This is a genomic window from Alteromonas macleodii (genome assembly GCF_903772925.1).
In the GTDB taxonomy this organism is placed as follows: Bacteria; Pseudomonadota; Gammaproteobacteria; order Enterobacterales; family Alteromonadaceae; genus Alteromonas; species Alteromonas macleodii_A.
In genome coordinates this window covers 4,231,902-4,462,587 of the sequence record NZ_LR812090.1, presented here as the reverse complement: position 1 = coordinate 4,462,587, position 230,686 = coordinate 4,231,902, and the positions used below count along the sequence as shown (strand labels likewise).

Below are 230,686 nucleotides of genomic sequence, written 5' to 3'. Positions count from 1 at the left end.
CGGAAAAGCAGCCTTTTGGTGCTGGCAAATTGGTTTCCTTTTGGCGTTCATGCCCCTTTATGTGCTTGGCTTCTTGGGTATGACACGCCGCTTAAATCACACAAACAATCCTGACTGGAATATCTGGTTATACATTGCTGCATTTGGTGCGTTTGTTATAGCAATTGGCATTTTCTTCCAGCTACTTCAGCTATTTGTAAGCTTTAAAAACAGAGAAAAGCTCAACGACACAACAGGCGATCCGTGGAATGGTCACACGCTAGAGTGGTCAACAGCATCACCACCTCAGTTCTATAACTTTGCCAACATACCGCACGTGAAAGACATCGATGCATGGACGGATATGAAAGAACGGGGCGAGTCGTATCAACGCCCAGAGAAATACACACCTATACATATGCCCAAAAACACCTCAGCCGGTGTGTTTATGAGTATGAGTTTTACCGTTATGGGTTTCGCCCTTATTTGGCATATCTGGTGGCTAGCTATTGCTGGTCTAGTCGCAGGAATAGGGGTGTTTATAAAACGTTGTTATACCTCGGATGTTGATTACTACGTGCAGGTAGATGAGGTTGAACGAGTTGAAGCTACGCACCTAAGTGCTAATACAGTGGGAGGTCGCTCATGAGTACTATTGCATCATCAAATACAGTGCCAATGCCACATGAGCATGTACACGAAGAACACCATGAGAACAACACGGTGTTTGGTTTCTGGTTGTATTTAATGACCGACTGTTTGTTGTTTGCATCTTTTTTTGCTACCTACGCGGTGCTGTTCATGAACACGGCAAGCGGTGTGTCTGGCAAAGATATTTTTGAACTCAACTTTGTGGCTGTGGAGACCGCCGCGTTGCTTCTAAGCAGTATCACCTTTGGCTTCGCCATGATTTGCGCTCACCGACAAAACAAGTCAGGTGCACTTACTTGGCTGGCAGTGACATGGGCACTGGGAGCGTGTTTTATCGGTATGGAAGTATACGAGTTCCATCACCTTATTGTGCATGGTAACGGGCCGCAGCAAAGTGCGTTTTTAACGGCGTTTTTCTCGTTAGTAGGGCTGCACGGACTGCACGTTACCGCAGGTCTTATTTGGATGACCATCATGTTTATTGAAGTAACCCGCCGAGGTTTAGGTGAGCAAACGGTTACTCGATTAAGCTGCTTAAGTCTGTTTTGGCACTTCCTCGATATCGTGTGGATATGTGTATTTACCGTAGTGTACTTAATGGGGGCAATGTAATGGCGTTACACGATGCAAAATTAGCTTCAAATACGGACGGTCATGCTTCATCGACCCACAATAGTGATGACGCACATGGCGATGTGAAGTCTTATGTTATTGGTTTCATTTTATCTGTGATACTTACCGCTATTCCGTTTACTTTGGTGATGAATGGTGATTTTTCTAAAGTCACCACCATTTGGAGCGTGGTTACCCTGGGCTTAGTTCAAATTTGGGTGCATCTTAAATATTTCCTGCACCTTAACTTTGTAACCGAGGAAGGCAGAGCCAATACGTTCTCCTTTCTATTCAGTGCGCTCATTATTTTCATGGTGGTGGGGTTATCCGTTTGGATCATCTACGAATCGAACGCCATGATGATGTATTAGCAAATCTCTGTGTATACGTGGTCTAGCCTGACGATCATGTCAGGCTTTTCAATGTGTTTACTTCATCGCGGTCAGTACGTTAGGCCCTCATGTTTCGCCCTTCTATTGGTGCAACCTATTGGGGAGCAACATTGGGACTTCTCAGTACACCTTGATACGCGCCTAAATGAGCGCATTCTTATTTTGGATTTTACCCATGACCTCTACTTATAAACGTTACCTGTCAGTCACTAAGCCCGGCATCATAATGGGCAATGCTATTTCAGTAACGGGTGGTTTCTTGCTAGCGTCCCGTGGCGAAATAGATTATTGGTTGCTGCTTGCCACGCTTATCGGTTTGTCGCTGGTGGTGGCGTCGGGGTGCGTAATTAACAACTGCATTGACCGAGACATAGACGGAAAAATGCAGCGCACCGCAAATCGGGTTACGGTGACAGGCGAGTTGCCATTACTTACTGCAATGTTGCACGGTGCAGTGCTAGGCATCGCCGGGTTTGGTTTGTTAGCACTTTACACCAACTTTACCGCCGTATTTTTTGCCGCCTTTGGCTACGTTATTTATGTGGGTGTGTACAGCCTGTATATGAAGCGGAACTCGGTATATGGCACGTTTGTAGGCAGTCTTTCCGGTGCTGTTCCACCTGTAGTTGGTTATTGCGCGGCGAGCGGTCAGTTTGATACGGCCGCAGCTATTTTGCTGGGAATGTTCAGTATTTGGCAAATGCCCCATTCTTACGCCATCGCTATCTTTAGGTATAACGACTACAAGGCGGCGGATATTCCCGTATTGCCTGTATCCCAAGGTATTGCGAAAGCAAAACGCCATATTGTTCTTCATATTGCATTATTTGCTTTGGTCGTAATGCTGCTTCCGCTTAGCGGTTATACGGGCATTGGCTTTTTAACGGTTGCTTTCGCAACTAGCCTTTGGTGGTTATTAATGGCACTGCGTGGGTACAGACCCGACATCAACGTAGAGGGCTGGGCAAAACGAGTATTTGGTTTTTCCATTGTAAATATAACGCTGTTATCTGTTGCTATGTCAGTGGACTACCACACGTCAGTGAACAGTTTATTTGCTATTACACTGTAAAATTGCGAATAGCACTTTAGTGCTGAGGTATAATTGGCACTAATTATTTCGTAAGGCAGAGAATTTTCATGGCAACGGCATCCGCACTTCACATTTTGGTAAAAACAGAGAAAGAAGCGCTTTCTATTTTAGAGCAGCTTAAAAAGGGCAAGGACTTTGCTACCTTGGCGAAGCGTTATTCTAAATGTCCGTCGGGTAAGCGGGGCGGCGACCTTGGTGAATTTCGTAGAGGCCAAATGGTAAAAGCCTTCGACGATGTGGTGTTTAAAAAAGAGGTGCTTAAAGTACACGGGCCAGTGAAAACACGCTTCGGCTTCCACCTTATTAAAACGCTCTATCGTAGTAATTAAAACCGTATTGTATAAAACGAAAGCCACTAACGCCGAACCAAGCCCGGCGCTTTCAACAAACTTTCACAGTAGGGTTTGGCTAATTACCTTATTAATTCCCCGGTTCCCATTTTTCACCGCATACTGAATTTTGGGTAAATATCGCGTAGGGGCTGTTGGTGTCGTGAAGTGAATTGCGCAGTGCGGCACCGTGATCTACCGTAATAAATGGCGTATCAGGTGCCTTGCCTTGTTCATCAAGCATAAAATAGTCGCTTGTGTAGCTAGTTAGCTTCATACGGTTTTCATAACCCATATCGCTTAAGCGTACTCGGGTGATAGCTTTAAATTTAGCGTTGGGATTTGAAAGCCCCACAATTTTCTTAAAAAAGTAGCCTTTATCAGATTGGAGCTGCGAAAAGCCGTTTAAGACATTAATTAAGGTTTTCAAATCTACGGCTTCGCGCTGCAGCATGAAGTCGTGCTGGATGGCGTTGCCATCTTTTCTAAGGCTGTCTTTCGAGGGCGTTTTGCCGGCGGTATAAGCCTGCTCTGATTCCAATGATGACAGGTACTCTTGTCCTGCTTCTGCATAGTTAACCAGTGCGCTTGTGTTCATGTTTACGTAGTAGTCGCTTATCCCAGCTGGTACAACTTCAAACAGCATGACATCAGGGGTAACTGCGCCGCGTTCCTCAGGCGTTTGAGGGCCCTTCGCTTCGCATTTATCAGAAATGAAATAGTAATATTGGCCAGCCTCAATGGCGAAAGCTGCATTAGACAACACCGCGCAGGTGGCCAAGAACATTAGCCTGGAAGTGGACTGTTTAAATGCTGTTATAGCACTGCCTATTTGCATATCAAAACGCCTTATTGTTTGATGCATTTATATTTGAGGCATCATTGTAAGAGCTTAAATAACAAAGGGCGAGAAAACGAGTTAAAAATGACGTTGGCTATTTTTTTGCGTTGTCTGTGCTTTCTAACTTTTCAATCTCTTTCCAAAGTGTCTCAGACTCAGCCGTTAGCAGCGAATACGTTTTGATATCGCCATTTCGTTGTGCATGCATGGCTTTTTCTAATAAAGCATCGTATTACTTGCGCATTTTTTTCGTTGGGTTGTTTTTGAAAAGTCCAAACATGTCGAATGTCTCTTTGCTGTGGTCAGCGCTATAACGCTGCGAGGTTATGTTTCGATCACTAACCTTGATTAACAAACTTTCATAAACCCGATTCGAGTTTTCACTTTTTTACCGCGCCATTGTTCGCTTAGAAGATTTTACAAAGTGCTCTTACAGCATTCTTAAAGCAACGTTCAAAGTTTACTTTTGTGCAAAAAATGAACGCATTTTCATTTATTCATATGGTGAATGAGTATCCATTGGTCGCATTTGTTGACTGTATGCCATTTCTTTATTCGTATTAGTTATTAGTCGTAAGGAAAATGTAGTAGTTAAGAATAAGTGATTAGCGTACTTTTGCTCTCTATTCGCCTAAAAATAAAGCGGTGCTGTACTAACCGGCTATCAAAAGAAAAGGGCGGGTAATTAAAAATTGAATGTAATTTAGCCAGAGAATGCCAAGCATAAGCGAATTAAATGGTTATGTTGCATTTGGACAGTGTCATTCTCAAGTTGCCGAAAAGTGAGGAGGTGTGTGTGAAAATCATAATATTAAATGAAGCAAAAACGCCAGATCCCCTAAATAATGTGGAGAAGCGCTGTGCTGCTACGCCAAGCAGTGCACAGCGTCTGGTGAAGAAAGGCGCGACTTTATTGCTCGAAACCGGTGCAGGAAAGGGAGCGGGTTATTCAGATAAAGAATATCAGGACGCAGGCGTAACAATCATTAATGATGTAGATGAAGCATTATCAACAGCAGATATGCTGGTGGCGGTGAATAAACCCACCGATGCGCAGCTAGCGTTGATGAAAAAAGGGGCCATTGTGGTAGGCCATCTTGACCCTTTCTTTCAGCAACCGCTTATTGAATCTATTGCCTCAAAAGGGCTAACCGCAATTTCTGTAGAGATGATCCCCCGCTCTTCTCGCGCACAAAAAATGGACGCATTGAGCTCTCAAGCCAGTCTTGCCGGTTACGTAATGGTGATGCAGGCCGCTAATCAGTTGCCATCAATACTCCCAATGATGATGACTCCTTCAGGCACTATAAAACCAGCAAAGGTATTTATTATTGGCGCAGGTGTAGCGGGCCTTCAAGCTATAGCAACGGCTAAACGTTTAGGCGCAAACGTGCTTGCTTACGACACCCGTGCGGTAGTGGCAGAGCAAGTAGAATCTCTAGGCGGTAAGTTCCTTAAAATCGACATTGGGGAGACAGGCCAAACGAAGGACGGTTACGCAAAAGAACTGACCGACGAACAAAAAGCAAAGCAACAAGAAGCGCAGCGCGACGCGATTGCCGACTCTGACATTGTTATAACTACCGCCCAACTATTTGGTCGCAAACCACCTGTTCTTATTTCAAAAGACACCCTGGCACTGATGAAACCAGGCAGTGTTGTGGTTGATATGGCGGCCACATCAGGCGGTAACGTTGAAGGTTCGGTGGCGGGCGAAACCGTAGAAATTAGTGGTGTAAAAGTAATCGGTAACGGCAACTGGAGTCAGTTTGTGGCTAAAGCCGCCACCGACATGTACGCCAATAACATCTACAACCTTGTTGATGAGTTCTTTGAGGATGAAACCAAAACCTTTGGGTTGAATCTGGAAGACGACATTCTAGCTGGCTGTGTAATTACCCACGACGGCAAGATAACCAACGACATGCTTAATAACGCATACAAAGGAGCCTAATCATGGAAATCATTTACCTACTTTTCATTGTGCTGCTGGCTGCTTTTTTGGGTTTTGAGTTAATTCGAAAAGTCCCTGCTACATTACATACACCATTAATGTCAGGCTCTAACGCAATATCGGGTATTACGTTAGTGGGAGCATTAGTCGCATCGGGTAGTGACAATAATCTGTTAACCACCATTCTTGGTACCGCTGCGGTGGCGCTAGCCAGCATAAACGTAGTGGGCGGTTATCTTGTTACCGATCGCATGCTTGGCATGTTCAAGAAAAAAGATAAATAAGGAGTACGCAAGTGAGTGATATCGTAACTGTAATAAACCTTGCGTACGTAGTTGCTGCGGCACTATTTATTCTGGGACTTAAATTACTTAGCCATCCAGATACAGCTAAGAAAGGTAACTTCATTTCTGCCATTGGTATGCTGGTTGCTGTAGTTGTTACCTTGCTTGATCAGCAAATAATTAGCTACCACTACATTCTGTTAGGGTTTGTACTTGGCGGCGCTTTTGGTGCGTGGAAAGCTAAAACCGTTGAAATGACGGCAATGCCCGAAATGGTATCGCTGTTCAACGGCTTTGGTGGTGCAGCATCATTGCTTTTAGGTTGGGCAACGTTAGCCGGAATGAGCCTAATAACAATTAAAACCGAAAGTGCATTTACTTTTATTACCCTGTTTTTCACTATTTTAGTTGGGGGAATTACGTTCTCAGGCTCAGTGGTAGCCTGGGGTAAACTGTCGGGCAAAATGAGCTCTAAAGCCGTGATTTTTACAGGGCTTCGTGAGCTAAGTATCTTACATCTAATTGGCATGGTGGTGATAGGTTATTTCTTTACTACCGACCCAAGCAACCCACTTTGGATTTACTGTGCTATTGCGTTGTCACTAAGCTTCGGCTTGTGGGCTACCATTTCAATTGGTGGTGCAGATATGCCGGTGGTAATCGCGTTATTAAACAGCTACTCAGGCGTTGCCGCGTCAGCGGCTGGTCTTGCTACAGGTAACACAATATTGATTGTTACCGGTTTACTAGTAGGCGCTTCAGGCTTAATTCTTACCAATATTATGTGTAAGGCCATGAACCGTTCATTGATGAATGTGTTGTTGTCTGGCTTTGCCAAGCCGGTAGAAGCCGGCGAAAAAATAGAAGGTGAGATTAAAGTATTAGCCGCGCAAGATGCATTTTATGTATTAGAGGCCGCGCAAGCCGTACTGGTGGTGCCGGGTTACGGAATGGCGGTTGCGCAAGCGCAGCATGCGGTACGTGAACTGCAATCATTACTGGAAGAAAATGGTTGTACGGTTGATTATGCTATTCACGCGGTAGCAGGGCGTATGCCGGGTCACATGAACGTGTTATTGGCAGAAGCCGATGTGCCTTATGATCAACTATACGAGATGGATGACGTTAACCCGCGTATGGAAAACTACGATGTGGTTATCGTTATCGGCGCGAACGACGTGGTCAACCCAGCGGCCAAAGAAATGAAGGGCAGCCCTATTTACGGTATGCCAGTTATCGAAGCACATCGTGCGAAAACTGTGTTTGTACTTAAGCGTTCTGCGAATGCCGGTTTTGCCGGTGTAGACAACCCGCTGTTTTTCAAAGATAACACGCGCATGGTGCTAGGTGATGCTAAGGACACCATCAACAGTATTATCCGTGAGTTCGGCGACGACTAATACGATGTCTATTCTCTTATAGGCAACCACTAAAAGGCCTGCGTATACGCAGGCCTTTTGTTTAAAGGTATAAAACCTGATTACAATGTACTACAACTTTAGTTGTGATTAACGGGATTCGGTTTTAGTATGTGAAGGCTATAGAAGTTGAATTCACTATTCATATAGTCATAGAGATGTACGAATAAATGTCTACGACCCCTTTTCATATTGAGCCGTTTAGAAATTGTATCTTGGTCACGCTTCGTGGCAAGTGGGATATGTCTACCAACATTCAGTATCTCGCTAAACTTTCTGACTGCTTGAAAACCCGTAAAGGTAGACCCTTCCACCTATTTGTAGACATGCGCGGTTGGCAAGTTCCCAATTCCGATACCTTCAATCAAATAAAAGCACCTATAAAGTTAGATCGGCGAAGTCAACTTAGCGAGACCTGGTTGGAAGATGACGAGACTGATGTTGAACATATCGCGCAGAAGTTTTTTAAATCGCCGCAAATTAATCTGGGATTTGAGCTTGAGCGTACTCAGAACATCTCGGAGTTTATAGCGCATTGTGAAGAAAAAGCAGACAAAATAGTTATAGACTATGTTCGAACATGGATAGGCACATAAAAGTTAGCGTTCGATAAACAAAATTAGTCGCGACAATAGATATTTTACATCGCAACAATACTCGCGTTCAGCCTTGTGTTGTCTATAATACGCGGCTTATTTTCGCACTTACTTTGCTAGGTATAAACCTAGCCCACTTACACATAGGTGAATAAATTGTCAGATTGGAGCATCGAAGAAGCGGAGCGCGTCTATGGCGTGTCCCAATGGGGTGGTGGCTATTTTCAAATTGGTGAAAATGGCAATGTCCATATTACCCCTGTTCCTGAAGATCCTAGCATTCGAATCGACTTTAATTCGGTAATAGAAGATATCCGCAAAGAGGGCGTACAGTTTCCTGTTGTTGTGCGTTTCCACGACATTTTGCGCTCGCAAGTTGCTGGTTTGAACAAAGCTTTCAGAAGCTCAATCGAAGAAGCCGAATATAAAGGCCAGTACCAAGGTGTGTATCCGGTAAAAGTTAACCAAATGCGTGAAGTGGTTGAAGAAATTGTTGATGCAGGTAAGCCTTACAATTACGGCTTAGAGGCAGGTTCGAAAGCTGAACTACTTACCGTATTGGCAATGAATACCAATGAAGATTCGTTGACGATCCTTAACGGCTATAAAGACGATGAAGTAATGCGTCTTGCACTGTTAGGTAGAAAGCTTGGTCGCCGAGTTGTTGTGGTAGTGGAAAAGTATACCGAACTGCTTTTACTCGTGAAAATTTCAAAAGAGCTTAACATCGACCCAATTATCGGTGTGCGCTCTAAAATGACGGTGAAAGGCCGTGGTAAGTGGGAAAGCTCTGGTGGTGAACGTGCGAAATTCGGTTTAACCATTACTGAGATCATTAACGCAGCCCGCTACCTTGAAGAGCAAGGCATGGCGCACTGCTTAAAGCTGCTGCATTTCCATATTGGTAGCCAATTAACAGACATTCGTGCGGTTAAAGAAGCGGTAACCGAAGGCGCGCGTATTTACGCAGACCTCCATAAAATGGGCTTTGCGCTGGACTATGTTGATGTTGGTGGCGGTCTTGGTATCGACTACGATGGCAGTAACTCAACGAACGAGTCTTCGCGTAATTACAGCATGCAAGAATATGTTGCCGACGTTGTCTATGGCATGAAGGAAATGTGCGACCTTGAAGGTGTACCGCATCCTCACTTGGTAAGTGAAAGCGGCCGTGCGATCACCGCTCACCACAGCTGCGTTATCACGGAAATTGTGGGCGAGATTAAGTCCAATGCATCGCACATGGACACTTCGGCAAAAGAAGGCGAGCACTTCTTTTTGAAAAACATGCGTGAACTTGCCGATACGTTTGATGAACAAACCAATATGCACGAGATTTACAATGATGCTTCTCAGTATAAAGAGCAAGCGCTCGATGCATTTAAGCTGCGCGTACTTACGTTAGAAGAGTTAGGCAAAATAGAAACCCTTTACTGGGATATCATGGGTCGCTTACAAAAGTGGTATCGCAACGAAGAATACGTACCTGAAGAGCTACAAGAGCTAGATTACAGCTTGTCGTCTCAGTATCTGTGTAACTTTTCGGTGTTCCAGTCGGCTGCTGATACGTGGGCTATCGACCAGCTTCTGCCAGTAGTACCACTTATTCGAATGAACGAAGAGCCGTCGGTAAACTGCTCACTGGTGGATATTACGTGTGACAGTGACGGTAAAATTGACCAGTTCACTATTGGTCGCGAGATCACTGATGTGCTGCCAATGCACCCACTTAAGAAAGACGAGCCTTACTACATTGGTTTGTTCTTAACGGGCGCGTATCAAGACGTAATGGGCGACATGCATAACCTGTTCGGTCGCTTAAATGAAGTGCATATTTACAGCTACGATGACGATCCTGAAGATTTTTACATTGAAGAAGTGGTGAAAGGTTCGTCGGTAGAAGATGTGCTTAACGTTATGCAATATAACCCACGTGCAATGGCATCGGATGTAAAGCGTATGATAGACAAGCACGTGTGGGACGGTAACTTAAACCCTCGTGAGGGTGTTCGCTGGACTGATTTCTACGAGAAGTGCTTAGCGGGTTACACTTACCTTAAGCAATAAGATGCGATAGTGAATAATCTAGAGCCTGCTATTTCTTAATATATAAATATCACTTGAGTTTCGCAGGTTTATATAGCCGATGCCGCTACTACTTAGCTGCGTCGGCTTTTTTCAAATAGCGCTTCCAAAGTTCCGCTGTTGTAGAGTTAATCATATTTGATTCTGCGTTCATCAGCATCACATAGCCGACTTTTCTCTCCGGCATAAACGCCACGTCGGCGCGATAGCCTTTTACCCAGCCGCCATGATAGTTAAGCTGCACGCCATTTAAGTCATAAATACGCCAACCCAAACCATAATGCGCATCGTCTATCATCCCGCGCCAGCCCCTGCGATAGGTTTCACGCTTGGTTCTGACGCGTTTTGTTGTGACATAATCTACCATTTCATCAGAAATCACTGTTGGGAATTCGCCAAGCAGGGCCTGCAAATAAATGGTCATATCTGAAATACTGGCATTTACACCTGCAGCGGGAGAAAAGCGGTAGTAGTTGCTTTCAACTTTGCCTTCACGCCATTTATTTCTAGCAATAGCGATATGAGGTTGTGCCCATGACTGTGATGCAAGCAACCCACCTTTACCGACGCTGGCGGTCTTCATGCCTAATGGCGAGAAAAGGTTTGCCTGAAGCTGGCGTGAGTACGAGGTATTATTGTTGCTAAAGTAGTACTCTAACGCCCCGAAAAGTGCATTTTGATAGGTGTAACATTCGCCAGGTGCACACAAGGGCTCAAGCTCACCAAGGGATTTTAATACGCGCTCTAACGAATAGTCGGCTTCAATCAGGTTGTCGTAGGCGTTTGGCATAAAGCCACTGGATTGCCCTACAATATGTTGCAGCTGCAGCGCGCCCATTCCTTTTCCTGTAAAAGGAATGTCGGGCAATAAAGTAGAGATAGGGGTCTCCCAGCTAAGCTGATTTTTCTCTACAAGCTTGGCAGATAGAAGGGCAGTGAAGGTTTTTGAAACAGAGGCTAGCCTGAATACTGTATCTTCGGTAACGCTCTTCCCGCCTTTTTTACGGGTTTTTCCGTAAACGTAAACCCGCGGCGCTTTTCCCTGTTCGTAAAACACAAATGCATAACCAGGGACATTGTATTTTAACGCTTCTTTTTTAACGTGTTTTGCGTAGTCATCTAACCAATCTGCAGAAGCACTTTGCGTTATGACCATGAGTGTTGCAAATAGCCATAGTGGAGCCAGGCTCAGTAGTGAGAAGCGCGAAGAGTTCAGCATATAGTCAGCTCATTGTGCCTGTGACTTCAATGTTACTTCACAGGGCGTTCATTATTATTATCTCGTTATTATGCGTTTAGCCGCATCAATGATCAAATGTCGCTTATTATACTCACTGATACTACCCCTGGTTTTATAGAGTACCGATTTTGTCGCACTTAAAAATAAAGACACGATACACTATGCTCTGGTAACGATTTAAGGGCGAGCGCTGCATACTTATGTTAGATAACGATGTTGTGCAAGATGAAAAGGCTTCAGAAAGCGAAGGGTTAGGTAAGTCTGTGTTCTCCAAAGCGAGACTTAGCAGAGATCCACGTTTTGACGGTCGATTTTTCGTTGCAGTAAAAACCACGGGCATTTTTTGCAGACCGATTTGCCCAGCGCGCTTGCCTAAAGAAGAGAATGTTACTTATTTCGAACATGCGACTCAGGCTATGGCGCAAGGCTATCGTCCTTGTTTTCGGTGTCGACCCGACAGCGCGCCTCGTTCTGCGGCTTGGAAAGGCGTGGGCGCATCAGTAAGTCGAGCGCTATCGCTATTATCTGCCATTCCTATAGAGAGTGTGGCAGATATTGCCTGCCGGTTAGGAATAAGTGAACGCTACCTAAATAAGCTGGTCGTTAATGCGGTAGGCATATCGCCTAAACAGTTTCAAAATATGCAGCGCGCTTTGTTTGCAAAACAGCTTATTCAACAAACTTCATTGTCTATGACGGATGTATCTTTAACCGCAGGTTATCAGTCGCTTAGGCAATTGCAGCGTGCTGTAGAACAATATTGCGGAACCTCGCCGACACAGCTAAGAAAAAAACAAGGCGCTGAACAAAAGTCCATATCCCTGTTTCTTGCTTATCGCCCTCCTTATAACTGGCCCTATGTACGTGATTTTTTAGCTGCGCGCGCCATTGAGGGAATGGAGCTAGTTACAAAAAACAGTTATCAGCGTTACTTTTCAAGTCATTCCAGTGCTGGTGTCTTCAAAGCAGAACATGATCAGGCGCGCAACGGCTTCAATGTTCACATTGATATGCCGGATTTACGCGCTCTTCATACCGTAATAGAAAACATCAAGCTAGTTCTAGACCTTCACGCCGACCCATTATTAATAGAGCAAAGCCTAATGCAGGCAGGGCTGTCACAAAAGCAGCTAACATCAGGTCTACGCCTTCCTAGCGCGTGGAGTGTATTTGAAAGCGGTTGCCGCGCTATTGTCGGGCAGCAAGTCAGTGTAAAAGCGGCAATTGGACAAGTAACGCTACTTGTACATCAGCTAGGCGAAAGGGTATCAAATGTCGTTTCTTCGCAAGGCTTTGATACCGAGACGGGTGAGTGCTATAGCTTTCCTATACCAGAAACTGTCGCGGACAATAACTTAGAGTTTTTGCGTATGCCACAGGCGCGAAAAAACGCGCTACGCAGCTTTGCACAATTATTTGTTAGCGATAGCGTGCCAGCCCATGAAGATATACTTGCAATCAAGGGCGTGGGGCCCTGGACATTAGATTATTTAAAGATGCGTGGCGAGAGAAACCCAGATATTTATCTTGGGGGAGATTTAATTGTTCGTAAAGTGGCGCAGCTGTATCCGATTGAGCCTGATAAGGCCGCGCCATGGCGCAGCTATTTAACCCTTCAGCTTTGGCAACTTAGCAACCAGCAAAAAGAGTCTTAACCATGATATACACAGGTTTCGTAAATAGTGTACAAGGCCCAGTCAAAGTAGAAGCGACTGATGAGGGAGTAACGGCCATTGCGTTTTTAAGCTCAGATGAAGCTGAGCAATACAACGCTCTTGGTGATGAAGCTTACGCCCATACGCATTCATGCACTAACGCAATTACCGATGAAGGGTGTCGTCAGCTTAAGGCGTACTTCGATGGGCAGCTTCAGAAATTCGATTTACCGCTTACTCCTAAAGGCACCGTGTTTCAGAACCAAGTATGGCAGGCTTTACAGCAAGTAAAGTACGGTGAAACGGCCAGTTATTTAGATATTGCGAAGGCAATAGGCAACCCAAAAGCCGTTAGGGCCGTGGGTATGGCAAATGGTCGTAACCCTATTGCTATTGTCGTACCTTGCCATCGTATAATTGGCAGTAATAAAACCCTAACGGGATACGCAGGTGGTTTACCGCGTAAGCAGTATTTACTTAATTTAGAGGGAGCCCAGGGGGTACTGTGGTCATGAGAAAATGGTGATTAAAAAATGGCAATAAGAGACATTATTTCACTGTTGGTATTAGCAGGGATATGGGGCGGTTCGTTTATTTTTATGCGTGTTGCGGCACCAGAGTTTGGCATTTATGTACTGGTGGCAATTCGTACCTTGCTAGCAACGGCAGTGCTATTTCCTCTGCTGTTATTGCGCGGCTCGGTTAAAGATATTAAGCATCACTGGCTTGCCATAGCGTTAGTAGGGTTGGCAAACACCGCCGTCCCTTTTGTACTTTTTAATTACAGCAGTCTGCACTTAGAGGCAGGTGTTAACGCTATTTTGAATGCTACTGCACCCATGTTTGGGGCTATCGTTGCTTGGCTCTGGCTGGGCGATAGACTAACAAAGTCAGCGGTTATTGGGCTTTTTGTTGGTTTTGTCGGCGTTACCGTTATTAGTCAGCAAAAGCTTGGCGAGGGGGATATCAGCTTCCTACCCATTTTAACTGCACTTTTAGCTACTACAGGCTACGGAATTGCAGCGTGCATGATGAAAAAATGGCTACAAGGGGTTAAGCCTTTAGTTGTGGCCACAGGCAGTCAAGCTATGGCTAGCATTATGTTAGCACCTTTTGCACTTGCAACTCTGCCAGACACAATGCCAAGCGTTAATGCGTGGGTAAACGCCGTGGCGCTAGCCGTCGGTGGTACCGGTATCGCGTATATCTTGTATTTCAAACTTATCGCCGATATTGGCCCGGCAAAGGCAATAACCGTCGCCTACTTAGTGCCGCTATTTGGCATTATTTGGGGCGTACTTTTCTTGCAGGAGCATTTGTCAGCTCAAACCATAGTGGGGGGCTTAATGATTTTGTTTGGTGTTGCGCTAACCACAGGCGTTCTCAAACGAAAACGCCTTAAAGTTAAACCTGCTTAAATCGAAGTTTTCCTGGGCTAGTCTATCAGCTGCATTCTTACTAAGTTGCTGCCGTCGCGCTTAGCTTGATAAAGCGCGTCTTCAGCATGCGCGGTTACTTCGTGCATAGCGCGAGTTGACGCAGTATATGAAATACCAATAGAAGCGGTAATTACTACCTCGGGTAAATCTTGCAGAGGAGGAAGCGTAGCGATGCCATGGCGAAGGTTTTGCGCCATGTCAAATGCCACATGGGGGCCAGTGTGAGGCAGTAGAATAATAAACTCAGTGCTACTCCATCTACCGACTACATCCTGTTCGCGCATGTTCTCAGCTAAGTAAGATACCACTTTATCTAGAATGTCATCACCCGCGTTACGTCCATGGGCATCAACAATTTCTGAAAGTTCATCAACACTGACTAACATAATGCTTAGCGATTTGTGCTCGGCCAGTAGCGTTTTATAAATAAGCTGTAAATTATCCTTTTCAGGCAGACGGTTGCTGTGGCGTACCACTAAGTCTGGCTGCATATCTTTTCTGAAATAATACAGAAGGTTGTAAATCAGCAAGAACAGTGAGAATACAACAACAAGCAGTGTTACCACGCTAAAGATAAACGCCTGAGAAATTTCTGCTTGGCGGTCTTCTAGCGGACTTAAAAGAAATACGGTCCACCCGAATTGATTCAGCTTAACTTCGGCAATAAGAAAGTCTTTTTGGTCGATAGTGACTAACTTATTATTCAAGGCTTGCTCGCTTTGAATAGTCATGGGGAGACTGGCATACCAAGGGAGCTCTGATAAGTTAGTAAAATCAGAATAAGAGGCAATAAGGCTTGGGTCTGAAGACAACATAATGTCACCCTCGCCATCTACAAATAAGAAGTCATAGCCGTATTCTTGTTTGTAGGTATCAAATACTTCAATAAAGCTGCGTAAGCTTTTTCCTACACCAAAAAAGCCTAAAAAGCGGCCATCTTCATCGTGAATTTTTATATCGATATAAAAATGCGTGTCCTCCCATTTGCCAATATCGGCAACGGCATCGACGGGGTAATCACGATATTTAAAGTACCAGCTCACTTCACCTTCAATAAGGTTAATAATGCTGCCATCAGAATTGTATTGCTTTCTGTCTGCTTCGCTGGCTATGAAAAAAGACAATCCGAATTCATTTTCAAGACGATCCAATGTTTTGAAAACGGCTTCTTGATCTACAGTCTCTCCATCCATTAAGTCTACTAGTTCGGTAGAGTGGCCGAGTGCTTCAGAAATATGCAGTGGCTTAAGAAGTTGCTCGACGATAAGCGAAATAGCAGGCGACAATGACTGTTGCTGCGCTCGACTTTGTTCGGCAACGATTTTTGAAATACTGAAATGAACCAGTGTTACTATGGCGATAACCACTACCGCAAATAACACTAGAATACTTCTATGTAGTGTACGAAATGTGTTCACAGACTGCGCATGCTCCCTTGCCTGGCTGAACCTTACATAGTTGACAAGTATACCTGTTGCAATAATGAACTACTAGGCGATTTATCTTAACTTAGACTAAATAACGAAGAGCGAAAACGCAATGCAAAGTCGTCCAGTCAGAACTCGAAATGAAGATATCGCTGACATATTATTGTCCCTTAGTTACACTATGCTCCGTTTTTTCATTCTCTTTGCGAAATAAAGGAATTATATGGCTTTCTCAGTGGTTGTCTTAGCAGCGGGTAAAGGTACCCGTATGAAGTCGTCGTTGCCAAAGGTATTACATAAAGTGGGTGGCGTACCTATGGTGCAGCGAATTATCAACACCGTAAAATCACTGGGTGCGGATAATATTCATTTGGTCTACGGTCATGGCGGTGACCAGCTAAAGGAAACGATAGCTGAAGATAATTTAAATTGGTGCTTACAGGCCGAACAGTTAGGAACAGGCCACGCTGTTCAACAAGCAGCTCCTCATATTAAAGACGATGAAGATGTACTTGTTCTTGTTGGCGACGCACCACTTATTCGCGAAGAAACATTGAGCGCATTAAAAGCAGCGAAGGAAAGCTGTGACTTAGCCTTGTTGACCGTGAATTTAGACGACCCAACAGGTATGGGCCGCATTATTCGCGAAAATGACAATATTACTGCGATAGTTGAGCACAAAGACGCTACAGAAGCACAGCGTGAAATTAAAGAAATCAATACCGGCATGATGATGATGTCTGGCAAAGATCTCAAACGTTGGCTGGGCGAGTTAAGCAACGACAATGCACAGGGCGAATATTACCTTACTGATGTTATTGCAATGGCTGCCGATGAAGGCAAGCGCATTCAGTCTGCTCAGCCGCAGTCGGCTGTAGAAGTGGAAGGCGTAAATAACCGTTTGCAGCTAGCTAACTTAGAGCGAGCGCTTCAACACCGACAAGCCGACGAGCTAATGACGAACGGGGTTACCTTGTTGGATCCTGCTCGTTTCGATTTACGCGGCCAGCTAGAAACTGGTAATGACGTGATTATCGACGTTAATGTGATTATTGAAGGTAAGGTTACGATAGGCAGTAACGTTACTATTGGCGCTAACTGTATCCTGCGAAACTGTACCATTGCCGATAACGCCGTGATTGAAGCAAATTCTATTGTTGAAGAAGCCAGTGTTGGTGAAGCTTGTACAGTTGGCCCTTACGCAAGATTGCGCCCTGGTGCAGTAATGCAGAAAAATGCCAAAGTGGGTAATTTTGTAGAAATGAAGAAAGCCACGTTGGGTGAAGGTGCCAAAGCGAACCATCTAACCTATTTAGGCGATGCAGAAGTTGGTGCCAAAGCGAACATTGGCGCAGGTACAATTACCTGTAACTATGATGGCGTGAATAAGTCAAAAACCGTGATAGGCGAAAACGCTTTTATCGGCTCCAACTCATCACTTGTTGCGCCAGTGAACATTGGTAATGGCGCCACTGTGGGGGCAGGCTCAGTAATTACGTCAACAGTAGACGATAACGCACTAGCCGTTGCCCGTGGAAAACAGCGCAACATTCAAAATTGGCCGCGACCGACTAAAAAATAAAAGCAAATCTTGGTAAAAGGCTGCTAACAGCACTTAAGCACTAGGGCTGGCAAATACAAACCGTTATTTGCTAGCCCAGTACCTTAGTCGTTTTACCAAAAAACGTTACCTGTGAAATGCACGACTGTTGTAAGCCTTTGGTGTAGGAGATTAAAGCAAACATCTAGCGCAAGGTTTCAGCACTAGTATTTAGCGCGTCGTCGCAAGCTTAACTATTTTAGTTAACCTTCCCACTTCAAGTTTTTCAAATAACGGACCATCCGATATTTTCACTAACTATATTTGCTGATAGTGTGTGTTCACTTACCCTAAAATAACTAATTTCATGGAGCTGCTATGATATCTACATTACTCGTAGGCTTTGGATTTTCAGCCACTACGTTCCATTTACCGTTTCTAAATTACCTTCCGCAGTTCTCGGTAGATGTGGTTATTTCATCAAAACCCGATGTGGTTAAGGCGCTCTTACCTGAAGCCGAAGTGTACAGCTCGTTAGAAGAAGCGTTAAAAATTCACGATGTAGACTTGGTGGTTATTACAACGCCGAACCATCTTCATGGTCCGCAAGCTAAATTGGCACTAGAGCACAGTTGCCATGTGTTGGTAGAAAAGCCATTTACACTGGATAGCGAAGAAGCAGAAGCGCTGGTAGCACTTGCAAACGGCCAGAACAAACAGCTTTGTGTATATCAAAACCGGCGCTTTGATGGCGATTTCCTTACAATTAAAAAGCTTATCGACGACGGTGTAATAGGTGAGATTAAACGCTTGGAAAGCCGTTTTGATCGTTTTCGCCCAGTACCTCGTGATAGATGGCGTGAAAACGAAGGCCCCGGCAGCGGTATCTTCTGGGATTTAGGGCCGCATTTAATAGACCAAGCATTGCAGCTTTTTGGCAACCCGAAAGCCGTGTCTGCAAATATAATGACGTTACGTGAAAACGGGCAATCAAATGACACCTTTGATATCACGCTTCACTATTGCGATAAGGTTATAAAATTGGGTAGCTCGGCTTTTCAAGCGAGCGCAACCATGCGCTACGACCTACAAGGCACAAAAGGTAGCTTTCGAAAGTTTTATCTGGACCCACAAGAAAACCAATTACGAGCGGGATTGTCTTTTGACGATGCAAGCTGGGCAATAACCAGTGATAAAGAACATGGCGTGCTATCGGTGGCAAGCGAGAGTGGCGAGTTGCTGGAAGAAACTATCGAAACACGTAAGGGTGAATACCTAACGTTTTTCAATCGTCTTGCTCACGCCATTGAAGACGGTAAGTTCTCGCCAGCTGATGCAAGCACAGTCGTACCTGTTATCAAGGTCATTGAATTAGCTATACAAGCAAGTGAGCAGAAGCAAACGCTGTCGTTTAATTAAACAAACTATCTTGATCAAAGTTTCAATTTAACTTACGATGCTTTCAATTTGTAATCCATAGCTTTCGTTTTGAAAGTTATGGGCTGTGAGAAGCGTATTATTTACGAAATACTCATGAAGCTAACGCGCCGGCGTGTTTGTACAGCAAGCTCCAAACGCGCTGGCAAGCGCTAAAGTAATTCGTAAAGCCATTGAGGTTATATTGAAAAGTAGTCAATCAGTTGAACGGCGCCGCCAACAGATAGTGGCGTGGGTGAAAGAACACGGTCAGTCACAAGTTGAAGATTTGGCCGTGCGTTTTGCTACCTCTGAAGTCACCATAAGAAAAGATCTTGCTGCCCTTTCTCAGCAAGGTTTGCTTATTCGCCAGTTTGGTGGCGCAGTGCCTGTGCCATCAATAGCCTTAGATACTCACTCTTCTCAATCCATCACTAATGAAGCTTACTCAAGCCAGACGCCTAGCCCAATAATTAAAGCAATTGGTCAGTGTGCGGCAGGTTTAGTTAAACCGGGCAATAAGATAGTTATAGATTGCGGCTCAACTACTGCGTCAGTCTTGCCTTACCTATCGGATATTGATGACTTAGTGGTAATGACCAATACGCTATCCACTGCCAATTATCTTACCCAAAGTGCTAAAGAGCCTACGGTATTGATGGTGGGAGGGACATGGGATGCCCAGTCTCAGTCGTTCCAAGGTGCAATGGCTGAACAGTTAGTTAGCGCCTATAGTTTTGACATTGCGTTTATTGGTGCAGCGGGCATTGATGTAAACAGAGGCACTACCACCTTTAACGAACTTATTGGTGTGACCCGGGCCATGGCCGAGGCTGCAACAAAGGTGGCGGTATTAGCCAGCTCAAAAAAATTAACGCATAAAATGCCTAACCTAGAGCTGAGCTGGAAAAACATTTCTGTTTTGATTACTGATGAAGGCATTAGTGATGAAGACAAACTTAATATTGAAAATCAGGGCGTGACCGTGCTTATTGCAGCGCCGAGTGGAGAATAATTATGTGTGGAATTGTTGGCGCTGTTGCTGAACGTAACGTGGTAGAAATTCTTCTAGAAGGATTAAAAAGACTAGAATATCGCGGCTATGATTCAGCTGGTGTAGCGCTGTTGCAAAACGACGGTACGCTTACCCGTATTCGTCGTACAGGTAAAGTACAAGAGCTGGCTGACGCGGTAGCAGCAGGCGAAGCCTTAGGTACTACAGGAATTGCACATACCCGATGGGCAACCCATGGTGGCGTAACTGAAGCGAATGCTCACCCGCACTTTTCAACCGAGCGCGTAGCCGTTGTTCACAACGGTATTATTGAAAACTACGTAAATCTAAAAGCTCAGCTAAAAGAAAAGGGCTACACCTTTACCAGCGACACTGACACTGAAACCATTGCTCATACTGTGCACGAAGAACTAAAGTCGGGTAAAGCTCTGCTTGAAGCAGTGCAAAGTGCGGTTAAAACTTTTCACGGCGCTTATGGCACCGTCATCATGGATAAAGAAGACCCAAGCCGCGTAGTGGTTGCACGCTCAGGCAGCCCGCTAGTTATAGGTTTAGGACTTGGCGAGAACTTTATTGCATCAGATCAAATGGCACTTCTGCCAGTGACACGCCGCTTTATCTTTTTAGAAGAAGGCGATGTAGCAGAGATCACGCGTCGCGACGTTAAGATCTTTGATAAAGGCGGTAACGCCGTCGAGCGTGAAGTGATTGAGTCAAACGTAGAGCACGATGCGGGTGACAAAGCGGGTTATCGCCACTATATGCTTAAAGAAATACACGAACAGCCAACGGTTGTGCGCAACGCGCTTAAAGATCGTATTGATGAGAACGGTCTTACCGCAGACGTATTTGGTGAAGGTGCTGATGAAATATATAAAAAGGTTAAACACGTTCAAATTATTGCCTGTGGTACTAGTTACCACGCTGGAATGACGGCGCGCTACTGGCTAGAGCAGTACGCCAATGTGTCGTGTAACGTAGAAATTGCATCAGAGTTTCGTTATCGCAAGTCAGTGGTTCACCCAAACAGCCTGCTTATTACGATTTCTCAATCAGGCGAGACAGCCGATACGCTAGCCGCACTTCGCTTAGCCAAAGAGCTTGGCTATATGTCTAGTTTGACCATTTGTAACGTTCAGGGCTCGTCGTTGGTACGCGAATCTGACCTAGCATTTATGACCCGCGCTGGCGCGGAAATTGGGGTAGCGTCTACCAAAGCCTTCACTACCCAGCTTGCTGCTTTCCTTATGCTAACCCTTGCATTAGGCAAAGAGAATGGTATGACCGAGGCCGACAGCAAGGCCATAGTATCTGCGCTTCACAGCTTGCCTGCCAAGCTTGAAGAGACCTTAGCTATTACTGGCGGCATCGAAGATTTAGCTGAAGAATTTGCAGATAAGAACCACAGTTTGTTCCTAGGTCGTGGCGATCAATATCCTATCGCCATGGAGGGAGCGCTTAAGCTTAAAGAGATTTCTTACATTCACGCCGAAGCCTATGCGTCTGGTGAATTGAAACACGGTCCGCTTGCGCTAATCGATGATGAAATGCCGGTAATTGTGGTGGCACCAAATAATGAACTTCTCGAAAAACTAAAATCGAACGTTGAAGAAGTGCGTGCCCGTGGCGGTATCATGTATGTATTTGCTGATAAAGATGCCGCGTTTGCAGGGGATGAAACCATGCGTGTTATTGATGTACCGCACTGCGACGAGCCAATTGCACCTATCATTTATACCTTGCCGCTACAGCTATTGAGCTACTATGTAGCGTTAATCAAAGGTACGGACGTTGACCAGCCGCGTAACTTGGCAAAGTCGGTTACAGTGGAATAGCTCAACGCTGTTAAAGCAACTTTTGTGGGATAGTAATAAAGTCTCATACTCAGTATTAAAGTGCCATACTGAGTAATATAGTTTCATACCTCATTGGTCGCTTTGTACCAACACCACCGCGAAAGCGGTGGTGTCCTTTGAGCGATTTGTTGGCCATCACCTCAGCTAAAGCGGTGGTCTGCTTGAGACAAGGAGCGTTCGTTCATTTTACAGCTTTGTATAGATAGGTTTCATTTACCTGTGAGAAAACTTTAGGATAATTAATAAAAACCTCGTTGCTAAGCGGACTTTCAACGCCCTGTATCAGCCGCCCGCTTGTAGCGTAGCCGAAGACGAAGCGGAGAGCGGGTCGACTGCATACAGTTGTTAGCTCTCAACAGACCGGACACTCACCACTTTATACGAATTGGCTTGATACTGGGCGGCTTGGGAAGAAGACGACCTAACTCCCGCGCTACATCTCGAACTGCTTTTTCAACGGTTTTTCTCGCATCTGTGAGGGCTTTGTCTGCTTCACGCTTAACGTCGGTAAGTGCTTTATCAGTAGCGTTCTTAGCATTTGTAAGCGCTTTGTCACTTTCTCGCTTGGCGTCAGTGAATGCCTTATCTGTGGCGATTCGAATATTTTCCATTGCCTTTTCGCCTTCAGCACCTAGGTTTTCAGCAAGATCTCCGATTGCATTAATTGGATCTTTCAATGCTTTGCCGAGATCACTGTCTGGGTCAATGCCCATACTGCGCATAGCAGCACTTCTCATTTCTTCAAAAACTGATCCTTCTCCTCCAAGGGGTCTGGTAGAATCCCATTCAATATCACCAATTTTAATTTTAATGCCATTTTCCATAGCAGATTCGAGTAAATAGAACGCGACCTCAGCCCACGGTATCTCTCCACCCTCTTTTTCTGGCGTGTCCGCTTCATCGAATTTCTTAAGCTCGTCATCCATCTTCGCGGAAAATTCTTTGACGGTTTTCTCCTTTTCGGCGATGTAAGCATCCCTAATTTCTAAATAGTTAACGAACTCATTGTCGTCTAAGTCAAAGTAATTTGATGGGTCTTGGCCGGCCTTTTGTAAAATTCCTATTTTAAGCTCTATACTCGCAATAAGCGGGGTAAAAACTTCTTCGATTTTTTTAATTCCGTTTTCCATTGCTGTAACAACTTTTTCTCTTGGACTCATGAGATTATCCTCGGTGTGTTAAAAATAGAAATGAGGGCTAACATGTTTATAGCGAGCAAATCTCGCGTTTTTCTGTCATCAGAACCGGGGGATGATAGCGAATGACCTAGAGGATTCTTCAGATACTGAGGGGCTTGGAAGCTACTGCATCCGGCAAGGCCTAATACAACACAAGATACGAGAAATGATCTGTCCATGACAAATTCCCTATAATCTATGGTTTGTGAGTATATGACAGATTAAAGGTAGCCTCGATTTCCCGAGATGCAAGAAATAATAAAAAATGCGTGGGTAAGATGCCTAACTGCCTCAAAAATGACCGAGAATCACGAGACCCCAAAATGCAAACTGAAGGCCGAACAGATTCTCCATGCTTTAGTCCGGAGGTGGATAATCTGAACCGCATTAGCGCATAGATACGGAAGGCCATACATCAGGAACCCGGCGACGACCACCAACATCAATCTAGCACGCATTACTCAGGACAGTGTAGAGAATGGAGAGACTTGTTGAGAAAAACTATTACTGTATCAGCGCAAGAAGCAAACTAGTTTATTCTCTTCATCAAGACGTTGATAAGTGTTGACAGTAATCTGAACGCATGACAATCTTGAGCCTGCTTGATAATTGAACAGAATGTGGAAAAAGGATTTTTATGAAAAGGTTGTTCGTAACATTTGCGTTGATTTTATCTTTTAATGCTTTTGGGCAAAATGCGGAAGTTCTGGAATGTGAGCGATGTTCTGATGCACAAATGAGAAATCTCGCCGAAATCTATATCCTCCAAGCTCCTACTTTTAAAGACATTCTTATAATTGACCCAATGACTGGTAATTTTAGAGAGTTTGAAGTTGTATCATCAAGCGGTTCAGGAGGAGGCTTTCCAAGTGGAGGTTCATCTGTAAAGATGAAGCCCACCAGGCATAATCAAAATCAGATAGAACGTGATATAAAGGATATTTCGAACGCCTACTCTAAGATTGCCTACACCATTCAAAGCGTCGGAGAATATGATGTCACGATGGAAGGTCATGATATCTATAAAAGTGCTGCTGATGGCCTTAATCCGCAATATAAAGCTGGTGTTGCAGCGTCAATAGAGGAAATTTTAGAAACATTAGATGAATATCAGCAGCAAAGTTTGCTGGTAGACAGTAAGCTTAAAAAAATACCCTTTTTAGAGCTATTTAAAAAAGAAGTGATCGACATGCTTACTAATAAATATAACACTAGCATTATTAGTATTCCCTTCGATGATGAATCCTTATTGGAAGTTAAGCTGGAATTAATTGCCAAAGATGGAAAGCCTTATATCAAGGTCACATGTACAAACCGAGCATATTTTGCGGACGGCACAAGAATGCCATTGAATGACTTAGAAGCCAAACAATTTAAAAGCTTAATTGAAAACGGAAGTTTAGGTTCAGCAGTGAATGCAATTTCTTTTTTGAAGTATTTAGATAGTGTACCAAACATATCTACTTCATCAAGCTCTCTTCCACCTGCTTCGGGAGGAGTAGGCGGCGGCTGTTTAGCAGTATGTACGACAGTTGAGTGGCCTGACGGCAGGGTTTCTGATGCTGGTTGCCACACCCCACCCGATTGCGGAAAATAATGCAGGGTAATCTCTTCTTTTAGCTTCAAGATGCATCAGTGTGATTACCGAAGGATACATTTGGTACAGGTACCGAGCGATTTTGACGTAATCACACTATCAATCCAGCAGAGCACCGCTCTCACGCTACATGCCTACCTCAGCCAATTTGCTTATCAAACCAGCAAGAGATTTCACGAACTAGTCGGTTAAAAACCACCGGCTCAATAATGAAGCCCCAGCTGCACCCAGACAGTAGAGAATGACCATACTGCGGGAAAGTAATAAAGTATCATACTAAGTCATATAGTTTAATACCAATACTGCACGAAATAGCCGGCAGCTATGCCAGTTTAACGTTAAATGGTATCTTGCGTTAAACAGACTTCGTCTTCACTATATTTCTCAGGAATTTATTTATGGATGAAACAACGTACCTCTTAGATATAGATAAACTTAAGCTCGGAGACATAATTCTCTCTTCAACCAAGTCATTTTCCAGTTATGGCATTCGATTTATGACTTTAGGTAAGTACTCTCACGCAGCAATTTATGTCGGCGGTACGACAATAGAGGCCACTCTAGAAGGTGTGTTCTCTAAAAACCCGCAAAGATTGCCATTTGAAAAAGAGAGTCAGGTGGCTATCTTTAGGCATAAAAGCCAATTATCAGAACAGCAGATACAAAAATTGTGTATTTTTGCTCGTTCAAAATGTGGGAGTTTATATGCTTTGCCAGAAGCTATTACGATTCGAGCTAGATCGCTTCTGAAAATAGAAGAAACAAGAAAACAATTTTGTTCTCGACTTGTCGCTAAAGCTTATGAATATGCAGGAGTTGATTTGGGTAACCTAAGAAACCCAGCATATTGCACACCTAAACAGCTAGGCCTTTGTAATGCCTTTCATCAAGTAACTGATGTTATAAAAGTTGCTTCTCCAGAAGAAGCTGAGTTTGCTAATACAATAGACCCGAATATTCAGCATCAAATGCAGACTTTTCAGTGGCTAGGACAGGTCCGAGATTTGGTGAAAACTAATAAAAATATCAAAGATATTGAAATAGATACATTAAATGATGTAAATGAGTTTCTACTTAAATACCCAGAATTCGACGAACAGGTCTCTGAATATGTGAAAAGTTCTGGTTATTTGGAATACTACAAGTATGATTCTAAAGTTAACCCATATAGATATAACTATATACTTTTTGATTCAGTAATGAAAGAACAGAGCGATCCTCATGCCTTCATTATTAGTCAGTATGAGAAAGAGCCAGAAATGTTAAGAAGATTTAGCCAATGTTTGGATGGGTTTATAGCCTATGCGAGTCAGCGGAGGCTGAAATTTTATAATCTACATATTGAACTCTACATCAACCTTTTAAATGATATAGCAAGAAGAATTTTTGTAATTAGCCATGGACTTGAGTGTTTGGGAGAGTTAAAGACTGCGGATCATTTGAGAAAAACGAACTTTTTCTGTCAAAGAATTATTGAGTTAGGAAGAAAAGAGCTAGAGGATTCGTAAGATATATTACAATAAGTAATAAAGTTGCATACTTATGTGGTAAGGCCTATTCTCGCTTAATCTAGAAATATCGGCGGTGTATACATGGCCTCAAAAGGCGGCGGGTTCTCCGAGACGCAATTTGCAAAGTGGATTAAGGAAGGCAGAGGTCGAGGGCTGAATTCAGGTTACAAACCTTGGTTAACAGTAAGAGATTTGCCTTCTTTAGGAAGGGTACACCGTGTGTTTGGTCACAAGTCCAAACGTACCCATCATTTGCTATCAGATCTTGAGCTTTCCGTATTCCTGATGCTGGAATGGCACAGCGAAATCACCCAAATACGGGAGCAATTCCCACTGGAGCGTGATAGCACTCGACAGTTAGCTAGGGCCGCAGGCATTAAGCACCCTAGTGTCGCTGGCACTAATCAGTATATGTCATCAGACTTTTTGGTTGATTCAGTCAATGAAAGCGAGCCCAGATTTGTATTGCAGGCAAAATACGCTTCAGCTCTGCAAGACTCCAGAACGGTTGAGAAACTGGAGATCGAGCGTCGATATTGGCAGGATAAAGGGTTGCCGTGGTATCTAATAACTGAGAAAGATATATCCGCGGTGGTGACAAAGAATATCAATTGGCTTTATCCAGCCCAACGAAAAGAAGAAGATGCGGAACTGCAGCTTCAGCAAATTGAGTTCTATGCGCATCATTTTGTAAAGAGCCCAAACAAAACAATTATAGCAATCTGCAAAGAACTTGATGCTGTGTACGATTTGCCATTGGGAGAATCACTCTATGAGGTCAGGCAGCTGTTAGCAAAGCGCTACTTCACTTTTGACATTTTCATACCCACAACCAAACTAAAAGCTAAGGATTTACGGGCCGGAGATGTTGCTCTTATCCGGGAGATGTATCTTGTTTCGAATCAATGAAGTGTTGAAATTCGGTGAGTAGCGTTATCGGGTGCTGCAACCACTGGGGGAGTTTTTGGTTTGGATCGATATTGACGATGGGTCAGCCTTTCCTGAGATAACGTCAGTGAGAGACTTGTCAGAAGCAATCGAACAGGAAAGCCTCGACCGGATTGAAGATCCCTTTAAGGAATTGGCTTTCGAGTCACCTAAAGAGGGCACCATAGCCAAAGCCAAGCGAGACAGTAATTATCATCTGATTGAGCCATTATTACACCTGCCTGATTATTATGAGCCCAAAAGCCGTGGCGCAGCCATCAAACGCATTCTTGCCGAGAAAGGCTCGACCAAACAAACCCTCTATAGGCTTGCTAGACGTTATTGGCAGCGTGGGCAGACACCAAACGCTCTTCTACCCGACTACAAGAACTCTGGTGGTAAAGGAAAAAGGCGAATCGCCAAAGACAAAAAGCTGGGCCGTCCACGCAAATACACACCCGGTGTGGGCGCGAAGGTAGATGAGTTTGTGGAACGGCTGTTCCGTATTGCAATCGACCGTTACCTGTTAAAAGACAAGGGGTATTCCTTTCCTTATGCTCACCGTCGCTTCAACACAATGTACCTGAACTATTTCCCAGATACTGCTGAAGAGGAACTGCCCAGCAACTGGCAAATGATGCATTTCTATAAGCGTGAGTACCTTCAAGCAGAAAAACTCAAAAAGCAGATTTCAACCAATGAATACAACAAAGATATCCGGCCCCTGCATAGCACGGCGAATACTCAGGTACTTGGGCCGGGTAGCCGATACGAGATAGATGCGACCATTGCCGACGTGTATGTTGTTTCCGACAGTGAGCGGGGCAATATCGTCGGTCGTCCGGTAGTATACATGGTGATCGATGTATTCAGCCGGATGGTAGCCGGTTTCTATATTGGCTTCGAAAGTGCCTCTTATGTCGCCGCAATGCAAGCCTTGTATATGGCCGTGACAGACAAAACAGGTTACTGCAAGGAACTCGGGTTCGACATAGAGTCTGAACACTGGCCCAGTGTTGGACTACCGGATGCAATTCTTGCAGATCGTGGCGAATTGCTGGGGCACCAAATAGAAAATCTAGAAAGTAATTTTGCTGTTCGAATAGAAAACACCCCTCCCTATAGAGGCGACGTTGAGGGCATTGTAGAGCGCAACTTTAAGACGGTTCAGGCTTCATTTGGATCCTTTGTACCAGGTTATGTCACCGGAAACCGGGTTAAAAAGCGCGGTGGTAAGGATTATCGGCTAGATGCTAAACTCTCAGTTAAAGAATTTGAGCAAATTATCCTGTCTTCGGTGCTCTATCACAACCAGTACGCCGTACTTGAGAAGTACGACAGAGACCCTGACATGCCAACGGGCCTGCCGACAACTCCAGTCCATTTGTGGAATTGGGGGCTGCAGTACAGAACTGGCCGCCTTACATCACGTCGAGCCTGACGCATTGCGGGTTGCCCTGTTACCCAGAAAAACGGCGAGTATTTCCGAATTGGGGGTCTGTTTGTTTGGCCTCTACTACACTTCACCTGAATTTTTGCAACTGGGCTGGACACACCGGGGTAGAAAAGTGAAGCGACCAGCGACGCTGGAAGCCGCCTATGACCCATTGGTTGCTGACCAAATTTACCTGTTCCCCGAGAAAGGCAGCAACAAATATTGGATCTGTAACCTGGCTGACCGTTCCCGGGAGTTTCGGGGAGCGTCATTCTGGGACGTCTGGCAGATCAGAGGGGAACAAAAGAAAACAACCGGTAAAGCAAAAGTACAATCCGGAGCCAAAAAACGGCAACACGAAGAATTTGTAATCGACAAAATCAGTCATGCAACCAAGGTGGCCCCGGATACTTTCGGCATTCCCAATGCGCAGCGGGTCAGAGCGATCAATGAAAACAAGCGTCAGGAAAAAGCCAGAGAAAGAGCAGAAAAGGCACGCCGTCCGGATGCTGACAGTAATCGCAGCCTAGGCAAAGTGATTCACCTGTCCGACCCCGAGCCAGATCTGGACTATCCGGATTATGTGGATGAGCTGTTTGGAGACGACGACTGATGCCTTTGCCTGAAAACTATGTTGAGGCGGTATATGCCGATCCTGGGCTTGAACGCTATCGTGGCAATCCATTGATCGAGGCCTTACCGCCAATAATGGATCTCCAGGCTCTCAAGGTAAAACTCACCGGTAAAGTTGAGTTTAATCCACAGGATTGTTTCGGCAAGGGACATCTTCGTGCTCACCAGGTCAGTGCATTACTTGATGATTTCTTTCAGCCTCTTTCCATCCACAAACAAATGGAAGAGAAAATTTCCGTCATGATCCGGGGCGGTTATGTGGGCCGCAATATCGCTGACGGTTCGCTGAACAAGAAAATGCAGGAAGGCTACCAACGGATCATGTCGGGTGTCACAAGTGATTTCAGGTTTTCACAAACCAACTCCACAGCCAAGAGCCTGTCTCTGATTGGTTGTTCCGGCAGTGGTAAAAGTTCGACCATTAACCGCATATTGGCAACTTATCCTCAGGTTATCTATCATCAGGATTACAACGCCATTCAACTGCCCAACCTGAGGATCGAATGCCCCTCCGACGGCTCACTTAAAAGCTTGTGCCTGAACTTCTTTCGTGAGATAGATCGTACTCTGCATACTGGCTATGAGGAAAAGTACGCCCGTAAGCGTCACAGCACCGAAGTGCTGCTTTCTTTAATGGGGCAGGTGGCAACACAAAGGGCTGTGGGCGTACTGGTTATCGACGAGATTCAGCGGCTGACACTGAAGCGCTCCATCAGTAAAGAAGCCATGCTGGAATTTTTTGTCGCTCTGGTAAACGTTATCGGTGTACCCGTGGTAATGGTGGGAACTCCAAAAGCTAGGCCCATATTCGAAATGGAATTACAGGCCGGTCGGCGCAGTGCCGGTTTTGGCTCATTGTTCTGGGAGCCGATGAAACCGGGGCCGGTCAGAATGAACCCGAAAACGGGTAAGCCCAGAAAAACAGAGTGGCAGGCCTTTACCGACAAGCTCTGGCAGTATCAGTGGCTGACAAACCGGGATGAAGTGTTGAGTGACGAAATCCGCGACTGTTGGTTTGACTTGTCACAGGGTGTGCTTGATATCGTGGTAAAGCTGTTTGTACTTGCACAGATGCGGGCTATATCCACAGGGCTTGAACGAATTACCGTTAAACTGCTGAGTACCGTGTACCAGCAGGAACTGAAGCCGGTACATCCCATGCTCGATGCTCTGCGCAGAGGCGCCCCCGAACTTATTGTTAAGTATTCGGATTTACAGTTGCCTGATATCGACAAACGCCTGCTTGAATTAAAGCAGGTGATTGATGAGCGGCAGACCGAAAAGCAGCGCAGACCGGCCTTTGGCAGTAATGAAAAAGCATTGCGTCTGTATACCATGCTGCAAGGGATGGGGTGCGAATCCGGATTACTGGAGCCGCTGATCGAAAATGCCTTCCAACAGTACCCTGATCTTTCGCTACCCGAACTAAGCCGGGTCATACTGGACTGGTATTACAGTCCGCCAAAAGCCAGCAAACCGAAGACAGAAAAGGTCAAACCAACCAGCTGGCATACGCTGCCTTCAGACGATCTGCGGTTCAAGTTTTCTCAGGCAGAAAAAGGCCGTTTTTATCACGAACTGCAATATGGCAAGGAACTGTTTGATTTGCCTAATTGGCTGAAAGAAGTGGGCTGATATGCTGGGCTTTCCCCTGCCTTACCGCGATGAACTGCTTTACAGCACCATCGCAAGGCATGGGGTTCATAGCGGTATCATCTCACCCAAAGAGCTGCTGCAGGATGTTTATGGTGATACCAGAGTTATCGCAACATCTGATCTACCTGGGCATTTGAATCGCATCGCAGCACTTTACCCGGAAAAAGCCGGTATAACGCCTTGTGATCTGCTCTATCACAATACACTCTTTCCCTTGTATGCGTTCTTCATGGGCGAAGCTCGGCGCATAGCACTCATCCGGGAGCTTACTGCAAACGGCAAGAGCTCCGTCCATTTAACGTCAGGCGCAGCAGCTTCGCGTGTTAAGCAACCTGAATACCTCCGATATTGCCCTGGGTGCATCAAAAAGCAACTGCACAAATTTGGAGAGTCTTACTGGCGGCGGGATTGGCAGGTGGTTGGCGCAGACAGTTGCCCGATCCATGGAAATCTTATTGACTCAGACATTCGTCGCCACGATGTTCACCGCCACCAGTATACTCCCCTCAATGCAGAGACCAGCATACAGGCAGAGCAAAGGCCGGGTTGCTGGCAAAGCGATTTAATAGCGCAAAGCATACGTGAGCTTCTGAATCTTAAGCAGATTGCAGTGCCTGAACTTGTGCAATGGGGTTATTGGTATAAAAAACCCGCAGCAGACCATCAGCTTAATCGCGGGAGCCAAGTACACCATGAACAGGTAGAGCAAAAAGTCATCGCGTTTTGGTGAGCTGACTGGCTGACCGGGCAAAAACTCATGCCAGACAGCGGCGAGTCAAACTGGCTTCGGAATATGTTTCGCAAACACCGCAAAGCATTCAGTTATCTCGAGCACCTAATCGTCCTGCATGCCTTGCTGAAGCCCGGATGGAAGCTGGCCGATGTGGTTAGTTTTGTTGCACGACTCCATCTGAAAACCAAGACCTCAACTAATGTGGTGCAGGAAATGGGTCAAACACGCTTGGAGGACTACCGTAGCCGATGGCTCGACGCCCTAGAAAAACAAGGAACCAAACTGGCCCGCCTTAACGGATACGGAGACTTGTACGCCTCGTTGTATCGTTATGACAGAAACTGGCTGATAGAAATCAATCAGGGCCACAGAATACCTCTACCGAGACACCAGCCTAAAGTGAGCTGGCGAAAGCGAGACGTGGATACAGTCAAAGCCCTGATAGCACTGCGCAACGAAGGTGAATGCAGTCTGGATGCTCCCCGATTCTCGAAGAACTGGTATCTGAACCAACTGAAGCACCGAGCTGCTATAGAGAAGCACCTGGAATTACTGCCTTTGTGCAGTTTGTTTTTCGATCGATACTGTGAAAGTATATTTGAATATCAGGTTAGAAGAATTAGCCGGGTTGTGGTCAAAGCCGTTCTTGCCGGTGATGTGCTAAAACGTTGGCAGGTATTGAAGTTGTCTGGGTTGAGTGAGGAACGGTTAACCGAAGAGGCTAAAAACTTTCTTAAGGAGTTACTCGGGATTTGAATAGTAGTACCCGATTAAAAGGATTCAAAGACGATACCTGGATAAACGGTATCGGAGACTTTTTCTGTAGAAAAGGTGGAAATCAGTGGGGAGTGAACCTCAGCATCTACCCAAGTAAAGAAAGCAGTAAGGACGCAATAACTTTATCGAACGCCCCTATTCTGATTCGAAAGAGAATCATCAATCCTACCAAAAATTACTACCCAAGAGGGGTAGAAAAATCCCACACAATATCCTCAACAAGTGATTGGTTAGTCGATGTAATCAGTAACTGCCCTGCTCGAGAAAGAAAGTTGCCGAAAGAAGCGCAGCAGTTGTGTTTTTTTTTCAATTATCGGATGGGATAACCGCATACCTGCCTCAATTCGAACTAGCCCGAGCGCTTTTTTTTCATTACGGCTATCTCGCCCGATCATCGGTAGTGCACGACCTGCTAAACAACGAATATATTGTCGAATCAGACAAAGATAACCAGAAAGCAATTGTCACAGTTTTGGATACTTTTTCAGGAAACTGGGAACAGTTTAACGATTTCAGTTTCAGGCGCATGCTCGCATGCTCGCATGGTTGTTACTAGATATGGAAGCACGCCATTCTTACAACAGTATCGCACAATATCAGTTGAACCATGGTTACATACAAGGGCAGTATCGACGGTGGAATTTTCGGTTTGATCCTCCTGATTTACCAGGTGTCACGTTAGATATGCGCGGGAACCTAGACGTTGATAGCCGAACTATGCTCATTTATGAGGTCTCAAGTGTGAAGAATATCGCTACTAATATCCCAGAGAGCGTGGACTTTTTAAGCGCAAGATTTTTCACACAGGTACATGGCGAATATGGCGGTACAGGGCGTGATGCTGAGAGACCCTTAAGTCATAGTATTTATGACCTCGAAGAGGGCAGTCGGGAAAATAAGCCAGTAATGCTCAGTGCAAATGCAACTTTATTTGAATTCATAAAGGCAGTCGAAACATCTAAAATCAGTGGAAGACAAAAATCGGCTGATCGAGGTAGACGGGACAATAGCGAGCCGGATAAAGCCTCTCGTGATGTCAGCGTCGAAGAACAAGGCCCAGAGGGGAGCTTACCCAGCGCCGAATGAAATAATCTCGACGATCAAACTGATGATGCACACCTTTATCTGAACAAGTTCGCCAGCTACTTTGAGATGCTAAAGTTGCTCGAAGAGAACCATGACTGTAAGGTCACCCTTTACCCGCTCCGGAAATTGCCAGCGGTTGGTAAGTGCAGGATGCATATCCTGAAAACTGATAGTAACCCGAGATGCATTTCGGTAGCTATGTTACAGCGAAAGGCAATGGGTTCTACTTGCTGGAAGTGGATACATCTGACGCGAAAAAAGCGCTATCGACCAGAGTGATCCTCGCCAACACTATCGGAGACATTGAGCCTCACCTTTATGAGATCGAGAAACAGCTGCTGAAGGCTTCCTTATCCTGGCCAATGGAGCATTTGGACATGTTAGTTGGCGCCGATAACCACTTCTGGATACCGCATCAGAAGTCTGGTAGGGCTGGTAGTCTATGTGGCGATGATATTGATAAATGGAGCACACGTTTTTATAAAGCAATAGTTTAAATGGTTTTTCACACCAAAACGTCGCTAATTATCAGGAGGTCAATTTTACTTTGCTAAGGGTAGATGCATCAGATGTTGATAAACCGTTGTCCACTAAACACCTAACTAGACCTTTGATGGAATCTCAAATCAGTGGATAGATTAAGGGTGAGTAAAGGGATTTCGATATATAACTAAATGACGAATTTAAAATTCGCATTAAGGGAGTTTAATGGCTGGCACTGATTTGGTTAGAGCGAGTCGCGATGGGGACCAATTTCATTATCTGTGGGCGGCACGGCAATGTTTAAAGCTACTACCTAGCGCAGAAGACTTAGTTGCCATTACCATTGAGGGAGCTTCGGAAAAAGAAGCTGGGAGCGACAGGGTATCCGAAGGCGAGGAGATTATTGATGTCGGTTTTTACTACGGTTCAGAAGACTTTAGTAAAGCTCAACGTATTAGGTATGTTCAATTAAAGCATTCAACGGCATCATCAGATCAACCGTGGACGGCTAGTGGCCTCAAGAAAACTATACAAGGCTTCGCTGCACGCTACATAAAGTTGCTTGAGTGTTTCTCTGCTGCAAGTGTTTCTGAACGGTTTCAGTTTGAGTTTACGACTAACCGACCAATAGATAGAAAAGTCCAGGAGGCATTAGCAGACCTCAGAAACAATACAGCAACTTGCAGGCATCAAGCACAGCAAAACACACTGCTCCAATACTCGGGGCTCCAAAAGCCCCAAGCTTCTCAGTTTTTTAAGCTGTTTGCCGTTATGGGCAGCGAAAGTGGGTTATGGGAACAGCAGAATCTATTAACACAAGACCTGAGTGCTTACCTTGTTGATGCAGACTACGATACTCCTGTTCAGCTAAAAGATCTTATCACTCGAAAGGCTACTACTGAGTTTGAGTCAAATCCCTCTATCAGACGGCAGGACGTTTTGCGGGCTTTAAAAGCAAGCGAAGAACTGTTGCTGCCGGCTCCATGTCTGATAGCGAACTCAGCGGATACCATCCTTAGAGAGCAAGAGAATCAAATTAGACAGGCGCTTCTCAATACTGATGTGCCCCTGATTATTCACGCTGATGGTGGAGTCGGAAAGTCTATTATTGCGTCACGGATAGCCACTTCTATGCCTCCCGGTTCAGAGGCTGTACTCTATGACTGTTTTGGAAATGGCCTTTACCGAAATTCATTGCACTTTCGTCATAGACACGAAGATGCACTCGTGCAGATCTCGAATGAGCTTGCTGCGAAGGGTCTTTGCCACCCGTTGATTCCCACTACTCGTGCTGATTCCAAGCAGTATATGCGTGCCTTTCAACATCGAATTACTCAAGCAATTGGTTTGATGCGGGCGAAAAATCAAAATGCATTTCTTTGTCTTATTGTGGATGCTGCAGATAATGCTGAAATGGCTCAACCAGAGCAAGCAGGACCTACGAGCTTTGTTAAGGACCTTATCAGATCAACTTACCCTGAGGGTGTTAAATTAGCTTTTACTTGCCGTTCGCATCGCCGGGCTAAGCTTCATGCGCCTATTAATGCTCAAGAGATAGAGCTTAAGCCGTTTAGTGTGAGCGAAAGTGCTCACCTTCTTCGAAAATACTATCCTCACGCAAACAATGATGATATCGAAGAGTTTAACTTTTTAAGCAGTTCAAATCCACGAGTTCAAGCCTTGGCTCTTGAGTGGAAATTACCTATTAAGGAGATGCTCAGGCGACTTGGCCCAGAACCTACAACAGTTGATGGAGCGATTAGTGATTTACTAGAAAGCTCAATTGGCAAATTGAAAGATGAAGCTGGAGCCGAAGAGGCATCTCACATTGATATTATGTGTAAAGGGCTAGCTATTTTGCGGCCGCTCGTTCCAATTCCGGTTCTCGCTGAGTTATCTCAAACTTCGGAGAGCGCGATAAGAAGCTTTGTGTTGGACTTTGGTCGCCCACTTCTGCTCAAAGGAAATAGTCTCCACTTTCTTGACGAGCCCACAGAAACTTGGTTTAGAGAGCGCTTTGAGCCTAATGAAGCCGATTTAATTGATTTCATTGATCGCTTACAACCACTCGCCAAAAAGAGCTCATATGTTGCATCAGCGCTCCCCCAACTACTATTGCAGGCTGGGAAGCTGGATAGACTAATATCGATAACTCTAAGTGGAGAGGAGCTTCCGGAAGAAAGCCTTTTAGAAAAAAGAGAAGTCGAGCTTCAGAGGCTTACTTTTTCTATTAAGGCGTCTTTGCAACAAAAGAAATATTTGGCGGCAGCCAAGTTGGCACTGAAAGCTGGGGGGGAAAGTGCGGGAGAAGAGCGCCAGTACTCCCTGATACAAGAAAATACAGACTTAGCTGCGCGGCTTTTAGGACCAGATCGTATCGAGGAAATAGTATCAAAACGGATTTTTAACTCTGGCTGGATGGGCTCACATCATACTTATGATGCAGGGTTGCTATCCGGAAGAGAAGAGTTGTTTCCTGACGCCTCAAGCCGTTTACGCATGGCGATGGACTGGTTAGATAGCTGGGCAAGTTCTACCCACGGTGAGGACAATTCTGAAAATGTTAGTGATGATGATAGGGTGGAGCTCTCTGCTGCAATATTGCGCTTGCGCGGAGCTGAGGCTTCGGCTCAATTCTTAAGGAGATGGAGGCCCCGGAATCTAGCCTATAAGGCTGGCCTGGGCCTAGGAAAGAGACTCATAGATCTAGGTGAATGTGATCAACTGGACGCACTTATTGAAGCTAGCGGTAATGATGTCTGGCTACTCCTAGGGCTGTTTACGGAAGCAAATGCCGTTAGCTATAAGGTGCCCAAAGCTCCGCTTAAGAGGTGCTTACGTCTTCTTGGATATCGACGCATTAAATTATCCGAATCACCAGAGTGGAACCGGCAATGGGAGATCCTAAGCTCCATTTGCTCAACGGTCGAACTCGCATTGCGGATACTCCCAAAAGAGCCAGAACGCTGGGCTGCTGTGATTCAACGATATCTACCATCAAAGCCTCCATCAACTTTCACAAATCAGTATGAAAATGAATCAATAGCCTTACTTAAGGCTTACGCTCTGACCTCTTGTTTAAGAGGGAAACCTTTAAAACTGGTTGATATTGCTCCAAAGGATATTAGAAAACAACTTGAGACAAATAATCACTATGGATTTACTCAAGAGATTCGAAACTTTAAACGAAATATAGGAGGACTGCTGCCATGGATAAACCTCTCCTATGCAATTGCTTGTGGCCCCCCCTTGAAGACTTAAGTAAAGCGTTAGAGGAAGCACTCGAGAATAGCAAATCAGCTCACTCAGAAATTTACAGTCATGACACATCACAGATACAAACTGTTGCAACTGAGTGGTTGAAAATCCTACTAATTAATAAAGGTGGAGACAATCTTTTCAGAAGAATTAAAGACTGGATCAACGAGAGGGAAACAGAAATATGGCCAAAAACTTATACCAGTTTGTGCCGATTAGCCGCTCGCACAAGAGAACGGGAGTCACTATCAATAGATTTTGCTAATGATGCACATAAACATTTAGACAGTTTTCGTGAACACGCCGAATCGCGAGCTGAATCCTATATTGAGCTAGCCCGTGCGATATACCCTGTTAGTCCTGATGAATCTAGTATTTATTTTGACCGTGCAATTGAAATTGCGAGTAGGATAGGGGAAGAAAATATCGACCGATGGGCTGCACTTCTTCATTTAGCCAAAGCCGCAGGAGAACCCGGTAACCCTCGTCCCAAAACAGCCTATCGTTTATCTCGCATTGCGGAGCTTACTTATGAGTATGTAGCTCGCGATAAGCATTTTGATTGGGATAGTACAGTCGAATCTTTGACAAACCTATGTCCTTCATCTGCTTTGGCCGTTTTGAGTCGTTGGCGAGATAGGCGGTTTGGTTATTCAGGCCGGCTTTTTCCTTTGGTAATTTATCAACTTTGCAATCAGGGCCTCCTTCCTGCTCATACACCTATTTCCTTGTGTGGGATAGATGCTCAATGGAAGAGACTGCAGGACTTAAAGCGTATGATTGCCGAAAGTGACCATGTAAATGTTCAAGTGGCATCTCAAATTGCGTATCGATACTTGCAGTTTAGCCCGCCAGTAGGGAGTGAGATCAAGGAACTTAAAGAGTTAAGTAACAACTCCGGGCTAGATTTTACAGGACTTGAAAGATTCGTTGCTAGAGATAGTGAGAGTGTATCTAAAGACGTCGCAAGCACCAGGGAAGCAGCCCATACTACCTTGAAAAAGGAGCAACCCCTTGACTGGGATGAGATCTTTCAAGACGTGGATTTTGGCTGTTCGATTAAGATTCGATCTGCTTATGATTTAGGACACAGTTACGGATCAGCTTACTATTGCAGTTCGTTTTTTCGGGAAGCATTTAAGCGTGTAGCTGTGGGAAAGGAGTCGCAGTTCGTTCGGGCAATCTGTACTTGGCCGGACTTCGATATTTTCATGGTTCGAGTTTTATTAGACGAATTGCTTTCAAAGCCGTTAAAACAACAGTCCTTAAAAAAAGCGCTTGAGTACGCGGTTATTAAGGTTTGTCGTAAAGAGCCTGAAATGATCTCAAGGCGGGGCTGGAGAGCTTTGCTTCCATTTGAGAGACTAAGTGATGAAGGCTTAGTTTCTGATGACGATGTTGTTCTAGCAACAATAGAAGGGTTTGAGTCTCAGACAAAAAAACTCGGGGCTAGTGGCTTTTTTAAGCTGATAGATCCCCTTGCTGCAACGCTTAGCCCCAGTGAAGCTGATGAGGCACTGAATTTTGGTTTTGACTTGCTTGAAGAGCTACTTAAGCCGGAAGACGGCGATGGTCCGTGGCTAGATGATCTTAAGCCTCCAATTTCTCTTATATCATCGCTTGCCGGATACATATGGTCAGGTTTGGGGTCGCCTGTTGCATCAGAGCGATGGGAGCATGCACATGCAGTTAGAGCTGCTGTCGAACTGGGTTGGGCAGAAATTCTGGATGCATTAGCGAGTTGGGCTGACACAGAAGAAGCATTTCCTTTTGTTGACCAAAACTTGGAGTTCTACCTATGGCACGCAAGACAATGGCTTCTTATTGGGCTAGTTAGGGGAGGGATAGAAAACTCGACGGCACTTCGGTCGGTAGTTTCGTTTTTACATAGAATGGTGAATCTAAATCACGTGCTCATTCGTGATCTCGCGGCTCAAGGGTTACAAGCTTTAGCTACTTCTGGAGAACTTGATTATACCGAAGTATCTGACTTTACGAGCGTTAATCAGCCCATTTTGTCTGAGGTACCTTATTCAGGTTGGCCTGAGCTCGATATAGAAGAAGAAATTGATTGTGAAGACGCTCTTACTGAGGACGAAAAGTATTATTTTGGGATAGATATAGGTCCCTATTGGCTTGCTCCCCTAGGCCGAGCATTTTGAGTTACTCAAAATGCTGTTGAGAGGAGAGCTAGATCAGTATTACGTAACCATTTGAGGTGGAAAGGAAAGTGTGGATATAAAGAAGATGCCCGATATCAAAATCATATATTTGGTGATCGAGAGACATCTCATTCGCACGGAAGCCTGCCTAAAACGGATGACTTGACAGCTTATCAATGTTTTCATGCAATGATGATTGTAGCAGCAGATTTATTAGCTGAACGAACGGTTCTACGCAACACAGATGATACGACCAACGAATTTCAGAATTGGTTCGAGCAATATCAGCTGACACGTACAGATGGAAAGTGGTTATTCGATAGACGCGATCCCCTGATAGATAGAAACTGGACGGTCTCAACAAAAGGCAAGGAACAGGCCTGGAAGTGGGCTATCACTTCCAAGTATTTAGACCAAAAGCTAGTCACAATCGATGCTTGGACCAACTTGTGGGGCCATTGGACTAACTACGATAATGGTTATAGTGAAACTACTACTATATGCAGCGCTCTTGTTTCTCGTACTGGTGCCATATCACTTGTTACTGCATTACAGACTGCATCAGTACTTGATCCCTATGCTCTACCTAGTGCCAACCGACAAGACATTTTCTCTATAGATAAACTTAGCGTAAGAGGTTGGATATTGGATGATAATGTTTGTGCTAAGCTAGATGAGCTCGACACTTGGGCTACTAAGTTGACGTATCCTGGACCTATGCTTCGGAGAAAATCACTTCTCAATTAGGCTTGATTCCATCGACTGATGGACGTTTTTGGTGCACAGGCAAAAATGGTGTAATTCGGAGTGAAACTTGGATAGAACCACAAGGGTACGGACGAGAGGAAGAGAATGTCCCGGGAACAAGGTTGTGTGGTAACTCGGATTTTATTACCGAGTTTCTCGATAATCATCCGGATGATTGTTTGGTAATAAGTGTGGCAGTTCGCAGATCGGTTCCTAAATATATGGAAAAAGAAGAGGACTATTTGTCATACGTTGAGCCATATGTTCGTTTTTACTTGATGGAGAAAGATGGTGTCGCTAGATCGATCTGAAGCAGTCGTTGAACTAGGTAAGCGTCTAGTTACCCAACTAAAGGTAGATAGCCATGACATCTTGTCTTCGTGGATGGCTCATCATATTGCTAAGTTAATCGACAATGTGGAAAAGAGTTCTGGCGAGTCTGAGGCGATTGAAGAGTGCTCGCAGGCAATTTTGAGTTTGTGGGAGCATCGCGCAGCGCTACCTGAACATTCTCGTCCTTTAGGCCAGCTTGAGCCCATAATGAGAACATTATCTGCTCTCGGTGTTAACCAAGAAGAGTATCATTTTTATCGACCGGCTCTTAGAGAAGCTGCAATAGCTGACGTCGATGATGCTACTAAAGAATGGCTTGATTTAGCCATCGGACTGGACTATTCAGCTCGGTTACTTATTAGATATGCGTTGAGGTCAGCGGCTGAAAAGACGGCATCTGAATCCGAATCGTGGGTTAAATTAGCTCGAGAAGCCGGTGCAAATGAAGGAGCAGACTGTCGTGTAGTAAGATTCATTTTAGATAGCGACGAGGAAGAAAATGAAGAGAAAGACATTCAAGCTGCACTAGAAGAAAAGCTGACTAAGTTAGAGGGATTTGTAGCTCTAGCAAATGAGCTAGTTGGTAATTTAAAGGCAGAATTAGAAGCTATAAAAGCCTAACCCATTCCTCAGCAAGACGATAATCTTGTTTGGTAAACATACAATTTAGCGGCTTGAATAGTATGTCACTGATTGAAATAGAGCAGTATTTGGCTTCCGCAAGTCTACGTTTACAATAAATTGGTATGAATCTTTATTACTAGCCTGGTCGTAAAGGAATCAACTTTTGATAGATTTAGTATGATACTTTATTTTATTAGACTCGGTCTTACCCGCCAAAAATCAATGGCTGCACAGCAATCAAGTATGCAACTTTATTCCTCTCCCACAACTTTAATGTGCTTAAAAACAAAGCCTGCGATTAACAAACTCGCAGGCTTTTTTATTTCTCAGAGGTTTTCGCTGAAAGAAAGTAGCGACGAATTAAGCCTATTCACTTATTTACTCACGTCACTTCATCGACAAACCCTCCCCAGCCGTCTTAAACCATCAAAACAACCGTTGTAAAACGGACGGCACGTTCATACTTATAAATTATCACTCAGTTTCAACATTGCGAGGCACCATGGCTATTCCTTATTCACTGCTCGATTTAGCGCCTATATCTGAAGGGTACAGCGTTAAAGACGCGCTAAACAACTCCAAGCTAATGGCTATGGAAGCGGAGCGCAGTGGCTATGAAAGAGTGTGGTTAGCGGAGCACCACGGTATGCATGGTGTAGCCAGCTCTGCCACCTCTGTAGTGTTAACGCACATTGCTAATGCTACCTCTACCATCAAAATTGGTGCAGGTGGCATAATGCTGCCTAATCATGCGCCTTTGGTTATTGCTGAGCAATTTGGCACGCTAGCTGAGTTATTTCCCAATCGCATAGAGCTTGGGCTGGGCAGAGCGCCAGGAACTGATATGGCAACGGCAAGAGCGCTTCGTCGAAACTTACAAAGCGATGTAGATAGCTACCCAGAAGACATTCAGGAACTTCAGCATTACCTGGGCACACCTAAAGAGGGGCAGCCAATTGTTGCAGTACCTGGTGCCAATACACAGGTGCCCTTGTGGTTACTTGGTTCTAGCTTGTACAGTGCCCAGGTGGCGGCAAAAATGGGGCTGCCTTATTCATTTGCTTCCCACTTCGCACCCGATGCGCTATTTGATGCCCTTCATGTGTATCGCAACATGTTTAAACCTTCGTCCCAATTATCAGCACCCAAGGCCATGGCAGGTGTAATGGTGGTTATTGCTGAAACCGATGAAGAGGCAGAATTGTTATTCACGTCGGTGAAGCAGCAGTTTATGAACATGCGACGTGGTCTTAACAAGCCTTTTGCTAAACCTATGCCTAACTTTGACGAATATTGCACGGCGACAGATGAGGCCATGTTATCTAGTGTGTTGAGATATGCCTTGGTTGGCTCGAAAGAAACCGTGCGAAGCAAGCTCGCTGAATTTATCGAGGCAACAGATATTGATGAGATTATTGTGTCTATGCCAATTTACGATATAGAAGCGCGCTTATTTAGCGTTAAAGCGTTCGCAGACATCGCATCCTAGCACCTAAAAAGTTATGACCAGTTTTACGTATCTGGTCATAACTTCTTCTATGCAATGCGCAAGAATAACTTTATGATATACAATGGTATGTGTATTTTCATTTTGGTGTTGCAGGTTTACAGTCATGCTTAAGGTCTGGTTTTTCTTTGCTCTTGCGTTTCTCGCATCGAGCCTAAGCTCTGCACATGCGAAAGAAGCACTGGACCTTGTCATTATTGAAACGCTCCCCGTACCTATTGTTGCTGAATCGCGAGGCGAATTTGAGAAAGAGCTCATTCGAATTATGCCCGAGCACGATATCAACATAACTACATATAACGCTGAAGGCTCTGAGATTCGCGCTAAAGAAATACTTGACGAACTAGCGCAAGAGTCCAAACCTGATCTCATTGTGTCTGTCGCTACCTTAGCTACTCGTGCACTAAATGCTGCTGAAGAATTTTTTGAAACGCCAAAACTCTTTATGGTGGTTTCCGCTCCCGTTGAGGAAGGCATTGTTCCTGCCATCGGCGCTGTGAGTAAACGTAATATGACGGGCGAGTCACACGTACTCGATGCTAAGGTAAAGCTTGATATGTTGGACGGCGTGCTTAGAGCATCAAATCCCGAAACGCCATTTACGATAGGTTTAGTGCATTCTACCTATCCCTCATCAAGTAACCTGGTCAACCAATTACTAGCGTTAGACAGTGAGTATGAGAATATAAACTTAGTCGCAGTCAGTACGCCTTATTTAGAAGGCGATGACGGACTTGTTGAAATGACGGATAGTATTGTGGCTAGCTTGGATCAAAAGAGCGCAGAACTGGACGGTTATTGGTTGTCATCAGGTCCCTTAGCAGAAGCCAAAGGGTTAGTTAAAAAGGTTAACGAGAAAACGGGATTACTCCCTTTATTCGCTGAAAGTATTTCATCAGTTAAAAAAGGCGCGCTTATTGGTGTGGTATCTGAACCGGCTAGTATTGGAAAATCAGCGGCAAGAAAAGCAAAACTGATACTTCAGAGAAAATCGGCGAGAGACATTCCCGTTGGCAAAATGGACACGTACACTGTTGCAGTAAATGTAACTACGGCAATTAAATTACAATTGCCCATTCCATCAAGTTACTTAAAACTCTCGAAAGAGCATGTGTATCAATAAGGCCTAATTAGAAGTTAGTATGCGGATCAAATCAAAACTGCTAGTTATCTACATTCCAATTTTGTTAATTGGCATGGCACTTACTGGGTATTGGGCTTATTTAACAGCGTACGACTCGGTGCGCGAAAGGGAATATCAGCTTCTTACTCAAACTCTCACATTAAACGTGTTAGAGATCATTGATGAGAGACGAGAACTGCTCATTGAATCAGGCCTAGAAAATGTTCCCGTTTTTCGCGAGGCTTATCAAAAAGAAGTTTTTGAAGAGCTAAAGTCGCTACAGCAAGCAACAGATCGGCACTTTGCCATTAGCGATAAAAGTACAGGTACCGTCATATTTAGTACTACTGAAGGTGACGTTGTACTGAATGCAGAAAACGCTAACAGGGCGACAATAGCTAACAGGCGCGTAGCCTATGGCGAGTCGAATGTTAATGATATGGATGTGTTGTTTGCTTGTTCTGAATTCACACCTTGGAACTGGAAGGTTACGGTTCTACAACCCGCCGAACCCTTGCAATCCTCGCTGTTCACTATAGCGTGGCTAACCTTTTTGGTAACGCTGTTTGCTGTAGTTATCGTCAGCTTACTAATGGGTAAGGTAACCCAGGTGTTCGTTGTCTCTCCCATTGAGAAAATCAAATCAGCGGCAAGTCGCATCGCCGTTGACCATAAGAGGGTCAACATAGACTTAGCGCAAAATGATGAGCTAGGAAGTTTAGCGCGCGATGTTGAAGCCATGTCTGGTGAAATTGAGGAATATGTCGCGCAAGCCCAGCAGGCAAATCGCGCGAAAACAGATTTTCTTGCGGTAATGAGTCATGAAATTCGTACGCCACTAAACGGAATTCAAGGCTTAGCAACACTACTTTTAAATACTCAACTTTCAGATAAACAGCATCAGTATGCCAGCGATTTGAAATCATCAGCATCTATTCTTGCTACCGTTATAAATGACGTATTAGATCTCTCTAAAATTGAGTCGGGTATGTCGGAAATTGACGTGACAGAGTTCGATCTCGATTCAATGCTGAACGACCTTATAACGTTGTTAGGCACAAACGCTAGTGCTAACAGTACCCGGTTAGTTTATAAGAGTAAGAACTTAGAGTCTGTGGCGGTAACTAGCGATATTACTAAACTACGCCAAATTATTATTAATTTGGTAAGCAACGCTATTAAGTTTACCCACAAAGGAACGGTGAGTATCTCGGCTAAACTTAAACAGCCTTCAACAGAAACTAAGGGTGATAACCGTTTAGTTATTGCGGTTAAAGATACAGGCATTGGTATTGAGCCAGACAGGCTAGAGCATATATTTGATAAATTTACGCAGTCGGATTCTTCTATAACGCGGAAATATGGCGGTACTGGGCTTGGTCTCGCTATTGCCAAGCAGCTAGCTCAGATACTCGGGGGCGATATAAAAGTCGTCAGCAAAGTGGGCGAAGGCTCATGCTTTACCGTTACTGCGAATGTTCAATCTCGACTTATGTCAGATTCATCAATTGAATCTTCCTCTGCTCGCAAAGCAAATGGCGCCAGCCTACCATCAGGCCTTAAAGTGCTATTAGCTGAAGATAATGCAATTAACGCAGTGGTAGCACAGGCACTATTAGAGCAGCTTAAGTGTGACGTTGAACACGTGGATAACGGATTAAAAGCCGCTGCACGTGTTGAAGAAGGCGGTATTGATGTGGTTTTCATGGATGTTCACATGCCTGTTATGGATGGAATTGAAGCGACGAAACGCATCAGAAAGCTGAACGGTGAGCTCAGCAAAACGCCTGTTATCGGTCTCACCGCAGAAGCATTTAAAGAGCGCCATATCACATTTAAGCAGGCGGGAATGGACAACATAGTCACAAAGCCTGTCACCGTTGAAGCCCTGCAAGAAAGTTTGTTAAAACTGGCGCTTAGCCAAGAAGTCACTGATAATAGTTAAGCAACGCTGTGTCAATGTGTTGCGTTTGTACAGCCAGTAGTGGCTGCCACCACTTGGCTGTATTGAAATACTTATACAGGACTTTATTTATCAAGGTGACGCGTGCAAATCCACAGACCCAGTGAACAACGCAGGCTAAGAATAGCTCTTATTATTGGCGCTGTTCTGGTACTTGTATTCATGGCAGCTGATCTAGTGCTATTGCCTAGCAGTATGTACGAACTGTATACCTTCGACCGTCTACTTCTTCAATTCCCTATTATACTCATCGTTGTTGTACTGTCTTTTTGGCGCGAATTTATGCGGTATCGAGCGTACATATTTGCTGGCCTGCTTATTGCGCTTTCCTACAGCAACTATTGGTTAATATGGGTTTGCTGGGAAGAGCACAACTTTATTTTTCCTTACGAAGGCACCATCCTCTATGCATTCTTTTGTGTATTCGCGTTGGGTATTCCATTTAAGTTAGCAGCCTCAGCTAATGTCATTAATATCTTGGGTTTTTTAGGGTTAATGTGGCTAGCGCCGGTTTATGGAGACAGGGTTCCCATTTCAGCAGCTTTTGTATCAGGGTCACTATTTATATGCGTGTATGCTCGTTATAGGCTCGATCGTAGTGTACGCATGCTCAAAGAAACTAACGACCGCTTATTAAAGCTTAGCAAGTTCGACCCGTTATCTGACTTACTCAATCGACGGGCTCTGCGAGATCAAAGTGAAAAGCTGTTGGCCTTAAGTAAGCGCCATGACGTGTCGATGGCTGTATTAATGCTCGACCTAGATGACTTCAAAAAATACAACGATAGTTTTGGGCATCAGCAGGGTGATGAAGCAATAAAAGAACAAGCGCGTATTATGAAGCAAGTATTTAAACGGGAAACTGATATTTTGGGCCGCTACGGTGGTGAAGAATTCATTGTTGTTTTAAGCGATATCAGTAAAGAACAGGTTGAAAAGCATGCACAAACACTATTGGATAAATGGAAGCTTGCTCAATTAAAACATGCCGAGGGAGCAAAGCACCCTTTCATGAGCTGCTCAATTGGTGTTGCTTACGCCAGTAAAGTTAGTGAAATATCCATTGATTGGCTTATTGATGAAGCCGATAAAGTGCTTTATGAAGCTAAAGAAAAAGGTAAAGCACAGTATGTGGTAACAGAAGCACAGTGCTAGCGTTAACACTGTGCTCTTAATTAAAACTGTACTCTTCGTTTAAGAAATTACAGCTTAAGTATCATTTTTCCGGTGTTTTTACCTTCAAACAGCATATTTAAGCCTTTTTCGGCGTTATCTAAACCTTCAATGGTATGCGCACGGTACTTTATCTTTCCTTGCTGCACATAAGGTGTGAGTTTTTCTAAAAGCTTTGGAATTTCATCCCAATGGTCTGGCATCGCAAACCCACGAATATTAATGCGCTTCTTAATTAACGGGATCCAATTAGGACCTGGTGACGGCTCTTCTGATTGATAATCGGCAATCATTCCACACACAACAATACGACCATGGGCATTCATTCTGTTGAATATATGGTGCTGGATAGGTCCACCCGTATTTTCATAAAATACATCAATTTTATCTGGCGTGAGCTCTGCCAGTTTTTCTTCTAAGTCGTCAGTTTTATAATTAATTGCACCGTCAAAACCTAGCTCGTTAACAATCCAGTCGGCCTTATCGTCACTGCCCACAACGCCGATTACACGAAGCCCGTCTGCTTTTGCTAACTGACCCACAATAGAACCTACAGAGCCTGCTGCACCTGTGACAATAAGTGTTTCGCCTTCCTTGGGCTCGCCAAAGTTATAAAGGCCTGTGGTGGCAGTTAAACCTGGTAGCGCAAATACACAAAGTGCCATTTCTTCAGTAACACCTTGCTGAAGCTTGTTAAAGCCTGAGCCATCGCTTAGCACATACTCACTCCAGCCAGTCATGCCCATAACCTTGTCGCCAACTGAAAAGTCTGGATTGTTAGACTCAACCACTTCGCCTACACCGCTAGAGCGCATAACATCGCCAAGCTCTACAGGAGGAATATAGCTTTCTCTGTCTTCACTCATCCAGCCTAGCATGGCAGGGTCTAAAGACATGTGGGTTTGCTTTACTAGAATTTGACCGTCTTTTGGCGTTGGTATTTCAAACTCTTTTGTTTCGAATAGATGAGGGCCAATTTTTCCATCCTCGGGACGCTTGACCAGCGTGATAGCTTTATATGTTGACATTGTATCCTCCTGTAACATGTGAAAGGTTTCTGGTGGTGTGCCTAATGATTTACCTTATGATTTGCCTAGTATTGAAACGCAATATGCATAGCTGAGATCACCCACCGATTGTAAAGATAGGGTGGGGCTTATTGTTATAAACACAACCAGCATGGGTTCGTGCCTATAAAATTGAGCGAAAAATGCAGTCGGTGACAATAGTTGCTGGTGAAAGTGTTAAATAATCGCGTTAACAATATCGTGATCTTTAGTTAACTTAACGTTATCAATGTTGTTTATAAATGCGTCGAAGTTGTAGCTAAAATTGTAAATAATGCGATAAAAGTGCGTAAATAACGTTTACTTGCATTGAACAAAACTACTCATATCCGTAGAATGCCTGCTGCAATTTTCCCCTATTACAACGAGTATCTTATGAAGCAACAGTTTTCTTTACGTGCCTCAGTTTGCTTAGCGCTTGCTACCTTAGCCTCTTCTTCTGCGCTAGCAGCTGGTTTCCAAGTTAATGAACACAGTGCAAACGGCCTAGGCCGTGCCATGGCAGGCCAAGCAGCCAAGCCAGAAAATGCCTCTATTTTAGCAACTAACCCTGCAGCAATTGGTGTATTTAAAGAAGCTGAATTCAGTGCGTCAGTAAGCTTTATCGATCCAAATGTAGATATTAATGGCACCGCAACTTACGCGTTGGGTGAGACTTCTCTTCCTACTGATGCAGCCTCTCTCTCTACTTCAGCAACAGAAGATGATATTGCCGATACTGCGTTCGTACCTGGATTTTTCTATACCACACCAATTAATGAAAAATTTTCCGCAGGTGTTGGTGTGTTTACTACTTATGGTCTTCGCTCTGATTACTCAGACGACTTTGAAGCTTTGCCATTTGCAGATGAAGCAGAAGTCAAAAGTGTAACTTTCAACCCTGCAATATCATACAAAGTAAACGAACAGCTTATGGTTGGTTTCGGACTGAACGCAACCTACGCCGAAGCTGAAATTGGTTCAGGGGTTTCTGAGTCTCTGTCATTTGCCTTCAGTGCACTGGGTTCTACTGTACCGGCAGGCGCTTCTCTTTTTAATCTAGAAGGAGACGATTGGGGTTACGGTTGGAACGCAGGAATATTCTGGCAGCCTACTGAAATGACTAATATCGCTCTTTCACATCGTGCAGAGACAAAACTTGAGCTAAGTGGTGAAGTATCTTCAGATTTGAGAGCAGCACTCAACCAAGATGGAAGCCTTGATTTGAATTTAGCTGCAATTACGGAGCTAGCCATCGATCAGAAGTTAAACGATCAGTGGTCTGTTCAAAGTAGTGTAACTTTCACTGATTGGAGCACTTTCCAAAAGCTTGAAGCTAATCTTGAAAGCGGTGATGATTTCCTTATCAAAGAAGAAAACTTCGACGATTCGTGGCGCGCATCTATCGGTGTTACCTACATCTTAAACGACGAGATTACTCTTCGCGCGGGCTATGCTTATGACGACGGCGTGGTATCGGTTGAAAACCGCTCACTAAGTATTCCAGATACCGACCGTCACTGGTTTTCTGGTGGTATGACTTACACCATGAGTGAAGACACCTCAATTGACCTTGCGTACGTATTTATTGATGGTCGTGAAGCGGACATTGATAAAAAGAGAACAATTGTTGAAGATGCAGTACCAGGCGCTGATTTTACTACCACATTTGTTGGTACTCAGTCAGCTACAGCACACATCCTAAGTGTTCAAATGAACACTCGCTTCTAAAACAAAGAAGTTAAGAGCAATAAAAAAAGGCAGCGTTTTTACGCTGCCTTTCTCGTCTAAGACATCATATTTCCCCGACTCATTTGCCACTAGTTGTTCATTAAATCTGAGCGAATAAATCTTGTAAGCAAGTTATCGCGGCGCTGATTTTGGCAGGCATAAGATCACGCTTCGGCGTAACCGCATAAACGGTATAGTCAGGCAATTCCCATTCTGTGAAAAGCTGCTTCATCTCACCTGATTTGAGTAAGTGTCTTACCTCTGGTTCAGGCAGTACGGCGTAGCCCAGATTATCTTGGGTAAGCTTAATCAACGTCTGCATTGAATTTACATCAATTCGCTGAGAATCTAATTCAAACTCGCCCTTGCTTTCATGCTTCATCACATAGTCTTCAATATGTCTGTGCACTATGTAGGCATGACCGTTTAACTCTTCTGGTGACGACAAGTTTTCACTAGCTAGTGGATGCACAGTGGAAACACATAGAATTCGCTCCCAAGTAGCAAGCTTTAAACTACTAAAATTAGTGTCAGAAACGGGAGCAAAGCAAAGAACAAGATCGGCGCTTGAAGCAATAATATCTTTAGGTTCGTCGGTAACAGTCAATGATATTGTGATTTTTGGAAATTCTTCGCACAGCTTCTTTAATGGTTCACTTAGTAAGCCGCCACCAAAACCTTCAGGTGCGATAATGTTGATTTTACCAGTAGGGTCGTCTTGAAGGCTTTCAATTTTCTGCTGAGCCAGTTCCGCAGTTTGCAGCATTTGCTTGCTGGTGTCGTAGTATATACGTCCGGCTTCAGTGAGACTTAAGCTTCGAGTGTTTCGGTTAAAAAGGCTAAGCCCAATATCATGTTCGAGCTTTCGTAACTGTTGGCTAATTGCAGAAACAGTCATGTGTAGCTCGCGGGCTGCAACACTCATGCTACCGCTATCTGTCACCGCAATAAAAACCTGAAGAGAGCGAAGTAATTTAGTATTCATGGCGCAGTTAAGTCCTTCTATTGGCCGAAATCTTGTAGGCCTATATTTGTAGCAAATTAACGACGTTAATGGGCGAATTTTACCTCAGTTAGACGTTAATGAGCGTTTTTAGCTGCGCTCTTTACTCAATACTTACATAAACAGTGCTTTCAAAATAAATTAAAGCCTTACGTAAGAATGAATCAAGGCGGCTAGAAAAATTAAAAGCTCTCTAGTCGCCGATTTGGGGGGCTAGTTAACGTCAACTCTGCGCTAACTAGTTTAGGGGGTAGATAATGAAATTACCGGATAGTTCTGACTAAGTTTATAGTGTTAGTTGCAAGTTTAACTTCAACCAGAAATACAATAAGCGCACTGATTAGAAACATCATTGCTAAAATGAATAGCACTATAATTGGCGTTTTCAAATCGACCACCCAGAGTGACCCGGAAAACAGCGCCATAATAACTGTACAAACCATAAGCCCTGAAGCGACACAAAGCCCAATTGCCCAGTTTATAACTTTAACCCTGCGCCACAGTACTTTTATTTCTTTTTTAGAGCGGTCGACAATATGTGGGTCTGACAAGGTATGAATTTGTCTTTCTGCAACTCTAACCCTATCTGATATTCGCCCCAACCGAGACGACATAACGTTTAGGAACCCCGCAATACCGGTAAGTAAAAATACAGGGGCCACAGCAAATTCGATAAGCTGTGAAAGACTCGGAATAAGTGTGTCCAATGATTCCTCCAGCGAACATGGTTTTGTTTTAGTGCAATGGTGTTTAACTAATTGCTTAACTTTTTCACAACGCGCTGCCTACGTATGTGCAGTATTTATGGCCGTGTGTAGTCATTAAGTAAGGTAACTACTCATTGCATTTACAAGGTTTTTAGCCAAGTTTATAGCAAAGGCAGCAAGGATTACGCCAAGGGTTTAATCACATAAATGGCTTAGTTGTCTGAACATTGCAATAGTTTATCGGTTTTTAACCCATTCTTTCTCTAATTAACGATACACTAGCCCTAATTGCTAAAACACATTTGTCATCATAAGGATAGATAATGCGCTTTGCCCCAAGCTTTCCACTTTCATTACTGACTACGGTACTATTGTCGTCTGCCGCTATCGCTCAAGAACCCAATGAAATAGAAAGGATAGAAACTACGTCTTCTCGTATACAGGGCAGTGTGAACGCTTCTGGCTACGCGGTATCGTCCATCTCAGAAGAAACCCTTTCACTGCTTTCATTTCAGCATATTCAAGAGTCGCTTAACTATATAGCGGGGGCAGGCGTACAGCGTGGTAACGGACAAGAGTATCTACCAGCCCTTCGTTCACCTGTATTAACCGGTGCAGGAGCATGCGGAGGCATTTTAGCAGCAGAAGACGGTATCCCGCTTCGAGCAGCAGGCTTTTGCAATATTAATGAGTTGTTTGAAGCCCATGGCGAGCTTGCTGAGCGTATAGACGTAATAAAAGGCCCGGCGTCAGCGCTTTATGGGTCTAATGCTATTCACGGTGTTATTAACGTAATCACGCCAGATACTACGCAAGGCGACGGCTTGCTAAGCGCTGATTATGGCTCCTACGGCTTTCATCGCATTAAGCTTAAAGAAGGAAAAGACTTCGGTAGTAGCGGTGTGGGTATTGCGGCTAGTGTAACTCGCGACACTGGCTACAGGGATGAAGAAGGCGTTGACCAAGAAAAAGTTTCGCTTCGCCACCGAATTGAGTGGGATAACTCGGTTATTACAAGCGGCCTTACCTATACCCATTTAGATCAGGAAACAGCTGGATACATAGTTGGGTTTGAAAGTTACAAAGACACGCAATTAGCGAAAAGCAACCCTAACCCAGAGGCGTTTCGAAAGGCAGAAAGTTTCAGGTTATGGAGTAAACTAGATACCACTTTTAATGGCGGTCACGCCCTTTCAATTACACCTTATGTGCGCAACCAAGATATGCGTTTTCGCATGCATTTTCTGCCTGGAAAGCCTCTTGAAACAAATGCCCAGCAAGGGTTTGGTGTACTGTCCCAATTCAACTACGTTATCAATGACAGCCTAAGCGCAGATGTGGGGGTAGACGTTGAATATACTGAAGGTGAGCTCACACAATCTCAAGACAGCGTTACCGAAGGGTCTGCGTTCTTGGTGGAAACCATACCCGTAGGTAAACACTATGATTATGATGTAGATGCTAGCTTACTCGCGCCGTTCTTTACTTTTAACTGGCAAGCAGAACGTTGGGCTATTTCTGCTGGCGGGCGTTTTGAATCCATGAAATACGACTACACCAATAATATGAACGTAGGTCGTGTACGTGAAGATGGCACCGAGTGTGGGTTTGGCGGCTGTAGATATTCAAGACCTGCAGACAGTGAAAACAATTTTGATAATTTCAGCCCAAAACTCTCGGTCCGCTATCAATTAAATGAGCAAACTCAGTTGTTTGGGGGTGTTGCAAGAGGGTATCGCGCTCCTCAGGCTACCGAACTGTATCGTTTACAGCGCGGGCAACTTGTAACGGATCTCGATTCTGTAACCGCTGACAATATTGAGGTGGGCATAACTGGCGTGGTGTCTGACGGTAGCTATACGCTAAGCCTTTACAGCCTGCAAAAAGACAATGTTATCTACCGCGACAGCGACTTTTTCAATGTGAGTAACGGCAAAACCTGGCATAGAGGAGTAGAGCTAGCTTTTGACCAAAAGCTAAGCGAGGCGCTGCGCTTAGACTTTGCTGGTACGTACGCAAGGCACACTTATGAACACAGTCAACTTTCAGGTGAGCAAGACATCAAAGGCAATGATATCGACACTGCGCCCAAGCTTCAGTTTAACGCTCGCTTAAGCTTTGATGTGTCGAAATCGATACAAACTCAATTAGAGTGGCAGCATGTTGGACGCTATTTTAGCGACGCTGAAAACCTAAACGAGTACGAAGGGCATGATTTAGTGCATGCTCGCGTGAGTTACAGTGTGAGTGACGATATTACGCTATATGCCCGGGTGAATAACCTATTTGATACGGACTACGCTGAGCGCGCTGATTTTACCAGTTTCACTGGGCCGCGTTATTTTCCTGGGCGCCCTCGGAACTACATGATTACGGCGTCCTTTGCCTTATAAATTTAAATAGATATATGTAATAGATAACTATTAGTCCCAAAAATACAGACTATTGCCGTGATCCGCTTGTACCCCACGAGCTTCAGGCGTAGTCTGTAGCCATCAGCATGGGTTTCAGTCATGCCATGTATAGCGCTTTTAACGGTAAGGCGGTATAGGTGGAATGATTGTTAATAGGTATACCCATGCAAAAAATAGTAATTGTTGGTGGCGGTGCTGGTGGTCTTGAATTAGCCAGTCGCTTAAGCCGCACCCTCGGGAGAAAGAAACAAGCCGAAATTACCCTTGTCGACCGCAGTCGAACCCATATCTGGAAGCCGCTCTTACATGAAGTGGCAGCCGGTGTAATTGATAAACATTCAGACGGTGTGGACTACGCAATTCACGCTGCGGCTCATCACTATCGTTTCCAATTAGGTGAAATGTGCTCGCTTAATGCGCAAGCGCAAACCATAACCTTGTCCCCTTTAATTGACGAAGAAGGTACACAGGTTTTACCTGAGCGGGAAATACAATACGACCAACTCGTATTAGCCATAGGCAGTGTGAGTAACGACTTTGGTACTCCAGGGGTTGCAGAGCATTGCTACTTCTTAGATTCACTTAGGCAGGCTGAACGCTTTCATAGAGCGCTTCTTAATCAGCTTATCCGAATCAATCAACAAGAAGACAAAGACGCCAAAATTAAAGTGGCTATTGTTGGTGCGGGGGCAACGGGCACTGAGCTGGCAGCTCAGCTTCACCATGTAGCGAATTTGTCGAAGGCTTATGGCATGCCAGAGATGTCTGCTTCTCGCCTAAAAATTTCTATAGTGGAAGCGGGCGATCGAATTTTACCGGCACTGCCGGAGCGTATTGCGAACTCTGCAAGAAAAGCGCTGCATAAGCTGGGTGTAGATATAAAAGAACAGACCATGGTCGCTGAAGCCGATGCTAAAGGGTTAATCACCAAAGACGGTGGACGGATAGACGCTGATTTAATGGTGTGGGCTGCAGGCGTTAAAGCGCCAGACTTCATAACAAAGCTTGAGCTTTTTGAAACAAATAGAGCGAACCAGATCCTTGTTGATAAGCAGCTTCGCAGTACAACGCAGCAAAACATCTGGGTGTTGGGTGATTGCTGTGGCTTCCAGCAAGAAAATGGTAAGTGGGTGCCGCCTCGGGCGCAGTCGGCTCACCAAATGGCAGATATTGTTGCACATAATATAACGTCGCTATTTACCCAAAAAGACACGAAAGACTTTACCTATAAAGATTATGGGTCGCTGGTTCATTTAAGTAAGTACAGCACGGTCGGAAGCTTAATGGGCTCGTTATCTAACAGTAGTATGTTTATTGAAGGGCGCTTAGCTAAGCTGGTATACGTCTCTTTGTATAATATGCACCAATTTGCGGTACACGGGAAAATCAAAGGCGCCCTAAAGCTCCTTGTCAAAAAATTAAGTCAGGCCATCAGTCCTAAGCTAAAGCTTCACTAATCGCCGACATACAAGAAAGCCCCGAAGTTGGGGCTTTTTTAATACTCATTTTACTTCAATCGCTTTTCCAAAAAACCGTTCGAGCGTCTAGTCTGTAAAAAAGCATCGTTTAATGGTCGATAAAATACGCTAAACCCCTCTACTAAATGCGTTAAATACTCTTATAGTTTAAATAGGAAGTTTGAGAAATAGCTTCTAGCTTTACCTTGTTTTATTGGTTGAGGACGTACCCTTTGCGCGTGTCATACGTATTGCTGGCTTTTATGTTGCCAGCGCTATTTTCATCACTGATTACCGTCTCTGTTTCGGGAGAGGAAAGAAGTGTTCGAAATATGGCGAGCCAAGGGAATAGCGCCAGTGAGCTTTCAACCCTTATTAGCAACTGTGAAAGCGGTACTTATGAAATATCTGATGATGATATTGATGATGGCCTTCCAGTATTTAATATTATCAACAGCGTTGAGAAATATCGCTTTTCGGCCAAGTCAACAGTTGATACAAACGCCTCTAACAAGCTGCGCGCTAACATCATTCGAGGACCGCCTTCTTTCACTTAATCACTTAAAAAACTTATTTTTTTACTTTTGATTAGGAGAAAGGTATGCACGCCTTACATCTATATAAAACCGAATCTATCGATACACTGGCATGGCCGGTCGTTGAAAACACCATTACCGTTAATTCATCTGCCATGGCTGTTTTCACAGACTTTAAGCAGCACCTACCACATGTTCTAGATGCCCGAACACCCGCGACAAAAGTAGAGTCGATTATGCGTCAATCTCATGTTCGTATGATGCTGGTGGTGAACAGTGAAAATCGTTTCATTGGGATTATTACCAGTCATGATGTAGGTGAACAGCAAATCATACAACGTTTAAGCGAGCTTAAAGTTAAACGCGAAGAATTAACGGTTCACGATTTTACGCGCCCTAAAACGTCGCTCATGTCTTTTGACTATACAGAGCTAACGCATTCATCGGTGGGGGATGTGATAGAGACGCTTAAAGATTATGGGCAACATCACTGCTTGGTGATGGACAGAGACAGTCACGAAGTTCGGGGTGTTATCAGTGTGAGTGATATTGCTAGAGAGCTGCGCTTGCCGCTAGATATTCAAGGGCGCCCTACATTTGCAGAACTAATCACTATTCTTGCTGCGTAAATTTTAATTATCCATTGTTAGCCCACTCTTTTACTACGTGTTGTATAAACAGCACGTAGTAAACCTTGCCTCAATTATCGGTCGCAACTTTTTTGTCTTTCGCGAAATTGGTACACATTTCGCAAAATATCGCATAGTTAGCAAAACATCTTGTTGAGATTGTTTGATGAAACGAGGCGAAATTATGAATAGATCACCATTCCCTACCAGTGTAGTAACCAAAGCATTCACTTGGGCTTATCAAGAACTTGGTTTAAATATCAAGCAAGCCTCTGAAATAATGGGTATTTCTCCTTCGTCACTGGCACAAACCACATTGCTTGGTTTTGAAAGCGGTACCGCAGAGTATCGCAAGCAACTTGCATTTATTCGTATGTATCATTTACTCATTTCATTGTCAGAAGGGGACAGTGAACAAATGAAAACTTGGTTTAGTAGCTACAATATTACGCTTGAATCGAGTCCTCTTGAAATGTGTAAGGAATATGATGGTATTGAGCGAGTAGCTGACCAGTTGCGTAAATTGAAACAGTCTGAAACTGGTAGAGGAAGCGCACTGACTGTTGTTGAGTTCTCTCACAATGCTAACACTTCAAAAATGGGCGCTATGCTTCATTAGTCTACCTGTCGCGATTTACTGTCAATCTCGATAATAAAGTCTGCACAGGTTTGCGCCTGAGTGATAGGTATCATGTGCCCTGCGTCAGGAATTACTTTCTGTACAGCCGAGTCTATTGCCGAAGTGACAGCTTCAATATGCTCATTTGGGTTTAAAATTGTGTCTTTTTCTCCATATAAGACGCCTACAGGACATTGAATTTTACCGTAGGATGACTGCTGTCTATGCAAACTGCCTTGTGCTGAAACAGTATCTCGGCTTCCTTCATAAAAACTGCGAGAATGAAGCGCAAGCAACCCGCCTCCTTCAACAGCGAATGAGATAGACACAGGTTCTGGATGAAAAATCTGCGCAACTTGTTTTCTACCGAGCTTTGACCTTAATGGGCTGGCAATGGTTTTAGCTACACTATTGCGCACAAATTCGTTGGGTATGTAAAGTATTGAAAGTGGGCCGGCACCGCCTTTAAGTGGCGTGGTCAATGGGCAAAGCAATGATACAGATTCAATGACGTTAGGTGCATCAATCGCCATTCTTAATGCAATACCGCCGCCCATTGAGTGACCCGCAATACTCGCTTTTTCAATGCCTTCTTTTTTCATCCATTCTAATAACATTTTACTTTGCTGCTCAAAGCTGGCTGATGTGTTTTTATATCGGCTAGAAAAACCGCTACCGGGGCGGTCAACAGAATAAACCGTGTAGCGCTGCGCGAGGGTTTTGGCTAATTCATTAAAATTGTTACTATTGCCCAGTAAACCGTGGATGAGTACAAGTGATGGCCCATTTCCTTGTTTCTGCCAGTGAATAATTCCTCCCTCGACAGGAGTAAGTTTTCCCGAGGGCCTAAACGATGACTCTATGCTGCTATCCATTTTTGCAGTAAACCAAATAAGACCTACAAAGATACAAATAACGATAAGTAAAGTAGTCAGCATGTTGTGTTTCCAAGGTAGGGGAGAAATTAACCTATCGGGTTACCTTTTAACGGTCAAGTAAGCGATGAGTTATAGTCGCAAGTCATTAGCGTCATGAAGACGCAGGAAAAATAATACGCCATGCCACTAAAAATATAGGAACTGATATGGAATTACCGATAACTCGCTCTATTTCGATAGATGAGGGCGAGGCCGATCTTCAGGCTATTCGCGCTCAAGGTAGCGGCGGGCAAAACGTTAATAAGGTAAGTAGCGCAATACATCTGCGATTTGATATCAATAAGTCGACGTTACCCGATAAGCTTAAAGCCAAATTACTGAATGCAAAAGATAGTCGCGTTACTAACGAAGGCGTTTTTGTACTTAAAGCACAAAATTTTCGCACTCAAGAACAAAATAGAGAAGATGCATTAGCGCGTCTTGTCGCGTGGATAAAGGCGGCAACCGTAGAACAAAAGCCGCGTATAAAAACTAAGGTAAGCCGAGCAGCTAAAGCCCGTCGTTTAGATGTAAAAAAACAACAGGGCGCGAAAAAATCTATGCGTAAGAAAGTGGAATTTTAAGCAAAACTAATCTAAAGTATAAAGCCTGTTAGATGTCATTTCGCAAGACAACGGAAAATTCTTACAATAACAAATGAATGTGTCTTGTGCTTGTGCTAATTATTGGAACTTAGGGAAGCATACAAAGTGACGCGTTCGAACGTAATTCCTATGGTGCTATTTGCAGCCATAGTAGTTTCGCTTGGGATTAATACACCGCAAGCCGCAAACGAGATTATTGCTCGTTTGTTTAATAAATCTATTTCTAATACCGAACTACAGCCTTCACAGGCGGATATTGATCGTTTTCAGTCTATTCTCACCGACAAGTCAGAAAAAGAAGTACGCGATATTTTGGCGCAACGAGCGCTTGGTAATAAAATTACCGAATCTGTACTGTCGGATTTCGCAAATAGAAACGCCATAGAGCCTAACGACAGCGAAATTCAGTCTGCTTATTCCGTTATTAAGCTATGGACCGTTGACTTAGATAGTGATGGCACTTATCAAGATGAAGAACTAGAGCGATACCGTCTTGCAATGGCTGAAGGTATGGCAAAAAGCTGGAAAGTATCTAAAGCGCTGTATGAAGCCTATGGCGGTGATGTGGTGTTTCAACAGGATAATCCTTTAACACCTGTAGGTGCCTACCAAAAACTGTTTGAGCAGTATCGAGAACAAGGTGAGTTTGTCATTTACGACCCTGTCTTCAAAGCCGCGTTTTGGAGTTCGGTAAAAATGAAATATGCTAAAACCTACGACCCCGAAAATATAGATTACTCTCTTCCCTGGTGGGAAAAGAGCATGACTGCTTCAGAAAAATAGCTTTGAGAAAGCCCTGTTTTTACAGGGCTTTTTTTGTTCTTCGCAAAAAAGTATCTCCCACAAAGGAATAAAACCTTTCGACTAATCGTTATCTCAGTGTCCTTTATGAAAAACGGAGATAATCGGATGAAAAAGTTAAATACTGCAATTGCATTGGCTTTAGGTATGGCGTCAACGTCAGTGTTGGCTCAAGAAGCAACCTTTTCGGCAAATACTTCAGCTAATGCTTCAACGTCAACATCGGTTTCTGTAACAAACGGTGCAAACACGCAATCTGCTGCGCAATCAAGTATGCAGACATCGGCACAAGGCGAAACAGTTACACAAAGCCAAATGTCTAACGAAAGTTCAGCTAACGCTAGTGGGCAGCTATCGATAAGCCAAGCAGGTAATGACTTATCAAGCGGACAAGAATTGAATCAAGCCCCTGAAGCCGGTAACGAAGCCAATACTGAAGACGGCACCGAAGGCAGCTCAGATCAAGCCGCGGCAGGTGAACTAGCACAAACGACTACTTCAAACACTAGCTTCTTAGTGAATAGCGCTCAAGAGTTGTCTACAAGCGTCGCATCTTCACTGGTTTCTAACTCGCAAGCTTCTCTTGAAGGCGTTGTTTTAGCGACATCAGACACGGCGAATACAATGACAGCATCGGTGGCAGGAACGCTTACGGGCAACGTATCTGGTTCAACATCAGTTCTTCCGTCAGCGTTAGGCACTGTTGAACCGAATTCAGAACCAGAAGGAGAAGTAGAAAACACTGCAGCAAGCATGGCCTCTGGAACCGTTCAAAACTCAGTAGAGGGTACCGTGAACAGCACGGTAACGGGTTCGGTAACCAATACTGTAACTGGCACTGTCGCTACCGCTGTCGACGGGGCGATTGCTGCAACGGTAGCAAGCAATGTAGGCAGCACGGTCAAGAGCACGGTAGGAAATACGGTAGAGAGTACGGTAGAGGGCACGGTAGGAAATACGGTAGAGAGCACGGTAGCGAACACTGTAGAGAGCGCAGTAGAGGCATCGGTAGCAAACACTGTAGAGAACACAGTAAACGACAACGTCGCTTCAAATATCTCGGGTGCGTTGGGCCTTTAACCTATGGACCTAAAACGTTAGGGGGAGGGAGAGCACTCCCTCCTGACCTCCTCGCACGACCCATTCATAGCTGAAAACAGCGAGTTTCACTTTCTCTGTAGTAGGTAGCAATAATGAAAACCACACCATTTCAACGTTCACTCAAGAAAACTTTATTTACCCTGGATAGTCGCAAATGCATAGCTCTTGCTGCGGCTACCGCATTAATAGCCAGCAATACAGCCTATGCAAGCAACGACGGTCAGTCAAAAGTAACTAACGATGCAAGAAGTACAGGTGAAGAGAAGCAAGCTATCTCGTTTTCAGGCTCTGGTTATTTGGGCTATCGACATGACAGTAATGTAAGTGTCAGTGAGCTCGACACAAATTCAAATGTGGACGACAGTGCTGTACAGTCAAAAGCACTGCTAAAAGTTTCAGTGAAGCCCACGAACAAGTGGGAAAATGAGCTCTCAATAAGTCAGGCAGATACCCGTTACCAAACCCTCAGCGAGTTCGACCTTGGGCTTACCACTTTATCTGCAAGCACTAAGTATACGTTAGACTTTGCAAAACTAGGTGCGCATTACTATCACGCCAGCGCTACGCTTGAAGGGCGCGATTTTCTTACCTATCAACAATATGGTTTGTCTGCGGGGAAACTGTTAGGGCAGAGAACTTATTTACGCATTAGTAGCGACCTTATCGACAAGAAGTTTGAGAATAGGCCTGAGGGCGCGCCAATTCGAGATAGTGAAGCTGTTGCCGTACGCAGCGACCTGTTTTACTTTTTTGAAGGTGAAGACTTTTTTCAAATTGCGCTTAAATACCAAAATGAAGATGCGCAGGACAACGCGTTCGATTACGCAGGTAAGGGAATTGACCTTGCCTACACTTATCCATTTGCGGTGTTTAGTAAGCCGCTTAAACTCACGGTTGCTTACCAGCTAGATATGCGTGATTACGCTTCAGTCCAAGATTCAGGTATAGGTAGGGAAGACGACAGACACCTTGTCGAAATGAGCGCAGACTACGCCGTATACGAACATGTAGATATAAGGTTGTCTACTCAATACGGAGATTACGCATCGAGTGTAGATGGAGCGAACTATCAAGAAACTATTGCTGAATTAGGCATTAACGTTCATTTTTAGTGAGCGTTAATGTGAATATGAATACGGCTATATTTTTAAGGCAGTACGCCAAAGCCGAATACCTTGTCCCGCCCGGGGTTGCCAGCATCTAAAGCTATTTTCTTCATTTTTAACAAGGCGGCGTGTCTTTGTTGCTCTGTGCGGAAAAAACATGCGTACAGCGAAGTGGCACGAGGGGAAGCCATTGAGGTTCCTGTTTGCCTAACCGTTTTTCCACTAGGGTGTGCAGCATCAACCGATACGCCATATGCAGCGAAATCTACATAGTCACCTTGGTTGGCCCACCTGTATATTTCATGTAATTTATCCACTGCGGTTATGCCAAGTGTTTCTGGGTAGGCTGCGGGGTATAAGGGTAAAGATGCTGGCCCTTCATTACCTACAGCTGCAATAATTTGAATGCCGTTTCTATCTAGCTGTTTTATAACACGCGCTAAAATAGGGTTGTCGGGCCCTGCAATGCTCATATTTATGGCATCAACCTGCTGTGATGCTAAATAGTTAAGGCCTTCAATTAATGACATCAGTGTTGCTCCTTGGCTAACACTATTGCGTGAGTAAAATACACTAGCATTAAATACTTGGCTTGATTCAGGCAGTGACGCCGCTAATAGGCTCGCTACTGCTGTGCCGTGATCTGAGGAAAAGGCTACTGTATTTTCTTGGGACATTGGCTGCCCTATAACTTTTCCATCACCTTCCCTGCTCATATTACTATCTTTACTGGGCTCGCTCTTCTGACTTTGACCAACAATAAAAGAGGCTTGTGTTAGGCTAATATGCGACAGCATTGGGTGTGTAGGCACAACATGGGTATCAACCATTCCAATGCGCAAGGGTATCAAACAAGATTCAAATTTTTGCGATGATGCTTCTAACTTATGTGCAGACTCTGGTTTGCTTTTGTTCGTAGCCGCTTCGCTTTGCGATAAGTAAATATGATTTCGTCCTATTTGAGACTGCAGATTTCTGGGTAAACTGTTGCGAATATACGACACTTCATCCTTGTCCCCTGTTACCTTTACTTTATAAAGCCACTGAGAGAGTGCAGGTAAAAACTTTACCTCTAGTATTTCCATATTCGTGCCATTGAAATATGCTTTATCGGCTTCCTCACCTATAAAAAGCCACTCCTTTTCAACGGCAAGAAAACCATTTTCTAACCTAACTTCTTTGATAATTTTCTGCCCCGACGCAGATAATATAGTCGTGGCCGTAGGAGCTATAAATTGGGGGGCGGGGACCTTGCCAACAACACCTGAACCCAATGTAGATAGGTCTCTGGCGCCATCGACAGACGTTTGCACCTTTCGTCTTGCTTCCTCTCGAATGCTCTTCAATTCCGAGGGCGCTCTATCAATTATCGGGCGCACCGGTGAAACCACTTGATTCAATGTTCCTGTAAGTTGGGCTTGAGAGATAGAAGCTGCAAACAAACCTACTATCCCCACAAAGAGTGTGTACTTCATTTTGCTACCTTATTGAACATATGGGAGTAGTTCAGTGCCTTGAGAAGGAATGGCATAAATTGTGCCATGGTCATAAATAGAGTCTAAGACACTGCTGCCATTTTATGTAGTGACGAATAGAAAGAAGAAAAATTCCGCTGAGTGTTGAAGAAGGGCTGATAACCTAAATTTACAAAAGCTCGAAATAAATCGTTATTCAACGGAATAAAAATACTCGTGGCTCGTTAATAAAGTATTGATAACGGAAATCTTCACGAAGGTACATGAAAATGAAAGATGAGTTGACCGAACTCGTCCCGTCATTGCGAAAGTTTGCATATTCATTGACGGGTAACATACATGATGCTGATGATTTACTTCAGAACACGCTAGAACGGCTACTAAGTAAACCCATTCCTGAGCAAGTTACACTAATGGCATGGGCATTTAGAGTGTGTCGAAACTGCTGGATAGATGAATACAGGGCGAAGAAAGTGAGAACTAACGCTAGCGATACCCTTTCATATGAAGCGCAATCAGCAAATGACCATGTAGATATGGATGAAACGGTAACCCACTCTATGACATTGAAGCAGATTTCAAGCGCCATGGATGAACTGCCTTGTGAGCAAAGAGAAACCCTCTCTTTGGTGGCAGTACAGGGAATGAGTTATGCCGACGCATCTGAAGTTTTACAAGTGCCGGCAGGGACCATTATGAGCCGTCTTGCCAGAGCCAGAACGAAAATATCAAACTTACTAAACGGGCAAAATGAGGTGCTATCGTGATCTTATCTGACGAAAAACTCTCTGCTTTCTTAGATGGAGAGTTAGATGCTGGGGAAATGGATACGGTTCGCGAGGCGATAGCACATGACGTAATGGTTTCTGACCGTCTTGCTGCACTTGCAGAAGTAGACAGAGTAGTGAAAGTGGCTGCGGAAAAGGCGACTGCAGTTGCGCTCCCTAAAGAAATCGTCGCGCTTTTGAGTGATGACAGTCGCTTAAGTGAGAAAAGCGTAATACAGGGTCGTAGTGAACGTTTGAATGGGGAAAGCTCAGCAAACCAGGCCTCAGCAAATCAGAGTTCAGCGGTAAATGTGAGGCCGTTTCCTCGAAAAGTGAATGCCGCTGATGGCGCACGCGGTGAACAAACAAAGTGGAAAGGGCCATTTGCCATAGCTGCAAGTGTGGCGGTTTTTGCTGGTTTGGTATTCTTTAACCAACAAGGTGCTGATACTTCACAACCTTCACACTGGGCTAATGTATCGTCTGCGCTCGACAGTAATTTAAGTGGAGAGACTACCTCATTTGAATCCGGCGTAACGGTGACGCCTAAACTGTCTTTTTTAAACACTGACTTTAACTTTTGCCGTCAGGCGGAAGTGACGTCTCAAGATGAACTAAATGTAATGATTGCTTGTAAAGACAAGCAAGGCGGCTGGCAACTTGCGGCCAGCAAATTGGATGAGTTAGGCGCTAATACAGGTCAATATCAGACTGCTACGGGTGCCAAACTGTTAGAAGATAAGTTAGATATGATGATGGCGTCTGCGCCATTAAACCGAGAGCAAGAGAAAAACGCAATTGAAGCAACTTGGCTAGCTAAGAAAGCCGAAGGAGTAGATGATGAAAACTAAAATTATGTTAGTACTTGCGGTATTGATTATAACTGGCTGTGCAAGTCAACCTGATTATAGACAAGCAGATAAAGGCGGTTTTGGTTACAACGAAAGTAAGTTAAGTGATACCCAATACCGCGTACACTTTAAGGCGAAAGGAACCGATAAGGGTAAAGCCATGGACTATGCCATGTTGCGCGCAGCTGAGCTAACCCTACTGGAAGGTTATGACTGGTTTGTGGTTACCGACCGCGAAACCTTAGTAGACAAAGAAACGGTTCAAACCACTCCAACAGCGGGCTTTAGCCAGCGTTACGCCCGCGTCACTGACTGCGGTGTATTAACTTGCCGCACGTCTTATCACCCCACTAGCCAATTCGAAACCGGGGTTTTCGTGGGAGGCTCTCAAAAAAGTGAAATCGAGAGTATTTTGAGTATAGAGCTAGGTAAGGGGACTCGCCCTACTTCGGCAACCAGTTTTGACGCGAGAGAAGTACGTGAAAACCTACAGCCGAAGGTAGAAGAGTAAGTTATTTTAATTACTGATTTGAAAGCAAATAAAAGGGCCACAACACTGTGTTGTGGCCCTTTCATAATTTACTCTAACAAACGCTAATCTCTACTTAAAAACCGCTTTTGTTGAAGTGCCCTAAGGTAAATATGACTTATTAATTGAAGTATGCGTCTACTTCTTTTTCAGCCTCGTCACGGCTTTTGCCGTATTCCTGCTGAATCTTACCTACTAATTCTTCACGGCGACCGTCGATTACGTCTAGGTCATCATCGGTAAGCTTACCCCATTTCTGTTGTACCTTACCCTTCATTTCTTTCCAATTACCTTCAATACGATCATTGTTCATAACGTGCTCTCCTTATCCAAACAATTGGTTGAGAAAACTGACGAAAAAACTTGCCAGTTATATAAATATCAGCAAAGGACATTCCACAATATAGGTTGCTGATAATTATCAATATTATCTTAATGTGAAAGCGCCGAAGCAGCGTTTTTTATGCAGAATTTACAAACAATTGCAAACACTACAGAACAATGAGTAAGGCATTAGACTAAGGATTTAGCAAAGGCTTCACTATCCTGCCTCTTTTCTATTTTGTGCTGATCTTCGCTACGACCTTTTTTCCAATAGCTACTTATATACAAACTGTCGTGAGCGACAGTTTTTTCATCCCTAAGCCATGTGCGGATAGCTCGCATATCTGAAAATTCACACGCAACCCAAACTGAAGGGTTGCCTTCTAACCAATCTAGCTGTGTAAGGCTATGGGGCAAAGATTGTTCATAAACCCATTCCACCTTCACCCCTTCAGGCTTTTCAAGCTCAACTGCGTCTTGTTCATCTTGAATTTTAATTACTGCATAACCTTTAGTATGAGAGGGAAGAGTCGCAAGGTGATTTCTAATACTGGGTAGAGCAGTCATATCGCCTGCTAGCAGTACCCAGTCATAATGTTCGTTTAAGCCTTTGCTAGAGCCTGGACCTGCTAATGTAATAACGTCACCAGGTTTAGTACTTGTAGCCCACGCTGAAGCAGGCCCTGTTTTACCATTATCTGCGTGAATAACCATATCTAAAACCATTTCGGGTTTATCCGCATCAAAGTGAGCAACCGTATAAGTGCGCATTGCCACTTGGTCCATATCTGTAGGTTTGTTGAGCGGGTTTCCGTTTTTATCGAACATAAGCTTTACATAAGCACCCGCCGCTACGGCAGGGAAAGTGCGGAGATCTTCACCACCTAAAAAGACGCGCTGCATAGTAGGGGTTATACGAACAGATTGTGTCACAACAGCTTGGCGGGGTTGGGGTTTAGCCATTAGTTTCTCCTTAAAAATTTAAGGTGATTTTATTTGATAATAGTTCTCATTACCATTTCTTTAGTTGGAATGATAACGTTTGTTAAATTCTGTTTTTTAGATTAAAGGCAAGATATTTACAACACTGACTTCAATTGATAGATAAGCACAGCGAAGTAGGGCTTTAAAAAGGTACTAATTTGGAAAATAGGAGGCAAAAGAAAAGGGGCTAAAAAGCCCCTTAAAAAAACCACAACATAACTTGGAAAACACATTTACACACCACAAAGACGCACACTCAACGACTTCATGTATTAAGTAAGATAGCCCAATCCTGAAAAGGTTCCGCATTTTTAATAATAAATGGTAAAAAAATAAATACCTTTGAAAAACAATTATGAAACTACAGGTGCGCGCCTGTGATGCTAGTCTTTAAATCTTATTCGTGGCGGCTAGCTCTTTGCAACGCTACATAGACTACACAAGTGGTAACGGCAATTAGCACTGACGCTACAGCGAAAGGTAAGGCAATATTAACTTGGTATACCACTGCTGCAAGTGTCGGCCCTATAACATAGCCCATGGCGGTAGTGGCTGTAATTAACCCGGTAATGGTCGCTTGTTGGGAAGGCGCGCAGTAGGTTGTTGCCGCTGCAGCTAATGATGGGTAGGCCATACCCATACCTAGCCCCATCAAAGCCATGGCAAAATAAAGCACAAACAATGAGTGTTGAAGGAACAGTAACAGGTAGGCCAATCCCAATAGAGGAAGTGCCAGCGTGATCATTGTCTCTTTACTTATACGCCCTTTCTGTACCCAACCAAACTGTGCGGTGAGAGAGGCTGCGGCGCTGACCATCATTGCAAAACCCACCTGTCGAGCCGCTTCAACGGGCGTGTAATGATAAAAATCGATAAAAAAGAAGCCCAGCGATTGCTGCATCATTGCCATAGCGCAAAACACGCAAATACATGCAGCCACAAACACATACGGCACTTTGGTGGGGGCTTGATTGTCTTCGCTTATATGCACAGCCGTCTGTTGCTTAGATAAAGGCGGTAAAACTGGCAGCTTAAAATACACCAGTGCCAGTGCTAACAAGGTTAATAGAACAATACTGTAAAGCGGAGCTAATAAGCCGAAACCCACCAATAACCCTGCATAAGCTGGACCGACAATTTGCCCGACATTGCTTGCAGAGGTCACTTTACTAATAGCACTTACCCTAGCCTGCGGTGAACTTATAGCGACAGCGTAACCTACAGCAGAGGGTGGCGTTGCTGACATAACGGTAGATTGCAAACTGCGACTTATCAGTAGCGCTAGGAATAAGTTGGTACCACTGATAATGCCAGAAAACCCTGCCATCCACGCGCTAGCGAAGGCAAAGGTACCTAAGCTATAGCCAGTAAGTCCCACCATAAGTATTCGTCTGAACCCAGCGCGCTTTGCTACTTTGCTCCATACACTAGTTCCGAAAGCGAAAATAAGCGCGGAGCTCGACATGATTGTTGCTATATGAAACTCTGAAAGGCTGGCTTGGCGACCCATAGAAGGAAGCGTAGTTAGCATGACGCTTTGACCAACAGATGTCGCGAGCAATGCACAGAAGAGAACTTTAAAAACAACAGTAGATGCGGATGGCGATAGCACGCAAGTAGCTCTTTATTTAAGCGGCGGAAGTCTTGTTTATATTATCACAGTAGAGAATAAAAAAATGCCCGCCAAAGGCGGGCCAAAATCAGAGGTATGTAAAGGCCGGGATGGGCCTTTGAGGGGAGAGGAATGTCGTCGGGTGACAACTCACTAATAATATCGACGACATTACCAGTGTCCTCACTATGGTCTCGCTGAAGCAACACACATGTACTTCAACGAATCCAAATAGGGTCAACAGTCCTTTGCTGCACGAGACATCACTGTCAGTGCTTGCGATGTAGGTACTCAGTGCTTGTTCGCAATCCTTATGAAACAAGAGCCTTGCATCCTGCGAGTTTATCTAGGTTATCTTTTACCTAACCTCATCATCGACCAGCAATTTAACGAATGCTCTACAGATATCCTTCAATCTCAAACACTGACTCATCCTTTTATCCCTAGTGACCATTCCATATACTTCCTATGTCGTCACCTTCAGTCTTTGCTATTTACGTAATCTGGCCTCTCCGTCGCTAAAGCCATCCTGGCTACAAATTACGTTCTGCGTTTATCCGTTAGTCTAATGTATGCGTGAACTGTGCCAAATATTAAAAGATGTTCAGAGTTTATTTATGTTATTGAATTTTAGAAGGTTTTATGTTTTTTAAAGTTTTTGGGTTGTTATGTGAGCAGTCGAAAGAAATAGGACTATGTAGATTTTTCTCAGTAGCGTGTAGCGTTTTACAAACACGTCTAATGACGCTTAATTAACATTTTGCAAAGATAAACGTTTCTCGCATATTGCCCGTCTGTGATATGTTATAACGTGTTCATCAAATAATATCTTTAGGTTGTATTAGTGAAACTTTCTGTCACGCTTTCTGGCGTTAAATTCGGTTTAATTGCAGCGTTATTGGTTTTAACAAGTACGCTTAATCTAGCTTCGGCCGCCGTTTATGAAGAAATTGACTGGGTCGCCCTTATGCCTGAGGATGATTTGAGTGCGCTTTTAAACAGACCAGAATTTTTAAATGATATTGCTGACGGGTCTGCTGCCGACTCAATTGATGACTTTGCCTCGAAGCAGTTAGAAGATGAACAAGCACAACGATATCAACAAGCGTTAGTGTCAACACGGGTAATAGATGAATTTGATGGTAAAGCCATCCGCATCCCCGGATTTATTGTACCTTTAGAGCAAAATGAAGAACAAAAGGCCACTGCCTTTTTCGTCGTACCGTATTTTGGTGCTTGCTTACATATGCCGCCACCGCCGCCCAATCAAATTTTGTACGTTGAATACAAAGAAGGTGTCGCAGTAGAAAACTTGTACGACCCTTATTGGTTCGAAGGTACGGTCAAAATCGACAACCATGAAAGTGCACTGGGTACATCAGCCTATTCATTAGTGCTAGACAGCTTTACGCTGTACGAGGAGTAACTAACATGAAAAAGACGGTCGTTGCAGCCACTCTTTTATCAAGCTCAATAGTCTTTCATAGCAGCGCATGCGAACTGCACGCGGGTATGGGTAATATGCAGTTTGGTTTTCAGCATCCTATGATGCAGCAGCACCTAGCGGCAGCGAAAGAGCCACTTATCTCCCTTAATATCGATAGGAAGCATGAAGTGGCAAAGCTCGAAGCGTCTGCTGTACCTCTGCGATTTACCATTCCTTCGAACTATAAAGAAGTGAGTGTAGATGTAATGGCAAGCGACGGCGTAACGCTACTTTCGCCGCAGCGATTCGCCCTGGTCTCGGCTAAAGGTGAACAAGCTATTAGCTTTCAGGCAAAAGAAGAAGGCACCCACGAACTCGTACTAAAAGTGTATGCGCTTAAAAAGAATGTGCCAGTCACTTATACGCGCAAAGTAAAAATTTTAGCGAGTTAGGCGCTGAATGCACAAATGAAGCGCCCCTCTTTTGCTTTACTGGCTTTCTTTATTGCATTCGCCGCATTAGGTGCGTTCGTCGGTTTAGGGCTTAATGGCAAACTTAATGGCCTTATCGGATTTTTCAGCAGTAACGTTGTTATTTATCAAGACGGCACGCGGCTGCAAGAAACTCAACAGTATCAAGTTTTAACTTGGGATGCCTTGTTACCTGAAGCTGAAAAAACGTTACTGGGTAAAGCCCAGTCTAATCAGAATTCTCAACAAAATTTACCCCTTCATGAACAAGTATTTCAGTCTATTCAGCGTACGTTCGACGATGAGTATCAACAAGCGCTGATCTCAGTGAATACGGTTGATACATTTAACGGAGAGTATGTTGAGCTTAGCGGGTTCATTGTACCTGTTGAAGCTAATGCAGAGCGTGAAATAACGGCATTTTTCATTGTTCCATATTTTGGCGCATGTATTCACTATCCGCCGCCTCCGCCCAATCAAATTGTATTTGTTTCGCTAAATAATACCCATGAACAAGGCGGTATTAGCGGAATAGACATTCAGCAGGCTTATACATTCTCGGGTGAGTTTTCTACGGGGCTTTATGAAGACCCTCAAGGAACATCGGCTTACCTACTGGACGTAATAGAAATAAAGCCCTATTCAGGATTGGGAAATGGCGTTAACGATGGAAAAGCGGAATCTAAGAATGGCGCTTTCCATATAGAAAGCGACATTCGTTAATTTTATTTTTTCAATGTATTACCAAGAACCGTACATTGGGTTTGGCAGAATAAAAATCTCTGTACCAACTCGAGGCATTAGCGTCTCGACATTAGCAGACTCTTGGGTTACGCCGCCCACATCTTCAATATTGTCGCCAATTTGCATGATAATAGTGTGAGGCGCCGCCCACGTAGATGTGGCGTCTTTAGACGCATTTGAACATGCGATTTTACCTTGGGTAAGCTGCATTCTTCGCAAGTCTTTGTCATTAACCATACCTTCTAGTGCGACTGCTTCTTTATCTTCAGCAGTGCGGCCAACTACGCAGGTATTGCTGGTGGTCAGCGGTAAACCTTGTACCAAAAGGTTATTCCACGTGTGCTTATCAAGCGTTTTATCGCGATTAGTAATAAGCGCCACTTTTCCATTTCGCTCAACAACCTCGTTGATAAATTCAGCGACGCCGGGAACCAGTGTGGCCTCTTCACGCTTTACCCAGTCAGCCCAGCTTTTTGATGAATAACCTAAGCCGACACTCTCGCGCTCTTTTTGGTAAGTACTATTATCTAGCACGGTTTCATCAACATCCATGACTACAACGTCGCCTTCAGCAAAACGCGTTGGCAGTGCGGCAATAGCTTGGTTGTAAACAAAGCTTGAGAGGACAGGGTACTCTTTGCTACTGGTTTGATATATCACGGCGTTAGAAAGCGTATGCGCTTTTTCACCGGCCAGCGAAGTAGATGGTGTTGACGAGCATGCCGCGATAACTGATATCGCAGCGCTAATGCACGCTAGTTTGCTGATATCAGCGAATTTGTTTACAGATAACAAAGTTATTTTCCTTTTATCGTTTTTTCTGCTTGCGAATTTCAACGTACACAACCATGTATGATTTTATCGGTGAACTGGGCCTGATATTTCAGCGATAGCGTCGTGTGCATGCAGACTTTCTTGATGTTCTACTTTTACACGAAAATAGGTTGCTTGGTAATACGTACTGAACGCGGCATGTAGACGTCTTACCGAATCTTCAACGAACATTAGGTTTTCGGCATTGCGTTTCGCAAACGCTTGCTCATCTTTTCGCTTAACCGCGGTTTGAAGCGGTGTGCCCAGCGCGTTCTCTGCTAAATCGATAATACCAATAAAATCAGGAATATCTTTGTTAGCTAAGTCCAAAGTTATGTCGGCAAACGAGCGCTGCGCATGAGCCGTGGCAATGCTGGCTTCTTTAGAAGCAAGCCAAGCGCCCATTTCTTCTATAGTTGGTTGCTGCTCTTCAGGTTGCATTCCGGCAAATTGCTTGCTCTCAAATTGCTTGCTCTCAAATTGTTTTACAAAGGCTTCTGCCAATGCCTTGCGAGAAAGTGATGCTGAGCACGGGCACGTACTGGAATAAGGCACTCTTAGCTTGAGTTGCGCTTTGTAATGCTCTGATGAACGCATTACACACAGTGAAGTAGGGTAGGACTGATACCCTGACGTTTTACTAATAAGCGCTGGACGCGACACGGTTAGATCAAAATGCAAATTCAACTGCGCACTTTTACTCAGCCCATCTTGCGATTCGATAAGCGCGTTCATTAACGTGGTTAGTGCCGACTTGTGAAGGTCCTTATTGCTTAAGTACTGCTGTAGCAGGTTGTACAAACGAGACATGTGAATGCCTTTGGCGTTGGGATGATCTAAACTTACTGTTACATCCACCTTTGCCTGACTACTTAAGCGTTCTCCGCGTTTACCTAACACATGCAGGGGTATTGCAATGCCCTGCATCCCAACATTATCAATAACAGGAACTTGAGCAGTAGATTGCTCAGTAGTGACATCGGGTAGCACCGTGTCGCGATAATTGAAACTAGACAAAATTACCTCTGAATAAAACCTTAAAAACTGTTACATCGCAATACTTGTAGGTGTCGCTCAAAGAACACGCGTATATGAGGAAGTGATGAAACTAATAGGTGTGTGATTGTGCTCTCTCCCGCTCTTCGCAGGTAGAGCCCTGAGTAGCTTCTCTAAGGCGGTAATTGGCAATATGCGCACTGACAATAACAAATGAAGCGATTACAGTAATAATAACTTCACCATATTCGCCAAGCACCTCGTGCCCTAAACCTACCCATTCGACCAGCAGTGGGCTGCTTAATAATGTAAGACCAGTAGCGCCAGCTAACACCACCCATTTATTTTTATGATGTAAATAGCCTACTGAAAGCGCAAAGGCGCCAACAGGCAGTACAAAAAACAGCAATATTTGGTGGAATGTTTCATCATTAAGAATAGATACGCTTGCCAATGCCGGTATGGAAATCAATAGAATAGGCGTTAATAAACAATGGATGACGCAAAGCGATGAAAGGATCATAGCGATTCTGTCTGAAATGAGCTGCACTTTTGGCACTGCGCTGCTTCCTTGAGTTATTGAATTCATAGTACATTCCGAATATTGCTATGGCGCATGCTTCATTAATGAAACTTGCGCCTCAGAGTATAAAAATAATTAGTTGTTAATGGATAACATTGGCTGACGAGGGGTTATTTCCATAGCGCCTTGCCCTTTGTTTGTTACCCAAATAGTGTTGACATGCTGCAAGCTTGGCCAATGGGAAAACCCTGTCATTTCAATATTCTGCAAAGGTTTTTGGCAGCTAAGCAAGTACGCTACGCGAAAATCAGAATGGGTGTTGTGATGGGCGTCGCTTTCGTGTTCACTGTCATGCTCATCATGCTCATCATGCTCATCATGCTCATCATGCTCATCATGCTCATCATGCTCATCATGCTTGTCATGTTCATCATGCCCCTCGGCTATTTCCCAAGGGCTTTCAAGGGTGGTATCGAGCAATTCACACGTGTTGCTGAAGGTAAAAATGTCGTTGAAGCGCAGAAACAATTCCCGCATGTTCTGATAGCGTTTCTTTTCGTCAGCTGTGGTCGGTGTGTACTCAAACCCCAATACATCGGCAACAGGTAACTGCAGCACAAACTGCCATTCACTTCCCGCTTGTAGGATTTGTAGCTTCCCTTCGCCGTGAGTATGCGGCGCAGCATGAATAGTGCTTATACCCATTCCAGCCAAGTTCAATCCAACAAGAGCACCTACTTTAAGCAAAGCTGAAGAGGCGCGTAGCCCTTTTTGCGATCCTTTCCACTTAACCGAAATAGTTTTCATTTTTACCTCTTGCGTAAACGTTACAATATAACATACCATAAAAATAAAGTTGATACATTATCACATTACACAAAATCAGAGGTTAGAATAATGAAACTGTCTCGATTGGCGCTAGGCTTATCGCTTTTAGCGCCTGCGTCACTTTTTGCGTCTCCGTTAGTGCTGGCACAAACGCTTTCTGGCACGGTAACCAATGCAGCGGGCAAGCCTCTCGCCAATGCCACTGTTGAAATTGAGGCGCTAAAGAGGGTTACCAGCACCAACGAGCAGGGTGAGTTCAGTTTCTCTGACGTAAAGGACGGTGAGTATACGCTGCATATCTTTGCATCTGGTTTTGCTCATTTACATGAAGAGGCAACAGCGCAATCTAACTCTACAGGTGGCACAAACTTTGTACTAGCGCGAAGTGCTATTGAAGTGATTGATGTGCATGCCACACCTATGCACTTATCTGTCATGGAATCGGCTACGCCAGTAAGCGTGTTATCAGGTGAAACCTTACGACGTCAACAAGCGGCAACACTTGGCGATACGTTAGAGAAATTGCCAGGCGTACAATCTAACTTTCATGGCAACGTGGCAAGCACGCCAATAATTCGAGGCCTCAGCGGTCCACGGGTACTTATAACGCAAAACGGTTTGGATGTGAGCGATGTATCCCGCGTTGGCCCAGACCATGCGGTAGCGAGTGAAGCCTCAACCGCTAACCAAATTGAAGTGCTGCGAGGACCTGCCACCCTGTTCTTTGGAAGTGGCGCAATAGGCGGTGTGGTTAACGTAGTTGACCAACGCGTGCCTACCTCCACTGAAACACGCGGGGAATTTTTACTAGAAACCCAAACCGTTAACGATCAGAAGCTTGCATCGTTTAACGTGACCACTGGCGTTGACAACATAGCCTTCTATGCTGACGGTTTTTATCGCGACTCAAATGACTATGAAACCCCAATGGCGCCTGATATTGACGAACCGGATGGCGAGCATGTAGTTGAGAACAGTAATGAAGAATCCCACGGGTTAACGTTAGGTACCAGTTACTTATTTGACCAAGGTTATGTTGGTGTGGCGGTAGAAAGGTTCGAACGAGAGTACGGCGTGCCTGGGCATAGCCATGGTGATGACTCATCAGTATTTGCTGATCTTGAGCAGACTAAGTACCAACTTCTTGGCGAATACAACTTTACTAATGACTTTTTGCAAAGTGTTCACTTTAGAGCGGGCTATACCGATTACGAACACGCTGAAGTAGAAAGTGGTTTAGTCGGTACTACGTTCAGCAATGAAACAGAAGAACTTCGCGTTGAGCTATTGCACAAACCCATGGCCGGCTGGCGTGGCGGTGTAAGTCTTCACTACAAAGGCGCGGACGTTTCGGCGCAAGGTGAAGAAGCCTTCACACCTCCTTCAGAAATGGAGATGTTTGCTATAGCTTTGATGGAAGAACGCCACTTTGGTGACTTCTTAGTTCAGTTAGGGGCCCGTGCAGAAAGAGTAACACTGGACGCTTCGAGTGTGTTGCTGCCCGAGCTAGATGCTCACGACCATGATGAAGAGCACGAAGAAGACGAGCATGATCATGAGGAACACGACCATGACGAAGGTGAGTTAGTTCGCCAGTTCGCGGTAGACCAAGAGTTTACCCCTATATCACTGTCGGCAGGAGTGGTTTACACCATTAATGAGAGCTATAACGTAGGCGTTTCACTTTCCCGTTCAGAGCGGGCGCCTTCAGCGTCTGAGCTCCTTTCGTTTGGCCCGCATATTGGCACCCGTACCTATGAGATAGGCGCCTTGTTTGATTTGTCAGAAGAAGGCGAGTTTGTGCTTTCTCAAACGCCTATCGATCTTGAAACTGCCAACAATATCGACCTAACGTTCAGAAAAACACAGGGCGATGTTGGCTTTGTGTTTAATGCTTTTTATAACCAGGTAGATAACTACTACTTCCAAGAAGAAACCGGCTTATTCGCTGAAAGTGGCCATGACCATGATCATGGAGAAGAGGAGCACAGCGAAGACGAACACAGCGATGAATTACCTGTTTACCTGTTTGGTTCTGCTGATGCCATTCTTCATGGTTTTGAGCTACAAGTTGCGTGGCAAACCACTGATAATTTAAAGCTCGATTTCTTTGCCGACTACGTTAAAGCCCGACTTAAAGATGGTGGCGCACTGCCGCGAACCTCGCCTATGCGCGTGGGAACACATGTTGCCTACTCGCTCGACAACATTCGAGCCGACTTAGACATTACCCATTTTGCCAAACAAGACGACATCTCAACCTTCGAGACTGAAACAGACGGTTACACCCTTGTTGATGCATCAATTACCTATGACATTCCAATGGGGGATATTGATTTATCGGTTTACCTGAGCGGTGAAAACCTCACAGACGAAGAAGCGCGCGTTCACACTTCATTTTTGAAAGACATTGCACCGCGTCCAGGCAGAAACTTTGCCTTCGGTGTACGTGGTTATTTTTAAAATCAGCTTAAAAAAAGAATTATTGATAGGGATACACACATGAAAACTAGACTTACGCTAAGCGCTATAGCCAGTGCGCTTTTGCTTGCAGGCTGTGGTGATGCAGAAACCAATATTGTAGAGCTGGATCCTATTGAGGTGCCAGAGGATGATCACGATCACGATCACGACGATCACGACTCAGATTATGAAATTGAAAGTGAAGGCAGATTGGTTGTTGCCGATGCTGCATCAAATACGCTCACTGTCTTTGATCTAGATGATAATTCAGTACTTGATACGTTTTCTGCAACCTTTGATGGAAGCAGTGTAAGCGCCTCCGCAGACTATCGCTTTGCAGTAATCAACAGCCGAGCAAACGGATTAACTGAGTTTCTTGATGGTGGATTATGGCGAGAAGATCACGTAGAGCACCTGCACGACTATGAAGAAGCCCCAAGTCTGTCTGGTTTCACACTTGAAGGTAGTCAACCGACTCATGTAGTAACACACGACGGTCAGCTTGCTGTTTTTTACGACGGAAATGCCGATACCAGCATGCCGGCAGCGGTAAAAGTGGTAACTGACACCCAAATTGCCAGTGAAATTACCGAAGTTCCTACTTTGGAGTTTACCGTAAATATGCATGGTGTCGCCGAACCTCGTGGTGACATGCTGATTAGTACCGTACGTCGTGATGATGCAGAGTCTCTTTCGGCCAACCCAATCTTGCCAGACAGCGTTGCAGTATTTCACTGGCATGATGGTGAGTACGAAGAAGAGCAACGTTTTGATGGCGAGTGTGCTGACTTACATGGCGCTGCTCAAAACGAAGTAGCTGTGGCATTTGGCTGTAGCGACGGCGTATTAATATTAAACGAAAATGATGAGGTATTTACCAGCGCGTTTATCGACAACATTGATGGTCTTGGCGACCTGCGCATTGGCACAATGTATGGACATGAACACGCAGAAGCGTTTATTGGTATTGCTTCACAACATGGTGGCGGTAGCGCCATTCTGGCTAACGTGTCGCCTGTAACTAGCACCATGAGAGTAATTGACTGGCAGCCAGAGACTGACGCTCATGCAGTGTCATACGGTTTCTCAATGGGCGGTGAATTCTTTGTTATTTTAGATGACAAAGGTTTTGTAACGCTGCTAGAAGCGCATGAAGAAGATGGTGACACTCACTGGGAGTTTGCACACAAAATTGATGTGGCCAGTGCCAGCGCGGCTAACCTAACAGATGACCAGTCGTTTAGCATGGCGGCATCACAGCATGAAGAAGCCTTGTTTGTTGTTGACCCTGTTGCGCAAGCTATCCTTGCTGTAGATTTGGAAAGCGAGACCACGGAAACTTTACTTGAGCTAGACTTCGAGCCTGCAGGTGCAGTTTGGCTAGGTATTGCGGAAGAACACGATCACGACGATCACGACCACTAATACACAGTGGCATTTCACTAACGAAAGAGCAGGCTATAAGCCTGCTCTTTTTGGTTTTAATGTATTTTTTGCTTAAAGCCATTAGTTTGTTTCTAGAGCTGCTTACAACAACAGCATTATTTAGGCAGCGGAATAAACTCGCGGTCATCACCCGGAATAGTTGGGAATAACCCGTTTGCCGAACGAGCCTCAGCGTCTTCTATTTTCTCTTGAGAGTACGCCAAAAAGTTCCAACGTAAAATGGGTTGTTTCTCCATTTTCTCTCCACCTAAAAGGAAGTAGCGACTATTCTCCATGGTTTCAATTTCACTTTCATCGTCCAATAGCACAAATTCGCCTGCGCTGAATACTGCATCGCCTAGTTTTACTTTTCCGGAAATAACGTAACAGGCCGTTTGAGAATTGCCACATGGACGCTCAATAACCGCTCCTGCTTCTGTTATCACATCTAAATAAAACATGGGTGAGTACGTCTTAACCGGTGACGTATAGCCGTACGCTTCCCCTGCAATTAGTCGCATCAGTACTTTTTCACGATGTATATAAGGCAGTTTAGCTTTGTTAACGTGTATAAAGCTGGGCTCCATATCTGCCTTTTCTTCGGGTAATGCAACCCAGCACTGTAGACCGTTGAGCACATGATCACTGCCTCGGGTTTCAATGGTCTCTCGCTCAGAGTGAACAATGCCTTTACCCGCTGTCATCCAGTTTACGTCGCCAGGCTGTATTTCCTGAATAGTGCCTAAGCTATCCCTATGCAGCATACTACCTTCCATTAAATAACTAATGGTGGCCAGTCCTATATGCGGGTGGGGCCTAACGTTAATGCCGCTGCCTGCTGGGAAATGTGCAGGTCCCATATGGTCAACAAAAACAAATGGGCCAATGCTCCTTGCGTCAACGTGGGGAATAATACGACTTACTGAGAAGCCACCTAAATCTTTTTTGTGAGATGAAATTCGTTTTGCCATGATCTTTCTCAATTAACGTTGTTGGGAGAAGTTAACCGGTGACCACGCGGGCTCGGCTGTTTCTATTGGTGTTGCGAATTCTGGGTACTGCTGTCTATCGGCAAAAACGACGTTGCCGTCTACGACAGTTAACTGTGCTTGTGTGTTTAGCAATGCCTTTTCACTTACTGTTAAGATATCCTGGTTAAGAATAGCAAAGTCAGCGTAAAAGCTAGGTCGCAATCTACCCTTAACGTTTTCTTCTCCAGATAGTGCAGCACTGCCTTGAGTAAATAGCTTAAGGGCTGTCAGTCTGTCTAAATGCTCTGTACCTAAATCAAAACCACCCACGGTTTTTCCGCTCACTGCCCAGTAATAGGTTGCCCATGGATTAAAACTTGAAACGCGGGTACCGTCTGTGCCTAAGCCCACTGTGATACCAGCACTAAGCATTTGCTTTATAGGGGGCGTGCGCTTGGCTTGCTCGGCGCCATATCGCTCAACGAAATCCTCACCAGCAAAGGCCATACGACCTTGTACCGCAATCGCGCCACCTAACGCTTTAATGCGCGAGAGATTTTCATCAGACACCGTCTCGGCGTGGTCAATAATCCAGCGCACACTATCAACGGGCTGTGTTGAGTGAATATGTTCAAGTACGTTTAAAATACGTGTTATAGATTGATCATAAGTGGCATGGAGTCTAAAAGGCCACTGCTGTAAAAGGTGCAGACGAATAACCTCTTCCAGCGCATCTTCGGCTTCACCTGGAAGTTCAGGGCGTGGCGCACGAAAGTTTTCATAGTCTGACGCTTTATAAGTAAGCAGCTCGCCGCCCCCTTCAATCACATAACCATTGTCTAAATGTATATGATGATTTTGATTCGCTTCGTACTTGCTCATCCATGTAGCAAAACTCACCATTTCTTTACTGGGAACTTGCGGAAACAAGTAATTGGAAACCCGTATCGGTAGCTCGCCGAGTTTGGCAAGGGTTTCACTAGCCGCATAATCTTCAGGAAAAGTATGGCCACCGCCGCCTGCGTCTACTACACTGGTTACGCCTAGGCTAAGTAGTTTGCGATAAAACTGTCGACTGGAATTTAACTGTTCATTTGCGCTTAGTTGAGGCAGCGCGGCAATGGTCTTATATAAAATCATTGGGTTGGGTTGAGCGAGCAAAACACCTGTGGGGTTGCCGTTAGCATCTCGCTCTATCACGCTTCCCTTTGGCGCTTGGGTGTCTTTGTCTATTCCCAGTGCTTCAAGGCCTTTTTTATTGAGCACACCACCTGAGTAAAGATGAAGCACAAATACCGGTGTGTTTGGCGCGATGTCGGTAAGCTCTTGTGGTGTAGGTAAGCGCTTCTCTTCAAATTGATAAGGGCTAAAACCTCCAATGACTCTTACCCATTGACCCTTGGGCGTGCGTTTGGCTTGTGCTTCTAGCATGGCTAAGCCTTCTTTCAAGCTTGTAATACCTTCCCAGCGAGTTTCTAAATTATAAAAACGTCCTCCACGCGTTACGTGCATATGCGAGTCATTAATACCTGGAATGAGCCGCTGTCCTTTTGCATCGATTACTTGAGTGGCACTATCTGCGTCTGCTAGCAGCTGTTGGGCATCTTGCGAAAAGGCGCTAAATTTACCGTTTTCTACGCTAAGAGCCGTATAGGTTTGGCCGCTCGAATTTGTGATTTTTGCATTTACAACGACCAGATCTGGGGCAGCCATTGCCTGGCTAGCGCCAAACAATAGAGCAACAATCGAAAAACGTGACAATAATAAATTCATGGGATAGCTCCTAGTTATTGCTGCTTTGGCTAGTGGTTTGTTTACCTGACTGGGCTGCAAAATAAGTGGCTAGGGCGTCAATATCGTCATCGCTAAGCCCTGATGCATTGGGGCGCATGATGCTGGCCATACCGCCTTTCCTGATGCCGTCGCGATAAGCTTTAAGTGCATAAACTAGGTACGGTTTGTTTTGACCTGCCAAATTAGGGTTACTTTCAATGTTGGCAATGCCTGTTTCACCGTGACACCCCATACAGTATTGTGAAAGTGTTTGGCCTTTTTCGTATTGCGCGCTATCGGTATTAGCGCTAACGCTGAAAGAAAGTGTTGCGATTTGAAGCGCGGTCAATAGTGCTACAAGTGGGTGCAAAGCTCTCATGTTAAACTCCTCGTGCAGTAACGATACAAGTGCGACAGGTCACGGTGACCTGTCGCATCAAAGGCTACTGGCCTTCTTTGGCGTTAAACATTTCGGTTGCGTAAATAAGGCCTAAACCGTATCCCCCAGCATGTTCTTTTGCGATGTTTGTCACGTCCACATAGCTTTCAGTGCGAGCCCAATCACGTTGAAGTTCTAGAAGGTACTGCAACCAAGTAATGGGTTGAGCACCTGCCTGAATCATACGCTGAACCGCCATGTCGTGAGCTTCTTTAGATACACCGCCAGACGCATCGGTTACAAAATATACGTCATAGCCTTCTTCAATGGCAGACAGCACTGGCCCTACACCGCAAACTTCTGTCCAAAGCGCTGCAATAACAATTTTGTTCTTTTTAAATTTCTTAACCTTGTCGGTGACTCGCTTATCTTCCCAGGTGTTCATCGTTGTGCGGTCAATAGGTGTTTGGTCGGGGAATACTGCTTTTAATTCCGGGAAAAGCGGGCCGCTGAATGACTTTTCAGCTACGGTTGTCAAAATGGTGGGTACATTAAATGCCTTTGCAGATTTTGCTAGACCTGTAACGTTGTTGCGCACATCTTCGATTGAATGTGAGCGTGTTGCAAACGCCATTTGAGGCTGGTGGTCGATAAGAATGACCGTGTGGTTGTCGGGTGTCAGAAGGCTCTTGGCTGGCTCTCCCGCTTGCACAGAAGGAACAAGAAAGGTTAAGCCAGTAACAAGTGCTGCCATTGATTTTTTAATATTGAACATCGTGATTTCCTCTTGGATTAAGTTTGTTGTGAGTACTTTGTAAACCTCGAGATAAATCTTATGTTCGTTTTTATAAATTTAAAATGCGTAAAAATTCATCAAGATATTCTATTTTTTAGAATTAAATGCCTAGATTTGAGAGAATCACGCAAAATCTAACAAATCAGTACCGAAGAAGTTATCGATGACACAGCGCCATTCACCACTTGCATCCCTTTGCAGAACGTAAACGGCGCGCTTACCCTCGCAGGGTAGGGCGTTGGGTGTTGCTTTAGGAACAAGGTAAAGCTTAGCGACGACTAGCGCTACGTCACCGGCTTGTATAACCCGTTCATCTCCGGTTGTAACAAAATGATCGGGCATGAATTTCTTTTGAAATTTAAGCAGGGCATCAACGCAGTCTCGCTGCGTGGCATGTTCTTCAGCGGCTTGGTTTTGCGTTGAGCTGGACATAGGGGTCGCGACCACTGTTGCATCGCTAGCATAACATTGGGATAAGGCGTCTTGATCGCCGCGGTTTACTGCGTCATGCAACTGTTGTAACACGTGAGATATTGGATTGTTCATGGCTGTCGTTCCGTTATTTTTACCGCAAGACGAGCCAATAAAAAACCCGCCTTTGCGGCGGGTTTAGTGAATTCTATTTACGCACTAGCTAACCCGCCCATTCCTTAGAATAGCGAGAATAATAATCAGCGCAGACGCTGAGTAAGCAGTATATGTATTCGTGTTTTTAGGCATAATGTTTAAAAACAGTGTGCTGCTAGTGAGTATTTAATGACCCGAGTATCCTTCGCACAATGAAGAAAGTCAACGGGTTTTTTAGGTGTAGAAATTAGACCCCTGCTGACGTGTGGGCAAGCGGTGAACGCTAGGTGTAACGCTACCCTAGGCTTCAAATATGGTAATGCGAATAATCGAACCCTGCTTTAAACAATCATAGATGTCTTCATCAGTAAAGCCACTGTTATGGAGAAGTTGCCTGGCAACAAGCTTGGCATCTTTTGTACTATCTCTGTTACTTAATATTTGAAGAGCTTTGTTTAAATAACTAATAGAAGGCATGATAAATAACCTAACGCGATACGAGTAACCTCTGTATGATAATTAAACGATGTTGTATGGTGTTGTGATCACTAACGCTACGCAAACAATGTCCCAAATTAAGGTGGAGTTTGATTCTTGGAGTTACTTTTTAGCTGGTTAACGGCCAACGATACATTGTCGATGTCATCTTCAGTGTTACTGATTATTACCTCGTTTTTCACGTCTATGATGACAGCAACTTTAGGTATAGGTGGCGGGGTGCTACTACTGGCGGTAATGGCCGGTACTATGCCGGTTAGTGCGCTGATCCCGGTTCACGGCCTGGTACAGCTTGGTTCAAACGGCAACCGTGCCCTGATGACGGCAAAGCATATCGACTGGCGTATGCTGAAGTATTTTTCTTTAGGCGCAATCGTTGGCGCTTTTTTAGCCTCTTTTATTGTGGTTCAGCTGCCGCTGGTAATAATTCAATTTGCGGTTGCCGCATTTATTTTATTCTTAGTGTGGGGGAGTAAACCCAAGGCTCAAGAAATGAAGCCCGCGGGTAGAACGTTAGCGGGGTTGGTGACCACCTTAGTTTCAATGTTTGTAGGTGCCACGGGGCCTTTGGTGGCGGCGTTTGTACACCGAAATAATTACAGCAAAATGCAGATAACCGGCACATTTGCCAGCTGTATGACACTCCAGCACGGCCTTAAAGCTTTTGTGTTTACCTTTGTAGGGTTTTCATTTGCACAGTGGGCGGGACTTATCATGATTATGATTGCCAGTGGTGCGCTCGGCACGTTTTTCGGCTTGAAGGTATTAAGGCGTATCCCAGCGGAAAAATTTATGCTGGCGTTCAAAGTTGTGGTAACGCTGTTAGCTCTTCGCCTGCTATGGCAGGCCACAGGAAGTGTGATTTAATAAACATATAAGCTTAAGAAGTTAACTTCTTAAGCTCATAATGTTTTTATACCTGATTTTTTCCTCTATTTTTTAGCTACTTAAAACTGATAATTTAGTGACAGATGCCACTCCCTTCCAGCACCAGGCACGCGCTCACCTACTCCCAGATCGGCATTCATTACACGGTTGATGCCCGCTGTATGAGCTGCGTACTGTTTGTCGAACAGGTTATGAATAGTTGCCGTAACCTGAAGGTTCGACTGAGCATTTTCAAAAAGCGTTAAAAGCCCTGAGATATGAAGCAAACCATAGCCTGCTGTGGGGGCTTCACTTTGCAGTGCCGAGATATGGTTTTGTGCACCTGCTAACTCAGATGTAAGCTGCATCTGAAGCGGCGCGTCAAATACCTGAGTATTCCATTGAACGGTTGTGGTTAACTGCTCTGGCGCAATGCGGAACAAAGCATCATCAATGTCATCACGGTTACCATGCTGAATGCTTGCTACTGCTCGCAAGCTTAGGTTTTCACTAAGCTGTCCTTGCACCGTCATATCCGCACCTCTAATAACAGCGTCGGTATTCGTCCACTGAAATGGCGTTGTACCAGCCATCATGGTAGATACCATGTTCGCCGCGGTATTCGTACTGGGTGAGCCGGTGATGTAATCCTCTATATCTTGATAGAAAAAGCGGGGCGAGAAAGTCCAATTTTTATAGGTGTAATCCACACCCATATCTAATTTGCGCGCGGTTTCATTGTCTAAATCAAGGTTGCCTATGTAGTTAAAGCCGTCAGCCATACCGCCCGAGATGCCAAGTGGTAGCCAGGTATAACGTTCGAAATAGGTAGGGGCGCGATTTTTCTGAGAAATGCCAAGCACGATATCAAGGGAGTCGCTTGCATGGTATCGGGTGGTAGCGGCTATATCTAACATGTTGTAGTTTTCGTCACGCTCAGCGGTATTAAAATTACTGACTAACGTAGCAACTGCAGGGTTCATCATCACCATGTTAGAACCCGCTTCTCCGGCCTCCATATTAACGCGGGTGTATCGCGCACCAAGCGTAGACGAATAATCTTCTTTGCTTACTGTCCATTGGGCATAAATACTCGCGGTATCTCTTTGTACATTAGTAAAGTTATCTACAAAGAACATACCGTTATTTGGGTTAGTAATAACAGAGTTATTTCTACTGTGGTGTAGATAAGCGCCCAATTCAAGCTCGCCACTATCTAACGGCATTACGTACTTGGCATCCAAGCCCTGGGCGATAGCGTCTGCATTGTTTTCTCTTGCCATGCTCTCAGACATCACCATGCGCTGGGAAAAGTTATCCATAGCATGTTGGTTACTGTTGCCAAACCAATTTATAGCAAAGTACTCTGCTTCGCCGGCGTTGTAGCGATAACCTAGTCGGTACCACGCTGCATCAATAAAACCTATATCCATGGCGAGCGCTGGTGTGCCGCTTTCATTTGTATTGAGCTGTTGATAGCTAGCATCGAATTGGTGTTTTCCCCATTCATAGCCAAGTCTAAATTTGCCGCCATTTCTTTGGTAGTGGCTGTTAGGTATAACCGCGTTATTGCCCGATTCTCGCTCATCACGCTGCTGATGCATGAACGCGCCGCTAACGAAGGCTTGGTCGGTTTTGTAAAGCACATTGCCCTGGTATTGTTGTCCGCTACCTGGGCCAATTAAACTGGCATTTACACTGCCAGTAATACCGCTTCCTAAAGCAAAAAGAGATGCCGCATCGGCGTTAATTCGCAACTTACCACCTAGCGTTTGCACCCCAGCACTCACCGGCACGATACCGCGATACAAAGTGGCGGTAAGCCCTGGTTCTGGCAGTACGTGGGATAATGGCGAGTCCATAGAGTTAGGCCCTGCACCTGCTATATCTACACCGTCTATAGATACGCCAACCCTATCACCGAAAAGCCCTCGGTATTGAATAAGACCTGTAACCGGGCCGTTTCGGGAAACCGATACGCCAGGCAGTTGCGCTAACTGATCGCCAAAATCAGCGTCTATATTGGTTGCGGCGGTCACCGTTTCTCGCTCAATTTCTACTGTATTATCATTAAGCGAAGAACCAATAACGGTAATCACTTCTGTTGAAGCGCTGTCAATTAACTCGGATGTGTTTGCATAAACGTGTGCAGATGTGCAGGCAGCTGAAACAGCGAATGCCAGTAAAGAATACTTCATAACAATTCCATTAAATAAACGAACTATGTGCACGGTTAAACCATGCGCGTTAAGTGTGTTATTAGGTTTTGTTATGCAATTGGTGGAGCGCGGCCAAGTGGGGCGGCAAACGCAAATGATGTGTAGGGCGCTGCTGCAAGGCGAGATACTAAGGCGCGATAGCGCACTAGGGATAGCACCGCCATTGAATCTACTGGTACATTATCGATAGGTGGAAGGTCTGAGAGTGTACCGTTGGTGCAATCTACATGCTCGACAGGCGCTTTTAGCAACTCGGGGCTTATAAATACAAATTCACCTTCAAGTTCTGTGGCACTAAGCGATATGTAGCGCATGGTCTTGCCTGTACAGATAAGCTCGATGTCGTCACCCACCAACCCACGCGCATGCTGCATAGTTTGCGAAGAAAGGCCGAGTGCTAATGCATTTTGCAAAAGCATACACAGGCAAAGTGTTAAGGCTATCAGACGTTTAATCGACATTTTTTATCTTTTTAAATTGCGCACTTTTATCATAGCCTGTGACGACAGTTTATTTCCACTGATTAATTGTGTTCGTTAATACCAGCTTTGATACCGGCTTTATTTAATTTTCGATAAAGGGTACGTGTACTCACGCCCAACTGGTCCGCAAGCTGGTTTATATCGCCTTTGAAAGTATCATAAACCTCAGCAAGATAAGCGTGCTCGGCTTCTTCTAGGGTCATAATTTTATTCTCAGGGTTTACCAATCCCTTAACATCCGCTTTTCGAACGTATTTACCATTACTATTCGCCACTGGGTTTAGGTCTTCGCCTGTAAAGTCATCGTCAAGGTCAGGTAAGTCTGACTCGTATATTACGGTCTCATCGGCAAGTAATATGGCTTGCTCCACGATATTACGTAACTCGCGAATATTGCCCGGAAAAGTATAGCTACTCAATTTCTCTAGTGTTTTTTTGCTGAAACGCTTTTTCTCTTGCGACTGCGCTAAAAAGTGCGTTGCGATAAGCGCAATATCTGACTGTCTTTCTCGCAAAGACGGAAGGCTAATAGGAAAGCCCGCAATTCGGTAATAAAGATCGCGTCTAAACTCGCCTCTTTCTACCATTTTCTTTAAATTCTTATGCGATGCGCAAACCAAGCGGAAGTTAGCTTTCTTGGAGACTACACTACCCACGGGGCGATAGGTTTGGGTTTCAAACAATCTTAGTAATTTAACCTGCATGGCAAGGGGGATATCACCTACTTCATCAAAAAATAGGGTGCCGCCTTCCGCCGCTTCTACTAGCCCTTTTTTGTTTGAAGTAGCGCCAGTGAAGGCACCTTTTTCATAGCCGAATAACTCACTTTCAAGCAAAGAGTCAGACAGTCCAGTGCATTCAATTACGACAAAAGGCTTGTCTGCACGACTACTGCTAGAGTGCAATGCTTGCGAGACCAACTCTTTACCTGTGCCAGTTTCTCCGTGCAGCAATACGGCTATATCTGAATTTGCAGCGCGATTTATTTTATTAAGCATAGTTTTAAATGCTTCAGACTCGCCAATCATTTTGCCTGCTGCAGGGCGATTAGATGCAAATGCAAGCTTATCTAAAATCTCTAAATAACCTAATAAATCGCCATTCCCATCGAATATTGGACGCATCAAAATATCGCAATAACTTTGACCTTCGCTGGTGGAGTGAATATGTACCACGCTCGCCGCTCGTCCAGTCGTCTTACTTTGCTGCATGGGACACTGCTCGCCGCATTGATCACAGGGTTTGTTGTTGCGATGAGATACCTGATAGCAGGTGCTATAGCCTAACTTAATATTAACGGGGTACGTGTCTCTGTAAGGCGCATTAACCGCCTCAATAATATAGTTTTGATTGATGAAAATAGCGGGTTTGTCTATTGCATCTATCATTGCTTGTACAATTGATATGTTCATTGTCAGCGTATTAGTTAATTCTAATTTTATTTCATCAATTTAACATACTGGCACAAAGCTTGTTCAATGTTTGAGATAAATGACTTGGCTTTAGTAGCCATAAACTCAGTTATCAGGAGCGTTACCTTATGAATAAATATGTGGCTTTAATGGCGTTAAGCACGATATTAAGCGCAATGTTAAGCAGCTGTAGTCTCGCTGAAAAACCTCAAATGACTAATATTGATGCGCAAGAAGGCGAGGCTCAAATAAAAATCAAACAGGCTAAAGGGCACGTAAAAGCGCTTGGCGCCGGGCTAAAAACGCGACTTCAACAAGCTATAAGATCTGGTGGTTTAACAGCGGGCGTAGAAGAGTGTCAATTAGCCGCAGGGCCAATTGCTGATAGCCTAAGCAAGAATGGTTGGTCGGTAGGACGTACTTCACTCAAAGTACGTAACCCGGATAATGCACCGGATGGCTGGGAGCGGGAACAGCTAGCGCATTTTTCTGGCCTTTTAGAGAAAAACAAACTAACTAGTGAACCGCTTAAAAGACCCTTAGACGCATATCAGTATGATGATGAAAGCGGTGAATTTCGCTACATGATGGCCATTGAACAAGGTCAACTTTGTATGGCGTGCCATGGCACTAATGTAGCCCCTGCTGTGAAAGACGTTATTGCCAAGCATTACCCTGATGACCAAGCTACGGGGTTTACGGTTGGTGATTTGCGCGGTGCTTTCACGCTTACATATCAACCTGAATAGCGGTGATTTTACAACTTAGTCCCACAGTGTCTCACTCACAAAGTACTTAACATTCTCCTCTCCTTCGTGTCATTTTTGTCTCTTTGTTGACAAAAATGACGCGGTTTTCATATTAGATTCTTGCGATGGATCAAAGTGCTCAACTTTCGACCATGGAATAATCCTCCCGCAGCGTACGAAGATGCCGTTCTGCGACCAAGCTTTGCTTTTAAAGTGAAACCAATTTGGCAAGTGGCACAGACCGTGCTCTAACAAAGCTGATAAAGCTGCCAACGCTGAAATTTCAGTAGATATCCCACTGAATATTAAACGACCCATTTTTATTTCATGCGCTTAGCGCACCTGCTTGAAAAGGGAGATAACCCATGAGCGATACGTTAATAGAACTATCGCGGTGGCAATTTGCATTAACTGCGATGTTCCACTTTATTTTTGTACCCTTAACGTTAGGGCTTAGCTTTTTACTTGCCATTATGGAATCCGTTTACGTAATGACAGGTAAAGAGATATACAAGCAAATGACCCAGTTTTGGGGAAAACTGTTTGGAATTAACTTTGCCATTGGGGTAGCTACTGGCTTAACCATGGAGTTCCAGTTCGGCATGAACTGGTCATATTATTCTCACTACGTGGGCGATATCTTTGGAGCACCGCTGGCTATTGAAGGATTGATGGCGTTCTTCCTGGAATCTACCTTCGTGGGGTTGTTCTTCTTTGGCTGGGACAAAATGTCTAAGGTTAAACACCTTATGGCAACCTGGTTGGTGGCTATAGGCTCAAACTTCTCAGCATTATGGATCTTAATCGCTAATGGTTGGATGCAGTATCCAGTAGGCGCTGAATTTAACTTTGAAGCCATGCGTATGGAAATGACCAGCTTTGCTGAGGTTGTTTTTAACCCGGTTGCGCAGGTTAAGTTCGTTCACACGGTATCTGCAGGTTATGTGACTGGCGCTATGTTCGTATTAGCCATTTCAAGCTATTACCTGCTTAATCATAAACACATCGCTTTTGCGCGTCGCTCATTCGCTATAGCCGCAAGCTTTGGTTTAGCGGCGACCTTATCAGTTATCGTGTTGGGCGATGAGAGTGGCTACGAGCTTGGTGACGTACAAAAAGTGAAGTTGGCTGCCGTAGAAGCTGAGTACGAAACCCACCCAGCACCTGCACCATTTACCGTTTTCGGTATACCGAACGATGAAAAAGAAGAAACCGAGTACGCACTTCAGATTCCATGGGCAATGGGCATTATTGCTACACGTTCATTAACTGAAGAAGTAAAAGGTATAAAAGATTTAAAAGAAGAAAACCGCGAACGTATTTTAAGCGGCATCAAAGCATACGAAGTGCTAGATGATGTAAGAAACGGCACTGCGACAGCTGAGCAGCGCGCTGCTTTTGAAGCGAACAAAGACAGCCTTGGGTACGCCATGCTGTTAGAACCTTATACCGATAATGTTTCTAACCCTTCAGAAACTGCCATTCAGCAAGCAGTTGACTACAGCATTCCTCCGGTAGCGCCGCTATTTTGGAGTTTCCGTATCATGGTTGCTGCCGGCTTTATCATGCTAGCGCTTTTCTTATGTGCTTTCTACTACAGCACAAAACATAAAATTACTCAGCCTCGCTGGCTGCTAAAAGGCGCACTATATGGCCTGCCGCTTCCTTGGGTAGCGTGCGAAGCAGGCTGGTTCGTTGCAGAGTATGGTCGCCAGCCGTGGTCTATAGCAGAAGTGCTGCCGGTGCATACCTCTGTGTCTAATCTAGCTATTAGTGATGTGGTAACCACCATTGTGGCCTATACCGTCTTCTACACAATAATGTTCATAATCGGCTTTTATTTGATGAAAAAGTTTGCGAAAAAAGGTCCGGTGCCTCCAGAAGACACCAAAATTGAGGCCGAACTTGATCTTATTGACCTTGATGAGCAAGGAGCAAAAGCATGATTGATTATGAACTGTTACGTGTCATTTGGTGGTGCTTAGTTGGCGTTCTGCTAATTGGATTCGCCGTAACTGACGGCTTCGATTTAGGTGTGGGTGCCTTGCTTACACTTATCGGTAAAAACGATAAAGAGCGACGCGTGATGATTAACACTGTTGGGCCTCACTGGGATGGTAATCAGGTGTGGTTTATTACAGCAGGTGGTGCAATCTTTGCTGCGTGGCCGATGATTTATGCTACGGCGTTTTCCGGCTTTTATCTTGCTTTAGCATTGACACTAATCGCCTTATGGATGCGTCCAATTGGCTTCGATTACCGCAGTAAATTGCCTAACCCACAGTGGCGCAAAGCTTGGGACTGGGCCTTATTTGCTGGTGGTATCATTCCTTCGCTCATCTTCGGTGTTGCGTTCGGTAACCTGCTATTAGGGGTGCCTTTCGAATTAGATACTACTCTGAAATCTACTTATACAGGGTCGTTCTTCGGGCTGCTAACACCTTTTGCCTTAGTGAGTGGGTTACTGTCGGTGGCTATTTTACTTAACCATGGCGCAACTTGGTTACAAATGAAAACTGATGGCTTTATTGAAGTTCGCGCACGAACTGTGTCTGTAATATTGAGTATGGTAGGCGTTGCATTGTTTGTCATTGCAGGTTTTTGGGTAGCATTTGGTTTAGATGGCTTTGTAATTACCTCTGCGGTAGACACCATTGCTACATCGAACCCGCTTAAGAAAGAGGTTGCCATTGAGGCTGGCGCTTGGATGAGCAATTACAGCAAATATCCTTTCATGGTGATAGCCCCTGTATTAGGTGTAGTGGCTGGTCTTGCCTGCGCGTTCTTCTCTAAGAAAGGCAACCCGGGTATGGCGTTCGTATCAAGTGCACTGTTTATCACTGGCGTAATTTTAACTGCGGGCTTTTCAATGTTCCCGTTTTTAATGCCAAGCATCACAATGCCAGAAGCCAGCCTTACAGTATGGGACGCTACGTCTAGTCATATGACACTGAACGTTATGTTCATCGTTGCCTGCATCTTTGTACCTATTGTACTTAGCTATACGGCTTATAGCTTCTACGTAATGCGCGGTCGCATTAAAAACGATGATCTTGACCAATCTCACACCATTTATTAAGGAGAGGGCTATGTGGTATTTCGCGTGGATATTGGGAGTTTTACTGGCGTGCTCTTTCGGCATTCTTAACGCCATGTGGTTAGAGTCAACGGAGAACATGGATAGACCCGAAGACCAAGAATAGAAATGGAGGTAGGCTGGCCGCAGAACACGCCGTTAACCTATCCATGGGGGACCTTCAGCAGCCTCTGCTGCTGAAGGTTTGAAAGCGGGGGGAAGTCCGCGCTATCAGAATTATTGAAAGGTGGAAGGGGGCTTTTTTGCAGCAAGCTCTCCACCACTTATAAGAAACGAAACAACAAAAAAGATAGAAACTAACAGTGATCAAAGAAAAGGTTCCCAACAGACAAACGCTTACTCAGTGGGGTAAGGAAATGGATAGCGCGCACATGCTTGGCCTGCGCCGTTCGCTTATGTCACAGGTAGCAGTTAAGTGTTTGTCGCTTTTTTCTTTGATTATTGGCTTTTACTATTTTTCTAACATTGCACAAGATTGGGTGGTGCATAAAACACCTGCGTTACAAAGTGACCTTTTGGGTTTATCTGTTTGCTTAGGAATAACCTGGTTATTTCAGGGAGTAGTGAATCGGTTGTCGTACCAAGCGAAGACCGCTGTGCTTGCCAAATTAGAGATGCAATTAAAGAAGATATTTGTCCTTCGACAGCACGCATTAGTTCGCCAAAACTCAGTCTATTATTGGCAAACGCTTTGGTTACAGAATCTACAAGCTTTTACAGATTGGGCATTGGAATATCGTGTTCAGCAAACAATAGCCGTTGTAGTGCCTTTATTAGCATTAACAGTGATTTTTTATGTCAATCCCGTTATTGGCTTTGGTTTACTTATCACTCTGCCCGTTGTGCCGCTTTTCATGATTATTGTTGGTAAGGGCGCAGCTGCACTGCATCGTAAACACTTTGTCGCTCTTGAAAGGCTGGGAAGCTTATTTACAGATCGCTTAGCGGCGTTGCCGATGCTATCAAATTTTCAAGCGCATCAAAGACAAACTGCCCTGCTAAAAGAAGCAAGCGAACATTTGAATACACGTACAATGAAAATCGTCAGTGTCGCGTTTTTATCTAATAGTGTGCTCGATTTTTTTGCCACTCTTGCTGTTGCGTTAGTGGCGGTATTTATTGGGTTTTCGCTATTAGGTGAGCTTGAAATTGGCCCGGCTATAACCTTGCAGCAAGGCTTATGGATTTTACTTACCGTACCCTTGTTACTAAGTGAAATGAAAAAACTGGGGCAGGTGTATCATCAAAAAGCTCAGGCTGAAGCAGCGCAACAAGAACTGGCTCCCTTGTACTCACACGTGGCTAATACGATTTCACTACAATCTTGTGCTCATAGCGCCGATAATCCTGAAGAAATGTCACGGTTACTAGATGCTTCTAACTTCAACGTGTTTGACTTGCGTGAGCCCGCTTCACTTAAAGAAGGGCACGTACAACCTGCCTTACTAAAAGCTAACTCCTTGATAATCTCAAAAGGCGATAAGGTGCTCCTTAATGGGAAATCTGGAGCGGGCAAAACCTTATTGTTAGAGGCGCTTAGTGGCCAAAGGCCAGCGACCCATAAATTCGAACAGCCAGTAGTGTGGATCACTCAGCACCCAGTCATCACGCCAGGTTCAGTGCGAGAGAACCTATGTCTTAACGATACCCACTCCGATGACATCTTAATGACCGCATTGCAAGACGTTGAACTTGAAGCTTGGCTAACACTGTTGCCCTATGGGCTTGATACTGTGATGACAGACTACCCTCAACTTTCAGGCGGTGAAGCACAGCGTTTGTCACTGGCAAGAGCGCTATTACGTGATGAAAGTATCTGGCTTCTCGATGAACCAACCGCACATCTACCCGATGAGCAACACCATAGGCTAGCTCAGTTGATTAAGCGTTTGGGCGAGAGCAAAACCTTGATATGGGCTTCTCACAAAGCATTGCCAAGTAATTGGTTTAATCAGTTTTGGTCGGTTGAGAAAAAAACGTCACTCAACCAAGCAAATACTGAAGCGAATAATGATCACAGCGACACTGGTATAGAACATGGCAATTACGATTGTGATGTAGCAAGTGTAGTGAAAGTAGTAACCAGTGCTGTCAATAAAAATTCAAATGATCAGAAAAGGAGTTTCGGTTTTGAATAATGGAAAACCCGCTTATCTGACGTTACTACTGGCTCTTTTGCATGGCATAGCGGGGATTAGTATTCTTGTTATTTCTGCTTGGTTTATCGCGATTAGTGCAATCGCGCCAGTGGGGTTTAACTATGTAATACCTGCTGTGGTCATTCGCGCTTTGGCGCTCCTTCGTATTGCGTCAGGTTATGCCAGTATGTGGTTCGGACACAATGACCTCCTAGCACGCATTGCAAAAGCACGGGTGCGCGTTTTTCGTCAGCTAGAAAACAGTCAGATTACTGATAAGGCCTATACCACAGAAGCACTAGCGCAACATACTGAAGAGCTTGCGAGCAAATGGATTGCATGGGTTGCCCCTCTATCAAGCGTTGTATTTATCTTCACAGGTTTGTGCGCTGCTGCGGTGTACCTCGACCTCCCAGGCGCTTTTTATATTCTGGCGCTACTTGTTGCTTGGCTAGTTTCTGTGGCCGTGCAAGGCCTAAGCGCACTAACGCTTGCGAAAAAAGCCAATAAAGCAAACAAGCTATTTCGCCAGCAATCTTCCGATTTTTTCAACCGCAGTGCCATTTGGCATCTGGACAAATCGATGATTGAAAGTGATCCTGCCACATCTAACCCTGACAGCACTAAAATACCGAGTGCTAGTCAGGTATGGCGTTATCAGCAGGCGCAAAAAGCTAAGGCACAAAGAACAGCATGGTGGTTTCAAGGATTAGCATTTTTATTTGTTGTTCTAGTCATGTCGGGTGTTTCACCCGTGGCGTCGGCCTTTGTATTTGCACCTATCGCCATAGTCATACCTATGGTTCTATTGGCAGCGCCAGACTGGGCAGGTGCAGGCTTTTTAAGTGTAAGTAAGTTTGCGCAGTATAAACAAAGCGTCAGTGCTCTTAAGCAACTTAAAGCCACGCCAATTAAGCAGTATCGTGATAGAGAAATAATACACTCACTTAATTTAATTCAGTTTTCTGCTAAAGGTCGACATGCAAGTATAGTTAATAGTTCGCTACCTGCGAATGGTGTTGTTTGTGTTTCGGGGCCGTCGGGATGCGGTAAGTCTTCCTTGCTGCAGTCAATTATTGGTTTGCTGCCAGCTACAGGGCTGCGCGTAATTGACGGTATAGGTATGCCTGAGGGTATGGTGACAAACTGGCGTTATGTAGAGCAGGAACCTATTGTGTTATCAGGCAGTATATCCTTAAACCTAGACCCAGCGGGCAACGATATTTCTCAAAATGAAATGAGTGAGTTGTTGTCTGCGCTTGGCTTGGAAGAGATTCTGCCTTTAAAGAACTGGGTAGGAAAAGCTGGAAGGCCTTTATCCGGTGGTGAGCGAAAGCGATTGGCGCTAGCTCGTGCAATACTAGCGAAGCCACCAGTTCTTGCTGTAGATGAACCTTTTGAGGGGTTAGATTCTTACACACAACAAAAGGTGAGTGAGGTACTAAATAGTCTTTCTGCTACTACATTGATTTTAGTTGCATCCCACACAACACCAGACGCGCTAAACGTAAAAACGCACCTTCAACTAGGCGAAGCCGACATTAAAACTTCACTGCAAACACAGTGCGCTATTTCATAGCCTTATGTTCAAAGTTTCTTGAAATGTCTTCTAAGCTTTTACCCTTAGTTTCCGGAAATAGCTTAGCAACTAAAATGAGGCTGATTAAGGCAAAACAGCCGTAAATAGCAAATGTTGTGGCTGCGCCTAAGTTAGCTAGCTCCCATGGAAAGATAATTTGAACAAGAAAGCTGGTTAAGGAGTTAATCACGCCCACCAAAGAGATAGCTAAACCACGAGTTTGATTAGGAAAAATTTCGGCTAGCATCGCCCACATTACAGGGCCTAAAGACATAGCGAAAGAGGCTACAAACGCGATAATGCCAAATAGCACTAAGGGCGCGTTCATTGTGATACTGCTGGTTAGCAATGGTTGTTGGTAAGTATCAAAGTCTTTACTTGATAAAACAGTTTTGAGCGCGCGTTTAAACTCCACGTCCGAATAATAGACTTGGTTGGTTAAAGGCTCTAATTTGCTTGCTGCGATGGGAGCCTCTTTTTGAATAGTGCTAATCGCAGTTTGTTGAACTTGGTAAGTGGCTTGTTTGAAACCATAGGTGCAGATAGCCATGCTAAGTACAACTCCGGTCAAACCCACAATGAGTAGTGGCTTTCTACCCCACTTATCAATAGTCATCATTGCCACAACAGTAAAGGCGACATTCACTACACCAATCCATACTGCCTGCATAAAGGCGGCGTTGGTACCCACGCCGCTTTGTTCAAAAATAGTAGGTGCATAGAAAAAGATAACGTTGATGCCGGTAATTTGCTGCGCAATGGCAATAATGATTCCTACCATCAAAGGAAAGCGCATGGCTTTTGCTTTTAAAAAACCAAGGCGTTCGCGTAATGTCCAAGTCTTCTCATCAAGCGAAGACGCAATATCCTTAACAAGTGCATGGGCTTGTGCCTTATCGAAAAGGCGGTTTATCACCAGCTCTGCTTCTTCTTGTCTACCTTTTAGTACTAACCATCGAGGACTACGTGGAATAGTAAATAGTAGGCCAAACCACAGCGCGGCTGGAATGACTTCAAGCCCTAGCATGTAGCGCCATAGGTGAGTGTCTAAACCCCAATCAGCAACCCAAGCTGCTCCACTGCCGCTAAGTTGTAGCAAGTAGTAGTTAGTGAAATAGGACAAGGCGAAACCAAACACAATGTTGAGTTGATTTACCGATACCATTTTTCCACGGTTTTCTGGTGAGCTAATCTCTGAAATATACAGTGGGGCAATGATGAGAGAGCAAAATGCTATGCCGCCAATAAAGCGAGCCAGCACTAGCAGTTCGAAACTAGGGGCAAGGGCAGAGCCTATGGAGGAAAGCAAATACAAGAAAGCTACAAGGATCAGGGCTTTTCGTCTTCCGATAGCATCGCTTATGCCACCTGCAAAGAGCATGGCAATAAGTGCGCCCAACGTGGGAGAGCTGACTACAAAACCTTGCTGCCAATCACTTAGGTTAAATTCGGCGTCAATAAAGCCATTGGCTCCGGCTATTACGCTGGCATCAAAACCAAATATGAATCCACCAAGGGAAACAATGAGCGTGTAGTATAGCGAGGGAGTCAGGGCTTTATGCATTTTATAATTTGCCTAGTGTGTCCCTATCGACGACTTCAGGAACAAATAAGTGCTCAATTGGGATAGGACTTTTAATGTCATAAACATGTTCAAGTACCCAATAAGCGGCCATTTCTCCCATAGCGTGAATAGGGTTATTAATGGTTGTTAGCTTAGGATAAAGATAGCGCGAAAATAGCACGTTATCGAAACCAACAATGGAAAGCTGAGTTGGGATATCAAATCCAGCTTCTCGAGCCGCCGTCATTGCGCCAGAGGCCATTTCATCGTTTGCGCATACAAGGGCGGTAAAGTCTGGGAAAGTCGCTTGAAGGTAATGCATCCCTTCCTGTCCTGTAGACTCATGGAAGTCGCCTTCGAACAAGCTGTTACTGTCAAATGTAAGTCCTGCTTCTTCTAGGGCTTTTTTGTGACCAGCAAGACGATCGCTTGCATCTTTTTTAAATAGCGGTCCGCTAATGTAAGCTATCTTCTTATGACCCGCGTCAATGGCCGCTTTCGTAGCTAAGTAGCCACCTTTTACGTTGTCTACAACAAAGCAATGTTGCTCTAGATCGTCTACTTTTCGGTTAATCACTACAACCGGGACTTTGCTGTCGACCAGCTTTTTCAAGTAGTCGTCAGAGACGGCCTCTGCGTGCAAGATAAGTGCGTCACAACGGCGGCTTTTCAAGAACTCTATGGCTTCGTGTTCACGCTCTTCATCGACGTGTCCCGCGGTTATGATTACATGCTTACCACTTTTCTTTAGCACGTGTTCAACCGTACTCATCAAGTCACCAAAGTATGAGCCATGCAGTTCGGAAACAAGTAAACCCACACTATTGGTACGGTTTGATGCCAGAGATTGCGCAATAGCGTTGGGCTGATAGCCCAGCGATGCCATAGCGTCTTCCACTTTTTTACGCGTGCGTTCGCTTACTTTCGCGTTTCCATTCATAACGCGAGAGACGGTAGCCAGCGATACCCCAGCTGCTTCTGATACTTGGTAAATTGTTGCCATACGGTTTCTAGTAATTGTCCTTATTTAATACCGCTAATGTACCCATTTATACGACTCTTCACCAGTTTTGAATATGCCAGGGCACTTTGTTTTAAGGTGCGTTTTTGGGTTTCGTAGTCAACATATACAATGCCGAAACGTTTTGAATAACCCAGCGCCCATTCAAAGTTGTCCATCAGGCTCCATGCAAAATATCCGCGAATGTCCACACCCTTTTCCATCGCTCTATTTACGGCATTTAAGTGAGTGTGAAAATAAGCAGTACGCGTATCATCTATAACTTCGCCGTTATTAAGAACATCATCCATTGCCGCACCGTTTTCGGTAATATAAATAGGCGGTAAGTCGTAGCGCTCATTAAGATCAACGAGCAGTTCGGTAAATGCGTCAGGGGTAATTTCCCAGCCCATAGCGGTTAGCTCGTTTGTTGCTGGTGGAACAATCTCAAACCAACCATTTCCATCACTTTGATACAGAGTGCGTGTGTAGAAATTAATACCCAAATAGTCGATAGGTTGAGAAATGATATCCATATCACCCTCAAGTATTTCTGGTTTGCTATCAGCATCGAGCATGTCGATAACATCAGGGTATTTACCTTCTATTATCGGCTTTAAATACCACTGGTTATGGTAGTCGTCGGCCAGCTTAGCCGCGTGCTTATCTTCATTAGAATTCGTTGTTGTATGGCAATTGCTAAAGTTAAGCACAATACCGTTCTGACTATTCGGGCAATGGTTATTAAGTACTTTCAATGCTAATCCATGCGCAAGCAGCAGGTGGTGCGCTGCTTTACGCCCGTTGCGCATCCCTGTTTTACCAGGCGCATGAATACCGGCTTCATAGCCTAAATAAGCAGAGCAAAATGGCTCGTTTAACGTGGCGTAAGAATAAACTTTCTCGCCCAATGCCTTTGCTACGGCCTCTGCGTATTTTTCAAATGCGTAGGCGGTATCGCGGTTTAGCCAGCCACCATTGTCTTCAAGGTATTGTGGTAAATCCCAGTGATAAAGCGTAACGAACACTTTCATACCGCGTTTTACGACTTCGTTAACTAAATTGACGTAAAATTGCATACCTACTTCATTAACAGTGCCGTCTTGCATCATAACGCGGGGCCAAGAAATAGATAATCGATAGGCATCGACACCTAAGGCATCGATAAGCGCTACATCTTCCTTCCAAAGCGCAACATGATCGCAAGCTACATCACCGTTAGTTGCATCTGAAATAGTTCCGTGTTTTTCACAGAAGGTATCCCAAATGCAGTCCAACCTTCCTTTTCTGTCACCTTCTATTTGAAAGCTTGATGTTGCTACACCAAACAGAAAGTCTTTAGAAAGCATCATAGAATTGGATGGAAGGTTAATGTCTTTCATCGTAGAAATGTCCTAGCAATAACAATTTCGTCATATTTGCTTTGCTAATTGCTAAGCAAATAACATCATATTTACATTGAATTCGATAACGCTTCATGTAATTATCTACTCAATGTAAGCGCTTACAAAATAATATAGATAAGCATGTAAGCGCTTTCAAATGTAAATTTATCATTAATCAGAAAAATAGCAACAGAGGTTACTTGTGGACACACCAGTTCAGCCGAATATTTCATCCGCCCAAGAGCAAGGGGCAAACGGTGGCTACCGTTTTGCGCTAATCTCACTTACCACGTTGTTTTTCATGTGGGGATTTATTACATGTTTGAACGACATTCTTATTCCCTATCTAAAAGGAGCTTTTAACCTTAGCTTTACGCAAGCAATGTTAATTCAATTTTGTTTCTTTAGCGCTTATTTCATCGTTTCGCTCCCTGCGGGAATGGTTGTGTCGCGCATTGGTTACCAAAAAGGTATTGTGCTTGGCTTAGCTATAGCATGTGTAGGCTGTTTGCTGTTTTTCCCTGCTGCGTCTAGTCAAATTTATGGTATTTTCTTGTTGGCGCTCTTTGTGTTGGCGTCAGGTATAACTATACTTCAAGTGTCTGCCAACCCTTTCGTGACAGCACTTGGTGACCCTAAAACGGCATCGTCACGACTTACCATGACCCAGGCATTCAATGCGTTTGGTACCACAGTGGCGCCATTCTTCGGCTCTTATCTTATCTACGGTGCCACAGGTGAGCACGGTGGCGGCACGCCAAGTCCATCAGATGTACAGGTTCCTTATCTTATATTGGCGGCATCGCTACTGCTTCTTGCTCTTGTATTCATGTACTTGAAGTTACCTAAGCTTAACCACACAGGCGCAAATGCAGGTGTATTTAAAGGCGGCGCATGGCATCACAAGCACCTTGTATTAGGTGCGGTGGGTATATTTATGTACGTAGGTGCCGAAGTTGCCATTGGTAGCATGCTAGTTAACTACTTAGCTAGCCCTGCGGTGGGCGGCTTAACTGAAGCTGGCGCGGCAAAACTGCTGGCGTATTACTGGGGCGGAGCCATGGTAGGGCGCTTTATCGGCGCTGTCGTTATGCAAAAAATCTCAGGTGGTTATGTATTGGCCTTTAATGCTTGTATAGCAATTGGCCTTATTTTGCTATCGCTTTCAAGTACGGGTGACCTTGCGCTGTGGAGTATATTAGGCGTAGGTTTATTTAACTCAATAATGTTCCCTACCATTTTCAGTCTTGCACTACAGCAACTAGGTAAGGACACACCGCAAGGTTCAGGTATTTTATGCCTAGCTATTGTGGGGGGGGCTATCGTTCCACTTTTTCAAGGTATGCTGGCCGACTCATTTGGGGTCACGCTTTCATTCCTATTACCCGCTTCGTGCTATATCTACATTGCTTATTACGGCCTTGTAGGAAGTCGCGTATCTAAATTTCAAACCACGGAAAAGTAACGAGGATTAATAATGCGAAAAAGTCTAATCGCGAAGGTTGTTGCAGGTGCATTGGTCAGTGTCTTAGTTAGCGCTTGTGCATCCGATGAAGACGCTTCTTCAGTTAACAGTGCCGTAGAAAAAACGAATAAAGCCAGTGAGATATGGCCTAAGCTAGATATCGAAGTAAAGTCAGACCCTGCGGTAGAGAAAAAGGTAGATGATATTTTATCTACCATGACGCTTGAACAGAAAATTGCGCAGATGATACAGCCAGAAATTCGCAATATCACTGTTGAAGACATGCGTAAGTATGGGTTTGGCTCTTACCTCAATGGTGGTGGCGCGTTTCCGAATAACGACAAGCATGCAACTCCTGAAGATTGGGTGGAACTTGCCGAAAAGCTATATCAAGCTTCCATTGACGACAGCCTAGATGGTTCAACAATCCCGACAATGTGGGGTACCGATGCTGTTCACGGCCATAACAATGTTATTGGCGCCACTTTATTTCCTCATAACATAGGTTTAGGTGCGGCGAATAATCCTGAGCTAGTAGAGAAAATTGCTCATATCACAGCGAAAGAGGTGATGGCTACGGGCATTGATTGGGTATTTGCGCCTACTGTTGCTGTGGTACGGGACGATCGCTGGGGCAGAACCTATGAAAGCTACTCTGAAGATCCGGCGATTGTAAGAGAATATGCCGCATCTGTGGTTAAAGGTCTACAAGGTGCTGCTGACAAAGACTTTTTAAGCGATCAGCGTGTAATCAGCACGGTAAAACACTTTGTCGGTGATGGCGGTACCGTAGGCGGAGACGACCAAGGTGATAACGTAGCTAGCGAGCAAGAGCTATTCGATATTCATGCCCAAGGTTATGTTGGCGGATTAACCGCTGGTGCGCAGTCTGTTATGGCATCGTTCAACAGCTGGAATGGCGACAAACTTCACGGTCATAAGTATCTATTAAATGATGTACTTAAAGACCAAATGGGCTTTGACGGCTTTGTAGTTGGCGATTGGAACGGTCACGGCCAAGTTAAAGGCTGTAATAACGAAGACTGCGCGCAAGCTATCAACGCGGGTCTGGATATTTTCATGGTACCTAACGATTGGAAGGTACTGTACGACAACACCCTCGCGCAAGTGAAAGATGGCACTATCGCGATGACGCGTATCGATGATGCTGTGCGCCGTATTCTTCGTGTGAAAGTACGAGCGGGCCTTTTCGATAAGCCTAGCCCAGCAAATCGACCACTTTCAGGTAACCGTTCATTAATTGGCAAAGCTGAGCATCGCGAAGTAGCTGCACAAGCGGTACGTGAGTCACTTGTACTGCTGAAAAACAAAGATAAAACTCTGCCTCTTTCCGCAAATAAAAATATATTAGTGGCCGGTGATGGCGCCGACAACATTGGTAAGCAGTCTGGTGGCTGGAGTATTACGTGGCAAGGCACCAACAATACTAATGCCGACTTCCCAGGCGGTAGTTCTATTTACGACGGTATACAAGAGCATGTCGAAAGTGCAGGTGGTAACGTAGAGCTTTCTGTTGAGGGCGATTTTGAAACTAAGCCAGATGTCGCCATTGTGGTATTCGGGGAAGAGCCTTACGCAGAAGGCCACGGCGATAGAGAAACGCTTATCTACCAATACGGCAGTAAGAAAGACTTAGCGCTACTTGAAAAGCTGAAGTCTCAAGGTATTCCTGTGGTATCTGTGTTTATCAGCGGCCGCCCAATGTGGGTAAATGCCGAGCTTAATGCATCTGACGCTTTTGTCGCCGCTTGGTTACCTGGCTCTGAAGGTGCTGCGGTAGCTGATGTGCTGTTTGGCGAGCAAGACTTCAAAGGAAAACTATCTTTCTCTTGGCCATCAGAGCCTCAGCAGATAGTTAATAAAGGCGATGAGGCTTACGAGCCGCTCTTACCTTATGGTTTTGGTCTTACTTTCAGCGATGAAAATGTATTAAGCGATGCGTTAAATACTGAAATAAAAGTCAGCACTGACAGCAACAAGCCGATGGTAATCCTTAATGGTGCCGTGCAGTCACCATGGGTACTATGGCTGTATTCAGGTGATGAAACGTTACCTGTAAATGCAAGCACTCACACCCTTGGTGCGCTGACCTACCGCACTGTAGACAAAGTAGTGCAAGAAGATGCACGAAAAGTCACCTTTGATGGCTCTAAATTTGCGGCTATGCGCTTTGCTAGCAAAAGCTTCTTCCGTGAAGATTTAAGTGCACAACTACTTACAGAAGGTGTGTTAAGCTTTAACGTTAGCCGTCACTCAGATATTAATGCGCCTGTTACCGTGGGCATGAACTGTGAGGGCGAAGGTGATGCTGCGGGCAGCTGTTCAACGCAGATTGATATTAGCGAGCAGCTAAAAGCAATGCCTGCTGATACATGGACAAACGTGAGTATTGACCTGCAGTGCTTTGTTGACGGGGGCATTGACTTCACTGGTCTTGTCGTACCGTTTGAGCTAGGCAGCTCAGGTAAGGCAAGTTTGAGCGTCGCAGATATTCAGTTTACGCCAAGTGCGGCAGAATCAGCGAGTATAAGCTGCCAAGAGTAAGTTAAAGCTCTATCAATAGACCTTGAACAACGTCGCCGGGGCAAAGCCTTGGCGACGTTTTTGTTTGTAAAAAGCTCAACCCCCACTCATTGATCTCACCGATCTTTTCTCCACGTTACCCCGTAAGTATGCTTATTAAGTCTGCAAATCAGTGGCTGGATGAAAACTGATTCAAGCAGGGTATTTGTGATGAATCCCCGTTCACATCAATGTTTATTTACAGGGTAGTAATATGACAATTGAAAAAACACCCACACCCCACCTTTATCTTGCTTTAACGCCGGTTATTCTTACCCTTTTGATATTGGGTATGCAGATTTTCTACTTCGGCGTGTTTGAGCCTCACATACCGCTTGCTATTGGCATAGCATTGACCAGTTTTGTAGGGACTTATCTTGGTCTGACGTGGGAACAAGTGAGAGCGGGGATATTTAAAGTCATCCACGTGGCCTTGCCTTCGGTAAGTGTTCTTATTGTTGTCGGAATGATCATAGGTATTTGGATCGCCAGCGGTACTGTACCTACCATTATTTACTATGGGTTAAAGACCCTTTCTCCCCAAATCTTTCTGGCTGCCGGTATGGTCATATGTGCAGTCGTTTCCGTTTCGCTAGGTACAAGTTGGGGGAGCGTAGGCACCGTTGGTTTAGCATTAATGGGCATTGGTGAGGGATTCGATATACCCATGTATTGGACCGCGGGAGCCGTGGTTTCTGGGGCTTTCTTTGGCGATAAAGTTTCACCGCTGTCGGATACCACAAACCTTGCTCCAGCCGTTACGGGTACGGATGTGTTTTCACATATAAAAAATATGATGGCAACAACAATCCCCGCCATGGTAATCGCTTTTTTGATTTATCTAGGTGTAGGTTTCTTTGTCATAGATGCACAAACCGTTTCGTTTGCTAAAATTGCGGGTATCACCACAGCACTAGAAGATAATTTCACCATTTCTGGCTGGGCTCTCTCGCCAGCACTGATTGTTATGGGGTTAGCACTTAAAAAGATTCCGCCACTTCCTGCATTATTTGCTGGTGCCGTAGTGGGAGGTGTATTTGCCATGTTTATGCAGGGGCAAAGCCTGCAGGCCGTATTCGATTACGCAAACAACGGCTACTCCATTAATACCAATATCGTTGAAATAGATAGCTTGCTTAATCGCGGTGGTGTTCAGTCTATGATGTGGACCATCTCCTTGGTGCTTATTGCCCTTGGTTTCGGCGGAGCGTTAGAAACTACGGGATGCTTACGAAGCATCATTAACGCAATCAAAAGCAAAGCAAAGACCTTTGCCGGTACACAGGTTGCGGCTGTTGGCACTGCCTTTTCTACTAATCTAGTGGCAGGCGACCCATACCTGTCGGTGGCTTTACCTGGAAGGATGTATTCTCCTGTTTACCGTGGCATGGGCTACTCCACCCTCAATCTGTCACGCGGTATTGAAGAGGGAGGAACGCTAATGTCTCCGCTTATACCTTGGAATGCCGGTGGTGCCTTTGTAATATCCGCACTCGGCCTTGGTATTTCAGGTGCCAACTTGCAAAACTTGCTGTATATCCCTCTTGCTTTCGCATGTTGGACGGCTCCCTTGATAGGCATATTCTATGCCTTCGTTGGCTGGTTCTCGCCAAAAGCTACAGACGCCGAACGTGAACACTGGAAAGCGTCTGGCGCTGCAATTGCGAAGTTTAACAAAGACGGCACACCCATGACTGATTAACAAAAGCTTAGTAATTGGTTTACTAAGCTTTTGTATTGATGACAACGGTCATGAATAAAAAAGGGCCTTAGAAAGGCCCTTATCGTAAGTGCTTACTAAACTTAGAAGCTGTATCTAGCACCTAGCGTGTAGCGAGGGCCATACTGACGGGCAAATAAGAATTGCTCTTCAAATCGGCCGTAACCACGCTCGGTTTCGTCGTTGATGTTTACACCTTCTAGGAACACCGTTAGGTGCTCATTTACATCGTAGTTGATGCTGGCATCAACTTGACCAAAGGTGTCGAACTGGGTAGCTGGGTTATCTGATGAACCTTGCGCTTGACCAATACCAACAACATAGTCTGAACGCCATGCGTAAGTAACTTTTACAGACAAACCTTCCTTCTCGTAAAACACTTGGAAGTTTGCTGAATCACTGATACCTACTAGCGGGTTTTGCTGTTCTAGGTTGTATGGGTCGTACTCTACGTCACCGTCAACCAGTGTTGCGTTAGCACCAAAACCAAAGCCTGTTTCACCAAACGTATGCTGAACAGCAAGCTCGATACCTTCAACGGTTTTTGATTCGTTAAGGTTACGTGGCTTCACTACGTTCCACTCAATAAGCGGGTCGTCAGAGTTCGGCTCAACTACGCCTTCAGCGTTGGCATAACCCGCCGACAAGAAGTAGTCGTAAATGTTGCTGTCGGTGGCTTGAATCCCGTCTGCTTCAAGTGCAGATACCGCTTCTTGCCATCTTGGACCAAGGTAGATGTCATTCAGTCCGTCAAAGGTTTCAAGTGCACCTTGCGTATCGATGTAGTTTTTAACCGACTTTCTAAATAGTCCCACAGACGCATAGCTCGCTTCGTCGTAGTACCACTCGAAAGATAAGTCTAAGTTAGTTGACTCATAAGGTTTAAGGTCGGTACTACCTTCAGACACGGTTCTTGAACCAATTTTAGGGCTGCCGCTAAACGAACGTCCGCCTTGTAAGAAGCCGATAGGTGCACGAGTAATCGATTTACCCCAAGAGAAGCGGGCAACAATGTCGTCAGTTACATCAACTTTCACGTCGAACATAGGAAGCAATACATCGTACTTACCGGTAAAGTCCTGCTCTTCAACACCGTCTTGGAAAACAGTGATCCACTCACCAGCTGCAACCCAGTTCACTTGGATAGGAACACGAACTTCAGCTGTGCTAGGTACCTCAGTTTCTTCGTAGCGAAGACCAGCGTTAACCTGAACATAAAAGTCGCTAACTTCAAAATCCCATTCGGTCTGAACATAAATAGAGTCTGTTGTCTCTTCTACATTGCTTACCGAAGGATCACCGCTGAAATATGGGTCAATAGAATACGCATTGCTTTCACCCACAACGTCAGCAGTGATGAATTGAAGCTGACGCGCAATGGCTTCATCAAAGTCAAAGGTGTAGTAATAGCCTGGGTTCATATTTGCACCGCCACCATCAAAGGCGTCTAAGAAGCCTGAGGTGTCGTTGCGAACGAACATACTGTCTGGGAAGATTTCCGTGAACGACGGGCTAAAGCCAGGTCCGCCGCGTAGTCCGCTCCATGCGGTAAAGCCAGATAGAGACTGTTCTGTGCGTGCTACACCAAAATCAATTTTAACAAGCGGAATATCCCACGCAGAGTTATACCAAGTACCGTCTAACTGCAGTTGCTCAATGTCAGAACGTCCTGGTGAATAGATGAACTGACTAAAGTTAGAGTCAATTTCACCCGGCATAATTTCATTAGTGCCGTTATTCCAGTTTACATAGACTTGAGGAATTTCACCTTCACGGTAGTCATAAACTTTAGAATCTAGTTGATTTGAACCAAGAATGATCTGCCCAGCGCTACCCAATCCTTCGTCATAACCATTGTCGGTTTTGTTATAAGAATCATGGTAATCCAAACGGAAATGCCAATCGTCATTTACCATCCAGTCTAAGTTTACACCTAGTGAACGTGCATCAACGCGGGTAGTGTTGCGGCTTGCGGTAAAGGAGCCGTCATCGCCACTGATATCTGCATAAACAGCAGTACCATTTTCATCAAGCTCGTAAGCATTGATGTTAGCACCAAAGTTGTTCCAAATACCCCAACCCACACTGTTAGTGCCGGTAGTTGCACGAGACGCGGTGTAGTCTATCGTCGCGGTAAACTCATCTACAGGGCGGAACTGGAAGGTAACTTGCCCATTTGAACGTTCACGCTGTACATCATTAATGCTGTAGTTCATGTCTTTCGGGAAGAACGCCGCATCGGTAATATTAGTACGGTTGTCAACAACGTTGCTTGGATCTAGCTCAGGCAGAGCATCGTTCTCTTGAAGTACCCAACCTTGAATAGCAGCCGACTGCTGTTGGAAATCACGCTCTTGGTGTGAAAATGATACTCCGAATCCGAACATATCATCAGCAAAAGTATTGGTGTAAACACCTGCGATCTCAGGGGTTACATCGTCACCAGCTTCATTAGACGTATCGTAAATACCTTTTACTGAAATAGTCGCGTTCTGTCCTGACTGGGAAAGCGGCTTCATAGTAATGATATTTACCGTAGCACCTAAGCCCCCGCTCGGGTTTTCTGCACGGGCAGTTTTTTGAAGCTCTAGCGTGCTTACGCCTTCAGATGAAAGGTTGGCAAGGTCGAAAGAACGGGTAAAACCGGTACCCGGCATTTGGCGGCCATTTAGGGTTACCAGATTGAATTCTGGGCCGAAACCACGAACAGTAATTTGGCTACCCTCACCGTTATTACGACTAATAGTTACACCCGTAATACGCTGGAGTGCTTCAGCCAAGTTGGTATCAGGAAATTTACCTAGCTCTTCAGCTGATATGGCGTCTACTACACCGCTCGAGCTGCGCTTTAGGTCCATTGAGCGGATCATACTGCCGCGAATACCGCTAACTTGAATAACTTCTACTTCGCCTTCTGCGGGCGTTGCTGTTTCTGCTTCTTGAGCGTACGCGGGTAGCACAAAAGAAGAGCCCATCAACAAAGCCATTGATGTGGCAAGCTGGGTCTTTTTAAAAGGTGTGTTTTTCATAATTGCCCTACTAATTCTTATCAATTTTGTATGCCGCCTAAGCACTGCTTAGGCGACACATGCTTTGCTATTGCGCTGCAATTTCAACATTATCAACGCGGTATACTGCGCCCTCACCAGAGCCCCATGCAGGGAACATCATGATGACGTTGATTGCACTGATATCCAGACCTAAGTCATAAAGCGTTTGAAGAGGGAAAGTATAGGTTTGCCACTCGCCTTCAACAGGGTCTACACCTTCAAGGCTAGCTGAAATAGGAAGTTCTACGGCTGATGACACATTGATAGATTCAATTTTGAACAACCAAGGCGCTGATGCATTGTTAGGCATAGAGCTTACTTTCATTTCAAATCGCACAGCACCGTCAGTAAGTAGTGCTGACGCGTCGTAAGAGTGACCGTCATCAGCAATGATGCCCATTACCGTTGGCGTTGCGCCAATTCGAAACTCAGCAACTGTTCCGTGGTCTGCATCATCAACTTCCTCGGTAGGCGTTGAGCCACCGCAGCAATCCCAAATACGCCACTGGTCTGCCGCAGTGTCTGCAAACAAGGTAATGCCAGACGCTGAAGGCGCGTCTTGCCCACTGTCAGGATGGTATATTTTTACGTTGTCTAAGCGATACACGGCGCCTTCACCAGTACTCCAAGCAGGGAATACCATAATGACGTCGATGGCGCTAACATCTAAGCCACGGGCCTGCAAATCTGAAATAGGGAACGTATATGTCTGCCACTCACCTTCAACAGGAGCTTGACCTTCAACGCTATCCGCTAATGGTAGTTCTACCGCAGTTAATGCATCGTTAGACTCAACTTTAAATAGCCACGTAGAGTCTGGATTGTTAGGAGCGCTCACTACTCTCATATCAAACTGTAGAAGGCCACCATCTGTAAGTGCAGTTGCATCAAATGGGGTATCACCACCACCAGCGGCAGAACGAGTAATAAAGCCCATTACGGTAGGTTCAGCGCCAATACGGAATTCTGCAGTTAAACCGTGCTCTTCATTATCCATTTCTTCAGTTGGCGTAGAGCCTCCACAGCAGTCCCACATGGGCCAGTCAGGGTTTTGGCCATCTTCGAAGATAGTAAGTTCAGGATATGCAACCGCACCGTCCTGTGAAATTTCTACATTAGTAATTTGATAAACGGCACCTTCACCTGCGCCCCAGTCAGGGAAAATCATAATGGTATCAATGGCGCTGGTATCTAGTTCTGCTTCAGCAAACATACTGATAGGAAATTGATAGCTTTCCCATACGCCCACTTGCGGTGTAGCAGGTGCAGTATCTGAAGGTCCAACGTAGCCGCTCATCAGTGAAAAAGAGGCGTCAGTAGTTGCTTCAGTACTTTCAACTTTCAGGTTCCAGTTTGCTTCAGCGTTATTAGGTGCAGAAACAAGTTTTAAATCAAATTTTAAGCTACCAATGCCTTCAAGGGGAGATGCATCAAATGGAGAGGCTTCACCTTCTGGGTCAGTAAGAAACGCATCGCGGCTGATAAAACCAACTACGGTAGGTTCTGCACCAAAGGTAAATTCATAAACCTGACCTAGCTCAGTATCTTCAACAAGTTGAGGTGTAGAGCCACCACAGCAATCCCACGCTGCCCAATTTGGGTTAGGAGTGCCATCAAAAATGGTTAAGTCTTGTGGAATGCCGGTAGAAGGCGGAGAAGGGATGGGAGCTGCGCCTTCAACCAAAGCATCGTCTACACTGTCGTAGCCAGGACGCACAGTTTCACAACCTTTACCAGTGTCAGGATCTGACGCACACTTATAAACGCGCACGTAGTCAATTTCGAACGTTTGACCGTCTACGAATGCATCTGCATCTATGCCTGTTTCGTTAACTGCTTCAGGCCAGCTTCCGCCCACAGCGAAGTTGAGGATCATGAAAAATTCTTGATCGTATGGGGCGTTATTCCACTGAGTCTCTAGTTCACCAGTAATTTGGTCGAAGTACTCAGTGTACCAACCGCGATGAGAAAGACCTGTGGCATCACCATTTGCGTTATAGCGCACTTCAGAGCGACGTTGAGTAGCGTACAAATATCCGTCCATGTACCAACGAATTTCACCTTCCTGCCATTCTATTGCGTAGGTGTGGAAGTCATCAGCTGGGTTCGCGCCATCAGGAAGAGAATATGCTTGACCAGAGCTATCATTGTTCGGCCATTCTTGACCATAGTGAAGGGTGCCGTAGATGTGGTTTTCAGGGTTACCTTCTGCGTCTGCTGCTTTCAGGTTTACCGCTTCCATAATGTCGATTTCACCAGAGCGAGGCCAGCCGCCATATACAGAATCAGTAGGCATCATCCAAAACGCCGGCCAACTACCTTGTCCTTCCGGTAGTTTTGCGCGCATTTCAAAACGGCCATATTTAAAATCGGCTTTGTATTGAGTAATTAATCGGGCTGACGTGTAAGGCTTTGGTGCACCTTCTTCGGCAGGAAGCGCAACAATTTTTAGACTACCATCAGACACAAATGAATTGTCTTCACTGTCTGTGTAGCATTGGGCTTCATTGTTACCGCCACCGTCGCAGTTTACTTCATGGGTCCAGTTATCATCGTTAATACTGGTTCCATCGAACTCGTCGCTCCAAACAAGCTCCCAGTCAGTAACGGGAACCGTTGCGTCAACAACGTCGATATCCGTAGAGGTTGTTGCTCCACCTCCACAGCCAAATAGGGTTGTGACTGAGATCGCGGCTGCTATCCGCGAGAGTTGAGATGCTTTTTTCGTCATTGTTTTCAGCCCTGATCAAAAGAAATTGGGTTTTTATGTTGTGGCAAATGCCACGTAAAAAGCTTGTGTAAGCGCTTACAAAATGGGTCAAATAAAAATGGCTGTTTGAAAGCGCTTACATTACATTAAGCCACTGACACGTAAAGATCAATACTGTTCTCAAAAAATTAACATTTAGTAGAGTGGTTGTTTATCGTAAAAAATATAAAAATATAAATATTATCAGTAGGTTGGATGATGTTAATGGTTTTCTTTATAAAGATAGCTTTAACGATTCACTCAGCATTTACAAATGGAAAGGCTTGGTTGTTAATAAGGTGTTTGGAGTATTTCACTCGCACCAAATAGTGCTTCACGATAAGCTTTCTTTATAGTTTAGAAAGAGCATAGCCCATGCACAATCACCATCATCATGTCGACACTACTTCTTCTAAGGAAGATTCCACTCGTATCGGATGGGCATTCTGGCTGAACTTTACGTTTACTATTATCGAGTTTATCGGTGGTTGGCTCACTAACAGTGTGGCTATAATGGCAGATGCTGTTCATGACCTAGGCGATTCCCTCTCAATTGGGTTAGCCTGGTACTTAAGTAAACTAGGTCATAAAGCCTCTACCGAAAAGTATACCTATGGCTTTAAAAGGCTAAGTTTAATGGGAGCAATGATTAACGGTCTCATTTTAATACTTGGTTCAATTTGGGTAATGTCTGAGGCCATCCCACGTCTATATAACCCAGAGATGCCTGTAACGGAAGGCATGATAGGACTTGCTATATTGGGAATCATGGTAAATGGCCTCGCGGCCTATAAACTTCATGGCGGCCACTCAATGAATGAGAAAGTGCTTAACTGGCACTTAATTGAAGATGCGATGGGGTGGGTGGCAGTGCTAGTCGTAGCTATTGTACTTCACTTTGTAGAATGGCCCATTCTCGACCCAATATTATCGATAGGTTTTACCCTCTTTATATTAATAAACGTAGTGAGATACGTTGTGCAGACAATGTCTTTGTTTTTACAAGGTGTGCCTGACGTATCTACGCGAAAGGCTATTAGCCAAGCGTTGCTGTCTATGGAGCATGTTGAAGAGCTTCATCATTTACACTTTTGGTCTTTAGATGGTGAACAACATGTGCTTACCGTTCATGTCGTCATCAATTGTGCTGTGGACAATGAAAAGTTACGTCAGTTAAAAGCTGAGGTTCATAGACGTCTAGCGCCATTTGCACTTGCACATACAACCGTAGAGTTCGAACTACCGGGAGAGCCATGCCGTGATGAGAATGATCATTTGCATGCCCATTCTCATCATCATGAACACGACGAGATAAATTAACATGCAATAGAGGCAGGGACAGGAAGCCGTTAGATAATCGTATTTCTAATTGCCTAAGCGCTTGAGTTATCGCTCTCAAAAAAAGAGGGGCGTATACACGCCCCTTTAAACACACACGCTTTAGAGATTTAGAATTGTGCCTTGAAGGCTACACCGTAGTAACGGTCAGCGTCGCGAGGGATTTGATAACGGAAGTTATCACCGCTATACGTCGTTGCATAGCTTTCATCAAGTAAGTTTTTAGCAATCAAAGATACGCGGAATGCATCGTCTTTGAATGAGAAACTCACGCTTGCATTAAGCATGCTGTAGTCAGGCAACAATGAGTGCGGATTAAATTCACCCGTATTGCCTGGTAAGTCAGAGTACTGCTCGTCGGTGTAGATATACGATGCGTTATAGTAAACATCGAATCCGTGCTCTGTTTCCATAAAGTATTCAGCGCTTAGCGAGTATTTCATGTCAGGTGAGAAAGGAACATCAAGCCCTGAACGGTCAGTACATGTCGCTTCTTCAGGACAGTTAAACTCATCGATTTCTGCTTTCGTGTATGCAGCACCACCGATTAACGTAAGGTTGTCGGTTGCGTTCCACATCATATCAAGCTCGATACCCTGTGTTGTCACATCACCGGCATTGGTCAGACGTGTAATACATGCACCGTCTGAACAATCGAAATTATTCGCTTGGAAGCCTTCAATGTCGGTGCTAAACAAAGCAACGTTTAACAATAGGTCGCGGCTTGCGTACTTGTAGCCTATCTCGAAAGCGTCAGATTCTTCAGCGCCAATAGGGCGACCGTCGTTGTCTGGATTAAAGTTATAGTAAACGTTGAAACCCGGGCCTTTATAGCCTTGTGAGTAAGTAGCATAAACCATCTGATTTTGGTCAAGGTCGTATTGAAGACCAACACGGCCAGACAGATTGGTTTCATCTACTACCCCTTCTGCATCCGTGTTTTCAGTCGCTGGGCGAACACCAACACCACGGCGTCCATATTCATCGTTGCTAATACGGCGATGCTTATAAGATACTTCATCATCGGTATAGCGAAGGCCGAAGATAAGACGCATATCATCGCTTAAATCGTAAGTACCATCGCCGTATACCGCCCAGTTGTTAAACTCGGTGCTCATAAATGCAGTGGCAGAAACGATATCGTTTGCGTTACAAGACACACCCAATGAGTCTGCATAGGCGTCTAAGTCTGATAGCGCGTTGGTTAGGTCGTCTCCTGATAAATTGTTTTCTGCGTAAAAAGATAGTGCCTGATCAAGCTGACCATTATTGTTTTGGCAGCTTGCATCTCGTGTAAAGTTACGTTCAGAATCCATGTTCCAGTAGAATATACCCGCAAGGAAATTAAATGGACCTGCTAGGTTAGAAGCAACACGGAACTCTTGAGAAAACTGACTCCACTCCTGTTCACCCACATCGTGCAGTTGGAACGGTACGCCGAAAACAGGCTGATCGCTGTCGCCAGCAATTGAGGTAAAGTCACCTTCGCGAAATTCTGTGTTTTCCCATGAACGCTGGGCTGTGATTGAAGTAAAAGTATAATCGCCGACGGTCTTATCAACCTGAACAGAGAAGGCAGAATGGTCGTCGATGGTACGAGACTCAAAATCATGGTCAATTTGACGCTGCTCTAAATCAATGCCGTCTGCAATGGTTGCACTGCTAGGCGCTGCCTCAGAGTCTGGGTTACGACCGCTTGATACGCCTTCTAAATCGGCACAACAGTCGTCATCAGCACTGTAAAATTCGCTAATAAATTTAACTTTTAAATCGTTGGTTGGTTCGTAAAGCACGACAGCCCGTGCACCTTCGCGGTCGTAGCCATTTACTGTTTCGTTGTTATAGACGTTGTCGATATAACCGTCGAATTTACCTTGGAAAACGGTCAAGCTAGCTGAAAGGTCGTCTGTTAAACCTCCACTCACTGTGCCTTTTAAACGGTATTCGTTGTCTTGGTAAAATTCAGTAGAAAGGCTACCTGTTAAGTCCTGTGACGGGTCTTTTGTAGTGATATTTACTACGCCCGCTGACGCGTTTTTACCGAAAAGTGTGCCTTGTGGGCCGCGCAGAACTTCAATACGGTCAACGTCGTATAGGTCGGCAAAAGCCTGTCCAGAGCGGCCTAATACGACGCCATCTACTACTGTTGCCACACTTGGCTCTGCTGCGATACTAAATGAAATTGTGCCAATACCCCGAACCGTTAATGCAGAGTTACGGGTTGTGGTACCTTTACGAAAACTTACCGATGGGACGAGAGCCTGAAGATTCTCAACATTATTTGCGAAAGCCGACTCTATCTGGTCACCGCGTAATACTGATACTGCTACAGGAACATCGCTAATACTTTGTACACGTTTCTGTGAGGTTACGACAATCTGCTCGAATGACTTATCGTCTTTTGCAGCTTCGGTTTGTTCAGTCTCTGCATCTTGCGCATAGGCATTTGCGTTAAGCAGCAATCCAGATGTCATAGCAAGGGTTACCGCCTTACTGATGATCGATCTTTTTGTATTCATGTTGTTCTCCAGGGTATTTCGCTTATCTCGCTCTAACTAACAATGGCCAACATTTTTCGGATATATCAACCGTTGTAAGTAGACGGTGTTTGGTTTTTTATTTTTTTTAGCTACATAAGGGGCATCATTTAAAACGCCGCACTATGTGATTTGTCATTACCAGTCTTTATAAAAGATATCTTTCGTCTGATGTCTTATATAAGAGTAATTAAGTTAAACAATTGTTAAGTCGTTTGCAAACGTTATGTTAACTTTTTTGTGTTTTTTCTATACAGGAGCGAAGTGTTCGTTTTAAGCCGGCTGAGAAGCAAGGCGCTTTAAGCCTTGCTCGTATTTTACCCGCCACCACTTAAGGCTAATGCCAATGGCGGCGAAACAACTTGCCCACAAGCCAATTAAAGCCGGTATAAAGGCGTTACTGATCCCGCCTACAAAGCCCACTGGGGAGAACATCAGATACAGGGTAGCGATAAGGCCTACCAGCACAATCGCGCAGGGGATAGCGTAGCGCCATGGGGTCATATTAACTTCGGCCTTAGGCGTAAAATGCCATGGCGTCGCCATTGGATACAGTTTACCTATAGTTAACATAATGGTCATTTCTATAGCGAATAAAATGGCATATATGTGAATGAAATTAATATCCACTTCCCACACGAACTTCAATAGCCCATAAGCGATTACGTGGAAGATAATTGCCACTTTTGCGGCTAGGGCAGGGACTTTCTTAGTAAACAGTCCCACGAGCACAATGGTGATGACAGGGATGTTGTAGAACCCAGTGAATATGCGAATAATTTGCCATAAGCCTTCAGGTGCAAACATAAGCAGTGGCGCAGTGATAAAAGACAGCACAGCAATTACGATACTGGTGATCTTAGCCACGCGTATTAGCTTTTCGTCACTCACTTTATCTTTCTTGAAGGGCTTATAAACGTCTAAGCAAAATAGAGTGGCAGCACTGTTAAGCAGTGAATTAAAAGAGCTAAACACCGCACCAAGCAATACAGCTAGGAAAAACCCCGACAAATACTGTGGCAGTACGTCTTTAACCAAATGGGGGTAAGCGAGGTCGATAGTTTGTAGGTTTTCATCCTGGTATAGATGGTAAGCAATAACGCCAGGTAGCATCATCATGAAAGGTACGAGTACTTTAAAATACCCAGAGAACAACACACCTTTTTGACCTTCAACCAGGTTCTTTGCCCCAAGGGTTCGTTGAATAACGTATTGATTTGTACCCCAATAGAACAGGTTAGCTAATATCATACCTGTAAAAATAGTACCGAAGGGGACTGGATCGTTAGCGCCGCCTATGGCATTGAGCTTTTCTGTTTCTGTTGTCGCAATAGTTGAAAGTCCGTCACTAAAGCTTCCGTCGCCTAAAGCGATTAGACCAAGTATAGGGACTAGCAAGCCAACAATTAAAAGGCCTACACCGTTAATGGTATCTGATACGGCTACGGCCTTTAAGCCACCAAAAATAGCGTAAAGCGCGCCTATGGTTCCCACGATCACAATGGTTATGACTAAGCCTACTTCATAGCTTACGTTGAAAAGGCCCGGTACATCGAACAGTCGCAAAACGGCAATGGAGCCTGAATAAAGTACCGATGGAATAGTCACTAATGAGTAGCCCACCATAAACAGTACTACGGTCATTCTACGCACGCTGTCGTCGAAGCGGTCTCGTAAAAACTCTGGTAGGGTGGAAAAAGCCCCTGCTAAATAACGGGGTAAGAAAATAAGCGCCATAATTATGGTAGAGATACCTGCGGTTACTTCCCACGCCATGGCGCTAAGGTTATAGCCGAAGGCAGAGCCGTTTAAGCCAATAAGCTGCTCTGCAGAAAGGTTAGTAAGGATCATGGACCCGGCTATAAAGGTGCCGGTCAGCCCTCTTCCTGCGAGGAAGTAACCATCTTGTGTGTTAACTTCCCCTTTGGTTTTCATGTAAGAGATAGCGGCAACGATCGCCATAAATGTCATACATGACAGTAGAGTAAGGGTAATATCCATGAACAACTCCTAAGCGCTATGCTGGCCAGTGCGAGATATTCGACATATCCATATCGGTATGCTGAACATCTGGGCCCATTACTATGCGACTGCCTTTTTGAATGAATACAGCAACATCATTAAGTGCCAATATCTCTTCTATGTATTGTTCACCCTGTACCACTTCATCGGTACCGAAGCGCACCCACTCGCCTTTAGGTAAGTAGTATTTAATTTTGCCGCCAGGCACGACACAAGGCACCACCAGCAAGTCATCACCACACATAAACTGTTGTTCAAAAGCGTGAGTAAGCGGCTGGTCAGGAAAGGCTAACGCCATAGCTCGCTGAACCGGCAGGCCCGTGAGAGAGGCTTTTTCTGCGGTTTGTTTTAAATAAGGAATAAGCTTGTAACGCAGTTTTAATGCGCTAAAAACTGCATTTGATGCTTCATCACCATATGACCAGGGTTCACGAGGGCCAATACCATGTAATCGCATGTGGGCGCTAAATACTGATGCTTGCGCCCAACGTACATAGAGCTCTGCATCTCGGGTATCTTTGTAAAAACCGCCGATATCTGTAGCAAAGAAGGGTCCGCCTGACATACCCCACGATAAGCTGCCACGTATACTTGCCGCGAGGCCGTGCCAATCAGCTTGCGGGTCTCCGCCCCACTGCGATGGATAGCGCTGGCTTCCCGTCCAAGCAGAACGGCTAAATAAGAATGGGCCAGTTTTGCAGTAAGCTGCAGCTGCCTCATAAACGCAGCGGTTATAAAGCATACTGTAAACATTGTGCAGGCGATTGCCGGAATCACCGCTATACGACAGCATATTGTCGTCTTCTAGCTGCTCGCCAAAGTCGGCCTTGATCATGTCTACACCAAGGTCAAATAGAGGTTTGTGTGAGGTTTTCCAAAACTCATAAGCTTCTGGGTGGGTAAAGTCTAAGATACCTGAGTCTGGCAGCGGCGTAAGCACCTCCCCAAATGGGCTCAAGTCCCATTCATAGCGATACGCTTCGCCAGTGCGCTTATCTTTTATCAGCCAGCCTTTTTCTGCAGCTTTTTTATAAAGAGGGTTTTTCACTGAAATCATGGGGTATTCCCATACACAGATTTTAAAACCTAACGCTTTGAGCTCATCAATAACTGGCTGTGGGTCTTCGTAGCGCTTCGGGTCCCACTCAAAAGCAAAGCGGGTATCTGTGTCTTGCCATGCGCGACCATCAAGGGTAATAACATCGCAAGGCATATTCTTTTCGCGCACTTCACGGGCTACGGCGAGCAGCTCATCAGCATCTTTATAATACGCTTTAGAAAGAATCACGCCTAAACTCCACGTAGGTGGTGTAGGGGCAAAGCCGGTTAATTCACTGTAGGTTTTAATGCTTTGGGCTGGAGAGTCTTGGTGGAACAAAAATACGTCAAGAAGATTATCTTCTACTAAGCAGACATACGCTCGCTGTGACCAGAGCGCATATCCTACGCCATGGGTGACAGGTGCAGGTGTATGTACAAAAAGGTTCCAACCTTCAGGGCTCCACGCATACGGAGTATTTTTGTACGACTTCTCAGCGTTTACGCCAAGGGCGTCGTGATTGTATGAACGAATAAGTTGGCCGCGTTTATCAAGCTTGCCCCATTTCTCGCCAAGACCGTAAACCGCCTCGTCATAACCAAGCTCCAGGCTCACTAACCATCCGCTGTCTGTTTTGGCAAAGGGCGGTAAACGATGCTGGCGCACAAAGTGGCCGTCGGTAGCGCTTTGTTGAACAAGCACATCATCTTTATACAGCTTAAAATGTAGAGGAGAAGCAAAAATCTCTAAACGATAATTGCCAGCGACAAGCGTGCTGTGCGACTTGCCACCTGAATATACTAACGTTTGCTTATCGGGCGACTGTGTAAGCATAGCAAAGTCATCAGTGGCGTTAACATCACTTTGAATGCGTAAGCCAAACTGGCTGATACTTAAGCTCAACTCGCCGTATTGCGTAGGGACGATAAGTGTTTTATCGTCAGACAAAAAGGGCTGCTCGGTGATGTCAGCAGCTTCAATATCGTTCCAATCTGGTTCAGTTACACAAAAAGCGTTACTCATTTCTACATTACCCTTGATGTCTTATATAAGACATAAGTTAATGAAATGTAACTTGGGTGTCAATCTGCAATTATCAATTTATAAAGATTTAGATCGGGGCTCTGTCTTTTTATTTAGACGTCTAGTTGAAGTTACACTGACCCTATTATTAGAGCAAATCTGCGCCACAGTAAGCTTGTCTCTTGTTTATGTTGAGACATTAGACACTGATATTTTTGATAATAAGCGTCACGCCACTTAACGCGAGCATGGTCAGTGCTAACAGTCGCACAGAAGCGGCAGGCACCCGCGCCGCAAGCATTCGTCCTATTCTTGTGAAAATCAGGATCACCGGGATAGCGAGTAAAGCATAAAGGAGAACATCGCTCGAAGGTAAAGTACCAAAGGGGATTATAGCCAAGCGTAATAGCGACGTTATGCTAAACACGGCCAGAAGCGTAATTCTAATTTCGTTAATTGGCCAGGCTTGTCTGTAACACTGAAATACCACTGGCGGACCGAACGTAGAGAAGAGCCCGCCTAACATTCCGCCGAGACCGCCCGCAACGGTAAAACCAAAGGCACTACCAGACGGCTGCCCCCGTTTTCTTTTAACCAATAAAAGTCCACAGCAGCTTAAAATAGCGAAACCAAGCAACAGGTTAAGCCATGTTGCCATACCAACGGATAAGTACTCCAACAGCGCATATCCTATTCCCATAAACGGAATACCGCTAAGAAGGAGAATGGTAAAAGCACGTTTGTTTATTTGTTCGGTGTTTCTTGCTACCAGACTAACAGAGTTAAAAAGGCTCAAAAAACTTACCATAAATGTTGTCGCTGTGAGGGGTAAAATACCAAACAAGGTAAAGCTAGACACCACCATAAGCCCAAAGCCAAACCCACTTAATGTTTGCAGAAGTGTCGCAAGACCTAAAAGGGCGAACATGGGGAGTAGTGTTTCCAAGGGCATGTATGTTATTCCTACTATGTATGTGATTTAAGTCAAAAATGCGCTATAACTCTTGTGTATGATATAAAAACAATAATTAAGCGTTTAGGTTAGGGTTCATGTCTTCATCTCAATTCGATCACAAACTCAGCGGTCCAAGTCTCGCTTTTCAGCCTCTGTATCAACAGGTAGCTGAATACATTAAGCAACTTATTGTTGAGCGTCGATGGCAACCCGGTGAGATGCTGCCTAGTGAGTTTAAACTGGCAGACGAGTTCAAAGTGAGTCAAGGAACCGTTCGCAAAGCGTTAACACTTCTTACCGACACTAAAATTGTAACCCGGAGGCAAGGGGTGGGCACATTCGTTTCTGAACATACCGCTCAAGATGCATTGTTTCGCTTTTTCCCGTTACAAGCTGACGGAAAAGGCGCCGATTTACCTAAAGCAGAGCTCATCAGTAAAGAGCTAGTTGAGCCGAGTGAAACAGTTCAAGCAGCTCTTGCTTTATCAGCAAAAGATAAAACGGTAAAGCTTAAACGCAGACGCATACTTGAAAACGAATTTTGTATGCTAGAAACGATATTTTTGCCATTCAAAATGTTTCCCGAAATCCACCAGCGCGAAGATATTCCGCATACCTTGTATCACTTTTATCAAACGGATTATAACCAAACCGTGTTTAAAACCCGTGACAGCATTAAAGCCGTTCTAGCGTCAAAAAGTGATGCGAAAAGCTTGGGTATTGAAAAGGGGGCACCCTTACTTTTGGTCACTCGTGTCACAGAATCTATTGATGGCAAATTAATAGAGTATCGAGAGAGTAAATGCAGAACCGACCACTATCACTATCAAGTTGAACTTGACTAACTTGCTTCACCTCTAGTCTACTCTAAGCCTTTTCTACCGCTCACATTACTGCCCTTTCCAAAAAAGCGGGCATTAATAAACGTCCGCTTTACATACCCGCCCCCGAAACCGGGGTATAAGCGTTGTCCAATCTCATCACTAAAAGCCAAACTCGATCTTTTAATTTAGTTTGTTAACACTTTGTTGACATAAGAGTGCCTGTGTAATAACTTATGTCTTATACAAGACTAAAGTTTGAAGCTGAAGTTATACAAGAGCATACTGTTAAAGTAAAACTAATTAACTTAATGCAACAAATTCTAAGGTGAATGAAGCAATGAATAAGATACCTGAGGTAGGTTTTGGCTTTTGGAAAGTAGATACTGCCATTTGTGCTGAAACAACATACCAAGCAATCAAAGCTGGATATCGCCATTTAGACTGCGCAGCAGACTATGGCAACGAAAAAGAAGTGGGCGAAGGCATTAAGCGCGCTATTGATGAAGGCCTGTGTACCAGAGAAGAGTTGTGGGTAACCTCGAAGCTTTGGAATACGTTTCATGCCCCAGAGCATGTAGAGCTGGCGCTTGAAAAAACGCTATCTGATTTACAGCTAGACTATCTAGACTTGTATCTTATCCACTTCCCTATTGCGCAAAAGTTCGTGCCAATTGAAACACGGTATCCGCCAGAGTGGTTTTACGACCCTGACGCAGCTGAACCTAAGATGGAGCTTGCTCCTGTGCCGCTTCACAAAACGTGGGAGGCCATGGAAGCGCTCGCAGATAGCGGTAAAGCAAAACAAATTGGTGTGTGTAATTACAACACGGGCTTGCTGAATGACTTAATGAGCTACGCGCGCATTAAGCCAGCTATGCTACAGATTGAATCTCATCCTTACCTTACCCAAGAACGTTTAATTCGTTTAGCAAAAGACTACGGTTTAAATGTTACCGCGTTCTCACCTTTAGGTGCGCTTTCATACCTAGAGCTTGAAATGGCTGACCAAACTGAATCAGTACTTCAGCAGGACGTAGTAAAAGCCGCTGCAAAAGCCCACGGTAAAACGCCAGCGCAAATTGTGTTGCGTTGGGGCATTCAGCGCGGCAATGCGATTATTCCGAAGACGTCAAAAGTAGAACGCATGAAAGAGAACCTGGCGCTTTTCGATTTCTCATTAAGTGAAAGTGAAATGCAGGCTATTTCTGCATTAAACATGAATCGTCGATTTAACGATCCGGGTCACTTCTGTGAAGCTGCCTTTAATCGTTTTCACCCCATTTACGACTAGGAGTAAACTATGAAAAACGTCAATGACAGCTCTGCGGTAGCGTATGCAAGCGTACCTACTCAGCACAACTACAACGGCGGCGTGTTCCCTGAAATAGTCGTGAACAATGAAAGCTGTTCCACTGTAGAAGAAACGGTTGCGTTTGTTAAAGCGAATCAGGCAGAACTTGAAGCAAAGCTTGCTAAATCAGGTGCGCTGCTGTTTAGAGGGTTCCCTCTTGATTCAGCAGAGACGTTTGACGTTTTTTCAGCAGGCTTCGGCTATCCTAACTTTACTTATCAAGAGTCGCTGTCTAACGCGGTGCGTATTAACTACACCGAACGTGTATTTACCGCTAACGAAGCACCTAAAGATGTAGAGATTTTTCTTCATCACGAAATGGCTCAAACACCTATTTCTCCAAGTAAGCTTTTCTTCTTTTGTAAAACTGCAGCAGATGAGGGCGGTGCTACGCCGTTGTGTCGTTCAGACAAACTGTTTGAAGCATTGAAAGCGGAAAGCCCCGAACTGGCAAGGGACTTTAAAGAAAAAGGTCTGAAGTACACCACTACCATGCCTGCAGCAAATGACATCAATTCAGGTCAAGGGCGTAGCTGGAAAAGCACATTGAGTGTTGAAACCGTAGAAGAGGGTGAAGCTAAGCTTAAAGAATTAGGTTACAGCTGGGAATGGTTAGAGGATGGTAGCTTAAAAGCGATTACACCTGTACTTCCTGCGGTAATCGAATTGGATGACGGTTCTGAAGTGTTCTACAACCAGCTTATTGCAGCTTACATGGGCTGGAAAGGCGTTCGCGAGAACCCATCTTCAGCCATTACGTTTGGTGACGGCAGCGCTATCCCGAAAGAAGGGCTAGAGCGTATTGCTGAGCTTTCTGAAGACTTCACGTTTGATTTAGAGTGGCAAGACGGGGACGTGGCAATTGTCGATAACTATCGTGCGATGCATGGTCGTCGCCCTTACTCTGGCGATCGCAAGCGTGTAGTGCTTGTGGCATTGGTTGCTTCAGAGCGTTAATGCAATGAATGACATAGCAGTAAAATGTAAAAACATTTGGCCTGGGCTGGGTATTGCTACCATCACGGGCATGGCGGCCTTGTTTTTAAGTGAGCACTACAATGCCCCTGCTATGTTGTTTGCGTTACTGTTAGGCATGGCAGTTTCGTTTTTATACCAAAACGATACGCCATGCGCGTGCGGTATCGATTTTACCGCAAGTACCTTGCTTCGCGCGGGTGTGGTTTTACTGGGCTTAAGAATAGCGCTAGGTGACTTGGCAGTGCTAGGTTGGCAAACAGCGCTCATGCTTGCTGGCGCCATTTTTACGACCATTGTTTTGGGCGTAGGCTTGGCAAAAGCGCTGGGACTTCAAAAACGCTTTGGTGCACTTACTGGCGGCTCCGTCGCTATTTGCGGTGCTTCTGCTGCGTTAGCCATCTCTACCATACTGCCAAAAGGTGAAAACCACGAGCGAGATACCCTGCTTACCGTTATAGGCGTAACGGCCATGTCCACTATTGCGATGGTGCTTTATCCCATAGTCGCTGGGCAATTAGGTATGACAGACACTGAAGCTGGTATCTTTCTAGGCGGCACAATTCACGACGTGGCGCAGGTGGTAGGGGCTGGTTACTCGGTGTCAGAAAGTGCGGGTGATATGGCGACCCTTACCAAATTGGTGCGCGTAGCCATGCTGATGCCGGTAGTACTGATCATGATGCTTGTCATTAAAAGATTCTATAAAGCCAGTACCCAAGCAGAAGGCGGTGAAGTACCTAAAATGCCTCTGTTTCTTATCGGTTTTATTGCTCTCATGTTGCTCAATAGCTTTGTATCGTTACCTGAATTTGTGATCGAAGCAGGTACGCAGGTTTCTCGTTTCTTTTTAGTTGTTTCCATTACTGCAATCGGCATGAAGTCAAACCTGGGCAAGCTTGCCGAAGTGGGCGTGTTGCCTATTGTCATGATAGTTGTTGAAACCCTGTGGATTGCATTGCTTATTCTCGGTTTTCTTTACGCTATGTAAAAGCCGTTTATCATTTTGCAGCAGCATATTTTAAATACAAAATCGTTTGTACTGATAAGGTGGTCTCAGTGAAAAAACATGGTCTACACGAACTTTATGCCAAAGACCCTGTAAAAGCCGACGAACAGGTTTTTCAAAGAACCAGCAATACACTGACTCGCCGAGGCTTTATCAAAGGGTTAAAGTCACTGTCTTTGTTACTCGGTGCCGAAGTGGTGTACGGGCAATTTATGCCGGCGGGCCTCATTCCTGCAGCATTTGCGCAGGCCGACACGCCTTTTTCTATTAAAGGTAAAGACGGTTTAACCATACTTAATGACAGACCATTAAACGCAGAAACACCAGCACACCTATTAGATGACGCAATCACACCTGCTTCGCGTTTTTTTGTAAGAAATAACGGTATTCCCCCGCAAGCGCCTGATACAAGCAGCTGGACGCTTACTATTGAAGGAGAGTCTGCAGCACAGTCAAAAACCTTTACCCTTGAAGAACTAAAAGCTCAATTTAAGCATTACACCTATCAGCTAACACTTGAGTGTGGCGGAAATGGGCGGGCCGAGTTCTCACCGGCCGCTACCGGTAACCAGTGGACGACAGGAGCAGTAGGCTGCCCACGCTGGACAGGAGTGAGGCTAAAAGACGTGCTAAAAGCAGTGGGCGTAAAGGAAAACGCGGTTTACATTGGCTATTACGGTGATGATCAGCATTTAAGCCGAACACCGGGCAAAGCGGCTATTTCTCGTGGCGTGCCCATCGAAAAAGCGATGGAGGACGAGTCGTTAATCGCGTGGGCAATGAATGATGAACCGCTTCCCTTGATGAACGGCTTCCCGCTGCGGCTGGTATTTGGTGGCTGGCCTGCATCAACGTCAGGTAAGTGGCTTAAGAAAATAGTAATTCGAGACCGCGTGCACGACGGTGCAAAAATGCTGGGTAAAGCCTATCGGGTCCCATGTAAACCTGTTGCGCCTGGCGCGAAAGTTGCCGACGAAGACATGTGTATTATAGAAGCTATGCCAGTTAAGTCGCTTATTACCTTTCCAAAGTCTGGCAGCGATCACTCTCTCAAAGAAAAGCTAACCGTTCGGGGACATGCATGGAGTGGTGAGGGCAAAATTGCCAAGGTGTTTACCTCTATTGATTTTGGCCAAACTTGGCATCTTGCTCAGCTGAACGCACCGGCAAACAGACACGCATGGCAGCAGTTCAGCACACAGATAAACTTCCCCCAGCAGGGCTATTACGAAGTATGGGCTAAAGCACAAGATGAGCATGGAAAGTCACAGCCTATGGTGCTACCTGGATGGAATCCAAAAGGGTATTTAAACAATGCCTGTCATCGTATCGCTGTGCGTGTGGTGTAGGTAGAGGAGTGCAAGATTTTATGTATATTAAGGGGAATGGGGCACTGGGTATGGTTTGCATAGCCGTTCGACTTATCGCCTTAGTAGGGGGGCTTCACATATCCGTAGCAGCAGCCGATACCGAGACCAATAAAACGATGAGCATGATAAGTTTATCAAAAGAGCATGTGCAGCATGACGTCGATCCTCAGTCAGGTCTTATAAAAGCAGAAGGCTTCAACTTAGTGTTAGCCCATTGCAGCGCCTGTCACTCGACTTCTCTTATTACTCAGAATGCCATGAGCCGTGAAAGGTGGCTTGAGACTATTCGCTGGATGCAAGAAACGCAGAAACTGTGGCCACTGGGTGAGGCAGAACCAATGATATTAGATTACCTATCAACCTGGTATGGGCCTAAAAAAAGCGCTCGTCGTGCACCTCTACCACCACATTTACTGCCTGCAAACTAAAAACAGAGATAATAGTTTAATTTATCCCCTCAGTTTTATAATTTTCTGCCGATAATCAAACAATAACGCTACTTCAGACTAATGGCTAAGACGATATAACCTCTGTTAGTCTGAACAAAATAATTCTATAAAAATAATCGGTATCTCCACATGTTTGTATCACGCAGTAAATTCGAAGAAAAAGAAGCGCAAGTTCAGCTATTAGAAAAGCGACTTCAAGAAACGTTAGACAGAGTGTCTTTGCTTGAGGCCGAAAATGCTGAGCTGACTACGGCTTTAGAGACTGCGCACAACGAAGAAGCGCCATCTGCCAATGCCACTGTAGTTAAATGTTTAGTAGATTCACTGTCACAGGTTGAGGGCGTTCGCGAAACGGTTTTACGTTCCTACGAACGCATTAATGCCGAAAGTCAGTCTATTGTTGATATAAATGATTTATTTAGCGAATCGGCCTCTACACTGAGCAAGATTGTATCTGACATGAGCGGCCTGAATGTTCAGATGGGAAGTATGAGCGAGCGTATTTCTGGTCTGTCTACTACAGCTGACAATATCAATAAGTTTGTAACCACAATCACCAGCATTTCTGATCAAACTAATTTACTTGCCTTAAATGCAGCAATTGAAGCGGCCCGTGCAGGTGATGCTGGACGAGGCTTTAGTGTTGTAGCTGACGAGGTAAGAGCACTGGCTACTGAGACAAATAAGTCTGCCACAGAAGTATCAGAGCTTGTAAACGGCATTATCCAATCAACATCGAAAGCGGTGTCAGGTGTTAATGAACTGCGTGGTAACAATGAAGAGTTAGAGACAGGCATTAACCAGCTTAATAGTAGTTACGAGACTATGGTGCAACATTGCGACAGCATGAAAACGACAATCAGTGAAGGTGCAATGGCTACGTTCATTCAAACTGTAAAGTTAGATCACGTTGTGTGGAAGTCTGGCGTTTATGAAGTGCTTTGTGGTTTCAGCAATAAGACTGTTGCTGACTTCAGTGATCATGTGAGCTGTCGTTTAGGACAATGGTTCAATGAAAACGCGAATAGCCCAATTGGTCAAACTACAGCCTTTAGAGAGATTGAAGCGCCGCATGCAAAAGTGCATAGTAGTGGTGTGGCAGCAGTAAGAGCAAAACAAGCTGGTAATATTGCAGAAGCAGATGCAAAACTGATAGAAATGGAACAGGCGAGCGAGCGTGTGATGATGCTTCTTGACCGTTTAGCCGGATAAAACTATCAAATGCTAAAGCACACGTAAAAAAGCGTGCTCCTAATGTTGATGAGCACGTACAAAGGAGGGCTTTTAGGTGAGTGAAACCTCGTATTCCACCGAAAACGAACGCATTCGTGCGCTTGAAGCCCGTGTTAATTCGCTAGAGCGACAGCTTAAGCGTCAAAAGATTGCACGTAAAAACGCTGAGTCTTTCTTAGAAACTTATTCACAGGATGCCTATTTAGCCAATCAGGCATTACGTAAAGCACTCAAAGACTCTAAACAAAGGGAACGAGAGCTTCTTTACCTCAATCGAACAGCATCCCAACTTACTCAAGCAACATCTGGAGAAAGTTACATATTTTCGGCGCTTGAATCTGCCGTAGAGTTCAGCGGTGCGTTTTGCGGCAAAGCCTTTACCTTAAAAGATGGCGAACTCATTATTGGCAACGATGACAGTGTACTGGTTCAGGGGCAGGGCTGGATTACGTCCCCCTCGTTAGCGCAATTTATCAAGCAGGAAACACCACTAGATTTACGAGAAAGCTATTCCCACTGGTGTGTTAGTGCAGTAATACAGCCTGAAACAGAAAAAGAGTCTCGCTTACTTCACTTGATGCATGAAATGTCGAAGGGGGAATATACGTGGTTAGTATTGTTGACCAAAGACGATAATCTAGAAGAAGAAACGCTTTACGTTTTAGATACCACAAAGCACTACCTCAACATTACCTCTCGATACCAAAATAAAAAAAGTGAACTAAATACCAGGCAACTAGAACTGAGTAACGTGAAAAAGGATCGGGATTTCCTTGAAGAAAGGTTAGTCAGTGCTGACAAAATGGCCATGTTAGGCCAGTTAGCCGCAGGTATCGCCCATGAAATTAATAATCCTATTGGTTATGTGCGAAGTAACACTGTCGTTGCAAAAGATATCTTTACCGATTATCAGCGTGCGCTTGAAGAAATAGGTAGCCTTTGTAAAGAAGCTGGTGGTGAAGTTGCAGCGCATTTCATGGCGCTAGAAAAGCGTTTTTCGCTTAAAGAAAGTGCAAATGAAATCGCGGAAATGTTTGATGAGTCTCATGAAGGTATTGAGCGTATTATCGAAATCGTGAAAGCGTTAAGAAGTTTCTCTTATCCAGGTTCGGGCAAGCATTCCGAAATTAGCGCTATCGAAGCCATGAATACAGCGATTAAGCTTACCAACAATTTGCATCGTTATCGCAATACAGTACGCTTTGAAGTACCAGAGGAAGACGCTTTCTTTAACGGCAACTCAGGGCAAATTCAGCAAGTGCTTGTAAACTTCTTAACCAATGCGATATATGCCACGCCTGAAGGGAAAAGCATAACCCTAAAAGTACAGAAGGAGGGAGACAGTGTCTATCTTGTCGTTGAAGATGAAGGTACTGGCATGTCAAAAGAAACGCTTAGTAAAGTGTTCACTCCGTTTTTTACTACCAAACCGCCAGGTGAGGGGACTGGGCTGGGTATGTCAATTTCTATGACCATTGTCGAGGAGCATAATGGCAGGATTGATATTGTCAGCGCTGAAGGCAGAGGCACAAAAGTGTCTGTTGTATTGCCATTGGTCTAAAGTATAAAGTGCTTTCCTAACTCACTGATAAAATATAAAATTTCTCTAATTTTTTGCTTAAGCTAGACAGCGGCTGTTTATGTTCTAGTCTTATGAGAAAGCAAAGATTCTCTGCTTTAAGGATGAACGCTTTGCAAAATGGAGAAAGTATTCAATGAGAAATAACCAGCCTGTTACCCAAAAAGAGTATAAATTCCCCCCTCACCACCGCCTTATTTCATCAACCGACAAACGTGGTGTTATTCAACATTGTAATAGCGAGTTTGTGGAAGCAAGTGGCTTTACCCGCGAAGAATTAATAGGCAAAAACCATAACTTGATTCGACACCCCGATATGCCAGCGCCCGTGTTTAAGGAAATGTGGCGTACTTTAGAGTCTGGACAAAGCTGGCTGGGATTAGTTAAAAACAGAAGGAAGAATGGTGATCACTACTGGGTTTCGGCATTCGTAACTCCCGTTTATGAAGGTAAAACAATCGTGGGGTATGAATCTGTTCGAGTTCCTGCGTTAAATGATGAAATAAACAGAGCTACAAAGGTTTATGAAAGAATAAGAGAAGGCAAATCGCCGGTATCGCCAGCGGTTCGCCTCGTACAAATGCTTTCGCATTTAGCACCATCATTAGTACTCAGTGCGCTAATGGTTTTGATATTGGCGTTTACACATGGCGCTGTTGCTGCTGGCATAGCGCTACTCGGCGCTATTATTTTAATGTTGGCTCAACAAACTAAAGCCAAAAAAGATTGGCACGGACTACTTGCGCTTAGTCCTGAAAGCTACGCAAATGAAACTGTGTCACAAACCTACTTTCCTGATCCACCTCATATAAGCCAAGCTAAACTCGCGCTAGGCTGTGAACTTGCCAGAAATCGCACGGCGTTAACCCGAATTAAAGATGCATCAACAGGTCTTGAGAACATAGCTAATACAACCCACCATCAGGCAGAAAGTACTAGCGCCGCCGTTGTACAGCAAAACCAAGCCACTCAGCAAATAGCATCTGCCGTGACGCAAATGAGTCAGGCTATTCAAGAAGTGGCTGAGCGGGTTGAAGGAAATGCGAAAAGTGCTAAAACAGCCGCAGCCAACGTAGAAACAGGTAACCAAAAAGCTGAACAAGCCATGCAGGCAATTGTTGCTTTGCGCGAGGCGGTAGAGTCAATTTCAACAACGGTAACTGAGCTCGCTCAGTCAACCAGCGATATAGGTGAAGCGGCCAACATTATATCCACCATTGCCGAGCAAACTAACCTGCTTGCGCTTAATGCTGCCATTGAAGCAGCTAGGGCAGGTGAGCAGGGAAGGGGGTTTGCAGTTGTTGCCGATGAAGTACGTACATTGGCTTCGAAAACCCGTGAATCAACCGATAAAATCCACAATATCATCAGTGAACTGGCTGAGCGTTCTGATCGCGCTGTGCGGGTATCTACAGAAGGGCTAGCTTCAGCAGAGCACGGCAGTATAATCGTGGAAGAAACACGTGGGGCATTATTTGAAATAAATAATGCGGTGAAAGGTATTGCTGATGCTACGGTAGAAATGTCTTCTGCTGTAGAAGAGCAAAGCACGGTGGCAGAGCATATTAACCAGCAGTTAGTGGAAGTGGCTGATGGCGCTTCTGAAACTCAGCGCTCCTCTGAGGCATCGCTAGCAGCGAGCCACGATTTACGCGCTACGGTAAATCAAGTTCACGAGCTTATTTTGCGTTTCAGTACAGACAAGCGGGTAGGAGAGTAGCCCTCTCCCCCCGTGTGGGCTTCGCCTAGTTCGTATTGAGTCCAGCATGTAGGCCGCGTTTATAGGCGGCGACGGCTGGGAACAGAGAAACTAAGTAGGTGCACCCTAGTATAAGTAAAATGATAATAACGCTGCTTTGACCAAACAGCGGACTACTCAAAAACAATCCATAGGTACTGCTTAACCAGGGTTTTAGTGCGCTCATTAACCCGGCCACCAAACCTAAGCTTAGCAAAGCACTCAACATAGTAAGCAGCATAGCTTCAATTTGAATAAGTAGAAGTAGGGTGAAAGGTCCTGCTCCAATGGTACGTAAAACCGCTATCTCTTGGTAACGTTCACGCATAGTTGCAAGTAGCATAGTCGCAAGCCCAATAAGTGCGCATATAACGATAAGGCCAGATAACCCAAGCAATAGCGACTCTACATTTCCCATAATTTGCCAAAGCTCAGCGAGTGCCATTCCCGGTAGTATAGCCATAAGCGGCTCTTTCTTACTTTGGTTGATTTGGTACTGAAGTTGTAACGCTGTAACGCGATGTTTTAGCCCAAGCATCACTACAGATACTGACTCAGGCGAAAACGCTTCGCTGTTGTATGTCTCATGTTCATCGGTATGCTCGCCGTGCTCGTGCTCGTGCTCGTGCTCGTGCTCGTGCTCGTGCTCGTCTGCGGTGGATTTATTACTCGATTTACGGCCTAACATTGAAGTGGGCGAATGCTTAGGCCCTGTGTGGGCTTCTTCAAGCCCCTGTAAGGTGACATACACAGCCTTATCTACGGGGGTGCCCGTTTTATCTAAAATACCGGAAATAGTAAAAGGGTGGTCGTCGTGATTATTGAATGAGACACTGCCTAAACCGTGAGAAATAATAATTTTATCACCCACTTCATATCCCAATGATTCCGCTATATCAGCACCAACTACTGTAGATAGCGGCTGAGTAAATGTCGCTCCATCAGATAGCTCTAGTGACTGCATGTCACCGTATTTAAAGTGGTCAAAGAAGCTGTTGGTCGTACCTACCACCCTAAAACCTCGGTGAGTATCACCTAAAGAGAGGGGTATAAGCCACGACACCTGTTTGTTAGATTTAAGCGATGCAACACTCTTATATTCAATGCCCTTAGTGGGTGTTCCTATATTAAACACCGACGACAATAGTAGATTAAGCTGGCCGCTTGGAGCACCAACGATAAGGTCGACGCCGGACACTGTTCGCGTAAAGCTGGTTTTCACTTGGCTGCGAATAATATCAACGCATAGAAGTAAACTAATGCTGATGGTAATGCTTAACAGCGTAAGTATTGCCGTTGTTTTCCTGCGCTTTAGACTTTCAATAGCAATGGTACTTAGCATTACGCACGCTCCTGTGCTTGTTCGATGCCACCGACTGAGGATATTGCGTGGTTCGTACTTGGGCTCAATTCACTGATACTGCAATGACGGTCAAAATAGCTCTCCATGGCTTTATCATGGCTAACGAAAATCATGGTGCTCTTATCTGCAACATCTTTTAACAGCGACATAAAGCTATCTCGCGCATCGCTATCTAACGCCGAAGTCGGTTCATCGACAATTAATAACTGTGGGTCATTAATAAGCGCTCGGGCTATAGCTACACGCTGCTGCTGGCCTATACTTAGGGCATCGGCCTTTGCGTGTAGTACTTGTGAAGGAAGCTGTAGCTTGTCGAGTAAATGGAGAAGCTTATCATCTCCTGCCGTTTTACTTACTTTACTATTTGCGAAGTACACTGCAGCGTTAATATTTTGTGCCACAGAAAGATACGGAATAAGATTGAACTGCTGAAAGACAACGCCAATATTGCGTGCTCTAAACTTGTCTCGCTGACGGTTTGATAAGGAAGAGAAAGGCTGCGATAACAAGGTTATGTCGCCTTGGGTGGGTGTCAAAGTACCGCATAGTAAATTAAGCAATGTACTCTTTCCGCTACCCGAAGGGCCTGATAGAAAAACATGTTCACCTTGTGGCACCAGCCATGCTTTTATATCAATGACGGGCGGGCTTTCTTTACTGTACGAAAACTGTAAATTATTTACTTCAATTGCTGGGTTGCACTCTTCTATTAATGCGTTGTGCTTTTTAGGCACTGCGTTGCGCTGGGAATGAGTGCTATTGTTTTTATTGATGGTATTCACGCTAAGCCCGACCTGTATATATGTCTTATGTTCACATTAGCAAAGGCGATACTTTGTTCCTTACTTCTTTACCAACTTATTTCAGCTAGCAAGAAGCAAGTAACGGGAGGTAGCACCGCTTTAAAGTGATGTTATCAAATAACATCATTTTGCGAAGTTATGTTATCAGAACTTACGCATTTAAAGCGGCAGTTGCTCTTACTTATTGTTCATCATAACGACATAAAGGGCGAGTTGAGCTACATTATTAGCCGTTGGCCTGTAGCTTTACTACTTCTGCGCTTTCATCTTCTAATACGCTTTCTGCTGTTGCGCCTTTAAAGATTTTGCTGACTTTATCTTTGTTTTTCGCCAGCATAATTGTGAGTTCTTCCACTACACTATCGTCTAGCTTGATACCCTTCGCATGAATATAGTCAGCAAGGTTATCTGCTGCATCAAGCATCTTATCGTACTGATCCGCTTCTTTTTTGTCGGTAGTTACCAATTTTTCTACCCCTTTGTGCGTAACAACATACTGTGTGGTAATGGCCATGGTAGGTCCCCTGTTTATTAAAGACACAAAAACTGTACAGCAAAATACTGTATAAATAAACAGTTGAATGGTAATATTATTGATAACATTGCTGAGCATTATCATTTAGTATGGGGGGTAGCTTAATGTGCATTTGAATTCAAACTCAATGGAAGCCGTAAGTTAATTATTTATTTCAGCGTCTCACATACCTGGAACAGAAGAAAAGTAGCGTTCATAAGCACGCTCTCGAAAAAAGGAATTCTAAAGTTATGGTAGTGAGTGAAGCTGTTCAGCAAGATATTCAGGCTATAGACGCAATCGAAGCAGTCCCTTATATAATGCAAATATTGGCCAGTAGCTTAGATTTGCGTTTTATCTGTGTTGCGAGAGTCACCGAAGAAGCATGGACAATGTGTGCCGTATTAGATAATGCAGAATTTGGTCTAACCCCTGGCGATCATTTGGAAATTGAAACTACCTTTTGTAGAACCGTCAGAGCAAGCAAAAAACAGATAGTCATTAATCATGCATCTGCTGATAGTGAATATTGTGATAATCCCATTCCTATTATGTATGGTTTTGAAAGTTATTTCTCCTACCCCATATATGATGCAAATGGTGACTTTTTTGGAACGCTTTGCGGCCTAGACCCAGAACCTAGGGAGTTACGCAACGAACTTGTTCACGGGCAAATTAGCGCTTTCGCTAAACTTATATCTAGCCAAATTTTATTAAAAGACCAGATGGAGCGTTCACAGGCGCAACTTACTGATGCAAGAAATATTGCTCGCCTTCAAGAACAGTATATCGCTATTTTAGGCCACGATATTCGGACGCCCTTATCTTCCATTCAAATTGGTATCAGCTTTCTTGACGACATAATAAAAGACAGTCAAATAGCCAGCACTGTTCAAGTACCTGTATTTAAAGCAGTGTCGAGAATGAAAAATAGTGTGCAGAGGATGACGCGTTTAATTGAAGATGCGATGGACTTTACTCATAGCCGTATGGGCGAAGGGCTACCTGTGAAAATGGCCAAAGCAGTCAGTTTAGCGCAACAGTTGAATTATACGGCTGAAGAGCTAGCTACTAATTACCCTAATTGCACTATCAGAACGCATATCGATATCACCGAGCAGCTGGTCTGTGATGAAAAGCGAGTGTGTCAGCTTTTATCTAATTTACTGAAAAATGCACTGGTTCACGGTGACCAAGCCCATCCGGTATATGTGAAAGTCATCACCAACCGAAACGATTTCATTCTCAGTGTGCAAAATAGCGGTACACCAATATCTGATGAGTCTAAGGCGCGTCTTTTTCAGCCTTTCTGGCGTAAAGAAAGCAGTGTAAAAAACGACGGGTTAGGGTTGGGGTTATTTATCGCATCAGAAATTGCAAGAGCGCACCAAGGTTCACTGAGCGTGACTTCTGATTTTAACGGCACAGAATTTACCTTTTGCTTTCCTTTAATCCGTGTTTCTTCTATTCCACATGAAAGCGTTTCGCATTAACCGCGAAACGTTATTGGTACAAACTACTTAAATAATGACAAGCGCAAAATGATTGCAAAAGTTGATTAATGCTTGTGCAACGATGTTTGTGTGCGTATAATGCGCGCCCTTACAGCCATCCCAATTCGTTCCTTGTCTCCATACAGTCGGCTGTACTGTCGAGGCTACAACCGTAAGGAGCTATAATGCGTCATTACGAAATCGTATTTATGGTTCACCCTGATCAGAGTGAACAAGTACCTGGTATGATCGAGCGTTATACCACAATCCTAAAGCAAGACGGTGGTCAGATTCATCGTTTAGAAGATTGGGGCCGTCGTCAACTGGCTTACCCAATTGAAAAGCTGCACAAAGCCCACTACGTACTAATCAATGCTGAAGCGTCTGCAGAAGCTGTTGATGAATTGGAAAATGCTTTCCGTTTCAACGACGTGATCCTACGTAACATGGTTATGCGCACTAAGACTGCTGTGACTGAGCCTTCTCCAATGATGAAAGAAGAGCCTCGTCGTGAGCGTCGTGACGATTCTGCTCCTCGCCAAGATCGCGCGGAAAAGAAAACTGAAACCACTGAAGACAACGCTTAAGGAGATCACCCATGGCTCGTTTTTTCAGACGTCGTAAGTTCTGCCGTTTCACTGCAGAAGGTGTGACTGAGATTGATTACAAAGATATCGCTACTCTTAAGAACTACATCACTGAGAGCGGTAAAATTGTCCCTAGCCGTATTACTGGTACAAGCGCAAAATATCAGCGTCAGCTGTCTTCTGCGATCAAGCGCGCACGTTTTCTTGCGTTGCTTCCGTACACTGATTCACACAAGTAATTTGGCGAATATAAGGGTTAGCTAAGATGAATATCATCCTACTAGATAAAATCGCCAACCTTGGCGGCCTGGGCGACCAAGTGACTGTTAAGTCTGGTTACGCTCGTAACTTCCTTTTCCCACAGGGTAAAGCGGTTCCTGCAACTAAAGACAACGTTGAAAAGTTCGAAGCACGTCGTGCTGAGCTTGAAGCGAAAATTGCTGAGCAACTAGCTGCTGCTAACGCACGCGCTGAAAAAGTTGCTGAGCTTGCTGAAGTTACAATCGCAGCTCCTGCTGGTGACGAAGGTAAACTATTTGGCTCTGTTGGTACTCGTGACATCGCTGATGCAATCACTGCAGCTGGCGTTGAAGTACAAAAAGCAGAAGTTAAACTACCTACTGGTACTCTTCGTGAGACTGGTGAGTATGACATCGACTTACAACTTCACTCTGACGTTATCACTTCAATCAAAGTGATCATCATTGCTGAAGCGTAATCGCTGACGTATTTGAAAAAAGCCGCTCTTGGAGCGGCTTTTTTTTGCTCTAAATTTTTTTCCGATACTTAAGAACAATACCAATCCGCATTGATGATTGCCCACCCAGAAGGTGCTGGTAAGTTTCCTAGCAAAGCGTGGGAATGCAGGAATGGCCGTTGCTTTTCAAATTCCCAGAGTGAAGCTTGCCAGACCTTACCGAAGGGCGAGTTTAAAAAATCCCTACCCTCACTCCACGTCGCGACGCCTAATTGACGATGGGTGTAAGCAAATATGTCCAGCGTCGGCAAATAGCCTATTTTTTAGGTCCACTCATCTACGACAAATAACGTTTTTTAAATAGTTTTTAAACATAATGTTAATAATCGCTGAAATTCTTAGTGTCACGGCTTTAAACTTTTTCTGTCATTGCTGCGACCTATAGTAAACCGAATAATAAAAAGCATAAGTGCCATCTTATGGACATTACTAAGCAAGCAATAAAAAACGCGACCGGGGTAGGTATCGGTATAACGCTACTGGTATTTTTAGGTCTATATAGCCTGTTTAATTTACCGGTACAGCTGTTTCCTGACATTGAACGACCTAATATTAACATTCAGACCTCTTGGCGCGCTGCGTCGCCTCAAGAGATTGAGTCGGAGATCATTGAACCTCAAGAGGAAGTGCTGCAGGGGATCCCTGGCCTTGAGTCGATGAATGCATGGGCAAACCAAGGTAATGCGTGGATTAATCTAGAGTTTGGTTTAGATACGGACATGCAGAAGACACTCATTGAAGTGATTAGCCGCATGAACCGTGTACCGCCACTACCTCGCGATGCCCTGTCTCCTAATATTATGCTTGCTGGAAGTGGGGGAGACGCCCCCGCTTTGACCTACTTTTTTCTTCAGCGCCTTCCGGGCAATCCAAACGAAATTAATACCTATGTGACCTTTTTTACCGATGTCATTAAACCTCAGCTTGAATCTATTCCGGGTGTTGCAAGAGCGCGTATGGAAAGCGGGGTTGGCGGCGTCGAGGAGTTTCAAATTGTTTTCGACCCGTTTAAAGCGGCGCAGTTAGGCATTGACCTGACGGCAGTTGCCAACGAGTTGGGGCGTGCGAATGATATTTCAGGCGGCTTTGTCGATGTGGGCAGAAGACGCTATACCCTGCGTTTTGAAGGTCGTTACGAGCCTACGCAAATGGGTGAAATGATCCTTGAATGGCGAGACGGTAGCCCTATTACTTTGCATGACATTGCCGACATTAAAATCACCCGCGCTGACGGTGCAAACTACAGTGTGCAAAACGGCAATCCGGCTATATCTATTCGCGTAGACAGACAAAACAACGCCAATGTTCTAGCTACCTTAGAAGCCGTAAAAGCAAAAGTTGCACAAATAAACGAACAGGACTTGGCCCCTGAACAGTTAGTAATGGCGCAAAGCTTCGATGCCTCAGTGTTTATCTATAGAGCGGTGCAGCTAGTTACCAGCAATTTATTTATAGGCGTGCTGCTTGCCATTGCCGTGCTTTGGCTCTTTATGCGCCAGCTGCGGGCAACGCTCATTGTGGCATTGGCCATTCCTATCTCACTACTTAGCACTTTTGTGGTGCTTCAACTTACCGGTCGCTCGCTCAATATCATTTCACTGGCAGGACTCGCCTTCGCGGTAGGTATGGTGCTAGATGCCGCTATTGTCGTGCTGGAAAACATTGTAAGAACGCGCAAGAGCGCCGAAGCCGAAATCGAAAATAAAGACCCAAATTCACAAACGCACATGGAGGATTGTGCCCATCGGGGAACGAAAGAAGTGTTTGGTGCCCTCATGGCGTCAACAGCCACCACCGTTGCTATTTTTATTCCCGTCATGTTTTTGGAAGATGTTGAAGGGCAATTGTTTGCTGACCTCGCTCTTACCATTGCCATTGCAGTGTGTATGTCGCTAGTGGTTGCGGTAACGGTATTGCCCGTCGTTGCCGCTAAATACCTTAATGGCAACATGCCAGCTGATAGCTTACAGCGGGTATGGGCTAAGATAACCCGCGCTATTATGTCGCTATCAAATACGCCGCTTCGCCGCCTTGTATTAGTCATAACACTCATGGGCGTGCCTATTACAGGTAGTGTTTTGCTTATGCCTTCCATGGATTATTTGCCGCCCGTAAAACGCGATGCCGTTGACGCCTTCTTAAGTTTGCCTGCGGGTGCCAGTGAAAACTTTATTAGTGAAGAAGTGATGCCAATTATCGTTGAGAGACTGCAGCCCTATATGGACGGAGAAAAGCAGCCAGCGCTGAAAAACTACTACATTATCACATGGCCAAATGGTGGGAATTTGGGCGTACGCGCTAAAGAACAGTCTAAGGTCAAAGAGTTAGAAGCCATTGTTCGCGATGAAATTTTAAAGGATTTGCCGGATACACAAACCTTTTCACAACAGGGCAATTTATTTGGTGGCTTTGGAAACGGTCGCTCAATCGACATACATCTTCAAGGTACCGACCAAACCATGCTCGGCATCGCTGCGCAAGCAGGTTTAGACAAATTGAGAGAAGTTTTCCCTAACGCTAATGCGCGTTCGAATCCTCCACTAGAGCAAGCTGAACCAGAGCTTCGCTTTTACCCTTATGACAGCCGAATGATGGAAGTCGGGTTAAATCGGGGCAGTATGGGGAACCTGGTACGCGCCATGGGTGATGGTATGTATGTGGGGGAGTACTTCGATGGCACCAAACGCATGAATATTATCTTTCGCTCAGCACCTTGGTTCACACCCGAAGACTTGAACAGTACGCCAGTCATGACGCCATCAGGCGAAGTGGTGCAATTAGGCGAACTGGTAGGTATTGAAAGAGCCGTAGGACCAAGCCGTATTCAGCGCATTGATGGTCGAAGAACCCTCACGCTAAACGTAAATCCGCCAGAGGGTATGAGTTTAGAAGAAGCCATGAAAGTGATTACCTCTGAGGTTGAGCCCGCCATTATGGCCATGATGCCTACCGATGGCGCTATTAATTATGGTGGTAGCGCGGATAGCTTAAAAGGCGCTATTGCCTCGATGGCTGATAACTTTCTTTTTGCCATGGTGTTACTACTGCTGCTAATGGCGGGGTTGTTTAAATCGTTAAAAGACAGCGTGCTGGTAGTACTTTCTATTCCGCTAGCCACGGTGGGCGGGGTGATTGCTATTCGTATCATGAACATCCTTACCTTCCAGCCCATGGACCTGTTAACCATGATTGGCTTTATTATTTTGCTAGGGCTTGTAGTAAACAATGCCATTTTACTCGTGCATCAGACTCGCGTAGGAGAGCAAGAAGGACTGACCCGTGATGACGCGGTAGAGCAAGCCATTAAACTTCGTTTACGGCCTATTTTTATGAGCACGTTGACTTCCATCTTTGGCATGCTGCCCCTACTGTTGCTACCAGGTGCAGGCAGCGTTATTTACCGAGGTCTTGCGGCTGTAATTGTGGGAGGAATGACGGTAAGTACCATATTCACTTTGCTATTACTGCCTACCTTGTTGCGTATGACGGCTTCAAAGTCATCTGTAAATTTACTCAAACCCTTGGCCGAGCGTATGCAGAGCACTGACGCATCGCCGACTACCTCATCCATCGTAAAACAAAACAAATACAGCGACCATGTGTAAGGAAAAGACAACCATGAAAGCAATGACTTCTACTCTCGCCCTTAGTGTGTTTACCTCTAGTTTTCGTGCCTTTGGTTTGTTTACCTTATTGGCAAGCAGTGTGTCGTTGAGCGCGCAAGCACAGAATAACAATCAACCACCACCTGTGCTGGTTCAAATAGATGAAGCCAGAGAGCAAGCGATTTCACAACTAACCTGGGTTCCTGGAACGGTACTAAGCGTTATTGATGCAAACCTCGCCTCTGAGGTAGACGGTCGCATCACTTGGATGGCAGAGGTAGGTGATGTGGTAAAAGCGGGGGAGCCTTTAGTTAAAGTCGACGATACTCGCTTGAGCATTACCCGCAATCAAAATGCTTCAAATATTGCCAGATGGCAATCGCAGGTTGAGTTGTTTACCAAACGTCTCGCGAGGTACAAAAACCTTCAGGCCAGTCAAAACACGTCCAGAGGTGAGTTAGAGGAAGTGGAAGCTGACTTAGAGAATGCCAAACAGGAGTTGGCGCAAGCCAAATTGGATTTAGAATTCACCGAATATCAGATTGCACAAAGCAGTATTCGTGCTCCTTTTACGGCCTTGGTGGTTGAAAGGCTGCAGTCGCCTGGCGAATATACTGGGGTAGGGCAAACCCTGCTTCGCGTGGTAAACCCTGATAGTGTTGAAGTTCAGGTGCGCGCCCCCCTTAACGTATTACCCTATCTTGCTAACGGCATGAGCGTGACAGTTCACAATAACGTGAACCAAGTAGAAGAATCTATTCGTGCCATTGTACCTGTAGGCAACAGTGCATCGCGTATGATGGAGCTAAGAATTGCCATCAACCCAGGCGATTTTCCAATAGGCAGTGCAGTGCGAGTGGCCTTACCTAGCAGCGATACTCATGATGGTGTCACCATACCCCGCGATGCACTAGTACTAAGGAAGTCGGGCACTTTTATTTATCAGCTAAACGAAAATAACGAAGCTGAGCAAGTGAAGGTGACAACCGGAGTGGGCATGGGCGATAGAATTGAAGTGTTTGGTGATGTGGACCCGAAGCGTTCGGTTGTTGTAAGGGGTGCAGAACGTTTACGTGCGGGCCAGAAAGTGCGCTACGACGATGAGCGGAAGTCTTTGACGGCGAAAAATTGAGGAAGTGTAACAATTGTAAAAGTGCTATCCATTTAGGCAAAACTTAATGAGAATGTTTCTTATTTGTAATTGTTGATTGTCAAATGGAGTTACCCTTGAAAAAGTTAGTTTTAGCTAGTGCAGTGTGCACGCTATCCAGCCCAGCAGTATTCGCGCAATCCTTAGAAAACCAGAATGAAGAAACCAAGTCTATAGAGCGAGTTGCTGTGGTAGGCGCAGCAACTAACTTAAGCATTACTGCTGAAGATATTGAGCAGTTTCAGGCAAACGACTTAGCTGACGTTTTCAGAGAGTCGCCGTCGGTCAGCGTTGGCGGTTCAGTGGGTGTAGCACAAAAAATCTTTATCCGCGGATTAGAAGATGCTTACCTAAATGTAACCGTAGATGGCGCACAACAAACCTCAACGCTATTTCACCACATTGGTCGCGTTACTTTAGACCCCGATCTTTTGAAGCAAATTGATGTGCAGGCTGGTGCCGGCGAAGCGACGAGCGGCCCAGGTGCTATAGGCGGTTCAATACGCTTTAAAACCAAAGACGCGCAAGATTTATTGAGAGGCGACGAACAATTTGGCGGTCGAGTAAAAGCAAGTTATTTCTCAAACGATGGTACCCGATATAGCGGTAGCCTTTATGGAAAGCTAAACGACACTTGGGGCTTACTAGGTTATTACAGCACGGTAGACAGAGATAACTTTGAAGACGGCGACGGTAATGAAGTACTAGGTACTGCCGCAGATCAAGATCTCATGTTCCTTAAAGCCAGTGGTTACATTGCGGATAATCAATACCTTTCATTAAGTGCAGAGCAGCGCGATGAAGAAGGTGAGTTTTCGGCAAGACCTAACTGGGTAGTACTAGAAGGTGCCCCGCTTTATCCTAGTGAAGCAGAGCGTGATACCTATGTTGCGAACTACCGTTTTGACCATAGCGCATTGGTGTTTTTAGAAGCTACAGCATATCAAACTTCATCATCGTTCCGCGGCGGACGTTTTGACTTCTTATCTGATATCGATACCTATGGATTTGATATTAGAAATACGAGCGACGTTACCAATCACGTATTTACCTATGGTATCGATTATCGCAAAGACGAAGTAGAGAGCGGCCCAGGAACAGGCCCTGTTCAAAATGCAGAAGAAGGCAGCGTATTAGGAATCTATGCGCAGGCTCATAGCAACATCACGCCAGAATTGTTGCTTAGTTATGGCGTACGTTATGACAATTTTGACTTCCAGCAAGAAATTCTTATTGATGACTATTACGGCACACCCGTTACCGATGAGCCATCTGGACTAGATAACAATGAACTTAGCTTTAACGTGGGTCTTGAATATCAGCTTACCGAAGCTTGGACCCTTGGTCTTGGCTACGCAGAAGCGGCTCGCGGCAAGCAAATTGGTGATGGCTTCACCCTAGATGAGTACTTATACGATGGCGAAGACGTTCCTGTTGTTGCCAGTGACGTGGTGCCTGAAACTGTTACCAATATCGAAGCGTCAATTGAATACAGTGCCAATAATCTAAACGCGCGTCTTAGCGCTTATGAATCTACCATTGATGATGTGCTATTTAGCGGTTATCAAGGTAACTCGGTATTTAATAATATCGGCGACCTAGAATCATCTGGCGTAGAGTTTAACCTTGCGTATCGCTGGGATTCTGTTGACCTGTACTTTGGGTTTTCAAGCGTAGACGTTGAGTTGATGCCTCGTGAAGATCTGTACAGCGTACCGTATAACAGCATCGATATTAACGGGTACGAGTTTGTTGGCTTAGGTAATAGCCGCGGCGATACTTGGGTACTTGGTGCAGATTATACCGTTACTGCTGACATCAGCGTAGGCTTCAACATTACTATGGTTGACGACATCAACATAGATACCCTTCATCAGGCCTTAGAAAACGGCTGGACCGATTCGCTGTATTCACTAAACAAAGCAGACTATACTCTAGTGGATATTTATGGCGAATGGGAAGTTACCAATGACCTGCGCGTAAATGTGGCGGTAACAAACCTGTTTGATGAAGCCTATATCGACCATTCAAGTGTGGGTGATTACAGCGAAGTATTCCCAAGCGTTGTTGGTCCACAAGAAGCTGGGCGAGATATTCGTTTATCAGTGACTTACGATTTCTAAGTAACGCTATTAAATGAATTTTTCCTCGTTTAAAAGGTGGGTCTTTTGGACCCACCTATTTGCTGGCTTATTGGCCAGCATTGTCGTTTTCATTATGGCTTTTACTGGGGTATTGCTAACTTACGAGCGCCAGTTTAAAGAGCTAAGTGAAATGGCTTATGCGCAAACCATTGATATTGAAAAGTCGGTGATCTCGACTGACCAAGTTGTATCACTACTTCGCGAAAAGCATCCTGACGAAGCGCATATTTTCGTTCGATGGGTAAATAGTGAAGGAGCGGCCATTCCGGCGTGGGCGGGCGAGCATAGTTATCTTATTCACCCCTATACCGGAGGCATATTAAGAGAGGGAGAAGGGGTTGTTGAAGAAGCATTTCATGTCATCACTGACCTCCATCGATACCTCTTAATGGAAGGCGATTACCAATTAATTGGCAAAACCATAACGGCTTATAGCAATCTTATTTTTATTTTTTTGCTGTTATCGGGTGTCATCATTTGGTTGCCGAAACACCTATCTAAAAAGTCCTTAAAGCAGCAAATGTGGTTGCGGCAAAAATACACAAACAAACAACATCGTCGCCGACATTGGCATTTTGTTTTTGGCATGTGGTCATTGCCTTTTTTACTTGTAATTGGAACAACGGCTACGCTGTTTTATTTTGAATGGGCTAACAAAGCACTGTATGGCATGTATGGTGAACAAGTACCTGCTCGCGAAAAGAAGGCAATGCCTGAAACGCTAGACGCCGACGTTGTCAGTTACCACACGTTATTTAATAAAGCGCAGCAACACGCCAATGAGCATGGCTATCAGAATTGGTACTCCATGTGGATGGAGATTGGTAAAAGTGAGGGCGTCGCCCGATTTTATATTGATAAAAGTATAGGGCACAGGCAAGAGTTAGCGTATTCACTGTATTTCGACACGAGAAGCGGTGACATCACTAGAACACTATATAAAGAAGATTGGCCCAAAGGAAGTCAGGCGTGGGGCACTTCTCGCTTTTTACATACGGGCGAATATTTCGGCTTTATAGGCCAGACCATAGCAGGATTGGTCAGCTTGCTTTGCTGTATCTTAGTTTATACTGGCACACTACTTGGTGTGAAAAGGCTTCTTAGTTTGCGAAAGCAGCATCAGAAAACTTAGGCAGGGTGATGGTGACCATCAGTCCTGTCTGCTTGGTTGCGCTTGCATCTTTATTTAGATAAGCGTTATTGATCTGCTCATCGTCTTTGTTTGCGCGATTGCTCGCTGATATGACGCCGCCGACCGCGGCAATTTGGCGTTTCGCCAGTGCAAGCCCAAGGCCAAACCCAGAGCGCTTTGCAGCATGAACATAGTTTTTCGTTGCACGGGCCTTGTCTACCCTGAAAAAAGGTTCAAATATGGCGTTAAGCATTGATTCAGGGACGCCAGTGCCCTCGTCTGTAACAGTGATAACGTAGTTATTGTTATCGCTGACCAAGGTCACGCTTACTTTGCTTTGTTGCGGTGTATGGCGCAAAGCGTTGCGAATAATATTCTCTAATGCCTGCCCCAAAGCAAGCTGACTGCTTTTTTCTATACTCGCACATTCCGGCGTGCTTACGCATAATGTTCTATCAGGGTATTCAAAGCGGGCATCTTCACAAATAACGTTGATAAGCTCTACAAGATCAAAATCATCGCTGTTTAATTGAGGTGACTCTGTATTTAGCCAGGCAAAGGTTAGGGTATCTTCAACAAGCTCTCTCATTGTGCTTGCTTCATAGCGCAGGCGGGAAAGGGCTTGTTCACGGTTAATATCTTGTTCTACAAAATCTATCGCCATATCAATGCGAGCAAGAGGCGTGCGAAGCTCGTGAGAAAGGTCTGCAAGCAAACTTCTTTGGTTATAAATGAGACTGCTCGTTCTTTGCGCCATTTTATCGAAGGTTTGAGCAAGTGTAGTAAGTTCATCATTTCGCTCGGGCATCGTAGCCATTGCACGGGCTTCTAAGTTACCGTTAGCAAAATCTTTTGTTGCCCTTTCTAACTGCTTAAGTGGTGTCATAACATGTCGATAAAGCATAAAACTCAATAGACTTAGTATGACTAAAGGTAATGCAATTTGTAATGCCAAGCGGGTGGCGAGTAATAACGAGCCTGGGCGCATCCGCTGTGGAAGCTGAATCAAAAAGTGTGTGTTGTTGTCTACAAAAGGCACTTCCATTACAGGGTTTTCAGAGAAATACAAATGTATTTTCCATTCAGGGCTCCGCCCAATTTGAAACCTATCAGCAAACTCATCTAACATCTTGGTATCTGCGAATGTTGTCATTTCAGAGTTAAGCACAGCAAGCCAGGTGTTCTCTTTCGCTCTTATCTCTTTTAAGAAAACGGCTAACCCTTCTTCTCCCTTTTCCAGATAGATTTTTTCGGCTTCCTTCCCATAGGCGTAAAGGGTTTCCTGATGAACCTTATCTAGAAAGCTCATGCTAGTTTCGGTGTGATTAGTAAGCCAAGCAATGGCCCAAAATAGCAAAACAGTACCAACCGCGATGAATGCACATAGCCGCCAAAGCAATTTATTTTTCACGAAAAGCGGTATCCTTGTCCATGAACCGTGGCCAGGCGCTCGGGGGGCATACCCGTTTCAACTAACTTTTTGCGTACTCTAGAAAGGTGCATATCTAGGCTTCGGTCATATCGAGAAAAGGGTTTATTGAGCACACTGTGGTAAAGAAATGCTTTACTCAAGGTTTCGCCCTTGTTTTCTACGAGCATCCAAAGAAGCTTGAATTGTATAGGTGTAAATTCGAGTAACTTTGCGTGGTATTTAGTCACCTGTTGAATGCGATTTAGATAAAGCACATCAACCAAGATTTCTGACTTCTGCGTACCCGAATTACTCATTGCTTTGCTACGCCTTAGTATTGCGTCGATGCGAAGCATCATTTCAGTAAAATTGAAGGGCTTAGGTAAGTAGTCATCTGCGCCTTTACGGTAGCCTTCAATTCGCTCTTGCTCGGCACCAGATGCTGTAATCATCATTACAGGTGTTTGTTTAATTTGCCTAAGTTGATGCAACAATGAGAGACCATTTAACGATGGAAGGCGTATGTCGAGCAATACAAGGTCAAAGTTTTCCTCAAGCGCAGCGTGCAATCCGGCATGACCATCGTTTTCATGGCGAGTGTCAAACCCTCGAGCCTGCAGTAGTTGAGTAATTTGTTCACTTAACGTCGCGTCATCTTCAATAATGAGTATTCGTGTTTTACACATAACGGCTTAAGAAATAAATTTTAGTTTATATTATTAATAATAATTATCATTTGCAACTTCTCTATTTATGACGATGGTACGCGCTTTCTGCGTTATTCGACTGATGAAAATGAAAAAGCAACTAGACCCCGCTATGCCTGGGGTAATTTTAAATGAAGGGGAGAAGGTGTCTTTTTTAACCGTTGTCTATCATTCGGGTCTTATCACTAACAAACTTGCCCAAACTTGCCATTGTGGTTATTCTTTAGTCAAATGAGATCTGGTGTTATTTTCAAGGATTGAAGGTGTCTGAACTAAGAAGTAGTGCTTTTATTGCTTTATCTATTGTTCTTTGCGGTTATATCGGGGTTTGGGCATACTTGATAAATGAGCGGCCTGCTCAACTCTCAGCGCCTTATAAAAGCTGCATTGACAGTTGCAGGGCGAATATGGAGTACCTGCTTTCTGATTCCGAGAGTTATCAATACGCTTCAATGCATAACGCACTCAATCAAATTTTCAAGCCGTACGCTGAAGAAGAGGTGGGTTATTACATTTCCTGTAACTCAAAACGGTGTGCACTTTGGGTTTATGTAAATACGCCATCAAAATTGCCTCCCATACTTCGCCGCCTAGAAAATGAAGTTTCTCCGTTTTTTTACAATGAATCACCTCTTTTTCAAGAGGGAGACGGCAAAGCTATCTACTCAAATTATTCTATTTATCCGCAACTTTACCAGCAATCTTTTGGCATTTTCCACGCCACTCATCGTCAAGCGGTTCCAGCTTAGCTAGCTTTTGAGCAAGTGCTTTGTCGGCTTTCGTATGGGCACATTGCATTAAGGTGTGGACATTAACGGTATCGTCCTCACGGTGCAACAGTGTTACTTCGTCGCCAACGTTAATGGTACCGGTTTTAATAACTCGGTAGTACCAGCCAGTAATACCTCGTTCTCCAACAAATCTATCTAAGTTGGGGATGCCAAAGCGGTGGGATATTTTATTGCAAGGGGCACGCGGTGCACTTACTTGCAGCTCTACATCGCCGAACTTCCAGATATCTCCGATATAAACAGTGGCATCGTCCATGCCTTCTACACTGATGTTTTCGCCAATACTGCCTAGCGAGAATTCGCCTTCAGGAAAGTGTTTTCTTAATGTCAGGTAGTTGGTCGGATTGAACTGATGCAGCACTTTTTCCGGTCCACCGTGAAGGCGTTTGTTGGCCTGCTCGTCTTCATCGGTTCTGTCCGTATGTACCGTTAACTTTTCGACGGAGGTTTTAACAATGCTACTTGGTGCCCCACGAGGCCCAAGTGGCTGAGGTTTTCCAGCAAACAAAGCGTTAACAGTAAAGGTGGCAGACATGGCAACTCCAAAAAATATTTTTGTGTATTTAAACCTTTCTACTATAGGGTACGACTAACCTTATAACACTAACAAGTGCTTATACCAGTCCGCATAGATAATTACCCACTCAGCGAGAGTTAAAATGTTCGTAATCGCGGCGTGTTACCGCAGGTATAGTGGTTCTACACCAAGGTGACACAACAAAGAGTACGGACATTTTAAACTCGCCCTTCGGGAAGGTCTGGCAAGCTTCCTAGCTGCATTCTGGGAATTTGAAAGGGAACAGCCATTCCTGCATTCCCAAGCTTTGCTAGTAAACTTGCCAGCACCTTCTGAGTGGGCAATTATCTATGCGGATCGGTATTTTGCTAATCAGCATCACAAATAACAAAGAGAAAAGAATGGAACACACACAACAACGTGTTGTACACGCCAATGTGGTGTTTGGTAACAAAGGCGAACACGAGCTTATATGTAAGGCGAAAGAGGGCGACAAACAAGCGTTTAGAGCTCTTTACGACGAATATGTTGGCCGAGTCTACGCACTGTGTTATCGGCTTACTGGTGAAAAAGGAATGGCAGAAGATGCGTCTCAGGAAGTCTTTATTCAGCTGTGGAAAAAGCTCGATAATTTCGACGGGCAAAGCCAGTTTTCTACGTGGCTACATAGCGTAACGGCAAACATTACCATCTCTTACATGCGCAAACAGAAAGGCTGGGTGCAGCGCATGTTTAACTTGGAAAATAGCGGCATTAGTGAAATGCCGGCTCAAGAGAATAGTACCGATGTGGATTTAGAAGCATTGATTATTCGCCTACCAGAGCGTGCCAGAATGGTTTTTGTACTCCATGCACTTGAAGGATACCGCCACGAAGATATTGCCAACATGTTGAACATGGCTGTGGGCTCAAGCAAAGCGCAATTTTTTCGTGCTAAGCAATTATTGAAAGATTTTATGGGAGTCGATGATGAGTGATTTTGATGACAAGCTTGCTCAGCATGTGTCTGGGTTATCGAAAGAGAAATATCCAGAACGGGATCTATGGCGTGGAATTGAGCTAGGCATAGCATCTCAACAGGGCGATGCTTCAAATGAAGAGACCTCGCCTTCTAGAGTAACTTCAAGTCAATGGATGGCTATAGCTGCCAGTGTTTGCTTGGTCACTGTCTTGTGGTTTGCTGCTCCCTTTGCGTTCAAAAGCGATGAAAGTCGAAGCAGTGGATACGCGTTGATTGATGCAATGAGCAGCCAACAGCAAAAGCAGGTTAACAGCCTGCTGGCAAGTTATGAAAGTACTCCTGCGCTAACCCAAGACTGGCAGGAACAGCTGAAAGAATTAGATGATGCCGCAGATGTTATTAAGGCGGCGTTAAAAGACGATCCAGACAACTCAGCATTGATAAAAATGCTGCATCACGTATATCAACAGCAAATTGCCTTAATTGAGCGAGTGCACGCGCCTAAGTGGCAGCAAATTTAATAAGGGCTTCAAATGAATACAAATATGAAAAACACAATATCGGATAAGTTAACGCACATGTTCAGCTCATCTAACGGGGTTAAAGCTTTACTAACTACGGCATTATTAAGCATCGCTACTGCCGCATTCGCGGGCGAAAAAGTTGATAAAACCATCGATACCTCATCCTCTCCTAAAATTGATATTGAACATATTGATGGAAAGGCTGATATCCGTGTCTGGGATAAAGCTCAGGTTCGGGTAACAGGAGAGCTCGGCGACCAGACCGAAGAATTTATTTTCGAAAAGCGCGGCGATGTTGTTGTTATTCACGTAGAGGTGGAGCACCACTCAAAGAGTTGGTATCAGAAGAGTCGAGATGGTGATGATCTAACTATTTACGTGCCATCGGCAAGCGATCTTCATTACACCGCAGTCAACGCAGACGTTAAAGCTGAAGGAATAACAAAAGCGGTAGATGTAGAGGTCGTTAACGGCAATGTGACATTAGAAAACATTGGTGAGCGCGTAGAGGTTGAATCTGTGAATGGCGATATTCTATTAAAGAACGTTAAAGGCCGGTTAGAAGCTGGCACGGTTAACGGCGATATAGAAGCTACTCACGAAGGCACTACGCCTGTGAGTTTTACAGCAGTAAATGGAAAGCTTGATATCGCATCGAGCAGCCCTGATGTATCCGTTGAGACAGTGAATGGACGTATTGAGCTATCGTTGCAAAATATTGATAGCCTGCAGATAAATACCGTTAACGGTCGTACTTTTGCTAAATTGGGGCTGAATGCGAATGGCAGTATTAAAGCTAATTCGGTTGGTGGTGCGATGGAATTTATTTTTCAAGATGATGTATCAGCCCAGTTTGATATAGAGACACATGCAGGTGGAAATATTGTGAATAATATTAGCGGCGAAAAAGCACAAAAGCCAAAGTATGGGCCTGGAAGCTGGTTGCGCTTTATACACAATGGCGGTGCTGCGAGCGTCGATATTTCAACGGTACACGGGCGTATAGAAATAGATCGAAAATGAATAAGCTATAGTAATCTTGATAGGGACTTTAGCTTGAAAAAAGCAATTTAGACCACATTTATTAATTAGCGTATGTGGTGGTGATAGAAAAGCTGCGTATAAACGCAGCTTTTTTTGTTTAGTCGCTAAATGTTGATATTTCGACGCTTAGTTAGAACTATAGGGAAAGTTTAAAGCTCTATACTCAAGTGGCTTCAAGTGAACTTTTTATATAGCTTTTACGTTAAACTACCTGATTTTAATAAATTTTATGTACGGAGAGTAAATTGAGTATTGTTGGACACGTCAAAAGGTTTTGGCGATTTCATAGCCTAATTATCGGTGCGTTTGGGATATGTGCGCTAACCTTAGGTTGTGCTGTTCAAGAGCCCGCTTATTACGAAGGAACCTGGGTTGTTACTAAAGCTTACAACGTAGGCATTACCGCTCACTCAACTGCTGAATCAGAGCAGTTTCTTGGGCGTTCTGTAACCTACGAGAAAGAGAAGGCGAAACTTGATCAAGCCTTTTGCGAGTCGCCTATTTATACATCCAAAGAGTTGAGTGGAAGTGACTTTCTCGCTACTTTTGGCGCATCGCCCTCGTCACTAGACTTCAGTGATGACAACATCACCCAAGTGAGTTTGGCTTGTTCAGATAACAACGCAACCATGGGGTCGACACTAGTTTTTCAAGAAAATATCAACACTTACACCTTGATAGATGGCACCTTTTTGAAGCTAGAAAAAACACTTTAGCTTAAGCGGCCTTTTTAGGCTCTTGTGATAAAAGACCTGCTTCCTTTGTTGAGAGATGTGCGTTAAAAGCGCATAATATCCAACTGACTTTTGTGCATTGGAATAGGCTTTACTTGTGGCGTCTGCGTCTAACAACGATAAAAATGTTGATAAATTGAAGGTTCCCCCTCATAGCATTGAGGCCGAGCAGTCTGTTTTAGGCAGCATGCTTATCGACCCCGAAAGCTGGGATAAGGTCGCGGAACTTGTTACCGATAACGACTTTTACAATCGTTCACACCAAATAATCTTTCGTGCTATCACGCGATTGCTTAATAGCAGTCAGCCGATAGATCTTATTACCGTATCAGAAGAGCTTGAAAAGCACGATGAACTAGAAGATGCAGGTGGTTTTGCTTATCTCGGCGAGCTAGCGAAAAATACCCCAAGTTCTGCAAACGTAGTCTCTTATGCGCAAATTATTAGCGAGCGTGCTATTACCCGTGAACTTATCGGTGTTGCGCACGAAATTGCTGAAGTAGGCTATAACCCTGAAGGCCGTGACAGCGCAGATATTCTCGACCTTGCTGAAAGTAAAGTCTTTGAAATAGCAGAGCGAAGAACCGGTGAAAACGAAGGCCCTCGCGATGTTGAGTCTATCCTAGGTAAGACCATCGACCGTCTAGAAGAGCTGGTAAAAACCAATAAAGAAGTAACGGGTGTTACAACGGGCTTTACCGACCTAGATAAAATGACCAGTGGTATGCAGCCGTCGGACCTTATAATCGTGGCGGCGCGTCCATCAATGGGTAAAACTACCTTTGCAATGAACTTGATTGAAAACGCCATGATGGCAGAAGAAAAGCCAGTACTGGTTTTTAGTCTTGAGATGCCATCTGAACAAATCATGATGCGTATGTTGGCGTCATTAAGCCGTGTTGATCAAACGAAGATTCGTACCGCTCAGCTAGACGATGAGGACTGGGCGCGTATATCTAACACTATGGCTATGCTTAAAGATAAAGATAGCCTGTTCGTTGATGACTCTTCGGGTCTAACACCTATGGATGTGCGAAGCAGAGCCCGTAAACTCGCGCGGGAGCGCGGCGGGATAAGCCTTATCATGGTGGATTATCTTCAGCTAATGCGAGTACCGTCGCTAAGCGATAACCGTACATTAGAAATTGCCGAAATATCACGGTCATTAAAAGCGCTGGCTAAAGAACTGGAAGTGCCCGTAGTTGCACTGTCGCAGCTTAACCGTACGCTAGAACAACGTGCCGATAAACGCCCAGTTAACTCTGACCTTCGTGAATCTGGTTCAATCGAGCAGGATGCCGACCTTATCATGTTTATCTATCGTGATGAGGTTTATCACGAAAACAGTGAATATAAAGGCATTGCAGAAATCATTATTGGTAAGCAGCGTAACGGTCCAATTGGTACCTGCCGACTTACCTTCCAGGGCCAGTTTTCTCGTTTTGATAACTATGCAGGCCCAGCCATCGCAGATGAGTACTAACGCCCTATCTTTGGTCGAGTTAATTGTCTAACTAATTTCCAAGCTGTGGTTGAATAGCGTGCTGCATTCGTTTCTGCAAAACGCTATTTAGGGCGGGTCGATAGATACAAAAAAGGCGCCTTTCGGCGCCTTCTTCAATTCATATAATATGAATTACTTTTCTTCAGCTACTTTCACTGTGTCTTTAACTGTCACTGAAATGCGACGGTTAACACGGTGTGCTTCAGCGTTATTGCCTTCGTCTAGAAGCTGAGTTTCGCCGTAACCGATAGTCTCTAGGCGAGAGCTGTCGATACCGTACATGTCTACCATTACTTCTTTGAAGTTAGCAGCACGACGCTTAGAAAGGTCCATGTTGTACGCTTCAGAACCTGGTGCAGAAGTGTGACCTTCTACTACTGCAGTCGTTGAAGGATACTGCTTCATGAACTCAGCAAATTCAGAGATTTCTGGATCTTTAGGCATTTTAACAACAGCGCTTTCGTTGTCGAATAGAACGCGTAGTGTGATTTCTACTGTCTCTTCGTCAAATACTGTACAACCTTTAGCGTCTACTTTTACGCCAGCTGGTGTATCAGGGCACATGTCTTTGCTGTCTACAACGCCATCGTTGTCAGCGTCTTTAATTGCACAACCAGTTGCATCTACTTTAGTGCCAGCTGGAGTGTTAGGACACTGGTCAACACTGTTTAGAACGCCATCGTTGTCGTTATCAACGCTACAGCCAGTCGCATCAACGCGAACGCCAGCTGGAGTCATTGGGCACTGATCTTTGCCATCTACAACGCCATCGTTGTCGCTGTCTTTAGGAGCAGAAGGAGTGCTCTTGCCAAATGGAATCGCAAGACCAACTTTTACACTGAAGTCGTTATAGCTTTCACCGAAATCGTGATACGTAGCAATCTCTGTGATTAGGCGAGCTGTCTCACCAACTTTCCAGTGTTTACCGATACCAATGTTACCAAGTGTTGTAGAGTCACCAACTGATTGGCGCTTAACACCACCAAAAACAAACCACGCGTCATCCGGCATAAAGTATAGCGCGTCTACGCCAGTCATTTCGCCGCTGTCGTCGCCGCCGTCACGGAAGTCTACAGACAATTTCGTGAATTCTACACGGGCAGCCCAGCTTTGAGTGAAACGGAATCCGTATTCGAACGTTGCACCTAAACCGTCGTCGTATACTTCACCTTCGGTAAGAGAAAGAGGGCGTGATTCGTCAGTATTGTAATGCATGCCCGAAATACCAAACCAGCTTTTGTACTCTGGCTCAGAAGAGTCTTGAGCAAATGCGCTGGTAGATGAAAGTACAGCTAGAGATAGCGCTGCCATTTTAAAGTGTTGTTTCATAGTCACATCCTGTTTAACGTTGAGTGATTATCGATTTTAGATAATTTTGTGTTGTGCTTAGCGATATACGCTAGCACAAATTGTGCCATTTATAATATGGGTTAGGCTGCGATCCCTTGTAATGTGGCAATAATTGTTCGTCTTCCACCATGATCTCGGTGTTCACCGAGCATGATACCCTGCCACGTACCAAGTGCAAGTTTGCCTTGTTGGACAGGAATGGTAAGTTGACAGCCTAGTATACTCGATTTTAAGTGAGCAGGCATATCATCTTTACCTTCATAAGTATGCCTGAAAAAAGAAAGTTCTTCTTTTACACTATGGTTGAAGAAAGCTTCCATATCATGCCTCACTGTAGGGTCGGCATTTTCGTTTATCGTTAAGCTTGCGCTGGTATGCTGAAGCCATAGGTGTAGCAGCCCAACTTCAACATGGCGAATATTCTGTAGCGCAGATTCCACCTGGTCGGTTATCAGGTGAAATCCTCTGGGGTAACTGTCGAGTGTAATTTTTTCAGAGTGCCAGAAATTATTTGTCAAAACAGATTTCCAAGTGCGCTAAACCTTCATCGCACATGAAGGGCAGAATAATTTTAGCGCCATCGACCTGATGGCTGATAGTGTGTTGCTTTCCCGATACTACGATAGGTGTCGCCATTCCGAACTCGAACCCGCGTTCTGCAAGATCTCGTTTTGCGTTTCCGCAAATCATATTGGTAACTTCACCAACCATATCACCCACTTCAGCATCGAGTTTTTCAGGGCGCTCTCCAACCATTCGCTCCATAATAGTAAGGGCAAGTGATTCATCAAACGTGATAGACATAGAGCCACGAACATCTGGACCTACCATGCCTATCAAGCCAGAAACGTCACCTTTAGCGATATCGCTTTGCTTGCGTTTGGGCTTGCCCGGAGTCAACTTTGTTTGTGCCATGGTCTCTAGCACGTTGAGCAGGCCGGCAATAAAAGGGTTCACAAAATCAGCATTCATGTACACTCTCCTGGGCAGTGTGCTCTTCGGTTTGTTGACAGTCGGCACATAATCCATGGGCCTCAATGGTTTGTTTTGAAACTTTAAAACCGTGTTGTTTGGCTTGATTATCGAGGGTATCTTGAAGACCTTCAGATTGAATCTCAGCAACATCACCGCAGCTGTCACAAATTAAGAACTGAACGGGGTGGTTACATCCAAAATGGTAACAGGCTACGAACGCATTGGTAGACTCTAAGCGATGAATGAAACCAAAATCGAGAAGAAAATCCAAAGCGCGATACACAGTGGCAGGTTTTGCACTGGATTCTGTTTCTTTTAATGAGTCGAGTAGTTCATAAGCACCCATGGGGCCGTGCTTTGATACAAGAATCTCGTACACCTTTTCTCTAAGCGGTGTAAATCTAGCGCCGCGCTGTTCACAATACGCGCGTGCCTTATGAATAAGTGTGGTTTTGTTCATTGATGATAACCGTAAACTCGACTTTCATTGTTATATTAAAGCGCTACTTCTGGATCACGTTTGTTTGTGTGAACGTGAGCAATTAACTCATCTTCCAAGGCAAAACGCTCTTCTAATGTTTCTCCAAGCTTAGCTAAGGCAGAATCAAAGCCTGCAGCCTGCTCTGGCGTCACTGCTTGCGCAAACGTATCATTGAATTCAAGTGCGGCGTCAGTGGTTTTTGTCAATCTGGGGTAAAGTTTATCACGCAGTTTTATACCTTCGCTGTCGCTTTCAACTAAAATATCGAAAACTTCGAAATGTCCTGCAGAAAGATAATCGAGTAAAGCACCACAAAAGTTTGCTATTTCATCGGCATCGGGCAAACATTCGCTATGGTTGTTAATGCCGGCAAGTTCACAGTACGAGACTAATAAGGCTTGCCTATCTAATAGCCAACGGTCTATGACCTGACTTTTGCCACCCCATTTAGATTTTACGCTTTCCAACTGTTGCAACATTGTATGTGCTACCCGTTTAGCGACAATAAGTTTCAGTATAACACCGTGCACTAGCGACACAAATTTTGCACGAAAAAGTTTGCAGTAAAAACATAGTGCTAAGGCAAACTAACGCCTAGTGAACGGGTTAGCGGCCTTGAATTTACAAATTTTGAGCTGAATGTACAGTAACCTTTATCAGCCCTAGTGTATTATGAAGTACAGAAGCGTAGGAGTAACACTATATGATGATTAAATTAGATGAAGGGAAGTTGACCTCCCAGCAGGCGATGTGGGTGGTTTTTAGTCGTGGAAAAGTTCTAGTACAAGAATCATCTGAGTCTATTCCCGTTGCTTATCTGAGTGAAATTCCTTTCCTAGCGTCATACGTAAATGAAATACATCAACTTCCGCCACTAAACGAAACTGCACACAGAGAATTACCTGTCTTCGTTGTAGATTTAGGCGCTGAACATGTAGAGGAACCCGGCTGGGAAAAAGTATCACTTAGACAACTTCTTTTTGCTGAATACGATATTGCTTTTTCTGTTATTGGTAGAGCATGGCAATACATTCATTTTTTGCGGACACACCAGTTTTGTGGCCAGTGTGGTGCGAAAACCGAGCGTGTAGATTGGGAGATGGCTATGCAGTGTTACCGCTGTCAGCATCGCACCTATCCAAGGGTGTCCCCATGTATTATCGTTTCTATTCACAACAATGAGAAAATACTATTAGCAAAAGGGGTTCGCCACAAAGAGTCTAATATGTATTCGACCCTTGCCGGCTTTGTTGAAAGCGGGGAGAGTTTAGAGCAAGCCGTTCATCGAGAAGTATTTGAAGAGGTTGGTGTAAAAGTTAAAAACCTGCGCTACTACAATAGCCAGCCTTGGCCGTTTCCTCATTCTCTTATGGTAGGTTTTATTGCTGAGTATGATGGCGGAGAAATTCGTTGCCAAGAAAACGAGATAGATGACGCACAGTGGTTTGAAGTGGATGCACTGCCGACTATTCCGCCTAAAGTGTCTATCGCAGGGCAGCTAATTGAGAAAACAGTGTCTCTCATCGGCGACAAATAAAAAACCCTGCCGAAGCAGGGTTTCAATACGTTTAGCACGGTCCCATAAAGGGCTTCTTTTATTTAACGGTTATAGTAATAGCAAACACTCACTTTAAGTGCAAGTTACTTTTTAAGCAATGTGCAAGGAATGTTCGTCTTTAATTATCGACACTACGTCGATTTGTTATTAAAACAGCGACTTTTTAATACAGGTTTTAGCACACCTTGTTCAGAATGCTGGTATACTTCGCGGTTCAAATATATACAGTTATTTAGGTGAGTTATATGTCGCAAAATTTCCCCAGTGTTGATAAGCCCGCGTTGAAGAATGATCGTTACTTACGTGCATTACTTAAGCAGCCGGTTGATATGACACCTGTATGGATGATGCGACAAGCAGGGCGTTACCTTCCAGAGTATAAAGCGACCCGTGCAGTAGCAGGCGACTTTATGTCGTTGTGCAAAAATGCAGAGCTTGCCTGTGAAGTAACGCTGCAGCCTTTACGCCGCTTTCCACTCGATGCCGCTATTCTTTTCTCTGATATTTTGACTATCCCAGATGCAATGGGGCTAGGTCTTTACTTCGAAACCGGTGAAGGCCCACGTTTTAAAAATCCAATCACATGCAAAGCGGACGTAGATAAAATTGGTCTGCCTGATCCAGAAGGTGAGCTTCAGTATGTAATGAATGCTGTTCGCACCATTCGCCGAGAGCTAAAAGGTGAAGTACCATTAATTGGATTTTCTGGAAGCCCTTGGACACTAGCTACCTATATGATCGAAGGTGGTTCAAGTAAGGCCTTTACCAAAATTAAAAAAATGGCATTCGCGGAGCCAGCCACGCTGCACGCATTGTTAGCCAAACTAGCCGACTCAGTAACTGAGTACCTTAATGCTCAAATCGCAGCGGGTGCACAATCTGTTATGGTATTTGATACCTGGGGTGGCGTATTGTCTCCTCGTGACTATAAAGAATTCTCGCTTCAATACATGGAACGCATTGTAAGCGGGCTAACCCGTGAAAATGAAGGTCGTAAAGTGCCTGTTACCTTGTTCACGAAAAACGGCGGTATGTGGCTTGAGTCTATTGCGGCAACAGGTTGTGACGCAGTAGGTTTAGATTGGACTATCGATATTAAAGAAGCCCGTGCACGTATTGGCGATAAAGTAGCGCTTCAAGGCAACATGGACCCTTCTATGTTATACGCTCAGCCGCAAAGAATTGAGCAAGAAGTGGCGTCTATTTTAGAAGGCTACGGCGAAGGAAGCGGTCACGTGTTTAACTTAGGGCACGGAATTCATTTAGACGTACCACCTGAGAACGCCGGCGTGTTTGTTAACGCGGTGCACGACCTTAGTAAGCAATATCACAAGTAAGCGACTTCAATAAAGGAAGTGGAATGAAAACGTGGCTTGTGTTGTTGCTGATAGCGTTTGCATTGGTAGCGGGGTATAAATTCTCTGGCTATCAACACCAACTCAGTGAATCCAATGCAGAGAAAGAGCGACTAACCAATGTGTTAGCGCGCTCTCGTGCCACGGAAACCAGTGAACTTAAAGTCATTAAGCCTGCTGCTAAGCTAGTAAAGAACGAAGTCGCCACAACGAACTCTGACACCAGCGTTGTGGATGAAGAGCAAGCTAGCGTTCAAGTTGTGACTCCCGACCCCTTTTATACGAAAACAGAGGGGTCACTTAATACCTTTTTTGCTTTACCTCCTAATAAAGAGCGCTTTGTGTTGGAAACGGTAAAATGTGGAAACGGGCTTTGCGAAATAACCGGCGAGTACGATGGCTCTGAAAGCGAATTATCTTTGGTTATAGAAGCCTTAGAGAGAGAACCATGGTGGCAATTTGGCTCACCGACTATTACCACTGAGGTTGCACAGCGCGGCTTGAGACTCAATGTTTCTTTTGTTGCTTCACAGTTGCCAAGCGCTCGCGTTCAAAATCGAACCCGTGCCCAAGAGCGAAATCAAAACAGTGTTCAGACCGAGTCGGACAACCAAATTGCATCAGCCCAAATAACATCTGCAGGATAGCCTTTAACCTTAGGTTTATTGCTTGGATTTACACGTAAATCTTATGCGTCTCTGGGTAAGCCTTTTTCAACAACGCGAATAAGTCGAGCTTGCTGTCTACTGTCGCCGCTAGAGGCCTTTTGCTTGCTTTGCTGTTGCTCAATAGCCCAATCAATGTGCCTATCTACTAGGTCGCTTACACAGCCCCGTCTTTCTTTTAAAAGCCGAATGCTTTCTTCATTATAAGGTGCATTGCCTAAAGCCACGGCGATATTTCTCTGCCACTTCTCAAAGCCGATACGCCTGATAGGTGAGCCTTCAGTATTGCGTAAAAAGGTTTCTTCAGACCAACTAAACAAATTATTAAGACTTTGACCATGCAATACCTGCCTAGGATGAAAGTCTTCTTCACTAGTGATATCGGCGAATCGATTCCAAGGACAGACAAGCTGACAATCATCACATCCGTAAATGCGATTGCCCATCTTTGGTCGTAACTCTTCGGGTATGTCCTTATCCGATTCAATGGTGAGGTATGATATACAGCGTCGACCGTCCACTTTATAAGGGGCTACAATCGCGCTCGTAGGGCATATAGTCAAACACGCTGTGCAGCTTCCACAGCCTTCTTCGATAGGGGCATCCACTGGCAGCGGTAAATTAATAAAAAGCTCACCTAGAAAGAACCAAGAGCCCGCTTCTTTATTAAGTGTTAGGCTGTGCTTACCGGTCCAGCCAATCCCCGCTTTTTCGGCAATGGCGTGTTCCAGAACTGGTGCTGAATCCACAAACGGGCGGTATTGGGTATGCGCAAGAGAGGCAGTTATTTTTTCGCCTAGCTGCTTTAAGCGCTTACGTAACACTTTGTGGTAGTCACGGCCTAACGCATAGCGGCTGATATAGCCTATTTCTGGCTTTTTTAAATGCTTAGCAAACGAGGCATCAGGAGGTAAGTAATTCATGCGAACACTGATAACACGCAATGTACCTGGGACCAGTTCATCTGGCCGGGCACGCTTCATCCCATGGCTTTCCATAAAGGCCATATCACCGTGGTAGCCATTGTCTAACCATTCCTGTAGGTGTGACTCGTGCTGATGTAGATCAATATCGCTGATGCCAACCTGTTGAAAGCCTAGCGCTGTACCCCAAGCCTTGATATTGTTGGTCAATTCAACAAGGTCGATAGAACTAATTTCGGACATTTGCTTATGCTAGATACTCAATTAACGTCAAGTTTATCATACAAACTATTTCGGGCCGATCAGGTTAGGGAAAATGAAGGGCAAGCCGCCGCCGACTCTGGCTGTGATATGTTCACCTTAATGCAAAGAGCCGGTGACGTGGTATTTAAACAATGTTTAGAGCTAATGCCTAATTCAGACGTTTATTTAGTATTGGTGGGACAAGGTAACAATGCGGGCGATGGCTACATTGCAGCCATCAACGCAAAACTCGCAGGTAAGCAAGTGCATCTATGTGCGGTGGAGCCTGAACGTACTCTCGACGGCGATGCGGGTAAAGCACAGCAGCGCTGGCTTGATGCTGGCGGCAGCATTAATGGGTTTGATGCGGCGTTATTGGACAAATCAGATGTAGTTATTGATGCGCTTCTTGGTACAGGTATTAACAGTTATATACGCAATGAGTTTGCTGATGTTATCGATGCCGTTAACTCGTCATCGACCCCCGTGGTGAGCGTGGATGTTCCCTCAGGACTCGATGCTAACACAGGTCAAAGTCTAGGACGCTGTGTTCAGGCTGATATAACGGTGACCTTCGTGGGTATAAAGCCCGGGCTTGTCACAGGAGCGGGCAAACAATCATGCGGCAAACTGGTTTACGCTGATTTAGGCATAGGTAAAGCCTTTCAAGCATTAGCCAAAGCTAGCGCGACCATGCTGAATATCGATCACTTCAAGGGGATGGGGCCTCGGGAAATCAACAGCCACAAAGGCACTTACGGGCGACTGTTATGCATTGGTGGAAACCGAGGGACTGCAGGGGCAATTCGACTTGCCAGCGAAGCGGCCCTTCGAAGTGGCGCGGGTATGGTGCGAGTGTATACCCATGAATCGTCGGTGGTTCAGGTAAGTGCAGGCAGACCTGAACTTATGGTGACCGACTTCAATTTAGAAGATGCATTAGCTTGGGCGACCTGCGTGGTGATTGGCCCGGGTCTTGGTCAAGATGAATGGGCTGAAGAAGCATTCGAAACCACAATGAAACATTGTCAAAACCAAAATAAGCCTGTGGTTATCGATGCTGATGCGCTTAACCTTTTGTGTCAGCAGTCCACAGCGTACACCTTGTCAGACAGTATCTTAACGCCTCATGCGGGTGAAGCAGCGCGCTTACTGGGTGTTTCTATTGACGATGTTGAAAGTGACCGCTTTAACTATGCAAGACAGTGCTCACAGCGATACCACGCCGTCTGTGTACTTAAAGGGGCGGGCACGCTTATCGATAACGAAAAGAAAACCTGGGTTTGCCGTCACGGTAATCCAGGCATGGCCACGGCAGGAAGCGGTGACGTACTAAGCGGAATTTTAGGCGCATTGCTTGCGCAAGGAGTAGAAACGGATATTGCAGCAAAATATGGCGTAGTGCTACATGCAAAGGCAGGTGATGATATTGCCCAACTGTATGGTCAACGTGGTATGATAGCGAGTGATTTGTTCGACGCAGTACGTGCGCTTATCAACCACTAAATAGGTTGGTTTTGTCTTGAACGGGCAGGCATCTACTGTGTTTCTTTATATTACTGTGGAATATTGTTGATGTCTTACCCGCATACCTCTTTTTTTGCTAATGAAGTAGATGACACCGCTCAGCTTGCCAAGGACTTAGCGCAAGCGGTTTCGAGTCAGCTCCCTACCGATGCCGTTATTTATCTTGACGGCGACCTAGGGGCAGGGAAAACAACATTTAGCCGTTATTTTATTCAGTCTCTAGGTCATTCAGGTAGCGTTAAAAGTCCAACCTATACATTGGTTGAACCTTATGAGTTGGATAGCGTCAATATTTATCACTTCGACCTGTATCGCTTGGCCGATCCGGAAGAGCTAGAGTTCATGGGAATTCGAGATTACTTCGGCTCCGGAGCTATCGCGCTTATTGAATGGTCGGAAAAAGGCGGCGAATACTTGGCATCCCCAGACTTAGTGATTAGTATAAATATTACACCAGCGGGTAGGCAGTTCAATTTGGAAGCGAAAAGTGCTCACGGTGCTAAATTGCTTCAGCAATGTAAACGCGTGTAGCGAACATTTGAACTGAAAGAAACATTGAACAATTAGCGGCTCCGATGTTTACGAGAGCGGCATGACAATAACATAAAGGCTAATTATGGTGCGCAGTATAGTTTCGGTATTATTCTTGTGTTTCGTAGTGCAGTTTGCATACGGCGCACAAAATAACATCGACGGAGTAAGAATATGGCCGTCGCCGGACAATACACGTGTCGTTTTCGATATGAAGGCTGCGCCAGAGTTCACTTACTTTACCCTCAAAAATCCCCTTCGACTGGTTATCGATCTTAAAAACACCAGTGATTCGGCAAAGCTGTCAGGCGTAGAAAATAGCGGTGATTTAATTAAAAAATTGCGCTATTCAACCCCTAAAAATAAGTCATCGGCTAGGGTAGTTGTTGAACTCAACAGAAATACAAAGCCCTCATTGTTTGCTGTAACGCCTAATGGTTCTCTTGGTCACAGGCTTGTGCTTGACCTGCCCGACAGTGCCCCTAGATCATCGTCGACGCAATCGGCGTCGACATCAGCAGGTTCTGTGGTGATTGACGATACAAGTAGCGCACGTGATAGAGATATTATCGTTGCCATTGATGCCGGACACGGTGGACACGACCCAGGCTCAGTTGGTCCCGCAGGAACGTATGAAAAGCACATCACGCTGAGTATAGCCAAAAAGCTTGAAAGCAAAATCAACCGGGAACCCGGTATGCGTGCCATAATGACGCGCAGCGGTGACTATTATATTTCTCCTAATCGTCGCCCAGAGATCGCCAGAGAGAAAAAAGCCGACTTACTTATCTCAATTCACGCCGATGCGTTTAGTCAACCACAGCCGCGAGGTGGCTCGGTATGGGTACTATCAACACGTAGAGCCGACACTGAATTAGGTCGTTGGTTAGAAAAATCAGAGCGTCACTCTGAGTTGTTAGGCGGAGCTGCTGAAGTTATCAATGATAAATCTAGCGAACGATACCTTACTGAGACCATTCTTGGCCTATCTATGGATCACAGCATGGCGACTAGCCATGATTTAGGCAATAAAGTGGTAGAAGAGTTAAAGCAAGTGACCAGTCTTCACAAAAGAAAGCCACAAGCCGCCAGCTTTGCTGTGTTAACCGCGCCCGATATCCCTTCAATTTTGGTTGAAGTTGGTTTTATATCGAATCCGCAAGAAGAGAAAAACCTGAACTGGTCTAAACATCGCGAGCGTTTAGCGAACGCAATGTTCAATGCAGCCAAGCGCTACTTCAAGCAAGTACCCCCTGATGGTACACTGTGGGCTCAGGAAAGAGTGAATAATCGAACGCACAAAGTCAGAAGTGGTGAATCGCTTTCGTTATTAGCACAGCGTTATAATGTGAAAGTAAGCAGTATTAAAGCCGCTAACGATCTTTCAAGCGATGTTGTTCGCGTAGGGCAGGTATTAAATATTCCGAGAACATAAACCGAGGGTTTGTTTTATCGGCGTTTGCCATTGCGACTACGCGCTTACATATAAAATCATCACCAATTCATATAGTGAATACTATACATTGAATATCATAGGGTAGCCCTTTGCCTATACAGCTTTTATCTCCCCAACTCGCTAACCAAATTGCCGCTGGTGAAGTGGTTGAACGACCTGCATCTGTCGTGAAAGAGCTGTTAGAAAACAGCCTCGATGCCGGTGCTACCAAAATAGAGGTCGATATTGAAAAAGGCGGCCACAAACGCATTCGAATAAAAGACAATGGATCAGGCATTGTAAAAAGTGAACTGCAGTTAGCGTTGAGTCGCCATGCGACAAGCAAAATTACTACCCTTGATGACTTAGAACAAATCTTGTCCCTTGGTTTTCGCGGTGAAGCACTTGCTAGTATTAGTTCGGTGAGTAGGTTGACTCTGACATCTCGTACAGAGTCTCAAGCCGAGGCATGGCAGGCGTATTGTGAGGGCAGGGAAATGGCGGTAAATATTCAGCCAGCGGCTCACCCTGTGGGAACCACAATTGATGTGGCAGACCTTTTTTATAATACGCCTGCAAGGCGTAAGTTCTTACGTACTGAAAAAACCGAATTTCAGCATATCGAAGACGTTATTAAGCGTATTGCGTTAAGTTACCCAAAGGTTTCTTTTATTTTAAAGCACAACGACAAAGTGATAAAACGCTTTATTGCTGACAAAGAAGGCAGCTTACAAACACGGATTGGCGCCGTAGTTGGGCAGAAGTTTGTTCAAAATGCTGTGCACATAAATACGGAATATGAAGGTCTTCACATAGACGCATGGCTCGGCAACGAAGCTATGTTGCGCAGCAGCAATGATTGCCAGTTTAGTTTTGTGAACGGTAGGGGCATGCGCGACAAGCTCATTATGCATGCTATCCGGCAAGCGTATGAAAGTGTTTGGGGCGTTATCGAGCAACCGAGCTTTGTAGTGTATTTAGATGTTAATCCTAAAGATGTTGATGTTAATGTTCACCCTGCTAAGCACGAAGTTAGGTTTCAGCAAGGCAGGCTAGTGCATGACTTTATCTGTAAAACGGTGAGTGATGCACTACACGCCATGACCGACGAGCAGCCCTTGACAGGAATGGACACAAATCGCGCTTCGGGCTCTGATTTAATGGCTACACAGGTAGAACACGACTACATTAGGCCCCTACAAGAACAAGCGCCTGATAACGCACGGGCTTTTAATGAAACCTCTCATTATCCCGAAGGGGCGTATTCGCAAAATGCGACGCAGAGTCACGGTCAATATCCCGGTAGTGTGAAACCGTCGTCAGCGGGAAGCTTTAGTGGGGGCGGCGGAGCTAAGCTTTTGCAAGGCAGAGGGCAAAGTCGAGGGCCAGGCGCTGCTTATCAATCTAGTTATAACGCTTTGATGACGCCAAATAGTGACATCATTGATAGTGATAACGGCGAACAGCGGACTAATGCTCACGTTAATCTTTCTCCCTTGTGTAGAATTTACCCAAAATCAGAAAAAATTTACCTTATTTTTGCAACTAAAGTTGCAAGTATCTGGTTAAGCGAACTATTTTTAAAAGCGAAGCATGGGCAGCCGCTATTGATGCCGGTCGCCGTTTCACTTGAAAATGTGGATGAAAAGCTTGTCGAATTATTAAACGCATCGCATTTTGAAATTAACAAAGTAGCCGGAAAATACCGCTTGCAGCAGGTGCCTGCCGGAACAAGGCATTTACCTTGGCTAAAATGGTTTGAATCCTTTTTATCCATCAAGGGTAGCGGTGAATTAGATTCTATTGAAGGTGCGATGACATCGCTCGATTTAAAAGAGCAAGTGTTCGACGACGATGTATCAAATATGCTCTGGTACTGGTTGGATCAGCAAAGCGAAGCGAAACAATGGGAAATTATTGAGCAATTTGCTAAAGTGCGCCCCTTAAATTTAGTGCTAGATGTGTGGGGAGAATAACGTGTCCAATGGCATAAATTCTGCATTACCTGTAATAGCAATTATGGGCCCCACAGCGTCAGGCAAGACGGGGTTGGCGTTAGATATAGCAGCTCAGGTTGATAGTGAAGTAATTAGTGTAGATTCAGCCCTTGTATACAAAGGCATGGATATTGGCACTGCGAAGCCGACGCAGGAAGAGCAAGCGGGGGTAGTGCACCACTTAATTGATATTATCGACCCGGCAGATAGCTATTCGGTGTCGCAATTTGTAAACGATACGAATGGGCTTATCGGCGATATTTTAGCTCGAGGCAAGGTGCCAATTCTGGCTGGAGGTACAATGATGTACTTTAATGCCTTGATAAATGGAATTTCGCCACTACCTAAGTCAGATGAAAAGATAAGGGATGATATAACACAGCAGGCACAACGCTTGGGTTGGTCTAAATTACACGATGAATTACGTGGTGTAGACCCAATCAGTGGTGAGAGAATCCACCCCAATGACCCACAGCGTATTACTCGTGCACTGGAAGTGTATAGAAGTACCGGCAAGACGTTGACATATTGGCAACAACAAGAGGGTGAAAAGTGCCCTTATAACATTGCACAATTTGCCATAGCGCCCGCAGACAGGGCAGTGTTGCACGAACGAATCGCGACCCGGTTCGATATGATGCTAGAGCAAGGGTTCGAAAAAGAAGTATCGAAACTCTATGAACGCAGTGATCTACATGAAGATCTACCTTCGATACGTTCAGTAGGGTATCGACAAATGTGGCAGTACCTAGACGGCCAATTGAGTTACGCAGAAATGCGTGAAAGAGGTATTATCGCTACAAGGCAGCTTGCCAAGCGCCAGCTTACGTGGTTACGGGGCTGGGAGCAGGTTACATGGCTTGACACATTTGCTAACGATAATTTGATTAAAATTACAGCGAAAGTCACACTTTAAATGTTTGAGTGTGGTATACATTAGACGTGCAGTGATAGTGAAATTTCTATCATGAATAATAAAAACTAAGGATATCAAATGGCTAAAGGGCAATCTTTACAAGACCCATTCTTGAACGCTTTGCGTAAGGAACGTATTCCAGTATCAATTTATCTGGTAAACGGTATTAAACTTCAGGGGCAGGTTGAATCATTCGACCAGTTCGTTATTTTACTGAAGAACACAGTAAGCCAAATGGTGTATAAGCACGCGATTTCTACTGTTGTTCCAGCACGCGCTATCACTATGCCTAGCGCAGGAGATTCTGAAAATACTAAAGGTGAATAATTTAAAAGGTAACGCGCTTGTTTGACCGTTATGAAGCCGGTGAACAGGCTGTACTTGTTCATGTTAATTTTTCCGACGAGAACAGTAAAGAAGACTTAAGTGAGCTTGAATTACTTGTGTCTTCAGCAGGGGTAAATGCGGTCGAAGTCATCACGACGTCCCGCAGTGCGCCTCACGCTAAGTTTTTTGTCGGATCAGGTAAGGCAGAGGAAATAGCAGCAGCGGTAAAAGCACACGATGCTAACGTTGTTATTTTTAACCACGCGCTTTCTCCTTCTCAGGAGCGTAATTTAGAAGCGGTGTGTAAATGCCGGGTGTTAGATAGAACCGGGCTTATTCTCGATATTTTCGCGCAGCGCGCGCGAACTCACGAGGGTAAGCTTCAGGTTGAACTAGCCCAGTTGAGACATATCTCAACCCGTCTCATCAGAGGATGGACTCACCTTGAGCGTCAAAAAGGTGGTATTGGTCTTCGCGGTCCGGGTGAAACACAGCTAGAAACTGACCGTCGATTGCTTCGTGGTCGTATAAAAGCCATTCTTCGTCGCTTGGAAAAAGTGCAAAAGCAGCGTGAGCAGGGTCGTCGCTCGCGTAAACGCGCTGAAATTCCAACGGTATCCTTAGTTGGCTATACGAATGCGGGAAAATCGACGCTATTTAACACCATTACCGACTCACACGTTTACGCTGCTGACCAGCTGTTCGCAACGCTAGATCCTACGTTACGTAAAATCGAGTTAAAAGATGTTGGCCCCGCAATTTTGGCCGATACGGTTGGTTTTATTCGTCATCTTCCCCACGACCTAGTTGCTGCGTTTAAAGCAACGCTTCAAGAAACGCAAGAGGCTGATTTACTGCTTCATGTTGTCGATATTGCCGATACAAAATATCGTGAAACCATGGACGAGGTGAACGACGTACTTGAAGAAATTGAAGCAGGTGACATTCAACAATTACTAATCTGTAATAAGATTGATAAACTAGACGACGTTCAGCCGCGTATAGAAAGAAATGACGAAGGCGTGCCCGTTAGAGTGTGGTTGTCTGCACAAACGGGTGAAGGAACGGAATTGTTAAGCCAAGCTTTGACTGAGTGTTTAGCTAAAAGCATGGTGAACTATACATTGAAGATTCCACCTGCACAAAGTCAATTGCGTGGCGTGTTGTACGAGCTAAACTGTATTGCAAGTGAAGAATACGACAGTCAGGGAGATTGGGTAGTTGATGTAAGAATGCCCACTGCCGATTGGAACAGGCTTGAAAAACGTCTGGAAAACGGAATATCAGAGTATGTTGTGCGACATTAAGCAGTGTTAAACACTGTATTGAGCATGCAAAATTTAAAAATATAACAGTAATCTATGGAGTATCAGCATGGCTTGGAATGAGCCGGGTGGCAATAATAACGACCCGTGGAAGAATCGCGGTGGGAAAGAGCAAGGTCCCCCAGATTTGGACGATGTTTTTAAGAACTTATTTGGTAAGTTTGGAAAGTCAGGTGGTAACGGTGGTGGCTCGGGCAAAAGCCTAGGCGGCATTGGTGCTGGTATTCTAGTAGGTTTACTTGTCGTGATCTGGTTCATTAGTGGTTTTTATACCATTCGTGAAGCTGAGCGCGGCGTAGTCCTTCGCTTTGGTGAGTATCACCAGCAGGTTGAGCCTGGTCTTCGCTGGGCGCCTACGTTCATCGACTCTGTTATTCCTGTTGATGTTCAATCAATACGCGATCAGTCTTCATCAGGCTCCATGCTTACTGAAGATGAAAACGTAGTGAGCGTTCAAATGGAGATGCAATTTCGCGTTGTCGATCCATACCGTTGGACGTTTGCCGTTGAAAGCCCTGAGCAAAGCTTAAGTCAATCTCTTGATAGCGCAATTCGTTATGTGGTTGGTCATTCGACAATGGATGACGTTTTGACTGATGGACGTGAAGTAACCCGTCAGCGCGTATGGGAAGAACTACAAGCTATCATCGAACCATACAACATGGGTGTTTCTATCATTGATATGAACTTCCGTGATGCTCGTCCACCTGAGCAAGTTAAAGATGCATTCGATGATGCCATCGCTGCACAGGAAGACGAACAGCGTTTCATTCGTGAAGCAGAAGCTTATGCTCGAGAAATTGAGCCTCGTGCACGCGGTCAAGTGAACCGCATGAACGAAGAAGCACAAGCCTATAAAGAGCGTGTAACGCTAGAGGCGCAAGGTGAAGTGGCACGTTTTGAAGAGCTGCTTCCTCAGTATGTACGTGCACCTAAGGTTACTCGCGAGCGTATCTACCTTGAAACTATGGAAGAAGTACTTAGCAATACCAGCAAAATCATGGTTGATAGCAAAGGTGGCAACAACATGATGTATCTCCCGCTAGATAAAATCATGGAACGCCAGCAATCTACGAACAACAAAAATACGCGCAACACGCTGGAAGGCTTACAAGCACCAGTAACCGATGCTAATGGCCGCAGCCGCAACAGTTCGCCAAGTTCAGGTTTGCGTGGTGACAGCTACAGAGAGGGGAGATAAGCACAATGAAGAATTTGTTAATTGCAGTATTTGTTCTTCTTGTTTTGCTTGCATCAGGTTCTCTGTTTGCAGTTAAAGAAGGTGAACGTGCGATTGTTATTCAATTTGGTAAAGTGCAAAGAGACGATGCCACAGGTGAAACCAAGGTGTTCGAGCCAGGCCTTCACTTTAAATTACCGTTTATTGACTCGGTCCGCGTACTTGATGCACGTATTCAAACGTTAGATGGTTCACCAGATCGTTTTGTAACGAGCGAGAAAAAAGACCTTATTGTTGATTCATACGTTAAATGGCGCATTGAAGACTTTGCACGTTATTACCTTTCAACGGGTGGTAACAAGCTACAGGCTGAAGCGCTCCTTAAACAGAAAGTAAACAACGGACTGCGTTCAGAATTTGGTACCCGCACTATTGCGCAAATCGTGTCTGGTGAGCGTTCTGCGCTTATGAACCAAGCAATGGAGCAAGCGTCTACATCATCAGACGAGCTAGGTATTGAAATTGTTGACGTACGCGTTAAGCAAATCAACCTACCTACTGAAGTGAGTAACTCTATCTTTCAACGTATGCGCGCAGAGCGTGCGGCTGTTGCTCGTGAGCACCGCTCAGAAGGTCAAGAACAGGCTGAAGTAATTAAAGCTAACATTGACGCAAAAGTAACAGTAATGCTGGCAGATGCTGAGCGTAATGCTCGTCAACTGCGTGGTGAAGGTGATGCGATTGCAGCGCAAATCTACGCTGACGCTTACTCTAAAAATGCAGACTTCTACAGCTTCTTGCGTAGTATGGATGCATATAAAGAAAGCTTTAACAGCAAACAAGACGTTATGGTAATTGCACCTGACAGTGACTTCTTTAAGTATATGAATCAGTCTAACGGCAACTAAAAACCAAACGTTTTTATGAATATAAAGGCCAGTCACTTAGACTGGCTTTTTTATACCTGCTTTAAAAGTAACTTGCTGATAAAAAACAGTTATTTGTGAATATGCGACGCTAATTTAGCAAAGTGTACAGTGAGTTTACCTCTCATTTTCCCTACCCACTGCCAAATTTTCACTAAATCGGGTAAAATACCGCCTGAATATTATTAAAACACGTCACTCATTAAGTACAAAGTTAGCGCCGTCCCAGCGTTAACTTTGATGTAGTAGGCGTAAATAAACGACAGAGGGAAGATTTTGACAACGGAAAACAAGAATACAGCGTCTGCCGATAATAACGGCGGACAGGGTGGGTTATTCTCGCGATTTCTCACTACGGTGGAATGGCTAGGAAATCTACTTCCACACCCAGTAACATTATTTGCGCTGCTTTCACTTTTCATAGTGGTACTAAGTGGCATATTAGGATACTTCGATCTGGCTGTTGCTGACCCACGCCCTGTGGGTGCGAAGGGCCGGGAAGAAGACGGCATGATTGAAGTAATATCTTTGATGAGTGCCGAAGGTCTGCAGCGAATAGTGACTGGGCTTGTCACTAACTTCACTGGGTTTGCGCCACTTGGCACTGTGCTTGTTGCCCTTCTTGGTGTATCGGTAGCTGAACATTCGGGCCTTTTGTCGGCAGCAATGCGCGCATTGGTTATGAACGCGTCAAAACGCGCTGTAACCTTTGCTATTGTTTTCGCTGGCATTATTTCAAACACTGCCTCTGAGCTCGGTTACGTGGTACTCATTCCACTAGCAGCGATGATTTTCCACTCCCTAGGACGCCACCCGCTAGCGGGTCTTGCTGCGGCCTTTGCTGGTGTTTCTGCTGGTTACAGTGCAAACCTATTGTTAGGTACGGTTGACCCACTGTTGTCCGGTATAACAGAAGCGGCAGCGCATATGATTGACCCTGACTACATGGTTGGGCCAGAAGTAAACTGGTATTTTATGTTTATCAGTACTTTTGTGGTAGCCACTATGGGGGCGCTAGTTACTGAAAAAGTGGTAGAGCCGAGGTTAGGTAAGTTTGACCCATCTGAGGCTTCAATAGATTTAGGCAAGCAATCTATGGATGCACCTACAGACTTAGAAAAGAAAGGTCTGCGTTGGGCGGGAATATCTTTTGTTGTGGTTTGCGCAATACTGGCGTTAACGGTAGTACCTGAAAACGGTATTTTGCGTCACCCTGAAACGGGTGAAGTGGCGGGCTCTCCGTTTCTTAAAGGCATTGTTGCGTTCATCTTCATTACCTTTGCTATTCCAGGCTTTGTTTACGGTAAAGTGACCAAGTCGATGCAAAACGACAAAGATGTCATTGATGCTATGGCGAAGAGTATGGGAGCCATGGGGCTTTACATAACGTTAGTATTTTTCGCTGCACAATTTGTTGCTTTCTTTAAATGGACAAATTTAGGTACTGTGCTGGCTGTTAAAGGCGCCGCTCTTTTGCAAGCTGCCGGATTAGATGGCCCCGCCGTGTTTATCCTATTCATATTGATGTGTGGTGTGGTTAACTTATCGTTAGGTAGTGCATCTGCGCAGTGGGCGGTAACGGCGCCTATTTTCGTACCTATGCTTATGCTAATTGGGTACGCGCCAGAAGTTATTCAGGCGGCTTATCGTATCGGTGATTCAGTGACTAACGTTATAGCACCTATGATGAGCTACTTTGGGCTTATCCTAGCCATGGCTGCTAGATACAAAAAAGACTTAGGTATGGGCACGCTTATCGCCATGATGTTGCCTTACTCTATGGTCTTCATAGTAGGTTGGACTATCTTATTTTACATCTGGGTATTTTTACTTGGCATGCCGGTAGGTCCAGGTGCAGCCACTTACTATCAGCCCTAAATAAATAGTTAGCTTTATTGCCACAATATTTGTTGGGTGGCAATTAAACAGCGGTATGTGTTTTTAAATATTATTTTTAAACATATGCCGCTTTTTTAATGCCTAAAATCTATTGGTGCAATCGTAGTTTTTTGGCGTTATAGCAGATCATAATCTAAGGTAATTCAGTATAATACGGATATAGCGAAGTACTTCTCGGACTATGAATACATGAAATACAAATCAAACAAAGGCTTTACCCACGGGCAATCAGATAAGATTGGTGTACTTGTAACGAACCTGGGGACGCCAGAAGCGCCGACTAAACAGGCTCTTCGCCCATATTTGAAAGAATTTCTATCAGACCCTCGCGTGGTCGAAGTACCTAAAGCGATTTGGTGGTTTGTATTAAATGGTATCATTTTAAACTTTCGCCCCAAGCGTTCGGCAGAGGCTTACTCTACTGTATGGACCGAAGAAGGTTCACCGCTAATGGCTATTACGAAAGCACAAGCATCCGCGATTGCAGAACGTTGTAAAGCACAATACGGCGATGATGTTATTGTCGACTTTGCTATGCGCTACGGTAAACCTGCTATAGGCGACACTATCGATGCTATGCTGGCAAAAGGCGTACGCAAGCTTGTAGTGCTTCCGCTCTATCCACAGTACAGTGCATCGACAACGGGTTCTACTTTTGATGCTATTGCAAAAGACTTTACGTCGCGCCGCTGGCTTCCAGAGCTTCGTTTCGTTAACCACTACCACGACCGCGACAATTTTATTACTGCACTTGCCAACAAAGTAAAAGCGCACTGGGAAGTACATGGCCGCGCAGATAAACTCATCTTGTCTTATCACGGCATTCCGAAGCGCTACTTGATGAACGGCGACCCCTACCACTGTGAATGCCATAAAACATCGCGTTTGCTTGCCGAAAAGCTCGGGCTCTCGCACGACGAGTATATGACAACGTTTCAGTCACGTTTTGGTCGTGAAGAGTGGTTAACACCGTATACAGATGAAACATTGAAATCATTACCTGAAAAAGGGGTTAAATCGATTCAGGTTATGTGTCCCGGTTTTTCAGCCGACTGTTTAGAAACCATTGAAGAAATTGGTGAAGAGAATCGCGAATACTTTATGGAAGCAGGCGGCGAGCGTTATGAATACATAGCAGCATTAAACAGTGATGAAGAACACATTGATGTGTTGTTTGACATAGTGCAAGAAAATCTACATGGCTGGACGGTAGAATCTGACAATGGTTTGCGTGCAGGATTAGCCCGAGCGCTAGGCGCTGAACGCTAATTTGTAGCAACTTATGAATTGATAGTGAGAAGCGAGAAAGTCGCGCTTCTCACGCACAAGGAAAGAAAGGGAGAGCACCACGTGGACGTAAAAGCACCAAAGGCACTACTTAAAGCGCAGAAGCTGGCGAACTTATTAGATACTGCCGTTAAGCTCCCTTTCTTCCCCATAAAAATAGGCCTGGATTCAATAGTAGGCCTTATTCCCGGTGCCGGTGACGCCATCATGTTATTCGTTTCTTTGCGCATTGTGTGGCTAGGGAAAAGTTTAGGTATGCCAAAAGCCCTAGTCGCTCAAATGGTGAAGAATTCTGCTATCGACTTCGGGTTAGGTTTTATCCCGTTTGTTGGTGACATTGTGGATGTGTTTTACAAAGCTAACCAAAAAAATGTGCGTATTATGGAGCGTTGGTGGGTAAGTGAAAACAAAGGCAATGTTGATGCAGTCACACAGGAAAAGCTTGCCCAGTGGGAAAAAGAAAACCTCTAAGAATCAGTAAAGTCTTGTACAAAGACCATTACTCCAAATCACGTCTCCTAGCAGGAAGCCTACGCTGATCTCACACCAAAATACCTTATAGCTGGTTTAATGGCGCTACAAAAGATATTCATTGGCAGTAGCGAGCATTAAAGGTAAGTTAAAAACGTCATAAAAAATTACCAATCGTTTTTTATGCTGAAGTCGTAGCAAACAGTCACTATCCATCGAAATACCTCTCTACAAGGAGCGTGCAGTAAATGAAAGCGTCCGACTTATTTGTGAAAGCGTTAGAAGCTGAAGGCGTTGAATACGTCTTTGGTATTCCTGGTGAAGAAAACCTCGACTTACTTGAATCGTTGCGTGATTCTTCCATAAAATTAGTGCTGACCCGCCATGAACAGGGCGCAGGCTTTATGGCTGCCACCTATGGCAGGCTTACCGGGAAAGTAGGCGTTTGCCTATCGACCTTAGGGCCAGGCGCCACTAATTTAGTGACTCCTGCTGCCTATGCTCAGTTAGGTGCTATGCCTATGCTGATGATCACAGGGCAAAAGCCGATAAAAACCAGCAAACAAGGTCGTTTCCAAGTCATCGATATCGTCGACATGATGCGACCTATCACTAAATTCACCAATCAGGTTGTCAGTGGAGACAGAATTCCTTCAACGGTTAGAGAGGCTTTCCGTCTTGCTTCTGAAGAGCGGCCTGGCGCGGTACATATCGAATTACCCGAAGATATAGCAGCAGAGCAAACTAGCGCGCAGATATTAACGCCAAGCAGTACGCGAAGACCGATAGCTGAATATAAAGCGATTGCTTCGGCAATTACGATGATAGAAGAAGCGCAGTCCCCGCTCTTGCTTATAGGCGCAGGTGCGAACCGTAAACTTACTGCAAAAATGCTAAGGGAGTTTGTCGATAAAACCTGTATACCTTTTGTTACTACACAAATGGGTAAGGGGGTGCTTAATGAAAGCGATCCCCGCTTTGCCGGGAATACTGCATTATCTGATGGCGACTTCGTGCACCGCGCGATAGAACGTGCTGACCTTATCATTAATGTGGGTCATGATGTGGTAGAGAAGCCGCCGTTTTTCATGCATCACAACGACAAAAAAGTTATCCACGTTAACTTCGACTCAGCAGCCGTTGACCCCGTCTACTTTCCTCAATTAGAAGTCGTTGGAGACATCGCTAACAGCATTTGGCAAATTAAAGAAGGCATCACCCCCCAAGACGATTGGAAGCTAGATTTCTATAAAGATGTGCATCAGGCGTATGTAGAACATCGCGCTGAAGCAGAAGATGACAATCGTTTTCCTATTTTACCGGAAAGGTTGGTTAGAGATATTCGCAAGGTCATGCCGGATAATGGCATTGTTACCTTAGATAACGGTATTTACAAAATTTGGTTTGCGCGAAATTATCCTGCTTTTCATCCCAACACCCTGCTCTTAGATAACGCTCTTGCTTCGATGGGGGCGGGCTTACCATCTGCCATTGCGGCTAAATTAGTAAAACCGGAGGCGCCAGTACTCAGCGTTTGTGGCGATGGTGGTTTTATGATGAATAGCCAAGAAATTGAGACCGCTGTAAGGCTCAACCTTGACCTGGTGGTGATCATCTTGCGTGACAATGCGTACGGAATGATTAAGTGGAAGCAAGCGAACATGGAGTTTGACGAATTTGGTTTGGACTATGGCAACCCAAATTTTGTTAAGTATGCGCAAAGCTATGGTGCTCAAGGCTGGCGTGTGGACGATACAGACGTGCTTATTCACATGGTAGATAAGTGTTTAAACACAAAAGGTGTGCACATTATCGATTGCCCTGTTGATTACAGCATGAATGACGAAACATTAAACCACACGATTAAAGAGCTGAGTGCCAAGCTTTAAACACAGTATTGAAAAGGTAAGGAGTTAAAAAATGTTGAAGGAAAGCTACCCATACTATTTAGCCAGTGAACCCGAATACGCGAACACCGACCTAGAGGTAACCAACAAATACACCGGCGAAGTTGCAACTAAAGTTGCTATGGCTGGTGCTGATACCATTGATAAAGCAATAGCTGCGGCAGAGAAGGCGCAGCCGGCCATGGCCGCAATGGCACCTTTTGAAAGACAGGCAGTGCTAGAGCACTGTGTTAAACGATTTACTGAGCGTGCAGACGAACTGGCCCAAGCTTTGTGTATTGAAGCAGGTAAACCTATTAAAGATGCCAAAGGCGAAGTGACCCGATTAATAGATACCTTTAAAATTGCTGCGGAGGAGTCGGTTCGTATCAATGGCGAAACGGTAAACTTAGAAATATCAGCGCGGGCAAAAGGTTATCAAGGCATGACCAAAAAAGTCCCCATTGGCCCATGCTCGTTTATATCACCCTTTAATTTCCCGCTAAACTTGGCTGCCCATAAAGTGGCACCTGCCATTGCCGCAGGTTGCACATTTGTGCTTAAACCGGCCTCGCGTACACCTATTGGCGCACTTATTATTGGCGAAGTATTGGCAGAAACAGATTTGCCCAAAGGGGCGTTTTCCATTCTGCCGTGTAGCCGTGATGGCGCTGATTTGTTTACCACAGACGAAAGACTAAAACTGCTCAGCTTCACCGGCTCTCCAGATGTGGGTTGGGCACTTAAAGCAAAGGCGGGTAAAAAGCCTGTTGTGCTGGAGCTAGGCGGTAATGCAGCCTGCGTAGTTGATGAAGATGCTGATATTGAAGACGCTATCGACCGCGTGATTGTTGGGGCTTACTATCAGTCTGGTCAAAGCTGTATCAGTGTTCAGCGCTTGTTAGTACATAGTAAAATATACGATGAATTTAAGTCGCGCTATGTAGAAAAAGTAAAAGCATTGGTGTCTGGTGACCCTTCAAACGAAGATACTTTCATCGGCCCCATGATTTCTGAGGGCGAAGCTGAACGTTTGCATGGTTGGATTACAGAGGCCAAAGAAAAGGGCGCAACTATCCTATGTGGCGGTACTCGCGAAGGCGCAATGCTTGAAGCTACGGTTATGGAAAACGTACCTAAAGACTGCGATGCCAGTGCCGAAGAAGCGTTTGGCCCGCTATCTATCCTAGTGCCTTTCGACAGCTACGACGACGCGCTTAAAGAAGTAAATAACAGTCGTTACGGACTTCAAGCTGGTGTATTTACCCGCGATATTTATAAAGCGCATAAAGCTTGGGATGAGCTAGAAGTGGGAGGCGTTGTTATTGGTGATGTGCCTAGCTGGCGCGTGGATAACATGCCTTATGGCGGCGTTAAAGATTCAGGTCTAGGTCGAGAGGGTATTCGCTACGCGATAGAGGATATGTCTGAGACCCGACTTATGGTTATCCGAACGCCCCAGTAAGCTAAGAAAGCTTAGTATTAATAAATAAAAAGAGCATGTTTAGCCAAACATGCTCTTTTTTATGGCTAGTATTTTTTCATCAACCAATATTTGGTGTGAAAAGCTCACGTTGAAGCTCGTCAGTGGAAAGTATCTTGTTCAATCCCCTAGTTTTTGTCAGCCGCATATTCTTCCAACAAAGATAGTGGAATAATATCTAGGGCTTTTTCATGGGTAGCTTCCAGTCACACCTTGGGCGCAACACCGGCTTCGTAAGCTTCTAACCAGCGAGCAGCGCACAGGCACCATCTGTCGCCGTCGAGTAGACCGGGGAAAGACATGCTAGGCCAGGGAGTTATCAAATCGTTACCCTGTCGTAAGGAAAACTGTAGAAATTCATCGCTAACCACAGCGCATACACTGTGATTGCCCACATCAGCATCGGGTACATAGCAAAAACCTTCACGGGTAAACCCCGTATTTCCACAGCATAGCTGGAGCGGTCGACCATATACATTTTTTGCGTTTGCCAAAATCAGAACCCTCTTTCACAACGTATATTCTTATAATGTGTTTTTATCTAGGTGCCTGTTTAGAATATAAAGGTGTACGTCTTAAATGCTCACCATAATGTATTCACCTTATGACCCTGAACGTTATGGGTCAATAGAAAAGCACTAGTGTACTTACGTTTGAAGGTAAAAAATCGTGCTCGATAAAAGTAAAAAAACCGGGGAAGTTAACTTTTCTGAAGAAGAAATTTCGCGCTTTGACTCGCTGGCAGAGTCATGGTGGGACCCCAACGGCAAATATAAAACAGCCCTTGAGTTTAATCGAGCGCGCTTGGATGTCATTAAAGCGCAAATAGAGGATCATTTCGGCAAAGGTAACCTCCCACCGGATTATTCGTCTTTGTCTATTGTTGATATAGGTAGCGGCGGCGGGCTTATTAGCGAGCCTTTGGCCAAGCTTGGTGCAAAGGTAACTGGCATTGATGCAAGTGCGGTAAGTGTGGAAGTGGCAAAACGCCATGCTGAAAAAAGTGGAGTATCGGTAACTTATAAACACATGTTGTCCAGTGAATTAGTTAAAGAAGCACAGCAATATGACATTGTTATAAACGCTGAAGTGGTAGAGCATGTGCCTGATCAGCAGCAGTTAATTGATGAATGCGCTAGCTTGGTCAAACCGGGCGGGCTGCTTATTCTTGCCACTTTAAACCGAACACTTAAAAGTTTTGTAATTGCTATTGTGGGGGCTGAATACGTAATGCGGTATTTGCCTGTGGGAACCCATGATTGGCAAAAGTTTGTAAAACCTAGTGAATTAGAAAAATGGGTCGGTGAAGACTTTACACTGAAGCATCAGATAGGTATGAAACTCAACCCTTTCAAGGGAGAGTGGCTAACCACTTCTAGCCTTGCGGTAAACTTTATTCAAGCCTATTCCAGAAATTGATGACGGTTTATTAATTGTGTTTATGGTTTTTATTTCGAGTGAAAATGGTATGGGCGAGTATACTCTCGCGTGATTACTATCCTGCTGAATTTAATAGTTATTGATAGTTAGCTGACGATAAATATCACAATTTGATGTTTATCCTCCTTATTAAAATTTCAACATAAAGGTTGATCTTTACATTATGTTTACATAATTATAACAAAGGTCTGACCACAGACCACAGACCACAACGTTATAATTATGAGGCACACACACGATGAGAATATCCAAAAATAATAGAGCAAGGAATGCTCTCATTGTTACTTTGCTTGCCATAACAAGCGCTGTCAGTTCACTAATTGGAGGGGCAGGACAAGCCTTCGCAGGAACATACGCAAAAACTGAAAACCCCATAGTATTGGTCCACGGCCTGTTCGGCTTTGAAGACATACTCTTTGTAGATTACTTTTATAAAGTTCCGCATAAACTCAGCCGCAACGGCGCTGTGGTATACATTGCTGAAGTTTCACCAGCAAATTCCACAGAAGTCCGCGGCGAGCAGTTGCTTGAGTATATCGACGAAGTACTCGCCCTATCAGGCGCAGACAAAGTGAATCTTATTGGGCATAGCCACGGCGGCCCAACGGCACGTTACGCCGCAAGCGTGGCGCCAGAAAAAGTTGCTTCGGTAAGCTCTGTCGCCGGTGTTAATTGGGGCAGTAAAGTCGCAGATGAATTACGGGATGCTTTCGCTGAGGGCTCAGTGGGAGAAGGCGCCGCTGGCGTCGTTGTTAATGCATTTGCCAACATTATTGAAATTGCGTCTGGGTCAGATCCACGTGACAAGCCCACCGACTCAATCGCAGCACTTGATTCTCTGTCAACTGCAGGCTCAGTAGCGTTCAATCAAAAATACCCTGAAGGCATGCCTACCGCCTACTGTCGCAACGACGGTAAGATGTTGGCTGAAAATGGCGTGTATTATTTCTCATGGAGCGGCGGAAGAACTTATACCAATGCTTTAGACATTGTCGACCCTTTCCTAGCTATTACTGGCACTGCGTTTAAAGAGCCAAACGACGGTCTAGTATCAACCTGTAGTTCCCACTTAGGTAAAGTGCTGAAAGACAATTATAAAATGAACCACATGGACGAGGTAAACCAGAGTTTTGGTATAACCCATTGGTTTGAAACCGACCCGGTAGACGTGTTTGTACGTCAGGCTAATCGTCTTAAGAGATTGGGTTTGTAGTGACAGAAGGTAAAGTACGCCATGCGTACCCAATACTTACAGGGCTAGTTGCTCTGTTAGTATTGGGCGGTATTGTTTATTTCCAATTTGCACCTGACACTCAAAAAAATGGTGCAGAGTCTTCCACCGAACGCGTGGAAGTTAGCAGGCAAAAAGAAACCAGTGAAAAGCTGGGCGAGAAGGGAATAACGCATAAAGAGGCAGATGCGCGCCCCTCTCTAAAAAGCGAAGCAGCAAGCGCAAATAAAAGCCTTACTCCCTTTGAGCTTAACTATTCAACCAAAGACGCTTTTGACCGCTTTATATTTACGCGTACAACAAAAGATCCGCAAACCGTTAAGTTTGCCTATACCACTTACGTTAGCACCGTGTTTACACCAACTACCCAAGCGGTAGCGTCTGACTTATTTACCCGTTATGTAGATTATAAAGTGGCGCTTTCTTCCATCGAGACGGAGGTCGACTTGGCTACTCATAGTTTACAGGATGTGTCTTACAAACTTGATGAGCGCGAGGAGATAAGACGCACCTACTTCAACGACACCGAATACCATTATTTATTTAGCCAAGAAGCGCAGGTGGACGAGGCCGCACTGGAGCGCTTGCGTGTCGCACAAGAAAACTCGCTACCCAAAGAGGAAAGAAAAGCGTTAATTGTCGCTTCTATCAAAGCGGGGAATGAAGCCGAACGGGAAGCCTTTCAGCCAACGCTTAATATGCATCGCATCAAAGAGATAAAACGCAGTTATAGCGATATTAACGATCGCTACAACGCTGTGGCGGCCGAGTTTGGTAGTACAGTGGCAGAGCGCTTCGCGAAAACCTGGGAAAAACAGGCTAGCTGGGAAAGCAAAATTGCTAACTATCAAAAATATCGCGACAACTTATCGAAGCAGTCAATTGCGGTTAGCGAGTTAGAAAGCGCGCTACGGGAATACCGGTCTGCACATTTCACCGACAATGAAATAAAGCGTCTAAACGTTATTACAGGGTCGTAATTTGTCAGGAGCGCAATAAAGTCGTCATAGACGAGGCGTTAGCCTTTTCCCCTGCAAATGGTAATGCAGAGGTATAACCATAAAAGTACTGAATAGTTCTATACATAGGCAGAGTGATTTGAAAGCGGATTGTGCAGTTACTAATCTAGAACCAACCCTATATTTAACATTCTGTCATAAGGTTTGTGGCAATCATTATGAAAATCTACGAAACGAAAACGGCACCCAACCCGCGTCGAGTACGTATGTTTTTAGCAGAAAAAGGCATTGATGTTGATTACGTTCAGGTCGACATTCAAAAAGGCGAAAACTTAAGTGCAGAAATGCGCGCTAAGAACCCGCTAGGTAAAATACCCATTTTAGAGCTTGATGACGGTACATGTATTGCCGAAACGGATGCCATCTGTACTTACTTTGAAGCATTGCAACCAGACCCGCCGTTAATGGGAACAACGCCCGTTGAAAAAGCCACAATCTCCATGTGGCAGCGCCAGGTAGAATTGGCCTTCATGATGCAAATTGGCATGTGCTTTCAACACACCACAGGTTACTTTAAAGACCGTATGACACCGGTACCTGAATATGGCAAAGAAGCGGGTATCAACGCGTCTAAATATCTCAATATTTTAGAGCGTCGACTTGGTGTAAAAGAATACATCGCAGGGGATACTTTCTCTATCGCAGACATAACCGCGCTATGCGCCATGGATTTCGCCCGAGTGGTGAAAATACGAATGACTGACGACCACGTTAATTTAGCGCGCTGGTATGAGTCAGTGAGTAACAGAGCGAGTGCAAAAGCCTAATGATAGATTTATACACTGCCGCTACGCCGAATGGCTGGAAAGCCTCGGTGGCGCTTGAAGAAATGGGGCTTGAATATACCGCCCATGCCGTAAATTTAATGAAGGGCGAGCAGAAAACCCCAGAGTTTTTGGCGATGAACCCCAATGGACGCATACCGGTTATTATTGATAGAGAGGCCGACGGTCACGTGGTTTTTGAGTCTGGCGCCATCATGGTTTATCTGGCTGAAAAGACGGGAATGTTTTTACCCAGTGACGCCAAACGTAAAAGCCAGGTGATGCAATGGGTGATGTTTCAGATGGGGGGCATTGGACCTATGATGGGCCAAGCCAACGTGTTCCATCGTTATCTAGAAGAAAAAATCCCCGTAGCAATAGCGCGTTACCAAAACGAAGTGCGACGTTTATTCACTGTACTGGATGGCAGGTTAGAAAATCGCGAATATCTGGTAGACGACTATAGTATTGCCGATATGGCGAACTGGTGTTGGGTGCGTACCTACGAATGGTCTGGCGTTAGCATTGAAGGCTTGGACAACCTAATACGTTGGAAGAACAGTATCGAGGCGAGGCCGGCTGCACGGCGCGGCGTTGAAGTGCCCAATAAAATTGATAAAGAGGCACTTCTAAAAGGAGCGAAAAACGTAGTTACTAAATAGCGTTTTTAACTGAATCGACAAACCTATTGAGCCATCCTGATGCCATACTCGGTTTGTAAATCAACTCAAAATGCTCTTCATGGCAAAAGTCATAATCTGATACGGACACGCAAGTAAGATCATGGCTTTTCGCTATGAAGTCAGGTACGTAGGCCAAAGCCAGCCCTTGCCTGACAACAGACAGCAGGGTGCCAAAATCATTACATCTATAGTGTATAGAACGGGGGACTTTGTCGTCTCGCCACCCATCAGAACCTATACCCCGCTTTATTCCACAAAAAGGTGAGACATCAGGGCAAGCAAAAGCATAAGCGTACAAACTTTGACTTGTTAATGTACCGTTTTTTTCTTCAGATACCGCAGGGTGATTTTTTGCGGCTACAACCACATAGGTAGACGACCCTAATGATATGCGATGTAATGACGGGTCTTGCTCTTGTTCTTCCATTGCAAAAGAGGTGGCAATAGCCACGTCGCTTCCCCCTCTAGAAACGCTTTCCAGCGCTTTCCCTTCCCAGCAAGCATTGATATTAACGTGAAAGCGATCTTGTACAGAGTAAGGTTTAGCAAGCAAAGTTGGCATGTAATATTGAAGCAAGATCGATGGGCCAGACACCGTAATGTTGTATAAAGCGGTATTCCCCCTAAACTCACTGAGCGCCTGATCGGCTTCGTGCACAAGATGAGTGGCATAAAGAAGGAATTTGTTTCCCCGTTGGTTGAGTCGAATATGCTTACCTACTCGGTCAAACAATTGGCTTTCTAACTTTTGTTCTATCCTTTTCACCACTTTAGACAATGCGCCTGTGGTGACTGATAAATGCATAGATGCTTTATTCAAATTCTCATGTTGCGCAACAACAATGAACTTTCTTAAGTCTTCAATATCCATAGCTTTGCCGCTTTATTGTTTCCAGTTGGGAATTGATTGCTTATTTATTGTAGCTTAATTGTAAGTGGTTATTGTGCCAGGATCGTCATAATAAAATTGTTATTAAGCGTGAAAGATTTATGAAGCGTTTTTATTTTACTGTCTTGTGTTTATATATGTTGTGCACGGGGGCGGCAGCGACAACCACAGAAGAACTAAGTGCAAATGGCATGAGTAAAGCACCTAACGCTAGTACTTCAATACACGCTGATCATAAATATCACACAAGAGTTGGTTCTCACGGTATGGTGTTATTTACAGATGGCGCTGAACTCTATGCGAGTCACTTACCCCTTTATTACTCGCCACACGATTACCAACTTATCTATACAGTAGTAAGTCAGCATAAAGCTACGCTAATTGCGTATCTACAAGCAGGCTCAACGTCTCACGGTAACATGGTGACGCTGTTACCGGAAAACTTCGATTTAAATAAACTTGTTGATGGTGAAAAATTTTCTATTCCAGTTCAGTTTTATAAAGGTCATTTTGAGCGGGGTGGCACTAAGTGGTTGGGTAAATCGGAACTGACATTTGAAAAGCGATTATTTAAACGTCGCTTGGTAAAACAATACAAACCATCACGTTCTGACGACGATAGCGTTAAAGATAACCTAGATGAAAAGTGGACGCGTATCAGGCTCGGCGACAAGTATTTATACATTCATCTCATTGGCGAACGCCCATCGTTTGATGCATTGTTTATCGTCGACGATTGTCAGACAACCTTAGAAAACAAGCCGGTCGAAAGTATGCCGAGTGAGACTCAAATTAAAGAGATTTTTTCCCACTGCGGCACGTCTGGGCTAGTGTACTTCGAAACACAGGATTTTGCGCACTGACGCCGCTGATCTGCGCTAGCGTGATTTCAGTTTTAAGATTTTACGCTATCACTTATGGCTTTGATATGTTCAGGGCCTATGCCGCAACAGCCACCGATAATACTGGCATCCGCTGCTAGCCATGATTGAGCGTAATCCGCATAGCGCTGTGGAGTTATATCGTTGCGCAGTTCTGACAAAAGAGCGTTAGCTTCATGCTGACGCTTTCTTTCTGAAAAGCTATTGGCGTATGCACCTGTAGCAATGTTTTCATTCAACTCTCGCGTAATTGCCAGTGCAGTTTCCATTTCTTCTGGCTGTGAACAATTAAATAGCACGCTTTCAACACGCTTCAGCAAAGGCGCGATTTTTTCGAGGGGCTCGCCTGAACGAAGGGGCACAGGTTCGTTAGAAGACGCTCTATTTTGCAAAGAAAACGACAGCCAGATGGGATGGGAAGAGAGTGTTTTTATTAGCGAAACTACAGCTTCCGCTTCTTCGATGGAGCAAGCCGTTTCAATAAGCCAAACATCCACAAAAGGGGCTTGCGCTTTAATCAGCGGCGTTAAAATCTCTGCCACGCGTTTTGCATCGAATAGGTCTGGGCGGTACGAACCAAAAGCAGGTGGCACACAGCCTGCGACCGACAGCTTATCGCTTTTATTCTGCTGCAAAGTGACGGCTTCCCTTGCTAGCTTAGCTGCTGACTCTGCCAGCGAAAAGGCTTGTTCCTTAAACGCGGGCTCACCAATATGAAATGGAACGATGGCATAGGCATTTGTAGTAATGACGGTGGCACCAGCGTTTAGAAAGTGGGTATGAACCTCACGCACTAGTTCCGGGGTCTGCATTAATGCTAGTGCTGACCATTCCGGCTGTTTAAAAGGCGCGCCGATCTTTTCAAGTTCACGACCCATACCACCGTCTAGAATATGAATCACTTTACTACTTACTGTCATGAAAACCTTAAATGTACATCTGAATAATTAAAAATAGTTAGCCTGAAGTGCTAAGTTTGCGCTTCCAATCGATTGGGCCTTCACGCCCACGTGACCGGGACTAATTTGCGCAGGAGTAATACCTCGCATATCCAAGTCTTTCAGCGCTTTCTGAGTTGCTTCAACTAGTAATTCTTTTATGTTGCTGGGTATGGCGCCGTCAATGATTACGCCATCTAAGTCCAAAAGGCTCATAGCGCACTGTGAAGCAAACGCCAGCCCTTTGGCTGTCTCGTGCACCCAGTTTTCTACAAGTGATTCATTACACTGCCAGTAAGAGGGGGACTCATAAATATGCTTGGCGTCTTCCCCTGCTTTTTCAAGCTCGCTTTCTAATAGATAAAGCGAAGATTGCGTTATTAACTGACGTTGATGATTTTGGCTAAGAAAAGGTAGCGAGCCAATAGCACCGGCATTACCCGTTTTGCCATTGATAAGCTGGTTGTTAAGTACCAGTCCGCCGCCTAAAAACGTACCAACAAAAATGTACAAAAAGCTATCGTAACGCTTCGGATTACCGAAAGACATCTCTGCGCTACATGCGGCCCCAGCATCATTTTTAATAAAAACGGGTAGGCTTAATAAGCTTTCAAGCGCGGTTTGCGGGTCGAACTCTTTCCATTCTTCTAACTCTTTTTTCGGCGCGCCTGCTTCCTCTGCCCAACTCCAAATTTCAAAAGGCATGGCTACGCCTAACCCTCTAACCAAGTTTTGCTGCGCTTTATCTAAATTTTTAGTTAAAACACCGAAGGCGCGCTCTGCGAAGTTGAGTAAATTGCTTACCGTGGGGTAGTCAAATTTTTCATGAAGGGTTGCTTTAACATTGCCTTTCAAGTCGAGTAAGGTCATGTCAAAACCGCGGCGACCTACTTTGAGGCCAATACTGAATGCCCCGTTAGCATTCAAACCGAAAGGTACTTTTGGCTGGCCGACGCCACCTTTAATAGGCGCTAAGCGTTTAACTAAGCCATCGGTTTCCAACTTCTTGATAATTACCGTTGCAGACTGCGCCGACAGCCCGGTCAATTGTGCAATTTCAGCTTTAGGTAATGCAATGCGTTGTCGAATTAAGGTTAAGATCGCGCGCTCATTCTCGGAGCGATTATCGAGTAACTCTGGTGCGTTTTGTGAAGGAAGGTGAGAAGCCGATTCAATATTCAAAGTAATTACTATCTACCGTTAAAAGTGAAGTGAGTTTAACAATACCAATCCGCATAGAGAATGCCTACTTCTGTTCAAAAATGTCTACGGTTTTTAATGCAGTATCTAGACATCCTACAATTCTTTGATAAAAATATAAATCAATTGGGTTGATTTAATGGTTGTGTTCGACAATACTATGCTCCAATTAATTAACGATTCGTTAACTTTGTGTATTGTTCACGCAAAGTAAATGTCTTTTATTTACATTTTTTGAATGAGGCTGGTATGAAGATTTTGTGTTTAGGTGAAGTGCTTATTGATATGTTAAGCCAAGGTGCAGCGCCCAAAGATGGCAACATACCAGCCATGAAGCCTTTCCAGCCTTACGCTGGTGGCGCGCCTGCTAACGTGGCGGTTGCAGTTGCCCAACTAGGTGGTGAGAGCGCAATGGTATCTAAAGTGGGTGATGACACTTTTGGGGCGTTCCTTAAAGAAATGCTTGAACACTATAAAGTGAACACTGACTTTGTGTGGACAACTCAAGAAGGCAATACGGCGTTGGCGTTTGTAAATTTAGATGAAGACGGTGAGCGTTCGTTCGATTTCTACGTGGATAATGCCGCGCATAAGCACATTTCAGAAAAAGACTTATCTAGCATTGATTGCGACAAAAATACGGTACTTCACTTCTGTTCGGGTTCAATTTCTGGCCCTGAACTTATTCCTGGCACTGAGTTTATTTTAAACAAGGCAAAGGAAAACGGCATGATGGTGTGCTTAGACATTAACTATCGCCCAGCATTTTGGGATGATACTGCTAATGCTCCAGCGCGTATTGATGAGGCGGCTAAAAAAGTCTCTGTGTTAAAGGCAAGCCGCGAAGAGCTTGCAGAGCTGTACGGCGAAGAAAATGCCGATGCAAAAGTACAGCAGTGGCTAGATAGCGGTGTGAAAGTTGTATTGGTAACCGACGGTGGCGAGCCAATTCACTATATAACTAAGTCGTTCAGCGGTACGTTGGCATCGCCGAAAATGGATGTGAAAGACACGACTGCAGCCGGTGATTCATTTATCGGTGGGTTCCTGTATTTCCTTTCGACCAAAGTTAAAAACGCCGATGAGTTCGATGCGTGGGCCGAAAACTTTGAAAATGTTAGCGAGGCCACTGAGTTTGCTATTCGCTGTGGGGCTTATACAGTAACCCAGTATGGCGCATTTAGCGCACTGCCTACGCAGGAAAATATCGCCAAGTAGGAAGCGTTAAAAAATCGCTTTCAAAGCTGTGAAGCAGGCAATAAAAAAGGGTTCGATTGAACCCTTTTTTGTCATTTAAAGCTATACCAGCAGCATCAGCTAATACGTTAAGTCGGCCTAGTGCTTATCGGCTCTGCTTTGAAACTTACGTTCTTCGGTATTAACCTTTATCCATTCGCCGGTGCTGATGTATTCTGGCACTTGTACGACTAAGCCAGTTGAAAGCGTTGCTGGTTTGGTTCGAGAAGTAGCAGACGCGCCTTTAATAGACGGATCGGTTTCAACTACTTCAAGCTCCACGCTCATTGGCAAGTCCAAGGCAACGGGTACTTCGCTCACAATGACAACTTGAATGCCATCGGTTTCTTCGTTAATAAACAGAGCTTCGTTCTCAATGCTCTCTTTATTCAAGTGATAAGGGGTGTAGTCTTCCTTATCCATAAATACATATTCTTCGCCATCAATATACGAAAACATAGCAGGGCGACGAATTAAGTCAGCCATATCTAGGGTATCTGAGTCTTTAAAGGTTTCATCGTATTTGGCGCCCGTTACTACATCGTACATGCGCATGCGATAGATGCTGCCACCAGCACGACCTTGGGGGACAGAGCGTTCAATGTCTCGCACGATGCAAGTTTTTCCATCAAATACTACAGTGTTATTCTTTTTAATTTCACTAGCCTTAGGCATGGCGATTTCCTATTGTTTTATTTTCTTAAGGTGCAAGCCTTGTTTCTTCCTCGGTTCATTCTCTGCGATTTTACACAACTAAGAAAGTGTTTTTGCTGGCTCAGCCTTCTATCAGCGCTTTGACGTTCGCTAAGGTATCAGCTTCACTGGCGGGTTTATCCCAGCGGATTCTATGTATACGGGGAAAGCGCAGCGCGACTCCTGATTTGTGCCGTGTCGAAGGGTGTACAGCGTCGAAAGCCACCTCCAGCACTAACTCTTTTTTCACTTCTCTCACCGGGCCAAACCGTCCTACGGCATTGCGCCTTACCCAGTTATCTAGTTTTTTAAGTTCTTCATCGGTGAACCCGGAATAGGCTTTTCCGATAGGCAGAAGCTGACTGTCTTCCCAAGCGCCGAACGTGTAGTCAGAGTAAAAGCTGGAACGCTTGCCGTGCCCTCGCTGTGCATACATCATTACCGCATCAACAACTAGCGGGTCGCGCTTCCATTTAAACCATTGGCCTTTGGGTCTGCCGGGGACGTATTTACTATCTAAGCGCTTTATCATCAGCCCTTCTACCGCACGATTTTGGCATACTTGGATGTGAAGTTGGCGCAAAGTTTCAGGGGAAGTGGCATTAAGTGTTTCAGAAAGAAACAAGCGGCTGTTATTCGTTTTGCTAAACCATTCTTCGAGGGCGTGGCGCCTTGCTTTTAGTGTCTTATCGGTTAGATCTTCACCATCAAGCACTAAAGCATCATAAACGATTAGTCCAACGGGGGAGGAAGACTGTAATGCTTTACTCGGTTTCTTTTTATTAAGGCGCTGCTGAAGGGCATTAAAGGTATCCACGTCTGGCTGCGTGGCGGATGAAGCCTGTTTACCGCTTTTATCACTACTGGTGCGTTGGCTAGCCGCACTTTGGGCAATCGATTCTTCAGATTGATGTAGGCCATGTTCTGCATTATGAATAACCAGCAGTTCTCCATCTAGCACCATATTGCCGCTTACAGATTCAAGCAGATCGGGAAATGAGTGGCTAATATCATCGCCAGTACGTGAAAAAAGGGCTTTTTCGGGCTTATCGCCATCGGCCTTACTACCGTTCTGAATCTTATCACCTACAGGGTTATTTGACTTAACAACAAGCTGCACGCGAATGCCGTCGTACTTGTTCTCAATTTGCCAAGTGTTCTTGGTGAAAGCGTTGATATCGCTATCTTCAATGGGGTGAGAAAGCATTACTGGATGAAAGGTAACGGCATTTTCAATATCAGGTTTGTCAGCTTTTCCTTCTAGCCAACCAAGCATATCGACATAAGGCGGAGTAACCGCATGCCAAAGTGTCTCAACTTCTTTAATGTCTTTATTGCCATAGTCGGCCAATATTTGTTTTATAGAGCGCGCCGACACGCCTATTCGTAACCCCCGTGTGCCCAACTTTAGTAGCGCCCAGCGTTGAGCAGGTGTCATTATTGTTAGGTAATGGGCTAGCGTCTCAGAAACTTTCTGCTTACTAACCGAAGCGAACGTTTCTACCACTTCGGTAAGCGTGGGTAGCGAATTTGTTGGCTCACTATAAGGCCATAAGTGAGCCACAGTTTCACTAACCTCACCCACATAATCATAGCTCATGGCAAAAAGCTCAGGGTCGGTATGTTCAGTAATGAGTTTTTTTACCGTATTGCGCTTAAAAAAGTCGAATCGCAATGTACCTGCCATAGCAGCAATTGCCCAGCCTCGGTCAGGGTCTGGTGTATTGGCTATGTAGTTAGCTATAAGCTGCGCTTTGGCTTTGTTTCCAGACGTGAAATAAAGCTGCTCAAGTAAGTGACTGAATGCTTCCACTAATCGCCTCCTTGCTCTTCTTCATCATAACCGACTAGAGATAGCGCTCTGGCTTTAAACCCCATTTTTTCAGCCTGATACATCAGCGCATCTTCTCTGCCGTGAGTCACCCACACTTCTTTCGGATTGACTTCTTCAATGGTTTGCAGCAATTCAGGCCAGTCGCAATGATCAGAGATAATAAGCGGTAGCTCGGCATTTTTTTGCTTAGCGCGAGCGCGAATTTGCATCCAGCCAGATGCCACAACAGGCCTTACGTTAGGCAAACTTCGCGACCACCTGTCGGCAAGTGCCGAAGGGGGCGCAATGACTATTTCACCGGCTAAGATCTTTTTATCTGCCACCTCAGACACTGGAATCAACTCACCTAAGTCTATTCCTAATTGCTTGTATAGGTCACACAGTTTTAGCTGCGCACCATGTAAGTAAATTGGTTTGGTGTAGCCTGCTTCTCGCAGCGCTAATATAACCCGTTGACATTTACCCAATGCATAAGCACCTAATAAGTGGCACCGCTCGGGAAACACGCGTAATGAGTGAAGAAGTTTTTCAATTTCATGTTCAATAGGCGGGTGCTTAAAGACAGGAAGCCCGAAGGTGGCTTCGGTAATCAATACATCGCAAGGGACAACTTTAAAGGGCGGGCAAGTAGGATCGTGACGGCGCTTATAATCACCGGAAACTACAACGCGGTAGCCTGCATATTCGATAAGAATTTGTGTAGAGCCAAGAATATGGCCAGCAGGGTAAAACGTGGCTTTTACATCGTTAAAAGTAATACTTTCACCCATAGCTACAGTGTGCTGATGAATAGCCATATCTTCACCGTAGCGGGTTTGCATAATTGCCAGTGTTTCTGAACTTGCGTACACACTGTTATGACCTGCCCGTGCATGGTCTGCGTGACCGTGTGTGACAAGCGCGGTGGCGACTTCATTCATTGGGTCGATGTAAAACTCACCCGGCTCGCAATAAAGGCCAGTATCGTCAGCTTTTAACCACGTTGATGGATGCACTTCTTGTAGTCCCGCCAAATCAGAGAATGCTTGTTACTACGTATTTAACCCCGGTAATCGACCACTTGAATTAGGCATTCACTACTGGTTTAACCCGCATTCATCTATCGAATTTGGGTTAGGCTACGATACTGACGAAAACCAATTAGGCTCTGCTACTTTGCTAGGCACTGTAAGATTCTAGCTAGTTACGCCAATACGCTATAGGACCAGGCTTTACCTGGTCCTTTTAGTTGAATTGGATTTATATAACTTCTTTTAGTACGGATGTTAGCTATGAGGTTTTATTAGCCTCTGTCGCCAACTCTTGCTCTTCTACCAAACCATCATCTTGCTTGCTTTGTTGCTTCTTGTAAAAGCTGCGCAGATACAGTGTTCTCCATGCCGCTTCAAATGGCCCCTGCTCAAAGTGCTTAGTAATAAAATTCGCCAGCAAAATTTGAATTGCTGTAAGCGCAAGGGTAATTAACATCAAATCGAGCAGCGTAACGGTATAGGCAAATTCGGGGTAGTAAGCGGGCATAATCACACGAAACAGTACAGCCAAAACAATAGACTGTGTTAGATAGAGAGTAAACGCCACCTTGCCGCAGTTAATAAGTGACTGATACCACCAGGTGGTTGTATTTTTCACTTTGATTAACAGATGAGCGTAGGCAAAAGCACAGAAAATAGCGGGGATACTGGTAAACATAGGAATGACATCTGAGGTTACCTGCTCAAACATTAATTGAGGAATAACAGTAACAACAGAGGTGGCTATGGCAATGATAGCCACTTTTATAAATACAGTAGATGAAAACCCAACGCTAAAGAAACCACTTCTATAAAGGTAGGCGCCAAACATCATAAGCCCCATCGACTGCCACAGCATGGAAAAAGGGGCTGCAATAACGGTAGCAAGAACAAAAGCAGCTTGAACTCCTATTTGGAACAAATAACTACTTTGCCATTCCGTAACCTCTTCGGCGTAGGCCTCACTAGACCTAAGGGGCGGTGCGCCACCGTAGTCGTATCCAAGCGTAAGTACTATGCCAAAAACAAGCATAATGATACTGCCCACAATAAGGTATTTAACGCTTTTCGCGCGAAGCGCTTCTTGGTCTAACGTTAAGTGCTTTAGTACAAAGTAGGCGCAAAGACTGTAATAAAGCAGTATGTCGCCGCCAAATATAAACACGCCATGTATTAACCCAAATAAAAATAACCATTTAAGCCGAGATTTAGCAAAGTCTAAAAAGTTGTGCCTTCGCTTTTGGCAAGCGTCGAATTGAATAGCTAAACCTGCTCCAAACAACAGGCAAAATAAGGTGCGAAATCTTCCATCTAAGAAAAGCGCGCTAAGTGTCGAGATAATCTCATCTGACAAAAGTGATTCTTCAAAAAACGCGTAGCCGGTGTGAAAATTTTGATGATATGCAATGTTTAAAAACAATATGCCAAGGATTGCTAAACCTCTAATGGCATCTATGGATTGAATTCGCATTTACGTTCCCTGTAATCATATTTTGTAGTTTTACGAGTGTAGTGTAATCGTATTCGAAGTGTCGATGCTTAAAGTGTATCCGAATATTAACGATTGCTAATAACTTTAATCCACTAATAAATAAAAAGTACAGGAGATACTTATTTTTTCAAGCAAGTTATATTGCGCTTAGCTTTGGTGCCGAGCTTTGATGGTTATTACAAAGGCAGAGAGTAAGGTGTTGGCGTATGTAAACTTAACTAAAGAATTGGCGTATAAAGCGAAAAAGGCATAACAGATACCATGAATGACATTACTTCCCTCCGCTTTCGCTAAGTGGTTTAAGCAAAAAGGCTGGCAACTGCGTGATTATCAACAGACCATGTTGGTGGAAAAAGATAAACATGACTGTACGTTACTGATAGCACCGACAGGGGCGGGTAAAACCTTGTCAGGTTTTCTGCCGAGTTTGGTAGAGCTTAGTGAACTCAATGAAAGTAATGCGCCAGCTGAAAACAAGGGTAATCAGAGTGGGTTTAATGGTTTACATACCTTATATATTTCACCACTTAAAGCGTTAACCCAAGATATTCATCGCAACCTGTTACAGCCTATTGAAGAAATGTCGTTGCCTATCACTGCTGAAACGCGTACTGGTGATACGCCTTCTCATAAGCGTCAGCGACAGCGTAAAAAGCCGCCTAATATCCTCCTTACTACCCCCGAATCTCTTATGCTGATGTTAAGTTACGCCGATGCCGATAAGCTTTTCGGCAAGCTAAAACGGGTGATCATCGATGAAACCCACAGCTTAATGGCAAATAAGCGCGGCGACTTTTTATCACTCGCCCTAGCGCGATTAAGCGTGCTTTCACCACGCTGCAAACGCATAGGCCTGTCAGCGACCGTAGCGTTTCCCGAAACTTTGGGTGCGTGGCTAGCGGGCAGTGACAGTGTTGCTAATATCATTAAAGTAAAAGCGGGTGAGAAGCCAAAAGTTGAAATGCTGCACTCAAAAGCACGCATGCCTTTTGGCGGCTTTATGGCCCGGTACGCCATTGATGATATCTATGAGGCCATAGAAAATGCGCAGACTACACTAGTTTTTGTAAATACCCGCGCTCAGTCCGAACTTCTATTTCAAATGTTGTGGGAAGCAAACAAGGCTGCGCTTCCCATAGCGCTTTATCACGGCAGTTTGAGCAAAGAGCAAAGGCGAAAAACCGAAGCTATGATGGCAAGCGGTATGCTAAGAGCAATTGTATGTACTTCTGCGTTAGAGTTAGGTATCGATTGGGGTGATGTAGATAAGGTTATACAAGTGGGGGCGCCTAAAGGCGTAAGCAGGCTGCTGCAAAGGATAGGGCGAGCGAACCACAGGTTAGATGAGCCTAGCGAAGCGTTACTTGTACCAGCAAACCGTTTTGAAGCGCTGGAATGCCAAGCGGCCACTACGGCCATTGAAAAAGGTGAACTTGATGGCGAAAGCCCTCAGCCAGGCGCGCTAGATATCATTCCGCAGTTTATCTTGAACTGTTTATGTAGCAATGCTGATAGCCCGGGTGCCTTGTATCAAGAGATACTTACTGCAACGCCTTATCAAGGGTTAGATAGAGACGATTTCGATAAACTGTGGCGCTTCACCCAAGACGGAGGCAGTGCACTAAATGCCTATGAACGGTATCAGCGCCTGACCAGAAATGATGACGGCACGTACTCGCCAGCAAATCGTCGGGTTATTCAACGACACAGACAAAACATAGGCACAATTGTTGAGGCAGGACGACTTAAAGTAAAGCGCATTAGAAGAGGGAATCAGGGCAAGATCATTGGCGAGGTAGAAGAATACTTCGCTCAGCAGTTAACGCCTGGAGATACCTTTTATTTCGGCGGAGAAGTACTTCGCTTTGAAGCAATCCGCGACATGCAGCTTCATGCCAAGCCGGCAAAAGCCAAAGAGCCTAAAATACCAAGCTACGCAGGTGGCCAAATGCCGCTATCTACCTATCTAGCAGAAGGGGTACGGGCAATCTTGGCTAATCAAAAATCCTGGAAGGCACTGCCGGCACAGGTTCAAGAGTGGCTGAAGCTTCAGCAGGCGTTCTCTCAGCTACCTAGCCCTGAAAAGGTGCTGGTGGAGCAGTTTCCATTTAGACAGGCGCACTATACCTTGTACTACACCTTCGACGGGCGCAAAGCGAACCAAACTTTAGGTATGTTGTTAACGCGGCGAATGGAAAAAATGGGCATTAAGCCTTTAAGCTTCAGCGTGACTGATTATGGTTTGTCGGTAGCATCAGTGGAGGCCATCACCCAAGGGCAGTTACAGCAGCTGTTTCAGCCGGATATTCTAGGCGACGAGTTAGAAGATTGGATGTTACAGGCGCCAATGCTAAAGCGTTCCTTCAGGCAAGTAGCGGTGGTTAGCGGGTTGACAGAGCAGCGTTATCACGCCAGTCAAAAAACCATGAAGCAAGTAACGTTTTCTACCGACCTCATTTACGATACGTTGCGAGAGCACGACCGCGACCATATATTACTTAAAGTAGCGCGTGCTGATGCTGAGCGCGAGCTCCTCGACTTACGGCGACTCGCGAACTTACTCATTCGCTACGTAGATTCAGCGATATTAGTGAACCTTGAAAAACCGTCTCCTATGGCCATTCCTATTGTACTTGATGTCCGCAGTGAGCAAGTAAAAGGCGCTGGTGCGCAAGCCATTATTGAGCAAGCTAATTTATACGCCGAAGCTGAAACCATGTTAGACGAAGTTCGTACGTTACTCTCAGGGACTGGCGTTGAATAGGGTGGGACTAAGCAGAATATTCAAACTTCGCTTTCCCCATATTAACGATGTACCTCACGCCTGATGCTTTACTTAACAAACATTGGCGGTAAGTACGTTGGACAGGAAAGCTAAATAGTATTTCGCTAAATAAATGTGCAGCTTTGCCCTGGTAATAAAAACTCACAAACGAAAAATAAAGAGGATAATTTGGCAATAACCGACGCGTGGCTAACTGAAAAAGTTAGTCAGCGCCACATTACTATTACGAAATATGCAGACTATCTGTGGTTATTAGACGCACGTGGCGTGGCGTATTTACCCGCATGCGACTGGCTGATTGTTTCTGATCTTCACCTAGAAAAAGGCAGTTATTTACGCAGTTATGCGAATCCCTTACCCAGCTTAGATTCCACCGCCACACTCAAACGCCTGGAAAGTATTATTGATGATTACCAACCTTTACGAGTAATAAGCTTGGGGGACAGTTTTCACGATAAACACAGCATGTCTCGTATGACTATTGAAGACCGTCAGCACCTATGTAGGCTTGTTGATAAAGTGAAAGAGTGGATGTGGGTAGAAGGTAACCATGACCCAGACCTGCCGGAAGGCATTCCTGGAACGCCCTGTTTTGAAGTAGTGCTAGATAATATGGTGTTCAGACATGAACCAGAAATGAGCGAAACTCGTGCTCAGGTTATCGGTCACTATCACCCTAAAAAGCGCACCACCATTACACGACGTCGTTACTCTGGCAAATGCTTTACTAACAACAAAAACTTATTTGTAATGCCCGCCTTCGGGCAGTTCACCGGCGGGTTAGACATAGACGAAGACGTAATGCTAACGCTTCTTCCCAAGCCGACCCGTCAGGTTTTCATGCTCTGTGAAGGCATTATCTTCAAAATATAGCACACCAAAAATGGGGTCAGAGTACATTTCCCCTTCAGAAGAATCGAAATGGGGTCAGAGTACATTTATTTAAAGCAATGTCGCTTTTTAAATGTACTCTGCCCCCATAATTTTAAGCCTAGTTTAGCGCGCTGAGTTCCCATATACTTTTTCAACTGAACAAAAAAGGAACAGGAAAATGTATCGATTCGGAATTGTCGGCGCAGGCATGATTGCGGATTTTCATGCTCAGGCCATCCACGCTATTCCCAATGCAGAATTAACAGGGATTTATTCACGTTCAATTGATAAGGCGAATGCGTTCTCTAAAAAACATAGCTGTACACCTTTCGACGACTATATGTCGTTTATAACGTCTCCTGAAATTGACATCATCACTATATGCACGCCATCAGGCTTTCATTTAGAGCCAATATCTGCCGCCGCTAAAGCGGGTAAGCACATCATTTGTGAAAAACCGCTGGAGGTTACTGCTGAAAGAGTAGATGAAATGATTGCGGTGTGTGCTGAAAACAAGGTGATGCTAGCGGGTATTTTTCCTCGTCGGTTTAACGCCTCTTCACAGTTACTTAAGCAGGCTATAAATGCTGGGCGCTTCGGCAACATTGCCATGGCAGATGCCTATATTAAATGGTGGCGAACCCAAGAGTATTATGAAAGCGGCGCATGGCGTGGTACATGGAAGCTTGATGGCGGTGGCGCGTTGATGAACCAGTCAATTCATACTATAGATTTACTCCTTTATGTAATGGGGGATGTAAAATATGTGAGAGCAGAAACTAGGCTGGTGGCCCATGATGGTATAGAGGTGGAAGATGTTGGAATTGCGATGCTAGAGTTTAAAAATGGTGCGTTAGGCGTTATTCAAGGCTCAACAGCTTGCTGGTCTAAAAGCGGTCATCCGGCAGAAATACAAATTACCGGCTCTCAGGGCTCAGTTTTTATGAGCGATGATAAATTTCGAGTCTGGGAGTTTGCTGAAGAAAGCGAAGAAGACGAAGAGATTAGATGCAAGTATGGGCTTTCTGAAAATGAAGCGGGAGCAGGTGCAGCTGATCCATCGGCCATCGATTTCGTTTGGCATCAAAGAAACTTCGAAGATGTATTAAATGCCCTTGATAACGGCACCAAGCCGCTAGTGGATGGATTTGAAGGGCGTAGGTCGATTGCGCTACTAAACGCTATTTATCGCTCAGCGAAAAACGGTGGTGAAAAGGAACTCGTGTAATAAAGGGGGCAGAGTTCTGACTCTGCCCCTTTTATTTGGATTAGTCGCGCCAGCGTTTGGTTAGTTCGTCGTAGGCGTCTATGCGACGGTCACGGAAGTAAGGCCAAATGCGCTTAACCTGCTCGGTACGTTCCATATCAAGCTCAACTGATAGCGTGGTTTCACCTTCAGCTTCGGCTTTTGCCAAAATCTCGCCCTGCGGGCCTGCAACAAAGCTTTGCCCCCAGAACTGAATGCCTGGGTCGCCCTCAACAGGTGACGCTTCAAAGCCAGTGCGGTTCGCAACGATTACCGGTACTGAGTTAGCCACAGCATGAGAACGCTGGATTGTTTCCCATGCGCCGTGCTGACGGGTACGCTCTTCTTCAGTATCCGTTAAGTCCCAGCCAATAGCAGTAGGGTAGAACAACAAGTCTGCACCTGCCATTGCCATTAGACGTGCCGCTTCTGGGTACCATTGATCCCAACATACCAATACGCCAAGTTTACCTACGCTGGTTTCAATAGGCGTGAAGCCCATATCGCCCGGCGTGAAGTAAAACTTCTCGTAAAAACCCGGGTCGTCAGGAATATGCATTTTGCGATATTTGCCCGCAATTTCTTTACTGCGGTCGAACACTACGGCGGTGTTGTGATACAAACCAGAACCGCGTTTTTCAAACAAGGACGTAACTAACACAATGTTGTGTTTTTCAGCGAGTTCACCAAAAAAGTCCGTTGCTGGACCTGGTATTGGTTCAGCCAAATCAAAGGCGTCAGTATCTTCTTGCTGGCAAAAATACAGGGTGCTGTGCAGCTCTTGAAGCAAAATACACTCGCAACCTTCAGCCGCTAACTTGGCAACTTGCTCGGCACTTTTGTTCCAGTTCGTTGCTTTGTCATTGTCGGCAACGGCCTGTTGTACCAGACCAACTTTTAGCTTAGCTGGGCGCATGTAATGACACTCCTTTCTTTAAGGTGGTGATAATTGAGTCTTTTAACGTATTTGTGGGTACTTGCATAGAAATACAATGCAAGCTGCCGTATTGTCTTACGAGTACACTACAATCAATTGGTTCAACAATATGATTGGGATGTGCTTTTTGCACCATCTCAATGGCTTCAGCATCTTCTTCTTCACCATACACAGGCAATAAAATCGCATTATTACAAATCAAGTAATTGGCATACGATGCCGGCAAGCGATCCCCTTCATCATTAACGATATTAGGTAACGGTAGATGAAATTGTTCATGCTCTGGCAATTCAAGGGCGCATTCGTCGCATAACGCTTTCAACCCTTCGAAGTGACTGTCGTTAGGGCGGTTGTTACACGCCTGAATTACTAAGCCTTTATTTGGGGTAAAGCGCACTAGAGTATCAATATGACCGTCGGTGTCATCGCCTTCTAAATGACCATGCTGCAATATAGTAACCTTGCTGCAACCCAGCATATCTTTAAAAGTATCTTCGTAAACACTGAGCGACATGTCGCCATTTCGCTCAGGGTTTAGTAAACATTGTGCAGTGCTTAATAAGTGGCCGTTCTCGTCGATTTCTAACGCACCGCCTTCTGCCACAATAGGGCTACTGCGAAGCGCAGAGTTGCACATGGCGGCGAGGTAACGTTGATTGACAAGGTTATCTTCTGAAGCGTTGAATTTGTTACCCCAACCGTTGAAACGAAATTCTACGGGCGAGCCGTTACCTTCACTGTCTTTACACGTGATAAAGCTGTAGTCGCGCATCCAGGTATCATTGAAGGAGGCGGCAACGATAAGCACTTGTGCATTTTCGGGTAAACGGGGCTTAAGATCGTCAACGTCACTTGGCGCGCATAATAAAATGACACCCGCATTATTGCGATTCACTGCTGCAATCACATTCAGGTAGGTCGCTCTTGCTTCTTCCAACCATGGAGCCCAATCGGTTTGTGCATGTGGCCATGCCAACATTACAGCATCAATGTCGTGCCATTCAGGCGCCATAATACGGTTGCTGAGCATAGTAAAATTCCAAGTCGCTTTAAAATAGGGGGTGGATTATAGCCATGCAGTAGCACCAGACCAAGGCTAATGGTGATGAAATTAATTGGCGGTCACGATTAATTTAAACCACCTAAAACGTAAGCCTAGCTTAAAGGCTATAATTTCACTTTAAATGCCGCCCACCATTAAGGTGTAGTGTTTGGCCTGTCACGTAGTCGCTGTCAAATAAATAGTTCATGGCTTTCACGGCCTCTTGGGCACCCGGTACTATTTCGAGTAGCGACTTTTTCACTGCTTTTTGTTTATAAGCTTCGTCATCATCTTCATTAAACATAAGTAGAGCCGGTGCAATGCTATTCACTTTCACCTTTGGAGCTAGCTTTTTTGCAAAAGACAAGGTGAGATTGTGCAACGCAGCTTTACTCGCCGCGTAAGCCATATGCTTTTCACTGCCGGTGTCTTGCACATAATCAGTCATGTGAATGATGTCAGCTTGTTCTTCACAACCGCACAGCGCTTCTTCTAACGCTATATTAATGCGATAGGGAGCGACTGCATGAATCATCATCATGCGTTCCATTAAGTCTTGCTTATCACCATTATCTTTCTCTTGGGCCCAATCTGATGCGTTGTGAATGATCCCTCGATAGGTTTTACTGATTGCCTTAATCTCATCAATTGCTCGATCAATAGCCGCCTCAGTGCTAAAATCCGCCTGTAAAACTGTTGCGCCTTTATCCTTAAGCATCGCAATACTCGAGCGATGCGTTCGATAAGTCACAACAACGCGATGTCCTTTTGCAAGTAAACTTTCGGCCATCGCCAAGCCCAATCGTTGGCTGGCGCCTGTTATCAGTACAGGTGAGTTCAAGATAGTGTCCTTCTTTTCTAAGAGGTAACAGTTTTATTATTCCGTGCTAAACGCACGTGAAGTAGCAACAACATTAAATAAAAGTCATGTTGTCGTATAACCGAACTTTTACGATTTGAAAGGCGTATTAGTTCAAAAAAAGCAGTAACAACGGATAAAACAATGTTAGCAAAAGAAGCGGTAATTGTGCGTGATGCACTAGACCCCTCTATATCAGAGCCGGCACAACGTGTACGTGAAGCATTAGAAGCCAAGGGATTAGAAACACCTATGGTGGCTAATGGTCTTTCTGACGAACAAAAGCGCAAACGAATTGAAAGTGCGATGCGTGACGTAATGGACACGCTTGGACTTGACCTTACTGATGACAGCTTATGCGATACACCTACCCGTATTGCCAAAATGTATGTCAATGAGATTTTCGGAGGCTTGGATTATCACAAGTTCCCTAAAATTACTGCTATTGAAAATAAAATGCAGATAGATCAGCCTGTTCAGGTATCTGATATTAGCTTAACAAGTACTTGCGAACATCACTTTGTAACCATTGATGGCACAGCCACGGTATCGTACATACCTAAAGATACAGTAATTGGTCTTTCGAAAATAAACCGTCTTGTAAGCTTCTTTGCTCAACGCCCTCAGGTACAAGAGCGTCTAACGCAGCAGGTGTTAGTTGCACTGCAAACATTAACGAATACAGAAGATGTTGCTGTAAGTATCAACGCTACGCACTATTGCGTAAAAGCGAGAGGAATTCGAGATACTAATTCCTACACGAAGACGTCAGCGTTAGGTGGCCGTTTCTTAACAGACAGCGAATTGAAACGAGAGTTTTTCCGTTAAGTAAGTTGGGAAACTTTCACGGGCAAATCAAGAAGCCGCTTTTTGAAGCGGCTTTTTCGTAGATATTTGACGTCGATTTTTACTTGAAAATGTGTTCGCTATCTAAGGCGTCCACAATAAGATTAATTCGGTCACCAATACCATTGGCGGGAATAAGACTGAGTACTTTGTTACAACAGCCACAAGACTCATGTTGTTCGAGGTACATGTCTCGAGAAGCGTTTAGTTGAAAATCATTAATTGCGCCGCAATAAGGGCACATATATTCCAATGCTTTAACACTTTGCATTGTTTTATCCGTTACCATGTTTTACATATCCATATGATGTAAGTCGAAATCCAGTGTGTGAAAAAGTAATTTGTATTGCCTCGGTGTACTAACTTTGGAAAGAGAAAAAACTAAAGTTTGCAAGATACAAACCACACACATCGGTTAAGGACTACTTTCGCGTTAACTAGCCTGTAAATAAGCTGAATGGCCACTTTGCGGGATTATCCCACAAAGATTTTGGATAACCTCTATCCACGACTAAAGTATAGTCTGTAATTCTTTTACTGCCTGTGTAATTCGGGGTTATTTAATAAGTCCTTGGTAATAAAGCTAATTAATTTTCTTGGCGGTAACTCACCGGTCGCGGGAGTCACAACGTACGAAAAATTAGGTGAGTTGACTAACAGCTTTAGCTGCCGGAAGGGGCGAGCATCAGAGGTTTACATGCTTTTTAAATTCTGTTAACTTTTATCTTAATCGATTAAGCTTTTTGAATTTAACGTAAGTTTGATGCTAAGTGCAATACTGTCTTTGCTATCAAACTTATTAACTCGCTTTTGTTATTGATTAGATTTATAAAACAAGTGGGTGCTTCCAACGACTTTTGTCTGCCATCACTCACATGATTTTGTAAAGTGTATGTGTACGTAAAGCACCTTCATGCCGTTGTTATGAGACAGATTATGCCGAGCCGAGACCCAAGTAGTAGAATTATCAGGTGGTTAACCTACCTTATGTTTATGATGTTTGCGATGACATCAGATTCAGTTGGCGAAATAATTAAAGAAGTAAAAGTAGCGTTCTCTGTGACTAATGCGCAAGCGAGTTTAATGCATTCTTTGCCTATGCTGGGTATCGCGTTATCTGGATTATTGTTAGGTTTTTTGGCTGATAAGTTAGGTCGTAAGCCAACCATTATCATTGGTTTAGGGTTATTTGGGATAGCTTGTTACAGCTTCCTTATTGCCAATGACTTTATCCTGATTGTAAGCTTGATGAGCTTGTCAGGAGTCGCCGTTGGTATTTTCAAAACGGGTGCGCTTGCACTTATCGGTGATATTTCAACATCTACAAAACAACACACAGCAACGATGAACGGTGCAGAGGCGTTCTTTGGGGTGGGCGCAATAATTGGTCCTTTAATTGTGGCGTATTTAATTCACCAAGGGGTAGCGTGGCAGTGGCTATATGTCATCGCGGGTGGTGTATGTACCCTTCTTATTGTTGGCGCGCTGTTGGTTAAATATCCAACGTATTCCCGCGACACTTCTTCTGGGGAAAATAACGTTTCCGTTGCGCAAAGTTTAAGTTTGATCAAAAACCCGTATGCCTTAGGCTTTTCTATTGGAGCTTTTTTGTATGTTGCTGCAGAAAGCGCCATTTATGTGTGGATGCCGAGTTACTTAGTGTGCGACGCTACTACTCTTAAAGCCACATATAACTGTTACAGCGAAGGCTTTTCTCAAACTCTGGCTATCTATTCGGTAACTGCCTTTTTTATTCTTCGGGCCGCTGGGCGCTTTATCGGAATTTGGATGATGTCTCGCTTTAACTGGGCCCTAGTTCTGATGTTGTTCACAGGCGCTATTGTATTGTGTTTTGGCTTAGGACTATGCGGTGGAAAGCAAGTCGCGCTTTACTTGTTTCCACTTACGGGTATTTTCATGTCGGTTATTTACCCTACGTTTAATTCGAAGGGAATAAGCTGCTTCCCTAAACACCAGCACGGCAGCGTGGCAGGGGTTATATTGTTCTTTACTGCTGCTGGCGCAGCGGCTGGCCCTTTCATTATGGGGCTTGTAAGTGACGCTAACGGAGGCGATGCAAAATACGGCTTCATGGTCGCCACTGGCTTTGCTGCCGTGCTATTCATTGGCCTGGTGTACAACTTTATTAAAAACCCCACTAAACAGCGTTTAGCTGAAATTGAAGCAAGTGAATACGCTAGCTAAGTGAAACGAGCCGCGAGTCTCACCGCTCGTAGTATCAGTCAACTGAAAGCTGCCGGACTTATGTTCGGCACTGGTTTTTCATAGCGTTGTTGTTTAAGCTTCACATCACTCCTTTACTCATTACTCCTTATTAACGTCCCATGGATGAATTAAAACAAGCCCAAGCGCTTTACGACACGCTCGTAGAGTTTGCCGTGACCTACAGCTTCCAAATTGTAGGTGCCATTATCATATTTCTACTTGGTTGGTGGGTGGCCAATAAGATAGGCCATGTGGTTGAAAACCTCATGGTAAATAAAAAAATCGACGTTACGCTAAGCCGGTTTACCGGTGGTATATGTAAACTGGTGGTGCTTGGAATAGTTATCATCATCGCCCTTGGTAACGTGGGGATAAGCGTTACTCCTTTAATTGCGGCACTCGGTGCTGTTGGCTTAGGTGCTGGTCTTGCTATTCAGGGCATGCTGGCAAACTATGCCGCAGGTTTTACTATAATCATTACCCGTCCGTTTGTAGTAGGAGATACTATTCGGGTTCGTGGTGTTGCTGGCGTTGTTGATCAGGTTATGCTGCCTTATACCATTCTTATTGATGAAGATAACGTGCACATACAAATTCCCAATAAGCTCATTGTTGGAGAGATCTTGCATAACTCTGCTGAAAACATGCTTATAGAACTCGAGATTGGCGTGGCTTACTCCAGCAATGTAGATAACGTCATTGAAGTAATTCGACATGCAGTTGCATCTGTAGACGGTGTTAGTGCTGAAAAAGCACCTGCTATTGGTGTCGATAATTTTGGTGACAGCAGTATTAATTTTGGGGTTCGGGTTTGGGCTCCTGCGACAAGGCATTTCGAAGTGCGCTATGCGCTTAATCAAGCCGTTTTTAACGCGCTCCAACAGCACAATATTGATATTCCATTCCCTCAACGAGAAGTCAGAATGCTGGACTAAGATAGGGTTATTTTAATAGACCTAACGTTAGATAGATGCCGAACAGCCATTCAGCTATTCGGCATTTTTTTATAGTTCGTAAAGTTCTAGCGGTAACCCGTCAGGGTCTTGAAAAAACGTAAAGCGCTTTCCCGTATACTCGTCGGTTCTTACGGGCTCACATTCCACACGTTTGTTAGTTAAGTGATCAATCATTTCATCAAGGTTGTCTACTTTAAATGCTAAGTGTCTAAGCCCTTGCGCTTCCGGACGCGACGGCCTTTGCGGTGCCCCTGGAAACGAAAATAATTCAATCTGACTTCCATCAGGTAAACCAAGGTCGCATTTATATGAGTCCCTAGCTTCTCGGTAATTTTCGTCAATGGTGGAGAACCCTAACACGTCTGTGTAAAACGTTTTCGAACGTGGATAGTCACTACAAATAATAGCAACATGGTGAAAGCCTTTTAGCATACTAATTCCTTTTATATTCTTACGGCATCTCTTGGCCGCGAGCAGCTTCAAATAACTTATACCAGTGTTCGCGCGACAGGTGAACGTCCACCGCTTTCTGGCTAGATTTGATTCGTTCAATATTAGTGCTGCCTAACACCGGCGCGATATTGGCAGGGTGTCGCATTAACCATGCTAGAACAATGGCTTCAGGCGTTGTTTGGTATTCGCTTGCAAGTTGTGCCACTAAATTCGCGGTTGCCACGTCTGCGCTAGTCTCGGTTTTCGCCCCTGTATATTTTCCTTGAGCCAAGCTTCCCCAAGCCTGAAGCTGAACATTATTCATCATACAGTACTCAAGAGTCCCTGGTGCATAACCCATATTACGATTAGCCGCACTATTGCTGGTGATGCCGTCTTCTAGCCAATCTCTAAAACCGAGGCTCATTTCAAGTTGGTTGGCAACAATAGGTGTTGAGAGCGCTGATTGAAGGTAGTTTATTTGGTGCCCGTGCATATTAGACACACCCACGTGTTTAATCTTTCCCTGTTGCTGCAGCAGCAATAAGGTGCCAGCCACTTCTTCCAATTCCATAAGCGGGTCGGGGCGGTGTAGCAGCAGTATATCAAGTTGCTCGATACCTAAACGAGAGAGAATGCCTTCAACAGAAGTATGTATATGATTTGCCGAGAAATCATAACGCTTTGGTCCTAAATCATCTTCAAAACGTATTGCACATTTAGATTGAATAAGCATTTTGTCTTTAAGTTCTGGGGCTTGCTTAAGCGCTTCACCAAAGGCAGTTTCTGCCTTACCGAATGTGTAAATATCAGCATGGTCAAAAACGTTAATATCTAAGTCTAGTACAGCGTCGATGATTGATCTTGCTTGGGTAACATCGGCTTTAGTGACGGGGTCATTATTCCAACCACCACCTAAGCCCATACATCCATAAATTAGGCGGCTTGCATGTGGAAAGTGTGCATTCATATAGTTTTCTCCCTTTAGAAAGTGTGAGTGAACAAAGTACTTATGCACTCAATAAAGCTCTGGAGCTCATTCTTATTATCAACAAAGCGCTACTCTAGTACGACTGTGTTAATAATAACAGTTTGATTAGGCGAGTATATTTTAACTAACGACAGTTAGCGCTTCAGATTATTTTTGGTGTGGAAATAGCTAATAGCAAGAAGTAGCAATAACCACCACAATAGTTGGGGTAGACGTTTTAATGAAGTAGCGAGTATTCATTACTACAAAATCATCACAGGAAAAGAGTTTTATGTTGAAAAAATGGTTGTTAGCGGCAATGGCAAGTTCACTACTTATTGGGTTAGCTGGCTGCACCGGAGTGCCGGAAAAGGTAGAGCCTGTCGAGGGCTTCGAGCTTCCTAGGTATTTAGGGGAGTGGTATGAAATAGCGCGCTTTGACCACAGTTTCGAAGAAGGACTCAGCGAGGTCACAGCAACCTATAGTATGCGCGAAGATGGTGGCGTGAAAGTTATTAATCGCGGCTATTCGAAAGAAGAAGGTAAGTGGGACCAAGCCGAAGGTAAAGCCTATTTTGTTGAAAATGAAACGACAGGACATCTAAAGGTATCCTTTTTCGGACCGTTCTACGCAAGCTATGTCATTATGGAGTTAGACAAGGAAGGCTATCAATATGCGCTGATAACCGGGCCTGATAAAGATTACCTTTGGATTTTAGCGCGAACGCCTACAATTTCAGATGAGGTCCGCGCCCGTTTGCTAGAAAAAGCAAGAACGGCTGGGTATGACACTAGTAAGCTTATTTGGGTTGAGCACGGCCAAGTGAAATCATAGGTACTATCAAGCAGGTTGTTCTGCGCGCAAATACGGATTTGTGCTATTATTGCGCGCAACTTCCTCGCTGTTTGAATAAGTACTAAGAGAGACAAGGCATGCAAACGCTCACCATTACTACGCCAGACGATTGGCACCTTCATTTCCGCGATAACGAAATGCTAGCTGAAACAGTGCCTGCAACCGCACGTTGTTTCCAGCGCGCAATCGTTATGCCGAACCTAGTACCCCCCGTAGTTAATGCTGAAATGGCGATGGCATATAAAGGGCGAATTGAGGCAGCTCGACCTGAAGGCAGTAATTTTGAGCCATTGATGACTTTATTTCTTACCAACCAAACTACGCCGCAAGATATTGTCGACGCAAAGCAAGCAGGCGTAACCGCATGTAAGCTTTATCCCGCAGGAGCGACGACTAATTCAGACGCCGCGGTAAAAGGTATTCTAGCTTTATACCCAGTATTCCAAGCCATGCAAGAGCAAGGTTTGTTATTGTTAATTCACGGCGAAGTTACCGAGCATCACATTGATATTTTTGACCGTGAAAAAGTGTTCATAGATACACACCTAGGTCCCATCGTTGAAGCATTTCCTAAGCTGAAAGTGGTGTTTGAACACATTACTACAGCAGATGCTGCAAGTTTCGTAGCGAGCGCGAGCGAATTTGTGGGCGCAACTATCACGCCTCAGCACTTATTGCTTAATCGCAACGATTTACTAGTTGGTGGTGTACGCCCTCACAACTATTGCCTGCCGGTGCTTAAGCGAAATACCCACCAAAAAGCCTTACGCGATATGGTGGCAAGTGGCAATAAGAAGTTCTTTTTAGGTACTGATTCTGCACCTCATGCTAAGCATAAAAAAGAGAATGCTTGCGGGTGTGCAGGTTGTTACAGCGCATGGTCTGCAATAGAGCTTTATGCAGAAGTATTCGAGCAGTTAGGTGCAATAGACAAGCTTGAAGGTTTTGCTAGCCATTACGGTGCAGACTTTTATGGTTTACCGAGAAATACAACTACAATGACGTTAGTAAAAGAGTCGTGGACGGTGCCAGAACAGGTAACCCTAGCTGATGGTACCGACATGGTTCCATTTTTTGCGGGGCAAACACTACAGTGGAAATTAGAAAAGGCATTTCAAGCGTAAGCTTATTCTATACGGTTTGTACGCGTGCCCTGTGGAACGTTTCCATAAGGGCACAAACGCTCTTCTAGACCCATTCAAACGATTTTACTGACACTTTTCCATCATCTCACTTTCTTCGAAAGGTGGCATGATGAACCAAGAATATGGCGTAACTCATCATATAGAACATGGTGTAGTTAACTTTTGGAACCCAAATTAATGACCGTTGAAACAGTTAAGCATTTAGATATAAACCCTGCCATCGTTAAAGCACTAGACTCTCAAGGCATTCACCAACTTTCTCCAATCCAGGCGCAGTCGCTTCCCGAAGCGCTTCAGGGAAAAGATGTGATTGGTCAGGCGCAAACAGGTAGCGGTAAAACCTTATGCTTCGTGATCCCAGCCTTGCAGCACATTGAAGTTAACGATTTTACTACACAAGCCATTATGCTTTGCCCAACCCGTGAGCTTGCCGACCAAGTAGCGCAGCAGTGCCGTAGTGCGGCTAAAAATATCGGTAATATCAAAGTAACTACCTTATGTGGCGGGCAGCCTATGGGGCCGCAAATTCAATCGTTAAAACACAGTCCTCACATTATTGTAGGTACTCCTGGACGCGTGATGGATCATGTGGAAAAGCGCCGTATTGATTTACGTAATGTAAAGCTGCGTGTGCTTGATGAAGCCGACCGGATGTTAGATATGGGCTTTGAAGATGATTTACGCATTATCTTCGGACAGACGCCAACGCAAGTGCAAACATTACTTTTTTCTGCAACTTTCACCGAGCAAATTGAGCGTGTGGCGAAGCAGTACTTGCATAACCCGGTAACCTGTAAAGTAGAAGCGCAAGAGAGCAAGCCGGCAATTACTCAGTTGGGCTATAACGTGTTGCCTCACACCAGAACGCAGGCGCTAAAAGCCGTATTAACCGAATATCAGCCTAAAAACGCCATTGTTTTCTGTAACCGTAAAACGCAGGTAAATGAAGTTGTTGAAGAGCTTATAGAAGATGGCTTCAGCGCTAAAGGGCTTCAGGGGGATATGGAACAGCATCAAAGAACTTCAGTGCTTATGCAGTTTTCAAGCGACGCGCTACAAGTGCTAGTGGCTACTGATGTTGCTGCCCGTGGATTAGATATCGATGATATTGCCTGTGTTATTAACTACACAGTAAGTGAAGAGCCTGAAACCCACATTCACCGCATTGGCAGAACGGCACGTGCGGGCGCTCAAGGTATGGCGATAACGCTAGTAAGCGAGGAAGAAGAACACTTTTTACGAAAGATAGAAGTATTGCAAGAAAGTGATATTCCGCTAAAAGGTGCGCAAAGCTTACGTTTTCATAAAAATAAAATTACCCAGCCTGACTTTACCTGTATTTCATTAAGTGCCGGTAAAAAGGAAAAGCTTCGCCCTGGCGACTTGGTAGGAGCGCTTACAAAAGATGCAGGCATTCCTGGCGACGACTTAGGTAAAATCAAAGTGCAAAACAGCATGAGTTTTGTCGCAGTGAAAACGCGAAGCGTCAAAAAAGCCATGACCCAGTTTAGAGAGGGTAAGATCAAAGGTAAGCGTATTAGAGCCCGAAAACTTTAACAGGCGCTTTAATAAGTAAGTATTTACCTTAAAGAAAGGAAGGTTAGTGTGGCTGCTGAAACTGATTTAACCCTGTTGCTCAAAAACTTAAACCCTGTAGCCGGTAGTGAAGACTTTGTATTCACCACTTTGCAGGCAGATAAATTAACCAGTTCATTGATTTCAGCGGCTAAGGGCATGTTTCAAGAGCGAGAGGGCACCACGCTCATTTTGCCTTCAGCCGAAGCCGAGCAAGCTGGACTTCAATTTGAAGGTTACTATCGCTGTATAACCTGCGAAGTGCACTCTAGTTTAGAGGCGGTAGGAATGACTGCCGCTATGTCTACCGCATTAGGTAAAGCCGGAATAAGTGCCAACGTGGTAGCGGCTTTCTATCACGACCACATTTTTGTACCTGCTGAAAAAGTTGATTTAGCGCTAGACGTGTTAACGTCGCTATCCGGTTAATTCTGTCGATGCTTATTTGGCAAAAATAATTACTGCTTAATCCAGTATCCACAACACGAAAAAAAGCCCCATGTTTGACACAGCAAACATGGGGCTTTAATTATCGTAGCTCACGTGTGCTACTTAAAGTACGTGAATTACCAAATTTTCACGCGTTCTTCTGGCGGCAGATACAACGCATCGTCTTCGGTAACGTTAAAGGCTTCGTAGAATTCTGGTACGTTGCGCACGGCGCCGTTGGTACGGAATTTAGTAGGAGAGTGGGTGTCTGTCTGTACTTGACTGCGCAACGCTTCTTCGCGGTATTTGCTGGCCCAAACCTGACCATAACCGATGAATACGCGCTGGTCGCCAGTAAAGCCATCTAGCTCTGGGGCTTTTTCACCATCAAGAGACAAGTGGTAAGCTTTAAGCGCAATACTAATACCGCCTAGGTCACCAATGTTTTCACCTAAGGTATATTCGCCGTTTACGTGTAAATCAGGTAACACTTCGAATTGATTGTATTGCTCTATGAGGTTTGCAGTACGTGCTTCAAACTCGCTGCGATCTTCATCGGTCCACCAGTTTCTTAGTACGCCATCACCGTCAAAGGTTGAGCCTGAATCATCGAATCCGTGACCTATTTCGTGTCCGATTACTGCGCCAATACCACCGTAGTTCACCGCGTCTTCTGCGTTCATATCAAAAAACGGAGGCTGCAGAATAGCGGCAGGGAATACAATTTCGTTAAGAGGCGGATTGTAGTATGCGTTAACGGTTTGAGGTGTCATACCCCATTCGTGGGTCCACACCGGGCCGCCTTGTTTCTTCAGCATTTCTTCGTATAGCACGTCAGAGGAGCGCTTAAGGTTACCGAATAAGTCACCGGCATTAACAGTTAGTGCTGAATAATCTCTCCACTGATCTGGATAACCTATTTTGACGGTAAATTTAGACAGTTTGTCCAGCGCTTGCGCACGAGTTTCATCTGTCATCCAATCAAGGTTTTCGATACTTTCTTTGTAAGCTAACAGCAGGTTATTAACCATTTCCATCATGCGATCTTTCGCTTCAGGCGGGAAATGCTGTTTTACATAAACCTTACCGATAAGCTCGCCTACATGGGCATTTGAAAGGCTTACTGCACGACGCCATTGAGGCTGCTGCTCTTCTACGCCGCGAAGCACTTTGCTGTAGAAATTGAAGTTTGCTTCATCAAGCTCGGCATTTAAGCGACTGGCTGAAGCATTTAACAAGCCCCACTTAAGGAACGTTTTCCAATCTTCCAGTGAGGTTTCTGCAATAACGCCATCAATGTTTTGCATGTAGTCTTTTTGCAAAATGCCTAGTGAAGGAATGTCGCTGATGTCAGCTTCAGCAAGATAGGCATCCCAGTTAAACTTAGGCATCAATGCTTTAAGTTCTTCAATCGAAAGTTTGTTATAGTTTGCGGCAAAGTTACGGGCTTGCTCTTTCTTCATGTGTAGTTGAGCAATTTTAGTCTCAAGCTCGAAAAGCATATCGGCACTTTCTTTTGGTGCTTCGAAACCCGCAAGTTCGAACATAGTTTGAATATGCTTAACGTATGCGTCACGAATGGTTTGTGACGTTTCGTCGTCTTTAAAATAGTACTCGCGCTCAGGCAGTCCAAGACCGGCTTGCCACGTGTACATCAGATATTCTTTTGGCGACTTGAGATCTGGGTATTGGGTTAGGCTGAATGGGGTACCGTAGCCATAGCGAGCAGCATAAGCAAAATACTCGGCAAGGTCGGTATAGTCTTCAATAGCCTCAATCTTGGATAGCTCAGGTTTTATTGGCGTTACGCCAAGCTTGTTGCGGGTTTCCATATCCATATAGGCACGGTAAAAATCGCCCACTTTTTGTTCGTCGCTTCCCGCTTTAAAATCACCTTCGGCAGAAGACTTAATAATATCCATTACGTGGTCTTGGGCTTCATCACGAAGAATAACGAAAGAACCGTAGCTAGACTTATCAGCTGGTATTTCAAAATTATCAAACCACTTACCGTTTACGTAGCGGAAGAAGTCATCACCGGGGTCTACAGACAGATCCATATTCTTTTTAATGACGCCTGAAGAAAGCTGCTGCTGAGCTTCTTCAGTGGCAGCGCTTTGGTTTTGCTGTTCTGTCGATGAATTTTGTGGGCTACAGGCCGTTAAGGCCAGTGCCACGCTTAAGCTTAAAACGCTACGTAACATGTGGAGTTTTCCTTTTCATTTTATTGGGCAACATTTGGACTTGCTGCTTATTGTTTTAGTGCGTTGCGAAACCTGTGCATCCCTTCGAAAGAATGGTGTGGCGTATTGCGTGCACGCTTTTTACTAATTTTTAGCATGGCGGCGGTGATAGAAAAAGTGTTTATAGTGAAAATACACAGCTTGTAACAACTTGTAGGGCTAATTTCGCTATAGTGTTTTTTTCACACACTACAACATTCAAGGAACGGCAATGGACTTACATAAAACTCCTTTTGAAAGCGTATCACCGTGCGAGTACGCAGACGCCCTGCCAAGAGAGCAGTTCATGCATTACGGGATTAAACCATTGTGGGACGGTATGCCTCGTATTGCTGGTCCAGCATTCACCGTTAAGTGTGAGCCGGGTGACCATCTTATGCTGCATGCGGCGATATATCGCGCAAGCCCTGGTGATATCATTGTGGTTGAAGCTGACGATGAATTTGCCGTTGCGGGCGGTAACGTCTGCGCAATCGCCCAATCTCGAGGGATTAAAGGCTTCGTAATTGATGGTGTTATCCGAGATATTGCTGAAACCCGTGACAACAAGTTTCCAGTGTTTGCCAGAGGCGTTATACCCAAGCCTGGAGCGAAAAAGTGCATATCGCCGTTAAATGAGCCTATTACCTGTGCTGGTGTAACTGTTCACGCGGGAGACATCATTGTGGCGGACGAGGAGGGCATTGCAGTCATTCCTAAGGATGAGGCGGTAGCAGCCTATGACATTGCCCAAAAGCGCGCACAAAAAGACGGTACTATGACGCTAGAACAGTGGCAGGCTGAACACGCTGAAAAAGTAGAAAGCATACTCGCTAAATTAGGCTTTGCGGAGTAAAGCTTTGCAGAAAATTAGCCATGCTTTGACTGGTTTTTGATAAGCTTTTCACTAAGCCCTTCATTAAGCAATTGGCTTTGCCAAATATTAACTAATGTTAAGTGAGCTTTGCGGTAAAAAAGTACCGCAAAGATCAACACACTTTCAGTTATCGTGTAGAATTGTGACCTAAGCATTTTGGGCATACGTAAACGTGCTCTGTCACCGAATAATTAACGAGTTCTACATGTTTTCATTTTTTGAAAAGCTGACCCAGCCTTTCCCCAATACACCGCCTACTCAACCGCCAACAGGTATCATTGCATTTTGTAAGTACTACACCAAAGGCATGTGGGGCGTCATTCTTACAGTTTCGGTGCTAAGTGCAATTGTGGCCATGTTAGAAGTAGCGCTGTTTGGATTTCTGGGCCAGTTGGTTGACTGGTTTTCTGAACAAAGCCGCGAAACCTTTTTAGAAGACCAAAAATTCACGCTTATTGGCATGGGTTTAACGGTTCTTGTTTTTATTCCATTGTTTATTTTGTTGCGCTCGCTGTTTTCACGCCAGTCCTTGATGGGTAATTACCCCATGCGCATTAGATGGCAGGCACACCGCTACTTACTTGGGCAAAGTTTAACCTTTTTCCACGACGAATTTGCCGGCCGTGTGGCTACTAAGGTAATGCAGACTGCACTATCGGTAAGAGAAACCGTGACCAAGGTTCTCGATTTGCTGGTGTACATCAGCGTTTATTTTATCTCTATGGTAGTGCTTATTTTCAGCACTGACTGGCGCTTAGCCATGCCGCTTATCGTATGGTTCTTTGTGTACATTGGTATTTTAAAAGTGCTGGTGCCTAAACTGAAAGAAGTATCGCAAAAGCAAGCCGACGCGCGCTCATTAATGACAGGGCGTATTGTGGATAGTTACACCAATATCACCACAGTGAAGCTGTTTTCGCATAGTCGCCGTGAAGCTGATTATGCAAAAGAAAGCATGGATGGTTTTCTTAAAACGGTTTACCCACAAATGCGTTTGGTTACCGTATTGGAATTTTGTGTGGAAATGGCTAACGCCATTCTTATCTTTACCATTGGCGCATTGTCTGTGTATTTATGGATGGAAAACATTGCGAGCCCCGGTGATATTGCCATTGCTATTAGTTTGTGTTTGCGACTAAACGGTATGTCGCACTGGGTAATGTGGGAAGTATCTGGCTTGTTTGAGAACTTAGGTACTGTGCAAGACGGCATGAATACACTAGCGCAGCCAATCGCAGTAAAAGATAAACCTAAGGCTAATGCACTTAAAGTAAATGGCGGCGGGATTAACTTCGACAACGTGAACTTTTCTTATGCTGGGGCCGATGAAAAGCCTATTGATGTGTTTAAAAATTTAGATTTAGACATCAAGCCTGGTGAAAAAGTAGGGTTAGTGGGGCGCTCTGGTGCAGGTAAATCAACTTTAGTGAACCTATTAATGCGCTTTTACGATACCCAAAGTGGCCGAATTGTCATTGATGGGCAAGATATTACCCAAGTGGGGCAGGAAACCCTACGAGCTAAAATCAGTATGGTAACGCAGGATACCTCGTTGATGCATCGCTCTGTACGCGACAATATTTTATACGGGCGTACGGATGCGACCGAAGAGGATATGGTAAAGGCGGCTAAGCAAGCCGAGGCGCACGATTTTATCCTTACCCTCACCGATAGTTACGGTAGAACAGGCTACGACGCGCATGTAGGTGAGCGAGGCGTTAAGCTTTCAGGCGGTCAGCGCCAGCGAATTGCTATTGCACGAGTGTTACTGAAAGACGCGCCCGTGCTGGTACTAGACGAAGCCACATCGGCACTAGATTCAGAAGTTGAAGCGGCCATTCAAGCCTGTCTGGATAAGGTGATGGAAGGTAAAACCGTGCTAGCCATTGCACATCGCCTATCTACCATTGCACAAATGGACAGGTTGCTTGTTTTGGATAAAGGTAACATTGTAGAGCAGGGCACACATGCTGAGCTTATCGCTCAAAATGGTATTTATGCGAAGCTTTGGGCTCACCAAACCGGCGGATTTATTGGTGTTGAATAAGAAACTTGTGAAATGGTGTTCAATCGCAGAAGGGATGGATAAACCGCTTGTATCTTGAAAGTGGTTAAGTATAATACGCGTCCCTCCCTTGCGATACCGCACTTTCCTTAGAAAAGACGCACAACTCACAAGGGCAGTGTAAGTAAATTTTGTCTTTTAGACACCACAGGGGTGTAGTTCGAATTGGTAGAACAGCGGTCTCCAAAACCGATGGTTGGGGGTTCGAGTCCCTCCACCCCTGCCAAATTTACTTAAACTAAGAATTTTTAAATTGCGCATTAAATGAGTGCGTAAAACAACGACGCTGTAGTGCTAGGATCGTAACATGAGCGAAAAGACGGAAAATCAGTCCAATGCATTGGACATGTTTAAATGGGTAGTGGTTTTTGCACTACTTGCCGGTTTAGTAACCGCTAATACAATGTACGGTGAGATCTCGGTACTATACCGTGCTATCGCTATTGTTGTAGTAGTTGGTATAGCTGGTTTTATCGCGGCAACTACCGAAAAAGGTAGCACCTTCTTGAGCTTTGCTAAAGAGTCTCGCACAGAAGTTCGCAAGGTTGTGTGGCCAACTCGTCAAGAGGCGAACCAAACTACACTTATCGTGCTTGCAGCGACGTTAATCATGGCACTAATTTTATGGGGACTAGACGGCATCATCGTTCGTGTAGTTGGCTTTATTACTGGAATAGGAGCATAAACGTATGTCTGAAGAAGAAGCAGTAAAGAAAAGATGGTACGTAGTACAAGCCTATTCGCAATATGAGTCTCGTGTAAAGAAGACCCTGCTTGAATACATCAAAATGCACAACATGGAAGACTACTTCGGTCAGGTACTAGTACCAACAGAAGAAGTTGTTGAGATGCGTGCGGGTCAGAAGCGTAAATCTGAGCGCAAGTTCTACCCGGGTTATGTACTGGTAGAAATGGCAATGACTGAAGAGTCTTGGCACTTAGTGAAAAGCGTTCCTCGTGTACTTGGTTTCATCGGTGGTACATCTGATCGCCCTATGCCTATCACGCAAAAAGAAGCTGATGCTATCTTAAATCGTCTTGAAGAAAACGTTGATAAGCCAAGACCAAAGACCTTGTTCGAACCAGGCGAAGTTATTCGTGTTACCGATGGTCCATTTGCAGACTTCAACGGTGTGGTAGAAGAAGTCGACTACGAAAAGAGCCGCGTAAAGGTGTCGGTACTTATCTTCGGTCGTTCTACACCGGTAGACCTAGAATTTGGTCAGGTAGAAAAAGGCTAAGCCCTCTCTGCTGAACACATTTAAAAAAGCCCCTTTGAAAGGGGCTTTTTTGTAGGTAATAACTCATTAAACGGCGTAGGCGTAAAAATACTAACCTTTCGATGGTTTTTTATTCTAATTAGCCCTTGCATAGTAATTAATCACCTTATATAATGCGCGCCCTTTTAAACGGAAACGGGAAGCCGATTGAGCAAATAATCTCTGTATTTGCGAGGCGTTAGACCCAAACAAGAGAGCATGTAAAATGGCTAAAAAAGTAAGCGGTATTATCAAGCTTCAGGTTGCAGCTGGCGCTGCTAACCCAAGTCCACCGGTTGGTCCTGCACTAGGTCAGCACGGTGTAAACATCATGGAATTCTGTAAGGCTTTCAACGCGAAAACTGAAAGTCTTGAGAAAGGCGCTCCAGTACCAGTAGAAATTACTGTATACGAAGATCGCTCTTTCACATTCGAAACTAAGACTCCTCCTGCGTCTTACCTGCTTAAGAAAGCAGCGGGCATCAAGAGTGGTTCTGGCCGTCCTAACACTGAAAAAGTGGGTAAAGTTACTCGCGCTCAGTTGGAAGAGATTGCTAAAACTAAAGAGCCAGACCTTACTGCAGCTGATCTAGATGCAGCGGTACGCACTATCGCGGGTTCTGCTCGCTCAATGGGCTTGAACGTAGAGGACTAATCGAATGGCTAAATTAACTAAACGCGCTCGCCTAATCCGCGACAAAGTTGACTCTACTAAAGAGTACGAAATCAACGAAGCAGTAGCGCTTCTTAAAGAACTAGCAACTGCTAAGTTCGCAGAAAGCGTTGACGTATCTGTTAACCTTGGTATCGATGCGAAGAAATCTGACCAAAACGTTCGTGGTGCAACTGTACTACCTAACGGTACTGGTAAAGACGTTCGCGTTGCAGTATTCACTCAAGGTGCAAATGCTGAAGCAGCGAAAGAAGCTGGTGCAGACATCGTTGGTATGGACGACTTAGCTGAGCAAGTTAAGAAAGGCGAAATGAACTTTGACGTAGTAGTTGCTAGCCCAGACGCGATGCGTGTTGTTGGTCAACTAGGTCAAATCTTAGGTCCACGTGGCCTTATGCCTAACCCTAAAACTGGCACTGTAACGCCTGACGTTGCAACTGCAGTTAAGAACGCTAAAGCTGGTCAGGTACGCTACCGTAACGATAAGAACGGTATCATCCACGCTAGCATCGGTAAGATTGCGTTCGAAGCGAACCAAATTCAAGAAAACCTTGAAGCGCTACTTGAAGCACTGAAGAAAGCTAAGCCTTCTTCTGCTAAAGGTACATACATCAAGAAGATCAGCCTAAGCACTACAATGGGTGCTGGTGTTGCTCTTGATAAGGCTTCTGTAGGTCTTTAATTTCGCTGAGCTTAGGCTCATCGAAATCTCTTAAAGGTTATGGGTTGGAGCTGTGACAATTAGCAGTGCTAATAAGCAGCTCCCGTCCAAGACCGCAGGTGCGGTGTGGTGAAAGAGGTAAGAGAACTTTCACAGTCAACACACGGCTTAATACAACAACCTGCGCAGACGGTGGTTTGACTCAGACTCTCTGGGGTAACAAACACCGTAGAGCGGTATCAACCATGAGGGTTGGTATCAATCTGTGAACCCTGATGGCGTGAGTAGGTAACTACACACAAAATCAGATACAAAGAGGTGAACTCAGTGGCACTAGGTTTAGCAGCAAAAAAAGAGATCGTAGCAGAAGTTTCTGAAGTTGCGTCTCGCGCTCTATCCGTAGCCGTTGCTGAATACCGTGGGATGGAAGTTGCAGAACTGACTGAACTACGTGTTAAGGCTCGTGAGCAAGGCGTATACCTAAAGGTTGTACGTAACACTCTTGCAAAGCGTGCTCTAGCAGACAGTCAATTTGCAGACTTAGACAGCGCCCTAACTGGCCCGCTTATCTATGGTTTCTCTATCGACGCACCAGGCGGTGCGGCACGTCTTTTCAAAGACTTCGGTAAGACTAACGATAAGCTTAAAGTTACAGCACTATCTATTGGTAGCGGTCTTCTTGGTCCAGAGAAATTGGACGCAGTTGCAGCACTACCTACCCGCGACGAAGCGCTTGCGAAACTACTTGCAACCTTCAAAGCACCAGTTGGGAAATTCGTTCAAACAATCAACGAAGTTCCTGGCAAGTTTGTGCGCGTATTGGCGGCGGTCAAAGACACCAAGTAATTGGCGTTTTTGGCATATTGATTTTTTTAACATTTTATACCCAGGAGTTTAGAGAACATGGCTCTAACTAAAGAAGATATCTTAAACGCAATCGCTGAAATGCCGGTAATGGAACTGGTAGAACTAATTGAAGCGGCTGAAGAGAAATTCAACGTATCTGCTGCAGCTGCTGTTGCTGTTGCTGGTCCAGCTGCTGGTGGCGACGCTGCTGCTGCAGAAGAAAAGACTGAATTCGACGTTGTAATGACTTCATTCGGTGGCAACAAAGTTGCAGTTATCAAAGCAGTTCGCGGTGCGACTGGCCTAGGTCTTAAAGAAGCTAAAGAAGTAGTTGAGTCTGCTCCTAAAGCTATCAAAGAAGGCGTAAGCAAAGATGAAGCTGAAGCACTTAAGAAAGAGCTTGAAGAAGCTGGTGCAGAAGTAGAAATTAAGTAATCTGACCTAGTCAGATTATTGCCTGAGACGGCAAGGCTGGTGGTTTTTTGAACCACCAGCCTTTTTGCGCTGTATAGTGTGTAGAAACTAACCCTTGGTTACACTACTTAAAGCGCCATTCGGAAATACCCATAAAAAGCATAAAAATCCAACAAGTTAACTAATAATTGGTTAAATTTTGTTGTATGCTGGTGTATCTGCCCGAAAAAGGGTTGTGGAAGTTTGTTGCTTAGTGCGCCATTTGAAACGCAGCTTTTAGCCCATAGCACGCGTTTTAAAGCATTTTGCAGCAGGTTGGGTCATAAATCAGCAGGCTGAGGAACCCATGGTTTACTCTTATAGCGAAAAGAAACGTATCCGTAAGGATTTTGGCAAACGCCCACAGGTACTGGAAATTCCATACCTTCTTTCAATTCAGCTTGATTCTTTCAAAAAGTTTATTGAGACCGATCCGGAAGCTCAATACGGTTTGGAAGCAGCATTTCGTTCCGTTTTTCCAATTAAAAGCTACTCAGGTAGTTCAGAGCTTCAATATGTAAGCTACCGCCTGGGAGAGCCAGTTTTCGACGTTAAAGAATGTCAAATTCGTGGCGTAACTTTCTCTGCTCCGTTAAGAGTAAAACTACGGTTAGTGTTGTTCGATAAAGACGCTGCCCCAGGTACCGTAAAAGATATTAAAGAACAAGAAGTGTACATGGGCGAGATCCCATTGATGACTGAGAACGGTACGTTCGTTATCAATGGTACTGAGCGTGTTATCGTGTCACAGCTACACCGTTCACCTGGTGTATTCTTTGATCACGACAAAGGTAAAACCCACTCGTCAGGTAAAGTGCTTTATAACGCACGTGTAATTCCTTACCGTGGTTCGTGGTTAGACTTCGAGTTTGACCCGAAAGATAACCTGTTTGTACGTATTGACCGTCGTCGTAAATTGCCTGCAACTATTATCTTGCGCGCACTTGAAATGACGTCTGAAGAAATCCTTGATACTTTCTTCGACAAAGTTGGCGTACGTATCAACAAAGACAAGTTGATGATGGAAGTGGTTCCAGATCGCCTTCGTGGTGAAACTGCTGCATTTGACATCATTGATGGTGAAGGCAACGTTGTTGTTGAAACGGGTCGTCGTATCTCAGCACGTCATACTCGTGCACTAGAGAAAGCAGGTCTTACTGAGCTAGAAGTTCCAGCTGATTACCTAATTGGCCGCGTATACGCTGCTACTTACGTAAACGAAGACACTGGCGAAGTTATTGTAAGCGCGAACGAAGAACTTACCCTTGAGAACCTAGCGGCGCTAAGTCAAGCGGGTATCAAAGAGTTCGAAACGCTTTACATTAACGAGCTTGACCACGGTTCATATATTTCAGATACACTTCGTATCGACTCTTCAACTAACCGCCTAGAAGCGCTCGTTGAAATTTACCGTATGATGCGTCCTGGTGAGCCACCAACAAAAGACGCAGCAGAAACCTTGTTCGATAACTTGTTCTTCTCTGACGAACGTTACGATCTATCTTCTGTTGGCCGCATGAAGTTCAACCGCCGTCTAGGCCGTGAAGAGCTTATTGGTTCAGGCACGCTAGATAAAGAAGACATTATTTCTGTAATGAAGCAGCTAATAATGATTCGTGACGGTAAAGACGAAGTAGATGATATCGATCACCTAGGTAACCGTCGTATCCGTTCTGTTGGTGAAATGGCAGAGAACCAATTCCGCGTTGGTCTTGTGCGTGTAGAACGTGCAGTTAAAGAGCGTCTAAGCTTAGGCGATCTAGACAACGTAATGCCGCAAGACCTAATTAACGCTAAGCCTATCTCGGCTGCGGTTAAAGAGTTCTTCGGTTCATCTCAGCTTTCTCAGTTCATGGACCAAAACAACCCGCTATCAGAAGTAACGCACAAGCGTCGTATTTCTGCATTAGGCCCGGGTGGTCTTACACGTGAACGTGCAGGCTTCGAGGTTCGAGACGTACACCCGACTCACTATGGTCGTCTATGTCCAATCGAAACGCCGGAAGGCCCGAACATCGGTCTTATCAACTCATTGGCGAGCTTTGCGCGAACCAATGACTTCGGTTTCCTTGAAACACCTTTCCGTCGCATTGTTGACGGTGTGGTAACAGACGAAATCGATTACTTATCTGCAATTGAAGAAGGTCAATTCGCAATCGCTCAGGCTAACATTGCGCTGACTGAGAATGGCGAGTTGGTAGACGACCTAATTCCATGTCGTCACCGCGGTGAAACTACTTTGATGCCAACTGAAGACATCAAATACATGGACGTTTCACCACAGCAAATCGTTTCAATTGCTGCGAGTATTATTCCATTCCTAGAGCACGATGATGCAAACCGTGCACTTATGGGTGCGAACATGCAACGTCAGGCAGTACCTACATTGCGCGCTGATAAGCCGCTAGTTGGTACCGGTATGGAAAGAACTATCGCGGTTGACTCAGGTGTTACTGTAGTTGCTAAGCGCGGTGGTGTGGTTGATTATGTTGATGCCAGCCGTATCGTAATTAAAGTAGACGAAGATGAAATGCTTCCAGGTGAAGCAGGTATCGATATCTACAACCTGACTAAATACACGCGTTCTAACCAGAACACTTGTATCAATCAGAAGCCTACCTGTAGTGTTGGCGACCCGATTGTTACTGGTGACGTGCTAGCTGATGGTCCTTCAACAGACTTAGGTGACCTTGCACTTGGTCAGAACATGCGTATCGCGTTCATGCCGTGGAATGGTTACAACTTCGAGGATTCAATCCTTATTTCTGAGCGTGTAGCACAGGAAGACCGATTCACTACAATCCACATTCAAGAGCTTAGCTGTATCGCTCGTGATACTAAGCTTGGGCCAGAAGAAATTTCTTCTGATATCCCGAACGTGGGTGAATCTGCACTAAGCAAGCTTGATGAATCAGGTGTTGTTTACATTGGTGCGGAAGTGAAAGGTGGTGACATCCTAGTAGGTAAAGTAACGCCTAAAGGTGAAACTCAGCTTACGCCAGAAGAGAAACTACTACGTGCAATCTTCGGTGAAAAAGCGTCTGACGTTAAAGATACGTCTCTACGTGTACCTAACTCTGTTCACGGTACCGTAATTGATGTTCAAGTATTTACCCGTGACGGTGTAGAGAAAGACAAGCGCGCGCTAGAAATCGAAGACATGCAGCTACGTCAGGTTAAGAAAGACCTTACTGATGAGTTCGAAATTCTTGCTGACGGTATCTTTGCCCGTGCGCAAACTGCACTTCTACGTGCTGGTGTTGACCAAGCTAAGCTTGACAGCCTACCGCGTGAAAAGTGGTTTGAAATTGCACTTAACAGCGAAGATGCACAGCTAGAGCTAGACCAAATCGCTGATCAGCACGCTGAAATTAAAGCGGACTTCGATAAGAAGTTTGAAACTAAGCGTCGTAAGATCACACAAGGCGATGACCTAGCACCTGGCGTACTTAAGATTGTTAAGGTTTACCTTGCGGTTAAGCGTCACATCCAACCGGGTGACAAGATGGCCGGACGTCACGGTAACAAAGGTGTTATCTCGACTATCCAGCCTGTAGAAGACATGCCATACGATGCTAACGGTACGCCGGTAGATATCGTTCTTAACCCACTAGGTGTACCGTCTCGTATGAACATCGGTCAGATCCTAGAAACTCACTTGGGTATGGCTGCACACGGTCTTGGTGTGAAGATTGATCGCATGATTAAAGAGCAGCGTGAGCTGGCTGAACTGCGTGAGTTCTTGAAGAAGGTGTACGAGCTTGGTGAAAATCACCAAGAAGTTGACATCGATAACTTCACAGACCACGAAGTACGTCGCTTAGCTGAAAACCTTCGTAAGGGTGTTCCGATTGCAACGCCTGTATTCGACGGTGCTCGTGAATCAGAAATCAAAGAAATGCTGAAGCTTGCTGATATTCCAGAAAGCGGTCAGATTTCATTGTTCGACGGTCGTACCGGTCGCGAGTTTGAGCGTCCAGTTACGGTTGGTTACATGTACATGCTGAAACTGAACCACTTAGTAGACGACAAGATGCACGCGCGTTCTACTGGTTCTTACAGCCTTGTTACACAGCAGCCTCTTGGTGGTAAAGCACAGTTTGGTGGTCAGCGCTTCGGTGAGATGGAAGTGTGGGCACTTGAAGCATACGGTGCAGCATATACCCTTCAGGAAATGCTTACTGTTAAGTCAGATGACGTTAACGGCCGTACCAAGATGTACAAGAACATCGTCGATGGCGACCACAGAATGGAACCTGGCATGCCAGAATCATTCAACGTACTACTTAAAGAAATTCGCTCGTTGGGTATCAACATCGAGCTTGAAGAAAAGTAATACGGCAATCGCCGCGTAATGTTATGAGATGGCCCGGCGCTTGCGCCGGGTTCTAGAGACTGACTCCGCTGGGAGAGTAATGTGAAAGACTTATTAAAGTTTCTAAAGCAACAAAACAAGACTGAAGAATTCGATAATATTCGAATCGGTCTGTCTTCACCTGACATGATTCGTTCATGGTCATTCGGTGAAGTTAAAAAGCCTGAAACAATTAACTACCGTACGTTCAAGCCTGAGCGTGACGGTCTGTTCTGTGCGCGTATCTTTGGTCCGGTTAAAGACTACGAGTGTCTTTGCGGTAAGTACAAGCGCCTTAAGCACCGCGGTGTTATCTGTGAGAAGTGTGGCGTTGAAGTTACACTGACTAAAGTACGTCGTGAGCGTATGGGTCACATCGAGCTAGCTAGCCCGGTTGCACACATCTGGTTCCTTAAATCACTTCCGTCTCGTATCGGCCTTATGCTTGATATGACACTTCGTGATATTGAACGTGTACTTTACTTTGAATCATACGTGGTTACAGAGCCAGGTATGACAACGCTTGAGCGCAGCCAACTTCTAAACGAAGAAGAGTACTTGGATGCACTTGAAGAGCACGGTGACGAGTTTGAAGCGAAGATGGGTGCTGAGGCAGTATTCGATCTTCTAACAGTACTTGACGTAGACGCAGATGTTGCGGCTATGCGTGAAGAGCTGCCTTCAATTAATTCTGAAACCAAGCGTAAGAAGATTACTAAGCGTCTGAAATTGCTTGAGTCATTCCAACAATCTGGCAACAAGCCAGAGTGGATGATCATGACGGTTCTTCCGGTACTTCCGCCAGATTTACGTCCTCTAGTACCACTAGATGGCGGCCGTTTTGCGACGTCTGACCTTAACGACCTATACCGTCGTGTAATCAACCGTAACAATCGTCTTAAGCGTCTTCTAGACCTAGCTGCTCCAGACATTATCGTACGCAACGAAAAGCGTATGCTTCAAGAGTCTGTAGATGCGCTTCTAGATAACGGACGTCGTGGTCGTGCGATTACCGGTTCTAACAAGCGTCCACTTAAGTCGCTTGCAGACATGATCAAAGGTAAGCAAGGTCGTTTCCGTCAAAACCTTCTTGGTAAGCGTGTTGACTACTCTGGCCGTTCTGTAATTACCGTTGGTCCAACGCTACGTCTTCACCAGTGTGGTCTTCCTAAGAAGATGGCACTTGAGCTATTCAAACCGTTTATCTACGGTAAGCTTGAAGGTCGTGGTCTTGCGACAACAATCAAAGCTGCTAAGAAGCTTGTAGAGCGCGAAGCACCAGAGGTTTGGGACGTACTAGACGACGTTATCCGCGAACACCCGGTACTACTTAACCGTGCACCTACACTTCACCGTTTGGGTATCCAAGCATTCGAACCTACACTAATCGAAGGTAAAGCGATTCAGCTTCACCCGCTAGTGTGTGCGGCGTACAACGCCGACTTCGATGGTGACCAAATGGCGGTACACGTACCGTTGACAATCGAAGCACAGCTAGAAGCACGTGCCCTTATGATGTCAACGAACAACATCCTGTCACCAGCGAACGGTGAGCCAATTATCGTACCTTCACAGGACGTTGTATTAGGTCTTTATTACCTAACGCGTGACAAAGTAAACGGCTTAGGCGAAGGCATGGTGTTTACCAGCCCGAATGAAGCAGAAAAAGCGTACCGTACAGGTAATGCTGAGCTTCACTCTCGCGTTAAAGTACGTATTACTGAATATGACATCGATGAAGATGGCAACAAAACTGAGAAAGTAACCCTAACTGACACTACTGTTGGTCGTGCGATTTTCTCATTGATCCTTCCAAAGGGTCTGCCGTTTGAAATCATCAACCAAGCGATGGGCAAGAAGCAAATTTCAAAACTATTGAATGCTTGTTACCGTACGCTAGGTCTGAAAGACACAGTAATTGCTGCTGACCAAATCATGTATACCGGTTTCCACTACGCGATGATCGCGGGTGCGTCTGTTGGTATCGACGATATGGTTATCCCTGCTGCTAAGAAAGAAATTATCGACGCGGCGGAAGCAGAAGTTATCGAAATTCAGGAACAGTTCCAAAACGGTCTTGTTACCGCGGGTGAGCGTTACAACAAAGTTATCGATATCTGGTCAAATGCCAACGAAAAAGTTGCTAAGGCCATGATGGATAACCTTAAGACTGACATCGTAATTAACCGCGATGGCGAAGAAGAAGAGCAATCATCATTTAACTCAGTTTACATGATGGCCGACTCGGGTGCTCGTGGTAGTGCCGCTCAGATTCGTCAGCTTGCAGGTATGCGTGGTCTGATGGCTAAGCCAGATGGCTCAATCATCGAAACCCCAATTACGGCGAACTTCCGTGAAGGTCTGAACGTACTACAGTACTTCATCTCAACTCACGGTGCTCGTAAAGGTCTAGCGGATACCGCACTTAAGACAGCTAACTCGGGTTACCTAACACGTCGTCTAGTAGACGTTGCACAAGACTTGGTAATCACTAACGACGACTGTGGCACATTCGAAGGTGTTCAAATGACACCACTAATCGAAGGTGGCGACGTTGTTGAGCCGCTACGCGAGCGTGTACTAGGTCGTGTGGTAGCAGAAGACGTACTTAAGCCAGGTACTGACGAAGTACTAGTTGAGCGTAATGTTCTTCTAGACGAAGCGTTAGTAGACATGCTTGAAGCCAACTCAGTTGACCAAATAATGGTTCGCTCGGTAATCACTTGTGACAACGACTTCGGTGTTTGTGCTAAGTGTTACGGTCGTGACCTTGCACGTGGTCACATGGTGGGTAGCGGTGAATCGGTTGGTGTTATTGCAGCACAGTCAATCGGTGAACCAGGTACACAGCTTACCATGCGTACGTTCCACATCGGTGGTGCGGCATCAAGAGCATCTGCTGAGAACAGCGTACAAGTTAAAACAGCGGGTAGCCTTAAGCTACACAACGCGAAATTCGTACGTAACTCTGAAGGTAAAGTGGTTATTGTTTCTCGTTCAACAGAGCTTACTGTTATCGACGAGCAAGGCCGTGAGAAAGAGCGCTATAAAGTACCTTACGGTGCTGTACTTAGCGTGGATGATGGTGCATCAATTGCAGCTGGCGACGTTGTTGCTAACTGGGATCCGCATAGTCACCCAATCATCACTGAACGTGCAGCTAAGATTAGCTTCGCAGACATTGATGACTCTAACACCGAAATGCAGCAAGACGAGCTTACTGGTCTAACACGTATCGTTGTTAAAGACCTTGCGAAAGTTAACGCGAAAGAGCCTAAGCTTATCCTTGAGAGCGACGAGTTCGGTCTTCAGGAAATTCGTCTTCCAAGCTTTACCACGATTGAAGCGTCGGAAGGCAAAGTGGCTAACGAAGGTGACGTGCTAGCACGTATTCCTCAGGAAAGCTCGAAGACTCGTGATATCACGGGTGGTCTACCGCGCGTTGCGGACCTATTTGAAGCACGTAAGCCTAAAGAGCCTGCTATCCTTGCAGAAATCTCAGGTACTATCGGCTTCGGTAAAGAGACCAAAGGTAAGAAGCGTCTTGTAATTACACCTGCTGAAGGTGATGCATACGAAGAGATGATTCCTAAGTGGCGTCAGCTTAACGTGTTCGAAGGTGAGAAAGTGGAAAAAGGCGAAGTTATCGCCGATGGTCCAGAGTCTCCACACGATATCCTACGTCTACGTGGTATCTCAGCAGTAGCAAACTACATCGTGAACGAAGTTCAGGAAGTATACCGTCTACAGGGTGTTAAGATTAACGATAAGCACATCGAAGTAGTTATCCGTCAGATGCTACGTAAGTGCATTATCACTCACCCAGGCGATACGCAGTTCCTTGAAGGCGAACAGGTTGAAGTATCGAACGTTAAAGTGGCGAACCGTGAAATTGAAAAACACGGTAAGATCCCTGCGCAGTACGAAACACAGCTGCTTGGTATCACTAAGGCGTCACTGTCTACTGAGTCATTTATCTCAGCGGCATCGTTCCAAGAAACAACACGTGTTCTAACTGAAGCTGCGGTTCAAGGTAAAGAAGATGACCTACGCGGTCTGAAAGAAAACGTAATCGTTGGTCGTCTAATTCCAGCGGGTACCGGTTTCGCTTACCACGAACGCCGTGCACAACGTCGCAAAGAGCAAATCGAAGAAATGTCAGTTTCTGCTGCTGAAGCAGAACAGGCACTAACCGAAGCGCTTAATGCAGGTGCAGACGAAGATACTGCCGAATAAGGCAAGATCATAGGAGTACGTTAACGTACTCCTAACAATTTGGCAGTCAAGTTGTACAGATTGCAGATAAATTATCTGCTTAAGCTTTGTACACCTTGACAGTCAGAGCGATGATCTTTAATATTCCGCGACCCGATTTTGGATAGCCATCAAATGGCTCGATAAACGGTCGCGGTTTTTCGTATCAGCGCTCAGTGAATATTGACGAGCACAATGTTCACAAACAAGCGCGATTAATAGATTAATCGCATTAATATGGACCCAGTCGCAGTGATTGGGTTTTCGTAGTTTTTAATCAGGAGCTAGTTAATGGCAACAGTTAACCAGTTAGTGCGCAAGCCGCGTAGAAAGCCCGTTGAAAAAAGCAACGTAGCTGCTCTACAAGCTTGTCCACAAAGACGTGGTGTATGTACTCGTGTATATACTACTACGCCTAAGAAACCAAACTCTGCACTACGTAAAGTATGTCGTGTACGTCTAACTAACGGTTTTGAAGTTTCTTCATACATCGGTGGTGAAGGTCACAACCTACAAGAGCACAGTGTAGTACTTATCCGTGGTGGTCGTGTTAAAGATCTACCAGGTGTTCGTTATCACACAGTTCGCGGTACTCTTGACTGCGCAGGTGTAAACGATCGTAGACAAGCCCGTTCTAAGTACGGCGCGAAGAAGCCTAAGTCTTAACGGTTCTCCGTTAGTAAGGCCAAACTGAAGTTTAAGAGTTTTGGGTTTTCCCTGAATTCATACGGAGAATAGAAAATGCCAAGAAGAAGAGTCGTAGGTCAACGTAAAATCCTACCAGAGCCAAAATTTGGTTCACAACTGCTTGCGAAATTCATGAATGTCGTAATGCTCGACGGCAAAAAGTCAGTCGCTGAAAGAATCGTTTACGGTGCGCTTGATATTGTTGCTGAAAAAACCGGCAAAGCACACCTAGATATCTTCGAGGAAGCGCTTGATAACATCCGCCCAACAGTAGAGGTTAAGTCTCGTCGTGTTGGTGGTTCAACTTATCAGGTTCCAGTTGAAGTACGTCCAGTTCGTCGTAACGCGCTAGGTATGCGTTGGATGGTAGAAGCTGCACGTAAACGTGGCGAAAAGTCTATGGCACAACGCCTAGCGGCTGAAATGCTAGACGCAGCAGATAATAAAGGTTCAGCGGTTAAGAAACGTGAAGACGTTCACCGTATGGCCGAAGCAAACAAAGCGTTTGCTCACTACCGTTGGTAATCAACGTTATTTAACTGAGAGAGATTTATGCCTCGTAAGACCTCGATTGAGCGTTATCGCAATATTGGTATTGTGGCTCACGTGGACGCGGGTAAAACCACGACCACAGAGCGAGTCCTGTTTTATACAGGGCTGTCTCACAAAATCGGTGAAGTGCACGATGGTGCTGCTACCATGGACTGGATGGAGCAAGAGCAGGAGCGTGGTATTACTATCACGTCTGCTGCAACGACTTGTTTCTGGTCTGGTATGGAGCAACAGTTCGATCAGCACAGAATTAACATCATCGACACCCCTGGACACGTAGACTTTACTATTGAAGTAGAGCGGTCATTACGTGTACTAGACGGTGCAGTAGTTGTTTTCTGTGGGTCTTCTGGGGTAGAACCTCAATCAGAGACAGTCTGGCGACAGGCTGACAAATATGAAGTGCCACGCCTTGTGTTCGTTAATAAAATGGACCGGGCTGGCGCTGATTTTGAGCGCGTTGTGGGGCAAATCCGTAAGCGTTTAGGCGCAAACTGTGTTCCGATTCAAATCAACATGGGCGCTGAAGAGAATTTTCATGGCGTCATCGACCTTGTGAAGATGAAAGCCATCAACTGGAATGAAGACGACATGGGTATGACATTTACCTATGAAGACATTCCGGCTGAATATCTTGATACCGCTGAGCAGTACCGTACCGAGATGATCGAAGCGGCTGCAGAAGCGTCTGATGAGCTGATGGATAAGTATTTAGAAGGCGAAGAGCTGACTGAAGAAGAAATCCGTTTAGGCCTTCGTACGCGTACACTGAACAACGAAATTGTTCTTGCCACTTGTGGCAGTGCCTTCAAAAACAAAGGTGTTCAGGCAGTACTAGACTCTGTAATTCACTATTTACCGTCTCCAACTGAAGTTAAAGCCATTACAGGTGTGCTTGACGATAAAGACGAGACTGAAGCAGAGCGTCATTCAAGCGACGATGAGCCTTTCTCAGCACTAGCATTTAAAATAGCAACTGACCCATTTGTGGGCACGTTGACCTTTTTCCGCTGTTACTCAGGTGTAGTTAATACGGGCGATACTGTATATAACCCAGTAAAAGGTAAACGTGAGCGCTTCGGGCGTATCGTGCAAATGCACGCAAAAGACCGCGAAGAGCTTAAAGAAGTACGCGCAGGTGACATTGCCGCCGCTATCGGCCTTAAAGATGTTACCACTGGTGATACGCTTTGCGATCCGAATCACGTTATCACGTTAGAGCGTATGGAGTTCCCAGACCCTGTTATTTCAATAGCAGTAGAGCCTAAATCTCAGGCTGACCAAGAAAAAATGGGTATTGCCTTAGGCAAACTTGCGGCAGAAGATCCATCGTTTAAAGTTAAAACTGATGATGAGACGGGTCAGACAATTATCTCAGGTATGGGTGAACTTCACCTTGATATCATTGTCGACCGCATGAAGCGCGAATTTAAAGTTGAATGTAACGTAGGTAACCCACAGGTTGCTTATCGCGAAACCCTTCGTAAATCTGTTGAAGTGGAAGGGAAGTTCGTTCGTCAGTCAGGCGGCCGAGGCCAATTTGGTCATGTATGGCTGCGCATTGAGCCTCAGGAAGAAGGTTCAGGCTACGAATTTGTGAACGAAATCGTCGGTGGTGTTGTACCAAAAGAGTTCATTCCAGCGGTCGATAAAGGAATTCAGGAGCAGATGCGAAGTGGTGTTCTTGCAGGGTTCCCAGTACTAGATGTAAAGGTAACTTTGTTTGATGGTTCTTACCACGATGTTGACTCTTCTGAAATGGCGTTTAAGATCGCCGGCTCTATGGGTTTCAAAAAAGGCGCCGCAGAAGCAAATCCGGTGTTGCTTGAACCCACAATGAAAGTTGAAGTGACTACTCCAGAAGACTGGATGGGTGATGTAGTCGGTGACATTAATCGTCGCCGCGGCATGATCGAAGGTATGGAAGATGGCGTAGCAGGTGTTAAAATAATACGTGCAAAAGTGCCGCTTTCAGAAATGTTTGGCTACGCAACTGATTTGCGTTCACAAACACAAGGTCGTGCTTCATACTCAATGGAGTTCTTCAATTATTCTGAGGCGCCTAACAATGTGGCGCAGGCTATTATTGAATCTAGAATTTAATCTAAATGAAGGTTCGGTCCGGTCTATTGGTGGGTCGGACTTTTAACTTAGGAAACGAGAAAAATGGCAAAAGAAAAGTTTGAACGTACGAAACCCCACGTAAACGTGGGTACAATCGGCCACGTTGACCACGGTAAAACTACCCTAACTGCAGCTATCACTACAGTTCTTTCTAAAACTTACGGCGGTTCTGCTCAGGCTTTCGATCAATTCGATAACGCGCCTGAGGAGAAAGCTCGTGGTATCACCCTTTCTACTTCACACGTAGAATATGACACTCCCTACTCATCACTACGCACACGGTAGACTGCCCTAGGACAGGCTGAATTACGTTAAAAACATGATTCACTGGCTGCTGCTTCGACTAAAGGGGGGTATCCGCACTAATTGGCTGCGAATGGACAGTCCTTAGGTTCTCAGAACTCCTTATTCAGCTCCCTACTTTAGATCGGCGGCGTTGGTTTCTCTTAACATCAGCTGTATTTCGGGTATCGGGTGGGGACTCGTCCTGTTCCATGAAAAACGTTTTCCCTTTACGCAAATCATGGAAGGTCGGCCATCCCCTTTAAATAAAACTGAATTCTCCCAGGGTCCCTC

At 44.9% G+C, this 230,686-nt stretch carries 193 protein-coding genes, 1 tRNA gene and 5 pseudogenes (1 of these 199 running past the window's edge); 137 read left to right on the top strand and 62 right to left on the bottom strand.

Annotated features, from left to right (window positions below; genetic code table 11):
- The 5 genes from cyoB to ppiC all read left to right on the top strand — a co-directional run.
- A protein-coding gene (gene cyoB / locus PCAR9_RS19075; RefSeq protein ID WP_179984953.1) for a cytochrome o ubiquinol oxidase subunit I crosses the window boundary here: on the top strand, nucleotides 1-628 show its 3' portion. Its footprint begins 1,361 nt before the window's first position; 628 of the gene's 1,989 nt are visible here — the last part of the coding sequence; the start codon falls outside the window, past its left edge; its stop codon occupies nucleotides 626-628.
- Nucleotides 625-1,242: a cytochrome o ubiquinol oxidase subunit III gene (gene cyoC, locus PCAR9_RS19070; protein ID WP_179984952.1), complete on the top strand. Its 618-nt coding sequence runs from the start codon at nucleotides 625-627 to the stop codon at nucleotides 1,240-1,242. Before cyoB ends, cyoC begins: the two co-directional genes overlap by 4 nt.
- Nucleotides 1,242-1,613: a cytochrome o ubiquinol oxidase subunit IV gene (gene cyoD / locus PCAR9_RS19065; RefSeq protein WP_179984951.1), complete on the top strand. Its 372-nt coding sequence runs from the start codon at nucleotides 1,242-1,244 to the stop codon at nucleotides 1,611-1,613. Before cyoC ends, cyoD begins: the two co-directional genes overlap by 1 nt.
- 196 nt (nucleotides 1,614-1,809) lie before the next feature.
- Nucleotides 1,810-2,706, top strand: a complete 897-nt coding sequence (gene cyoE / locus PCAR9_RS19060; RefSeq protein ID WP_179985288.1) for a heme o synthase — start codon at nucleotides 1,810-1,812, stop codon at nucleotides 2,704-2,706.
- Between the two features lie 68 nt (nucleotides 2,707-2,774).
- The gene (gene ppiC, locus PCAR9_RS19055; protein ID WP_136782540.1) at nucleotides 2,775-3,056 is read left to right on the top strand and encodes a peptidylprolyl isomerase PpiC; all 282 of its coding nucleotides are present in this window, start codon (nucleotides 2,775-2,777) and stop codon (nucleotides 3,054-3,056) included.
- 91 nt (nucleotides 3,057-3,147) lie between these two features.
- Here the strand turns inward: ppiC and PCAR9_RS19050 are convergent, their stop codons facing one another.
- Nucleotides 3,148-3,894, bottom strand: a complete 747-nt coding sequence (locus tag PCAR9_RS19050) for a hypothetical protein (RefSeq protein ID WP_179984950.1) — start codon at nucleotides 3,892-3,894, stop codon at nucleotides 3,148-3,150.
- Nucleotides 3,895-3,991: 97 nt separating this feature from the next.
- Nucleotides 3,992-4,117 (bottom strand): annotated as a pseudogene (locus tag PCAR9_RS19045) (DUF6435 family protein); the annotation flags it as partial.
- Nucleotides 4,118-4,693: 576 nt separating this feature from the next.
- Here PCAR9_RS19045 and PCAR9_RS19040 point away from each other — a divergent pair.
- The 5 genes from PCAR9_RS19040 (at nucleotide 4,694) to speA (ending at nucleotide 10,216) form a co-directional block, all read left to right on the top strand.
- Nucleotides 4,694-5,851: an NAD(P) transhydrogenase subunit alpha gene (locus PCAR9_RS19040; protein ID WP_136782543.1), complete on the top strand. Its 1,158-nt coding sequence runs from the start codon at nucleotides 4,694-4,696 to the stop codon at nucleotides 5,849-5,851.
- A gap of 2 nt (nucleotides 5,852-5,853) precedes the next feature.
- Nucleotides 5,854-6,135, top strand: coding sequence for an NAD(P) transhydrogenase subunit alpha part 2 (locus PCAR9_RS19035; protein ID WP_014951245.1), 282 nt, complete (start codon nucleotides 5,854-5,856; stop codon nucleotides 6,133-6,135).
- Between the two features lie 11 nt (nucleotides 6,136-6,146).
- Nucleotides 6,147-7,535: an NAD(P)(+) transhydrogenase (Re/Si-specific) subunit beta gene (locus PCAR9_RS19030; RefSeq protein WP_179984949.1), complete on the top strand. Its 1,389-nt coding sequence runs from the start codon at nucleotides 6,147-6,149 to the stop codon at nucleotides 7,533-7,535.
- A gap of 188 nt (nucleotides 7,536-7,723) precedes the next feature.
- Nucleotides 7,724-8,149, top strand: a complete 426-nt coding sequence (locus tag PCAR9_RS19025; protein ID WP_179984948.1) for an arginine decarboxylase — start codon at nucleotides 7,724-7,726, stop codon at nucleotides 8,147-8,149.
- Nucleotides 8,150-8,305: 156 nt separating this feature from the next.
- Nucleotides 8,306-10,216, top strand: a complete 1,911-nt coding sequence (gene speA, locus PCAR9_RS19020) for a biosynthetic arginine decarboxylase (protein ID WP_179984947.1) — start codon at nucleotides 8,306-8,308, stop codon at nucleotides 10,214-10,216.
- Between the two features lie 88 nt (nucleotides 10,217-10,304).
- Here the strand turns inward: speA and PCAR9_RS19015 are convergent, their stop codons facing one another.
- The gene (locus tag PCAR9_RS19015) at nucleotides 10,305-11,453 is read right to left on the bottom strand and encodes a serine hydrolase domain-containing protein (protein ID WP_179984946.1); all 1,149 of its coding nucleotides are present in this window, start codon (nucleotides 11,451-11,453) and stop codon (nucleotides 10,305-10,307) included.
- A 221-nt stretch (nucleotides 11,454-11,674) separates the two neighbouring features.
- Between PCAR9_RS19015 and PCAR9_RS19010 the strand changes: the two genes are divergently transcribed.
- Genes PCAR9_RS19010 through PCAR9_RS19000 form a run of 3 tightly spaced genes read left to right on the top strand, consistent with a single transcriptional unit; the run spans nucleotide 11,675 to nucleotide 14,547 of the window.
- Nucleotides 11,675-13,129, top strand: a complete 1,455-nt coding sequence (locus PCAR9_RS19010) for a DNA-3-methyladenine glycosylase 2 family protein (RefSeq protein WP_179984945.1) — start codon at nucleotides 11,675-11,677, stop codon at nucleotides 13,127-13,129.
- A gap of 2 nt (nucleotides 13,130-13,131) precedes the next feature.
- Nucleotides 13,132-13,644, top strand: coding sequence for a methylated-DNA--[protein]-cysteine S-methyltransferase (locus tag PCAR9_RS19005; protein WP_179984944.1), 513 nt, complete (start codon nucleotides 13,132-13,134; stop codon nucleotides 13,642-13,644).
- A gap of 18 nt (nucleotides 13,645-13,662) precedes the next feature.
- Entirely contained in the window at nucleotides 13,663-14,547 is an 885-nt protein-coding gene (locus tag PCAR9_RS19000) for a DMT family transporter (protein ID WP_179984943.1), read from the top strand.
- 17 nt (nucleotides 14,548-14,564) lie between these two features.
- Here the strand turns inward: PCAR9_RS19000 and PCAR9_RS18995 are convergent, their stop codons facing one another.
- Nucleotides 14,565-15,986 (bottom strand): sensor domain-containing diguanylate cyclase, encoded by a 1,422-nt coding sequence (locus tag PCAR9_RS18995; RefSeq protein WP_179984942.1) that lies wholly within the window; start codon nucleotides 15,984-15,986, stop codon nucleotides 14,565-14,567.
- A 232-nt stretch (nucleotides 15,987-16,218) separates the two neighbouring features.
- On the opposite strand from PCAR9_RS18995, the gene glmU reads away from it, so the two are divergent.
- The 4 genes from glmU to glmS all read left to right on the top strand — a co-directional run bounded on the left by glmU (nucleotide 16,219) and on the right by glmS (nucleotide 21,801).
- Nucleotides 16,219-17,577, top strand: coding sequence for a bifunctional UDP-N-acetylglucosamine diphosphorylase/glucosamine-1-phosphate N-acetyltransferase GlmU (gene glmU, locus PCAR9_RS18990; RefSeq protein WP_179984941.1), 1,359 nt, complete (start codon nucleotides 16,219-16,221; stop codon nucleotides 17,575-17,577).
- Between the two features lie 336 nt (nucleotides 17,578-17,913).
- A complete protein-coding gene (locus PCAR9_RS18985; protein ID WP_179984940.1) occupies nucleotides 17,914-18,954 on the top strand; it encodes a Gfo/Idh/MocA family oxidoreductase in 1,041 nt (346 codons plus the stop codon).
- Between the two features lie 202 nt (nucleotides 18,955-19,156).
- The gene (locus PCAR9_RS18980) at nucleotides 19,157-19,966 is read left to right on the top strand and encodes a DeoR/GlpR family DNA-binding transcription regulator (RefSeq protein WP_179985287.1); all 810 of its coding nucleotides are present in this window, start codon (nucleotides 19,157-19,159) and stop codon (nucleotides 19,964-19,966) included.
- A gap of 2 nt (nucleotides 19,967-19,968) precedes the next feature.
- The gene (gene glmS / locus PCAR9_RS18975; protein ID WP_179984939.1) at nucleotides 19,969-21,801 is read left to right on the top strand and encodes a glutamine--fructose-6-phosphate transaminase (isomerizing); all 1,833 of its coding nucleotides are present in this window, start codon (nucleotides 19,969-19,971) and stop codon (nucleotides 21,799-21,801) included.
- Nucleotides 21,802-22,190: 389 nt separating this feature from the next.
- Here the strand turns inward: glmS and PCAR9_RS18970 are convergent, their stop codons facing one another.
- Complete coding sequence (locus PCAR9_RS18970; protein WP_179984938.1) at nucleotides 22,191-22,982, bottom strand: hypothetical protein; 792 nt, start codon at nucleotides 22,980-22,982, stop codon at nucleotides 22,191-22,193.
- Between the two features lie 655 nt (nucleotides 22,983-23,637).
- On the opposite strand from PCAR9_RS18970, the gene PCAR9_RS18965 reads away from it, so the two are divergent.
- The 20 genes and pseudogenes from PCAR9_RS18965 to PCAR9_RS18875 all read left to right on the top strand — a co-directional run bounded on the left by PCAR9_RS18965 (nucleotide 23,638) and on the right by PCAR9_RS18875 (nucleotide 46,710).
- Complete coding sequence (locus PCAR9_RS18965) at nucleotides 23,638-24,597, top strand: hypothetical protein (protein ID WP_179984937.1); 960 nt, start codon at nucleotides 23,638-23,640, stop codon at nucleotides 24,595-24,597.
- Between the two features lie 398 nt (nucleotides 24,598-24,995).
- Nucleotides 24,996-26,105, top strand: coding sequence for a YiiX/YebB-like N1pC/P60 family cysteine hydrolase (locus PCAR9_RS18960; protein ID WP_179984936.1), 1,110 nt, complete (start codon nucleotides 24,996-24,998; stop codon nucleotides 26,103-26,105).
- 84 nt (nucleotides 26,106-26,189) lie between these two features.
- Nucleotides 26,190-27,017 (top strand): TnsA endonuclease C-terminal domain-containing protein, encoded by an 828-nt coding sequence (locus PCAR9_RS18955; protein WP_179984935.1) that lies wholly within the window; start codon nucleotides 26,190-26,192, stop codon nucleotides 27,015-27,017.
- A 31-nt stretch (nucleotides 27,018-27,048) separates the two neighbouring features.
- Nucleotides 27,049-27,120: pseudogene (locus PCAR9_RS20280) on the top strand (hypothetical protein); the annotation flags it as partial.
- Between the two features lie 12 nt (nucleotides 27,121-27,132).
- Nucleotides 27,133-28,476 carry a TnsB C-terminal domain-containing protein gene (locus PCAR9_RS20150; RefSeq protein WP_232091257.1) on the top strand — a complete coding sequence of 448 codons (1,344 nt, stop codon included), beginning with the start codon at nucleotides 27,133-27,135 and terminating at the stop codon, nucleotides 28,474-28,476.
- A 61-nt stretch (nucleotides 28,477-28,537) separates the two neighbouring features.
- Entirely contained in the window at nucleotides 28,538-29,083 is a 546-nt protein-coding gene (locus tag PCAR9_RS20145) for a hypothetical protein (protein WP_232091256.1), read from the top strand.
- Nucleotides 29,083-30,738: an AAA family ATPase gene (locus tag PCAR9_RS18945; RefSeq protein WP_179984934.1), complete on the top strand. Its 1,656-nt coding sequence runs from the start codon at nucleotides 29,083-29,085 to the stop codon at nucleotides 30,736-30,738. The genes PCAR9_RS20145 and PCAR9_RS18945 overlap by 1 nt, the downstream gene beginning before the upstream one ends.
- 1 nt (nucleotide 30,739) lies before the next feature.
- A complete protein-coding gene (locus PCAR9_RS18940) occupies nucleotides 30,740-31,489 on the top strand; it encodes a TniQ family protein (protein ID WP_179984933.1) in 750 nt (249 codons plus the stop codon).
- A 27-nt stretch (nucleotides 31,490-31,516) separates the two neighbouring features.
- On the top strand, nucleotides 31,517-32,248 hold the full coding sequence (locus PCAR9_RS18935) for a TnsD family Tn7-like transposition protein (protein WP_179984932.1): 732 nt from the start codon (nucleotides 31,517-31,519) through the stop codon (nucleotides 32,246-32,248).
- Complete coding sequence (locus tag PCAR9_RS18930) at nucleotides 32,245-32,595, top strand: hypothetical protein (protein WP_179984931.1); 351 nt, start codon at nucleotides 32,245-32,247, stop codon at nucleotides 32,593-32,595. The genes PCAR9_RS18935 and PCAR9_RS18930 overlap by 4 nt, the downstream gene beginning before the upstream one ends.
- A 208-nt stretch (nucleotides 32,596-32,803) precedes the next feature.
- Nucleotides 32,804-33,355, top strand: a complete 552-nt coding sequence (locus tag PCAR9_RS18925; RefSeq protein ID WP_179984930.1) for a hypothetical protein — start codon at nucleotides 32,804-32,806, stop codon at nucleotides 33,353-33,355.
- Nucleotides 33,356-33,421: 66 nt separating this feature from the next.
- Nucleotides 33,422-33,852 (top strand): annotated as a pseudogene (locus PCAR9_RS18915) (Tn7-like element transposition protein TnsE).
- Nucleotides 33,853-34,063: 211 nt separating this feature from the next.
- Nucleotides 34,064-37,099 (top strand): NACHT domain-containing protein, encoded by a 3,036-nt coding sequence (locus tag PCAR9_RS18910; protein WP_197964247.1) that lies wholly within the window; start codon nucleotides 34,064-34,066, stop codon nucleotides 37,097-37,099.
- Nucleotides 37,048-39,258 (top strand): hypothetical protein, encoded by a 2,211-nt coding sequence (locus tag PCAR9_RS18905; protein ID WP_197964246.1) that lies wholly within the window; start codon nucleotides 37,048-37,050, stop codon nucleotides 39,256-39,258. The genes PCAR9_RS18910 and PCAR9_RS18905 overlap by 52 nt, the downstream gene beginning before the upstream one ends.
- A 189-nt stretch (nucleotides 39,259-39,447) precedes the next feature.
- Nucleotides 39,448-40,005 (top strand): hypothetical protein, encoded by a 558-nt coding sequence (locus tag PCAR9_RS18900; protein ID WP_197964245.1) that lies wholly within the window; start codon nucleotides 39,448-39,450, stop codon nucleotides 40,003-40,005.
- Between the two features lie 291 nt (nucleotides 40,006-40,296).
- Entirely contained in the window at nucleotides 40,297-40,959 is a 663-nt protein-coding gene (gene avs3b / locus PCAR9_RS18895; RefSeq protein WP_232091254.1) for an AVAST type 3 anti-phage protein Avs3b, read from the top strand.
- Between the two features lie 505 nt (nucleotides 40,960-41,464).
- Nucleotides 41,465-42,451 carry an LLM class flavin-dependent oxidoreductase gene (locus PCAR9_RS18890; RefSeq protein WP_179984926.1) on the top strand — a complete coding sequence of 329 codons (987 nt, stop codon included), beginning with the start codon at nucleotides 41,465-41,467 and terminating at the stop codon, nucleotides 42,449-42,451.
- 124 nt (nucleotides 42,452-42,575) lie between these two features.
- Nucleotides 42,576-43,592, top strand: coding sequence for an ABC transporter substrate-binding protein (locus PCAR9_RS18885; protein WP_179984925.1), 1,017 nt, complete (start codon nucleotides 42,576-42,578; stop codon nucleotides 43,590-43,592).
- Between the two features lie 19 nt (nucleotides 43,593-43,611).
- Entirely contained in the window at nucleotides 43,612-45,537 is a 1,926-nt protein-coding gene (locus PCAR9_RS18880) for an ATP-binding protein (protein ID WP_179984924.1), read from the top strand.
- 102 nt (nucleotides 45,538-45,639) lie between these two features.
- Complete coding sequence (locus PCAR9_RS18875; RefSeq protein WP_179984923.1) at nucleotides 45,640-46,710, top strand: GGDEF domain-containing protein; 1,071 nt, start codon at nucleotides 45,640-45,642, stop codon at nucleotides 46,708-46,710.
- 47 nt (nucleotides 46,711-46,757) lie between these two features.
- Here the strand turns inward: PCAR9_RS18875 and PCAR9_RS18870 are convergent, their stop codons facing one another.
- Nucleotides 46,758-47,756, bottom strand: a complete 999-nt coding sequence (locus PCAR9_RS18870) for an NADP-dependent oxidoreductase (protein WP_179984922.1) — start codon at nucleotides 47,754-47,756, stop codon at nucleotides 46,758-46,760.
- A gap of 414 nt (nucleotides 47,757-48,170) precedes the next feature.
- Between PCAR9_RS18870 and PCAR9_RS18865 the strand changes: the two genes are divergently transcribed.
- On the top strand, nucleotides 48,171-49,505 hold the full coding sequence (locus PCAR9_RS18865; protein WP_179984921.1) for an OmpP1/FadL family transporter: 1,335 nt from the start codon (nucleotides 48,171-48,173) through the stop codon (nucleotides 49,503-49,505).
- Nucleotides 49,506-49,605: 100 nt separating this feature from the next.
- On the opposite strand, the gene PCAR9_RS18860 is transcribed toward PCAR9_RS18865, so the two are convergent.
- Nucleotides 49,606-50,490, bottom strand: coding sequence for a LysR family transcriptional regulator (locus tag PCAR9_RS18860; protein WP_179984920.1), 885 nt, complete (start codon nucleotides 50,488-50,490; stop codon nucleotides 49,606-49,608).
- A gap of 281 nt (nucleotides 50,491-50,771) precedes the next feature.
- Nucleotides 50,772-51,215: a DUF2721 domain-containing protein gene (locus PCAR9_RS18855; protein ID WP_118491429.1), complete on the bottom strand. Its 444-nt coding sequence runs from the start codon at nucleotides 51,213-51,215 to the stop codon at nucleotides 50,772-50,774.
- Nucleotides 51,216-51,538: 323 nt separating this feature from the next.
- Between PCAR9_RS18855 and PCAR9_RS18850 the strand changes: the two genes are divergently transcribed.
- From PCAR9_RS18850 to PCAR9_RS18830, 5 genes are all read left to right on the top strand, one after another.
- The gene (locus tag PCAR9_RS18850; protein WP_179984919.1) at nucleotides 51,539-53,608 is read left to right on the top strand and encodes a TonB-dependent receptor; all 2,070 of its coding nucleotides are present in this window, start codon (nucleotides 51,539-51,541) and stop codon (nucleotides 53,606-53,608) included.
- A gap of 185 nt (nucleotides 53,609-53,793) precedes the next feature.
- The gene (locus tag PCAR9_RS18845; protein ID WP_179984918.1) at nucleotides 53,794-55,086 is read left to right on the top strand and encodes an NAD(P)/FAD-dependent oxidoreductase; all 1,293 of its coding nucleotides are present in this window, start codon (nucleotides 53,794-53,796) and stop codon (nucleotides 55,084-55,086) included.
- Nucleotides 55,087-55,325: 239 nt separating this feature from the next.
- Nucleotides 55,326-55,643, top strand: coding sequence for a hypothetical protein (locus PCAR9_RS18840; protein WP_232091253.1), 318 nt, complete (start codon nucleotides 55,326-55,328; stop codon nucleotides 55,641-55,643).
- 44 nt (nucleotides 55,644-55,687) lie between these two features.
- The gene (locus PCAR9_RS18835) at nucleotides 55,688-56,251 is read left to right on the top strand and encodes a CBS domain-containing protein (RefSeq protein WP_179984917.1); all 564 of its coding nucleotides are present in this window, start codon (nucleotides 55,688-55,690) and stop codon (nucleotides 56,249-56,251) included.
- Between the two features lie 184 nt (nucleotides 56,252-56,435).
- Complete coding sequence (locus tag PCAR9_RS18830) at nucleotides 56,436-56,870, top strand: hypothetical protein (protein ID WP_179984916.1); 435 nt, start codon at nucleotides 56,436-56,438, stop codon at nucleotides 56,868-56,870.
- Here PCAR9_RS18830 and PCAR9_RS18825 read toward each other — a convergent pair.
- Nucleotides 56,867-57,808 carry an alpha/beta fold hydrolase gene (locus PCAR9_RS18825; protein WP_179984915.1) on the bottom strand — a complete coding sequence of 314 codons (942 nt, stop codon included), beginning with the start codon at nucleotides 57,806-57,808 and terminating at the stop codon, nucleotides 56,867-56,869. The two genes, PCAR9_RS18830 and PCAR9_RS18825, sit on opposite strands and share 4 nt — an antisense overlap.
- 146 nt (nucleotides 57,809-57,954) lie before the next feature.
- Between PCAR9_RS18825 and arfB the strand changes: the two genes are divergently transcribed.
- The 4 genes from arfB to PCAR9_RS18805 all read left to right on the top strand — a co-directional run bounded on the left by arfB (nucleotide 57,955) and on the right by PCAR9_RS18805 (nucleotide 61,406).
- Nucleotides 57,955-58,371, top strand: coding sequence for an alternative ribosome rescue aminoacyl-tRNA hydrolase ArfB (gene arfB / locus PCAR9_RS18820; RefSeq protein ID WP_179984914.1), 417 nt, complete (start codon nucleotides 57,955-57,957; stop codon nucleotides 58,369-58,371).
- 126 nt (nucleotides 58,372-58,497) lie between these two features.
- Complete coding sequence (locus tag PCAR9_RS18815; RefSeq protein ID WP_179984913.1) at nucleotides 58,498-59,175, top strand: hypothetical protein; 678 nt, start codon at nucleotides 58,498-58,500, stop codon at nucleotides 59,173-59,175.
- 126 nt (nucleotides 59,176-59,301) lie between these two features.
- Nucleotides 59,302-60,273 (top strand): hypothetical protein, encoded by a 972-nt coding sequence (locus PCAR9_RS18810; RefSeq protein ID WP_179984912.1) that lies wholly within the window; start codon nucleotides 59,302-59,304, stop codon nucleotides 60,271-60,273.
- Between the two features lie 113 nt (nucleotides 60,274-60,386).
- Entirely contained in the window at nucleotides 60,387-61,406 is a 1,020-nt protein-coding gene (locus tag PCAR9_RS18805; protein WP_179984911.1) for an outer membrane beta-barrel protein, read from the top strand.
- A 35-nt stretch (nucleotides 61,407-61,441) separates the two neighbouring features.
- On the opposite strand, the gene PCAR9_RS18800 is transcribed toward PCAR9_RS18805, so the two are convergent.
- On the bottom strand, nucleotides 61,442-62,875 hold the full coding sequence (locus tag PCAR9_RS18800) for a S8 family serine peptidase (protein ID WP_179984910.1): 1,434 nt from the start codon (nucleotides 62,873-62,875) through the stop codon (nucleotides 61,442-61,444).
- Between the two features lie 269 nt (nucleotides 62,876-63,144).
- Here PCAR9_RS18800 and PCAR9_RS18795 point away from each other — a divergent pair, with 269 nt between their 5' ends.
- From PCAR9_RS18795 to PCAR9_RS18785, 3 genes are read left to right on the top strand one after another with little or no spacing between them, the layout of a single operon-like run.
- Nucleotides 63,145-63,642, top strand: a complete 498-nt coding sequence (locus tag PCAR9_RS18795; protein WP_179984909.1) for an RNA polymerase sigma factor — start codon at nucleotides 63,145-63,147, stop codon at nucleotides 63,640-63,642.
- Nucleotides 63,639-64,493: an anti-sigma factor gene (locus tag PCAR9_RS18790; RefSeq protein WP_179984908.1), complete on the top strand. Its 855-nt coding sequence runs from the start codon at nucleotides 63,639-63,641 to the stop codon at nucleotides 64,491-64,493. Before PCAR9_RS18795 ends, PCAR9_RS18790 begins: the two co-directional genes overlap by 4 nt.
- Nucleotides 64,483-65,004: a CC0125/CC1285 family lipoprotein gene (locus PCAR9_RS18785; RefSeq protein ID WP_179985285.1), complete on the top strand. Its 522-nt coding sequence runs from the start codon at nucleotides 64,483-64,485 to the stop codon at nucleotides 65,002-65,004. Before PCAR9_RS18790 ends, PCAR9_RS18785 begins: the two co-directional genes overlap by 11 nt.
- A gap of 139 nt (nucleotides 65,005-65,143) precedes the next feature.
- Here PCAR9_RS18785 and PCAR9_RS18780 read toward each other — a convergent pair whose 3' ends face one another.
- From PCAR9_RS18780 to PCAR9_RS18770, 3 genes are all read right to left on the bottom strand, one after another.
- Nucleotides 65,144-65,335, bottom strand: a complete 192-nt coding sequence (locus tag PCAR9_RS18780) for a CsbD family protein (RefSeq protein ID WP_012519989.1) — start codon at nucleotides 65,333-65,335, stop codon at nucleotides 65,144-65,146.
- A gap of 200 nt (nucleotides 65,336-65,535) precedes the next feature.
- Nucleotides 65,536-66,309, bottom strand: a complete 774-nt coding sequence (locus PCAR9_RS18775; RefSeq protein ID WP_179984907.1) for a siderophore-interacting protein — start codon at nucleotides 66,307-66,309, stop codon at nucleotides 65,536-65,538.
- A 418-nt stretch (nucleotides 66,310-66,727) separates the two neighbouring features.
- A complete protein-coding gene (locus PCAR9_RS18770) occupies nucleotides 66,728-67,891 on the bottom strand; it encodes an MFS transporter (RefSeq protein ID WP_332066662.1) in 1,164 nt (387 codons plus the stop codon).
- An 895-nt stretch (nucleotides 67,892-68,786) separates the two neighbouring features.
- On the opposite strand from PCAR9_RS18770, the gene PCAR9_RS18765 reads away from it, so the two are divergent.
- Genes PCAR9_RS18765 through PCAR9_RS18755 form a run of 3 tightly spaced genes read left to right on the top strand, consistent with a single transcriptional unit; the run spans nucleotide 68,787 to nucleotide 70,561 of the window.
- Nucleotides 68,787-69,368: a DUF3299 domain-containing protein gene (locus tag PCAR9_RS18765; RefSeq protein ID WP_179984905.1), complete on the top strand. Its 582-nt coding sequence runs from the start codon at nucleotides 68,787-68,789 to the stop codon at nucleotides 69,366-69,368.
- A gap of 5 nt (nucleotides 69,369-69,373) precedes the next feature.
- Nucleotides 69,374-69,820, top strand: a complete 447-nt coding sequence (locus PCAR9_RS18760; protein WP_179984904.1) for a hypothetical protein — start codon at nucleotides 69,374-69,376, stop codon at nucleotides 69,818-69,820.
- Nucleotides 69,821-69,835: 15 nt separating this feature from the next.
- The gene (locus PCAR9_RS18755) at nucleotides 69,836-70,561 is read left to right on the top strand and encodes a DUF3299 domain-containing protein (protein WP_179984903.1); all 726 of its coding nucleotides are present in this window, start codon (nucleotides 69,836-69,838) and stop codon (nucleotides 70,559-70,561) included.
- A gap of 18 nt (nucleotides 70,562-70,579) precedes the next feature.
- Here the strand turns inward: PCAR9_RS18755 and PCAR9_RS18750 are convergent, their stop codons facing one another.
- The 4 genes from PCAR9_RS18750 to PCAR9_RS18735 form a co-directional block, all read right to left on the bottom strand.
- Nucleotides 70,580-71,377: an HAD family acid phosphatase gene (locus PCAR9_RS18750; protein ID WP_179984902.1), complete on the bottom strand. Its 798-nt coding sequence runs from the start codon at nucleotides 71,375-71,377 to the stop codon at nucleotides 70,580-70,582.
- Between the two features lie 63 nt (nucleotides 71,378-71,440).
- The gene (folE2, locus tag PCAR9_RS18745) at nucleotides 71,441-72,412 is read right to left on the bottom strand and encodes a GTP cyclohydrolase FolE2 (protein ID WP_179984901.1); all 972 of its coding nucleotides are present in this window, start codon (nucleotides 72,410-72,412) and stop codon (nucleotides 71,441-71,443) included.
- Between the two features lie 91 nt (nucleotides 72,413-72,503).
- A complete protein-coding gene (locus PCAR9_RS18740; RefSeq protein ID WP_232091252.1) occupies nucleotides 72,504-72,980 on the bottom strand; it encodes a MerC domain-containing protein in 477 nt (158 codons plus the stop codon).
- Between the two features lie 69 nt (nucleotides 72,981-73,049).
- Nucleotides 73,050-73,721, bottom strand: a complete 672-nt coding sequence (locus PCAR9_RS18735) for a ZrgA family zinc uptake protein (protein ID WP_232091251.1) — start codon at nucleotides 73,719-73,721, stop codon at nucleotides 73,050-73,052.
- Between the two features lie 87 nt (nucleotides 73,722-73,808).
- Between PCAR9_RS18735 and PCAR9_RS18730 the strand changes: the two genes are divergently transcribed.
- Both PCAR9_RS18730 and PCAR9_RS18725 read left to right on the top strand, forming a co-directional pair.
- Complete coding sequence (locus tag PCAR9_RS18730) at nucleotides 73,809-76,205, top strand: TonB-dependent receptor (RefSeq protein ID WP_179985283.1); 2,397 nt, start codon at nucleotides 73,809-73,811, stop codon at nucleotides 76,203-76,205.
- A 39-nt stretch (nucleotides 76,206-76,244) separates the two neighbouring features.
- Nucleotides 76,245-77,630, top strand: coding sequence for a 5-methyltetrahydrofolate--homocysteine methyltransferase (locus tag PCAR9_RS18725; RefSeq protein WP_179984899.1), 1,386 nt, complete (start codon nucleotides 76,245-76,247; stop codon nucleotides 77,628-77,630).
- Nucleotides 77,631-77,746: 116 nt separating this feature from the next.
- On the opposite strand, the gene PCAR9_RS18720 is transcribed toward PCAR9_RS18725, so the two are convergent.
- The 6 genes from PCAR9_RS18720 to PCAR9_RS18695 all read right to left on the bottom strand — a co-directional run bounded on the left by PCAR9_RS18720 (nucleotide 77,747) and on the right by PCAR9_RS18695 (nucleotide 82,593).
- Nucleotides 77,747-78,601 (bottom strand): pirin family protein, encoded by an 855-nt coding sequence (locus PCAR9_RS18720; protein WP_179984898.1) that lies wholly within the window; start codon nucleotides 78,599-78,601, stop codon nucleotides 77,747-77,749.
- Nucleotides 78,602-78,613: 12 nt separating this feature from the next.
- Nucleotides 78,614-80,374, bottom strand: coding sequence for an amidohydrolase (locus PCAR9_RS18715; RefSeq protein ID WP_179984897.1), 1,761 nt, complete (start codon nucleotides 80,372-80,374; stop codon nucleotides 78,614-78,616).
- Between the two features lie 10 nt (nucleotides 80,375-80,384).
- The gene (locus PCAR9_RS18710) at nucleotides 80,385-80,753 is read right to left on the bottom strand and encodes a c-type cytochrome (protein WP_014951160.1); all 369 of its coding nucleotides are present in this window, start codon (nucleotides 80,751-80,753) and stop codon (nucleotides 80,385-80,387) included.
- A gap of 64 nt (nucleotides 80,754-80,817) precedes the next feature.
- Nucleotides 80,818-81,528, bottom strand: coding sequence for a hydrolase (locus PCAR9_RS18705; RefSeq protein ID WP_014951159.1), 711 nt, complete (start codon nucleotides 81,526-81,528; stop codon nucleotides 80,818-80,820).
- Nucleotides 81,529-81,672: 144 nt separating this feature from the next.
- Nucleotides 81,673-82,095, bottom strand: coding sequence for a YybH family protein (locus PCAR9_RS18700; RefSeq protein ID WP_014951158.1), 423 nt, complete (start codon nucleotides 82,093-82,095; stop codon nucleotides 81,673-81,675).
- Between the two features lie 321 nt (nucleotides 82,096-82,416).
- Nucleotides 82,417-82,593, bottom strand: a complete 177-nt coding sequence (locus PCAR9_RS18695; protein ID WP_179984896.1) for a hypothetical protein — start codon at nucleotides 82,591-82,593, stop codon at nucleotides 82,417-82,419.
- Nucleotides 82,594-82,710: 117 nt separating this feature from the next.
- Between PCAR9_RS18695 and PCAR9_RS18690 the strand changes: the two genes are divergently transcribed.
- Nucleotides 82,711-83,481 (top strand): sulfite exporter TauE/SafE family protein, encoded by a 771-nt coding sequence (locus PCAR9_RS18690; RefSeq protein ID WP_179984895.1) that lies wholly within the window; start codon nucleotides 82,711-82,713, stop codon nucleotides 83,479-83,481.
- A gap of 80 nt (nucleotides 83,482-83,561) precedes the next feature.
- Here PCAR9_RS18690 and PCAR9_RS18685 read toward each other — a convergent pair whose 3' ends face one another.
- From PCAR9_RS18685 to PCAR9_RS18675, 3 genes are all read right to left on the bottom strand, one after another.
- Nucleotides 83,562-85,679 carry a TonB-dependent receptor gene (locus tag PCAR9_RS18685; protein ID WP_179984894.1) on the bottom strand — a complete coding sequence of 706 codons (2,118 nt, stop codon included), beginning with the start codon at nucleotides 85,677-85,679 and terminating at the stop codon, nucleotides 83,562-83,564.
- Between the two features lie 71 nt (nucleotides 85,680-85,750).
- A complete protein-coding gene (locus PCAR9_RS18680) occupies nucleotides 85,751-86,161 on the bottom strand; it encodes a hypothetical protein (protein ID WP_179984893.1) in 411 nt (136 codons plus the stop codon).
- A gap of 62 nt (nucleotides 86,162-86,223) precedes the next feature.
- The gene (locus PCAR9_RS18675; protein WP_179985282.1) at nucleotides 86,224-87,570 is read right to left on the bottom strand and encodes a sigma-54 interaction domain-containing protein; all 1,347 of its coding nucleotides are present in this window, start codon (nucleotides 87,568-87,570) and stop codon (nucleotides 86,224-86,226) included.
- 152 nt (nucleotides 87,571-87,722) lie between these two features.
- Between PCAR9_RS18675 and PCAR9_RS18670 the strand changes: the two genes are divergently transcribed.
- The 6 genes from PCAR9_RS18670 (at nucleotide 87,723) to PCAR9_RS18645 (ending at nucleotide 95,157) form a co-directional block, all read left to right on the top strand.
- Nucleotides 87,723-88,343, top strand: a complete 621-nt coding sequence (locus PCAR9_RS18670) for a Tll0287-like domain-containing protein (protein WP_179984892.1) — start codon at nucleotides 87,723-87,725, stop codon at nucleotides 88,341-88,343.
- Between the two features lie 365 nt (nucleotides 88,344-88,708).
- Nucleotides 88,709-90,289, top strand: coding sequence for a cytochrome ubiquinol oxidase subunit I (locus PCAR9_RS18665; protein ID WP_179984891.1), 1,581 nt, complete (start codon nucleotides 88,709-88,711; stop codon nucleotides 90,287-90,289).
- A complete protein-coding gene (gene cydB / locus PCAR9_RS18660) occupies nucleotides 90,286-91,422 on the top strand; it encodes a cytochrome d ubiquinol oxidase subunit II (RefSeq protein ID WP_179984890.1) in 1,137 nt (378 codons plus the stop codon). Before PCAR9_RS18665 ends, cydB begins: the two co-directional genes overlap by 4 nt.
- A gap of 10 nt (nucleotides 91,423-91,432) precedes the next feature.
- A complete protein-coding gene (cydX, locus tag PCAR9_RS18655) occupies nucleotides 91,433-91,546 on the top strand; it encodes a cytochrome bd-I oxidase subunit CydX (protein ID WP_179984889.1) in 114 nt (37 codons plus the stop codon).
- Nucleotides 91,547-91,796: 250 nt separating this feature from the next.
- On the top strand, nucleotides 91,797-93,578 hold the full coding sequence (locus tag PCAR9_RS18650; protein ID WP_179985281.1) for an ATP-binding cassette domain-containing protein: 1,782 nt from the start codon (nucleotides 91,797-91,799) through the stop codon (nucleotides 93,576-93,578).
- Entirely contained in the window at nucleotides 93,571-95,157 is a 1,587-nt protein-coding gene (locus tag PCAR9_RS18645; protein ID WP_232091250.1) for an ATP-binding cassette domain-containing protein, read from the top strand. Before PCAR9_RS18650 ends, PCAR9_RS18645 begins: the two co-directional genes overlap by 8 nt.
- Here PCAR9_RS18645 and PCAR9_RS18640 read toward each other — a convergent pair.
- Genes PCAR9_RS18640 through PCAR9_RS18630 form a run of 3 tightly spaced genes read right to left on the bottom strand, consistent with a single transcriptional unit; the run spans nucleotide 95,147 to nucleotide 99,103 of the window.
- Nucleotides 95,147-96,721 carry a sugar porter family MFS transporter gene (locus PCAR9_RS18640; RefSeq protein ID WP_179984887.1) on the bottom strand — a complete coding sequence of 525 codons (1,575 nt, stop codon included), beginning with the start codon at nucleotides 96,719-96,721 and terminating at the stop codon, nucleotides 95,147-95,149. The two genes, PCAR9_RS18645 and PCAR9_RS18640, sit on opposite strands and share 11 nt — an antisense overlap.
- A gap of 1 nt (nucleotide 96,722) precedes the next feature.
- Entirely contained in the window at nucleotides 96,723-97,724 is a 1,002-nt protein-coding gene (locus PCAR9_RS18635) for a LacI family DNA-binding transcriptional regulator (RefSeq protein WP_179984886.1), read from the bottom strand.
- Between the two features lie 20 nt (nucleotides 97,725-97,744).
- Nucleotides 97,745-99,103, bottom strand: a complete 1,359-nt coding sequence (locus tag PCAR9_RS18630; RefSeq protein WP_179984885.1) for a GH1 family beta-glucosidase — start codon at nucleotides 99,101-99,103, stop codon at nucleotides 97,745-97,747.
- Between the two features lie 205 nt (nucleotides 99,104-99,308).
- On the opposite strand from PCAR9_RS18630, the gene PCAR9_RS18625 reads away from it, so the two are divergent.
- From PCAR9_RS18625 to nhaC, 3 genes are all read left to right on the top strand, one after another.
- The gene (locus tag PCAR9_RS18625) at nucleotides 99,309-100,571 is read left to right on the top strand and encodes a sugar MFS transporter (RefSeq protein ID WP_179984884.1); all 1,263 of its coding nucleotides are present in this window, start codon (nucleotides 99,309-99,311) and stop codon (nucleotides 100,569-100,571) included.
- A 12-nt stretch (nucleotides 100,572-100,583) separates the two neighbouring features.
- A complete protein-coding gene (locus PCAR9_RS18620; protein WP_179984883.1) occupies nucleotides 100,584-103,136 on the top strand; it encodes a glycoside hydrolase family 3 protein in 2,553 nt (850 codons plus the stop codon).
- A 232-nt stretch (nucleotides 103,137-103,368) separates the two neighbouring features.
- Nucleotides 103,369-104,856 carry a Na+/H+ antiporter NhaC gene (gene nhaC / locus PCAR9_RS18615; protein WP_179984882.1) on the top strand — a complete coding sequence of 496 codons (1,488 nt, stop codon included), beginning with the start codon at nucleotides 103,369-103,371 and terminating at the stop codon, nucleotides 104,854-104,856.
- A 101-nt stretch (nucleotides 104,857-104,957) separates the two neighbouring features.
- Here the strand turns inward: nhaC and PCAR9_RS18610 are convergent, their stop codons facing one another.
- Nucleotides 104,958-107,903, bottom strand: coding sequence for a TonB-dependent receptor (locus PCAR9_RS18610; protein WP_179984881.1), 2,946 nt, complete (start codon nucleotides 107,901-107,903; stop codon nucleotides 104,958-104,960).
- A gap of 67 nt (nucleotides 107,904-107,970) precedes the next feature.
- On the bottom strand, nucleotides 107,971-110,655 hold the full coding sequence (locus tag PCAR9_RS18605) for a glycoside hydrolase family 16 protein (protein WP_179984880.1): 2,685 nt from the start codon (nucleotides 110,653-110,655) through the stop codon (nucleotides 107,971-107,973).
- Nucleotides 110,656-111,048: 393 nt separating this feature from the next.
- Here PCAR9_RS18605 and PCAR9_RS18600 point away from each other — a divergent pair, with 393 nt between their 5' ends.
- Nucleotides 111,049-111,993: a cation diffusion facilitator family transporter gene (locus tag PCAR9_RS18600; RefSeq protein ID WP_179984879.1), complete on the top strand. Its 945-nt coding sequence runs from the start codon at nucleotides 111,049-111,051 to the stop codon at nucleotides 111,991-111,993.
- A 128-nt stretch (nucleotides 111,994-112,121) separates the two neighbouring features.
- Here PCAR9_RS18600 and PCAR9_RS18595 read toward each other — a convergent pair whose 3' ends face one another.
- The 4 genes from PCAR9_RS18595 to PCAR9_RS18580 all read right to left on the bottom strand — a co-directional run bounded on the left by PCAR9_RS18595 (nucleotide 112,122) and on the right by PCAR9_RS18580 (nucleotide 119,584).
- Complete coding sequence (locus PCAR9_RS18595; protein ID WP_179984878.1) at nucleotides 112,122-114,530, bottom strand: TonB-dependent receptor; 2,409 nt, start codon at nucleotides 114,528-114,530, stop codon at nucleotides 112,122-112,124.
- A gap of 291 nt (nucleotides 114,531-114,821) precedes the next feature.
- Nucleotides 114,822-116,549, bottom strand: a complete 1,728-nt coding sequence (locus tag PCAR9_RS18590; protein ID WP_179984877.1) for a solute:sodium symporter family transporter — start codon at nucleotides 116,547-116,549, stop codon at nucleotides 114,822-114,824.
- 16 nt (nucleotides 116,550-116,565) lie between these two features.
- Complete coding sequence (locus tag PCAR9_RS18585) at nucleotides 116,566-118,632, bottom strand: glycoside hydrolase family 31 protein (RefSeq protein WP_179984876.1); 2,067 nt, start codon at nucleotides 118,630-118,632, stop codon at nucleotides 116,566-116,568.
- Nucleotides 118,633-118,831: 199 nt separating this feature from the next.
- Complete coding sequence (locus tag PCAR9_RS18580; protein WP_179984875.1) at nucleotides 118,832-119,584, bottom strand: sulfite exporter TauE/SafE family protein; 753 nt, start codon at nucleotides 119,582-119,584, stop codon at nucleotides 118,832-118,834.
- A 98-nt stretch (nucleotides 119,585-119,682) separates the two neighbouring features.
- Between PCAR9_RS18580 and PCAR9_RS18575 the strand changes: the two genes are divergently transcribed.
- The 9 genes from PCAR9_RS18575 (at nucleotide 119,683) to PCAR9_RS18535 (ending at nucleotide 130,097) form a co-directional block, all read left to right on the top strand.
- Complete coding sequence (locus tag PCAR9_RS18575) at nucleotides 119,683-120,432, top strand: GntR family transcriptional regulator (RefSeq protein ID WP_179984874.1); 750 nt, start codon at nucleotides 119,683-119,685, stop codon at nucleotides 120,430-120,432.
- A 316-nt stretch (nucleotides 120,433-120,748) separates the two neighbouring features.
- Entirely contained in the window at nucleotides 120,749-121,702 is a 954-nt protein-coding gene (locus PCAR9_RS18570; protein ID WP_081366557.1) for an aldo/keto reductase, read from the top strand.
- Nucleotides 121,703-121,711: 9 nt separating this feature from the next.
- A complete protein-coding gene (locus tag PCAR9_RS18565) occupies nucleotides 121,712-122,719 on the top strand; it encodes a TauD/TfdA family dioxygenase (protein ID WP_179984873.1) in 1,008 nt (335 codons plus the stop codon).
- A 4-nt stretch (nucleotides 122,720-122,723) separates the two neighbouring features.
- Entirely contained in the window at nucleotides 122,724-123,728 is a 1,005-nt protein-coding gene (locus PCAR9_RS18560; RefSeq protein WP_179984872.1) for a YeiH family protein, read from the top strand.
- Between the two features lie 41 nt (nucleotides 123,729-123,769).
- Nucleotides 123,770-125,095, top strand: a complete 1,326-nt coding sequence (locus tag PCAR9_RS18555; RefSeq protein ID WP_179985280.1) for a sulfite oxidase — start codon at nucleotides 123,770-123,772, stop codon at nucleotides 125,093-125,095.
- Between the two features lie 137 nt (nucleotides 125,096-125,232).
- Nucleotides 125,233-125,544 carry a hypothetical protein gene (locus PCAR9_RS18550; protein ID WP_179985279.1) on the top strand — a complete coding sequence of 104 codons (312 nt, stop codon included), beginning with the start codon at nucleotides 125,233-125,235 and terminating at the stop codon, nucleotides 125,542-125,544.
- A gap of 150 nt (nucleotides 125,545-125,694) precedes the next feature.
- Nucleotides 125,695-126,777, top strand: a complete 1,083-nt coding sequence (locus PCAR9_RS18545; RefSeq protein ID WP_179984871.1) for a methyl-accepting chemotaxis protein — start codon at nucleotides 125,695-125,697, stop codon at nucleotides 126,775-126,777.
- Nucleotides 126,778-126,853: 76 nt separating this feature from the next.
- Complete coding sequence (locus PCAR9_RS18540; protein WP_179984870.1) at nucleotides 126,854-128,359, top strand: sensor histidine kinase; 1,506 nt, start codon at nucleotides 126,854-126,856, stop codon at nucleotides 128,357-128,359.
- A gap of 154 nt (nucleotides 128,360-128,513) precedes the next feature.
- Nucleotides 128,514-130,097, top strand: coding sequence for a methyl-accepting chemotaxis protein (locus PCAR9_RS18535; RefSeq protein WP_179984869.1), 1,584 nt, complete (start codon nucleotides 128,514-128,516; stop codon nucleotides 130,095-130,097).
- Nucleotides 130,098-130,122: 25 nt separating this feature from the next.
- Here the strand turns inward: PCAR9_RS18535 and PCAR9_RS18530 are convergent, their stop codons facing one another.
- The 3 genes from PCAR9_RS18530 to PCAR9_RS18520 form a co-directional block, all read right to left on the bottom strand.
- Entirely contained in the window at nucleotides 130,123-131,457 is a 1,335-nt protein-coding gene (locus tag PCAR9_RS18530) for an ABC transporter permease (protein WP_179984868.1), read from the bottom strand.
- Complete coding sequence (locus PCAR9_RS18525) at nucleotides 131,457-132,260, bottom strand: ABC transporter ATP-binding protein (RefSeq protein ID WP_179984867.1); 804 nt, start codon at nucleotides 132,258-132,260, stop codon at nucleotides 131,457-131,459. The genes PCAR9_RS18530 and PCAR9_RS18525 overlap by 1 nt, the downstream gene beginning before the upstream one ends.
- Before the next feature lie 247 nt (nucleotides 132,261-132,507).
- Complete coding sequence (locus PCAR9_RS18520; RefSeq protein WP_118491551.1) at nucleotides 132,508-132,795, bottom strand: YebG family protein; 288 nt, start codon at nucleotides 132,793-132,795, stop codon at nucleotides 132,508-132,510.
- Nucleotides 132,796-133,052: 257 nt separating this feature from the next.
- Between PCAR9_RS18520 and PCAR9_RS18515 the strand changes: the two genes are divergently transcribed.
- The 8 genes from PCAR9_RS18515 to PCAR9_RS18480 all read left to right on the top strand — a co-directional run bounded on the left by PCAR9_RS18515 (nucleotide 133,053) and on the right by PCAR9_RS18480 (nucleotide 143,663).
- On the top strand, nucleotides 133,053-134,288 hold the full coding sequence (locus PCAR9_RS18515) for a GAF domain-containing sensor histidine kinase (RefSeq protein ID WP_179985278.1): 1,236 nt from the start codon (nucleotides 133,053-133,055) through the stop codon (nucleotides 134,286-134,288).
- 185 nt (nucleotides 134,289-134,473) lie between these two features.
- Nucleotides 134,474-134,875: a 30S ribosomal protein S6 gene (rpsF, locus tag PCAR9_RS18510; protein ID WP_014951120.1), complete on the top strand. Its 402-nt coding sequence runs from the start codon at nucleotides 134,474-134,476 to the stop codon at nucleotides 134,873-134,875.
- Between the two features lie 11 nt (nucleotides 134,876-134,886).
- Entirely contained in the window at nucleotides 134,887-135,114 is a 228-nt protein-coding gene (rpsR, locus tag PCAR9_RS18505; protein ID WP_012519954.1) for a 30S ribosomal protein S18, read from the top strand.
- A gap of 26 nt (nucleotides 135,115-135,140) precedes the next feature.
- Complete coding sequence (gene rplI / locus PCAR9_RS18500) at nucleotides 135,141-135,593, top strand: 50S ribosomal protein L9 (protein WP_012519953.1); 453 nt, start codon at nucleotides 135,141-135,143, stop codon at nucleotides 135,591-135,593.
- A 458-nt stretch (nucleotides 135,594-136,051) separates the two neighbouring features.
- Nucleotides 136,052-139,237, top strand: a complete 3,186-nt coding sequence (locus tag PCAR9_RS18495) for an efflux RND transporter permease subunit (RefSeq protein ID WP_179984866.1) — start codon at nucleotides 136,052-136,054, stop codon at nucleotides 139,235-139,237.
- Nucleotides 139,238-139,250: 13 nt separating this feature from the next.
- Complete coding sequence (locus PCAR9_RS18490) at nucleotides 139,251-140,369, top strand: efflux RND transporter periplasmic adaptor subunit (protein ID WP_179984865.1); 1,119 nt, start codon at nucleotides 139,251-139,253, stop codon at nucleotides 140,367-140,369.
- Between the two features lie 95 nt (nucleotides 140,370-140,464).
- Nucleotides 140,465-142,510: a TonB-dependent receptor gene (locus tag PCAR9_RS18485; protein ID WP_179984864.1), complete on the top strand. Its 2,046-nt coding sequence runs from the start codon at nucleotides 140,465-140,467 to the stop codon at nucleotides 142,508-142,510.
- A gap of 13 nt (nucleotides 142,511-142,523) precedes the next feature.
- Nucleotides 142,524-143,663: a PepSY-associated TM helix domain-containing protein gene (locus PCAR9_RS18480; protein ID WP_179984863.1), complete on the top strand. Its 1,140-nt coding sequence runs from the start codon at nucleotides 142,524-142,526 to the stop codon at nucleotides 143,661-143,663.
- On the opposite strand, the gene PCAR9_RS18475 is transcribed toward PCAR9_RS18480, so the two are convergent.
- From PCAR9_RS18475 to PCAR9_RS18465, 3 genes are all read right to left on the bottom strand, one after another.
- Complete coding sequence (locus PCAR9_RS18475) at nucleotides 143,632-145,074, bottom strand: sensor histidine kinase (protein WP_179984862.1); 1,443 nt, start codon at nucleotides 145,072-145,074, stop codon at nucleotides 143,632-143,634. The genes PCAR9_RS18480 and PCAR9_RS18475 overlap by 32 nt on opposite strands.
- Entirely contained in the window at nucleotides 145,071-145,760 is a 690-nt protein-coding gene (locus tag PCAR9_RS18470) for a response regulator transcription factor (protein WP_179984861.1), read from the bottom strand. Before PCAR9_RS18470 ends, PCAR9_RS18475 begins: the two co-directional genes overlap by 4 nt.
- A 696-nt stretch (nucleotides 145,761-146,456) precedes the next feature.
- The gene (locus PCAR9_RS18465) at nucleotides 146,457-147,107 is read right to left on the bottom strand and encodes an MOSC domain-containing protein (RefSeq protein ID WP_179984860.1); all 651 of its coding nucleotides are present in this window, start codon (nucleotides 147,105-147,107) and stop codon (nucleotides 146,457-146,459) included.
- 383 nt (nucleotides 147,108-147,490) lie between these two features.
- Here PCAR9_RS18465 and PCAR9_RS18460 point away from each other — a divergent pair, with 383 nt between their 5' ends.
- The 5 genes from PCAR9_RS18460 (at nucleotide 147,491) to dnaB (ending at nucleotide 151,835) form a co-directional block, all read left to right on the top strand.
- The gene (locus PCAR9_RS18460) at nucleotides 147,491-148,066 is read left to right on the top strand and encodes an RNA polymerase sigma factor (RefSeq protein ID WP_179984859.1); all 576 of its coding nucleotides are present in this window, start codon (nucleotides 147,491-147,493) and stop codon (nucleotides 148,064-148,066) included.
- A complete protein-coding gene (locus PCAR9_RS18455; protein WP_179985277.1) occupies nucleotides 148,059-148,571 on the top strand; it encodes a hypothetical protein in 513 nt (170 codons plus the stop codon). Before PCAR9_RS18460 ends, PCAR9_RS18455 begins: the two co-directional genes overlap by 8 nt.
- A 12-nt stretch (nucleotides 148,572-148,583) precedes the next feature.
- Entirely contained in the window at nucleotides 148,584-149,597 is a 1,014-nt protein-coding gene (locus PCAR9_RS18450) for a DUF4097 family beta strand repeat-containing protein (protein ID WP_179984858.1), read from the top strand.
- 266 nt (nucleotides 149,598-149,863) lie between these two features.
- A complete protein-coding gene (locus PCAR9_RS18445) occupies nucleotides 149,864-150,334 on the top strand; it encodes a hypothetical protein (protein ID WP_179984857.1) in 471 nt (156 codons plus the stop codon).
- Between the two features lie 115 nt (nucleotides 150,335-150,449).
- A complete protein-coding gene (dnaB, locus tag PCAR9_RS18440; protein ID WP_179984856.1) occupies nucleotides 150,450-151,835 on the top strand; it encodes a replicative DNA helicase in 1,386 nt (461 codons plus the stop codon).
- 153 nt (nucleotides 151,836-151,988) lie between these two features.
- Here the strand turns inward: dnaB and PCAR9_RS18435 are convergent, their stop codons facing one another.
- From PCAR9_RS18435 to rsd, 5 genes are all read right to left on the bottom strand, one after another.
- On the bottom strand, nucleotides 151,989-153,185 hold the full coding sequence (locus PCAR9_RS18435; RefSeq protein WP_179984855.1) for an OmpA family protein: 1,197 nt from the start codon (nucleotides 153,183-153,185) through the stop codon (nucleotides 151,989-151,991).
- Between the two features lie 101 nt (nucleotides 153,186-153,286).
- Nucleotides 153,287-153,724, bottom strand: a complete 438-nt coding sequence (locus PCAR9_RS18430; RefSeq protein WP_179984854.1) for a secondary thiamine-phosphate synthase enzyme YjbQ — start codon at nucleotides 153,722-153,724, stop codon at nucleotides 153,287-153,289.
- Nucleotides 153,714-154,178 (bottom strand): chemotaxis protein CheX, encoded by a 465-nt coding sequence (locus PCAR9_RS18425; RefSeq protein WP_118491578.1) that lies wholly within the window; start codon nucleotides 154,176-154,178, stop codon nucleotides 153,714-153,716. The genes PCAR9_RS18430 and PCAR9_RS18425 overlap by 11 nt, the downstream gene beginning before the upstream one ends.
- The gene (locus tag PCAR9_RS18420; protein WP_118491580.1) at nucleotides 154,168-154,641 is read right to left on the bottom strand and encodes a transcriptional repressor; all 474 of its coding nucleotides are present in this window, start codon (nucleotides 154,639-154,641) and stop codon (nucleotides 154,168-154,170) included. The genes PCAR9_RS18425 and PCAR9_RS18420 overlap by 11 nt, the downstream gene beginning before the upstream one ends.
- A gap of 35 nt (nucleotides 154,642-154,676) precedes the next feature.
- Complete coding sequence (rsd, locus tag PCAR9_RS18415) at nucleotides 154,677-155,141, bottom strand: sigma D regulator (RefSeq protein ID WP_179984853.1); 465 nt, start codon at nucleotides 155,139-155,141, stop codon at nucleotides 154,677-154,679.
- A 224-nt stretch (nucleotides 155,142-155,365) separates the two neighbouring features.
- On the opposite strand from rsd, the gene nudC reads away from it, so the two are divergent.
- From nudC to PCAR9_RS18400, 3 genes are all read left to right on the top strand, one after another.
- Nucleotides 155,366-156,199 carry an NAD(+) diphosphatase gene (gene nudC / locus PCAR9_RS18410; RefSeq protein ID WP_179984852.1) on the top strand — a complete coding sequence of 278 codons (834 nt, stop codon included), beginning with the start codon at nucleotides 155,366-155,368 and terminating at the stop codon, nucleotides 156,197-156,199.
- 266 nt (nucleotides 156,200-156,465) lie between these two features.
- Nucleotides 156,466-157,557 carry a uroporphyrinogen decarboxylase gene (hemE, locus tag PCAR9_RS18405; RefSeq protein ID WP_179984851.1) on the top strand — a complete coding sequence of 364 codons (1,092 nt, stop codon included), beginning with the start codon at nucleotides 156,466-156,468 and terminating at the stop codon, nucleotides 157,555-157,557.
- Nucleotides 157,558-157,580: 23 nt separating this feature from the next.
- Nucleotides 157,581-158,222, top strand: a complete 642-nt coding sequence (locus PCAR9_RS18400) for a hypothetical protein (protein ID WP_179984850.1) — start codon at nucleotides 157,581-157,583, stop codon at nucleotides 158,220-158,222.
- A 41-nt stretch (nucleotides 158,223-158,263) separates the two neighbouring features.
- Here PCAR9_RS18400 and queG read toward each other — a convergent pair whose 3' ends face one another.
- Entirely contained in the window at nucleotides 158,264-159,406 is a 1,143-nt protein-coding gene (queG, locus tag PCAR9_RS18395; RefSeq protein ID WP_179984849.1) for a tRNA epoxyqueuosine(34) reductase QueG, read from the bottom strand.
- Between the two features lie 6 nt (nucleotides 159,407-159,412).
- Between queG and PCAR9_RS18390 the strand changes: the two genes are divergently transcribed.
- The 14 genes from PCAR9_RS18390 to PCAR9_RS18325 all read left to right on the top strand — a co-directional run bounded on the left by PCAR9_RS18390 (nucleotide 159,413) and on the right by PCAR9_RS18325 (nucleotide 176,578).
- Complete coding sequence (locus PCAR9_RS18390) at nucleotides 159,413-160,912, top strand: NAD(P)H-hydrate dehydratase (protein WP_179984848.1); 1,500 nt, start codon at nucleotides 159,413-159,415, stop codon at nucleotides 160,910-160,912.
- 69 nt (nucleotides 160,913-160,981) lie between these two features.
- A complete protein-coding gene (gene tsaE, locus PCAR9_RS18385) occupies nucleotides 160,982-161,464 on the top strand; it encodes a tRNA (adenosine(37)-N6)-threonylcarbamoyltransferase complex ATPase subunit type 1 TsaE (RefSeq protein ID WP_179984847.1) in 483 nt (160 codons plus the stop codon).
- 85 nt (nucleotides 161,465-161,549) lie between these two features.
- Nucleotides 161,550-162,899, top strand: coding sequence for an N-acetylmuramoyl-L-alanine amidase (locus PCAR9_RS18380; RefSeq protein WP_179984846.1), 1,350 nt, complete (start codon nucleotides 161,550-161,552; stop codon nucleotides 162,897-162,899).
- A 110-nt stretch (nucleotides 162,900-163,009) separates the two neighbouring features.
- A complete protein-coding gene (gene mutL / locus PCAR9_RS18375) occupies nucleotides 163,010-164,875 on the top strand; it encodes a DNA mismatch repair endonuclease MutL (RefSeq protein ID WP_179984845.1) in 1,866 nt (621 codons plus the stop codon).
- 43 nt (nucleotides 164,876-164,918) lie between these two features.
- A complete protein-coding gene (gene miaA / locus PCAR9_RS18370; protein WP_232091301.1) occupies nucleotides 164,919-165,812 on the top strand; it encodes a tRNA (adenosine(37)-N6)-dimethylallyltransferase MiaA in 894 nt (297 codons plus the stop codon).
- Between the two features lie 78 nt (nucleotides 165,813-165,890).
- Complete coding sequence (hfq, locus tag PCAR9_RS18365) at nucleotides 165,891-166,139, top strand: RNA chaperone Hfq (protein ID WP_014951092.1); 249 nt, start codon at nucleotides 165,891-165,893, stop codon at nucleotides 166,137-166,139.
- A 17-nt stretch (nucleotides 166,140-166,156) separates the two neighbouring features.
- Entirely contained in the window at nucleotides 166,157-167,446 is a 1,290-nt protein-coding gene (hflX, locus tag PCAR9_RS18360; RefSeq protein ID WP_179984843.1) for a ribosome rescue GTPase HflX, read from the top strand.
- Between the two features lie 67 nt (nucleotides 167,447-167,513).
- The gene (hflK, locus tag PCAR9_RS18355) at nucleotides 167,514-168,665 is read left to right on the top strand and encodes an FtsH protease activity modulator HflK (protein WP_179984842.1); all 1,152 of its coding nucleotides are present in this window, start codon (nucleotides 167,514-167,516) and stop codon (nucleotides 168,663-168,665) included.
- Between the two features lie 5 nt (nucleotides 168,666-168,670).
- Entirely contained in the window at nucleotides 168,671-169,552 is an 882-nt protein-coding gene (hflC, locus tag PCAR9_RS18350; protein WP_179984841.1) for a protease modulator HflC, read from the top strand.
- Nucleotides 169,553-169,846: 294 nt separating this feature from the next.
- The gene (locus PCAR9_RS18345) at nucleotides 169,847-171,448 is read left to right on the top strand and encodes an AbgT family transporter (protein WP_269475074.1); all 1,602 of its coding nucleotides are present in this window, start codon (nucleotides 169,847-169,849) and stop codon (nucleotides 171,446-171,448) included.
- A gap of 210 nt (nucleotides 171,449-171,658) precedes the next feature.
- Entirely contained in the window at nucleotides 171,659-172,738 is a 1,080-nt protein-coding gene (gene hemH, locus PCAR9_RS18340) for a ferrochelatase (RefSeq protein WP_179984840.1), read from the top strand.
- An 81-nt stretch (nucleotides 172,739-172,819) separates the two neighbouring features.
- Entirely contained in the window at nucleotides 172,820-173,227 is a 408-nt protein-coding gene (locus PCAR9_RS18335; RefSeq protein ID WP_179984839.1) for a DUF4112 domain-containing protein, read from the top strand.
- A gap of 248 nt (nucleotides 173,228-173,475) precedes the next feature.
- Nucleotides 173,476-175,116, top strand: a complete 1,641-nt coding sequence (locus PCAR9_RS18330; RefSeq protein ID WP_179984838.1) for an acetolactate synthase large subunit — start codon at nucleotides 173,476-173,478, stop codon at nucleotides 175,114-175,116.
- A 31-nt stretch (nucleotides 175,117-175,147) separates the two neighbouring features.
- Complete coding sequence (locus tag PCAR9_RS18325; protein ID WP_179984837.1) at nucleotides 175,148-176,578, top strand: aldehyde dehydrogenase family protein; 1,431 nt, start codon at nucleotides 175,148-175,150, stop codon at nucleotides 176,576-176,578.
- A 146-nt stretch (nucleotides 176,579-176,724) separates the two neighbouring features.
- Here PCAR9_RS18325 and PCAR9_RS18320 read toward each other — a convergent pair.
- Nucleotides 176,725-177,090: pseudogene (locus tag PCAR9_RS18320) on the bottom strand (DUF2237 family protein).
- A 175-nt stretch (nucleotides 177,091-177,265) separates the two neighbouring features.
- Here PCAR9_RS18320 and ubiG point away from each other — a divergent pair.
- The 5 genes from ubiG to PCAR9_RS18295 all read left to right on the top strand — a co-directional run bounded on the left by ubiG (nucleotide 177,266) and on the right by PCAR9_RS18295 (nucleotide 181,712).
- Nucleotides 177,266-178,015, top strand: a complete 750-nt coding sequence (ubiG, locus tag PCAR9_RS18315) for a bifunctional 2-polyprenyl-6-hydroxyphenol methylase/3-demethylubiquinol 3-O-methyltransferase UbiG (protein ID WP_179984836.1) — start codon at nucleotides 177,266-177,268, stop codon at nucleotides 178,013-178,015.
- Between the two features lie 259 nt (nucleotides 178,016-178,274).
- Nucleotides 178,275-179,249 (top strand): esterase/lipase family protein, encoded by a 975-nt coding sequence (locus PCAR9_RS18310; protein WP_232091248.1) that lies wholly within the window; start codon nucleotides 178,275-178,277, stop codon nucleotides 179,247-179,249.
- Nucleotides 179,249-180,247 (top strand): lipase secretion chaperone, encoded by a 999-nt coding sequence (locus tag PCAR9_RS18305; protein ID WP_179984835.1) that lies wholly within the window; start codon nucleotides 179,249-179,251, stop codon nucleotides 180,245-180,247. The genes PCAR9_RS18310 and PCAR9_RS18305 overlap by 1 nt, the downstream gene beginning before the upstream one ends.
- Nucleotides 180,248-180,444: 197 nt before the next feature.
- Complete coding sequence (locus PCAR9_RS18300) at nucleotides 180,445-181,053, top strand: glutathione S-transferase family protein (RefSeq protein ID WP_179984834.1); 609 nt, start codon at nucleotides 180,445-180,447, stop codon at nucleotides 181,051-181,053.
- Nucleotides 181,053-181,712 carry a glutathione S-transferase family protein gene (locus tag PCAR9_RS18295; RefSeq protein WP_179984833.1) on the top strand — a complete coding sequence of 220 codons (660 nt, stop codon included), beginning with the start codon at nucleotides 181,053-181,055 and terminating at the stop codon, nucleotides 181,710-181,712. Before PCAR9_RS18300 ends, PCAR9_RS18295 begins: the two co-directional genes overlap by 1 nt.
- Here the strand turns inward: PCAR9_RS18295 and PCAR9_RS18290 are convergent.
- Nucleotides 181,705-182,604, bottom strand: coding sequence for a LysR family transcriptional regulator (locus tag PCAR9_RS18290; protein WP_179984832.1), 900 nt, complete (start codon nucleotides 182,602-182,604; stop codon nucleotides 181,705-181,707). The genes PCAR9_RS18295 and PCAR9_RS18290 overlap by 8 nt on opposite strands.
- A 119-nt stretch (nucleotides 182,605-182,723) precedes the next feature.
- Between PCAR9_RS18290 and PCAR9_RS18285 the strand changes: the two genes are divergently transcribed.
- The gene (locus PCAR9_RS18285; RefSeq protein ID WP_179984831.1) at nucleotides 182,724-183,485 is read left to right on the top strand and encodes a hypothetical protein; all 762 of its coding nucleotides are present in this window, start codon (nucleotides 182,724-182,726) and stop codon (nucleotides 183,483-183,485) included.
- A 32-nt stretch (nucleotides 183,486-183,517) separates the two neighbouring features.
- Here PCAR9_RS18285 and PCAR9_RS18280 read toward each other — a convergent pair whose 3' ends face one another.
- On the bottom strand, nucleotides 183,518-184,423 hold the full coding sequence (locus tag PCAR9_RS18280) for a homocysteine S-methyltransferase family protein (protein WP_179984830.1): 906 nt from the start codon (nucleotides 184,421-184,423) through the stop codon (nucleotides 183,518-183,520).
- A gap of 27 nt (nucleotides 184,424-184,450) precedes the next feature.
- Nucleotides 184,451-185,623 carry an ROK family transcriptional regulator gene (locus PCAR9_RS18275; protein WP_179984829.1) on the bottom strand — a complete coding sequence of 391 codons (1,173 nt, stop codon included), beginning with the start codon at nucleotides 185,621-185,623 and terminating at the stop codon, nucleotides 184,451-184,453.
- Nucleotides 185,624-185,890: 267 nt separating this feature from the next.
- Here PCAR9_RS18275 and PCAR9_RS18270 point away from each other — a divergent pair, with 267 nt between their 5' ends.
- On the top strand, nucleotides 185,891-186,859 hold the full coding sequence (locus tag PCAR9_RS18270) for a carbohydrate kinase family protein (protein ID WP_179984828.1): 969 nt from the start codon (nucleotides 185,891-185,893) through the stop codon (nucleotides 186,857-186,859).
- A gap of 117 nt (nucleotides 186,860-186,976) precedes the next feature.
- Here PCAR9_RS18270 and efpL read toward each other — a convergent pair whose 3' ends face one another.
- The 4 genes from efpL to PCAR9_RS18250 form a co-directional block, all read right to left on the bottom strand.
- Complete coding sequence (gene efpL / locus PCAR9_RS18265; protein ID WP_025257482.1) at nucleotides 186,977-187,552, bottom strand: elongation factor P-like protein EfpL; 576 nt, start codon at nucleotides 187,550-187,552, stop codon at nucleotides 186,977-186,979.
- A gap of 100 nt (nucleotides 187,553-187,652) precedes the next feature.
- Nucleotides 187,653-189,383 (bottom strand): cisplatin damage response ATP-dependent DNA ligase, encoded by a 1,731-nt coding sequence (locus tag PCAR9_RS18260; RefSeq protein WP_179984827.1) that lies wholly within the window; start codon nucleotides 189,381-189,383, stop codon nucleotides 187,653-187,655.
- Entirely contained in the window at nucleotides 189,383-190,399 is a 1,017-nt protein-coding gene (locus PCAR9_RS18255; protein WP_179985274.1) for a ligase-associated DNA damage response exonuclease, read from the bottom strand. Before PCAR9_RS18255 ends, PCAR9_RS18260 begins: the two co-directional genes overlap by 1 nt.
- A gap of 274 nt (nucleotides 190,400-190,673) precedes the next feature.
- The gene (locus tag PCAR9_RS18250) at nucleotides 190,674-191,885 is read right to left on the bottom strand and encodes a DUF418 domain-containing protein (protein WP_179984826.1); all 1,212 of its coding nucleotides are present in this window, start codon (nucleotides 191,883-191,885) and stop codon (nucleotides 190,674-190,676) included.
- Between the two features lie 286 nt (nucleotides 191,886-192,171).
- Here PCAR9_RS18250 and PCAR9_RS18245 point away from each other — a divergent pair, with 286 nt between their 5' ends.
- From PCAR9_RS18245 to PCAR9_RS18235, 3 genes are all read left to right on the top strand, one after another.
- Nucleotides 192,172-194,670, top strand: a complete 2,499-nt coding sequence (locus PCAR9_RS18245) for a ligase-associated DNA damage response DEXH box helicase (RefSeq protein WP_179984825.1) — start codon at nucleotides 192,172-192,174, stop codon at nucleotides 194,668-194,670.
- Between the two features lie 189 nt (nucleotides 194,671-194,859).
- A complete protein-coding gene (gene pdeM, locus PCAR9_RS18240; RefSeq protein ID WP_179984824.1) occupies nucleotides 194,860-195,564 on the top strand; it encodes a ligase-associated DNA damage response endonuclease PdeM in 705 nt (234 codons plus the stop codon).
- A gap of 178 nt (nucleotides 195,565-195,742) precedes the next feature.
- A complete protein-coding gene (locus tag PCAR9_RS18235) occupies nucleotides 195,743-196,792 on the top strand; it encodes a Gfo/Idh/MocA family protein (RefSeq protein ID WP_179984823.1) in 1,050 nt (349 codons plus the stop codon).
- A 40-nt stretch (nucleotides 196,793-196,832) separates the two neighbouring features.
- Here PCAR9_RS18235 and PCAR9_RS18230 read toward each other — a convergent pair whose 3' ends face one another.
- The 3 genes from PCAR9_RS18230 to folM all read right to left on the bottom strand — a co-directional run bounded on the left by PCAR9_RS18230 (nucleotide 196,833) and on the right by folM (nucleotide 199,630).
- Entirely contained in the window at nucleotides 196,833-197,726 is an 894-nt protein-coding gene (locus PCAR9_RS18230) for a carbon-nitrogen hydrolase (RefSeq protein ID WP_179984822.1), read from the bottom strand.
- The gene (locus PCAR9_RS18225; protein WP_179984821.1) at nucleotides 197,713-198,777 is read right to left on the bottom strand and encodes an agmatine deiminase family protein; all 1,065 of its coding nucleotides are present in this window, start codon (nucleotides 198,775-198,777) and stop codon (nucleotides 197,713-197,715) included. The genes PCAR9_RS18230 and PCAR9_RS18225 overlap by 14 nt, the downstream gene beginning before the upstream one ends.
- 145 nt (nucleotides 198,778-198,922) lie before the next feature.
- Nucleotides 198,923-199,630 (bottom strand): dihydromonapterin reductase, encoded by a 708-nt coding sequence (gene folM, locus PCAR9_RS18220; RefSeq protein WP_179984820.1) that lies wholly within the window; start codon nucleotides 199,628-199,630, stop codon nucleotides 198,923-198,925.
- A gap of 162 nt (nucleotides 199,631-199,792) precedes the next feature.
- Between folM and folE the strand changes: the two genes are divergently transcribed.
- Nucleotides 199,793-200,476 carry a GTP cyclohydrolase I FolE gene (gene folE, locus PCAR9_RS18215; protein ID WP_179984819.1) on the top strand — a complete coding sequence of 228 codons (684 nt, stop codon included), beginning with the start codon at nucleotides 199,793-199,795 and terminating at the stop codon, nucleotides 200,474-200,476.
- Nucleotides 200,477-200,555: 79 nt separating this feature from the next.
- Here the strand turns inward: folE and PCAR9_RS18210 are convergent, their stop codons facing one another.
- Nucleotides 200,556-200,783: a hypothetical protein gene (locus PCAR9_RS18210; protein WP_179984818.1), complete on the bottom strand. Its 228-nt coding sequence runs from the start codon at nucleotides 200,781-200,783 to the stop codon at nucleotides 200,556-200,558.
- Between the two features lie 698 nt (nucleotides 200,784-201,481).
- On the opposite strand from PCAR9_RS18210, the gene PCAR9_RS18205 reads away from it, so the two are divergent.
- Both PCAR9_RS18205 and PCAR9_RS18200 read left to right on the top strand, forming a co-directional pair.
- A complete protein-coding gene (locus PCAR9_RS18205) occupies nucleotides 201,482-202,699 on the top strand; it encodes an MFS transporter (RefSeq protein ID WP_179985273.1) in 1,218 nt (405 codons plus the stop codon).
- A gap of 140 nt (nucleotides 202,700-202,839) precedes the next feature.
- Nucleotides 202,840-203,655, top strand: a complete 816-nt coding sequence (locus PCAR9_RS18200; RefSeq protein ID WP_179984817.1) for a mechanosensitive ion channel family protein — start codon at nucleotides 202,840-202,842, stop codon at nucleotides 203,653-203,655.
- A gap of 69 nt (nucleotides 203,656-203,724) precedes the next feature.
- Here the strand turns inward: PCAR9_RS18200 and gloA2 are convergent, their stop codons facing one another.
- Nucleotides 203,725-204,108 carry an SMU1112c/YaeR family gloxylase I-like metalloprotein gene (gloA2, locus tag PCAR9_RS18195; protein ID WP_179984816.1) on the bottom strand — a complete coding sequence of 128 codons (384 nt, stop codon included), beginning with the start codon at nucleotides 204,106-204,108 and terminating at the stop codon, nucleotides 203,725-203,727.
- A 19-nt stretch (nucleotides 204,109-204,127) separates the two neighbouring features.
- A complete protein-coding gene (locus tag PCAR9_RS18190) occupies nucleotides 204,128-205,078 on the bottom strand; it encodes an aldo/keto reductase (protein ID WP_179984815.1) in 951 nt (316 codons plus the stop codon).
- A 292-nt stretch (nucleotides 205,079-205,370) separates the two neighbouring features.
- On the opposite strand from PCAR9_RS18190, the gene PCAR9_RS18185 reads away from it, so the two are divergent.
- The 4 genes from PCAR9_RS18185 (at nucleotide 205,371) to PCAR9_RS18170 (ending at nucleotide 209,083) form a co-directional block, all read left to right on the top strand.
- Nucleotides 205,371-205,913: a lipocalin family protein gene (locus PCAR9_RS18185; protein ID WP_179984814.1), complete on the top strand. Its 543-nt coding sequence runs from the start codon at nucleotides 205,371-205,373 to the stop codon at nucleotides 205,911-205,913.
- A gap of 98 nt (nucleotides 205,914-206,011) precedes the next feature.
- Complete coding sequence (gene pyrC / locus PCAR9_RS18180) at nucleotides 206,012-207,058, top strand: dihydroorotase (RefSeq protein ID WP_179984813.1); 1,047 nt, start codon at nucleotides 206,012-206,014, stop codon at nucleotides 207,056-207,058.
- Between the two features lie 198 nt (nucleotides 207,059-207,256).
- Nucleotides 207,257-208,636 (top strand): ATP-dependent RNA helicase DbpA, encoded by a 1,380-nt coding sequence (dbpA, locus tag PCAR9_RS18175; protein ID WP_179984812.1) that lies wholly within the window; start codon nucleotides 207,257-207,259, stop codon nucleotides 208,634-208,636.
- Nucleotides 208,637-208,684: 48 nt separating this feature from the next.
- Nucleotides 208,685-209,083, top strand: coding sequence for an ACT domain-containing protein (locus PCAR9_RS18170; protein WP_179984811.1), 399 nt, complete (start codon nucleotides 208,685-208,687; stop codon nucleotides 209,081-209,083).
- Nucleotides 209,084-209,220: 137 nt separating this feature from the next.
- Here PCAR9_RS18170 and PCAR9_RS18165 read toward each other — a convergent pair whose 3' ends face one another.
- On the bottom strand, nucleotides 209,221-211,287 hold the full coding sequence (locus PCAR9_RS18165; RefSeq protein ID WP_179984810.1) for a M13 family metallopeptidase: 2,067 nt from the start codon (nucleotides 211,285-211,287) through the stop codon (nucleotides 209,221-209,223).
- A gap of 250 nt (nucleotides 211,288-211,537) precedes the next feature.
- Between PCAR9_RS18165 and PCAR9_RS18160 the strand changes: the two genes are divergently transcribed.
- The 15 genes and pseudogenes from PCAR9_RS18160 to PCAR9_RS18090 all read left to right on the top strand — a co-directional run.
- Nucleotides 211,538-212,161: an RraA family protein gene (locus PCAR9_RS18160; RefSeq protein WP_179984809.1), complete on the top strand. Its 624-nt coding sequence runs from the start codon at nucleotides 211,538-211,540 to the stop codon at nucleotides 212,159-212,161.
- Nucleotides 212,162-212,387: 226 nt separating this feature from the next.
- A complete protein-coding gene (locus PCAR9_RS18155) occupies nucleotides 212,388-214,229 on the top strand; it encodes an ABC transporter ATP-binding protein (protein WP_179984808.1) in 1,842 nt (613 codons plus the stop codon).
- A gap of 167 nt (nucleotides 214,230-214,396) precedes the next feature.
- Nucleotides 214,397-214,473: transfer RNA gene (locus tag PCAR9_RS18150), tRNA-Trp, on the top strand.
- An 81-nt stretch (nucleotides 214,474-214,554) separates the two neighbouring features.
- On the top strand, nucleotides 214,555-214,932 hold the full coding sequence (secE, locus tag PCAR9_RS18145; protein WP_014951045.1) for a preprotein translocase subunit SecE: 378 nt from the start codon (nucleotides 214,555-214,557) through the stop codon (nucleotides 214,930-214,932).
- Nucleotides 214,933-214,936: 4 nt separating this feature from the next.
- On the top strand, nucleotides 214,937-215,488 hold the full coding sequence (gene nusG, locus PCAR9_RS18140; protein WP_179984807.1) for a transcription termination/antitermination protein NusG: 552 nt from the start codon (nucleotides 214,937-214,939) through the stop codon (nucleotides 215,486-215,488).
- 244 nt (nucleotides 215,489-215,732) lie between these two features.
- Complete coding sequence (rplK, locus tag PCAR9_RS18135) at nucleotides 215,733-216,161, top strand: 50S ribosomal protein L11 (protein ID WP_014951043.1); 429 nt, start codon at nucleotides 215,733-215,735, stop codon at nucleotides 216,159-216,161.
- A 4-nt stretch (nucleotides 216,162-216,165) separates the two neighbouring features.
- A complete protein-coding gene (gene rplA / locus PCAR9_RS18130) occupies nucleotides 216,166-216,861 on the top strand; it encodes a 50S ribosomal protein L1 (RefSeq protein WP_014951042.1) in 696 nt (231 codons plus the stop codon).
- A 306-nt stretch (nucleotides 216,862-217,167) separates the two neighbouring features.
- Nucleotides 217,168-217,686, top strand: coding sequence for a 50S ribosomal protein L10 (gene rplJ, locus PCAR9_RS18125; protein ID WP_118491686.1), 519 nt, complete (start codon nucleotides 217,168-217,170; stop codon nucleotides 217,684-217,686).
- Nucleotides 217,687-217,743: 57 nt separating this feature from the next.
- A complete protein-coding gene (gene rplL / locus PCAR9_RS18120) occupies nucleotides 217,744-218,121 on the top strand; it encodes a 50S ribosomal protein L7/L12 (RefSeq protein ID WP_015068303.1) in 378 nt (125 codons plus the stop codon).
- 325 nt (nucleotides 218,122-218,446) lie between these two features.
- A complete protein-coding gene (gene rpoB, locus PCAR9_RS18115) occupies nucleotides 218,447-222,475 on the top strand; it encodes a DNA-directed RNA polymerase subunit beta (protein WP_118491688.1) in 4,029 nt (1,342 codons plus the stop codon).
- An 81-nt stretch (nucleotides 222,476-222,556) separates the two neighbouring features.
- The gene (gene rpoC, locus PCAR9_RS18110) at nucleotides 222,557-226,729 is read left to right on the top strand and encodes a DNA-directed RNA polymerase subunit beta' (protein WP_179984806.1); all 4,173 of its coding nucleotides are present in this window, start codon (nucleotides 222,557-222,559) and stop codon (nucleotides 226,727-226,729) included.
- 309 nt (nucleotides 226,730-227,038) lie between these two features.
- Nucleotides 227,039-227,413 (top strand): 30S ribosomal protein S12, encoded by a 375-nt coding sequence (rpsL, locus tag PCAR9_RS18105; protein ID WP_025257518.1) that lies wholly within the window; start codon nucleotides 227,039-227,041, stop codon nucleotides 227,411-227,413.
- A 75-nt stretch (nucleotides 227,414-227,488) separates the two neighbouring features.
- A complete protein-coding gene (gene rpsG, locus PCAR9_RS18100; RefSeq protein WP_014980519.1) occupies nucleotides 227,489-227,959 on the top strand; it encodes a 30S ribosomal protein S7 in 471 nt (156 codons plus the stop codon).
- 27 nt (nucleotides 227,960-227,986) lie between these two features.
- The gene (fusA, locus tag PCAR9_RS18095) at nucleotides 227,987-230,089 is read left to right on the top strand and encodes an elongation factor G (RefSeq protein ID WP_179984805.1); all 2,103 of its coding nucleotides are present in this window, start codon (nucleotides 227,987-227,989) and stop codon (nucleotides 230,087-230,089) included.
- Nucleotides 230,090-230,152: 63 nt separating this feature from the next.
- A pseudogene (locus tag PCAR9_RS18090) lies at nucleotides 230,153-230,435 on the top strand (GTP-binding protein); the annotation flags it as partial.
- Nucleotides 230,436-230,686 lie beyond the last annotated feature (251 nt).

Excerpts from the sequence above, each read along its gene's own strand:
- cyoC (WP_179984952.1), top strand. The coding sequence starts at position 625 with ATGAGTACTATTGCATCATCAAATACAGTGCCAATGCCACATGAGCAT.
- cyoD (WP_179984951.1), top strand. The coding sequence starts at position 1,242 with ATGGCGTTACACGATGCAAAATTAGCTTCAAATACGGACGGTCATGCT.
- cyoE (WP_179985288.1), top strand. The coding sequence starts at position 1,810 with ATGACCTCTACTTATAAACGTTACCTGTCAGTCACTAAGCCCGGCATC.
- ppiC (WP_136782540.1), top strand. The coding sequence starts at position 2,775 with ATGGCAACGGCATCCGCACTTCACATTTTGGTAAAAACAGAGAAAGAA.
- PCAR9_RS19050 (WP_179984950.1), bottom strand. The coding sequence starts at position 3,894 with ATGCAAATAGGCAGTGCTATAACAGCATTTAAACAGTCCACTTCCAGG.
- PCAR9_RS19035 (WP_014951245.1), top strand. The coding sequence starts at position 5,854 with ATGGAAATCATTTACCTACTTTTCATTGTGCTGCTGGCTGCTTTTTTG.
- PCAR9_RS19025 (WP_179984948.1), top strand. The coding sequence starts at position 7,724 with ATGTCTACGACCCCTTTTCATATTGAGCCGTTTAGAAATTGTATCTTG.
- PCAR9_RS19015 (WP_179984946.1), bottom strand. The coding sequence starts at position 11,453 with ATGCTGAACTCTTCGCGCTTCTCACTACTGAGCCTGGCTCCACTATGG.
- PCAR9_RS19010 (WP_179984945.1), top strand. The coding sequence starts at position 11,675 with ATGTTAGATAACGATGTTGTGCAAGATGAAAAGGCTTCAGAAAGCGAA.
- PCAR9_RS19005 (WP_179984944.1), top strand. The coding sequence starts at position 13,132 with ATGATATACACAGGTTTCGTAAATAGTGTACAAGGCCCAGTCAAAGTA.
- PCAR9_RS19000 (WP_179984943.1), top strand. The coding sequence starts at position 13,663 with ATGGCAATAAGAGACATTATTTCACTGTTGGTATTAGCAGGGATATGG.
- glmU (WP_179984941.1), top strand. The coding sequence starts at position 16,219 with ATGGCTTTCTCAGTGGTTGTCTTAGCAGCGGGTAAAGGTACCCGTATG.
- PCAR9_RS18985 (WP_179984940.1), top strand. The coding sequence starts at position 17,914 with ATGATATCTACATTACTCGTAGGCTTTGGATTTTCAGCCACTACGTTC.
- glmS (WP_179984939.1), top strand. The coding sequence starts at position 19,969 with ATGTGTGGAATTGTTGGCGCTGTTGCTGAACGTAACGTGGTAGAAATT.
- PCAR9_RS18970 (WP_179984938.1), bottom strand. The coding sequence starts at position 22,982 with ATGAGTCCAAGAGAAAAAGTTGTTACAGCAATGGAAAACGGAATTAAA.
- PCAR9_RS18965 (WP_179984937.1), top strand. The coding sequence starts at position 23,638 with ATGAAAAGGTTGTTCGTAACATTTGCGTTGATTTTATCTTTTAATGCT.
- PCAR9_RS18960 (WP_179984936.1), top strand. The coding sequence starts at position 24,996 with ATGGATGAAACAACGTACCTCTTAGATATAGATAAACTTAAGCTCGGA.
- PCAR9_RS18955 (WP_179984935.1), top strand. The coding sequence starts at position 26,190 with ATGGCCTCAAAAGGCGGCGGGTTCTCCGAGACGCAATTTGCAAAGTGG.
- PCAR9_RS18945 (WP_179984934.1), top strand. The coding sequence starts at position 29,083 with ATGCCTTTGCCTGAAAACTATGTTGAGGCGGTATATGCCGATCCTGGG.
- PCAR9_RS18940 (WP_179984933.1), top strand. The coding sequence starts at position 30,740 with ATGCTGGGCTTTCCCCTGCCTTACCGCGATGAACTGCTTTACAGCACC.
- PCAR9_RS18935 (WP_179984932.1), top strand. The coding sequence starts at position 31,517 with ATGCCAGACAGCGGCGAGTCAAACTGGCTTCGGAATATGTTTCGCAAA.
- PCAR9_RS18925 (WP_179984930.1), top strand. The coding sequence starts at position 32,804 with ATGCTCGCATGGTTGTTACTAGATATGGAAGCACGCCATTCTTACAAC.
- PCAR9_RS18910 (WP_197964247.1), top strand. The coding sequence starts at position 34,064 with ATGGCTGGCACTGATTTGGTTAGAGCGAGTCGCGATGGGGACCAATTT.
- PCAR9_RS18905 (WP_197964246.1), top strand. The coding sequence starts at position 37,048 with ATGGATAAACCTCTCCTATGCAATTGCTTGTGGCCCCCCCTTGAAGAC.
- PCAR9_RS18900 (WP_197964245.1), top strand. The coding sequence starts at position 39,448 with ATGATGATTGTAGCAGCAGATTTATTAGCTGAACGAACGGTTCTACGC.
- PCAR9_RS18890 (WP_179984926.1), top strand. The coding sequence starts at position 41,465 with ATGGCTATTCCTTATTCACTGCTCGATTTAGCGCCTATATCTGAAGGG.
- PCAR9_RS18885 (WP_179984925.1), top strand. The coding sequence starts at position 42,576 with ATGCTTAAGGTCTGGTTTTTCTTTGCTCTTGCGTTTCTCGCATCGAGC.
- PCAR9_RS18880 (WP_179984924.1), top strand. The coding sequence starts at position 43,612 with ATGCGGATCAAATCAAAACTGCTAGTTATCTACATTCCAATTTTGTTA.
- PCAR9_RS18870 (WP_179984922.1), bottom strand. The coding sequence starts at position 47,756 with ATGTCAACATATAAAGCTATCACGCTGGTCAAGCGTCCCGAGGATGGA.
- PCAR9_RS18865 (WP_179984921.1), top strand. The coding sequence starts at position 48,171 with ATGAAGCAACAGTTTTCTTTACGTGCCTCAGTTTGCTTAGCGCTTGCT.
- PCAR9_RS18860 (WP_179984920.1), bottom strand. The coding sequence starts at position 50,490 with ATGAATACTAAATTACTTCGCTCTCTTCAGGTTTTTATTGCGGTGACA.
- PCAR9_RS18850 (WP_179984919.1), top strand. The coding sequence starts at position 51,539 with ATGCGCTTTGCCCCAAGCTTTCCACTTTCATTACTGACTACGGTACTA.
- PCAR9_RS18845 (WP_179984918.1), top strand. The coding sequence starts at position 53,794 with ATGCAAAAAATAGTAATTGTTGGTGGCGGTGCTGGTGGTCTTGAATTA.
- PCAR9_RS18835 (WP_179984917.1), top strand. The coding sequence starts at position 55,688 with ATGCACGCCTTACATCTATATAAAACCGAATCTATCGATACACTGGCA.
- PCAR9_RS18830 (WP_179984916.1), top strand. The coding sequence starts at position 56,436 with ATGAATAGATCACCATTCCCTACCAGTGTAGTAACCAAAGCATTCACT.
- PCAR9_RS18825 (WP_179984915.1), bottom strand. The coding sequence starts at position 57,808 with ATGCTGACTACTTTACTTATCGTTATTTGTATCTTTGTAGGTCTTATT.
- arfB (WP_179984914.1), top strand. The coding sequence starts at position 57,955 with ATGGAATTACCGATAACTCGCTCTATTTCGATAGATGAGGGCGAGGCC.
- PCAR9_RS18810 (WP_179984912.1), top strand. The coding sequence starts at position 59,302 with ATGAAAAAGTTAAATACTGCAATTGCATTGGCTTTAGGTATGGCGTCA.
- PCAR9_RS18805 (WP_179984911.1), top strand. The coding sequence starts at position 60,387 with ATGAAAACCACACCATTTCAACGTTCACTCAAGAAAACTTTATTTACC.
- PCAR9_RS18800 (WP_179984910.1), bottom strand. The coding sequence starts at position 62,875 with ATGAAGTACACACTCTTTGTGGGGATAGTAGGTTTGTTTGCAGCTTCT.
- PCAR9_RS18795 (WP_179984909.1), top strand. The coding sequence starts at position 63,145 with ATGAAAGATGAGTTGACCGAACTCGTCCCGTCATTGCGAAAGTTTGCA.
- PCAR9_RS18785 (WP_179985285.1), top strand. The coding sequence starts at position 64,483 with ATGAAAACTAAAATTATGTTAGTACTTGCGGTATTGATTATAACTGGC.
- PCAR9_RS18780 (WP_012519989.1), bottom strand. The coding sequence starts at position 65,335 with ATGAACAATGATCGTATTGAAGGTAATTGGAAAGAAATGAAGGGTAAG.
- PCAR9_RS18775 (WP_179984907.1), bottom strand. The coding sequence starts at position 66,309 with ATGGCTAAACCCCAACCCCGCCAAGCTGTTGTGACACAATCTGTTCGT.
- PCAR9_RS18760 (WP_179984904.1), top strand. The coding sequence starts at position 69,374 with ATGAAAAAGACGGTCGTTGCAGCCACTCTTTTATCAAGCTCAATAGTC.
- PCAR9_RS18755 (WP_179984903.1), top strand. The coding sequence starts at position 69,836 with ATGAAGCGCCCCTCTTTTGCTTTACTGGCTTTCTTTATTGCATTCGCC.
- PCAR9_RS18740 (WP_232091252.1), bottom strand. The coding sequence starts at position 72,980 with ATGAATTCAATAACTCAAGGAAGCAGCGCAGTGCCAAAAGTGCAGCTC.
- PCAR9_RS18735 (WP_232091251.1), bottom strand. The coding sequence starts at position 73,721 with ATGAAAACTATTTCGGTTAAGTGGAAAGGATCGCAAAAAGGGCTACGC.
- PCAR9_RS18725 (WP_179984899.1), top strand. The coding sequence starts at position 76,245 with ATGAAAACTAGACTTACGCTAAGCGCTATAGCCAGTGCGCTTTTGCTT.
- PCAR9_RS18720 (WP_179984898.1), bottom strand. The coding sequence starts at position 78,601 with ATGGCAAAACGAATTTCATCTCACAAAAAAGATTTAGGTGGCTTCTCA.
- PCAR9_RS18715 (WP_179984897.1), bottom strand. The coding sequence starts at position 80,374 with ATGAATTTATTATTGTCACGTTTTTCGATTGTTGCTCTATTGTTTGGC.
- PCAR9_RS18710 (WP_014951160.1), bottom strand. The coding sequence starts at position 80,753 with ATGAGAGCTTTGCACCCACTTGTAGCACTATTGACCGCGCTTCAAATC.
- PCAR9_RS18705 (WP_014951159.1), bottom strand. The coding sequence starts at position 81,528 with ATGTTCAATATTAAAAAATCAATGGCAGCACTTGTTACTGGCTTAACC.
- PCAR9_RS18700 (WP_014951158.1), bottom strand. The coding sequence starts at position 82,095 with ATGAACAATCCAATATCTCACGTGTTACAACAGTTGCATGACGCAGTA.
- PCAR9_RS18695 (WP_179984896.1), bottom strand. The coding sequence starts at position 82,593 with ATGCCTTCTATTAGTTATTTAAACAAAGCTCTTCAAATATTAAGTAAC.
- PCAR9_RS18685 (WP_179984894.1), bottom strand. The coding sequence starts at position 85,679 with ATGAAGTATTCTTTACTGGCATTCGCTGTTTCAGCTGCCTGCACATCT.
- PCAR9_RS18680 (WP_179984893.1), bottom strand. The coding sequence starts at position 86,161 with ATGTCGATTAAACGTCTGATAGCCTTAACACTTTGCCTGTGTATGCTT.
- PCAR9_RS18675 (WP_179985282.1), bottom strand. The coding sequence starts at position 87,570 with ATGATAGATGCAATAGACAAACCCGCTATTTTCATCAATCAAAACTAT.
- PCAR9_RS18670 (WP_179984892.1), top strand. The coding sequence starts at position 87,723 with ATGAATAAATATGTGGCTTTAATGGCGTTAAGCACGATATTAAGCGCA.
- PCAR9_RS18665 (WP_179984891.1), top strand. The coding sequence starts at position 88,709 with ATGAGCGATACGTTAATAGAACTATCGCGGTGGCAATTTGCATTAACT.
- cydB (WP_179984890.1), top strand. The coding sequence starts at position 90,286 with ATGATTGATTATGAACTGTTACGTGTCATTTGGTGGTGCTTAGTTGGC.
- cydX (WP_179984889.1), top strand. The coding sequence starts at position 91,433 with ATGTGGTATTTCGCGTGGATATTGGGAGTTTTACTGGCGTGCTCTTTC.
- PCAR9_RS18650 (WP_179985281.1), top strand. The coding sequence starts at position 91,797 with ATGGATAGCGCGCACATGCTTGGCCTGCGCCGTTCGCTTATGTCACAG.
- PCAR9_RS18640 (WP_179984887.1), bottom strand. The coding sequence starts at position 96,721 with ATGCATAAAGCCCTGACTCCCTCGCTATACTACACGCTCATTGTTTCC.
- PCAR9_RS18635 (WP_179984886.1), bottom strand. The coding sequence starts at position 97,724 with ATGGCAACAATTTACCAAGTATCAGAAGCAGCTGGGGTATCGCTGGCT.
- PCAR9_RS18630 (WP_179984885.1), bottom strand. The coding sequence starts at position 99,103 with ATGAAAGACATTAACCTTCCATCCAATTCTATGATGCTTTCTAAAGAC.
- PCAR9_RS18620 (WP_179984883.1), top strand. The coding sequence starts at position 100,584 with ATGCGAAAAAGTCTAATCGCGAAGGTTGTTGCAGGTGCATTGGTCAGT.
- nhaC (WP_179984882.1), top strand. The coding sequence starts at position 103,369 with ATGACAATTGAAAAAACACCCACACCCCACCTTTATCTTGCTTTAACG.
- PCAR9_RS18610 (WP_179984881.1), bottom strand. The coding sequence starts at position 107,903 with ATGAAAAACACACCTTTTAAAAAGACCCAGCTTGCCACATCAATGGCT.
- PCAR9_RS18605 (WP_179984880.1), bottom strand. The coding sequence starts at position 110,655 with ATGACGAAAAAAGCATCTCAACTCTCGCGGATAGCAGCCGCGATCTCA.
- PCAR9_RS18600 (WP_179984879.1), top strand. The coding sequence starts at position 111,049 with ATGCACAATCACCATCATCATGTCGACACTACTTCTTCTAAGGAAGAT.
- PCAR9_RS18595 (WP_179984878.1), bottom strand. The coding sequence starts at position 114,530 with ATGAATACAAAAAGATCGATCATCAGTAAGGCGGTAACCCTTGCTATG.
- PCAR9_RS18590 (WP_179984877.1), bottom strand. The coding sequence starts at position 116,549 with ATGGATATTACCCTTACTCTACTGTCATGTATGACATTTATGGCGATC.
- PCAR9_RS18585 (WP_179984876.1), bottom strand. The coding sequence starts at position 118,632 with ATGAGTAACGCTTTTTGTGTAACTGAACCAGATTGGAACGATATTGAA.
- PCAR9_RS18580 (WP_179984875.1), bottom strand. The coding sequence starts at position 119,584 with ATGCCCTTGGAAACACTACTCCCCATGTTCGCCCTTTTAGGTCTTGCG.
- PCAR9_RS18575 (WP_179984874.1), top strand. The coding sequence starts at position 119,683 with ATGTCTTCATCTCAATTCGATCACAAACTCAGCGGTCCAAGTCTCGCT.
- PCAR9_RS18570 (WP_081366557.1), top strand. The coding sequence starts at position 120,749 with ATGAATAAGATACCTGAGGTAGGTTTTGGCTTTTGGAAAGTAGATACT.
- PCAR9_RS18565 (WP_179984873.1), top strand. The coding sequence starts at position 121,712 with ATGAAAAACGTCAATGACAGCTCTGCGGTAGCGTATGCAAGCGTACCT.
- PCAR9_RS18560 (WP_179984872.1), top strand. The coding sequence starts at position 122,724 with ATGAATGACATAGCAGTAAAATGTAAAAACATTTGGCCTGGGCTGGGT.
- PCAR9_RS18550 (WP_179985279.1), top strand. The coding sequence starts at position 125,233 with ATGAGCATGATAAGTTTATCAAAAGAGCATGTGCAGCATGACGTCGAT.
- PCAR9_RS18545 (WP_179984871.1), top strand. The coding sequence starts at position 125,695 with ATGTTTGTATCACGCAGTAAATTCGAAGAAAAAGAAGCGCAAGTTCAG.
- PCAR9_RS18535 (WP_179984869.1), top strand. The coding sequence starts at position 128,514 with ATGAGAAATAACCAGCCTGTTACCCAAAAAGAGTATAAATTCCCCCCT.
- PCAR9_RS18530 (WP_179984868.1), bottom strand. The coding sequence starts at position 131,457 with ATGCTAAGTACCATTGCTATTGAAAGTCTAAAGCGCAGGAAAACAACG.
- PCAR9_RS18520 (WP_118491551.1), bottom strand. The coding sequence starts at position 132,795 with ATGGCCATTACCACACAGTATGTTGTTACGCACAAAGGGGTAGAAAAA.
- rpsF (WP_014951120.1), top strand. The coding sequence starts at position 134,474 with ATGCGTCATTACGAAATCGTATTTATGGTTCACCCTGATCAGAGTGAA.
- rpsR (WP_012519954.1), top strand. The coding sequence starts at position 134,887 with ATGGCTCGTTTTTTCAGACGTCGTAAGTTCTGCCGTTTCACTGCAGAA.
- rplI (WP_012519953.1), top strand. The coding sequence starts at position 135,141 with ATGAATATCATCCTACTAGATAAAATCGCCAACCTTGGCGGCCTGGGC.
- PCAR9_RS18495 (WP_179984866.1), top strand. The coding sequence starts at position 136,052 with ATGGACATTACTAAGCAAGCAATAAAAAACGCGACCGGGGTAGGTATC.
- PCAR9_RS18490 (WP_179984865.1), top strand. The coding sequence starts at position 139,251 with ATGAAAGCAATGACTTCTACTCTCGCCCTTAGTGTGTTTACCTCTAGT.
- PCAR9_RS18480 (WP_179984863.1), top strand. The coding sequence starts at position 142,524 with ATGAATTTTTCCTCGTTTAAAAGGTGGGTCTTTTGGACCCACCTATTT.
- PCAR9_RS18470 (WP_179984861.1), bottom strand. The coding sequence starts at position 145,760 with ATGTGTAAAACACGAATACTCATTATTGAAGATGACGCGACGTTAAGT.
- PCAR9_RS18465 (WP_179984860.1), bottom strand. The coding sequence starts at position 147,107 with ATGTCTGCCACCTTTACTGTTAACGCTTTGTTTGCTGGAAAACCTCAG.
- PCAR9_RS18460 (WP_179984859.1), top strand. The coding sequence starts at position 147,491 with ATGGAACACACACAACAACGTGTTGTACACGCCAATGTGGTGTTTGGT.
- PCAR9_RS18455 (WP_179985277.1), top strand. The coding sequence starts at position 148,059 with ATGAGTGATTTTGATGACAAGCTTGCTCAGCATGTGTCTGGGTTATCG.
- PCAR9_RS18450 (WP_179984858.1), top strand. The coding sequence starts at position 148,584 with ATGAATACAAATATGAAAAACACAATATCGGATAAGTTAACGCACATG.
- PCAR9_RS18435 (WP_179984855.1), bottom strand. The coding sequence starts at position 153,185 with ATGAAACAACACTTTAAAATGGCAGCGCTATCTCTAGCTGTACTTTCA.
- PCAR9_RS18425 (WP_118491578.1), bottom strand. The coding sequence starts at position 154,178 with ATGAATGCTGATTTTGTGAACCCTTTTATTGCCGGCCTGCTCAACGTG.
- PCAR9_RS18420 (WP_118491580.1), bottom strand. The coding sequence starts at position 154,641 with ATGAACAAAACCACACTTATTCATAAGGCACGCGCGTATTGTGAACAG.
- rsd (WP_179984853.1), bottom strand. The coding sequence starts at position 155,141 with ATGTTGCAACAGTTGGAAAGCGTAAAATCTAAATGGGGTGGCAAAAGT.
- nudC (WP_179984852.1), top strand. The coding sequence starts at position 155,366 with ATGATGATTAAATTAGATGAAGGGAAGTTGACCTCCCAGCAGGCGATG.
- hemE (WP_179984851.1), top strand. The coding sequence starts at position 156,466 with ATGTCGCAAAATTTCCCCAGTGTTGATAAGCCCGCGTTGAAGAATGAT.
- PCAR9_RS18400 (WP_179984850.1), top strand. The coding sequence starts at position 157,581 with ATGAAAACGTGGCTTGTGTTGTTGCTGATAGCGTTTGCATTGGTAGCG.
- queG (WP_179984849.1), bottom strand. The coding sequence starts at position 159,406 with ATGTCCGAAATTAGTTCTATCGACCTTGTTGAATTGACCAACAATATC.
- PCAR9_RS18390 (WP_179984848.1), top strand. The coding sequence starts at position 159,413 with ATGCTAGATACTCAATTAACGTCAAGTTTATCATACAAACTATTTCGG.
- tsaE (WP_179984847.1), top strand. The coding sequence starts at position 160,982 with ATGTCTTACCCGCATACCTCTTTTTTTGCTAATGAAGTAGATGACACC.
- PCAR9_RS18380 (WP_179984846.1), top strand. The coding sequence starts at position 161,550 with ATGGTGCGCAGTATAGTTTCGGTATTATTCTTGTGTTTCGTAGTGCAG.
- miaA (WP_232091301.1), top strand. The coding sequence starts at position 164,919 with ATGGGCCCCACAGCGTCAGGCAAGACGGGGTTGGCGTTAGATATAGCA.
- hfq (WP_014951092.1), top strand. The coding sequence starts at position 165,891 with ATGGCTAAAGGGCAATCTTTACAAGACCCATTCTTGAACGCTTTGCGT.
- hflK (WP_179984842.1), top strand. The coding sequence starts at position 167,514 with ATGGCTTGGAATGAGCCGGGTGGCAATAATAACGACCCGTGGAAGAAT.
- hflC (WP_179984841.1), top strand. The coding sequence starts at position 168,671 with ATGAAGAATTTGTTAATTGCAGTATTTGTTCTTCTTGTTTTGCTTGCA.
- hemH (WP_179984840.1), top strand. The coding sequence starts at position 171,659 with ATGAAATACAAATCAAACAAAGGCTTTACCCACGGGCAATCAGATAAG.
- PCAR9_RS18330 (WP_179984838.1), top strand. The coding sequence starts at position 173,476 with ATGAAAGCGTCCGACTTATTTGTGAAAGCGTTAGAAGCTGAAGGCGTT.
- PCAR9_RS18325 (WP_179984837.1), top strand. The coding sequence starts at position 175,148 with ATGTTGAAGGAAAGCTACCCATACTATTTAGCCAGTGAACCCGAATAC.
- PCAR9_RS18310 (WP_232091248.1), top strand. The coding sequence starts at position 178,275 with ATGAGAATATCCAAAAATAATAGAGCAAGGAATGCTCTCATTGTTACT.
- PCAR9_RS18300 (WP_179984834.1), top strand. The coding sequence starts at position 180,445 with ATGAAAATCTACGAAACGAAAACGGCACCCAACCCGCGTCGAGTACGT.
- PCAR9_RS18295 (WP_179984833.1), top strand. The coding sequence starts at position 181,053 with ATGATAGATTTATACACTGCCGCTACGCCGAATGGCTGGAAAGCCTCG.
- PCAR9_RS18290 (WP_179984832.1), bottom strand. The coding sequence starts at position 182,604 with ATGGATATTGAAGACTTAAGAAAGTTCATTGTTGTTGCGCAACATGAG.
- PCAR9_RS18285 (WP_179984831.1), top strand. The coding sequence starts at position 182,724 with ATGAAGCGTTTTTATTTTACTGTCTTGTGTTTATATATGTTGTGCACG.
- PCAR9_RS18280 (WP_179984830.1), bottom strand. The coding sequence starts at position 184,423 with ATGACAGTAAGTAGTAAAGTGATTCATATTCTAGACGGTGGTATGGGT.
- PCAR9_RS18270 (WP_179984828.1), top strand. The coding sequence starts at position 185,891 with ATGAAGATTTTGTGTTTAGGTGAAGTGCTTATTGATATGTTAAGCCAA.
- efpL (WP_025257482.1), bottom strand. The coding sequence starts at position 187,552 with ATGCCTAAGGCTAGTGAAATTAAAAAGAATAACACTGTAGTATTTGAT.
- PCAR9_RS18250 (WP_179984826.1), bottom strand. The coding sequence starts at position 191,885 with ATGCGAATTCAATCCATAGATGCCATTAGAGGTTTAGCAATCCTTGGC.
- PCAR9_RS18245 (WP_179984825.1), top strand. The coding sequence starts at position 192,172 with ATGACATTACTTCCCTCCGCTTTCGCTAAGTGGTTTAAGCAAAAAGGC.
- PCAR9_RS18235 (WP_179984823.1), top strand. The coding sequence starts at position 195,743 with ATGTATCGATTCGGAATTGTCGGCGCAGGCATGATTGCGGATTTTCAT.
- PCAR9_RS18230 (WP_179984822.1), bottom strand. The coding sequence starts at position 197,726 with ATGCGCCCAGCTAAGCTAAAAGTTGGTCTGGTACAACAGGCCGTTGCC.
- PCAR9_RS18225 (WP_179984821.1), bottom strand. The coding sequence starts at position 198,777 with ATGCTCAGCAACCGTATTATGGCGCCTGAATGGCACGACATTGATGCT.
- folE (WP_179984819.1), top strand. The coding sequence starts at position 199,793 with ATGTTAGCAAAAGAAGCGGTAATTGTGCGTGATGCACTAGACCCCTCT.
- PCAR9_RS18210 (WP_179984818.1), bottom strand. The coding sequence starts at position 200,783 with ATGGTAACGGATAAAACAATGCAAAGTGTTAAAGCATTGGAATATATG.
- PCAR9_RS18205 (WP_179985273.1), top strand. The coding sequence starts at position 201,482 with ATGTTTATGATGTTTGCGATGACATCAGATTCAGTTGGCGAAATAATT.
- PCAR9_RS18200 (WP_179984817.1), top strand. The coding sequence starts at position 202,840 with ATGGATGAATTAAAACAAGCCCAAGCGCTTTACGACACGCTCGTAGAG.
- gloA2 (WP_179984816.1), bottom strand. The coding sequence starts at position 204,108 with ATGCTAAAAGGCTTTCACCATGTTGCTATTATTTGTAGTGACTATCCA.
- PCAR9_RS18190 (WP_179984815.1), bottom strand. The coding sequence starts at position 205,078 with ATGAATGCACACTTTCCACATGCAAGCCGCCTAATTTATGGATGTATG.
- PCAR9_RS18185 (WP_179984814.1), top strand. The coding sequence starts at position 205,371 with ATGTTGAAAAAATGGTTGTTAGCGGCAATGGCAAGTTCACTACTTATT.
- pyrC (WP_179984813.1), top strand. The coding sequence starts at position 206,012 with ATGCAAACGCTCACCATTACTACGCCAGACGATTGGCACCTTCATTTC.
- dbpA (WP_179984812.1), top strand. The coding sequence starts at position 207,257 with ATGACCGTTGAAACAGTTAAGCATTTAGATATAAACCCTGCCATCGTT.
- PCAR9_RS18165 (WP_179984810.1), bottom strand. The coding sequence starts at position 211,287 with ATGTTACGTAGCGTTTTAAGCTTAAGCGTGGCACTGGCCTTAACGGCC.
- PCAR9_RS18160 (WP_179984809.1), top strand. The coding sequence starts at position 211,538 with ATGGACTTACATAAAACTCCTTTTGAAAGCGTATCACCGTGCGAGTAC.
- PCAR9_RS18155 (WP_179984808.1), top strand. The coding sequence starts at position 212,388 with ATGTTTTCATTTTTTGAAAAGCTGACCCAGCCTTTCCCCAATACACCG.
- secE (WP_014951045.1), top strand. The coding sequence starts at position 214,555 with ATGAGCGAAAAGACGGAAAATCAGTCCAATGCATTGGACATGTTTAAA.
- nusG (WP_179984807.1), top strand. The coding sequence starts at position 214,937 with ATGTCTGAAGAAGAAGCAGTAAAGAAAAGATGGTACGTAGTACAAGCC.
- rplK (WP_014951043.1), top strand. The coding sequence starts at position 215,733 with ATGGCTAAAAAAGTAAGCGGTATTATCAAGCTTCAGGTTGCAGCTGGC.
- rplA (WP_014951042.1), top strand. The coding sequence starts at position 216,166 with ATGGCTAAATTAACTAAACGCGCTCGCCTAATCCGCGACAAAGTTGAC.
- rplL (WP_015068303.1), top strand. The coding sequence starts at position 217,744 with ATGGCTCTAACTAAAGAAGATATCTTAAACGCAATCGCTGAAATGCCG.
- rpoB (WP_118491688.1), top strand. The coding sequence starts at position 218,447 with ATGGTTTACTCTTATAGCGAAAAGAAACGTATCCGTAAGGATTTTGGC.
- rpsL (WP_025257518.1), top strand. The coding sequence starts at position 227,039 with ATGGCAACAGTTAACCAGTTAGTGCGCAAGCCGCGTAGAAAGCCCGTT.
- rpsG (WP_014980519.1), top strand. The coding sequence starts at position 227,489 with ATGCCAAGAAGAAGAGTCGTAGGTCAACGTAAAATCCTACCAGAGCCA.
- fusA (WP_179984805.1), top strand. The coding sequence starts at position 227,987 with ATGCCTCGTAAGACCTCGATTGAGCGTTATCGCAATATTGGTATTGTG.